This window comes from Marinobacter gudaonensis, assembly GCF_900115175.1.
Lineage (GTDB): Bacteria > Pseudomonadota > Gammaproteobacteria > Pseudomonadales > Oleiphilaceae > Marinobacter > Marinobacter gudaonensis.
The window spans coordinates 168,537-361,443 of record NZ_FOYV01000002.1 but is presented as its reverse complement, the minus strand read 5'-3'; the positions used below and the strand labels follow the sequence as shown (position 1 = coordinate 361,443).

180 protein-coding genes, 3 tRNA genes, 1 rRNA gene, 1 other RNA gene and 1 pseudogene (1 of these 186 running past the window's edge) are annotated in these 192,907 nt (G+C 60.3%); 122 read left to right on the top strand and 64 right to left on the bottom strand.

From position 1 onward, the window contains the following. Window positions 1-159: 159 nt before the first annotated feature. From rrf to BM344_RS14745, 13 genes are all read left to right on the top strand, one after another. Window positions 160-274 (top strand): 5S ribosomal RNA (gene rrf / locus BM344_RS14805). Between the two features lie 312 nt (window positions 275-586). Next, window positions 587-2,137 carry a 2-isopropylmalate synthase gene (locus BM344_RS14800; protein WP_091991868.1) on the top strand — a complete coding sequence of 517 codons (1,551 nt, stop codon included), beginning with the start codon at window positions 587-589 and terminating at the stop codon, window positions 2,135-2,137. A gap of 31 nt (window positions 2,138-2,168) precedes the next feature. Further along, window positions 2,169-2,960, top strand: a complete 792-nt coding sequence (locus BM344_RS14795; RefSeq protein WP_091991865.1) for a hypothetical protein — start codon at window positions 2,169-2,171, stop codon at window positions 2,958-2,960. Beyond that, complete coding sequence (gene rimI, locus BM344_RS14790; protein ID WP_091991863.1) at window positions 2,960-3,445, top strand: ribosomal protein S18-alanine N-acetyltransferase; 486 nt, start codon at window positions 2,960-2,962, stop codon at window positions 3,443-3,445. The genes BM344_RS14795 and rimI overlap by 1 nt, the downstream gene beginning before the upstream one ends. Window positions 3,446-3,539: 94 nt before the next feature. Beyond that, the gene (gene prfC, locus BM344_RS14785; protein ID WP_091991861.1) at window positions 3,540-5,120 is read left to right on the top strand and encodes a peptide chain release factor 3; all 1,581 of its coding nucleotides are present in this window, start codon (window positions 3,540-3,542) and stop codon (window positions 5,118-5,120) included. A gap of 25 nt (window positions 5,121-5,145) precedes the next feature. After that, on the top strand, window positions 5,146-5,931 hold the full coding sequence (locus BM344_RS14780; RefSeq protein WP_091991859.1) for a TatD family hydrolase: 786 nt from the start codon (window positions 5,146-5,148) through the stop codon (window positions 5,929-5,931). A gap of 194 nt (window positions 5,932-6,125) precedes the next feature. Beyond that, window positions 6,126-6,554: a 50S ribosomal protein L13 gene (gene rplM, locus BM344_RS14775; RefSeq protein ID WP_008176556.1), complete on the top strand. Its 429-nt coding sequence runs from the start codon at window positions 6,126-6,128 to the stop codon at window positions 6,552-6,554. Window positions 6,555-6,566: 12 nt separating this feature from the next. Beyond that, window positions 6,567-6,959, top strand: a complete 393-nt coding sequence (gene rpsI, locus BM344_RS14770; RefSeq protein WP_064226992.1) for a 30S ribosomal protein S9 — start codon at window positions 6,567-6,569, stop codon at window positions 6,957-6,959. 241 nt (window positions 6,960-7,200) lie between these two features. Continuing rightward, window positions 7,201-7,794, top strand: coding sequence for a ubiquinol-cytochrome c reductase iron-sulfur subunit (gene petA / locus BM344_RS14765; protein ID WP_091991857.1), 594 nt, complete (start codon window positions 7,201-7,203; stop codon window positions 7,792-7,794). Then, the gene (locus BM344_RS14760; protein ID WP_091991855.1) at window positions 7,794-9,026 is read left to right on the top strand and encodes a cytochrome b; all 1,233 of its coding nucleotides are present in this window, start codon (window positions 7,794-7,796) and stop codon (window positions 9,024-9,026) included. Before petA ends, BM344_RS14760 begins: the two co-directional genes overlap by 1 nt. Then, window positions 9,026-9,781, top strand: coding sequence for a cytochrome c1 (locus BM344_RS14755; protein WP_091991853.1), 756 nt, complete (start codon window positions 9,026-9,028; stop codon window positions 9,779-9,781). Before BM344_RS14760 ends, BM344_RS14755 begins: the two co-directional genes overlap by 1 nt. Before the next feature lie 108 nt (window positions 9,782-9,889). Continuing rightward, a complete protein-coding gene (locus BM344_RS14750) occupies window positions 9,890-10,519 on the top strand; it encodes a glutathione S-transferase N-terminal domain-containing protein (protein WP_091991851.1) in 630 nt (209 codons plus the stop codon). A 59-nt stretch (window positions 10,520-10,578) separates the two neighbouring features. Then, window positions 10,579-10,992, top strand: coding sequence for a ClpXP protease specificity-enhancing factor (locus BM344_RS14745; protein WP_208603447.1), 414 nt, complete (start codon window positions 10,579-10,581; stop codon window positions 10,990-10,992). A 45-nt stretch (window positions 10,993-11,037) separates the two neighbouring features. On the opposite strand, the gene BM344_RS14740 is transcribed toward BM344_RS14745, so the two are convergent. From BM344_RS14740 to BM344_RS14730, 3 genes are read right to left on the bottom strand one after another with little or no spacing between them, the layout of a single operon-like run. Further along, window positions 11,038-11,628, bottom strand: a complete 591-nt coding sequence (locus BM344_RS14740) for an SIS domain-containing protein (protein WP_091991847.1) — start codon at window positions 11,626-11,628, stop codon at window positions 11,038-11,040. Between the two features lie 10 nt (window positions 11,629-11,638). After that, window positions 11,639-12,004 carry a YraN family protein gene (locus BM344_RS14735; protein WP_091991845.1) on the bottom strand — a complete coding sequence of 122 codons (366 nt, stop codon included), beginning with the start codon at window positions 12,002-12,004 and terminating at the stop codon, window positions 11,639-11,641. Window positions 12,005-12,030: 26 nt separating this feature from the next. Further along, window positions 12,031-13,824 carry a penicillin-binding protein activator gene (locus tag BM344_RS14730; protein ID WP_228143653.1) on the bottom strand — a complete coding sequence of 598 codons (1,794 nt, stop codon included), beginning with the start codon at window positions 13,822-13,824 and terminating at the stop codon, window positions 12,031-12,033. A 252-nt stretch (window positions 13,825-14,076) separates the two neighbouring features. Between BM344_RS14730 and rsmI the strand changes: the two genes are divergently transcribed. The 18 genes from rsmI (at window position 14,077) to lpxC (ending at window position 33,747) form a co-directional block, all read left to right on the top strand. Next, window positions 14,077-14,952 (top strand): 16S rRNA (cytidine(1402)-2'-O)-methyltransferase, encoded by an 876-nt coding sequence (gene rsmI / locus BM344_RS14725; RefSeq protein WP_167363251.1) that lies wholly within the window; start codon window positions 14,077-14,079, stop codon window positions 14,950-14,952. Window positions 14,953-15,009: 57 nt separating this feature from the next. Then, window positions 15,010-15,360, top strand: an RNA gene (gene rnpB / locus BM344_RS14720) — RNase P RNA component class A. 301 nt (window positions 15,361-15,661) lie between these two features. After that, window positions 15,662-16,114, top strand: a complete 453-nt coding sequence (mraZ, locus tag BM344_RS14715; RefSeq protein ID WP_091991839.1) for a division/cell wall cluster transcriptional repressor MraZ — start codon at window positions 15,662-15,664, stop codon at window positions 16,112-16,114. Further along, the gene (rsmH, locus tag BM344_RS14710) at window positions 16,111-17,094 is read left to right on the top strand and encodes a 16S rRNA (cytosine(1402)-N(4))-methyltransferase RsmH (RefSeq protein ID WP_091991837.1); all 984 of its coding nucleotides are present in this window, start codon (window positions 16,111-16,113) and stop codon (window positions 17,092-17,094) included. Before mraZ ends, rsmH begins: the two co-directional genes overlap by 4 nt. Before the next feature lie 2 nt (window positions 17,095-17,096). Continuing rightward, a complete protein-coding gene (ftsL, locus tag BM344_RS14705; protein ID WP_091991835.1) occupies window positions 17,097-17,501 on the top strand; it encodes a cell division protein FtsL in 405 nt (134 codons plus the stop codon). Between the two features lie 34 nt (window positions 17,502-17,535). Further along, entirely contained in the window at window positions 17,536-19,275 is a 1,740-nt protein-coding gene (locus BM344_RS14700; RefSeq protein WP_091991833.1) for a peptidoglycan D,D-transpeptidase FtsI family protein, read from the top strand. 4 nt (window positions 19,276-19,279) lie between these two features. Continuing rightward, the gene (locus BM344_RS14695) at window positions 19,280-20,764 is read left to right on the top strand and encodes a UDP-N-acetylmuramoyl-L-alanyl-D-glutamate--2,6-diaminopimelate ligase (RefSeq protein WP_091991831.1); all 1,485 of its coding nucleotides are present in this window, start codon (window positions 19,280-19,282) and stop codon (window positions 20,762-20,764) included. Then, window positions 20,761-22,149 carry a UDP-N-acetylmuramoyl-tripeptide--D-alanyl-D-alanine ligase gene (locus BM344_RS14690; RefSeq protein ID WP_091991829.1) on the top strand — a complete coding sequence of 463 codons (1,389 nt, stop codon included), beginning with the start codon at window positions 20,761-20,763 and terminating at the stop codon, window positions 22,147-22,149. The genes BM344_RS14695 and BM344_RS14690 overlap by 4 nt, the downstream gene beginning before the upstream one ends. Then, on the top strand, window positions 22,134-23,219 hold the full coding sequence (mraY, locus tag BM344_RS14685; RefSeq protein ID WP_091991827.1) for a phospho-N-acetylmuramoyl-pentapeptide-transferase: 1,086 nt from the start codon (window positions 22,134-22,136) through the stop codon (window positions 23,217-23,219). Before BM344_RS14690 ends, mraY begins: the two co-directional genes overlap by 16 nt. A 15-nt stretch (window positions 23,220-23,234) precedes the next feature. Further along, window positions 23,235-24,575, top strand: coding sequence for a UDP-N-acetylmuramoyl-L-alanine--D-glutamate ligase (murD, locus tag BM344_RS14680; protein ID WP_091991825.1), 1,341 nt, complete (start codon window positions 23,235-23,237; stop codon window positions 24,573-24,575). Then, window positions 24,575-25,774, top strand: a complete 1,200-nt coding sequence (ftsW, locus tag BM344_RS14675; RefSeq protein ID WP_091991823.1) for a putative lipid II flippase FtsW — start codon at window positions 24,575-24,577, stop codon at window positions 25,772-25,774. The genes murD and ftsW overlap by 1 nt, the downstream gene beginning before the upstream one ends. Next, on the top strand, window positions 25,767-26,852 hold the full coding sequence (gene murG / locus BM344_RS14670) for an undecaprenyldiphospho-muramoylpentapeptide beta-N-acetylglucosaminyltransferase (protein WP_091991821.1): 1,086 nt from the start codon (window positions 25,767-25,769) through the stop codon (window positions 26,850-26,852). Before ftsW ends, murG begins: the two co-directional genes overlap by 8 nt. Continuing rightward, window positions 26,845-28,290 (top strand): UDP-N-acetylmuramate--L-alanine ligase, encoded by a 1,446-nt coding sequence (gene murC / locus BM344_RS14665; RefSeq protein ID WP_091991819.1) that lies wholly within the window; start codon window positions 26,845-26,847, stop codon window positions 28,288-28,290. Before murG ends, murC begins: the two co-directional genes overlap by 8 nt. A 1-nt stretch (window position 28,291) precedes the next feature. Next, a complete protein-coding gene (locus tag BM344_RS14660) occupies window positions 28,292-29,263 on the top strand; it encodes a D-alanine--D-alanine ligase (RefSeq protein WP_091991817.1) in 972 nt (323 codons plus the stop codon). Next, the gene (locus tag BM344_RS14655) at window positions 29,256-30,095 is read left to right on the top strand and encodes a cell division protein FtsQ/DivIB (RefSeq protein WP_091991815.1); all 840 of its coding nucleotides are present in this window, start codon (window positions 29,256-29,258) and stop codon (window positions 30,093-30,095) included. The genes BM344_RS14660 and BM344_RS14655 overlap by 8 nt, the downstream gene beginning before the upstream one ends. Window positions 30,096-30,131: 36 nt before the next feature. Next, window positions 30,132-31,367 (top strand): cell division protein FtsA, encoded by a 1,236-nt coding sequence (gene ftsA, locus BM344_RS14650; RefSeq protein WP_008176504.1) that lies wholly within the window; start codon window positions 30,132-30,134, stop codon window positions 31,365-31,367. 97 nt (window positions 31,368-31,464) lie between these two features. After that, window positions 31,465-32,622 carry a cell division protein FtsZ gene (gene ftsZ / locus BM344_RS14645; RefSeq protein WP_091991813.1) on the top strand — a complete coding sequence of 386 codons (1,158 nt, stop codon included), beginning with the start codon at window positions 31,465-31,467 and terminating at the stop codon, window positions 32,620-32,622. Between the two features lie 210 nt (window positions 32,623-32,832). Next, window positions 32,833-33,747, top strand: coding sequence for a UDP-3-O-acyl-N-acetylglucosamine deacetylase (lpxC, locus tag BM344_RS14640; protein WP_091991811.1), 915 nt, complete (start codon window positions 32,833-32,835; stop codon window positions 33,745-33,747). Window positions 33,748-33,758: 11 nt separating this feature from the next. Here the strand turns inward: lpxC and BM344_RS14635 are convergent, their stop codons facing one another. Beyond that, on the bottom strand, window positions 33,759-34,205 hold the full coding sequence (locus BM344_RS14635) for a DciA family protein (protein ID WP_091991809.1): 447 nt from the start codon (window positions 34,203-34,205) through the stop codon (window positions 33,759-33,761). Window positions 34,206-34,418: 213 nt separating this feature from the next. On the opposite strand from BM344_RS14635, the gene BM344_RS14630 reads away from it, so the two are divergent. The 6 genes from BM344_RS14630 to ribA all read left to right on the top strand — a co-directional run bounded on the left by BM344_RS14630 (window position 34,419) and on the right by ribA (window position 41,856). Then, complete coding sequence (locus BM344_RS14630; RefSeq protein ID WP_091991807.1) at window positions 34,419-35,372, top strand: M23 family metallopeptidase; 954 nt, start codon at window positions 34,419-34,421, stop codon at window positions 35,370-35,372. Between the two features lie 178 nt (window positions 35,373-35,550). Beyond that, on the top strand, window positions 35,551-38,289 hold the full coding sequence (gene secA, locus BM344_RS14625; protein WP_091991805.1) for a preprotein translocase subunit SecA: 2,739 nt from the start codon (window positions 35,551-35,553) through the stop codon (window positions 38,287-38,289). A gap of 115 nt (window positions 38,290-38,404) precedes the next feature. Then, window positions 38,405-39,622, top strand: a complete 1,218-nt coding sequence (argJ, locus tag BM344_RS14620; RefSeq protein WP_091991803.1) for a bifunctional glutamate N-acetyltransferase/amino-acid acetyltransferase ArgJ — start codon at window positions 38,405-38,407, stop codon at window positions 39,620-39,622. Between the two features lie 13 nt (window positions 39,623-39,635). Further along, window positions 39,636-40,637, top strand: a complete 1,002-nt coding sequence (locus tag BM344_RS14615) for a Nudix family hydrolase (RefSeq protein ID WP_091991801.1) — start codon at window positions 39,636-39,638, stop codon at window positions 40,635-40,637. Next, window positions 40,625-41,107, top strand: coding sequence for a cyclic pyranopterin monophosphate synthase MoaC (gene moaC, locus BM344_RS14610; protein WP_091991799.1), 483 nt, complete (start codon window positions 40,625-40,627; stop codon window positions 41,105-41,107). Before BM344_RS14615 ends, moaC begins: the two co-directional genes overlap by 13 nt. A gap of 134 nt (window positions 41,108-41,241) precedes the next feature. After that, window positions 41,242-41,856, top strand: a complete 615-nt coding sequence (ribA, locus tag BM344_RS14605; protein WP_091991797.1) for a GTP cyclohydrolase II — start codon at window positions 41,242-41,244, stop codon at window positions 41,854-41,856. A gap of 77 nt (window positions 41,857-41,933) precedes the next feature. Here the strand turns inward: ribA and dxs are convergent, their stop codons facing one another. From dxs to BM344_RS14585, 4 genes are all read right to left on the bottom strand, one after another. After that, on the bottom strand, window positions 41,934-43,865 hold the full coding sequence (gene dxs / locus BM344_RS14600; protein ID WP_091991795.1) for a 1-deoxy-D-xylulose-5-phosphate synthase: 1,932 nt from the start codon (window positions 43,863-43,865) through the stop codon (window positions 41,934-41,936). Window positions 43,866-44,039: 174 nt separating this feature from the next. After that, the gene (gene ispA / locus BM344_RS14595) at window positions 44,040-44,936 is read right to left on the bottom strand and encodes a (2E,6E)-farnesyl diphosphate synthase (RefSeq protein WP_091991793.1); all 897 of its coding nucleotides are present in this window, start codon (window positions 44,934-44,936) and stop codon (window positions 44,040-44,042) included. After that, window positions 44,936-45,190 carry an exodeoxyribonuclease VII small subunit gene (locus BM344_RS14590; protein ID WP_091991791.1) on the bottom strand — a complete coding sequence of 85 codons (255 nt, stop codon included), beginning with the start codon at window positions 45,188-45,190 and terminating at the stop codon, window positions 44,936-44,938. Before BM344_RS14590 ends, ispA begins: the two co-directional genes overlap by 1 nt. Before the next feature lie 55 nt (window positions 45,191-45,245). After that, on the bottom strand, window positions 45,246-46,019 hold the full coding sequence (locus BM344_RS14585) for an NRDE family protein (RefSeq protein WP_091991789.1): 774 nt from the start codon (window positions 46,017-46,019) through the stop codon (window positions 45,246-45,248). 94 nt (window positions 46,020-46,113) lie between these two features. Here BM344_RS14585 and BM344_RS14580 point away from each other — a divergent pair, with 94 nt between their 5' ends. Genes BM344_RS14580 through BM344_RS14565 form a run of 4 tightly spaced genes read left to right on the top strand, consistent with a single transcriptional unit; the run spans window position 46,114 to window position 49,083 of the window. Beyond that, window positions 46,114-46,911 carry a sulfite exporter TauE/SafE family protein gene (locus BM344_RS14580; RefSeq protein WP_091991787.1) on the top strand — a complete coding sequence of 266 codons (798 nt, stop codon included), beginning with the start codon at window positions 46,114-46,116 and terminating at the stop codon, window positions 46,909-46,911. Window positions 46,912-46,921: 10 nt separating this feature from the next. Beyond that, window positions 46,922-47,707, top strand: coding sequence for a prolipoprotein diacylglyceryl transferase (gene lgt / locus BM344_RS14575; RefSeq protein WP_091991785.1), 786 nt, complete (start codon window positions 46,922-46,924; stop codon window positions 47,705-47,707). After that, on the top strand, window positions 47,707-48,546 hold the full coding sequence (locus BM344_RS14570; protein ID WP_091991783.1) for a thymidylate synthase: 840 nt from the start codon (window positions 47,707-47,709) through the stop codon (window positions 48,544-48,546). The genes lgt and BM344_RS14570 overlap by 1 nt, the downstream gene beginning before the upstream one ends. A 21-nt stretch (window positions 48,547-48,567) precedes the next feature. Continuing rightward, window positions 48,568-49,083: a dihydrofolate reductase gene (locus BM344_RS14565; protein ID WP_091991781.1), complete on the top strand. Its 516-nt coding sequence runs from the start codon at window positions 48,568-48,570 to the stop codon at window positions 49,081-49,083. Here the strand turns inward: BM344_RS14565 and BM344_RS14560 are convergent. Next, window positions 49,062-50,579, bottom strand: a complete 1,518-nt coding sequence (locus tag BM344_RS14560) for a DEAD/DEAH box helicase (protein ID WP_091991779.1) — start codon at window positions 50,577-50,579, stop codon at window positions 49,062-49,064. The genes BM344_RS14565 and BM344_RS14560 overlap by 22 nt on opposite strands. Before the next feature lie 205 nt (window positions 50,580-50,784). On the opposite strand from BM344_RS14560, the gene BM344_RS14555 reads away from it, so the two are divergent. After that, the gene (locus BM344_RS14555; RefSeq protein ID WP_091991777.1) at window positions 50,785-51,573 is read left to right on the top strand and encodes an acyl-CoA thioesterase; all 789 of its coding nucleotides are present in this window, start codon (window positions 50,785-50,787) and stop codon (window positions 51,571-51,573) included. 22 nt (window positions 51,574-51,595) lie between these two features. Here the strand turns inward: BM344_RS14555 and BM344_RS14550 are convergent, their stop codons facing one another. The 3 genes from BM344_RS14550 to BM344_RS14540 form a co-directional block, all read right to left on the bottom strand. Next, window positions 51,596-52,495, bottom strand: coding sequence for a haloalkane dehalogenase (locus tag BM344_RS14550; protein ID WP_091991775.1), 900 nt, complete (start codon window positions 52,493-52,495; stop codon window positions 51,596-51,598). 144 nt (window positions 52,496-52,639) lie between these two features. Next, on the bottom strand, window positions 52,640-52,888 hold the full coding sequence (locus tag BM344_RS14545; protein ID WP_091991773.1) for a hypothetical protein: 249 nt from the start codon (window positions 52,886-52,888) through the stop codon (window positions 52,640-52,642). 75 nt (window positions 52,889-52,963) lie between these two features. Continuing rightward, window positions 52,964-53,314 (bottom strand): hypothetical protein, encoded by a 351-nt coding sequence (locus tag BM344_RS14540; RefSeq protein WP_091991771.1) that lies wholly within the window; start codon window positions 53,312-53,314, stop codon window positions 52,964-52,966. 153 nt (window positions 53,315-53,467) lie between these two features. Between BM344_RS14540 and BM344_RS14535 the strand changes: the two genes are divergently transcribed. Together BM344_RS14535 and BM344_RS14530 are read left to right on the top strand one after the other, a co-directional pair. Then, entirely contained in the window at window positions 53,468-54,562 is a 1,095-nt protein-coding gene (locus BM344_RS14535) for an AI-2E family transporter (protein WP_091991768.1), read from the top strand. A gap of 154 nt (window positions 54,563-54,716) precedes the next feature. Next, window positions 54,717-55,136 (top strand): peptidoglycan-binding domain-containing protein, encoded by a 420-nt coding sequence (locus BM344_RS14530; protein WP_091991767.1) that lies wholly within the window; start codon window positions 54,717-54,719, stop codon window positions 55,134-55,136. Window positions 55,137-55,209: 73 nt separating this feature from the next. Here the strand turns inward: BM344_RS14530 and ilvD are convergent, their stop codons facing one another. Next, window positions 55,210-57,045: a dihydroxy-acid dehydratase gene (gene ilvD, locus BM344_RS14525; protein WP_091991912.1), complete on the bottom strand. Its 1,836-nt coding sequence runs from the start codon at window positions 57,043-57,045 to the stop codon at window positions 55,210-55,212. A 160-nt stretch (window positions 57,046-57,205) separates the two neighbouring features. On the opposite strand from ilvD, the gene BM344_RS14520 reads away from it, so the two are divergent. Both BM344_RS14520 and BM344_RS14515 read left to right on the top strand, forming a co-directional pair. Continuing rightward, a complete protein-coding gene (locus tag BM344_RS14520) occupies window positions 57,206-58,462 on the top strand; it encodes an HDOD domain-containing protein (protein ID WP_091991765.1) in 1,257 nt (418 codons plus the stop codon). A 52-nt stretch (window positions 58,463-58,514) separates the two neighbouring features. Continuing rightward, entirely contained in the window at window positions 58,515-59,093 is a 579-nt protein-coding gene (locus tag BM344_RS14515) for an LON peptidase substrate-binding domain-containing protein (RefSeq protein WP_091991763.1), read from the top strand. A gap of 15 nt (window positions 59,094-59,108) precedes the next feature. Here BM344_RS14515 and BM344_RS14510 read toward each other — a convergent pair whose 3' ends face one another. From BM344_RS14510 to BM344_RS14500, 3 genes are read right to left on the bottom strand one after another with little or no spacing between them, the layout of a single operon-like run. Next, window positions 59,109-60,572 (bottom strand): bifunctional DedA family/phosphatase PAP2 family protein, encoded by a 1,464-nt coding sequence (locus BM344_RS14510; protein ID WP_091991761.1) that lies wholly within the window; start codon window positions 60,570-60,572, stop codon window positions 59,109-59,111. Further along, on the bottom strand, window positions 60,569-61,567 hold the full coding sequence (locus BM344_RS14505) for a GGDEF domain-containing protein (protein ID WP_091991759.1): 999 nt from the start codon (window positions 61,565-61,567) through the stop codon (window positions 60,569-60,571). Before BM344_RS14505 ends, BM344_RS14510 begins: the two co-directional genes overlap by 4 nt. Beyond that, a complete protein-coding gene (locus BM344_RS14500; protein WP_091991757.1) occupies window positions 61,564-62,568 on the bottom strand; it encodes a GGDEF domain-containing protein in 1,005 nt (334 codons plus the stop codon). Before BM344_RS14500 ends, BM344_RS14505 begins: the two co-directional genes overlap by 4 nt. Window positions 62,569-62,729: 161 nt before the next feature. On the opposite strand from BM344_RS14500, the gene BM344_RS14495 reads away from it, so the two are divergent. The 10 genes from BM344_RS14495 (at window position 62,730) to lipB (ending at window position 71,813) form a co-directional block, all read left to right on the top strand. Then, window positions 62,730-63,986 carry a glutamate-5-semialdehyde dehydrogenase gene (locus tag BM344_RS14495; RefSeq protein ID WP_091991755.1) on the top strand — a complete coding sequence of 419 codons (1,257 nt, stop codon included), beginning with the start codon at window positions 62,730-62,732 and terminating at the stop codon, window positions 63,984-63,986. A 5-nt stretch (window positions 63,987-63,991) separates the two neighbouring features. After that, window positions 63,992-64,642 (top strand): nicotinate-nucleotide adenylyltransferase, encoded by a 651-nt coding sequence (nadD, locus tag BM344_RS14490; RefSeq protein WP_091991753.1) that lies wholly within the window; start codon window positions 63,992-63,994, stop codon window positions 64,640-64,642. Window positions 64,643-64,712: 70 nt separating this feature from the next. Continuing rightward, the gene (gene rsfS / locus BM344_RS14485) at window positions 64,713-65,063 is read left to right on the top strand and encodes a ribosome silencing factor (protein WP_091991751.1); all 351 of its coding nucleotides are present in this window, start codon (window positions 64,713-64,715) and stop codon (window positions 65,061-65,063) included. 2 nt (window positions 65,064-65,065) lie between these two features. Next, complete coding sequence (gene rlmH / locus BM344_RS14480) at window positions 65,066-65,536, top strand: 23S rRNA (pseudouridine(1915)-N(3))-methyltransferase RlmH (protein ID WP_091991749.1); 471 nt, start codon at window positions 65,066-65,068, stop codon at window positions 65,534-65,536. A 9-nt stretch (window positions 65,537-65,545) separates the two neighbouring features. Continuing rightward, window positions 65,546-67,441, top strand: coding sequence for a penicillin-binding protein 2 (mrdA, locus tag BM344_RS14475; RefSeq protein WP_091991747.1), 1,896 nt, complete (start codon window positions 65,546-65,548; stop codon window positions 67,439-67,441). Beyond that, window positions 67,441-68,583 carry a rod shape-determining protein RodA gene (gene rodA, locus BM344_RS14470; protein WP_091991745.1) on the top strand — a complete coding sequence of 381 codons (1,143 nt, stop codon included), beginning with the start codon at window positions 67,441-67,443 and terminating at the stop codon, window positions 68,581-68,583. Before mrdA ends, rodA begins: the two co-directional genes overlap by 1 nt. Before the next feature lie 159 nt (window positions 68,584-68,742). Next, on the top strand, window positions 68,743-69,636 hold the full coding sequence (locus tag BM344_RS14465; RefSeq protein WP_091991743.1) for a septal ring lytic transglycosylase RlpA family protein: 894 nt from the start codon (window positions 68,743-68,745) through the stop codon (window positions 69,634-69,636). Window positions 69,637-69,702: 66 nt separating this feature from the next. Beyond that, window positions 69,703-70,869: a D-alanyl-D-alanine carboxypeptidase family protein gene (locus tag BM344_RS14460; RefSeq protein ID WP_091991740.1), complete on the top strand. Its 1,167-nt coding sequence runs from the start codon at window positions 69,703-69,705 to the stop codon at window positions 70,867-70,869. A gap of 30 nt (window positions 70,870-70,899) precedes the next feature. Continuing rightward, window positions 70,900-71,169, top strand: a complete 270-nt coding sequence (locus BM344_RS14455) for an HP0495 family protein (protein WP_091991738.1) — start codon at window positions 70,900-70,902, stop codon at window positions 71,167-71,169. Window positions 71,170-71,174: 5 nt separating this feature from the next. Then, on the top strand, window positions 71,175-71,813 hold the full coding sequence (gene lipB, locus BM344_RS14450; RefSeq protein WP_091991736.1) for a lipoyl(octanoyl) transferase LipB: 639 nt from the start codon (window positions 71,175-71,177) through the stop codon (window positions 71,811-71,813). Window position 71,814: 1 nt separating this feature from the next. On the opposite strand, the gene BM344_RS14445 is transcribed toward lipB, so the two are convergent. Then, entirely contained in the window at window positions 71,815-72,906 is a 1,092-nt protein-coding gene (locus BM344_RS14445; protein WP_091991734.1) for a GGDEF domain-containing protein, read from the bottom strand. Between the two features lie 239 nt (window positions 72,907-73,145). On the opposite strand from BM344_RS14445, the gene BM344_RS14440 reads away from it, so the two are divergent. Then, on the top strand, window positions 73,146-74,591 hold the full coding sequence (locus BM344_RS14440) for an ABC1 kinase family protein (protein ID WP_091991732.1): 1,446 nt from the start codon (window positions 73,146-73,148) through the stop codon (window positions 74,589-74,591). On the opposite strand, the gene BM344_RS14435 is transcribed toward BM344_RS14440, so the two are convergent. Next, complete coding sequence (locus tag BM344_RS14435; protein WP_091991730.1) at window positions 74,531-74,974, bottom strand: YqaA family protein; 444 nt, start codon at window positions 74,972-74,974, stop codon at window positions 74,531-74,533. The two genes, BM344_RS14440 and BM344_RS14435, sit on opposite strands and share 61 nt — an antisense overlap. 154 nt (window positions 74,975-75,128) lie before the next feature. On the opposite strand from BM344_RS14435, the gene BM344_RS14430 reads away from it, so the two are divergent. Then, the gene (locus tag BM344_RS14430; protein ID WP_091991728.1) at window positions 75,129-75,383 is read left to right on the top strand and encodes a GrxA family glutaredoxin; all 255 of its coding nucleotides are present in this window, start codon (window positions 75,129-75,131) and stop codon (window positions 75,381-75,383) included. 111 nt (window positions 75,384-75,494) lie between these two features. Here BM344_RS14430 and BM344_RS14425 read toward each other — a convergent pair whose 3' ends face one another. Beyond that, window positions 75,495-76,757, bottom strand: coding sequence for a 6-phosphofructokinase (locus BM344_RS14425; RefSeq protein WP_091991726.1), 1,263 nt, complete (start codon window positions 76,755-76,757; stop codon window positions 75,495-75,497). Window positions 76,758-76,912: 155 nt separating this feature from the next. Here BM344_RS14425 and mpl point away from each other — a divergent pair, with 155 nt between their 5' ends. The 4 genes from mpl to BM344_RS14405 all read left to right on the top strand — a co-directional run bounded on the left by mpl (window position 76,913) and on the right by BM344_RS14405 (window position 82,287). Beyond that, window positions 76,913-78,307: a UDP-N-acetylmuramate:L-alanyl-gamma-D-glutamyl-meso-diaminopimelate ligase gene (gene mpl / locus BM344_RS14420; RefSeq protein WP_091991724.1), complete on the top strand. Its 1,395-nt coding sequence runs from the start codon at window positions 76,913-76,915 to the stop codon at window positions 78,305-78,307. Window positions 78,308-78,354: 47 nt separating this feature from the next. After that, window positions 78,355-79,002 carry a flavin prenyltransferase UbiX gene (locus BM344_RS14415; RefSeq protein ID WP_091991722.1) on the top strand — a complete coding sequence of 216 codons (648 nt, stop codon included), beginning with the start codon at window positions 78,355-78,357 and terminating at the stop codon, window positions 79,000-79,002. 127 nt (window positions 79,003-79,129) lie between these two features. Next, window positions 79,130-80,269, top strand: coding sequence for an acyl-CoA dehydrogenase family protein (locus BM344_RS14410; protein ID WP_091991720.1), 1,140 nt, complete (start codon window positions 79,130-79,132; stop codon window positions 80,267-80,269). 137 nt (window positions 80,270-80,406) lie between these two features. After that, a complete protein-coding gene (locus BM344_RS14405; protein WP_091991718.1) occupies window positions 80,407-82,287 on the top strand; it encodes a hypothetical protein in 1,881 nt (626 codons plus the stop codon). A gap of 141 nt (window positions 82,288-82,428) precedes the next feature. On the opposite strand, the gene BM344_RS14400 is transcribed toward BM344_RS14405, so the two are convergent. Next, a tRNA-Leu gene (locus tag BM344_RS14400) sits at window positions 82,429-82,515 on the bottom strand. A 255-nt stretch (window positions 82,516-82,770) separates the two neighbouring features. On the opposite strand from BM344_RS14400, the gene rnr reads away from it, so the two are divergent. From rnr to alr, 8 genes are all read left to right on the top strand, one after another. Then, a complete protein-coding gene (gene rnr / locus BM344_RS14395) occupies window positions 82,771-85,308 on the top strand; it encodes a ribonuclease R (protein ID WP_091991716.1) in 2,538 nt (845 codons plus the stop codon). Window positions 85,309-85,323: 15 nt separating this feature from the next. Further along, window positions 85,324-86,061 carry a 23S rRNA (guanosine(2251)-2'-O)-methyltransferase RlmB gene (gene rlmB / locus BM344_RS14390; RefSeq protein ID WP_091991714.1) on the top strand — a complete coding sequence of 246 codons (738 nt, stop codon included), beginning with the start codon at window positions 85,324-85,326 and terminating at the stop codon, window positions 86,059-86,061. A gap of 244 nt (window positions 86,062-86,305) precedes the next feature. Continuing rightward, complete coding sequence (gene rpsF / locus BM344_RS14385) at window positions 86,306-86,722, top strand: 30S ribosomal protein S6 (protein ID WP_091991712.1); 417 nt, start codon at window positions 86,306-86,308, stop codon at window positions 86,720-86,722. A 25-nt stretch (window positions 86,723-86,747) separates the two neighbouring features. Continuing rightward, window positions 86,748-86,978, top strand: a complete 231-nt coding sequence (gene rpsR, locus BM344_RS14380; RefSeq protein ID WP_007154918.1) for a 30S ribosomal protein S18 — start codon at window positions 86,748-86,750, stop codon at window positions 86,976-86,978. A 26-nt stretch (window positions 86,979-87,004) separates the two neighbouring features. Then, entirely contained in the window at window positions 87,005-87,871 is an 867-nt protein-coding gene (locus BM344_RS14375) for a hypothetical protein (protein ID WP_091991710.1), read from the top strand. A 20-nt stretch (window positions 87,872-87,891) separates the two neighbouring features. Further along, the gene (rplI, locus tag BM344_RS14370; protein WP_091991708.1) at window positions 87,892-88,338 is read left to right on the top strand and encodes a 50S ribosomal protein L9; all 447 of its coding nucleotides are present in this window, start codon (window positions 87,892-87,894) and stop codon (window positions 88,336-88,338) included. Window positions 88,339-88,571: 233 nt separating this feature from the next. Then, a complete protein-coding gene (gene dnaB, locus BM344_RS14365) occupies window positions 88,572-89,978 on the top strand; it encodes a replicative DNA helicase (protein ID WP_091991706.1) in 1,407 nt (468 codons plus the stop codon). After that, window positions 89,978-91,054 (top strand): alanine racemase, encoded by a 1,077-nt coding sequence (gene alr / locus BM344_RS14360; protein WP_091991704.1) that lies wholly within the window; start codon window positions 89,978-89,980, stop codon window positions 91,052-91,054. Before dnaB ends, alr begins: the two co-directional genes overlap by 1 nt. Window positions 91,055-91,087: 33 nt before the next feature. On the opposite strand, the gene BM344_RS14355 is transcribed toward alr, so the two are convergent. Beyond that, a complete protein-coding gene (locus BM344_RS14355; RefSeq protein ID WP_091991702.1) occupies window positions 91,088-91,444 on the bottom strand; it encodes a hypothetical protein in 357 nt (118 codons plus the stop codon). Between the two features lie 166 nt (window positions 91,445-91,610). On the opposite strand from BM344_RS14355, the gene BM344_RS14350 reads away from it, so the two are divergent. After that, window positions 91,611-92,489: a sugar nucleotide-binding protein gene (locus tag BM344_RS14350; RefSeq protein ID WP_091991700.1), complete on the top strand. Its 879-nt coding sequence runs from the start codon at window positions 91,611-91,613 to the stop codon at window positions 92,487-92,489. Window positions 92,490-92,521: 32 nt separating this feature from the next. Here BM344_RS14350 and fnr read toward each other — a convergent pair whose 3' ends face one another. The 3 genes from fnr to ylqF form a co-directional block, all read right to left on the bottom strand. Next, the gene (gene fnr, locus BM344_RS14345; protein WP_091991698.1) at window positions 92,522-93,271 is read right to left on the bottom strand and encodes a fumarate/nitrate reduction transcriptional regulator Fnr; all 750 of its coding nucleotides are present in this window, start codon (window positions 93,269-93,271) and stop codon (window positions 92,522-92,524) included. A 147-nt stretch (window positions 93,272-93,418) separates the two neighbouring features. Continuing rightward, complete coding sequence (fabB, locus tag BM344_RS14340) at window positions 93,419-94,633, bottom strand: beta-ketoacyl-ACP synthase I (protein ID WP_091991696.1); 1,215 nt, start codon at window positions 94,631-94,633, stop codon at window positions 93,419-93,421. Window positions 94,634-94,743: 110 nt separating this feature from the next. Continuing rightward, on the bottom strand, window positions 94,744-95,613 hold the full coding sequence (gene ylqF / locus BM344_RS14335) for a ribosome biogenesis GTPase YlqF (protein ID WP_091991694.1): 870 nt from the start codon (window positions 95,611-95,613) through the stop codon (window positions 94,744-94,746). A gap of 242 nt (window positions 95,614-95,855) precedes the next feature. On the opposite strand from ylqF, the gene BM344_RS14330 reads away from it, so the two are divergent. After that, window positions 95,856-96,323, top strand: a complete 468-nt coding sequence (locus BM344_RS14330; RefSeq protein WP_091991692.1) for a Spy/CpxP family protein refolding chaperone — start codon at window positions 95,856-95,858, stop codon at window positions 96,321-96,323. Window positions 96,324-96,739: 416 nt separating this feature from the next. Here BM344_RS14330 and BM344_RS14325 read toward each other — a convergent pair whose 3' ends face one another. From BM344_RS14325 to BM344_RS14260, 15 genes and pseudogenes are all read right to left on the bottom strand, one after another. Beyond that, window positions 96,740-99,241 (bottom strand): efflux RND transporter permease subunit, encoded by a 2,502-nt coding sequence (locus BM344_RS14325; protein WP_091991690.1) that lies wholly within the window; start codon window positions 99,239-99,241, stop codon window positions 96,740-96,742. A gap of 48 nt (window positions 99,242-99,289) precedes the next feature. Next, window positions 99,290-99,997, bottom strand: coding sequence for a methyl-accepting chemotaxis protein (locus BM344_RS17795; protein ID WP_456152284.1), 708 nt, complete (start codon window positions 99,995-99,997; stop codon window positions 99,290-99,292). 159 nt (window positions 99,998-100,156) lie between these two features. Further along, window positions 100,157-100,312, bottom strand: a pseudogene (locus BM344_RS17790) (HAMP domain-containing protein); the annotation flags it as partial. A gap of 206 nt (window positions 100,313-100,518) precedes the next feature. Continuing rightward, entirely contained in the window at window positions 100,519-101,574 is a 1,056-nt protein-coding gene (gene lipA / locus BM344_RS14315; protein ID WP_091991685.1) for a lipoyl synthase, read from the bottom strand. Between the two features lie 174 nt (window positions 101,575-101,748). Next, complete coding sequence (locus BM344_RS14310; RefSeq protein WP_091991683.1) at window positions 101,749-103,026, bottom strand: O-acetylhomoserine aminocarboxypropyltransferase/cysteine synthase family protein; 1,278 nt, start codon at window positions 103,024-103,026, stop codon at window positions 101,749-101,751. A 94-nt stretch (window positions 103,027-103,120) separates the two neighbouring features. Continuing rightward, on the bottom strand, window positions 103,121-103,303 hold the full coding sequence (locus BM344_RS14305) for a hypothetical protein (protein ID WP_228143651.1): 183 nt from the start codon (window positions 103,301-103,303) through the stop codon (window positions 103,121-103,123). Window positions 103,304-103,484: 181 nt separating this feature from the next. Beyond that, a tRNA-Met gene (locus BM344_RS14300) sits at window positions 103,485-103,561 on the bottom strand. A 91-nt stretch (window positions 103,562-103,652) separates the two neighbouring features. Next, complete coding sequence (gene ychF, locus BM344_RS14295) at window positions 103,653-104,744, bottom strand: redox-regulated ATPase YchF (RefSeq protein ID WP_091991681.1); 1,092 nt, start codon at window positions 104,742-104,744, stop codon at window positions 103,653-103,655. Window positions 104,745-104,819: 75 nt separating this feature from the next. Beyond that, on the bottom strand, window positions 104,820-105,410 hold the full coding sequence (pth, locus tag BM344_RS14290) for an aminoacyl-tRNA hydrolase (protein ID WP_091991679.1): 591 nt from the start codon (window positions 105,408-105,410) through the stop codon (window positions 104,820-104,822). Between the two features lie 30 nt (window positions 105,411-105,440). After that, the gene (locus tag BM344_RS14285; protein ID WP_091991910.1) at window positions 105,441-106,085 is read right to left on the bottom strand and encodes a 50S ribosomal protein L25/general stress protein Ctc; all 645 of its coding nucleotides are present in this window, start codon (window positions 106,083-106,085) and stop codon (window positions 105,441-105,443) included. A 165-nt stretch (window positions 106,086-106,250) separates the two neighbouring features. Further along, on the bottom strand, window positions 106,251-107,201 hold the full coding sequence (locus BM344_RS14280) for a ribose-phosphate diphosphokinase (RefSeq protein WP_091991677.1): 951 nt from the start codon (window positions 107,199-107,201) through the stop codon (window positions 106,251-106,253). 52 nt (window positions 107,202-107,253) lie between these two features. Next, window positions 107,254-107,328 (bottom strand) — tRNA-Gln (locus BM344_RS14275). Between the two features lie 19 nt (window positions 107,329-107,347). After that, window positions 107,348-108,211 (bottom strand): 4-(cytidine 5'-diphospho)-2-C-methyl-D-erythritol kinase, encoded by an 864-nt coding sequence (gene ispE / locus BM344_RS14270; RefSeq protein ID WP_091991675.1) that lies wholly within the window; start codon window positions 108,209-108,211, stop codon window positions 107,348-107,350. Then, complete coding sequence (gene lolB / locus BM344_RS14265; protein ID WP_091991673.1) at window positions 108,208-108,840, bottom strand: lipoprotein insertase outer membrane protein LolB; 633 nt, start codon at window positions 108,838-108,840, stop codon at window positions 108,208-108,210. Before lolB ends, ispE begins: the two co-directional genes overlap by 4 nt. Then, a complete protein-coding gene (locus BM344_RS14260) occupies window positions 108,837-110,585 on the bottom strand; it encodes a tetratricopeptide repeat protein (protein ID WP_091991671.1) in 1,749 nt (582 codons plus the stop codon). The genes lolB and BM344_RS14260 overlap by 4 nt, the downstream gene beginning before the upstream one ends. A gap of 245 nt (window positions 110,586-110,830) precedes the next feature. Here BM344_RS14260 and hemA point away from each other — a divergent pair, with 245 nt between their 5' ends. From hemA to BM344_RS14240, 4 genes are read left to right on the top strand one after another with little or no spacing between them, the layout of a single operon-like run. After that, window positions 110,831-112,120, top strand: a complete 1,290-nt coding sequence (gene hemA, locus BM344_RS14255; RefSeq protein ID WP_091991669.1) for a glutamyl-tRNA reductase — start codon at window positions 110,831-110,833, stop codon at window positions 112,118-112,120. Further along, window positions 112,117-113,205, top strand: a complete 1,089-nt coding sequence (gene prfA, locus BM344_RS14250; protein ID WP_091991668.1) for a peptide chain release factor 1 — start codon at window positions 112,117-112,119, stop codon at window positions 113,203-113,205. The genes hemA and prfA overlap by 4 nt, the downstream gene beginning before the upstream one ends. Further along, a complete protein-coding gene (gene prmC / locus BM344_RS14245) occupies window positions 113,195-114,049 on the top strand; it encodes a peptide chain release factor N(5)-glutamine methyltransferase (RefSeq protein ID WP_091991666.1) in 855 nt (284 codons plus the stop codon). Before prfA ends, prmC begins: the two co-directional genes overlap by 11 nt. Window positions 114,050-114,078: 29 nt before the next feature. Beyond that, window positions 114,079-114,825: a molybdopterin-synthase adenylyltransferase MoeB gene (locus tag BM344_RS14240; protein WP_091991664.1), complete on the top strand. Its 747-nt coding sequence runs from the start codon at window positions 114,079-114,081 to the stop codon at window positions 114,823-114,825. Between the two features lie 248 nt (window positions 114,826-115,073). Here BM344_RS14240 and phrB read toward each other — a convergent pair whose 3' ends face one another. Next, window positions 115,074-116,477, bottom strand: a complete 1,404-nt coding sequence (gene phrB / locus BM344_RS14235) for a deoxyribodipyrimidine photo-lyase (RefSeq protein WP_091991662.1) — start codon at window positions 116,475-116,477, stop codon at window positions 115,074-115,076. A 190-nt stretch (window positions 116,478-116,667) separates the two neighbouring features. On the opposite strand from phrB, the gene BM344_RS14230 reads away from it, so the two are divergent. The 18 genes from BM344_RS14230 to BM344_RS14145 all read left to right on the top strand — a co-directional run bounded on the left by BM344_RS14230 (window position 116,668) and on the right by BM344_RS14145 (window position 140,311). Next, window positions 116,668-117,477 (top strand): hypothetical protein, encoded by an 810-nt coding sequence (locus BM344_RS14230; protein ID WP_091991660.1) that lies wholly within the window; start codon window positions 116,668-116,670, stop codon window positions 117,475-117,477. A gap of 52 nt (window positions 117,478-117,529) precedes the next feature. Next, complete coding sequence (locus tag BM344_RS14225; RefSeq protein ID WP_091991908.1) at window positions 117,530-118,414, top strand: mechanosensitive ion channel family protein; 885 nt, start codon at window positions 117,530-117,532, stop codon at window positions 118,412-118,414. Beyond that, window positions 118,395-118,904 carry an ATP-dependent zinc protease family protein gene (locus BM344_RS14220; RefSeq protein WP_091991658.1) on the top strand — a complete coding sequence of 170 codons (510 nt, stop codon included), beginning with the start codon at window positions 118,395-118,397 and terminating at the stop codon, window positions 118,902-118,904. The genes BM344_RS14225 and BM344_RS14220 overlap by 20 nt, the downstream gene beginning before the upstream one ends. Then, window positions 118,901-119,809 carry a 30S ribosomal protein S6--L-glutamate ligase gene (gene rimK / locus BM344_RS14215; protein ID WP_091991656.1) on the top strand — a complete coding sequence of 303 codons (909 nt, stop codon included), beginning with the start codon at window positions 118,901-118,903 and terminating at the stop codon, window positions 119,807-119,809. Before BM344_RS14220 ends, rimK begins: the two co-directional genes overlap by 4 nt. Before the next feature lie 3 nt (window positions 119,810-119,812). After that, window positions 119,813-120,877, top strand: a complete 1,065-nt coding sequence (locus BM344_RS14210) for a succinylglutamate desuccinylase/aspartoacylase family protein (protein WP_091991654.1) — start codon at window positions 119,813-119,815, stop codon at window positions 120,875-120,877. Window positions 120,878-120,918: 41 nt separating this feature from the next. Beyond that, window positions 120,919-121,344 (top strand): secondary thiamine-phosphate synthase enzyme YjbQ, encoded by a 426-nt coding sequence (locus BM344_RS14205; protein WP_091991652.1) that lies wholly within the window; start codon window positions 120,919-120,921, stop codon window positions 121,342-121,344. A 183-nt stretch (window positions 121,345-121,527) separates the two neighbouring features. Further along, window positions 121,528-122,487, top strand: a complete 960-nt coding sequence (locus BM344_RS14200; protein WP_091991650.1) for a TAXI family TRAP transporter solute-binding subunit — start codon at window positions 121,528-121,530, stop codon at window positions 122,485-122,487. Between the two features lie 15 nt (window positions 122,488-122,502). Beyond that, entirely contained in the window at window positions 122,503-123,018 is a 516-nt protein-coding gene (locus tag BM344_RS14195; protein WP_091991647.1) for a DUF1850 domain-containing protein, read from the top strand. Then, a complete protein-coding gene (locus tag BM344_RS14190) occupies window positions 123,015-125,054 on the top strand; it encodes a TRAP transporter permease (protein ID WP_091991645.1) in 2,040 nt (679 codons plus the stop codon). Before BM344_RS14195 ends, BM344_RS14190 begins: the two co-directional genes overlap by 4 nt. Window positions 125,055-125,078: 24 nt before the next feature. Next, a complete protein-coding gene (locus tag BM344_RS14185) occupies window positions 125,079-126,302 on the top strand; it encodes a porin (RefSeq protein WP_139229646.1) in 1,224 nt (407 codons plus the stop codon). 82 nt (window positions 126,303-126,384) lie between these two features. After that, window positions 126,385-128,349 (top strand): methyl-accepting chemotaxis protein, encoded by a 1,965-nt coding sequence (locus BM344_RS14180; protein ID WP_091991641.1) that lies wholly within the window; start codon window positions 126,385-126,387, stop codon window positions 128,347-128,349. A 53-nt stretch (window positions 128,350-128,402) separates the two neighbouring features. Further along, entirely contained in the window at window positions 128,403-130,559 is a 2,157-nt protein-coding gene (locus tag BM344_RS14175; RefSeq protein WP_091991639.1) for a sensor histidine kinase, read from the top strand. After that, entirely contained in the window at window positions 130,556-131,944 is a 1,389-nt protein-coding gene (locus BM344_RS14170; protein ID WP_091991637.1) for a sigma-54-dependent transcriptional regulator, read from the top strand. Before BM344_RS14175 ends, BM344_RS14170 begins: the two co-directional genes overlap by 4 nt. A gap of 506 nt (window positions 131,945-132,450) precedes the next feature. Further along, window positions 132,451-133,437 (top strand): DctP family TRAP transporter solute-binding subunit, encoded by a 987-nt coding sequence (locus tag BM344_RS14165; RefSeq protein WP_091991635.1) that lies wholly within the window; start codon window positions 132,451-132,453, stop codon window positions 133,435-133,437. A 347-nt stretch (window positions 133,438-133,784) separates the two neighbouring features. Next, the gene (locus BM344_RS14160; protein ID WP_091991633.1) at window positions 133,785-134,759 is read left to right on the top strand and encodes a TAXI family TRAP transporter solute-binding subunit; all 975 of its coding nucleotides are present in this window, start codon (window positions 133,785-133,787) and stop codon (window positions 134,757-134,759) included. A gap of 89 nt (window positions 134,760-134,848) precedes the next feature. After that, on the top strand, window positions 134,849-137,038 hold the full coding sequence (locus BM344_RS14155) for a TRAP transporter permease (RefSeq protein WP_091991631.1): 2,190 nt from the start codon (window positions 134,849-134,851) through the stop codon (window positions 137,036-137,038). 109 nt (window positions 137,039-137,147) lie between these two features. Beyond that, window positions 137,148-138,962 (top strand): sensor histidine kinase, encoded by a 1,815-nt coding sequence (locus BM344_RS14150; protein ID WP_091991629.1) that lies wholly within the window; start codon window positions 137,148-137,150, stop codon window positions 138,960-138,962. Further along, complete coding sequence (locus BM344_RS14145) at window positions 138,959-140,311, top strand: sigma-54-dependent transcriptional regulator (protein WP_091991627.1); 1,353 nt, start codon at window positions 138,959-138,961, stop codon at window positions 140,309-140,311. The genes BM344_RS14150 and BM344_RS14145 overlap by 4 nt, the downstream gene beginning before the upstream one ends. Before the next feature lie 53 nt (window positions 140,312-140,364). Here BM344_RS14145 and BM344_RS14140 read toward each other — a convergent pair whose 3' ends face one another. The 9 genes from BM344_RS14140 to BM344_RS14100 form a co-directional block, all read right to left on the bottom strand. After that, window positions 140,365-142,314 (bottom strand): alpha/beta hydrolase family protein, encoded by a 1,950-nt coding sequence (locus BM344_RS14140; protein WP_091991625.1) that lies wholly within the window; start codon window positions 142,312-142,314, stop codon window positions 140,365-140,367. Window positions 142,315-142,472: 158 nt separating this feature from the next. After that, window positions 142,473-143,858 (bottom strand): PhoH family protein, encoded by a 1,386-nt coding sequence (locus tag BM344_RS14135; protein WP_208603440.1) that lies wholly within the window; start codon window positions 143,856-143,858, stop codon window positions 142,473-142,475. Window positions 143,859-143,882: 24 nt separating this feature from the next. Continuing rightward, window positions 143,883-144,374 (bottom strand): CBS domain-containing protein, encoded by a 492-nt coding sequence (locus tag BM344_RS14130; protein WP_091991621.1) that lies wholly within the window; start codon window positions 144,372-144,374, stop codon window positions 143,883-143,885. Window positions 144,375-144,411: 37 nt separating this feature from the next. Then, window positions 144,412-145,176, bottom strand: coding sequence for an START domain-containing protein (locus BM344_RS14125; RefSeq protein ID WP_091991619.1), 765 nt, complete (start codon window positions 145,174-145,176; stop codon window positions 144,412-144,414). A 169-nt stretch (window positions 145,177-145,345) separates the two neighbouring features. Next, window positions 145,346-145,597 (bottom strand): cell division topological specificity factor MinE, encoded by a 252-nt coding sequence (gene minE, locus BM344_RS14120; RefSeq protein WP_091991617.1) that lies wholly within the window; start codon window positions 145,595-145,597, stop codon window positions 145,346-145,348. Window positions 145,598-145,600: 3 nt separating this feature from the next. Continuing rightward, window positions 145,601-146,413, bottom strand: a complete 813-nt coding sequence (gene minD / locus BM344_RS14115) for a septum site-determining protein MinD (protein WP_091991615.1) — start codon at window positions 146,411-146,413, stop codon at window positions 145,601-145,603. Between the two features lie 77 nt (window positions 146,414-146,490). Then, a complete protein-coding gene (gene minC / locus BM344_RS14110; RefSeq protein WP_091991613.1) occupies window positions 146,491-147,252 on the bottom strand; it encodes a septum site-determining protein MinC in 762 nt (253 codons plus the stop codon). Next, the gene (locus BM344_RS14105) at window positions 147,249-147,638 is read right to left on the bottom strand and encodes a HopJ type III effector protein (RefSeq protein ID WP_091991611.1); all 390 of its coding nucleotides are present in this window, start codon (window positions 147,636-147,638) and stop codon (window positions 147,249-147,251) included. The genes minC and BM344_RS14105 overlap by 4 nt, the downstream gene beginning before the upstream one ends. Beyond that, window positions 147,638-147,916, bottom strand: coding sequence for a DUF1244 domain-containing protein (locus BM344_RS14100; RefSeq protein WP_091991609.1), 279 nt, complete (start codon window positions 147,914-147,916; stop codon window positions 147,638-147,640). Before BM344_RS14100 ends, BM344_RS14105 begins: the two co-directional genes overlap by 1 nt. 115 nt (window positions 147,917-148,031) lie before the next feature. Here BM344_RS14100 and dinB point away from each other — a divergent pair, with 115 nt between their 5' ends. After that, window positions 148,032-149,096, top strand: a complete 1,065-nt coding sequence (gene dinB, locus BM344_RS14095) for a DNA polymerase IV (protein WP_091991607.1) — start codon at window positions 148,032-148,034, stop codon at window positions 149,094-149,096. Between the two features lie 18 nt (window positions 149,097-149,114). On the opposite strand, the gene BM344_RS14090 is transcribed toward dinB, so the two are convergent. Continuing rightward, window positions 149,115-149,693, bottom strand: coding sequence for a phosphatase PAP2 family protein (locus tag BM344_RS14090; RefSeq protein WP_091991605.1), 579 nt, complete (start codon window positions 149,691-149,693; stop codon window positions 149,115-149,117). Further along, on the bottom strand, window positions 149,659-150,879 hold the full coding sequence (locus BM344_RS14085; protein WP_091991603.1) for a glycosyltransferase family 4 protein: 1,221 nt from the start codon (window positions 150,877-150,879) through the stop codon (window positions 149,659-149,661). The genes BM344_RS14090 and BM344_RS14085 overlap by 35 nt, the downstream gene beginning before the upstream one ends. A gap of 114 nt (window positions 150,880-150,993) precedes the next feature. Between BM344_RS14085 and BM344_RS14080 the strand changes: the two genes are divergently transcribed. The 4 genes from BM344_RS14080 (at window position 150,994) to BM344_RS14065 (ending at window position 155,370) form a co-directional block, all read left to right on the top strand. Continuing rightward, window positions 150,994-152,031 (top strand): NADP(H)-dependent aldo-keto reductase, encoded by a 1,038-nt coding sequence (locus BM344_RS14080; protein WP_091991600.1) that lies wholly within the window; start codon window positions 150,994-150,996, stop codon window positions 152,029-152,031. A gap of 211 nt (window positions 152,032-152,242) precedes the next feature. Then, entirely contained in the window at window positions 152,243-152,566 is a 324-nt protein-coding gene (locus tag BM344_RS14075; RefSeq protein ID WP_091991598.1) for a hypothetical protein, read from the top strand. Window positions 152,567-152,692: 126 nt separating this feature from the next. After that, window positions 152,693-154,900: an acetyl-CoA hydrolase/transferase C-terminal domain-containing protein gene (locus tag BM344_RS14070; protein WP_091991597.1), complete on the top strand. Its 2,208-nt coding sequence runs from the start codon at window positions 152,693-152,695 to the stop codon at window positions 154,898-154,900. Further along, window positions 154,900-155,370, top strand: a complete 471-nt coding sequence (locus BM344_RS14065; protein WP_091991595.1) for an FKBP-type peptidyl-prolyl cis-trans isomerase — start codon at window positions 154,900-154,902, stop codon at window positions 155,368-155,370. The genes BM344_RS14070 and BM344_RS14065 overlap by 1 nt, the downstream gene beginning before the upstream one ends. On the opposite strand, the gene BM344_RS14060 is transcribed toward BM344_RS14065, so the two are convergent. Both BM344_RS14060 and BM344_RS14055 read right to left on the bottom strand, forming a co-directional pair. Then, window positions 155,288-156,160: a lysophospholipid acyltransferase family protein gene (locus tag BM344_RS14060; RefSeq protein WP_091991593.1), complete on the bottom strand. Its 873-nt coding sequence runs from the start codon at window positions 156,158-156,160 to the stop codon at window positions 155,288-155,290. The genes BM344_RS14065 and BM344_RS14060 overlap by 83 nt on opposite strands. 26 nt (window positions 156,161-156,186) lie before the next feature. Next, window positions 156,187-156,948: a GNAT family N-acetyltransferase gene (locus BM344_RS14055; RefSeq protein WP_091991591.1), complete on the bottom strand. Its 762-nt coding sequence runs from the start codon at window positions 156,946-156,948 to the stop codon at window positions 156,187-156,189. Between the two features lie 245 nt (window positions 156,949-157,193). On the opposite strand from BM344_RS14055, the gene BM344_RS14050 reads away from it, so the two are divergent. From BM344_RS14050 to glpK, 3 genes are all read left to right on the top strand, one after another. Then, window positions 157,194-157,931, top strand: coding sequence for a response regulator (locus BM344_RS14050; RefSeq protein ID WP_091991589.1), 738 nt, complete (start codon window positions 157,194-157,196; stop codon window positions 157,929-157,931). 22 nt (window positions 157,932-157,953) lie between these two features. Next, window positions 157,954-159,573: an ATP-binding protein gene (locus tag BM344_RS14045; protein WP_322853418.1), complete on the top strand. Its 1,620-nt coding sequence runs from the start codon at window positions 157,954-157,956 to the stop codon at window positions 159,571-159,573. A gap of 269 nt (window positions 159,574-159,842) precedes the next feature. Then, window positions 159,843-161,324, top strand: a complete 1,482-nt coding sequence (gene glpK, locus BM344_RS14040; protein ID WP_091991587.1) for a glycerol kinase GlpK — start codon at window positions 159,843-159,845, stop codon at window positions 161,322-161,324. Window positions 161,325-161,337: 13 nt separating this feature from the next. Here the strand turns inward: glpK and BM344_RS14035 are convergent, their stop codons facing one another. Beyond that, window positions 161,338-162,411: an ABC transporter ATP-binding protein gene (locus tag BM344_RS14035; protein WP_091991585.1), complete on the bottom strand. Its 1,074-nt coding sequence runs from the start codon at window positions 162,409-162,411 to the stop codon at window positions 161,338-161,340. Between the two features lie 4 nt (window positions 162,412-162,415). Further along, on the bottom strand, window positions 162,416-163,330 hold the full coding sequence (argF, locus tag BM344_RS14030; RefSeq protein ID WP_091991583.1) for an ornithine carbamoyltransferase: 915 nt from the start codon (window positions 163,328-163,330) through the stop codon (window positions 162,416-162,418). Between the two features lie 238 nt (window positions 163,331-163,568). On the opposite strand from argF, the gene grxD reads away from it, so the two are divergent. Continuing rightward, on the top strand, window positions 163,569-163,895 hold the full coding sequence (gene grxD, locus BM344_RS14025) for a Grx4 family monothiol glutaredoxin (RefSeq protein ID WP_091991581.1): 327 nt from the start codon (window positions 163,569-163,571) through the stop codon (window positions 163,893-163,895). A gap of 24 nt (window positions 163,896-163,919) precedes the next feature. Here grxD and BM344_RS14020 read toward each other — a convergent pair whose 3' ends face one another. From BM344_RS14020 to BM344_RS14005, 4 genes are all read right to left on the bottom strand, one after another. Beyond that, window positions 163,920-164,711: a TonB family protein gene (locus BM344_RS14020; protein ID WP_091991579.1), complete on the bottom strand. Its 792-nt coding sequence runs from the start codon at window positions 164,709-164,711 to the stop codon at window positions 163,920-163,922. 3 nt (window positions 164,712-164,714) lie between these two features. After that, the gene (locus tag BM344_RS14015; RefSeq protein ID WP_091991577.1) at window positions 164,715-166,922 is read right to left on the bottom strand and encodes a DUF1631 domain-containing protein; all 2,208 of its coding nucleotides are present in this window, start codon (window positions 166,920-166,922) and stop codon (window positions 164,715-164,717) included. Window positions 166,923-167,201: 279 nt separating this feature from the next. Beyond that, complete coding sequence (locus BM344_RS14010; RefSeq protein WP_091991575.1) at window positions 167,202-168,485, bottom strand: HlyC/CorC family transporter; 1,284 nt, start codon at window positions 168,483-168,485, stop codon at window positions 167,202-167,204. Window positions 168,486-168,571: 86 nt separating this feature from the next. Further along, window positions 168,572-169,378, bottom strand: coding sequence for a cytochrome C assembly family protein (locus BM344_RS14005; protein ID WP_091991573.1), 807 nt, complete (start codon window positions 169,376-169,378; stop codon window positions 168,572-168,574). Between the two features lie 181 nt (window positions 169,379-169,559). Here BM344_RS14005 and ffh point away from each other — a divergent pair, with 181 nt between their 5' ends. From ffh to ung, 13 genes are all read left to right on the top strand, one after another. Beyond that, the gene (ffh, locus tag BM344_RS14000; RefSeq protein WP_091991571.1) at window positions 169,560-170,945 is read left to right on the top strand and encodes a signal recognition particle protein; all 1,386 of its coding nucleotides are present in this window, start codon (window positions 169,560-169,562) and stop codon (window positions 170,943-170,945) included. Window positions 170,946-171,108: 163 nt separating this feature from the next. Continuing rightward, the gene (gene rpsP, locus BM344_RS13995) at window positions 171,109-171,348 is read left to right on the top strand and encodes a 30S ribosomal protein S16 (RefSeq protein ID WP_091991569.1); all 240 of its coding nucleotides are present in this window, start codon (window positions 171,109-171,111) and stop codon (window positions 171,346-171,348) included. Between the two features lie 28 nt (window positions 171,349-171,376). Beyond that, window positions 171,377-171,904, top strand: coding sequence for a ribosome maturation factor RimM (gene rimM, locus BM344_RS13990; RefSeq protein WP_091991567.1), 528 nt, complete (start codon window positions 171,377-171,379; stop codon window positions 171,902-171,904). A 3-nt stretch (window positions 171,905-171,907) separates the two neighbouring features. Further along, window positions 171,908-172,666 carry a tRNA (guanosine(37)-N1)-methyltransferase TrmD gene (gene trmD / locus BM344_RS13985; protein ID WP_091991565.1) on the top strand — a complete coding sequence of 253 codons (759 nt, stop codon included), beginning with the start codon at window positions 171,908-171,910 and terminating at the stop codon, window positions 172,664-172,666. Between the two features lie 25 nt (window positions 172,667-172,691). Further along, a complete protein-coding gene (rplS, locus tag BM344_RS13980; protein WP_091991563.1) occupies window positions 172,692-173,048 on the top strand; it encodes a 50S ribosomal protein L19 in 357 nt (118 codons plus the stop codon). Between the two features lie 108 nt (window positions 173,049-173,156). After that, window positions 173,157-174,059, top strand: coding sequence for a site-specific tyrosine recombinase XerD (gene xerD / locus BM344_RS13975; RefSeq protein WP_091991561.1), 903 nt, complete (start codon window positions 173,157-173,159; stop codon window positions 174,057-174,059). 102 nt (window positions 174,060-174,161) lie between these two features. Then, the gene (locus BM344_RS13970; RefSeq protein ID WP_091991559.1) at window positions 174,162-174,893 is read left to right on the top strand and encodes a DsbC family protein; all 732 of its coding nucleotides are present in this window, start codon (window positions 174,162-174,164) and stop codon (window positions 174,891-174,893) included. Window positions 174,894-175,024: 131 nt separating this feature from the next. Next, on the top strand, window positions 175,025-176,326 hold the full coding sequence (locus BM344_RS13965; RefSeq protein WP_091991557.1) for a homoserine dehydrogenase: 1,302 nt from the start codon (window positions 175,025-175,027) through the stop codon (window positions 176,324-176,326). An 11-nt stretch (window positions 176,327-176,337) separates the two neighbouring features. After that, complete coding sequence (thrC, locus tag BM344_RS13960; RefSeq protein ID WP_091991555.1) at window positions 176,338-177,738, top strand: threonine synthase; 1,401 nt, start codon at window positions 176,338-176,340, stop codon at window positions 177,736-177,738. A 6-nt stretch (window positions 177,739-177,744) separates the two neighbouring features. Continuing rightward, window positions 177,745-179,478 carry a single-stranded-DNA-specific exonuclease RecJ gene (gene recJ / locus BM344_RS13955; RefSeq protein ID WP_091991553.1) on the top strand — a complete coding sequence of 578 codons (1,734 nt, stop codon included), beginning with the start codon at window positions 177,745-177,747 and terminating at the stop codon, window positions 179,476-179,478. Between the two features lie 267 nt (window positions 179,479-179,745). Beyond that, window positions 179,746-180,841, top strand: a protein-coding gene (prfB, locus tag BM344_RS13950) for a peptide chain release factor 2 (RefSeq protein WP_139229645.1) whose coding sequence is annotated in 2 segments (ribosomal slippage) — window positions 179,746-179,817 and window positions 179,819-180,841 — 1,095 coding nt in all. Because the reading frame shifts where the segments join, the coding sequence is not laid out codon by codon here. Between the two features lie 51 nt (window positions 180,842-180,892). After that, entirely contained in the window at window positions 180,893-182,428 is a 1,536-nt protein-coding gene (lysS, locus tag BM344_RS13945; RefSeq protein WP_091991549.1) for a lysine--tRNA ligase, read from the top strand. A gap of 3 nt (window positions 182,429-182,431) precedes the next feature. Beyond that, complete coding sequence (ung, locus tag BM344_RS13940) at window positions 182,432-183,166, top strand: uracil-DNA glycosylase (RefSeq protein WP_091991547.1); 735 nt, start codon at window positions 182,432-182,434, stop codon at window positions 183,164-183,166. 164 nt (window positions 183,167-183,330) lie between these two features. Here ung and BM344_RS13935 read toward each other — a convergent pair whose 3' ends face one another. From BM344_RS13935 to nadB, 5 genes are all read right to left on the bottom strand, one after another. Further along, window positions 183,331-184,164, bottom strand: coding sequence for an HDOD domain-containing protein (locus BM344_RS13935; protein ID WP_091991545.1), 834 nt, complete (start codon window positions 184,162-184,164; stop codon window positions 183,331-183,333). A 125-nt stretch (window positions 184,165-184,289) separates the two neighbouring features. Then, window positions 184,290-185,282, bottom strand: coding sequence for a CAF17-like 4Fe-4S cluster assembly/insertion protein YgfZ (gene ygfZ / locus BM344_RS13930; protein WP_091991544.1), 993 nt, complete (start codon window positions 185,280-185,282; stop codon window positions 184,290-184,292). A 21-nt stretch (window positions 185,283-185,303) separates the two neighbouring features. After that, window positions 185,304-185,768, bottom strand: a complete 465-nt coding sequence (locus tag BM344_RS13925) for a hypothetical protein (protein ID WP_091991541.1) — start codon at window positions 185,766-185,768, stop codon at window positions 185,304-185,306. After that, window positions 185,752-186,024, bottom strand: coding sequence for an FAD assembly factor SdhE (locus BM344_RS13920; protein ID WP_091991539.1), 273 nt, complete (start codon window positions 186,022-186,024; stop codon window positions 185,752-185,754). Before BM344_RS13920 ends, BM344_RS13925 begins: the two co-directional genes overlap by 17 nt. Window positions 186,025-186,064: 40 nt before the next feature. Next, the gene (gene nadB, locus BM344_RS13915) at window positions 186,065-187,669 is read right to left on the bottom strand and encodes an L-aspartate oxidase (protein WP_208603439.1); all 1,605 of its coding nucleotides are present in this window, start codon (window positions 187,667-187,669) and stop codon (window positions 186,065-186,067) included. A gap of 135 nt (window positions 187,670-187,804) precedes the next feature. Between nadB and rpoE the strand changes: the two genes are divergently transcribed. The 6 genes from rpoE to BM344_RS13885 form a co-directional block, all read left to right on the top strand. Further along, window positions 187,805-188,491: an RNA polymerase sigma factor RpoE gene (gene rpoE, locus BM344_RS13910; protein ID WP_091991535.1), complete on the top strand. Its 687-nt coding sequence runs from the start codon at window positions 187,805-187,807 to the stop codon at window positions 188,489-188,491. Between the two features lie 15 nt (window positions 188,492-188,506). Beyond that, the gene (locus tag BM344_RS13905; protein ID WP_091991533.1) at window positions 188,507-189,067 is read left to right on the top strand and encodes a sigma-E factor negative regulatory protein; all 561 of its coding nucleotides are present in this window, start codon (window positions 188,507-188,509) and stop codon (window positions 189,065-189,067) included. A 24-nt stretch (window positions 189,068-189,091) separates the two neighbouring features. Then, the gene (locus BM344_RS13900; protein WP_407656862.1) at window positions 189,092-190,099 is read left to right on the top strand and encodes a MucB/RseB C-terminal domain-containing protein; all 1,008 of its coding nucleotides are present in this window, start codon (window positions 189,092-189,094) and stop codon (window positions 190,097-190,099) included. Continuing rightward, window positions 190,096-190,545, top strand: a complete 450-nt coding sequence (locus tag BM344_RS13895; protein WP_091991531.1) for a SoxR reducing system RseC family protein — start codon at window positions 190,096-190,098, stop codon at window positions 190,543-190,545. The genes BM344_RS13900 and BM344_RS13895 overlap by 4 nt, the downstream gene beginning before the upstream one ends. Before the next feature lie 141 nt (window positions 190,546-190,686). After that, window positions 190,687-192,105: a DegQ family serine endoprotease gene (locus tag BM344_RS13890; protein WP_091991902.1), complete on the top strand. Its 1,419-nt coding sequence runs from the start codon at window positions 190,687-190,689 to the stop codon at window positions 192,103-192,105. 149 nt (window positions 192,106-192,254) lie between these two features. Then, window positions 192,255-192,907 carry the beginning of a bifunctional diguanylate cyclase/phosphodiesterase gene (locus BM344_RS13885; protein ID WP_091991900.1) on the top strand. It continues 2,074 nt past the right edge of the window, so 653 of the gene's 2,727 nt are visible here — the first part of the coding sequence; the start codon lies at window positions 192,255-192,257; its stop codon lies off the right edge, out of view.

The following is a 192,907-nucleotide window of genomic DNA, read 5'->3' as shown; positions in this document are numbered from 1 at the left end:
CGCTGCGAGGCGTTGAGCTAACCGGTACTAATTGCTCGTGCGGCTTGACTATATAACACCCAAGACAATTGCGGATAACGCAAGAGCTAGCGAAAGCCACGCTCTAACGAAATCAACATCACTTAACTCTATCCCGTCCCCCAGTGATCAACCGTTTTGCCTGACGACCATAGCGGTCTGGAACCACCTGATCCCATCCCGAACTCAGAAGTGAAACAGACCAGCGCCGATGGTAGTGTGGCGTTGCCCATGTGAGAGTAGGTCATCGTCAGGCTCCTAAATAAAACAGCCCCGACAGCATCAGCTGCCGGGGCTTTTTTATTTTGGATCGAGGCCCTGCTGTGCACTACAAAGGCCCCCATGTGACCAGCTTGCCAACGGCAAGCGCAGGACGCGGGAGCGCAGCGACGGCGGGCCCGAAGGGCCGAGCGCGACAGCGCGAGCAATGTAGGTCATCGTCAGGCTCCTAATACCCAAAACCCCAGCATCCTTGATGCTGGGGTTTTTTATTGGCCGGATAAAAGTTCCCGTGCCTACGGTGATATACTCTTGCCATTACAAATCCAATCCCCCATGGAGCCTCACAATGCCTGAGACTGATCATCTGGTAATTTTCGATACAACGCTCCGTGATGGCGAGCAGAGCCCCGGGGCGACCATGAACAAGGCAGAGAAACTTCGCATCGCCAAGGCCCTTGAGAAGCTCCGGGTGGATGTGATCGAGGCGGGATTCGCGATTGCCAGTCAGGGCGACTTTGAGGCAGTAAAAGCCATCGCCGAGTCGATCAAGGAATCTACAGTCTGCAGCCTTGCCCGGGCGCTGGATAATGACATTGACCGCGCAGCGGAGGCTATTCGTCCAGCGGCGCAAGGGCGTATTCATACGTTTATTGCAACTTCTCCAATCCACATGAAGCACAAGCTGCAAATGCAGCCGGATGAAGTGGTTGAGCAGGCAGTTCGGGCCGTGAAGCGTGCTCGCAGCCATGTGGACGATGTGGAGTTCTCCTGTGAGGACGCCGGTCGCTCCGAGCTGGATTTTCTCTGCCGGATCATTGAGGCTGCCATCGATGCGGGTGCCCGTACCATTAACATTCCCGACACCGTGGGTTATGCCATTCCCGAGCAGTTTGGCGAGACCATCCATCAGTTGCTCAACCGGATTCCAAATGCCGACAAGGCTATCTTCTCGGTGCATTGCCATAACGACCTGGGGCTTGCCGTGGCCAACTCTCTGGCTGCGGTGTCCCGCGGTGCCCGTCAGGTAGAGTGCACCATTAATGGTCTGGGCGAGCGCGCCGGCAACGCCGCACTGGAAGAGATCGTGATGGCAGTCCGCACGCGCCAGGATTTGTTCCAGATCGACACCCGTATAGATACCCAGCATATCGTGCCTGCCTCCCGCCTGGTCTCTACTATTACCGGTTTCCCGGTTCAGCCCAACAAGGCCATCGTTGGCGCGAACGCCTTTGCCCACGAGTCGGGTATTCATCAGGACGGTGTGCTCAAGCATCGGGAAACCTACGAGATCATGCGGGCGCAGGACGTGGGCTGGCACACCAATAGTCTGGTGCTGGGCAAGCATTCCGGCCGCAACGCGTTCCGGACTCGTCTGATGGAGCTGGGCATTCAGTTTGAAACCGAAACTGAGCTGAACGAAGCGTTTACCCGATTCAAAGCACTGGCCGATCTCAAGCATGAGATTTTCGATGAGGATCTCCAGGCCATTGCCAGTGATACCCGGCAAAAAGAGGAAGAAGGCCGGTACGGACTGGTCTGCATGCAGGTCTGCTCGGAAACCGGCGTGGTCCCCAAGGCCAACTTGACCCTCACGGTGGATGGCAAGGAGCACAAGGTGGAAGCAGAGGGAAGTGGTCCGGTCGATGCAACCTTCAAGGCCATAGAGTCCCTGGTGGATTCTGGCTGTAATCTGCAGCTTTATTCGGTCAACAACATCACCAGTGGTACCGACGCCCAGGGTGAGGTCACGGTGAGACTGGAGCGTGGCGGCAGGATAGTGAACGGTGTGGGTGCCGACACGGACATTATTATCGCTTCCGCCAAGGCCTACATTGAGGCGCTCAATCTGATCAGCCGGGGTGGCATTCGGCAGCACCCGCAGGTGGCGGATGTTTAAAACGGCGATTCCAGAGATGCAGGCAGCCTGAATGATTCGAACTGAAACCGAACGGCAGTTCTATCTTGCCACCGCGGGCATCCGCCTGTGGTATGCCCGCAAACCGTTACCCGGTGCAGCCCCGAGTCCTGATTTCGAGTTCCTCCCGGAGCCGCCCCGTGCCGAGCGGGTGGCGCCGGAACCGGTGGCATCCCCAGGCATGAGACCCCTACCGGCCAGGAAATCGTCTCAGAGACAGACGAGTGCGAAAGACGGCGGCGCCCGTATTGCCGACCTTCAGGCTCTTATGGAAGAGCAGCCCGTCGCCGGTAAAGCGCCGTTGCCGGAGCCGTTGGCTACCACATCCGGATCGGAGCCTGCGAAGGAGTCGGAAAGTCGAATCGCCGATCAGCCGGTCTCAGGGTCTGCCCAGGCCCTCGACATCAGGATCTGGGCTGGCGACCGGGTGGCGTTGATCGCTGACTTTTCTTCAGACGCGAGTCAGCGGCTCCAGGAAGTCCTGGCCGCCAACATTCTGGCCAGCGTCGGAGAACGTCAGGCCCGTGACCTGGGCCGGATCGGCTGGCCGATCTTCAACAATTTGCGGGTTCTGGCCAAGAATGGCAGTAACGTGCAGGAGGTTCTTCGCAGTGTGGTGGCTGGAATCAATGGGCATGAGATTATAGTGCTCAGGAGTGCGTCAAAGGGCAGTAACGACTGGATTGCAGAAGCCCTGGAGCGTTCACCGGCGGTAAGCTTTCCGCATTCGCTGGCAGAGCTTGCGGGCGACTCAGGCCTCAAGCGGAGACTCTGGCAGTTGATCAAGCCGCTGGGCGCCCGTTGATGGCCCGTCCTGGTGTCTATCAACAGGTCCTGCTGTCCGATTTGCAACTGAGGCCTCTGGCAGAGGAAGACCTGCCTTCGGTTCTGGATATTGAGCGTCAGGGCTATTCCCACCCATGGAGCGAGGCCGTTTTCCTGGATTGTTTCAAGGACAGTTACCGCCTCTGGGCTGCCAGCCATGGTGATCGTCTTGCGGGCTATGCCGTGGTTGCCTACATGGCCGGAGAGGCACACCTGCTCAATCTCTGTGTCCACCCGCTGGCCCGGGGGCAGGGCGTCGGGCGGTACCTCCTCAAACATCTGCTTGCCACCGCGGCCCACGAGGGCATGTCGCAGTTGCTGCTGGAAGTCCGGATAAGCAACAGGCCCGCCATTGATCTGTATCGTCGGGAGGGCTTTCACGAGATCGGGCAGCGCCCCGGATATTATCCGGCACCCGACGGCCGCGAGGATGCCCTGGTGATGGTTCGTACGCTGTCGCGCTAGCGTGCAGTCAGTACGCCGGTGTTCGCGAATTCAACCCATAGGCTCTATAATGGCCGCCTTTTTCCGAGCTTCAGATTCAGGTTCCGTTTCGATTATGTCTACCCTTTCCAAGGAAGTGGCCAAGCGCCGTACCTTCGCCATCATATCGCACCCGGACGCCGGTAAAACCACCATCACGGAGAAGGTCCTTCTGTTCGGGCAGGCTATCCAGAAGGCGGGCACCGTCAAGGGCAAGAAATCGGGCCAGCATGCCAAGTCCGACTGGATGGAGATGGAAAAAGAGCGGGGCATTTCTGTCACCACCTCGGTGATGCAGTTTCCCTACGGTGGGCGGCTGGTGAACTTGCTGGATACGCCGGGCCACGAGGATTTCTCGGAAGACACCTACCGGACGCTGACCGCCGTGGACTCCTGCCTCATGGTTATCGATAGCGCCAAGGGCGTTGAGGAACGAACCATCAAGCTGATGGAGGTCACGCGACTGCGGGATACTCCTATCCTGACGTTCATGAACAAACTCGACCGTGACACGCGAGACCCCGTGGAACTCATGGACGAAGTTGAGGACGTGCTCAAGATTGCCTGTGCGCCGATCACCTGGCCCATCGGCATGGGTAAGAGTTTCAAGGGCGTATACCACCTGTTGCGGGACGAAGTGATTCTGTACCAGTCGGGCCAGGGGCACACCATTCAGGAGAAGCGGGTGATTCCCGGGCTTGATAATCCCGAGTTGGATCAGGCCATTGGTGCCTACGCCACAGACCTGAGAGACGAGATCGAACTGGTCAAGGGAGCATCCCACGAATTCGACCAGCAGGCTTTTCTTGCCGGCGAACTGACCCCGGTATTCTTCGGTACCGCCCTGGGTAACTTTGGTGTGGATCACATGCTGGATGGTCTTGTGGATTGGGCGCCGGCGCCGCAGCCCAGGGAGACCGACCAGAGACTGGTGGAGCCAGCGGAAGACGGCTTCTCGGGCTTTGTCTTCAAAATACAGGCCAATATGGATCCTCAGCACCGGGATCGGGTGGCCTTCCTGCGGATTGTGTCCGGCAAATACAGCCAGGGCATGAAGGCCCGCCATGTGCGCATCGGCAAGGAGGTTCGGTTCTCCGATGCCCTGACCTTTATGGCCGGGGACCGTGAGCATGCAGACGAAGCCTTCGCTGGCGATATCATCGGTCTGCACAATCACGGCACCATCCAGCTGGGCGACACCTTCACTGCGGGCGAGGACATGAAGTTCACGGGTATACCGAACTTCGCTCCGGAACTGTTCCGCCGGATTCGCCTGAAGGATCCGCTCAAGGCCAAGCAGTTGCAAAAGGGGTTGATCCAGCTGTCCGAGGAAGGGGCCGTGCAGGTGTTCCGGCCGCTTCGCAACAATGACCTGATTGTAGGTGCCGTCGGGGTGCTGCAGTTTGATGTTGTGGTCAGTCGCCTGAAAAGCGAGTACAAGGTGGAAGCCATCTACGAGCCGATCAACGTGGCGACGGCGCGCTGGGTGACCTGCAAGGACGAGCGCAAGCTCGACGAATTCCAGCGCAAGAACAACGACAACCTGGCGCTGGATGGCAGCGACAGGCTCGCCTACATTGCGCCAACCATGGTAAACCTGAACCTGGCCCAGGAGCGTTACCCGGACATTCAGTTCCACAAAACCCGGGAACATTGAGAGCACCGGGGGCAGGGAGGTGACCATGGAGTTGATCGACGCCCATTGCCATTTCGACTTTCCCCGCTTCGACGACTGCCGCGCTGCGGAACTGGATGCCGCTCGCGCCCAGGGTATGAGCCGCCTGGTCATACCCGGTGTTCGGCGGCCGGACTGGGGGCGGGTGCGGGATACTGCAAAAGGCTATGACGGTCTTTACTACTGCCTGGGCATTCATCCCTGGTTCGTTGCTGAACACGGTGACGACGACCTCGCCGAGCTACGCCGACAGCTGATAGCGCGGCCTGAGGAGTGCGTGGCCGTGGGTGAGTGTGGTCTGGACCGTTTACATGGCAATCTTGACGAGCAGTGGCCCTGGTTTGAGGCGCAGATCGAACTGGCCTCGGAACTTGCGCTGCCACTGGTGGTGCATTCGGTCAAAACCCATGACGAAATTCACGGTTGTCTAAGGCAGCGTCATTGGTCCGGTCGTGCGTTGATCCACGGATTTTCGGGCAGCAAGGAACAGGCCGGCAAGCTGGCCGATCTGGGGTGCTTTATCGGCATTGGAGGCGTGATTACCCATTCACGGGCCCGTAAGACCCGGGAGACGGTTGCCGGGCTACCTCTGGACTGCCTGGTGCTTGAAACCGACGCCCCCGATATGGCGCCGGAGGGAGTGAAAAAGGGGCGCAATTCCCCTGTGTATCTGACGCAAATTTTCCGGGCGCTCGCGGACCTCCGGCCAGAGCCCGAGGACGTCCTGGCCCGGGCTCTGATCGACAACGCGTGCCGCCTGTATGGTTGGCCCGGCGTGTGGATAAGTGAATAACGAAACAGTGTGGCGCGGGGTTGGTTTTCCCGGGTGGTTCGAGTATACTTCGCGCCCTGGCTTTTCAAGGCGATGTCATTATCTCAGCCCCGAATGATGGCAGCGCAACATACAGGTATGGAACCTCCTCCGGATGCCTTGCATTTACCGGTGGCGGTTTTTAACGTTTCTTATATAGCGTTCAAGGCGGAATCATGAAGACTCTGAGTGCGAAACCAGAAACAGTAAAACGTGACTGGTACGTTGTAGACGCAGCCGGCAAGACGCTGGGTCGTCTGTCAACCGAAATCGCCCTTCGTCTGCGGGGCAAGCATAAGCCTGAGTACACCCCTCACGTAGACACCGGCGATTACATTGTTGTGATCAATGCGAGCCAGGTGCGGGTTACCGGCAAAAAAGCATCTGACAAGATGTATTACAGCCATACCGGCTTTCCCGGTGGAATCAAATCCATCAACTTCGAGAAGCTGGTCGACAAGGCACCCGAGCAAATCATCCAGAAGTCTGTGAAAGGCATGCTTCCGAAGGGCCCGCTCGGCCGCGCCATGTTCAAGAAGCTGAAAATCTATGCCGGCGCTGAGCATCCTCACGCAGCCCAGCAGCCCAAAGAACTCGACATTTAACGGAAGGCGGATATGTCTGTAGCACAAAATTACGGTACTGGTCGCCGCAAGACATCCACGGCTCGGGTTTTCATCAAGCCGGGAAGCGGTAACATCTCTATCAATGGTCGCTCCATCGAAGACTTTTTCGGTCGTGAGACCCTGCGCATGATCGTTCGTCAACCGCTCGTGGTTGCCGAGTCCACCGATCGTTTCGATATCAACATCACTGTGAAGGGTGGTGGTATCAGTGGCCAGGCCGGCGCTATTCGCCACGGTCTGACCCGCGCTCTGATGGACTACGACGAAACCCTGCGTCCGGCTCTGCGCAAAGCGGGTTACGTTACCCGTGACGCCCGTGAAGTCGAGCGTAAGAAAGTGGGTCTGCGCAAGGCGCGTAAGCGTCCTCAGTACTCCAAGCGTTAATCACGCTGGTGCAGAACCGAAAAACCCGACCCCTCCGGTCGGGTTTTTTTATGCCTTGCCGGTTGGTTCCCGAATTGACATGGCGCAGGGAGTGGGCGTCTTGCCGGGGCTTTCCGACTTGTAAGCCCCTGGTAATTTCATTACCATTTGGGCGCTTATATTTTTGGGTTGTGAAGTCCTTTAAGATGCACGTGCCGGCGGTTCTGCGGGCTGTAGCATCGCCTGATGGGAGAAAACCATAATGAGTAATGGCGACGTTAGCCAGGGCCGGCGCCGGTTTTTGATCGGTGCTACGTCTGTGGTAGGTGGAGCGGGCGTCGTCGGTGCGGCGGTTCCGTTTCTGGGGTCCTGGAACCCCAGCGCAAAAGCGGAAGCAGCCGGTGCACCGGTAACCGTCAATGTCAGCAAGATTGAGCCCGGTCAGCAGATTACGGTCGAGTGGCGCGGTAAGCCGGTCTGGATCATCCGCCGAACCGATACCATGCTTGAGAACATCGAGAAGCTGAATGAGGAAGTCAAAGACCCTCAGTCGGAAGCGCCTCAGCAGCCGCCATACATTGACGGAATCTACCGAGCGCTCAAGCCGGAAATCGCAGTGCTCGTCGGGCTCTGTACTCACCTCGGTTGCGTGCCCAGCTACCGTCCGGAAGTGTCACCTGAAGACCTGGGCGAAGACTGGCTGGGCGGTCTGTTCTGTCCCTGCCACGGTTCCAAGTACGATCTGGCTGGCCGGGTCTATGAAGCGCAGCCTGCGCCGTTGAACCTCGAAGTGCCGCCATACCGTTACGACGATGACGACACCCTGACCATTGGTCTTGATCCGGAGGCTGCGTAATGAACAAGTTCATTAACTGGGTGGATGAACGTCTGCCGGTCGTTGACGCCTGGAACAAGCACGTCGGCAAGTATTACGCGCCGAAGAACTTCAACATGTGGTACTTCTTTGGCTCTCTGGCCATGCTGGTACTGGTTAACCAGCTGGTTACCGGCATCTGGCTGACCATGAGCTACAACCCGACTGCGGAAGGCGCCTTCGCCTCCGTGGAGTACATCATGCGTGACGTTCAGTGGGGTTGGTTGCTCCGTTATCTGCACTCCACGGGCGCATCTGCTTTCTTCATCGTGGTCTATCTCCACATGTTCCGCGGCCTGATGTACGGCTCCTATCAGAAGCCCCGTGAGCTGATCTGGATCTTCGGCATGTTGATTTACCTGATCCTCATGGCTGAGGCCTTCATGGGTTACCTGCTGCCCTGGGGCCAGATGTCCTACTGGGGTGCCCAGGTTATCGTTAACCTGTTCGGTGCCATTCCGGTTATCGGGGAAGATCTGTCGCTCTGGATTCGTGGTGACTATCTGATCTCGGGTATTACGCTGAACCGCTTCTTCGCCCTGCACGTGGTGGCCCTGCCCATCGTTCTGCTTGGTCTGGTGGTTCTGCATATCCTGGCTCTGCACGAAGTGGGTTCGAACAACCCTGACGGTATCGATATCAAGAAGAACAAGGACGAGAATGGCATACCCAAAGACGGTATCCCGTTTCATCCGTACTACACGGTTCACGACCTGCTGGGTGTGGGCGTGTTCTTCTTCATCTTCTTTATCGTAGTGTTCTTCTTCCCGGAAGGTGGCGGGCTGTTCATCGAGAAGCCCAACTTTGAGCCTGCGAACCCTCTGAAGACGCCTGAGCACATTGCCCCGGTCTGGTATTTCACGCCGTTCTACGCGATGCTTCGTGCGGTTACTGTCGATCTGTTCGGCCTCCCTGCCAAATTCTGGGGTGTCGTGGTCATGGGCGGCGCGATTGCAATCCTGTTTGTTCTGCCCTGGCTGGACAAGAGCCCGGTACGCTCCATGCGCTACAAGGGCTGGATGAGTCGTATTGCGCTGGCGATCTTTGTAGTGAGCTTCGTGGTGCTCGGCTACCTGGGGCTGGTACCTGCTACCGCCGGTCGTACCGCGGTCGCCCAGATCCTGACCGTGCTTTACTTCCTCTACTTTATTCTCATGCCGTTCTACACGCGCATGGAGAAAACCAAGCCAGTTCCAGAGAGGGTGACAGGGTAATGAGAAAGCTGATATTTGGTCTTTTCATCGCAATCCTGCCGGCTCTCTCGCTGGCAGCAGGGTCGTCGGTTCCGCTGGATAAATTCGAGGCGGATCATTCAGACGACGCCTCTCTCCAGAGGGGCGCGGCCCTGTTCACCAACTACTGCATGGGATGCCATTCCATGGAGTTCGCCCGCTACAAGCGTGTGGCCGAAGATCTGGATATCCCGGACGAGCTGTACGAGGAAAACCTGATCTTCACCGGCGCCAAGATCGGCGAGTTGATGAAGAACTCCATGAAGAAAGAAATGGCGGCCGACTGGTTTGGTGCGCCGCCACCTGATCTGACGCTTGAGACCCGCCTGCGCGGTGAAGCCTGGGTGTACTCGTATCTGCGTGGTTTCTACAAGGACGAAAGCCGTCCCCTGGGTGTCAACAACGTGGTGTTCCCGAATGTCGGTATGCCCCATGTGATGGTCAGCATGCAGGGTCTGTGTGCGGTGAAACCGAACATTGGCGTTGAGGCCTCCGTGGAGCCGCTCAGTGGCAACATCAACAACGCCGACGTGTGTCCGGAGTATGCCATCGAAGGCACCATGTCTGGCGCGGAGTTTGACCAGGCCATGTACGACCTGACCAACTTCATGTCCTACATGGGCGACCCGGTCAAGCTGGAGCGCGAGCGCCTGGGGATTTTTGTTCTCATTTTCGTCGCTATTTTCTTCGTCTTCGCCTACCTGCTCAATCGTGAGTACTGGAAGGACGTACACTGAGAAATAGGGTATAATCCCCGTCCCTGAGTTCCAGCGGGCAATAACCGGCCCGCTGGATTTTTGCGTTTTTCAGGATCATTTCGGTTTGTTTACTCGTGAGGTAGTTCTATGGGCGTTGTGACCAAGCGGTCATCAATGACGTTTTTCTCGGATCCTGCCAGCCATTACAGCCACAGGGTGCGTATCGTGCTGGCCGAGAAGGGTGTTACTGTCGATATCGTGGACGTGGATCCTGACAACCCGCCGGGCGAGCTGGCCGATCTGAATCCGTACAATGCCCTTCCGACCCTGGTGGACCGTGATCTGGTGCTCTACGAGCCCAACATCATGATGGAATACCTCGACGAGCGATTTCCCCACCCCCCGCTTCTTCCGGTTTACCCGGTGGCGCGCGCGAACAGTCGTCTGATGATTCATCGGATCCAGAAAGACTGGTGTGGCCTGGTTGATCAGATTCTGGCGCAACCGACGGCCAAGGCTTCGGAGGCGGCCCGCAAGGAATTGAAGGAAAGCCTCCTGGCGACGGCTCCCCTGTTTGGTGAGATGCCGTTTTTCCTGTCTGAGGAATTCACCATCGTCGATTGCTGCATTGCTCCGATTCTGTGGCGCTTGCCGGCACTGGGTATCGAGTTGACCGAGAAGCAGGCGAAGCCGGTGCAGAAATATATGGACAGTATCTTTGGCCGAGAGGGCTTCAAGGCAAGCCTGTCTGATCTGGAAGAAGACATTCGCAGCTGATTGATCGAGGCATCGCCAGCCGGAGCAGGAGAGTGGCAGTGGTAGAGAGCAAGCACACCATGACGTCCAGTCGTCCGTACCTGGTGCGGGCCTTCAATGAATGGATTCTCGATAACGACTGCACTCCCTATATCGTTGTCGACGCCGGTGTACAGGGTGTACAGGTCCCGACGGAGCATGTGGCGAACGGGCAGATAGTCCTGAATATCAGCCCGGGTGCGGTCCGTGGACTGGTGATTGGCAACGGCGCCCTGGAATTCAGCGCTCGTTTCGGCGGCGTTCCCATGCAGGTGTTCATTCCGTTGCAGGCTGTCATGGCAATCTACGCCAAGGAAAATGGCGAAGGTATGGTGTTTGGCAGTGAGCCGGGCTCCCCTGACCCAGATGGAACCGGGCGTGAACGTGAATCGGATACGCCGAATGGTGGTGAGGAGCGTCCTTCCGGAAGGCCGACCCTGAAAGTGGTCAAGTAGATCCAGAAAGAGCCCGAAAAAAGCCAGCACACGCTGGCTTTTTTGTTAGCCCCCGAAAAGTTTGCTGTCGATAAGTCCGCACAGTGCGTTGATAATGAGCAACAGAAGCGGGGAGGCCTCTGACGGGCTCAGGTTATTGAGTGCGATCTCGTGATCCTCCGGATGCAGGAGTGAGGTAATGTCGGACTTTTCCCGGGCACTCAGTACGACCACGTTCATTTCCCGGTCGTGGGCTGCCTGGATGGCCTGAATCAGGTTGGCCTTGTGGCCATCGTCGACGATCACGAAGAGCAGGTCGCCGGGTTTGCCGATGGCACGAACCTGGCGTGAGAAAGTGTCATTGAAGCGGTTGTCGCGACAGATCGCGGAGTAGGTTGTGGCGTCTGCTCCGAGGTTCAGGGCAGGCAGTGCCGGGCGGTCCTGGTCAAACCGATTGAGCAGCGCTGTGCAGAAATATTGGGCCAGGATATTGGCATTGCCGTTGGCACAGGTGATGATCTTGCCATCCTGAAGCAAAGTGGCCACAAACGCGTTGGCAACCCCCTCAATAGCTGGAGCGGTGCTGCTGGCTGCCTGTGCGGTGTGCTCCATATGGCTGGCGAACCATTGATTGATCTGATGTTCGGTGTCGGTCATGGTACTTACTTCATGCTGCCAGGATTGCGTTCCGGATCCATTGTACCCGGTATTTGCTGACGGTTCCGGGGGTTATCGCAATGACGTCGATTCGTGCTACCCGGTCCCAGAGTCCGTGCCTGTGGAGGTAAAACGAGGCGGCCCGAACCAGTCGTTGTTGCTTGGCGTGGTTGATGGAGCTTGCCGGGTCCACAAGGTGTCCCTGGCCGCGGTACCGGACCTCAAAGAAAACCAGCGTATCGCCATCCTGTCCAATCAGGTCGATCTCGCCCCCGCGGTTATACACGTTGCGCTCAAGCAGTTTAACGCCCTTGCGTTCCAGGTAGCGCGCCGCCACTCCCTCGAAATGGTTGCCCAGGGTTCTGTTGCCATCCATGGCCTTTGATCCTCTCTTGCTGAACGTCAGTTTGGCAGGGGCAAGCTTGCCTCAGGATTTTCGCTGGTGTCCGGCTCTTCGGTGACGGGATCCGGAAGCCGTACCGGAACGCCGTCCTGGAACTGCGCCCAGAGTTGTTCCCGGTGAATGCTGCCTTCGCGGGTCATGGTAAGGATGCCTGTATGCCCGGCAATGGACGCGCTTTCAACCTGCCTCAGTAGCGGCAGCCGTTTGCTTAGTTGCCAGGCATCGGCGCCCATGGCGAACAGCCGGCCCGGTTGCCCGCGGGTTGACGACAGCAGATCGGTGGCCCGTTTACGAAGTTCGTTCTCAGGGCCAAGGACCCAGGGAATGTCCGTGAAGACTACGCCATTGAGGTCTCTGTCCCGGCCCGGCGCCGGAGAGCCTTCATACACGATGGATGGGGAATAGACCGGCAGATCGCCGCCAAAGTAAAAGGCAAAAAGCGGTTTGAACTGGCGGGCAATGGTAGGCTCCGCCACCATCACGATGGCGTCGGCATCCTGCCGGCGGCGCGGTTCGAACTCCACGTCCATGCCGATGGTTCGTTCCACCTGAATGGCCCTGTCCCGGGACACGGTAATGCCCAGCAGGTCCGCGGTTACGGCGCGAAGGTTGTCCTCCCGGAAAAAGCGCTCAATGTCCAGGGCTGTGCCGCCATGAGCGCTCATCCGCTCAAGCAGTGCGGCCTCCACCCGGTCACCCCACTCGCCTTGGGGAATGAGAACCAATACCTGCTGCAGATCTTTGGCAGCCAAACGATCGGCGATCTGGCGGGCTTCATCTTCTGCTGAAAGGCCGAACTGGTACAGACCCTCCGGTGGCTGAATGTTGGCGGGCAGGTAGTTGAGGCCGAGGGCGGGCACCGGCAATGTGTTCATGTTGCCAAGTTGCGCCAGGGCATCCTTTTCCAGGGGGCCAACAATCAGGTCAATGTTCTGCCGGGACAGCTGCTGGTACAGATCAGCGAAGGAGGTCTCAGACGTATCGAAAATCCGGATGTCGGTCTCCCCCAGATCTGCCGATTGGTCCAGGTAGTAGGCCGCCAGGAACCCATCCCGTATAGCCTTGCCCGCAGTTGCCAGCGGGCCCTGCATGGGCAGGGCCAGTGCAATTCTCTCGGGCCTGCTTGCGGCAAGACTTGCAATCAAACGAAGTTCGGAGGGCAGCACCTGGGCTGCCGGGTGCCCCGGCCAGTTATTCTGCCAGTTCCTGATGATGCGGCCCTGCTCGTCGATGCTCACGTCGGGAGCCCGGACCAGGCTGGCCAGTTCGAGCCATCCCTGGACTTCATAGCCCAGTGCTTCGGCCGAAGAAGACGCCAGTCCCTCATCGGGTACCTTCTTCAGGAGCGACCAGATCCGGTTGTGAATCTTCTGGGCATCAGCGGAAGTGTCGGTCTGGGCCAGAACCATCAGGGTGTTGGCTGCAGGCAGGGGTTTGTCTGCGAGCAGGTAGGTATCAGCCTGAAGATTGGCGGCCCTGGCGATCAGGTTGGCGGGATAATCAACAAAATCGGCAGGCGACAGGTTTGTGGTGAGCTGTTTCGCCCACGCCCTGTCTTCCAGCGCGACGGCGCTTGCCATGGCGAGCAGTTGCTTCTGGCCGGCAAGGGCCGGTGCTGGTTGCGCCAGTTGATCGCTCTGCAGTAGTGTTCGTGCGGCCGCGTGATTGCCCTGATCCTGGAATCGGCTGGCAATCCGGAGCAGGTAAGCCTGGGCGGTTTCCAAGTTGTCTTCGTTACCGGCCAGCTGAAGGGCCTCGTTTGCGGTCTGGGCGATGTGTGAGTCAAGGTTCACGCTGGCACAACCGGCGGATAGAAGGACCGCGGTTAAAAGGCTGGTCAGGGCTCGATGATGAACGCGGATCTTTATCATGGCAGGCTCGACATACTCCGGATGATTGGGCTTGTAGCGCCAGTTTAACGGTGGCAAGTTTAACAGCTCCGGGTTCAATTCACATGACGTAACTGTCACGGAGCGCGTGTTCCTGAACAGGAGTACGCGTCCAAGGCCAAAGAGGCAGGCAACTTGAAAATCGAGGGTGGTGAACTGGGTAACGACGGCGGTCGAAAAGATGGCGCCGGAGGCACGCTATACGTGGTGGCAACACCCATCGGGAATCTGGACGACCTGTCTCCACGGGCGACCCGAACTCTGGCGCGCGTGGACGTGGTAGCGGCCGAGGACACCCGGCACAGCGGGCGGCTGCTGAGTCATCTCGGCTTGCACAAACGATTGATTGCCCTGCACGACCACAACGAGAAAGACCGGGCGTCAGCGCTGATTGCCGAGTTGGCGGCTGGGCGCGATGTTGCGCTGATCTCGGACGCCGGCACGCCGCTGATTTCCGACCCCGGGTACGTAGTGGTTCGCGAAGCTCGCTCGGCTGGCTATCCGGTAAGCCCCATCCCCGGCCCATGCGCGCTGGTGGCCGCCCTGAGCGCGGCGGGCCTGCCTACCGACCGGTTTCTGTTCGCTGGGTTCCTGCCCGCCAAGCGAGCTGCTCGCCGATCGGCCCTCGAGTCCCTGGGGTCGGAAACAGCGACGCTGGTTTTCTACGAATCGCCGCACCGGGTGCTGGACTGTGTGCAGGATGTGGCTGACATTCTGGGGCCGGACCGGGAAATCGTCCTCGGTCGGGAAATCACCAAGACGTTCGAGACCTTTTATTCCGGCACCGTGTCGGTGGTGCAGGAGGCGATGGAGACTGACCCTCATGGTAGCCGTGGGGAGTTTGTCTTGATGATTCGCGGCGCGCAGGCGGAGACCGGCAAGGAAAGTGCCGGTGAACTGGACGCTGACAGGCTCATCCGGGCACTGTTGCCGGAGTTGCCGGTAAAGAAGGTGGCGAGGATTGCTTCCGAGCTCACCGGGTTGTCGAAGAACGAACTCTATAAGCGCGCGCTCGCACTGAAGGAAGGGTGAGTGGGCCGCGATCCGGTTTTTCTTGCATGGTGAGAAGGGCTCGAGTATGGTCAGCGCCGAGCTCGCCAGACAGTCGCCGCCGGTGTATCCGGGGGAGGAAAGTCCGGGCTCCACAGGGCAAGGTGCCAGGTAACGCCTGGGCGGCGCGAGCCGACGGAAAGTGCAACAGAAAGTATACCGCCTAAGCGCCTTCGGGCGCCGGTAAGGGTGAAATGGTGCGGTAAGAGCGCACCGCGTGGCTGGCAACAGTCCACGGCGATGGTAAACCCCACCTGGAGCAAGACCAAATAGGAATCCAATGGCGTGGCCCGCGCTGGATTCGGGTAGGTTGCTTGAGGCCTGTGGTGACGCAGGCCCTAGATGAATGACTGTCCACGACAGAACCCGGCTTATCGGCGAGCTCGCCTTTTTCCTTTCTGTGACGCCCATCATTCTCAGCAGGCGTTCTTTATAGCCAAAAAATCTTACACCTCACTTGCCTTCTTCAGACTTTTTTGCAGGTGTTTGATTTTATGCCCTTTCTTTTCCGTAATCTCAGCATCTCATCGAATCCGCATCCGTAACCCCCTGTCATTAAAGAAACTTTCCCGAGAGTGGCGCTGTTTGCGGCGCTTGCATTGTGTATTGCGTGTTTCTATAGTGTGCAGAAGTGGGAAAAAGTGGTTTCTAGTGGTTTTTTGTGGATATCCAGTACTCAGAGACGGTGTAAATGAGCAATTTTCTCGGCAGTCATGCCATCAACATGGATGCGAAGGGTCGCCTGGCGATCCCCGCCAAGGTGCGCGAAGAGCTCGCGCAGGCCTGCGGCGGGCGCATTGTGTTGACGGCAAACGCCGACGAGGAACGCTGTCTTCTGGTGTACCCCGAACCTGAATGGGAGGTTCTGCGTCCCAAGATCGAAGCACTGCCCAACATGAACAAGGCCGCCCGGCGCCTGCAAAGGCTGATTCTGGGTAACGCCGCGCCCATGGAGCTGGATTCCGCGGGCCGCATCCTGATCCCGCCTACGCTCCGAAGCTATGCCCATCTTGAGAAGAAGCTGATGTTGATCGGGCAGGGCAAGAAGCTTGAGTTATGGAGCGAGGAGCGCTGGTTCGCCTGGCTGGACGAGTCTTCCGATGACGACGATATGCCGCCGGAAATGGAGGCGCTGTCCTTATGACCTCCGATCGCAGCCAGGAGGCCGGAGCGGCATATGCGCATCGCTCGGTGCTTCTGGACTCGGCGGTCGACTATCTGGTCAACGACCCCGATGGACACTATGTGGACGGCACCTTCGGTCGGGGTGGCCACAGCCGCCTCATTCTTGGTCGGCTTGGCCAGGCCGGTGGATTGCTGGGCATCGACAAGGATCCCGAAGCAATCACGGTGGCGAAAAACCTGGAAACCGAGGACGCCCGGTTCCATTGCTTTCATGGGTCGTTTGCGGAGCTGGAGCGCGCGCTGGAGAGCCGGAGCTGGCCCCTGGTCAACGGTGTCCTGCTGGATCTTGGCGTGTCGTCGCCCCAGCTGGATGATGCCTCCCGCGGGTTCAGCTTTATGCGCGACGGGCCGCTGGACATGCGGATGAATACAGAGCAGTCGCCCAGTGCCGCCGAGTGGTTGGCCACGGCGGAAGAAGCCGACATCGCCAACGTTATTTTCCGATACGGGGAGGAGCGTTTCTCTCGCCGTATCGCCCGTTTGATCGTCGAGCGTCGCCAGGAAGCGCCGGTGGAAACCACGCGGCAACTGGCCGAGCTGGTCAGTGAAGCAGTGCCCAAAAAGGAAAAGCACAAACATCCGGCCACTCGAACGTTCCAGGCCATCCGGATTTTTATCAACCGGGAGCTGGAAGATCTCGAGGTGGGCCTCAGGGCAGCGGTGGATCATCTGGCACCGGGAGGTCGCCTTGTGGTTATCAGCTTCCATTCGCTGGAGGACCGTTTGGTCAAGCGCTTCATGAGGGATCTGGCTCGAGGGCCTCAATTGCCCAAGGGCGTTCCGGTGACAGCCGAGCAGGATGCCTCGGATTTTCGCCTCGTGGGCAAGGCCAGCAAGGCCGCCGCCGAGGAAGTGAGCGATAACGTACGCGCCCGCAGCGCAGTGATGCGGGTGCTCGAACGCACTGATATCAGGAAAAACTCGCAGGGGAGCGCGTAATCATGGGCGCGGTAGCTATAGAAGAGCCGGTCAGATCGGCAAAGCTTAACAAGCAGAGAGTCAGGGAGGGCGTGGCAACCGCCGTCCGGATTTCTCGCCGGGTGTTCGATGCCACGCGTCAGGGTCGGATGCTGGTTACGTTGGCTCTGGTGGGAGTCCTGCTGGCGTCATCCATTGGCGTAGTGGTCAGCGCTCACGATAACCGGGAGTTATTCAACACCCTGTCGCAGCTTCAGGCGGAGCGCGACCGATACCAGAGCGAGTGGAGTCAGCTTTTGCTCGAACAGAGCGCGTTAAGCGCACATGGACGGGTTGAAAAGCTGGCGGCCGAGCGTTTCAGCATGGTGGTGCCCGAGCGCCAGGATATTGTGCTGGTGCCTTTGATGTCTCCGGTAGCGAGCCGGTAATTCACGATAACAACAAACCTTCAGGGTAATCGACGTGTCCGATCAGGGAAAGAAGACAACATGGGGGAAGCGTTTGGCGTCCGGGCTGGCGGCCTGGCGCTTTGGTTCCGTCGTGGGCGTCTTTTTACTGGTTGTGGGCGCTCTGGGCTGGCGCCTGGTTGATCTGCACGTCGTTGATAACGAGTTCCTCAGGAAACAGGGGGACGTGCGCACCATTCGCGTGGAGAGCATCGACGCGCACCGGGGCATGATCACCGATCGTTACGATGAGCCGTTGGCTGTCAGCACGCCGGTGCAAACCATCTGGGCCAACCCCTCGGAAGCCGACCCCACGGAACCTCGTCTGACCAACCTGGCCAGGTTGCTGGATATCAGTGAGGCATCACTGCGGAAGCGGATTCAGGACTATGCCGGGCGCGAATTCATCTACCTGCGTCGCAAAGTCCAGCCTGACCTTGCCCGCGAGGTGATGGCCCTGGACATTAATGGCGTCTACACGCGCCAGGAGTACCGGCGCTACTATCCGGCTGGCGAGGTCACCGCTCACGTGGTTGGCTTCACAGACATTGATGAGCGCGGCCAGGAAGGTCTTGAGCTCGCGTACAACCCCTGGTTATCCGGTGAGACCGGCCTGAAACGCGTGCTCAAGGACAACCGGGGTCGCGTCATCAAGGATCTTACCCTCATCCGTGATGCCAGTCCCGGTCGCAACCTTGCTCTCAGTATTGATCTGCGGCTGCAGTACCTGGCCTACCGGGAGCTGAAGGCCGTCGTCGCCGCCCATAACGCCCGGGGCGGAACCCTGGTGATGCTGGATGTGGATACCGGCGAAGTGTTGGCCATGGTCAATCAGGGCTCCTACAACCCGAACGATCGCAGTCAGCTGGCGGCCGAGAACCTGCGGAACAAGGCCATCACAGACCTGTTTGAGCCCGGGTCGACCATGAAGCCAATCACCATGGCCGCCGCGCTCGAGTCTGGTCGCTATACGGTGGACAGTACCATAGATACCAACCCGGGCTTCCGGCGTTTCGGTCGTTTTACCATCCGTGATCATCGCAATTATGGCGTGATGGATATGACTGAGATCATTGTCAAATCCAGCAACGTCGGCATCAGCAGGATTGCGACTGACCTGGGCGGAGACGTGATCCGGGATCTTTACGCTCGTCTGGGCCTGGGGCAGCCGACCGGTATCGGCTTTCCCGGGGAGGCGGTCGGCGTTCTGCCAGCACCACCAAAGTGGCGGCCAGTTGAGGAAGCCACGTTGTCCTACGGTTATGGCATGAGCGTGAACGCCCTGCAACTGGCTCAGGCCTACATGGTGATTGCCAACGGCGGCGTACGCTATCCGTTGAGCCTCATGCGTCGGGATGAAAAGCCGACCGGTGAGCGGGTGTTGTCAGAGCAGGTCACTTTCCAGGTGCGCAACATGCTCCGCGAGGCGGTGGCCCGAGGCACCGGCAAGCGTGCCCAGCCCGGTTTCTATTCTGCCGGCGGCAAGACCGGCACGGTGCATCTGGTGGGTGCGCAGGGTTACGAAGATAGCCAGTACAAGGCCATTTTTGCCGGTATGGCGCCTATTGATAACCCCAGACTGGTTACGGTTGTGGCCGTTGATGCGCCGCAGTCCGGAGAATATTACGGCGGCGAAGTGGCGGCGCCTGTATTCTCGCGGGTGATGAGTGACGCACTGCGACTGTTGAACGTGAAGCCTGAGCTGGAAGTGGGAAAAATGAAACACGGTGCTCCCGCTGCCGGAGAACGAGGGTAGGCCTATGTGCATCACATCACTCAGCACTCTGTTGCAAGGCATGGTCGCGGTTCCGTCAGTTTTTGATGTGACCATCCACGGTCTGAAGACCGACAGCCGTGACGTGACGACCGGCGATGCCTTTATTGCCCTGCCCGGAGCTCGAACGCCGTCGGACTTTTACGTCGACAGCGCCATCGAGGCGGGCGCCACCGTCATTCTTCTGCAGACGGAACAGGACGGCCCGTGTCAGGAGCGCCGTGGCGCCCTGGTGGTGCCGATTGTCGGCTTGCGAAAGCTGGTGGGGAAGCTAGCCGACCGGTTTTTCGAACACCCGTCCCAGCGTCTGCGCCTGCTCGGGGTGACTGGTACCAATGGAAAGACCTCGGTTTGCCAGTTCGTGGCTCAGTTGCTCAAGGAAACCGGAACGCCATGCGGAACCCTTGGCACGCTCGGTTACGGCATGCCGGGTGCTTTGCAACCTGCCAGCCACACCACACCCGACGTGGTACAGGTCAATAGAGTGCTGGCTCGGATCCTGAAGCAGGATGCTCGGGCAGCGGTGATGGAAGTGTCCTCCCACGCCCTTGACCAGGGCCGGGTGGATAACCTGACCATGACCGGTGCCGTGTTTACCAATCTGACCCGCGACCATCTGGATTACCACGGTTCCATGGAAGCCTATGGCGCTGCCAAGGCTCGTCTTTTCGAACGGGAAGAGTTGCATTTTTCCGTGATCAATTTTGACGATCCTTTCGGTCGGCAGCTGTTTGGTCAACTGGAAGGCAAATGTGATCGGGTTCGGTATAGCCTCCATGAGGCCCAGACCGAACTCTGGATGCGGGAGTTCCGGCCCACCGATCATGGTTTCGAGGCCGAGCTGGACGGTGAATGGGGTCGGTTTGACATCTCGGTGCCCCTGATGGGCAGCTTCAACGCCAGCAACGTGCTGGCCTCCATGGCCACAGTGCTGACCCTGGGAGTTCCGGTAGAACGTGTTCAGACGGCGGCGAGTCGCCTGACACCGCCCCCTGGTCGACTGGAACGTTTTGCCAGTGCCCAGGGTACGCGGGTTGTGGTGGATTACGCCCATACTCCCGATGCCCTGGCCAACGCGCTGTCGGCATTACGGCCTCATGTGGCCGGCAAGCTGATCTGCGTGTTTGGTTGTGGCGGCGATCGGGATCCGGGCAAGCGTCCGGAAATGGCCCGTGAGGCCGAGGCTCTGGCCGACCTGGTAATGGTGACCGATGACAACCCTCGCAACGAGGATCCCGCGGCCATTGTCCAGGATATCCTGGTCGGCTTCGAAGATCCGAAAACGGTCCGGGTGATTCACGATCGGGCCCGTGCCATTCAGGCCGCCATCGAATCAGCCGGCCCGGAGGACCTGGTTCTGGTGGCTGGCAAGGGGCACGAGGCCTATCAGGAAATCTCAGGGCAGAAGTATCCGTTCAGTGATGCCGAACAGGTTCGCCACATGCTTAACCTGAACGGAGGTGTGGCATGATGCGCGCCTTTTCCCTGGCGGAAGCCAGGCAATGGCTCGGTGCAGGATGCGCGACCGATGCCCTCGATGCGCTGGTGTTCGAAGGCGTTTCAACCGACACCCGCAGCCTCAAGCCGGGCCAGCTGTTCGTTGCACTTCGGGGCGATAATTTTGACGGCCATCGTTTCCTGTCACAGGCGGCGGCAGCCGGCGCCGTGGCTGCGGTGGTGGACACGCCGGTTGCCGACATAACCATGCCCCAACTGGTGGTTACGGACACCATTGAGGCGCTGGCGCAACTGGCAATGGCGAATCGTCTCGAAAGCGGTGCCGGTATTGTGGCCATCACCGGCAGCAGCGGCAAAACCACGGTCAAGGAGATGTGTGCCGCGATCCTGCGCCAGGTGGGCAACACCCTGTTTACCGAGGGTAACCTGAACAACCACATCGGTGTGCCCCTGACTTTGTTCAGGCTGTCCCCGGAGCACCGCTTTGGTGTTATCGAACTGGGTGCCAGCGGCGTGGGCGAAATTGCCCACACCGTCGCCATGGCCAAGCCCCGGGTGGGCATTCTGACCAACGCGGGCCAGGCTCACCTCGAAGGGTTCGGTAGCTATGAAAACATCGTGCTCACCAAGGGCGAGATTATTGATGGTGTAACCGCCGATGGCCTGGTGGTCCTGAACCAGGACGATCCGGCGTTCGAGCAATGGCGGCGCCGCGCCGGATCCCGCCGGTGTGTCGGTGTCAGTCGGCTTGGTGCCAATGCCGATTATCAGGTGGTGGTTGAGCGTGAGGACGCAGGCGTTCGGGAGTTGATGGTGACTGGCCCTGGCCAGTGGCGGCTCCGGGTTCGGCTAAGCCTGGCAGGCGACCATAACCTGACCAACATGCTGCTGGCGGTCGCGGCAACCCGGGAACTGGGTGCCGGCGATCAGGCCATTGTCGCCGGGCTGGAGAGTGTTGCCCCGGCGAAGGGGCGGCTGCAGATCCTGCCACTCACGCCCGAGCTGACCGTCATTGACGACAGCTACAACGCCAACCCGGCCTCCATGAAAGCCGCGCTGGATGTGCTGGCAGGCCGGGCAGGGCAGAAGATCGCGGTGTTCGGTGCTATGGCCGAGCTGGGCCCAGACGCCAGAAGGATGCATCAAGAAGTGGGTGAGCACGCCCGGAATCTTGGGATTGACCGGTTGATAGCTGTCGGCCCCGGCTGCGAAGGCTACGGCGACGGGTTTGGCGAAGCCGCCGAACTGGGGCTGAGCCACGAGCAGGCCGTTGAATCAGCACTCAATGCAGGACACACACCCTTGAACGTGCTGGTCAAGGGTTCTCGCAGTTCCGCCATGGATCGAGTGGTGGAGGGAATAAAAGAAAAGGTGAACGATTCATGCTGCTCTGGCTGACAGAGGTCCTATCACAGTATTTCTCCGCCCTGACGGTGTTTCAGTACCTGACTCTGCGCGGGATCCTGGGAACACTCACGGCGCTGCTGATCTCGCTGATCATCGGGCCGGTGATGATTCGCAAACTCAGTCAGTACCAGATTGGCCAGGCGGTGAGGGACGATGGCCCCCAGACTCATCTCAGCAAGGCAGGCACGCCGACCATGGGCGGCGCACTCATCCTGGTGGCCATCGGCATCAGTACGCTGCTGTGGGCGGATCTCAGCAACCGCTATGTCTGGGTGACCTTGCTGGTGACGCTGCTGTTCGGCGCTATTGGCTGGGTGGACGACTACCGCAAGGTGGTGGAGCGCAATCCAAGAGGCCTGCCCGCGCGCTGGAAATACTTCTGGCAATCGGTGATCGGGGCCACGGCCGCTGTGGTGCTGTTCTTCAGCTCCTCGCTGCCCCAGGAAACCTCGCTCTACGTGCCGTTTGTCAAGCAGGTCTCGCTGACGCTTGGGCCGGTGCTGTTCATCCTGCTGACCTATTTCGTGATTGTGGGCAGCAGCAACGCGGTCAATCTCACCGACGGTCTGGATGGCCTGGCGATCATGCCAACGGTCATGGTGGCGGCGGCCCTGGGTATCTTCGCCTACGTGTCCGGCCATGCCCAGTTCGCAAACTATCTGCTGATTCCGCATTTGCCCGGCACCGGTGAGCTGATTGTGTTCTGCGGTGCCTTGGTCGGCGCCGGCCTCGGGTTTCTGTGGTTCAACACCTACCCCGCACAGGTGTTCATGGGCGATGTCGGTGCACTGGCCCTGGGCGCGGCCCTGGGTGTGGTCGCGGTGATCGTGCGCCAGGAAATCGTGCTGTTCATCATGGGCGGTGTGTTTGTGATGGAAACCGTGTCGGTGATCCTGCAGGTGGCCTCGTTCCGCCTGACCGGACGCCGGATTTTCCGGATGGCGCCGCTGCACCACCATTTTGAGCTCAAGGGCTGGCCCGAGCCTCGAGTGATCGTCCGGTTCTGGGTCATTACCGTGGTTCTTGTACTGATTGGCATTGCCAGTCTGAAACTGAGATAGGACAACGCTGCAACTATGAGTGTCATTGTTTCGGATCGTCGCACACTGATCGTAGGGCTCGGTAAAACCGGGCTCTCGTGCGTGCGCTATCTGTCCGGGCAAGGCCGGGAAATCGCCGTGGCTGATAATCGTGAGCAGCCGCCAGGGCTGTCAGAACTGAAGGCCGAGTGGCCGGACGTGCCAGTCTACCTTGGCCGCTTTGATGCGGAGTTGTTCTGCGGTTTCAACGAACTGGTGGTCAGCCCGGGCATCAGTGTGGCCGAGCCGGCCGTCGCTGCGGCGGCCAGCCAGGGTGCCCGGATTCGCGGCGATATCGATCTGTTCGCCGAGGCGGCGGACGCCCCCATCGTTGCCATCACCGGCTCCAACGGTAAAACCACCGTCACCACCCTGGTGGGTGAGATGGCCAAAGCGGCCGGTCGCCGCGTGGCGGTTGGCGGCAATATCGGCACTCCGGCACTGGACCTGCTGGGGCACGGGGCAGAGCTGTATGTTCTGGAGCTGTCCAGCTTTCAGCTTGAAACCACCGAAGAACTCAACGCACTGGCCGCCACCGTGCTGAACGTCAGTGACGATCACATGGATCGCTACCCGAACAAGATGGCCTACTTTCAGGCCAAACAGCGGATCTTCCGTGGATGCCAGAATGCCATTGTCAATCTGGACGACGCACTCAGCACCCCCATGGCAAGGGATAACCTGCGCTTCCTGTGCTTCGGGTTCCACCGGGTCAATCCCGAGACCTTCAGTACCCGTGACGACGACCAGGGTACCTGGATTACCTTCGGTTTCGACAACCTGTTGCTGGCCAGCGAACTGAAGCTCATGGGGAGCCACAACATCAGTAACGTTATGGCGGCCCTTGCCCTGGGTCATGCCGCCGGGCTGCCGATGGACATCATGCTGTCGGTGGCCCGGGAGTTTCCGGGCCTGCCGCACCGGTGCGAGTTTATTCGAAGGCTCAACGGTGTTGATTTCATCAACGATTCCAAGGGCACCAATGTGGGGGCGACGGTGGCGGCGATCGAGAGTCTCGCGCCCCGCGATGGCAAAGTCGTGCTGATTGCCGGCGGAGACGGCAAGGGCGCCGATTTCACCGCTCTGGAGGCGCCGGTAGCCTTGCATTGCCGCGCGGTCGTGCTGATCGGCCGGGATGCACGCGCCATCGCGGAGGTGTTCGGCAGTGGTATCGAGGTTCATTACGCCGACGATCTGGCCGAAGCTGTCGCACTGTCGGCCGACATTGCCCAGTCGGGTGACCGGGTGTTGCTGTCCCCGGCCTGCGCAAGTTTCGACATGTTCCGGGATTACCTGGATCGTGGTGATCAGTTCCGTTCGCTGGTGGAGGGCCTGTGATGCACGCAGATCTTTCACTGCAACGTCGCAACGCCTGGCTGGGAGAAATCCAGCCATTGCCTATGTTGGTGGTCAGCGCCGCTGCGCTGCTGGTGCTGGGTGTGATCATGATCTCCTCGGCGTCCATGGACATGGCCGCCGAAACTGTGGGTAACAGTTACTACTATGTGGTTCGTCAGCTCATTTTCGCCGCCCTCGGGTGCCTGCTGGCGCTGGTTGCGGTCAATGTGCCTGTTGCCTGGTGGGAGCGCAGCGGATGGTTGCTTCTGGGTATCGGATTGCTGTCTCTGTTTCTGGTGCTCACGCCCCTGGGGCGCACGGTCAACGGGTCCACTCGCTGGATTCCTTTTGGCCTGTTCAATGTCCAGGTGTCGGAAGTTGCCAAGCTCTGTCTGATTGCCTATCTGGCCGGCTACGTGGTCCGCCGCCGAGAGGAGCTGCTCAACACCTGGCCAGGTTTCCTCAAGCCACTGGTCGTGCTGGGACTTGCATCGGTCCTGCTGGTGATCCAGCCGGACTTCGGGGCCACGGTGGTGCTGGTAACGGCGGCAGCGGGCATGATCTTCCTGAGCGGTGTGCGGCTCAGCCGGTTCATGCCACTGATCGGTACGCTGGTGGTACTCGGTGCCATTCTCATCGTGACCCAGCCTTACCGTCTGAAGCGGGTGGTCAGCTATCTCGATCCCTGGAAGGACCAGTTCGACAGTGGCTACCAACTGACTCAATCACTGATTGCCTTTGGTCGTGGTGAGTGGGCCGGCGTTGGTCTCGGCAACTCGATCCAGAAGCTGTTCTACCTGCCAGAGGCCCACACGGACTTCATCTTCGCCATCATTGCCGAGGAGTTCGGCCTGCTGGGGTCATTGTTGGTACTGGGACTGTTCGCACTGCTGGTGGTCAGTGGATTCGTGATCGCGCGGCGGGCGGAGAAAGCGGACATGCCTTTTGGCGCCTGCTTTGGCTACGGGCTGACACTGCTGATCGGCCTGCAGGCCGGCATCAACATGGCGGTGAGCACTGGGCTGCTGCCCACCAAGGGACTGACCCTGCCACTGGTCAGTTATGGCGGTTCGAGCCTGATGATCACCTGCGTCTGTATCGGGGTTCTGGCCCGCATCGAGATGGAACGCCTGGACCAGGAAAAGCTGGCACGGGAGAAGACCGGCCCCAGGAGCCGGGGAGGTGCGGTCTATGACTGATCAGCGCCGCTTCCTGATGATGGCTGGTGGTACCGGCGGCCATGTTTTTCCTGCTCTGGCGACTGCCCGCGCGCTTGAGGCCCGTGGTCACCAGGTGTACTGGCTGGGCGCCAGCGGAGGCATGGAGCAGCGATTGATATCCGACACCGACATTCCGCTGTCGCTGATCCATATTTCCGGCCTCCGGGGCAAGGGCAGGTTGGCCTTGCTGGCCGCGCCTTTCCGCCTTATGCGCGCGCTTGGCGAGGCCTATACCGTATTGCGGCGCATCCGGCCCCACTGTGTGGTGGGCATGGGTGGTTTCGTGACTGGCCCCGGCGGCGTTGCTGCCTGGCTCACTCGTACGCCACTGGTGATTCATGAGCAGAACGCCATTGCCGGTCTGACCAACCGATTGCTGGTTCGATTCGCCCATACCGTACTGGAAGCGTTTCCGGGTAGTTTTGGCGCCAAGGTAGTCACCCGCTGTACCGGTAATCCGGTGCGTGAGGATCTGGCCGCGCTGCCAGGGCCGGGAGAACGCCTTGCCGGGCGTTCCGGCCCCCTGAAATTGCTGGTGATTGGCGGCAGCCTGGGGGCGCAGGCGTTCAATGAACAGTTGCCGGAGGCGCTTGCTCTGCTGCCGGAACAGGAACGCCCGCTGGTTCGTCACCAGTGTGGTGAGCGTCATGCCGATGCGGCAAGGGCCGCCTACGAACGCCATGGCGTCGAGGCCAGTGTAGAGCCGTTTATCAAGGACATGGCCGAAGCCTATCAATGGGCCGATCTGGTGCTGTGCAGATCTGGCGCGCTGACCGTGTCAGAGCTCTGTGCGGTGGGTATCGGTGCGGTTCTGGTGCCCTTTCCCCATGCGGTGGACGATCACCAGACCCGCAATGGCGAACACATGGTGGCGGCGAAGGCGGCCATCCTGATTCCTCAATCCAAAATGACTCCGGCGGTGCTGGCGGAAACCCTGGGCGACCTGGCCCGGGACCGTAACCGGGTGGTGGATATGGCAAAGGCAGCTCGTGCCCTGGCGCGCCCGGACGCCACGGAGAGAGTCGTAAATTATTGTCTGGAGGCCGCTCATGGCTGATGTAACCAATCCGCCCCTGGTCTACCAGGTGCCCGAAATGCGCCGGATCCGCCACATTCACTTTGTTGGCATTGGCGGTGCGGGCATGAGTGGTATTGCCGAGGTCCTTAAGAACCAGGGCTACGACGTATCGGGCTCGGACCTGAAGGAAGGCGCGGTCACCGACCGCCTCAAGGCCATGGGCGTGGACGTCCAGATCGGCCATCGGGAAGAGAACAGTGCCAGTGCCGATGTGGTGGTAGTGTCCTCCGCCGTCGGCGCCGACAATCCTGAGGTGGCTTCGGCCCGGAGCCGTCGCGTGCCCATCGTGCCGAGGGCCGAGATGCTGGCGGAGATCATGCGTTATCGGCACGGCATTGCCGTGGCCGGCACGCACGGCAAAACCACCACCACCAGCCTGATCGCCTCTATCCTCGGCGAAGCAGGCCTGGATCCGACGTTCGTGATCGGCGGCAAGCTCAACAGTGCCGGTACCAATGCCCAACTGGGCGGTTCCCGCTATCTGGTGGCCGAGGCCGATGAGAGTGACGCCTCGTTCCTGCACCTGACGCCGGTGATCTCGGTGGTTACCAACATCGAAGCGGACCACATGGACACCTACGGCGGTGATGTGGAGAAGCTCAAGCAGACCTTCGTGGATTTTCTGCACAATCTGCCGTTCTACGGCGTTGCGGTGATGTGCGTGGATGACGGCTATGTACAGGAGATCATCCCCAGGATCTCCAGGGCCATCATCACCTATGGCATCGACAATCCCGACGCCGACTACCGGGCGGAGAACATTTCTTCCGACGGCCTGCGGACGCATTTTGTTGTCAAGCGCCCGGGTGGCCGCAGTGATCTGGCTGTCGAGCTCAAGATGCCGGGCCGACACAACGTCCTCAATGCCCTTGCGGCCATTGCCGTCGCTACCGATGAAGGCGTGGAAGACGACGCCATCTGTCGGGGCCTCGCCGGGTTTGCCGGTGTCGGCCGCCGATTCCAGGTCTACGGCGATTACAAGACGCCGCGGGGGACGGTCACCCTGGTGGACGACTACGGGCACCATCCCACAGAGGTTGAGGCTGTCATTCGTGCGGCTCATGACGCCTGGCCGGATCGGCGTCTGGTGATGCTGTATCAGCCCCATCGTTACACCCGAACCCGTGACCTGTATGAGGATTTTGTCCGGGTGCTGTCGGAAGTGGACGGTCTGTTGCTTATGGATGTCTATTCCGCCGGCGAGCCAGTCATCCCGGGCGCCGACGGTCGGGCCCTGTGTCGCAGTATTCGCCAGCGGGGTCAGGTGGAACCGGTATTTGTCGAGGACAACCGTGAAATTGAATCCCTGCTGGCCAACGTGCTGCAGGATGGCGACCTGCTGATTACCCAGGGCGCCGGTGACATTGGTGGCGTAGCGGCCCGTCTGGCGGCCGCAGGAGTGATGGCCAGTGAGTGATATGCATCATCCCGAACCCCAGGCCTATCAGGCCGATCCCGAGCTGGTCCGTGCCTTCGGTCGCGTGGCTGTGTTCATGGGCGGAGATTCGGCAGAGCGGGAAGTTTCCCTGAAAAGTGGCAAGGCGGTACTGGCGGCTCTGGTGTCCGCAGGAGTTGACGCCTTTGCCGTTGACGTTCAGGGGTGTCTGCTGCGAACCGTCGACAACCCCGAGTTTGACCGGGTCTTTATCGCCCTTCACGGGCGCGGAGGGGAAGACGGTACGCTGCAGGCGATCCTGTCTCAGGCGGGGATTCCCTACACCGGAAGTGAAATGATGGCCTCCGCTCTGGCCATGGACAAGCTCAGAACCAAATACGTGTTCGAGGGTTGCGGCTTGCCGACGCCGAAATTCCGGACCATGTCCGGTGTCGGGCAGGCTGAACAGATCCTGAAGGAGTTGAAGGCACCGCTCAGTGTGAAGCCGTCCCGGGAGGGATCCAGCATCGGAATCCGCAAGGTGCACACCGCAGCGGAGCTGGTCGATGCCTACGAGGCGGCGGCTGCCCTGGACAGCATGGTGCTGGTAGAGGAATGGGTTGAAGGGCCAGAGTTTACCGTCAGCCTGCTGCAGGATCAGGCCCTGCCGGCCATCGGGCTGAGTGCCAGCACCGAGCACGTGTTCTATGACTACGAGGCCAAGTACCTGGCCGACGACACCCGGTACCGCATTCCCTGTGGCCTGGCGCCGGAGGACGAAGTCCGCCTCCAGCACCTGGCGCTGGAAGCGTTTCGGGTGGTGGGCTGTCGCACCTGGGGTCGTGTTGATGTTATGCAGGACGGCGACGGACAGTTCTGGTTGCTGGAGGTGAATACGGTACCGGGTATGACCGATCACAGCCTGGTGCCCATGGCGGCCAGGGCCGCCGGCATCTCTTTCGAGGAGCTGGTGGTGCGGATACTCAAGGACACGCTGGAGGGCAGCGATGTTTGAAACAGTGCTGATCCGGAGCCGGGCGACCCCGCCCGAGCCGCCCCGGCGTCGGGGAGCCACCTCCCTGGAGCCTGAGCGGGACCGGTTTGGCCTGTTGCGAGGCGTACTGGCCGCGGTGCCCTGGCTCCAGGTGGGGCTGGGCGCGGTGATTGTTCTGCTGGCCGGACTGGTGCCCTGGGGGACCGGCAAGGTTCTCACCGCCATGGACCAGCAGATCCTTGCGGTGGATGTGAAAGGGGACTTCGTGGGCGACAGCCGGGTGGCGATCGAAAGAGCGGCCGGTAACTGGATCGGCAAGAGCTACTTCGCCACCGATCTGTCCGAGATCAAGGCCAGCCTTGAGCGCCGGCCCTGGGTAGAATCCGCAGCGGTTCGCCGGGTGTGGCCGGATCGGCTGGTGATCGACATCCGGGAGAAAAAACCGCTGGCCTACTGGACCGACGGTCGCCTGGTCAGCCGTACCGGACAGCTGTTTGCACCTCCCAACCCGGAGGTGGCCGGACCGCTGCCGCGACTGGCCGGGCCGGACGAGAGGGTGCGCGATGTGATCGCCATGGCACGAACCATGAGCGATCGACTGGTGGCCCGCGGGCTTGGTTTCTCCGGCCTGGCGCTGGAGCACCGGGGCGCCTGGACGCTGCAGCTGGCCAATGGCATTGAGGTGGTTCTTGGCCGTGATCAGGTAGAGCAGCGCTTTGAACGGTTCATGACGGTTTATGAAAACCGGCTGGCGGCACGATCCAATGAAGTCAGTCGGGTGGATGCCCGCTACACCAACGGGGTAGCGGTCCAGTGGAAGGCCGAAGCGGAAGCTTCCGGCCCGAAATCCTAGCAACGGTTTGTTCAGACCTACGGTTTGGTGAAACACATGTCATCGGTTGAAACGGAAAACATGATTGTCGGCCTCGATATCGGAACCTCGAAGGTGGTCGCGATCGTCGGTAAGCGCAAGATGGACGGCACCATCGAGGTGGTGGGTATCGGTTCCCACCCGTCCCGGGGCCTGAAGCGTGGGGTGGTGGTCAATATCGAAACCACGGTCCAGGCGATCCAGCGTGCCGTGGAAGAGGCGGAGTTGATGGCAGGGTGTCGCATTCACTCGGTATACGCGGGGATTGCGGGAAGCCACATCAAGAGCCTTAACTCCCACGGGATCGTCGCTATCCGCGACCGGGAAGTGACCCAGGCGGATATCGACCGGGTGATCGACGCTGCCCAGGCGGTAGCCATTCCGGCCGACCAGAAGATCCTGCACATCCTGCCCCAGGAGTTCGTGATCGACAGCCAGGAGGGCATCAAGGAACCCATGGGCATGTCCGGCGTCCGTCTGGAGGCGAAAGTGCATCTGGTGACCTGCGCGGTGAACGCCGCCCAGAACATCGAGAAGTGCGTGAAACGGTGCGGCCTTGAGGTAGACGACATCATCCTTGAGCAGCTGGCCTCCAGCCACGCCATCCTGACAGAAGATGAGAAGGAGCTGGGGGTTTGCGTGGTGGACATTGGTGGCGGTACCACCGACATCGCGGTGTTTACCGGTGGCGCTATCCGTCACACCGCCGTGATCCCGATTGCTGGCGACCAGGTCACCAATGACATAGCTATGGCCCTGCGCACGCCCACGCAGAATGCCGAAGAAATCAAGATCAAGTATGCCTGCGCGCTCACCCAGCTGGCCGGCGCCGACGAGACCATCAAGGTGCCGAGCGTAGGCGATCGTGCCCCCAGGGATCTGTCGCGGCAGGCTCTGGCCGAGGTGGTGGAGCCCCGATATGAGGAGCTGTTCACCCTCGTTCAGTCCGAACTGCGCCGCTCCGGGTTTGAAGACCTGATCCCGGCAGGCATCGTGATTACCGGCGGTTCCTCCACCATGGAAGGGGTGGTTGAACTGGCCGAGGAGATCTTCCACATGCCGGTACGGCTGGCCTGTCCGCAGGCGGTTTCCGGGATGACGGAAGTGGTCAACAACCCCATCTACGCCACCGGCGTCGGGCTGTTGATTCATGGTTTCCGCCAGATGGATCTTGGGCGGGCACCTGTGCTCAAGGGTGAAGATGCACCCTCGCTGTTTGAGCGCATGAAAGCCTGGTTTACCGGTCATTTCTGACGGTAACCCGGGAGGCAGTACACGAAGGTATCTCGAAAACACTATCTCGAACAAACAGTCTGGAAAAGGCTGAAAACAGCACGAAGGAGTAGGGGAAATGTTTGAACTCGTCGATAATGTCCAGCAAAACGCTGTCATTAAAGTCGTCGGTGTTGGCGGAGGCGGCGGCAACGCCGTGCGTCATATGCTCAACAGCGACATCGAAGGTGTTGAATTCATCTGCGCCAATACTGATGCCCAGGCCCTGACCGACCTGGACGCCCGCCAGATCATCCAGCTTGGTGGCAACATCACCAAGGGGCTGGGTGCTGGTGCCAACCCGGAGGTGGGGCGCCAGTCCGCGCTCGAAGACCGTGATCGCATTGCCGAGGCGCTCAAAGGCGCCGATATGGTGTTTATCACCGCCGGCATGGGTGGTGGCACCGGCACAGGCGCGGCACCGATCGTGGCGGAAGTGGCCCGTGAACTGGGTATCCTCACGGTGGCCGTGGTCACCAAGCCATTCATGTTCGAGGGTGGCAAGCGCATGAGTGTCGCCGAATCCGGCCTCAAGGAGCTGGAGGAAAGCGTCGACTCCCTGATCACCATCCCCAACGAAAAACTGCTGGCGGTCATGGGCAAGAAAACCAGCCTGCTGGATGCCTTTGCCGCCGCCAACGACGTGCTGCTGGGCGCGGTGCAGGGTATTGCCGATCTGATTACCCGCAACGGCATGATCAACGTCGACTTCGCCGACGTGAAGACGGTGATGTCCGAGATGGGCATGGCGATGATGGGTACCGCTCGTGCCACTGGCGAAAACCGTGCCCGGGAAGCGGCCGAAGCTGCGGTTCGCAGTCCGCTGCTGGAAGACATCAACCTGCAGGGCGCGAAAGGCATCCTGGTCAACATCACCGCCGGTATGGACCTCAACCTGGGCGAATTCTCCGAGGTTGGCGATATTGTGCGCGAATTTGCCTCTGACTCCGCCACCGTCGTGGTCGGTACCGTGATCGATCCGGAGATGACCGACGAACTGAAGGTGACCGTTGTGGCAACCGGCCTGGGTGGTGATCGCGAGAAGCCGACCAAGGTGGTGGATAACACTCGTACCCTGGATGGCAAGACCGATTACAACCAGTTGGATCGTCCGGCGGTTCTGCGTCGCCGCGCGGTGTCTCACGGCAACGTCGCGATCGACCAGAGCAAGGACAGCGAGGAGCAGGGTGTCGATTATCTCGATATTCCCGCATTCCTCCGTCGTCAGGCTGACTGATACCCTGACTCACTTGTGATCCGGTTACGCATCGGGTTCGAACAACGGACCCTGTAGGCCGGCCAGTGTGAGTATTGACTGCCCGATATCGTTGTGGATGAACAAATGGCAACGATAGGTTGGTTAAATGGTATTCAGTCTTGCTTTCTGGTATCCTCCGGGCAGATTTTTGCCCAGAATATCGCCATTTTGTGACGGAATTATGTACCGATGATCAGACAACGGACCCTCAAGAACACCATCCGTGCCACCGGAGTTGGTTTGCACTCAGGTGAAAAGGTGTACCTGACACTCAAGCCGGCCCCGGTGGACTCGGGAATTGTTTTCCGCCGCACCGATCTGGACCCCGTGGTTGAGATTCGTGCCTGTGCGGAGAATGTGGGTGAGACCATGCTCTCCACGACGCTGGTAAAACACGGTGTCCGTGTGGCGACGGTAGAGCACCTGCTGTCTGCCATGGCTGGTCTCGGCATTGATAACTGCTTCGTCGAACTGAGCGCGGCGGAAGTACCGATCATGGACGGCTCTGCCGGTCCGTTCGTGTTTCTTCTGCAGTCTGCCGGCATTGCCGAGCAGGACGCGGCCAAGCGCTTCATTCGCATCAAGCGTGAGGTAACGGTTGAAGAGGGCGACAAGAAAGCGACCCTGCTGCCTTTCGAAGGCTTCAAGGTGAGTTTCGGTATCGACTTTGATCACCCGGTGTTCAAAGGGCGCGCCCAGACCGCGACTGTGGATTTCTCGAGCACCTCCTTTGTAAAGGAAGTGAGCCGTGCGCGGACCTTCGGGTTCATGCGGGATATCGAGAAGCTGCGGGCCATGAACCTTGCGCTTGGCGGTAGCGTTGATAACGCCATCGTTGTGGATGACTACAAAATCCTCAACGAGGACGGCCTGCGCTATGACGACGAATTTGTGAAGCACAAGCTGCTTGATGCCATCGGAGATCTTTACCAGCTGGGCAACAGCCTGATTGGTGAGTTCCGTGGTATCAAATCCGGCCACGACCTGAACAACAAGTTGCTGCGCAAGCTCCGGGCAGAAGAGGATGCGTGGGAAGTGGTGACCTTTGACGACGAGGCCACTGCCCCGATTTCCTACATGAAACCCGTGCTGGCGGCGGGCTGAAGCAGGAAGCTTCAGTCCCGGACGTGGCTCGCGAGTTTTTCGAGAACCTCGCGTAACGCTTTATCCTTCGTGTGCCCGGCTTCCTCCTTGAGGAGCCGGGCATTTTCTTTACTCAGGGGCTCTTTTTTACGAACGGGTTTCTCCCGGAACCTGGGTGGGGCAACCTTGACCTTCAGCTTCCAGGTAAACCGGAACAGCTCAATCTCACGCACGGCTTCGAGAATCTCGTGCTGGCGGAAGCGAATCTGACTGGCCTTTCCCGCGGTTTCTGCTGTCAGCACCAACTCGCCATCCGTGCAACTGACAAAGCGCACACCGCCGGCGAGCTCAGCGGGTATGGCGGCCAGAACCTGTTGCTCCGCCTGGCGGTGAAGCTCCGCCCGGGCCACCAGATCCCTGAGTACCGGGGTTCTGCCGAGCTTGTCGAAGGTCATTTTCTGATCGCTTTTTCGTTTCATGGTGCTTTTTTGCTCGACGGCTCCGATTACGATTGGTTACACTTCGGCACGGTTTGTGCGTAGTGCCTGCCCTGGACTCGTTTTACATTGTGCTAAATGAGTATGTCTACCGGGCGCTGCAATTTTTTCAGTATGTAGCTGTTGCCAAAGGATGGCAGACCCACTCGGAATATTCCGGGGCGCAACGCTACAGGAGGTGGTTGCGGCTCAACGATGAAATCAGATGATGATATGAACATTATTCTCGTTGGCAAAAACCACGGAAAGTCTCGTGTTTTGTCGATTAATGGAGCCCGCGCTGGTGCTCTTGTTGCCCTGGTGATTTCTCTGCTGATCGGTGCCGGCTGGGCCGGATATCAGGTTGCGGTCCAGCAGGCCACTGCCGAACAGCCCAGTGAGTCCGAATTGGTGGCCGACTGGCAGTTGCGCCTGTCTGAGCAGAAAGCCGACCTTGCGCGTCTCCGGGAAAACGTCCAGCAGCAAGTGGACGCTTTGACCCTGAGGCTGGGTGAAATCCAGGGTCGTCTGTTGCGGCTAGATGCCCTCGGTCAGCGGTTCGTCGAGTCCGGCCTGGTGGCCAGTGACGAATTCGATTTTGATCAGCCGGCGGCCGTTGGTGGCCCCGAGGACACACTGTCGGGTGAATCCTATTCCGCTCCACAGCTGACCCGCATGATCGAGGAAATGGAACAGCGGATCGAGGACCGGGAGCAGCAGCTCCGGTTGCTTGATCAACTGGCCTCGACCCAGCGTCTGGAGGACGAGCTGTACGTTGAGGGGCGTCCGATCACCTGGGGCTGGCTGTCTTCGAAATACGGCTACCGTTCCGATCCCTTCACCGGCAAGCGCACCTGGCATGCCGGAGTGGATCTGGCTGGAAAAGAAGGTAGCGACATTATTTCGGTTGCTGGTGGTGTGGTGACCTACGCCGGTGAGCGATACGGCTATGGCAACCTGGTTGAAATAGACCACGGCGACGGCCTCATTACCCGATATGCCCACTGCAAGACCGTCAAGGTCGCCGTTGGCGATGTGGTTCAAAAAGGGCAGGTGGTTGCCCTGATGGGAAGCACCGGTCGCTCCACCGGCCCCCACGTTCATTTCGAGGTCATCCGGAACGGCAAATCCGAGAACCCGGAAACCTACATCAAGCGCGCCAGCCGCTGATCCGATTCCCTCTGGAATCGGTTTTCTGCCGCAACCAGTGACCCGACGCCGGTTTTCCTGTCAGGAAACCGGCTGGTTTCGTGGCACAAACTCCCTCGTGTGCGGCCTGCCTTTTGTCCTGTTACAAAATAAGGTTAGAATGCCGGCTTCCTCCGTTTAATCAAAGAAGCAGTGGTCTATGTTCACAAAGCTTGCAACCAAGATGTTCGGCAGTAAAAACGCCCGTGAAATCAAGAGAATGCGCAAAGTTGTCTCGCGCGTTAATGAGCTTGAGGAACAGTACGGCAATCTGTCCGACTCCGAGTTGCAAGGCAAGACCGCGGAATTCCGTCGCCGCATCGATGAAGGCGAAACGCTGGACGCGCTCCTGCCAGAGGCCTTTGCAACAGTGCGAGAGGCCGGTCGCCGGGTCATGGGTATGCGGCATTACGATGTTCAGCTGATCGGTGGTATTACACTGCACGAAGGCCGCATAGCCGAAATGAAAACCGGTGAGGGCAAGACCCTGGTGGCCACGGCTGCCGTTTACCTCAACGCCTTGCCGGGCAAGGGTGTGCACGTGGTTACCGTGAACGACTACCTGGCCCGCCGGGACGCCGAGTGGATGGGCAAGCTGTACCGGTTCCTGGGTATGCAGGTGGGTGTTGTTGCGTCGGGGCAGCCTGCCGAAGAAAAGCGCGCCGCTTATCAGGCAGACATCACCTACGGCACCAACAACGAGTTCGGCTTTGATTACCTGCGCGACAACATGGCGTTCAGCACCGAAGACAAGGTTCAGCGTGGCCTGAACTACGCCATCGTCGACGAGGTTGATTCGATTCTGATTGACGAGGCTCGCACGCCACTGATTATCTCGGGTGCCGCGGAAGACAGCTCCAAACTCTATCAGGCGATTAACGAACTGATTCCCAAACTGGAAAAGGGGGAAGTTCCGGAAGAGGGTGAGCCCACCGGCGACTTTACCCTCGACGAGAAATCCCGGCAGGTCGAACTGACCGAAGGCGGCCATGAAAAGGTAGAGCAACTGCTGCTGGACAAGGGCCTGCTGGACGAAGGGGAAAGCCTGTATTCGGCGGCCAACCTGAGCCTGCTGCATCACGTACACTCGGCGTTGCGGGCGCACCACCTGTTCCAGAAAGACGTTGATTACATTGTCCAGGGCGGGCAGGTGGTGATCGTTGACGAGCACACCGGCCGCACCATGCCGGGGCGTCGCTGGAGTGAAGGGCTGCATCAGGCCATCGAGGCAAAGGAGGGTGTCAGGATCCAGGCGGAAAGCCAGACTCTCGCCTCCACCACCTTCCAGAACTACTTCCGTCTGTACGAAAAATTGGCTGGCATGACCGGCACCGCCGATACCGAAGCGTTCGAGTTCCGTCAGATCTACGGTCTGGATGTGGTGGTAATCCCGCCGAACAAGCCCATCCAGCGTATCGATTATAACGATCTGGTGTATCTCACCCAGGAAGAGAAATTCCACGCCATTATCGATGAGATCAAGGACGTAACTGCCGAGGGGCGGCCTATCCTTGTGGGCACCGCGTCCATTGAGGCTTCCGAGCTGCTGTCCATGCTGCTCAAGAAGGCCCGTATCGAACACAAGATCCTGAACGCCAAACAGCACGAGTCCGAGGCCCACATCATCGCCCAGGCTGGACGGCCGGGCGCCGTGACCATCGCCACCAACATGGCGGGTCGGGGCACGGACATCGTGCTTGGCGGTAACTGGGAACACGAAGTGGCCGCCATGGACAATCCGACCGAGGAAGAGGTTGCCCGGGTGAAGGCGGCGTGGACCGAGCGTCACAACCAGGTGCTTGAGGCCGGTGGTCTGCACATTATCGGGACCGAACGTCATGAGTCCCGCCGGATTGATAACCAGCTTCGCGGCCGGGCAGGCCGCCAGGGCGACCCTGGCTCCTCCCGTTTCTTCCTGTCCCTGGAAGACAACCTCATGCGCATCTTCGCCCCTGATCGGGTCAAGAGCCTTATGCAGGCCATGGGTATGAAGAAAGGCGAGGCCATTGAGCACCGCATGGTGACCAACGCCATCGAGAAGTCCCAGCGCAAGGTGGAAGGCCGCAACTTCGATATGCGGAAAACCCTGCTGGAATACGACGACGTGGCCAACGACCAGCGGACCGTGATCTACGACCAGCGCAACGAGGTGATGTCCTCGGATGACATTTCCGAGATGGTCAAAACCATCCGGGAGGATGTGGTAGACGCACTGATCAGCGAGTATATCCCGCCCCAGAGCATGCCGGAGCAATGGGACGTTGCCGGTCTGGAATCCCAGCTGCAGTCGGAGATGGCGATCGATCTGCCGATCCAGAAGTGGCTGGAGGAAGACAGCAAGCTGTACGAGGAAAACTTGCGTCAGAAGATCCTCGACGAGATCGTCGCTGCCTACGAGGCCAAGGAAGCCATTGCCGGTTCCGAGGCCATGCGCAAGTTCGAGAAGCAGGTGTTCCTGCAGGTGCTGGATACGCTCTGGAAAGAGCACCTGTCCAACATGGACCATCTGCGTCGCGGTATCCATCTGCGTGGCTATGCCCAGAAGAACCCGAAGCAGGAATACAAGCGCGAAGCCTTCAACCTGTTCGAGGACATGCTTGAGACCATGAAGCGCGACGTCACCCGCGTTCTCTGTCATGTCCGTGTCCAGAGCCGCGAAGAAATGGAAGAAGTGGAGCGCCGGCGCAAGCAGGAGCTTGAGCAGGAGCTTGCCCGTGCCCGTCTGCGTCACGATGAAACCAGCGCCGCGGCCCAGAGCCAGGGTGAGGGTGAGGCCGAAGGCGGGCGTCAGTCGACGCCGGAAACCTTTGTGCGTCAGGAGCGCAAGGTGGGGCGCAACGAGCCCTGTCCCTGCGGGTCCGGGAAAAAGTACAAGCAGTGCTGTGGCAAGGTCAGCTGATACACAACACTGAGCCAGAATCCGGAACCCGCACTCTGCCGACGAACGTTGGTGGGCTGCGGGTTTTTCCGTTCTGGCTTGGTGGATTCCGTTTTTGCAAAAGAGGAGTGGCACAATGGCGGTAGGTCCGGAAACCTTACCCGAGTTTCATCCGGTGGCCGGTCTCCGGCTTGGTATAGCCAGCGCCGGGATCAAGAGGCCTGGGCGCAAGGATGTGGTGGTATTCGAGCTTGCGCCGAGCAGCCGGGTGGCCGGTATCTTCACGAAGAATCAGTTCTGCGCGGCGCCGGTTACGCTCAGTCGCCGGCACCTGGCAGAAGCCGCGCCCAGATACCTGTTGATCAATACCGGTAACGCCAACGCCGGAACCGGCGCCCGTGGCCTGCGTGACGCCGAGGCCTGTTGCCAGGCGCTGGCAAATTCTGCGGGCGTGCGGGACGTGGAGATCCTGCCGTTTTCCACCGGCGTGATTGGCGAGCCGCTGCCGGTACAGAAGATTGTCTCGGCCCTGCCCGAGGCTCTGGCCGATCCCCGGGAAGACCGCTGGGCAGAGGCGGCGCGGGGAATCATGACCACCGATACCCGCCCCAAGGGTGCTACTCGCAAGGTGGCCCTGGGAGATCACACGGTTACCATTTCCGGGATCAGCAAGGGTGCCGGGATGATACGCCCGAACATGGCAACCATGCTGGGCTTTATTGCCACCGACGCGCGCATTGCCCCCGAGCTGCTCCAGACCCTGGCCTCGGAGCTGGGCGAAAAGTCGTTCAATCGCATTACCATTGATGGCGACACCTCCACCAATGACGCCTGTATGCTGGTGGCAACCGGCCAGTACAGCGGCCCGGAAATCACGCCAGACAGCCCCCAGTTGCCAAAGCTGCGGGAGGCGCTCGAGTCCGTCTACCTGGAGTTGGCCCATGCCATAGTCCGCGACGGAGAAGGGGCTACCAAGTTTGTCACCATCGACGTGACCGGCGCAGCGTCTCAGCAGGAGGCACTCGATGTGGCTTACACGGTCGCCCACTCACCACTGGTCAAGACCGCGCTCTTTGCTTCGGATCCGAACTGGGGGCGCATTCTGGCGGCCGTGGGGCGGGCCGGCGTCGAGAACCTCGATCTGGAAGCCCTGGAAATTTACCTCGGCGATGTCTGCCTCGTGCGCAACGGCGGGCGGGCAGAGGATTATTCGGAAGCCCGGGGCCAGGCCGTCATGAACGGGGAGGAGATTACCATCGCGATTGACCTCAAACGCGGTAATGTTCGCGAAACCGTGTGGACCTGTGATTTTTCCCACGACTACGTGACCATCAACGCCGAATATCGCACCTGAGTGGCCTCGAAGCATGACCAGTAAGGTTGTTCATGTTGCCGTCGGGGTGATCGAACGATCCGGCCGCGTGCTGATTGCCCGTCGGCCGGATCATGCCCATCAGGGTGGTCTGCTGGAGTTTCCCGGGGGCAAGGTGGAGCCGGGCGAGACGGTGCAGCAGGCGCTGGTGAGAGAGATTCACGAGGAAACCGGTCTGACGCTGTCGGAGTCCGGGCTGGCGCCGGTGATCACCATCCGCCATGACTACGGCGACAAATGCGTGTTGCTGGACGTCTGGCGCACCACAGACGCCGAGGGCGAACCAGTAGGGCGGGAAGGTCAGCCGGTGGAATGGCGTTGTCCGGAAAGCCTGCGTGACGGGGAGTTTCCGGCAGCCAATCGACCGATCATTCGCGCCCTGCGTCTACCTGCGGCGCTGGCGTTGACCGGCACTATCGACTCAGCGGGTCAGGGCGTGTCTTGCCTGGAGCAATCCCTGAGAGGACAGCGGCCGGCTCTGGTGGTGCTGAGGGCGCCGTCGCTGGAGGAGGCTGACTATCGCCAGTACGCCCGCGAAGCGGTGTCGTTGGCGCAGGCGCACCGGGTCGATATGCTCGTGCATGGTTCGCCGGAGCGCTTTGGGCAGACACCAGGCGTCGCCGGTTTGCACCTGCCGTGGCGGGAGGCGGAGAAGTTGTCGGAGCGGCCGGTTCCGGCGAGCAGCTGGCTCGGGGTTTCCTGCCACTCGGCCGAGCAGCTCGCCCACGCCGAATCCCTGGGCGCAGACTACGCAGTACTGGGGGCCGTGTTGCCGACCCCCAGCCATCCGGGCGAATCCGGTATGGGCTGGTCGCGGTTCGCCGATCTGGTGGCAGCGGCGAGGCTTCCGGTCTACGCGCTCGGAGGAATGAGCATGGGCCATCTTGAGATCGCCCGACGCCACGGGGCCCAGGGCATCGCGGGCATTGGATTCTGGTGGCAGGATGACTGCCAAAACCAGCTAGCATCAAACGGGAGACAGCAGTGGCAAAATTGACGCATCTGGATGAGAAGGGCGAAGCCCGGATGGTAGACGTGACCGACAAGGCGGTCACGGAACGGGAAGCCAGGGCCGAGGCGACCATCCGAATGGCGCCCGCCACCCTGAAAATGATCATCGATGGCGAACACCCCAAGGGCGACGTGCTCGCGACGGCGCGCATTGCTGGCATTATGGCGGCCAAGAAAACCCACGACCTGATTCCCCTCTGCCACGCGCTCAACCTGACGTCGGTAAAGGTCGAGCTGACGCCCGGAGAAGACGGTGCCTCGGTTTACATCCTCACCCGCTGCAAGCTGTCTGGCCAGACCGGCGTCGAGATGGAAGCGCTGACTGCGGCCAGCGTTGCCGCGCTGACCCTGTACGACATGTGCAAGGCCGTGGACCGTGGCATGGAGATCGATGCTGTCCGACTGCTTGAGAAAAAAGGCGGTCGCAGCGGGCACTGGGTGGCCGGTCATTCCTGATCTGGCGTGATGCTGCGCTCGTAAGTGTTGGGTAATGAAACCACGCCGGAGGAGCGACAGTGGAGAGACTACGCCAAGCGGGCGGGCCCGTGATAGAATGCGCGGCCCGATTGACTGAACCACGAGGAAGCACTGTGGCTGTTCGTTACATCCAGACCTGTCGGCTGCCGACCCCGTTCGGGGTGTTCGACATGCACGGCTTTGAGGAGCCGGATACCGGAAAGGAGCACGTCGCCCTGACGCTGGGTGATCTGGACAGTGACGAACCGATGCTCGCCCGTACCCACTCCGAGTGTCTCACCGGTGACGCCCTGTACAGCATGCGTTGTGACTGCGGCTATCAGCTGGAAGAAGCGCTGCGCAGTATTGCCCGCGAAGGCCGTGGCATTCTCATGTACCTGCGCCAGGAAGGCCGTGGCATTGGTCTGCTCAACAAGATCCGCGCCTATCACCTGCAGGACCAGGGCGCCGACACGGTTGAAGCCAACGAACGCCTGGGGTTTGCCGCGGACCTGCGGGATTACAGTATGTGCAAGGACATGCTGGAGCATCTGGGTATCAAGAGCTTGCGGCTGATGACGAACAATCCGCGGAAAGTCAAAGCGCTGTCGTCCTACGGTATTGATATTGCCGAGCGGGTGCCCCTGCATGTGGGCCGTAATCCGCACAACGAGCACTATCTCGACACCAAGCAGTCCAAGCTGGGCCACTGGCTGGAGACCCATCAGGACGATGATCCCGACGTCTAGCCGCTGAGGCCATGATGTAAAAAAGCCCGCTCAACATGCGGGCTTTTTTGTGGCTGCTGGCTTCCCTTGGGACGCCGCTATTTGACCACTTTCAGGTTCTGGTGACTGAGTTGCTCCAGCCGGTCGCGGATGGCGGCTTCAATGCCCCCCGCATCCAGACCGCACTCTGTCAGCAACTCGCCGTGCTTGCCGTGGTCCATGAACGTGTCCGGCAGTCCCAGTTGCAGTACCGGCATGGACACCAGGCGGCTGTTCAGAAACTCGGTGACAGCACTGCCAGCGCCGCCGGCAACGGCGTTCTCTTCCAGGGTCACGAGAACATCGTGCTGCTCGGCCAGCTCCAGCACCAACTCCTCGTCCAGGGGCTTGACGAAGCGCATGTCGGCCACCGTGGCACCGAGCGCTTCCGCAGCTTCCAGGGCCGGCGCCAGCAGCGTGCCAAAGTTCAGTATGGCGACGCCTTTGCCATCCCGGATACGGCGCCCCTTGCCGATTTCAAGCGGTGTCAGTGCCTGTTCGATGGTCGCGCCGGGCCCGGTTCCCCGGGGGTAGCGGACCGAGGCGGGCCCTTCGTACAACATGCCGGTCTGCAGGAGCTGTCGGGTTTCGTTTTCGTCCGAGGGCGTCATCACCACCATGTTGGGGATGCAGCGCAGGTAGCTGATGTCGAACGCCCCAGCGTGCGTGGGGCCGTCTTCGCCCACCAGGCCGGCGCGGTCGATGGCAAACAGCACGTCGAGATTCTGGATGGCCACGTCGTGTATCAGCTGGTCGTAGGCCCGTTGCAGGAAAGTAGAGTAGATGGCCACCACCGGCTTGGCGCCATCGCAGGCCAGGCCGGCCGCCAGTGTGACGGCGTGCTGCTCGGCGATGGCGACATCGAAATAGCGATCCGGAAACCGTTGCGAAAAGGCCAGCAGATCCGAGCCTTCACACATGGCCGGCGTGATGCCCACCACGCGCTCGTCCTGTTCCGCGGCATCGCATAGCCACTGGCCGAAGACATTGGCGTATTTGGGTTTGGCGGCCTTGGGTTTGACCGGCTCGGGCTTGCTTGGCGGCACCGGTTCGATCTTGTTGATGGCGTGATAGCCGATCGGATCTGCTTCGGCAGGCGCAAACCCCTTGCCTTTGGTAGTCACCACATGGAGGAATTGCGGGCCCTCCAGCTCGCGAATGTTTTCGAGGGTTTCCACCAGCAGGGGCAGATCGTGACCATCTATAGGGCCGATGTAGTTGAAGCCCAATTCTTCAAACAGGGTGCCCGGGGCGATCATGCCCTTGAAGTGCTCCTCGGTTTTCTTGGCCAGGGCCATCAGGTGGGGTGCGCCCTGCAGTACCTTCTTGCTGCTGTCGCGAACCTGATTGTAGGTGCGGCTCGAGAGCAGCTTGGCAAAGTAGTTCGACAGCCCGCCCACGTTCCGGGAAATCGACATGTCGTTGTCGTTGAGAATCACCAGCATGTCGGCATGCAGGTGGCCGGCGTGGTTCAGGGCCTCGAAGGCCATGCCGGCGGTCATGGCACCATCGCCGATAACGGCAATGCTCTTGCGGCCGGTCTTGTGCAGCCGGGCCGCGATGGCCATACCCAAGGCCGCGCTGATAGAAGTGCTGGAATGACCCACACCGAAAGTGTCGTACTCGCTTTCGGCGCGTTTGGGGAAGCCCGCCAGGCCACCTTTGCGACGGATGCTGCCCATGGCCTCGCGCCGGCCGGTCAGGATCTTGTGCGGATAGGCCTGGTGGCCGACGTCCCACACCAGGCGGTCGCTCGGGGTTTCGAAGACATAGTGCAGGGCAACGGTCAGCTCGAGCACGCCAAGGCCGGCGCCGAAGTGGCCACCGGTCTGGCCCACTGACCACAGCAGAAACGCCCGAAGCTCCCGGGCCAGCTGGGTCAGCTGCTCCGGCGCAAGTTCTCGTAGCTGGGCGGGTTCATCAATCCGGTCCAGCAACGGTGTGTTGGGCCGTTGTGACGGGATTTCCTTGAAAGTGTATGTGTCCTGCATCTGCTCGGGTCTTCCCGGTACGTTCGGTAACTGACTGGCATTATAAGGGAACAGGCGAGGCTGTTTCACACAAACAGGGCCAGTTGTTACGAAAATGTTGATGTCCAGTGTGCGCCTTTCCGGCGCCAGCATTCAATGGTGCGAGCTCAATGCAGAGAACTCGGTCGAGAGAACTCAGTGATTCCGTGCCACCACGTAATCGGCCATGGCACGGAGCGGGTCGGCTTCAGGGCCGAACACGGCCAGGCTTTGCTGGGCGTTGTCAAGCAGTTCGACCAGGCGAGCCCGGGCGCCGTCGACGCCAAGCAGGGCAGGGTAGGTGGGCTTGGCCCTCGCGGCGTCAGAGCCCTGTCGCTTGCCAATCACCCGGGTGTCTCCCTCGATGTCCAGCAGGTCGTCCTGCACCTGAAACGCCAGGCCCAGGGCTCTGGCGTATCCGGCCAGCGCTTCGAGGTCCCGTTCCTGCGTCCGGGGGCTCGAGAGGGCGCCAATAAGGACACTGGCCTCAATCAGGGCGCCGGTCTTGTGCCGGTGCATCACTTCCAGCTGCGCCAGGGTCAGGGTCTTGCCCACGGCCTCCAGGTCGATGGCCTGGCCGCCCACCATGCCACCGTGGCCACTGGCCCGGGCAAGCTCCCGAACCATGCTAAGCCGGGCGGATTCCGACGGCCCTGCGGCATCGGCAAGCAGGCCAAAGGCAAGGGCCTGCAGCGCGTCCCCGGCCAGAATGGCAGTGGCTTCATCAAAGGCGATGTGGGTCGTGGGCCGGCCTCGGCGAAGGTCATCGTCGTCCATGGCTGGCAGGTCGTCGTGTATCAATGAGTAGGCGTGGATGAGTTCCACCGCGCAGGCAGGGGCGAGAGCGTTGTCTCCGGTGTCGCCGACTGCCCGGGCTGCCGCGAGGCACAGGGCGGGTCGAATCCTTTTGCCACCGCCAAGCACGCTGTAACGCATGGCGGCCTGCAAGCGATCAGAGGACGATTCCCGGCTGATGCAACGGTCGAGCTCCGCGTCTACCCTCGCCCTGCAGGTCTCCAGAAAGTCTATCGCAAACGAGTTCTGTGCTGACATCACTCGGCATCATCCGGAGAGAACGGACGCGTCTCAAGGCTGCCATCGCTGTTCTGCATCAACTGTTCCACGCGTTGCTCCGCGCTTTTCAGTGCCTGCTGACATTCCCTGGTCAGTTTCACCCCTCGCTCGAAGGCGGTCAGAGACTGCTCCAGGGATAGCTCGCCCTGTTCCAGATCGCGAACCAGTTTCTCCAGCTCATCAAGGGATTTCTCAAAGTCGGCTATGGACGTGGTGCCTTTTTCACCGGCCATCGGGGACCCTCCGATCGGGTAACAGAATTTGGCGGATTATATCAGAGCCTGATCGCTATCGCTGCCAGTGGAAGCGACGCCGTTCGCCGGCTTCGGCATCCGGACCCCACGATTGCTCGGTTACCTGGATGTCGCCTCCGGCAGAGACAGTGACGATGGTGGTGGCTCGGGTGCCGTACTCGGTGCCGGCGATAAACGGAGAAGACAGGAAGCGTTCGGTGTCCAGGCCCACGCCGGTGTCTGGCAAGAGGCGGTCTGGTGCGGGGGTTGTGTCCTGGAGTAATGGTATCAGGCGTCGATGCAGGCCCTCTGCATCTTCGCCTGCCGCCATGACAGTCTCGCCAACCGCTTCTCGAAGGCGAAGCAGCTTGGGCCAGGGCGTCTGGAGCAGGTGGTTGCTGAGACCGTAGACGCCGCGGTGAATATGACGTCCGGGATGGGCATCCCGGTTACTGAAATACCATCCGCTTCGGGGCGTCAGATGGACCAGATTGAAGCCGGAATACCGGTCACCCTCGTCGTGAAGGTGGTCGGCAAGCTGTTCCCGGGAGCTCTCCAGGGCCCGAAGCGGCAACTCTCCGCGGCTGATGCGGCCGGTTTCCACAGTGCCTTCGCGCACGTTGGTAACCGCGCCCACCTCCCCAGCAGGGGTCACGGCCAGCCAGGTTCCGCCGGACTGTAAATCGCGGCCCGCAAGGACCCGGGTGCCGTTATTGGTAGTCCACCAGTCCATAGCGGCAGTGGGCCGCCGAAAAAATTCGTCCCGGTTGGCGGCAACCACCAGAGGGAAGTGACGATTCTGGCCGAGGGCGAAGGCGATCAGGCACATGGTGGCGGATGTCGCTCCCACAGTTAATGGTAATGAAGTTGACCCTTGCGCTGTGTATCATACCAGCCTTGGTTTTTCCGGGTGCCCCCTGTCCATGACTGTTTTGTTCGTTCTTGCATCGTACCTCGCCCTCGGCGCCTTCGCGGGCACTCTGGCCGGCCTGTTCGGCATTGGCGGCGGTCTGATCATTGTGCCGGTTTTGATCTTCAGTTTTGACTTGCAGGGCATGGATCCGGATATCACGCCCCATCTTGCCGTTGGTACCTCCCTGGCAACCATTATGTTCACGTCGGTCAGCTCCATCCGGTCTCATCATATCCATGGAGCCGTTCGGTGGGAGCTGTTCCGGCCCATGGTGATTGGCATCGTGGTGGGTGCGCTGGTCGGGGCATGGACTGCGTCGCTGCTGAGTGGCCGCGCTCTTGAGCTCACCATCGGTGTTTTCGTGATTGTCATGAGTCTCAAGATGTTTTTTCAGGTGGACCCGAAGTCGGATCGAGGTTTGCCGGGTTCGCGAGGGCTGACCGTAGCCGGCGGGGGTATTGGCTGGGCCTCCGCAATCTTTGGCGTTGGTGGCGGTACGCTGACTGTGCCCTATCTCGTGTGGCGGAATGTGACGATGCAGCAGGCGGTTGGCACCTCTGCGGCTTGCGGCTTGCCCATCGCCATTGCGGGTACACTCGGAAACGTCTGGACCGGTTGGCAGAATCCGGCATTGCCGGGATTTAGCGTCGGTTTCATCTATTTGCCCGCCCTGGTTGGCGTGATTCTCACCAGCGTATTCTTCGCCCGTGTTGGCGCCAACCTGGCGCACCGATTGAACGCCAATCGCCTGAAGCGAATTTTCTCCATCATGCTTCTGCTGGTGGGACTCCGTTTTCTTTTGAGCTGAGAGGTAGTTGATGCTGCAGCACCCCCAGATAGATCCGGTGGCCATCGCCATCGGCCCACTGAAAATACACTGGTACGGTTTGACGTACCTGGTCGGGTTTGTCGCAGGCTGGTGGTTGGGACGCCTGCGCACCCGCAAGCCCTGGTCTCCGATCAACGAGGAACAGATGGGCGATCTGCTGTTCTATCTGGCCCTTGGCGTTATCCTTGGGGGGCGTTTCGGTTACGTGCTGTTCTACAACTTTGACGCCTTCCTGGCCGATCCGCTCTGGCTGTTCCGGGTGTGGGAGGGCGGTATGTCCTTCCACGGCGGGCTGCTGGGCGTCATGTTTGCCATGTGGTGGTACGGTCGCAAGGTGGGCTGTGGTTTCTGGCGTCTCGCCGACTTTGTCGCTCCCCTGGTCCCTGTGGGCCTCGGCGCGGGGCGTATTGGCAACTTTATCAATGGTGAGTTGTGGGGCAAACCCACGGATGTGGCCTGGGGGATGGTGTTTCGAACGGCGCCGGATTCCCTGGCACGTCATCCTTCCCAGCTCTACCAGTTTGCGCTTGAAGGCGTGGCTCTGTTCCTGATTCTGTGGTGGTTCTCGTCCCGTCAACGCCCGACAATGGCAGTCTCGGGGCTGTTCCTGATCTGTTATGGGGTGTTCCGGTTCCTGGTGGAGTTCGTGCGCCAGCCAGATCCGCAACTGGGCTACCTCGCCTTTGACTGGCTGACCATGGGGCAGGTGTTGTCCGCGCCCATGATTATCGCTGGCGCCGCCCTGATGTTCATTGCTTACCGGAGACAAGCCTGATGAAAGCCTACCTCGACCTGATGCGGGACGTTGTTGACAACGGGTTTGACAAGGGGGATCGCACCGGTGTCGGAACCCGATCTGTGTTCGGCCGCCAGATCCGCTTCAACCTGCAGGACGGTTTCCCCCTGGTGACCACCAAGAAGGTCCATCTGCGCAGCATCATCTACGAACTGCTGTGGTTCCTCCGTGGGTCCACTGACAATACCTGGCTGCAGGAACGCAAAGTGTCCATCTGGAACGAATGGGCGCTGGAGAATGGCGACCTCGGCCCCATCTACGGCAAGCAGTGGCGCAGCTGGCAGTGCCCGAACGGCGAGGTGGTGGATCAGATCAGCGAGGTGATCGAGCAGATTCGCACCAAGCCCAATTCGCGGCGTCTGATTGTCTCGGCCTGGAATCCGGCGGAGCTGCCGGACGAATCCATCGGCCCCCAGGATAATGTCCGCCAGGGCCGGATGGCGCTGGCCCCCTGCCATTGCCTGTTCCAGTTCTACGTGGCTGATGGCAAGCTGTCCTGTCAGTTGTATCAGCGCAGTGCGGATCTCTTCCTGGGGGTGCCCTTCAACATCGCTTCCTATGCGCTGCTTACCCACATGATTGCCCAGCAGTGCGACCTGGACGTGGGCGAGTTTGTCCACACCTTTGGTGACTGCCATCTTTACCAGAACCACCTGACCGAGGACATCGTCTTCGAGCAACTGAAGCGCGAGCCCCGACCTCTGCCGACGCTGGTGATCAAGCGCCGGCCGGCAAGCATCTTCGAGTACGAGCTGGAGGACTTCGAGTTCGAGGGCTACGACCCGTATCCGGGCATCAAGGCGCCCATTGCCATCTGACCGATCGAGACAGGCGAGCACATGAGAAAGGCATTGATCGTTGCCATGTCCCGCAACCGGGTCATCGGCCGCAATAACAAACTGCCCTGGTACCTGCCGGGCGACCTCCGCTACTTCAAGCAGGCCACCATGGGCAAACCCATCATCATGGGCCGGAAAACCTGGGATTCCATCGGTCGGCCGCTGCCGGGCAGGATGAACGTGGTGATTTCGAGAAACGAAGCCTGGGTTGCGCCAACGGGCACGGTGGCTGCCACGTCGTTACCCGAAGCGCTGGTGAAGGCTGAGGCCCAGGCCGAGCTTGAAGGTGGTGACGAGGTGATGATCATCGGCGGCGGACAGATATACGCCGAGGCACTGCCGATGGTGGACCGCATGTACATCACCCAGGTGCACGCCGAGGTGGATGGGGATGCGTTCTTTCCGGAGGTGAACTGGGATGAGTGGGAAGAAATCGGACGGGAGGATTTCTCCGCGTCCGACAACAATCCTTACGACTACAGTTTCGTGGTCTATCAGCGCTTGGCGTCGGCGTGACGCGGCGGGCGCGCCCCCGAGGGCTTACCGCCCTTGCCGGGCGCTTTACCCTTGGCTCCGGGGCCGCCGCGACCTTTCTTGAAGCCACCCTTGGGCCCCTTGCGATGCTCGCCTGGGCGACCACCCTTGCGATCGCGACGGGGCGGCGGAGTGGCGGAGACCACCGGCAGTGCATCTGGCTGCTCCAATGGCAGTGAGCCGGGCTGGGCGGCTTCCATCCAGCAGGCGAGGGCGCCGGCCACCATGGCCATATCCATTTCATTGCGCTCAGCAATTTCGTCAAGCAGGGCCATGGTTTTGGCCAGCTTCTTGTCCTCAGCGAACGCCAGCAGCTGGGTTTCAAACTGCTGCTCGCGCATTTTCTTCAGTTCCACCGGCGAGGGCAACTGATATGCCTGCATCGGCGAGTTAGTGGCGCGCTCAAGGGTGCGCAGCCAGCTCCGCTCCCTGGGCGTAACCAGCAGAATGGCCTTGCCGTCGCGACCGGCGCGGCCGGTGCGGCCAACCCGGTGGATGTAGGCTTCGGTGTCGTAAGGCACATCGTAGTTGATCACGTGGGTAATGCGCGGCACGTCCAGGCCGCGGGCCGCCACGTCGGTTGCCACGATAATGTCTTTCTTGCTGCGCTTGAGGTCCTCCACCGTCTGTTCCCGCTGGCGCTGGTTCAGGTCGCCATTCAGGGGAGCCACAGCATGGCCGCGAGCGGAAAGCTTCTCGGCCAGCAGGGTGGTTTCCGCTTTAGTACGCACGAAGATGATCGAGGCGTCGAACGGCTCCACTTCCAGGATGCGGGTCAGGGCGTCGAGCTTGCGCTCGGCGTAGACCGGCAGCACGAACTGGGCAATACGCTCGACCGTGCGGGTTTCGCTCTCGATCCGCACTTCGGTGGCGTTCTTCAGGTAAGTCTGGGCCACCTTCTTGATTTGCGGCGGCATGGTCGCTGAGAACAGAGCGCGCTGGCAGTTCTCCGGCGTCTTGGCAAGAATTGCTTCGACGTCGTCAATAAAGCCCATTCGCAGCATTTCATCTGCTTCGTCCAGGACCAGTGCTTTCAGGTTGTCCAGCTTCAACGTGCCTTTGCGCAGATGATCCAGCATCCGGCCAGGTGTGCCCACAATCACCTGGGCACCGCGGCGCAGCCCCTTGATCTGGGGATAAAAGTCCTGGCCACCGTAGATAGGCAGTACGTGGAAATTGCGGAACCGGCTGGCGTAGGTGGTGAAGGCTTCGGCCACCTGGATGGCCAGTTCCCGGGTCGGTGCCAGCACCAGAATCTGGGGTTCGGCGATGGAGGCGTCGATCCGGCTGAGCAGGGGCAGGGCGAACGCGGCAGTTTTGCCGGTGCCGGTCTGGGCAACGCCCAGCAGATGATTGCCCGCCAGCAGTGCAGGGATGGACTGCGCCTGGATCGGAGACGGGGTTTCATAGCCAACGGCGGAGACGGCATCAAGTACGGCCGGATCAAGCCCCAGTTCGGCAAAGGTCAATTCAGACATGGATTTACTCGGAATTCGGGAGGTAGAGCATGGCCGTGCAATGGCCATGCATGATGTGGGCGAAGTATAGCGGTTTTGTCCAGCTTTTTGTATGAAAAACCCATACCGCTGCGTAGGTAGTTGCCGGGGATGCGCCATTGCGTTGTCACCGGATATTGGGCAATCTTGGCCCTTGTCCCGATAGGTTGCTAACAGGAAACCCGCGATGACCTTTGATGAGTTGTTACAGGCTGCCGACAGCGGCCAGCCACTGGCCATACCCAAAAGCTGGTCCCAGGGGCGAGCGACGTTTGGTGGTCTTACGGCGGCGCTGGTGTTTGAGCGTATGGCGCACAGGGTACCGAAGGATCGTGCCATGCGATCCATGCAGGTTTCCTTCGTTGGGCCGGTGGAGCCCGGGGTGCCTGCGAGCCTCGAAACAGACATTTTGCGTGAGGGGCGGGCGGTCAGCCAGGTGCAGGGACAGATCATTCAGAACGGCGAGCCGCGGCTGGTTTGCCTGGCAAGCTTTGGTGGTGACCGGGAATCAAAGGTGCAGCTGGAGCCACTTCCCGCGCCGGATGCCTCCCCGGTAGACCGGTGCCCGAGCCTTGATCATATCCCGGGTGTCACGCCCGATTTTGTTCAGCACATCGAGATGCGCTGGGCGTTTGGTCACTTTCCCTTCAGTGGCAAAGGCGGTCGGGAGATGGGCGGCTGGATGCAGTTCCGGACGCCTCCCCGGACATTTACCGATGCTCACATCGTTGCGCTTGTCGATGCCTGGCCGCCAGCGCTGTTACCGCACTTTGGTACACCGGTCAGCGCCAGCTCGTTGAGCTGGGCGCTGGACATCCTGCACCCTCGGCCTGTCATCGAACCGGGCGACTGGCTGCTGTATAAAGCGTCGATTGACCAGGCCGGGGCGGGCTATGGACATACCCAGGCCGGTATCTGGACGGCACGTGGCGAGCTGGTCGCGCTCAGTCGCCAGACGGTGACGGTGTTCGGGTAAGGTGTTCGGATAAGGCCCTGCCTCAGGCGGCCAGTTCCGACCTCAGAGCATCGATGACGATCCGGGCGAAGTCCTCCGGAGAATCCTCCTGAAGGAAATGGCCGCCGCGGAGGGTAATGTGGGGCTGGCCATGGGCGCCGGGAATGCGGCGTTGCATGGTTCTCTCGCCACCCCGGGTGATCGGGTCGCCGTTGCTGAAACAGGTTATGAAGGGCTTTTTCCACTTCTCGAGTACCCGCCAGGCCGCCTGATTGGCCAGGCTGTCTGGTGAGCCAGGTTCGGTCGGCACCAGTGTCGGGAACGCCCGGGCGCCGGCCTTGAATTCCGACGACGGGAATGGCGCCTCGTAGGCGGCGAGTTCGGCCTTGCTCAGGGTTCGGTCAGTGCCTAACTGGACAATGCGACCAACCGGGAACCAGGGGCTATGGCTGGCAAACGCCTTCCATACGGAAAACACGGTCGGCACCGGCGTATCGCCGGTGGGCAGCATGCCGTTGCCCACGATGATACGGCTGAAGCGCTGAGGGTGCTCGGCGGCGAGTCGCAGGCCCAGGAGCGAGCCCCAGTTCTGGCAGACCAGTGTGATGTTGCTCAGGTCAAGCCGTTCCACCCAGCTCGCCAGCCAGGCCAGGTGTCGACTGTAACTGTAGTCTTCCACCGAGGCGGGTTTGTCGGACTTGCCGAAGCCGATCAGGTCGGGTGCCAACACCCGGTGTCCGGCACTGGCAACGGGTGGAATCATGTATCGGTACAGGTACGACCAGGAGGGCTCTCCGTGAAGCATGACCACCGGTGAGCCGTCGCGTGGCCCCTCGTCAACATAGTGCATCCGGAGGCCGGGCGCTACGTTGAGGTGGTGAGGAGCGAAAGGGTAATCCGGAAGGTCGGCGAAGCGGGCTTCATCGGTTCTCAGAATACGCATGCCATCGACTGTCCTGACTGATTGAATGCGTGATTGTCGGGCTTCCCGGCTGGTGTTTTGGCCCTACTACAATCGTCGAATATCAGGATAAATCAGATGGAACGTTACTGTGTTTGAGTTGCGTAACAGAGCGTTGTCTGTGTGTCAGGATGCGATGCCGAACAGACGCTCGGGGTTGTCGACGCGAGCCAGAGCCTGATCGCAGCAATTCACCGCGCCACAATCGTCGGCCGAGCACAGGCCGATGGTCCGGCACTTGATGTCCTGGTGCTGGTTGCCCTCGTTCCGGAAAATACGGGCCCGGGAGAGAATAGAGTGGCAATGGCCGCAGAGCAAAGTGGGAACGGCGCTACCTTCAGCCAGAAGTGCTGTGTAGTGTTGATGTTGAGTCATAGATAACCTCCTGCTTAATGCCAACATATGGGTCAAGTATGACATTTCAAAGTCGGAACGACGGTTAAATACGGTTCACCTGTCCGGATCGACCACCGGTCGCCGGTTCGAACGCTTGTCGTCCCAGTCCAGTTCCTTCGGATCGTACCAGCCGATGGCCGTCAGTACCCGCTCCCGGGTCTGGGGTGACAGCGTTGGCCACAGGTCCTGGAAATCTTCCAGACCGGCTTCCCTTTGGCGCTGCTGCTTGCTCTGCAAGCGGTTGATAATCCGCGGCAGTTGCAAGGCCTCGCCCAGCTGTCCGGGCACGATCACCTCCTGCCCGAGGACTTTGCGCCGATGGGTTCTGGCCGCGAGCACCCGGCGCAGTTCTGTGGCAGCCTCAAGTGCCGATTCAACGGTGAAGGTTTCCAAATCCAATAACATGACCTGTCAGTTGGCTGATCAATAACCGACCACTATAACCCGAAGAGGGCTACAGTGGCCATGGCAGCGTGGTAGGCTAGCTAGCCAGACAGCCCGGTCTGAACCGCGTCGGGCGCCAAATCCAGGATTCATTTTCGGGGAACAACCTGATCTATGTACGCAAAACTTGAAACACGGACTTTTCTGGCCCTGCTGGTGGGGGTTTCCCTGGCGTTTGTCTTCCTGATGAAGCCGTTTTTCGGGCCCATCTTCTGGGCGGTCGCCATTGCCCTGATTTTCCATCCGGTGCAGCAGCTACTGGTGCGAAAGCTCGGCGAACGCCCCAATCTGAATGCTTTGATTACCCTGTTTATCTGCTTGGTGATCGTAGTTATTCCGGTGCTGGTGCTGATTACCTCCCTGGTGGCGGAGGGCGTTGCGCTTTACCAGCAGATCCAGAGCGGCGAGATTCGCCCGGGCGAGTACATTGACCGGGTCAACCAGTCGTTTCCTGCCATCCAGGCATTTCTGGCCCAGTTCGATATCAGTTTCGCGGAGCTTCGGGATCGCGCGGTCAATCTGTTTGTCGGTGGCAGTCAGTTCCTGGCCAGGCAGGCGCTGGGCCTTGGCCAGAACACCTTCCAGTTCTTCCTGGGACTGGCGCTGATGGTCTACCTGGCGTTCTTTCTGCTGCGGGACGGCAGTGCCCTGGTGGAGTTGATCATCCGGGCGCTGCCCCTGGGCGACGAGCGAGAGAGGCTGCTGTTCGCCAAGTTTGCAGAGGTCACCCGGGCAACCGTGAAGGGCAACCTGCTGATCGCCATCATCCAGGGCGCCCTTGGCGGGTTGATCTTCTGGATACTGGGTATCAGCGGCGCCCTGCTCTGGGGCGTTGTCATGGCGATTGTGTCCCTGTTACCGGCCGTGGGCGCTGCCCTGGTGTGGGTGCCGGCTGCCATCTATCTGGCGGCGATTGGCGATATTTTCGAGGCGGCCATCCTCACCACGTTTGGCGTAGTGGTTATAGGGCTGGCGGACAACCTTTTGCGCCCGGTTCTGGTGGGCCGAGACACCAAGCTGCCTGATTACATCGTGTTGCTGTCAACGCTCGGCGGTATTGTCATGTTCGGCGTAAACGGCTTCGTGATGGGCCCGTTGGTGGCAGCCCTGTTCATGGCGTTCTGGGGCATTTTTATCCGTGAGTTTAGCGAAGGGGCCCAGAGCCACAATGCGGAACGGGATTCTCAGGGACCGAGAAACCCCGACTAGCGAGAGCTAGAGGCAAGGTGATGTCGGTCAAGGCGACATGAGACAAAAGTATGGTAGTCTTTGAGGTGTTTGCCCCAGCCTGTGGAGATAGGCACCACATAACAAGAAAGAAACCGATATCGGTGGGATATCAGGAGTTGAGCAGGTGAGTACCATGAGAAAAGCAACCACCCGACTGGGACGACTGGCCGCCGCAGCCGGCCTGGCCGTTACCCTGGGCTTTGCCCCCGCGGCATTTGCAGACGAGATTGTTGCACTCAAAAATGCACTTTACGGCGCAGGGTACGAAGTAACCAATGTCAGCCCGCAGATGGACGACAGCACCCGGGCCGCACTGACGAAGTTCCAGAAAGATCAGGGACTTCAGGCCACTGGCATTCTCGATGAGCCAACCAAGAAGGCTCTCGGCATGATCGAAGTGCAAGTGGCAGCCGCCAAGCCCGCACAGACGGCCGCGAATTCCGGTTCGCAAGCGCAGGCGTCGGACAGCGCGGCAGCCTCTGGCGAGAAGCCGGAGCAGTCCGAGGACGGCGCCATTGAGGAAGAGGAGGACGGCGGCTGGTCCCTCTGGTAAGTCCCGGCCAGCCAAATAAAAACCGCCGACGTGCTGCCGGCGGTTTTTTTATGTCTGAAACCCGCTCTGCGGCTCAGTCGAGCTTGGAGAGATCCCGAACGGCGCCCTTATCCGCACTGGTGGCCAGAAGCGCATAGGCCTTGAGTGCGGCAGACACTTTGCGATCCCTGGGCAGCTCCGGTTTCCAGCCTTTGGCATCGCGGGCCTCACGGCGACGGTCCAGCTCATGCTGGTCGAGCTCGACGTTAATGGTCCGGTTGGGGATGTCGATCCGGATAAGATCGCCATTTTCGATCAGGCCGATGGCGCCGCCGGCCGCAGCCTCCGGTGAGGCGTGCCCGATCGACAGGCCGGAGGTCCCTCCCGAGAATCGGCCATCGGTCAGCAGCGCACATTCCTTGCCCAGCCCCTTGGATTTCAGGTAGCTGGTGGGGTAGAGCATCTCCTGCATGCCGGGCCCGCCACGGGGGCCTTCGTAGCGGATGATGACAACCTCTCCGGGTTTCACCTCGTCGGCGAGAATCCCGGCCACGGCGGAATCCTGGCTTTCAAACACCCGGGCACGGCCTTCGAACACGTAGATGCTCTCGTCTACGCCGGCGGTTTTCACCACGCAGCCGTCCAGGGCAATGTTGCCGTAAAGCACGGCGAGGCCACCCTCCGAGCTGTACGCGTGCTCGACCGAGCGGATGCAGCCGGTTTCCCGGTCGCCATCTAGGCTTGGCCAGCGGGTGCTCTGGGAAAACGCGGTCTGGGTGGGAATGCCGGCGGGACCGGCCTTGTAGAACTCCACCACCTCGGGGGTTGGCGAGCGCATGATGTCCCAGGTTTCCAGGGCCTCGCGCATGGTCTTGCTGTGGACCGTGGGCAGGTCGGTGTTGATCAGGCCGCCACGCTCCAGTTCACCCAGGATGCCCATGATGCCACCGGCCCGGTGCACGTCTTCCATATGGTATTTCGGGGAATTGGGGGCGACCTTGCACAGCTGCGGCACCCGGCGGGAGAGCTGATCAATCTCGTTCAGGGTAAAGGGCACGCCACCTTCCTGGGCGGCGGCCAGCAGATGCAGAATGGTGTTGGTGGAGCCGCCCATGGCGATGTCCATAACCATGGCGTTCTCGAAGGCGGCCATAGAGGCGATGCTCAGGGGCAGTACGCTGGCATCGTCCTGCTCGTAAAAGCGCCGCGTATTCTCCACAATCTGCCTGCCGGCTTTCAGGAACAGCTGTTCCCGGTCGGCGTGCGTGGCCAGCAGTGAGCCGTTGCCGGGCAGTGCCAGGCCGATGGCCTCGGTCAGGCAGTTCATGGAGTTGGCGGTGAACATGCCCGAGCAGGAGCCGCAGGTGGGACAGGCGCTGCGCTCATATTCCTCGACCATTTCATCGCTGGCGCTGGGGTCCGCCGCAATCACCATGGCATCCACCAGGTCGAGCTTGTGTTCTGACAGCTTGGTTTTTCCGGCCTCCATGGGGCCGCCGGAGACAAAAATGGTCGGTATGTTCAGGCGCATGGCGGCCATCAGCATGCCCGGAGTGATCTTGTCGCAGTTGGAAATGCACACCAGTGCATCGGCACAGTGGGCATTGACCATGTATTCGACCGAATCGGCGATAACTTCCCTTGAAGGCAGGGAATACAGCATGCCGTCGTGGCCCATGGCGATACCGTCGTCCACCGCAATGGTGTTGAATTCCTTGGCGACGCCGCCGGCCGCCTCGATTTCGCGGCACACCAGTTGGCCCAGGTCTTTTAGGTGCACGTGGCCCGGCACAAACTGGGTGAAGGAGTTGGCAACCGCAATAATCGGTTTGCCGAAGTCCTCGTTTTTCATACCGGTGGCGCGCCAGAGGGCGCGGGCGCCGGCCATGTTGCGACCGGCAGTGGATGTCCGCGAACGATACTGAGGCATGGTGGTCTGATCTCTCTGTTGGGGCCTTATGACGTCGATCAAAAAAGCAGAGGATACCAGATTAGACTCCAGGCGCATGGTTGTTTTCAGGGGTGCTGTTTACAATAGTTAACACAGTTGTTCATTTTTGTTCCGGTCTGAACCGGCAAGGAGTATGCCTATGGCTGGCCAGGAAAGCCTGCCGCTTCGTCGTCTGAGAGAGTTCCAGCCCCTGAACCGGCTGACCGATGATCAGTTGGTGCTACTGGCCAGCCGGGCCGAACGTCGGACCCACGGGCCCGGGCAGCGAGTCCTGGAGCGGGGTGTACGCGACGGCCTGGATTTCTTCCTGATTGCCGGCAAGATCGAGCTGGAATCCCAGGACGGCCGGAAATCGGTTATCGAGGCAGAGACCGAAAAGGCCCTGAACCCCATCGCGCGCCTGCAGCCACGCATGTATCACGTTACCGCCGTCAAGCCCTGCGAGTTCCTGGTTGTGGAACAGGAGATCCTTAATCAACTGCTCAGGGCCGCACCGGTGGCACAGGTTGAGATGGATTCCGGCGAGGGCCTGGCCGGTGGCGAAAGTGAGGAGCACCACCTGCTGATGGAGTTCTACTCGGAGCTGAGGTCGAATCAGATCAAGTTGCCAAGTGTTCCGGATGTTGCCTGGAAAGTACGGCGCCTTGTGGACCGTGAAGACTCCACCGCGGATCAGGTGGCTTTGGCGGTATCCGCCGACCCGGCCATGGCGGCGAAACTGGTGCGCGCCTGTAACAGCCCCCTGTACCGGGGCTTCAGCGATGTGCGCAACGTCCGTGAGGCCGTGGTCCGGTTGGGCATGCGTACCACCCGGCAGCTGGTAACCGTGTTTTCCATGCGCGAGGTGTTCAAGACCCGGCAGCCGGCGCTTCAAAAGGAAATGGAGAAGCTCTGGCGTCATTCCCGGGAGGTGGCTGCACTGAGCTGGGTACTGGCGGATCACGCCACCCGTCTGGACCCGGAGGAAGCGCTGCTGGCGGGACTTCTTCACGATATCGGGGTGGTGCCCATCCTGGTGCAGGCCGAACATCACGTGAATCTGTTTGCCGATGAGGCCAACCTGAGCCACGCCATCGGCGAACTGAGGGCCGATGTGGGTACCGCGGTCCTGGAGAACTGGTCGTTCCCGCCGGCGTTTGTCGAGGCGGTTCGCCATGCCGAGGACTGGGACTACGAGTGCCGGGAGAGCAATCCCCAGCTGGTGGACGTGGTGATCGTGGCGCAATTGCATTCGATGATCGGTTCCAGCCAGAATGCAGACCTCCCCCCGTTCGACCGCGTGCCTGCCTACCGGCGTCTGGGAGAACTTGAATTGAACGCCTCGCGCAGTTTGCAGCTTCTGACCGAGGCCAGGGCCCGGGTCGACGAAGTGCAGCAACTGCTGTCCATTCGATAGCGTAATGGACAGCGCGGACTGTGGAGCCTGATTTCCGGTGACTGTTGAACTTATGAATGTACCCCTGTTCCCCCTGAATTCCATTGTCCTGCCCAGGGGGCGGATTCCCCTTCAGCTGTTCGAGCCACGGTACATCGACATGTTGACCCGCTGTCTCAAGGAAGATCGTGGGTTTGTTGTTGTACTGCTGCGCGAGGGGGGCGAGACCGGGCCGGTGGCGGCCTTCTACGACATCGGCACCTACGTGCGCATCATCGATTTTCAGCAGCTGGAGAACGGGTTGCTTGGAATCACGGTGGAAGGCGAATCCAAGGTGTCCGTCGTGCGAAGCTGGCAACAGGAGGATGGCCTCAATGTCGGGGATGTCGAGTGTCTGGTGGAAGAGGCCGGCAGCGAGGTGCCGGAACGATACAGCGAATTGCCGTCGGTGTTGCGGGCGCTGTTTCGGCACCCGGTGATTCGTGATCTCAACATGGACATCGACTACGACGATGCCCGCGACGTTGGCTGGCGGCTGACCGAGCTGTTGCCGCTGGACAAGCAGGAAAAGCAAAAGCTGGTTGAGCTGCAGGATCCGCTGGAACGCCTGGACCGGCTCCAGGGATTGCTGGAAGCCCTGGAAGAAGGCTAGCAGAGCCGGAGTCGTTTACCGGGGCAGGGTGGTGGCGGGCTGGAAACCGATCACCGCTTCTTCCCAGGAATGCGCCACGTAAGCGCCGGCGAACAGAAACCACAGGACGATGGCCACCGCAAGGGTGATATCCGGTGCCAGTGGCACTCTGTCGTAGCGGCTGTAACTCGCCCTCACCGCGCCGGTCACCGCGAGCCCGAGCAACAGGCCGCCGACCACATCGGTAAACCAGTGAACCCCCAGGTAAAGTCGACTCAGAGCCACCGGGATCAGGGGCAGGGACAGCAGTACGTAAGGCTGCCAGCGTTTGCGGTGTCTGCTTTCGCCCGCAACAAAACTCGCAACCAGTGTCACCAACAAGGTAATGCCGGCGGCGTGGCCACTTGGAAACGCGCCGGACGACGGCGGCAGCAGGACTTCATGGGGTCTGGGCACTGCGAGCAGTGATTTCAGCCCCCACACCAGCAGTATGGTCACTGCCGCGGCCAGTGCGATGTGCAATGCCGCCGCGTAGTAACCCCTGAACGCCAGGGCGGTGCATGCGAGTACCCCGGCGGCAATCAGCACCGGCGGATCGCCCAGCAGGGTCAGCGTAATAAAGGGGGCGTCCAGCAGGGGTTGGCGCAGCTGTTCGAACCATTGAAGCGTGGCCTGGTTGAAGCCGTCCAGCAAGTGCGTTGAGGTGGCGAGCTGGCCCCAGAGAAGGCAGAGCGCCGAGGCGCCCAGGGCAAGAAGCAAGGAGGCGAGGGGGAACTCGCCCTCCCTCGCGGGGCGGTGATTGGTATAGAGCCGCCAGAACCGGTGGGTTGCTTCGTACTGTGCCATCCACTTTTTCAGCCACTGATACAGCCGGCTGTCCTCGCCCAATCCCATCTGGAACCTGAGCACCAGGAAATAGACCAGCACCAGCACCACGATGCTGACGCCTGTCACTGCGTAGAAGTGAGCCGGCGGCCGGATGTCACTGGCCAGAGCGCTGCCGACGACAAAGCCGGGAACAATGTAGACCGGTGCCCACGCCAGCGCGGAGCCGACATTGAATGCCAGAAAGCGGCGCCAGGACATCATCAGTGCGCCGGCTATCAGAGGAATGACCGGTCTCAGGGGGCCGACGAAGCGGCCGATAATGACGCTTTTGCCGCCATGTCGGTGGAAAAACCGCTCACCCTTGCCAATCAGCACGGGGTAGCGGCTGAGCGGCCAGAGATCGGTCAGTCGGCCCTGAAGCAGGCGGCCGAGAGCGAAGCTTGCGGTATCCCCGGCAATGGCGCCAAGACCCGCCCAGACCAACGCCGCGGGCAGGGGCATGCCGGTTTCGCCCGCCATAACAGCCACGGCGAACAGGATGGCGACTCCGGGAACCACAATCCCCGCGAGGGCCAGGGACTCAATGAACGCGGTAACAAACAGCGCCAGGGCCAGCCAGCCGGGGTTGGCGCCGAGCCAGGCCGAGAGCTCGTTCAGCCAGCCACTGCTCATGTCGTGATGGTTTCTCCCGGGCTGAACCAGACCGAATTCGCGCCACGTCTGCTGGCTTCCTCCATGGCCTGGTGCGCCCGCTTGCGGAGCGTGTCGGTGCGGGTGTCGCCGCTGCCGCGAGTCGTGCAGCCAAGGCTGACGGTAACACGGCCCACCACCGGCCACTGGTGTTCGGCAATGGTTCGGCGAATCCGCTCAGCGATCACCCGCACGCCCTCTTCGGGCGTGAAGGGCAGAATCAGGAAAAACTCGGCATCCTTGAGCGTGTAGAGGGTATCGCCGGCGCGAATAACGCCGAACAGGTGCTCGGTCATGTTGCGCAGCAGCACCTGGGCCTGGTCCCGGCCATGCAGGTCGCTGATGTCGTCCGCGTAGTCAATGCGCAGGTTGATCACCGACAGGCAATGGCCAGTGGCGATGGCACGGCTGATTTCTTTCTGCAGTGTCTCGTCAAGGAACCGGGCGTTATGGGCGCCGGTAACCGGATCCGTGATGGCGAGGTCTTCAGCAGACTGGGCCATGTGGTCGTAGTGCCAGATGTAAAGCGAGGCCACAGCCATCAACAGGAACAGCCCGCTGATTATTGTGAGGGCCTCGGCTGAGGCCCGACCGAGCAGCAGTACCACTGACATAGGTACCAGCAGCAGAAGTGACAGCGCCAGCCCCTGACGCAGGGGCAGAATCAGCAGGTTGAGTACCACCAGGGGCATGGCCCAGTGGCTGATGCCAGGGGCGTCCATGCTGAGCAGGGCCGCCAGAAGGCCGCTGTTCAGGCCGGCCAGGATGATCAGATGGCCCGGCGCCGAAAGCTGGTGGCGCCGGCAGATTACGGTGTAGACAGCGCCGGCAAACGTCAGCACGGCCATGCCGGCGGCCAGATAGAAGAGTTCATAAAAGCCGTAGCGCAGGTTCTGCATAGCCAGCATGAAGATAAACACGCAGGCGAGGCCGTAGCCAAAGGCATGGGTCCAGGTGCGCAGGCGGGTTTCGGTCATGATGCCTGTCCCCGGGTTGGTGATGCGGGCTTCGACCAGGCGCTGTAGGCCTGGCTGCGGTTGCCCCCCTGTTGTTGTGCCCGGCGCAGGGCGTTGGCGGCACTCTGTTGCAGAGTGTTGGCGTCATCGCCGATATTCAGTCCGGCAATCCCGGTGCTGACCGTCAGATTCATGCCGTGCGACTCCAACAGGGTGGCCAGACCCTTGCGGATAATCTCCGCTCTGGTGAGGGCTTCGCCCGTGGAAATGCCCGGCAGTATCACCAGAAACTGAAGGTCGGCCACCCGGTAGTAGGTATCGAAATCCCGGATCTGGGAGTGCAGATATCGACCGATCCGGGGAAGGATGGAGCGGATATCTTCGTCAGGTTCACTTTCGCTCAGATGTGCGTCCAGCCCGATCATCAGAATCGACATGTCGGTGCCTTCACGCTCGCTGCGTTGGATTTCCTTGTGAAGGTCGGCAGACAGGTACTCGCGGCTGGCAGCCTGGGTAAGTTCATCGGTTCGGCGAAGCGGCGCCAGCTGTCGGGCTTTATACTCGCGCAGGAAGATCAGGAGTGCGGACAGAAGCACGGTGAGCAAAAAGGCACTGATCATCTGGTGCCGGTCTGCAAGCCCCACGGCCCACTGGCTTGCACTGACGGCCAGGCCAATCACGATCAGAGTCACCGCAGCCGCAACGGACGGCGGAACCAGGGCAAAGGCAACCAATGGCAGAGCGTAGAGCCAGTGGCTGAGTACCCAGGGGCCCGTCCAGAAACTGACCAGCAGAATCGACAGAAGAACCACGAAAAAACCCTGCTGTACCCTCGGCCAGGGCTGCCTGGCACGGCCCGGGTGAAAGGTCCTTCCGGAAATGACCATCCCTGCTGCAGCTGCCGCTGCGGCAGAAACCAGCGGCTCACCGAGCAGTGCGCAGGCGGCTGCGACGGCAACCAGTGCCACAAACCCTGTCCTGGACAGCTTGCTCAACAGGAATTTTTCGGCCATCTGGGCCATGGTGTCCTTCCTTTTCTAACTCCCTGAAAAAAACGTCAGGTAATGCCCGAGTATGGCATACCGCAGCGGTATAATATCTGTTTGGGATGCGTACTTGAAACGGGAAAGGTAAAGTTAGGCCCTTATTCCCGATTCCGCTTTGAAACAGAAAAGGTAACAGAATGGATATTGCAGCTTACATGGCCGAGGTGGGGCAACAGGCGCGTGCTGCGGCCACCCGGGTCGCCCGCTCGACCACTGCCGTGCGCAACCTGGCCCTGCTGGCCACCGCGGAGGCCCTTGATTCGGCCCGGGAGGAGTTGGCCATCGCGAATGCCAAGGATCTGCAGCGCGGCCGGGAAAACGGTCTGGATGCGGCCATGCTTGACCGGCTGGAACTGACGGCTCAGCGCATTGACGCGATGATCGAGGGCTTGCGCCAGGTGGCTTCGCTGCCCGACCCGATCGGCGCCATCACCGATATGACCTATCGGCCTTCCGGCATCCAGGTGGGCAAAATGCGGGTTCCGCTCGGGGTTATCGGCATCATCTACGAGTCCCGGCCGAATGTGACGGTGGAAGCTGCCAGCCTGTGCCTGAAATCAGGCAATGCAACCATTCTGCGCGGCGGTTCCGAAGCCATCCATTCCAACCAGGCCATCGCCCGTTGCCTGGGGGAGGGGCTGGTCAGCGCCGGCCTGCCGGAGTCGGCGGTGCAGGTCATCAAGACCACCGACCGGGCGGCGGTGGGCGAATTGATCGCCATGCCGACCTACGTCGATGTGATCGTGCCCCGGGGCGGCAAGGGCCTGATCGAGCGAATCAGTCGCGACGCCCGGGTACCGGTGATCAAGCACCTCGATGGCGTCTGCCATGTTTACATCGACAGCCACGCCGATCCGGAAAAGGCGCTGAAGGTTGCGGTTAACGCCAAGACCCAGCGCTATGGCACCTGCAATACGATGGAAACGCTGCTGGTCGATCAGGAAATTGCCGGGGACATTCTGCCATTGCTGGCCGCGGCCTTCGTGGAGAAAGGAGTAGAACTCCGCGGTTGCGAGCAGACCCGCGCCCTGGTTGACGGCGTGGTGGCTGCCACCGAAGCCGATTGGGAAGAGGAATACCTGGCGCCGATTCTTGCCATCCGTGTGGTGGATGGCCTCGACGGTGCCATCGAACACATCAACCGGTACAGTTCGCAGCACACCGACAGCATCATCACCGAGAACTACACCCGGGCCCGCCGGTTTCTGACCGAGGTGGACTCAAGTTCGGTGATGGTCAATGCCTCCACCCGGTTTGCTGATGGCTTCGAGTACGGATTGGGGGCGGAGATCGGTATTTCCACCGACAAGATCCACGCGCGGGGGCCGGTTGGACTCGAAGGTTTGACGTCCCAGAAATACGTAGTATTCGGCGACGGCCACATCCGGACCTGATCGTCATGCATGTGATCTATGGCGGCACATTTGACCCGGTACATCACGGCCACCTGAGGCTGGCCATTGAGGTACGGGATCGCCTCGGGGTAGACACTATCAGCCTGGTGCCCTGCCATATTCCGCCACACCGGGACGAAACCGGAGCAACCCCGGACCAGCGGCTCGAGCTGCTCAGACTGGCCGTTGCCGGGGAGCCCGGGCTGCAAGTCGACGATCGGGAGCTCAGGCGCCAGGGCGCATCGTTTACGGCGGACACCCTGCGCCAGTTGCGCGATGAGCTTGGCCCCGACGAGCCGTTGGCCATGGTGGTTGGCACCGATTCCTTCGCCGGCTTCGATCGCTGGCGGGACTGGCAGCGGATTCCGGAGTTGGCGCATGTGGTTGTGGTGCGTCGCCCGGGTGCGCCGGTGTCCGCTTCCGGCGTGCCCGGCAAGCTGCTGGCCGAGCGGCGCGCGAGCGAGCCCGATCGCCTGCATTCCCGGCCTGCCGGTTGCCTCCTTGAACTAGAACCGCCGCTGCTGGATATCTCGGCCACGGCCATCCGCGAGCGCATCGCCGATGGTCGTTCGCCACGCTACCTCCTACCGGATTCGGTATGGGCGGAAATTCGACGCCAGAGGCTGTATGGCGCCTGCCCTGACGGGAACTTTTAGTGCTACAATCGCGTCTGAACAGCAGACATCGGGCGGCCATACCGGCAAACGCCCGATCAACAGGGTGATTATGCAGGCAGAGCAACTGAAAGAACTGGTCATCAACGCGCTAGAAGATGTGAAAGCACAGGACATCAGCGTCATCGATGTCCGCGACCGTACCAGCGTGACCGACTTTATGGTCCTGGCATCCGGAACCTCCAATCGACACGTCAAATCCCTTGCTGATTCCGTGGTTGGCGAAGCCAAGGACAAGGGCGTGCGTGCCAGCAATGTGGAGGGCGCCGCTGCAAGTGACTGGATTCTGGTGGATCTGGGCGATGTGGTGGTCCACGTCATGATGCCAGCCACGCGGGAATTCTACGATCTGGAGCGGTTCTGGCGCGATGCTCCTGATCTTGGTGTTGCAGGCAGCGAATAATCATGCGTTTACGCCTGATCTGCGTGGGGCAGAAAATGCCCGACTGGGTCAGTACCGGGTTTGCAGAATACGCCCGTCGAATGCCACCGGAATTGCCCCTGGACCTGGTTGAGATCCCCGTGGCTCACAGGGGCAAGAATCCTGACATACCCAGGCTGATGCAGCGAGAAAGCGATGCCATCCTGGCTGCCGCCGGTCCCCGCGATCGGGTGGTGGCCCTGGAAGTGGCCGGCCGGCCGTGGTCCACGCAAAAACTGGCCAGCCAGCTCGAGAATTGGCAGCAGGACGGCCGGGATGTCAGTTTCCTGGTGGGTGGCCCTGATGGCCTTGCGGAAGACTGCCGGAAACGGGCCGACCTGCAGTGGTCGCTGTCACCGCTTACGCTGCCCCACCCACTGGTACGCATTGTGCTCGCCGAGCAGTTGTACCGGGCCTGGTCAATCACTCGCAACCACCCGTACCACCGGGCTTAGGGGGCTGTCATGGTGTGGGGCGAATTCAAGGATACCGCGGCAGAACGCCGGCTATTCCAGCGCCGGACGGTGGTCATGCTGGTGTGTGTCATCCTGGCGGTGGGGTTGTTGCTGACCCGCATGTATCAGCTCCAGGTTGTCGAGCACGAAGTGTACACCACCCTCTCGGACAAGAACCGGGTGCAGGTGCAGTCGGTGCCTCCGCCCCGTGGCCTGGTGTACGACCGAAACGGGGCGCTGCTTGCTGAAAACCGACCGGTGTTCAGTGTCACTCTCGTACCTGAACGGGTGCGAGGCATGGACGAAACCCTGGCCAGACTGGGCGAAATTCTGGCCATTTCTCCCGAGGATCTGGAACGTTTTCACCGGCGCCTGGAAGAGCCGCGCCGGCCCTTTCAGGAAATCCCGCTGCGTTACGACCTGAACGAGCAGGAAATGGCGCGGCTGGCCGTACATCGGCATGAGCTCCCGGGCGTGGAAGTGGAAGCGGAACTGGTGCGTTACTATCCGCACAGTGAGCTCACGGCCCATGCTCTGGGCTTCGTTGGTCGCATAAACCGCGAGGAATTACAGCGGATCGATCCGGTCAACTATGCCGGCACCAACTACATTGGCAAGTCCGGCATTGAGCGCTTCTACGAGGAAATCCTGCACGGCAAGGTCGGCTATCAGCATGTGGAAACCAACGCCCGCGGTCGAACACTGCGGGTGCTGGAGCGGGAAAATCCGGTGCCCGGTGAGGATCTCCAGCTACACCTGGACCTGCGCCTCCAGCAGCGTGCTCACGAACTGCTGGATGGGCGTCGCGGAGCCATTATCGCCATCCAGCCTGACACCGGCGGGATCCTGGCCCTTGCCAGTGTGCCAGGCTTTGATGCCAACAAGTTTGTCACCGGTATCAGCGTGGACGATTACCGGGAGTTGAGCGACAGCAAGGATAAACCCCTGTTCAACCGGGCTCTGAGAGGACAATACCCGCCCGGCTCCACGCTCAAGCCCATGCTTGCCGTCGCCGCCCTCGACAGCGGTGCCACCACCCGCGATTACACCATCTGGGATCCGGGCCATTTCCGCCTGAATGAAGGTGGCCGACTCTGGCGAGACTGGAAGCGGACCGGCCATGGCTGGGTGGATCTCAAGGATGCCGTTGCCGAATCCTGTGACGTTTACTTCTATGAGGTTGCCACCGAGATGGGGGTGGACACCATGTACAGCTATCTGTCCCGGTTTGGTTTCGGAGAAGACGCGGCGCTGGATGTGTCTGGTGCCCTGAGTGGTCTTCTGCCGTCGAAGGAGTGGAAACGCGCGGTGCGCAACGAACCCTGGTATCCGGGTGATTCGGTCAACCTGGGTATTGGCCAGGGTTTCATGCTGGCGACGCCGCTTCAACTGGCAACCGCGACTGCGTTGATCGCCAATCGTGGCGAGTGGGTGGAGCCGCGATTGTTGAAGGATATCAGGGGCGATCATCCAGTCGATGAGTTCCTGCCTGAGGAAACCCACCAACCGCTGACCCTGAAGAATCCTGACGACTGGGAATACGTGGTCGAATCCATGGTGGAAGTTATGCATGGCCGTAAGGGCACAGCCCGCGGCGCGGCTGCTGGAGCCTCCTACCGGATGGCCGGCAAAACCGGTACGGCCCAGGTGTTCAGTCTTGCCGAGGACGAAGAGTATGACGCCGAGGAAGTCAGGGAGCGGCTGCGGGATCACGCCCTGTTTGTCGGTTTCGCCCCGGTGGATGACCCACAGATTGCTGTTGCCGTGATTGTCGAGAATGGCGGCAGCGGCAGTGGTACCGCAGCGCCGGTGGCCAGGGCCATGTTCGATTCCTGGCTGCTGGAATTCGGTAAAGAGGCGGATGCAACACTGGTCAGTGACGTCCGGGCACGGGGAAGCGACTGATGGCGTTCAAGGCAATACTGGATCCAACGGCCACGAACCCTCTGGGCAGGCAGCGAAGTCTGTGGTCGGCACTGCACATTGATCCCATTCTGCTGGGGCTTCTGATTCTGCTGGTATCCGGTGGTCTTTTCGTGCTTTACAGCGGTGCCGATCGAAACCTGGAGGTGGTCAAGGCGCAGGGTATCCGTCTTGCGGTCGCGTTTGTGGTCATGTTGGTGTTTGCCCAGCTTGACCCCTCGGTATTCCGCCGCTGGGCTCCCTGGCTCTATGGTGTTGGCCTGTTGGCGTTGGTCGCGGTGCTGTTGGTGGGTGTTGGTGCCAAGGGGGCCCAGCGCTGGCTGGCCATTCCGGGCCTGCCCAGGTTCCAGCCATCGGAACTGATGAAGCTGGTGGTGCCGATGATGGCCGCCTGGTATCTGTCCCGGCACTTCCTGCCACCAAGACTCCGGCAGGTGGCCATCGGGCTCGCCATTGTCCTGGTGCCTATGGTGATGATCATCCAGCAGCCGGACCTTGGCACCTCGTTGCTGGTGGGTATGGCCGGCCTGTTTGTCGTGTTCTTCGCCGGCATCAGCTGGAAGCTGATTGCAGCGTTCGTTGCCATGGTGTCGGTGTCGGCGCCACTGATGTGGTTCTTCGTCATGCGCGACTACCAGAAACAGCGGGTATTGACGTTGCTCGACCCCCAGAGCGACCCGCTGGGGGCCGGCTGGAATATTATCCAGTCCAAGACAGCCATTGGTTCCGGCGGTATTGACGGCAAGGGCTGGCTGCAGGGCACTCAGTCCCACCTGGAGTTCCTGCCCGAGAGCCACACCGATTTCATTGTGGCGGTGCTGGCCGAGGAGTTCGGCTTCATCGGTATGCTGGTGCTGATGTCTGTGTATTTCCTGATCATCCTCCGTTGCCTGTACATTGCCTCAACCGCGCAGGATTCGTTCAGTCGCCTGCTGGCCGGCGCCCTGACCATGACCTTCTTTATCTACATTTTTGTGAACGTGGGCATGGTGAGCGGCCTGCTCCCGGTGGTCGGTGTGCCCTTGCCGTTGATCAGTTACGGGGGCACCTCTAGCGTCACCTTGATGGCGGCGTTCGGGGTTCTCATGTCGATCCACACCCACCGAAGAATGATCAGTGCGTAACGAGTCGGAGTAGCCCCATGCCCTCGGGCGAGCGTAGCCCATGGAAGTATGGAGGCCGGGTAATGGAGATTCGCCGAAGGAACCCGTTACAATGAGGAAGGCAAGACCCACAAATGAAAACGATGGTCGATATCGCGTGTGTATGAGGATCTCCGGACTGTGAACAGCCTGTCTTTCCCGAACGTCCTGCTGGCGCTGCTCGCGGCCATTCTGCTTGTCGGTTGCGCTTCCGCGCCGCAAACGGACCATTCCTCCCGATACACCATTGCGCAGGACCGGGCACCGTCCGGCAGCTTTGATGTCTCGGGGCTGGACGACGCTGTGCCGAAGTACGAGGCCCCCCGCCGGGCCGGAAACAAGTCGCCTTACACGGTCTGGGGCAAGGAATACCGGGTGCTTGCCAGCAACGATGGCTACGTGGCGCGGGGCACTGCGAGCTGGTACGGCGAGAAGTTCCACGGCCACAAGACATCCAATGGCGAAACCTTCGATATGTACGCCATGACTGCGGCCCATAAATCCCTGCGCATCCCCGGATATGCCCGGGTAACCAATCTCGACAACGGACGGTCGGTGATCGTGCGGGTGAATGACCGGGGGCCGTTCCACAGCGATCGGATCATTGATCTTTCCTACGCGGCGGCCAAGAAACTCGGGTATCAGGCACGCGGCACGGCTAGGGTGGAAGTGGCGGCCATTACCGTCAAGTCGGACGGTTCGATGTTTCTGGCCGGCAAGCCCTTTGTCCCCGGAGATACCGCGATGTATGCGGAGAATCCGGTGCGAGCCAGCGGCGACATCGCCATGGGAAACCGGGCTCTGTTTGTCCAGCTGGGTTCTTTCAGCAGCCGCGATCCGGCAGAGAAACTTCTCAGCCAGGTTCGCTCGGTACTGGAGAATCCTATGCGGGTGCGTGCCGTGGATACGGCCGAGGGCCGGTTCCACCGCGTGCAGGTGGGGCCGTTCAGCGACGAGCACAGCGCGCGGCAAACACAGAGCGTGCTGGAAGCCCGAGGGTTCGACAGGTCAATCCTGCTGACCGATACCCATTAAAAACGTGTCGGGCGGAGAACCCGGCCACAAACCAGAAAATACACCTAACGACGAATGAATGGACCCATGGCTTTGAATCCTGTTTTCAGAAACCTGACTCTCGTGTTTGCGCTCATGCTCACCCTGGTGGGAAAGGCAGTGGCCCAGTCGGTGCTGATCCCGTCACCACCCCAGATTGCCGGCAGTTCCTACGTGCTGATGGATCCCAAGAGCGGGCGCATCATCATGGAGGAGAACAGCCATGAGCGGCTGCCGCCGGCCAGTTTGACCAAGATGATGACCGCCTACATTGTCGAGCGCGAGCTCGATGAAGGCCGTATCTCCATGAGTGATATGGTGCCCATCAGCGTCAACGCATGGAAAACGGAAGGGTCGCGGACATTCGTGCGGGAAGGCACCGAGGTATCCGTGGAAGACCTGCTGCGAGGCGTGATCATCCAGTCCGGTAATGACGCCTCGGTGGCGCTGGCCGAGTTTGTGGCCGGCAGTGAAGGTGCGTTCGTGGATATCATGAATCAGCAGGCGCAGATTCTTGGCATGAAGGATACCCACTTCGAGAACGCTACGGGGCTGCCGTCACCGGATCATTTCTCGACCGCCTACGATCTTGCCCTGCTGGCCCGGGCGATCATCAATGATTATCCGGAGAATTACTCGCTGTACGCCGAGAAACATTTCACCTACAACAACATTCGCCAGCCCAACCGCAACAGCCTGCTGTGGCGGGACGACAGTGTGGATGGCCTGAAAACCGGCCACACCGAAGAGGCGGGCTATTGCCTGGTGGCCTCGGCCAAGCGTCAGGACACCCGGTTTATCGCCGTGGTGATGGGCACCAGCAGTCCCGAGGCACGGTCCCAGGAAGTACAGAAAATGCTCAACTACGGTTTCCGTTACTACGAGAGCGAGCATCTTTTCCGGGCGGGGCAGGAACTGATGACCGCCCGGGTCTGGGGTGGCCAGTCAGAGCAGATCTCCGTGGGCATGACGGACGACGTGTTCGTCACTATTCCCCGGGGCTCCAGAAACAGCCTCGAATCCACCGTTGAGCTTGATTCCGTGATCAAGGCACCCATTAAGGTGGGAGACGAGCTTGGGCAGGTGAAAGTATCGTATAACGGCGAAGTGCTGGTTGATCAGCCGGTGCTGGCCCTGACCGACGTGCCCGAGGGCGGGTTCTTCAAGCGCCTGTGGGACGCCATCAAGCTCTTTTTCGTTCAGTTGTTTCAATAGGGTGACGCGAATCCCCGGGAGTCCTGCGGCATGAGCCAGCCGAAAGCGCCAAAAATCGAATTTCCCTGTGACTACATGATCAAGGTGATCGGCAATGCCGCGCCCGACTTCACCGAGTTCGTCGTGGAAGTCGTGGAGCAGCACGCACCCGGCATCAGCGAAACCGACATCACGGTAAACCAGAGCAGTAAAGGGCGCTTCTCCTCGGTCCAGCTAAGGATTGTTGCTACCGGCGAAGACCAGTTGAGAGCGCTGTTTGAAGACCTCAAGGCCAGTGGCCGGGTCCACATGGTGCTCTGATCGCCATGGCAAAACTGATTGTCCGGTCACTCGGCGAGCAGCCCTATCAGGAAACCTGGGAGGCCATGAGTTCGTTCACGGCAGAGCGGGATGATTCGGTCGCCGACGAGCTCTGGTGCCTGCAGCACCCGAGGGTCTACACCCAGGGCCAGGCCGGCAAGGCCGAGCACATTCTGGCGCCGGGCGATATCCCCGTTATCCAGGTGGATCGTGGTGGGCAGGTGACCTATCACGGCCCCGGACAGCTCGTGGTATACCTGATGATCAACCTGCCACGGCGCAAGATGGGCGTGCGTACCCTGGTGGACCAGATCGAGCAGGGCATTGTTCGCACCCTGGCAGGCCTCGGAGTCGAGGCAGCGCCACGGCCGGATGCTCCGGGCGTGTACGTGGACGGCTCCAAGATCGCCTCCCTGGGGTTGCGGGTTCGTCGCGGCTGTTCGTTCCATGGCCTGGCTCTGAACGTAGACATGGACATGGAGCCGTTCCAGCGCATCAACCCCTGCGGCTATGCCGGAATGGCCATGTGCCAGGTGCGGGATTTTGTGCCCGGTACGACCGTCGCGGACGTTCAGGAGAGATTGGCGGCCGAGCTGGTGGCGGGTCTTGGCGAGTCTGACGTCGAATTCCGGAACGGCTGGTAAATCAGGCGGCGACAGTCTCCTCGTCGCCGCAGGCCCGGTTGCGGCCCCGGGATTTCGCCCGATAGAGAGCCTCATCACAACGCTGTAACAGGCGGTCGATGGATTCGGCGCGCCTGATTGAGGCGACGCCCACGCTCAGGGTGGCCTGAATCGGGCCCTGCTCAGTGGCCACGGTCTTGCGGGCAAAGGCCTCCCGGATGCGATTGGCAGAGTTCAGCGCATCCGCCGGGCCAGTCTCGGGCAGCACCACCAGATATTCCTCACCGCCCCAGCGAGCCACGGTATCCACTCGACGGCACTCCTCCCGCAGAGTGTTCGCCACCTGCACAATCAGCTCATCGCCAATGTGGTGGCCATGGTTGTCGTTGACACTCTTGAACAGATCAATGTCCAGCAGCAGCACCGAAAACGTCCGGTCATGGCGGAGGTAGCGCTGGTACTCGGCCTCGAGCTGCTCGAGGGCTTCCCTGCGGTTGGCCAGCCCGGTAAGCGCGTCATGCTTGGCGGCGTACTCGAACTCCGCCGCCAGTTTCAGTAGCCCCAGTTTGCTTCGCCGGCGGCTTTGATCAAGTATGTAACAGGTCACCATCTCGAAACCCAGCACGGCGATCATGGTCAGGCGGAAGCTGGTGCTGTAGGGCGGCGAGAACAGCAGGTCACCCAGGGGGCTGAACAGCAGAATAACGGCGGCAAAGCCCCCACCGCAGGCGATCACGCCAATTCGCGATTCGCTGATGTAGAAAATGATCGGAGGGTAGGCAAACAGCCAGATGATGGCTGAACCGTCTTCCACGGCATGCACCGCCAGGTAGGTAAACAGGACGGTGATAATGGTAATGAATCCCCGTCGCTGCAGGGTGCGATGCCCCGACACCCAGTACACGATGGAGTTGACGGCCAGCAGCACCGCGAAGCCCACCAGTAATGGAGGCACCACGGGATCCTCTCGAAAACTCGAGCGCCAGGCGAAGAAGCACAGAAGAGGTACGGCGACCATGGTCAGCCAGTTGATCAGGACCGGTACCGGGATTTCGCCTTTGACCCGGAACTGGGACAGTTCCGTGTCTGGCGTTTTGCGCGCAGCAGTCGACATGTTCAGATCTTATTCTTGTGATAGGCGCTTTTTGACCTTACGTATTCAGGAATACTAGACCGGAACGGGGGGCAAGACTGTATCAAATCGTAAACGGCAGTGAGATGGCCCAAATTGGCCGAACATTGGCCCCCGGGCCGGTTGGGGGCTGTCTGCCGGGTTAGGTCAGCCTCCTGTAACATCCGTATAATGGGGTAGGCGCCAGAGCTGGTGAAATTCTCCGATCCAAACAGGTCACTATGTCATCCAGACGTTCAGGAAAATCGGTAGCCCGTATCAAGACAGGCAGTTTCGAACGCCGTCTGAGCCTCACCCGCGCAGGCCTGTTCGCCGGCACCCGCATGGCTTCCCACATGGCCACGAACTGGTTCAGCAGTCGCGAAAACCGCGAGAAACGCCATCGTGCCATGCTCTCGAGCCAGGCCCGTTTCCTGGTGGATGAGCTCGGACAACTCAAGGGCAGCGTGGTCAAGATCGGTCAGGTCATGGCCTTGTACGGCGAGCATTTCCTGCCTGAGGAAGTCACTGAGGCTCTTCACACACTGGAAGATCAGACCACCTCCCTTGAGTGGCCGGCCATCGAGCGGGTACTGAAAAGCGAGCTGGGTGCGGACCGTCTGGCCCAGTTGGAGGTGGAGCCGGAGCCCATTGGGGCGGCATCCCTGGGGCAGGTGCACCGAGCCTGGCGACGAAGCGACGGTCTTGAGTTGGTGCTCAAGGTTCAGTATCCCGGCGTGGCCGACGCGGTAGACAGCGACCTGAACGCCGTGGCGCAGCTCTTGCGGGTGGCGAGGCTGGTCAGTTTCGGCCCCGAGTTCAACGACTGGCTCGAAGAAGTCCGCGAAATGATGCACCGGGAGGTGGATTACCGGCTGGAGGCCCAAACCACCGAGAAGTTCCGGCAGATGCTGGCTTCGGATCCCCGGTTTATCGTACCCCGGGTGCTCCCCGAGTATTCGACGTCTCATGTCATCGCCTCAACCTACGAACATGGTCACTCTGTCAGTTCTCAAGCAGTGAAGGAGCTGCCTCTGGCGCGCCGCAGTGCCCTCGGTGAGGCGGCTCTTGAACTGTTCTTCCGGGAGCTGTTTGTGTGGGGCGAGATCCAGACCGATCCCAACTTCGGTAATTACCGCATCCGGATAGCCGGCGAAGAAGGTGAAGACCCGGGTTATGATCGCATCGTGCTGCTCGATTTCGGGGCGGTGCAGTCTTACTCTGACCAGTTCCTGCAGCCGGTGATACAGATGATCCGGGCCTCCTACGAGCAGGACCTGCAGGGCGTGATCGATGGCGGCGTAAAACTGCGCTTCATGAGCCGCGACTGGCCTGATGATGTCCTGGAGAAGTTCGGGGCGGTGTGCATGTCGGTACTCGAACCGCTGTCGTCGGACCGGTCCTCGTGGCCGGATTACGCGGTGAACAGTCTCGGTGAGTATCGCTGGAAGCAGAGCGATCTGCCGTCCAGGGTGGCGCGCCATGCCGCTCGCTCCGCGATCAGCCGCTATTTCCGGGTGCCGCCGAAGGAATTCGTGTTCCTGAATCGGAAACTGATCGGCGTCTACACGTTCGTGGCGGTATTGCATTCCGAGTTCAATGGCGAGCCGCTGCTGCGCAAATACCTCTACGGTGAGGGCGACGATGCGCCGGACGCCTCGGCAACCAGCCAGAGCACGAAGGCGTAGCGAGCCCCCTTGCCAATACCCACCAGAATGACAAAGTTCAGCCAGGGCACGCGCATGATCCCGCCCACCAGGGTCAGCGCGTCGCCGCCCAGGGGCAGCCAACCCATGAGCAGTGACCACTGGCCGTAGCGGTTAAACCGGTTCCGCGCTTTGTGCAGTTGCAGTTCGCTGATCGGAAACCAGCGTTTGTGTTTGAAGCGATCTACCTGTCTGCCGATAATTCCGTTGACGACAGAGCCCAGTGTGTTGCCGAGAGTTGCCCAGAACCAGAGCCACCACCAGGAAAAACCCTGGGTAACCAGGGTGCCAAGCAGGACTTCTGAATAGGCAGGCAGCAGCGTGGCGGCAGCAAACGCGGTCAGAAATAACGTCAGGTACGCCACCGCTTCCTCCGTTCAAGCAATGAATGGCGCCAATGCCTCATGGCTGGCCGCTATGGTGTCGATTCAAAGCCTTAATTTTCAAATCACCGGCTCCGTGTCATCATTCCAACAGATTTACGCGTTACATTCACCGCCAATTCTTGCGGAGGGCTTTATGGAGCAGGTGACCATCTACGGCCGTTCGAGTTGTGGCTTCTGTGTGCGGGCGAAGCACCTGTGTGAGGCCAGGAACATTCCCTATGTCTGGATTGATATGGTTGAGCGGGGGATGAGCAAGCAGGACATCGCGAACGAGATTGGCCGGCCGGTCCACACCGTGCCACAGATTCTGGTGGGCCGGGAGTACGTTGGCGGTTTTGATCAGTTCTATGCCTGGGTTCGCGACCACGAGACAGAACTGACGCGTTAGCGGCTTTACCGTTCGGAAGCCAGGCAGGAAACGGGCCTGGCGGCACCTCCGCCAGGCCCTGATCGACTCCTCTGTCTGTGACTGCGGCCCCCCGGGCTGGGGATTATTGCCTCAGAGCTGGAACTCGGTTTTCAGTTTCCTTTCCACCAGCTGGTTCTGCAGCCTGGCAACACGGGGCAGGCCATCGTCGAATGGAGGGAAGCTCTCGCCGGCAATCAGCGGTGCCAGATAGTCCCGGCAGTCCTGGGTGATGCCGAAGCCATCATCAGTGATGTAATGGATCGGCATTTTCTTTTCCTGGTTCGCGACTTCGCTGAGCGGCGCCTCCCCGATCTTCCAGCGGTAGGGTTTGGCCTGCTCACGCACGATGGTGGGCATGAGCGCCTGCTTGCCGGCCAGCGCCATCTCCACGGCTGCCTTGCCTACGGCATAAGCCTGCTCGACGTCAGTGGCGGAGGCAATGTGCCGAGCGCTGCGCTGCAGATAATCCGCCACAGCCCAGTGATACTTGTGTCCCAGCGCCTGCTTGACCATATTGGCCAGGGCCGGTGCCACGCCACCAAGCTGGGTGTGCCCGAAGGCATCCTTGGCGCCGGCGTCGGCCAGGAAGCGGCCATCCTCGTACTGGGCACCTTCTGATGCGACCACCACACAGTAACCGTATTCCTTCACACAATGATCCACTCGGGCCAGGAAGGTCTCCCTGTCGAACGGAATCTCCGGGAACAGGATGATGTGGGGCGGTTCGCCCTCACCCTGTCCGGCGAGGCCACCGGCGGCGGCAATCCAGCCGGCATGACGTCCCATCACCTCCAGAATGAACACCTTGGTGGAGGTCTCGCACATGGATTTGATGTCGAGGCTGGCCTCCAGGGTGGAGGTGGCAATGTACTTGGCAACGGAGCCAAAACCCGGGCAGCAGTCGGTGAACGGAAGGTCGTTATCGACGGTCTTGGGAACACCGATGCAGGTGATCGGGTAGCCCATCTTGTCAGCAATCTGGGACACTTTGTAGGCGGTGTCCTGGGAGTCGCCACCGCCGTTGTAGAAGAAATAGCCGATGTCGTGGGCCCGGAACACCTCAATCAGTCGTTCATATTCGCGACGGTTCTCCGAAAGGTTCTTGAGCTTGTGCCGGCAGGAGCCGAAGGCGCCGCCTGGCGTATGAATGAGGGCCTGAATGGCGTCGTCGCTCTCAAGGCTGGTGTCGATCAACTCTTCCTTGAGTGCCCCGATGATGCCGTTGCGCCCGGCATACACCTTGCCGATCTTGTCCGGATGCTTGCGGGCGGTCTGGATAACGCCACAGGCGCTGGCATTGATGACGGCGGTGACACCGCCGGACTGAGCGTAGAATGCATTCTTGATAGCCATCTCGGGCTGGGGCCTCCTGCTGGTTCGACAATGGCGCTGATGATACGCCAAACAACGTGATTTTTCATGGGCAGGATTGCGTATGGCGTGGCTCTTGACGGGGTGGGGCGGATACGGGAGGCTTGTCGGGTTTCAACACGCGGAGCAGTTGCCGAATGCACATTCACATCCTTGGAATCTGTGGCACCTTTATGGGCAGTCTGGCCGTGCTGGCCCGCGAGCTGGGCCACACCGTAACCGGCTCCGATCATGGCGTCTACCCGCCTATGAGCACTCAGCTGGAGGCCCAGGGGATCAGCCTGATGGAAGGGTATGCCCCGGACAACCTTGAACCCCGGCCAGACCTCGTGCTGATTGGCAATGCCCTGTCCCGGGGCAATCCGGAAGTGGAAGCGGTGCTCAACCGGAACATCGACTATATGTCCGGGCCGGAGTGGTTGGCCCGGGAAGTGTTGAGGCACCGCTGGGTGCTGGCCGTAGCCGGAACCCACGGCAAGACCACGACCACAGCCATGTTGTTATGGATCCTGGAGCAGGCCGGCTTCGATCCCGGTTACCTGGTGGGTGGGGTGCCCCGGGATTTCGCCGTCTCGGCCCGGCTTGGAAGCAGCGATTTCTTCGTGATCGAGGCGGACGAGTACGACAGTGCGTTCTTCGACAAACGCTCGAAGTTTGTGCACTACCGGCCCCACACTCTGATCCTGAACAACCTCGAATTCGACCACGCCGACATTTTCGAGAATGTCGAAGCGATCGAGCGTCAGTTCCATCATCTGGTCCGGACCGTGCCTTCTCAGGGCTTGATTATCCGTCCCGCCGTTGACACGCATCTGGATAACGCCCTGGCACTCGGTTGCTGGAGTCCGGTGCAGGACACCGCCATCGGCAGCGAAACCCCGCGCACCACTGACTGGCGGGCCGAATTGCTGTCCGAGGATGGTAGCCGGTTCATGGTGATCCACCACGAACAGCCGGTGGCAACCCTGAGCTGGGAGCACACCGGCCTGCATAATGTCCGCAACGCACTGTCGGCGATCGCTGCGGCTCGCCACATCGGTATCACGCCCGACCATGCGGTGGCGGCCCTGTGCCGGTTTTCCGGGGTGAAGCGCAGGATGGAGCTGCTGGCGGACATTGACGGAGTGAGGGTGTACGATGATTTCGCCCACCATCCCACCGCTATCGCCACCACGCTTGAGGGTCTTCGTAATCGGGTCGGGGACGAGCCAATTCTGGCTTTGATCGAGCCTCGTTCGAACACTATGAAGCAAGGTGTTCACCAGCAGGCGCTGCTGCCCAGCGCCGGTGCCGCCGACCGGGTGCTCTGGGCCAACCTGAACGGCATGGATTGGCTGCCGACTCTGGTCAGTAACTGGCAAGACCAGAACGAAGGCTCGCACCGGCACCAGGTTGAGGCGACGGTGGAGGCACTCATCGCCACCACCCTGGCGGATCTGCCCCGGCCCTGCCACATTGTTATCATGAGCAACGGCGGTTTTGGTGGCATTCACGGTAAACTGGTGGCCGAGCTCGAGCGTATCGGAAGCTGATTCGGCCCTGCCGGGTACCACCTGAGAGTTGCACGGATATACAGGTCATGACAGACAAGCAGTCACAGGCGAAAACCATTAATCTGGCCTTTACTGGCGCTTCGGGCGCTCAGTACGGGCTACGCCTGCTGCAATGCCTGGTGGCGGTGGGCTGCCGCGTAAATGTAATGGTCAGCCGGGCAGCCCAGGTGGTGATCGCCACGGAAACCGAACTTAAATTGCCGGGTACTCCCCCGGCCATGCAAGAGACGCTCTCCGCCTATGCCAACGCTGAACCCGGCCAGGTACTGGTGTTTGGTCGTGAAGACTGGTTCGCGCCGCCGGCTTCCGGCTCCGGGGAGAAAGCTCCGTTAGTGGTCTGTCCTTGCAGTACCGGGACCCTGTCGGCGCTGGCCACTGGCGCCAGCAACAACCTGATCGAGCGGGCCGGCGACGTTGCCCTGAAAGAGCGCCGAACCCTCATCCTGGTGCCTCGGGAGGCTCCGTTCTCGGAAGTGCACCTGGAAAACATGCTAAAGCTGACCCGCATGGGGGCCGTTATCATGCCCGCCAGTCCCGGCTTCTACCACAAGCCGGCGTCCGTGGATGACCTCGTGGATTTCATCGTCGCCCGCATCCTGGACCATCTGGGCCTGCCCCAGGACCTGATGCCCCGCTGGGGTGAGGCCCGTGCCGAAGCCCGCCGCGACGGCTGATTCCTGCAACGCCTCGACGATGGTTTTGGTCAGCCCGATTGATGCTTTTCATCATTGAGCGAACAGGCCTCTGGGTCGAGACTTGGTGAACGACAATCACAACACCCGTTATTCACCGAGGTTCACCATGATTCCACGTACTCTCTTTGATGCTGACCTGGAAGGTTTCCGCGATTCCGTTCGCAAGTTCCTGGAACAGGAAGCCGTGCCCTACCACGACCAGTGGGAGAAAGACGGCCAGGTCAGCCGGGAGCTTTGGCAGAAGGCCGGCGAACTCGGGTTTCTGTGTCCAACCATTCCCGAGGAGTACGGTGGCGTGGGCGCCGACTTCCGCTACAGTGCGGTGGTGATGGAGGAGGTATCCCGACTGGGGCTGTCCGGCATCGGCTGGGGCCTGCATTCGGACATCGTTGCTCCCTATATCCTCAATTACGGCTCCGAGGAGCAGAAGCAGCACTACCTGCCCAAGCTGGTGTCCGGTGAAATGATCACCGCCATCGCCATGACCGAGCCTGGTGCCGGTTCCGACCTGCAGGGCGTCAAGACCACGGCCGTCAAGGACGGCGACCACTACGTTCTCAACGGCTCGAAAACCTTCATCACCAATGGCCAGATGGCCGATCTGGTAATCGTGGTGGCCAAGACCGATCCCAAGGAAGGCGCCAAGGGCACCAGCCTGTTGCTGGTGGAGACCGCCTGGGAGGGCTTCCAGAAAGGCCAGAACCTCAACAAGGTGGGCATGAAAGCCCAGGATACTTCGGAGCTGTTCTTCCAGGATGTGAAAGTGCCGACGACGCACCTGCTGGGCAGCATGGAAGGGCAGGGTTTTTTCCAGCTCATGCAGGAACTGCCCGCCGAGCGGCTACAGGTAGCGCTGGCTGCGGTCGCGGCGGCGGAAGCCGCCTGGCAGTGGACTCTGGATTATGTGAAGGAGCGCAAAGCCTTCGGTAAACCGGTCATCGCCTTCCAGAATACGCGCTTCAAGATGGCGGAAATGAAAGCGGAGATAACCGCCGCTCGCGTGTTCACCGACCGCTGCCTGGAACTGCACCTGGAGAAAAAGCTCGATATCCCGACCGCGGCCATGCTCAAGCAGCTCACCACCGATCTGCAGTGCAAGGTCATGGACGAGTGCGTGCAACTACACGGTGGCTACGGCTACATGTGGGAGTATCCGATTGCCCGGGCCTGGGCGGATTCGCGGGTGCAGCGCATCTATGCCGGTACCAACGAGATCATGAAGGAAATCGTGGCCCGCTCCTTCTGAGCCTCAGGGCATCCCGGCGCTCTGGCGGCTCCGGGATGCCCGGTTACTTAACTTTACAAATTGCCAAACCTATCAAGGTCTCCAGCCAAGACATCCCCTAAAGTAGCGGCATCGAACAAGGATAAACGGTTGCCGCGATGAAACGCCTGATCTGCCTGTCTGTTATTGCTGTCTCTCTCACGTTTGCCGGTTGCGGCAAGGAATCCGACGAGCTGCCCGTGGACGGTCGTGAGTTCGACGGCGTTGAATACAGCCAGCCTGCGCCCTATACCGGCAAGGTCATCGACGGTTACCTCAACAAGGCGCGGGTGTGGCTGGATATGGACGGCGACAGCCAGTACACGCCGGGGCCCTTGGTCATCGAACTCGACAACGGCCGGGAGGTGACACTGACCGCCGGTGAACCCACGGCCATGAGCGGCCCCGGCGGTGTATTTTCGCTGGATATTTCCGGGCTGGTGCTTCCGCCCGGGGTAGGGCCGGATCTTGATCCGCGGGACTACCCGTTGTTTGCCTTGGCCATACCTGGCACCACCCTGGAAGAAACCCGCAACGGAGATGTTCCGGTTGCCCGGGCCTATCTGATGTCGGCAGCACCCGGTAATCGTAACCTTACCCCCCTGACCACGCTCGACCGGTACCGTCAGATGGTTGGCCTGGCCTCGTTATCAGACCTACCTTCCCTGGAAGGCCTGGCGGGCCTGAATCTGGTACGTGACTATATTCTTGCGGGGGATGAGCGCGCCCACGCCTATGCGCGGGCCCTGGCCCGGTTCATGGCCAGCCAGCTTCCCGACGAGTACAACACGCTGTTGGCGCAGCCCGGCAGCGCTGGTACCGAGCGCTTCCTGAGCAAGGAGGCTGCCTTCCTTCTGGGTGTGTCGCTGGTGCAGAACGCAGGCCGTGTGGCTGACGTGGTGGATGCCGCCGCTGGCGGCGGCAATTATGCCAACGTGGATGCGGATGCCCTTGCACTTCCGGAGGTGACGCTGGAACTGACGGATCCGGTGCTGCTGACCCGGCAGCTGGTGTATGCCGAGCCGGCTTCCGGGGGCACGCTCCCGGCGAGCACCTCGGGGCTCGAGATTTCCGCAGAACTGGCATTCGATTACACCGAGGATGGCCGAATCCGCTCAGTCTCGGCCCAGGGGTGTATGGCACCCACGCTCCGTGAACTTGCCCGGGTGATCCGGGTGAATGGCCGCATGGGAGTCCTTGAAACCCAGTGGCTGCCATCGGCCTCGCTTTCCGCCCAGAGCCGGGTCAGCTATGAGGCAGCTGGCACTGATGAGCGCCTGGTGTTCGATTGGGACGCGCAGACCATCACCTTTGATACCGTCACCTCTTGCCATCTCGCGCAGGGTGCAGAGCCTGAGTCCAGCGAACTGGGAGGCACTCCGGAGATTGTCTACAGCTGGACCCGGGAAAGCGGTGAGCTGGCGTCAGTCACGGCCCGATACGCCAACGGAACCGAACGCACCCTGACGCCGCGACTTTCCAATGCTACCGAGGTTTTCCCGGGGTATCGTATTGAGCAGGGCGGTGCGGAGCAGGAGTCTGTCAGTCTTCTCTCTGACGTTGTCAGCTGTGTGGTGGATGAACAGGCAGTTGGCGCGGATCAGGTGGTGACCGGTGTTCAGAGCTATGGCTTCGCAGGCTATGAGCCCCAGCCGTCGGGCTTTACCAATCTTGGGATGCAGTTCGATACCCGAACCTTTGGATCGGGCGAGCATCAGGATCTTCGCCTGCTCAGTTTCGGGTTTCTGGATCCCGTGAAACTGGCCGAAGGACGGGTAACCGGAAATGGCAGCTTCAAGTGGGCCATGCGTTACCCGGTGAGCGGTGCAAGCGGGTTCGTGACCAGTCAACCGAATCTGATTCAGGAAGCCTTTCTCAGAGCCTACACCCTGCCCGGCGATTGTGGTCGTGAGTTCGAGGCTGAAGCGAGCAGTGCCTACGCGCGGGTTGTCTACAGCTATGAGACATTGTCGGACTATCTGGTAGGGCTGCTTCAATAGCCAGCAGACACGACAAAATAACCTGCGCGACCGTCTGGGTCAGAGCATTCGGGTGGTGAACAGATTTGGAGATTGATTGCAGCAGAATGTGCGTCTTTAGCCGGGTTGCTGCATTCTTTTCCCACTTCCTGAGGGAGGAAGTGGTGCCGAGGAGAGGACTTGAACCTCCACGGGGTTGCCCCCACTAGCACCTGAAGCTAGCGTGTCTACCAATTTCACCACCTCGGCAGGTGATTCACGAAATTGTCGTTAGTCTGTTGAAAACTCGACGTTTCCGCGACCGTTGAGTTTTGCCCCTCAACCGATGGCGCGTACTTTAATAATTCCGATCAGGGCTGTCAAACATTTTTTCGCAAAAACCCGGGCAGGTATTTGTGCCTATTCTGTCGGGGTTGATAGGCAGGAACTCCGTACCGACGTTATACTCCGTGCAAATGAATGTAAGTCGCGCCACTGTGGCGCGGAATCAAAACAAGGATCCGAATGGTTTCCAGGAAGAAAAATGACAGGGATCCTCACGCCAGCCGTGAGGCCCAGAAGTACGAAAATCCAATCCAGAGCCGTGAGTTCATTCTCGGGCATCTGAAAGAACGCGGGGCCCCCGCGACCCACGAAACCCTGTGCCAGGAACTGGGCCAGACCTCGGAAGAGGGCATTGAGGCCCTGCGCCGGCGGCTGATTGCCATGTGTCGCGATGGCCAACTGATCTGCAACCGCCGTGGCGCCTATCTGCCTATAGAGGAAGCCGACTTGGTGACTGGTCGGGTGATTGGTCACAAGGACGGCTTTGGTTTTCTGGTGCCTGACGACGGTGGTTCCGATCTGTTTCTGACCGCTCGCCAGATGCGCCAGGTGTTCCACGGTGACCGGGTGGCCGCGCGGGTAGATCGTGTCGATGATCGGGGCCGCCGTGAAGGCGTGATAGTGGAAGTCCTCGAGCATCGAACCACCCAGACTGTCGGGCGCCTGTTCAAGGAAAGCGGTATCGCCTTCGTGGTGCCGGAAAACGCCCGCATAAACCACGAGGTGCTGGTGCCCGAGGAGCACATTGGCGAGGCCTACCACGGCCAGTATGTGGTGGTGGAGATCCTGCGTCAGCCCACTATCCGCACCCAGCCGACCGGCAAGGTCATCGAGATCCTGGGCGAACATATGGCCCCGGGGATGGAGATCGACGTTGCCATCCGGTCCTACGACATTCCCCACAGTTGGCCGCCGGCGGTGGGAGAGCAGGCGGCGTCCATTCCTGCCGAGGTTGCCGAGAAGGACAAGGCCAATCGCGTGGATATCCGCAACATGCGTCTGGTGACTATCGATGATGAGAGCGCCCGTGACTTTGACGACGCGATCTATTGTGAGCCACGGCCGCGGGGCGGCTATCGGCTGGTCGTTGCCATTGCCGACGTCTCGCACTATGTGCGGCCGGGGTCACCGCTGGATGAGGAAGCCATTCGCCGGGGTAATTCAGTGTACTTCCCGGATCACGTGGTGCCGATGCTGCCGGAGAAGCTGTCCAATGGCCTTTGCTCCCTGAACCCGGACGTAGACCGACTGTGCATGGTGGCCGACATGACCATCAGCGCCGCTGGCAACATCAGTGGTTACACCTTCTACCAGGCGGTGATGCGCAGCCATGCCCGACTGACCTACAACAAGGTCAGCGCCATGCTTGAGCATCCGGACAGCGAGCAGGGCTACCGGCTGTCGGCCCAGTACGCCGACCTGTTGCCGCACCTGCACAACCTTTATGATCTGTACAAGCTGCTGCGTCAGGCGCGTACCGAGCGTGGCGCGATTGATTTTGAGACCACCGAAACCAAAATCGTGTTCGACGCCGAGCGCAAGATTGAGGAAATCGTGCCGGTGCACCGTAACGACGCCCACAAGATCGTCGAAGAGTGCATGCTCTGCGCGAACGTGGCCACGGCCCGTTTCCTGAAGAAGCATCAGGTGCCCGCGCTTTACCGCGTTCACGAAGGGCCGTCCGAGGAGCGCCTCAATGCAGTGCGCCTGTTCCTCGGTGAGCTTGGTCTTCAGTTGGGAGGCGGTGACAAGCCGACGTCGGCCGATTACCAGGCCCTTCTGAACGAAGTGGCCGACCGGCCCGATGCCAACGTGATCCAGATGGTGATGCTCAGATCCCTGAGTCAGGCCGTCTACAGTCCTGAGGAAAGCGGCCACTTCGGACTGGGCTTTGCGAGCTACACCCACTTTACCTCGCCCATCCGTCGCTACCCGGACCTGATTGTGCATCGGGCCATCAAGTCCCGTATCCACAAACCGGAAGTCACCAAGGACGTGGTCACGCCGAAGGTTACCGATCCTGAGCTGGCCGTATACCCCTACGACTACGCGCAGATGGAGCAGCTCGGTGAACACGCTTCCATGACCGAGCGCCGGGCGGACGATGCGACCCGGGACGTGATGGCATGGCTCAAGTGCGAGTTCCTGAGGGATCACGTGGGTGAGGAGTTCAACGGAATCATTGCCTCGGTGGTGCCGTTCGGCTTTTTCGTCCAGCTGTCAGATATCTATATAGAAGGGCTGGTGCATGTGTCGACGCTCAGCGGCGATTACTTCCACCACGATGCCGCCAAGCACCGTCTGATTGGTGAACGTACGGCGGTCAGCTTCCGCCTTGGCGACGAGGTGAGGGTGCGCGTGGTGCGTGTGGACCTCGAAGACCGCAAGATCGACCTGGAGCTGATCAGCACGCCCAAGCGTCGTAAAGCCGATCGAGACGCTCTGGACGTGTCCAAACGCGAGCGTCGCGGCAAAGGCGGACAGCGCGGTGATCGCGGTGCCCCTGAAAAAAGCGGGCGCAAGAAAAGTCGCGGCGCCTCCGCGGGACAGGGTAGCGCGAAGGCTGGCCAGTCAGGTAAGCAAACAGGCTCTGGCAGTGCCAAAGACAGGCTGGTTGCAGAAGCGGCGCGGGAGGCTTCCCGGAAGTCTTCTGGCAAGGGCGGCGGAAAAGGGCCGGTTGGCGGAAAGCCGCGGAAACCCCGCAAGTCAGCCAAATAAAAGGAAGCGGCAGCAGTGTCCGAAGAGTTTGTATTTGGTTGGCATGCGGTTGAGGCAGTACTCAAGCGCGAGCCTGAGCGGTTGCAACAGGTCTGGATCCAGACTGGTCGGCAGGACAAACGGGTCAAGAGTATTACCGACGCCCTCGATGCGCTGGGTGTGCGCTGGCAGGTAGTGCATCGTCGCGAGCTTGACGAGCGGGTGTCCGGCGTCCATCAGGGCATCGTTGCGGCGGTCAGTGAGAGCCGGGAGTGGACTGAAGACGATCTCCTTGCCCAGCTAGCCGCCAGTGATGAGCCGCCGTTCCTGCTGGTGCTCGACGGCGTGACCGATCCGCATAACCTGGGTGCCTGCATGCGTACTGCCGATGCCGCAGGCGTTCAGGCGGTGATCGTTCCCAAGGACAAGTCGGCGTCGCTCACGCCGGTGGCCCGCAAGGTGGCGTGTGGGGCGGCTGAAACTGTGCCCTTCGTGCGGGTAACCAACCTTGCGCGCTTCCTGCGCAGTCTGCAGGATCAGGGCATCTGGCTGATCGGCACCGCCGGGGAAGCCCAGGCGACGCTGTATCAGGCGGACTTCAAAGGTCCTGTGGCTCTGGTGATGGGCGCCGAGGGCAAAGGCATGCGCCGGCTCACCCGCGAACACTGTGATCAGCTGATCAAAATCCCGATGCTAGGCCACGTGGACAGTCTCAACGTTTCGGTCGCCACCGGCGTGTGTCTGTACGAAGCCCTGCGCCAGAGGCTGGGTTAACCCTTGCACACTGGCCGTTACCCGCCTAGAATACGTGACCCCTTTTTCAAGGGGCGGTTTTGTATTGCCTGAACGCGGGCGGTGCGGAACCGAGCTTTTGATCAAGCCTTTCTTGTAAAGCCTTATTGATAAAGCAAAAAGAAACCGGCAGCCGATGCTGTCAACTCCTTGCTTTCATGTTCGCCGGGCGCAGAGATCCGCGCCGCAGGTGAAAAGAAAGCTGTTTAAACCGTAGGGAGAACTCATGCGTCACTACGAAATCGTATTTATGGTACATCCGGATCAGAGCGAGCAGGTGCCCGCGATGATCGAGCGTTATACCAGCGTCATCACCGAAGATGGCGGCAAGGTACATCGCCTGGAAGATTGGGGCCGTCGCCACCTGGCTTACCCGATCAACAAGATTCACAAGGCTCACTACGTGCTGATGAACATCGAGTGTTCACAGGCTGCGATGGACGAGCTGACTCACAACTTCCGGTTCAACGACGCCATCATCCGTGACCTGATCCTGCGTCGCGATGAAGCCGTTACCGATCTGTCTCCGATGAAAGCCGCCGAGTCCCGCGAGGACCGTCGTTCCGGCGGAGACGACCGTCCGCGCCGTTCAGCCGAATCTGACGACCGTCGGCAGGCTGAGACCCAGGACGAAGAAGAGTAATCAACCGGAGTTGAGGAGTTAAGATATGGCTCGTTTTTTCAGACGTCGTAAGTTCTGCCGGTTCACGGCAGAGGGTGTCAAGGAGATCGATTACAAGGATCTGGACACCCTGAAAGGCTACATCACTGAAACCGGCAAAATCGTGCCCAGCCGCATCACCGGCACCAAAGCACGTTATCAGCGTCAGCTGGCCACCGCTATCAAGCGCGCCCGCTACCTGGCTCTGCTGCCGTACTCGGACAGCCACGATAACTAAGTAACAGAAACACAGGACCCGGGACCATGCGTGCACTGGCACAGTATGTAATGCGCGGTCCCCTGCAGGCCGGCGGGGTAGCAGCAGTCACAACTGCGGTACCTTTGCTGTTCTGGATTGGCGCAGCGGTTGTCGGCCTGGTAATTCTCAGGCTTGGCATCAGTCAGGGGCTCAAGATCGGCCTCTGGGCCATACTACCGGCCCTGGGCTGGAGCATTTTCGGGCAGGACCCGACCGCCCTGGCGGTATTGCTTCAGGTCATGCTGATGGCAGCGCTGTTGCGAACCACACTGTCCTGGGAAAAGGCCCTTCTTGGAGGGAGTTTTCTTGGAATCGTCACAGGCCTTATGTTGCCTGTGATCTACCCGGGTTTGCTGGACGATCTGGTCCAGGCCGGGGTGAGCTTTTACCAGCAATACAACGCCGAAATAGCGAAGAGTCTCGGAGATGAGCTTGAAAAAGTGATTCGGGACACGATGAACGCGAGCATGGCTGGCACCTACCTGGCGACAGGTGTGGGCATGACCATGCTGGCGCGGGCGTGGCAGGCGGGGCTTTACAACCCTGGCGGATTCCGTAAGGAATTCCACGGTCTGCGTCTGTCGCCGCCGATTGCGGTGTTGTGCGCGGTGACCATGGTGGTTGGCCCGGTACTCGGGCTCAACTCCATGCTGCTGGCCTGGGCTGCGGGAACTCCGCTGTTCCTGGCCAGTCTGGCACTGATTCACGGCGTGGTTGGTATCAAGAAGCTGAGCGGACAGTGGCTGGCGCTGTTTTATGTGGCACTGGTTCTGCTGGGCCCGACCCTGATGATTCTGTTAGTAGTTCTGGCTTTTGTGGATAGCTGGCTGGATATCCGGAGGCGTATACAACCCGCCGGGCCGGCTGAATAAAGCACGAAGAGGTTAACGAGATGGAAGTTATTCTGCTCGAGAAAGTAGCAAACCTTGGCGCCCTGGGTGACAAGGTCAAGGTCAAGGCCGGTTACGGTCGTAATTTCCTGCTTCCCTATGGCAAGGCTGTACCTGCCACCGAAGCAAACCTGAAGGCGTTCGAAGAGCGTCGCGCCGAGCTTGAGAAGGCCGCAGCCGAGAAGCTGGCCGCAGCCCAGGCCCGTGCCGAAGCCCTGGAAGGCGCGTCCTTCACCATCACTTCCAAGGCTGGTGAGGAAGGCAAGCTGTTCGGTTCCATTGGTGTCCGTGACATCGCTGACGCCGTTACTGCCGGTGGCACTGAAATCGAGAAGAGCGAAGTTCGTCTGCCTGAAGGCCCCATCCGGGTCACTGGTGAGTACGACATCGAGCTTCAGCTGCACTCCGATGTGGAAGTGACCATCAAGCTGGCGGTTGTTGCCGAGTAATCCGCTTTCCCCGGAGGGCGGATCGGGAATCTCTCCCGACCCGGTAGATTGCTGGCGGCCCGAGCCGCCTCCAAGGAGGCGGTAGCAGGCCGGTCCGACAGGCCCGATCCGCCTCTGGCGGCTTTCGGGCCTGTTGCTATCTGTTATCCTGTTACCTTGCTGTAACCCTCTCCCATTGTCGCCACAGGTCGCTTACACTGTTGTGGTTCCGACGTCCAACTGAAGAAGTGTGCATGGCCAAGCCCAATCTGAAGCCCACGAGTACCGATCTCGAAACCAGTCGTATCAAGGTTCCGCCGCATTCCGTGGAAGCCGAGCAGGCGGTCCTGGGTGGCCTGATGCTCGATAACCGGCGCTTCGACGAAATCTCCGAAGTTATCTCGGCCGCCGACTTCTATCGCCAGGACCATCGGCTGATCTTTGGCGCAGTGGAGCGTCTGGCCAGCGAAAATGAACCCCTGGATGTGGTGACCCTGGCGGAATTTCTGGAGCGGGCGGGCGACATTGAGGATGCCGGTGGGCTTGCCTATCTGGCTGAGCTCGCGGAAAAAACCCCGGGTGCGGCCAACATCCGCGCCTACGCTGATATCGTCCGTGAGCGGTCCATCCTGCGTCAGCTGGTGGAGGTGTCCGGCAAGATCTCCGATTCTGCGTTCAACCCCCAGGGCCGCAACAGCAACGAGATTCTGGACGAGGCCGAACGCAGCGTTTTCCAGATTGCCGAAGCCAGGGTCAAGGAGGGCTCCGGGCCACAGGCGATCAATCCGATCCTGGCCAAAACCCTGAGCCGAATTGAAGAGCTGTTCGAATCCGGAGAGCAGACCACGGGTCTCACCACCGGCTTCAAAGATCTGGATGAACAGACCTCGGGCATGCAGCCTTCGGACCTGATCATCGTGGCGGGCCGGCCTTCGATGGGTAAGACCACCTTCGCCATGAATATTGTTGAGAATGCGCTGATCAGCACCGGCACGCCGGTCCTGGTGTTCAGTATGGAAATGCCGGCGGATGCACTGGCCATGCGTATGCTCTCGTCACTGGGGCGAATCGATCAGACCAAGGTGCGCGGCGGCAAGCTGGAGGAGGACGACTGGCCCCGGCTGACCTCGGCGGTCAGCCTGCTCAAGGACAAACCGCTGTACATAGATGATACGCCCGGCCTGAGCCCCACGGAGATGCGCTCCCGCGCGCGCCGAATCGCCCGTGAGAACGACGGCAAGATTGGCCTGATCATGGTCGACTACCTGCAGTTGATGCGGGTGCCGGGAAACACCGAGGGCCGGACCGCGGAGATTTCGGAAATCTCCCGGTCACTCAAGGGTATTGCCAAGGAACTGAGCTGTCCGGTGGTGGCCCTGTCGCAGCTGAACCGAAGCCTGGAGCAGCGACCCAACAAGCGCCCGGTCAACTCGGACCTGCGGGAGTCTGGTGCTATCGAGCAGGACGCTGACGTAATCATGTTTGTGTACCGGGATGAGGTTTATAACGAAGACACGCCCGACAAAGGCATTGCCGAGATCATCATTGGCAAGCAGCGGAACGGTCCGATTGGCACCATCCGTCTGGCGTTCATTGGCAAATACACCAAGTTCGAGGACCTGGCCCACGGCGATTACAGCGATTACGGCGGGGAGTATTGATGCCCCGACCCACCGTCGCGCGGATTGATCTGGAGGCCCTGCGCCGAAACTACAGGACTGCCTGCCAACGGGCCGGTAGCGCCCGGGTGATGGCGGTGGTCAAGGCCGACGGGTATGGTCATGGCATCTCGCGGGTGGCTTCGGCGCTGGCAGATCTGGCACCGAAGTACGCGGTAGCCTGCGTTGAGGAGGCTTTGGCTATTCGGGAGGCGGGGCTGGCACAGCCGGTAGTCTTGCTGCAGGGTGTGCACGCCGAAACGGACCTTACCAACTGTGCGGAGCGGGGCTTCGAGCCGGTGCTGCACAGTGAGCAGCAACTGACCTGGCTGTCCGGCTCCCGGAACCGGCCCAGACTGTGGTTGAAGGTCAACTCGGGCATGAACCGGTTGGGTTTCCATCCCGGAGAGTTAGCCAGTGTCATGCAAAGGCTTGACCGAGCCGGGGCACTGGCAACGCTTGAGGGGTTTGTGACTCACTTTGCCTGCGCCGATGACGTTGACAGCCCAATGACCGCAAGGCAGACCGAGGTGTTCGAGCAGGCCACGGCGGCGTGGCCGGAACGGATGCGCAGCGTTGGCAACTCGGCAGCGCATTTCCATCCGGGGCAACCACTGTATGACTGGAGTCGGCCTGGCATCATGTTGTACGGCGGCTCCCCGATGATCGGCAAAACCGGCCCGGAGCTGGGCCTCGAGCCGGTGATGTCGTTGGAAGCACCACTGATCAGTACCCGAATGGTACCCGCTGGCGAGTCGGTGGGCTATGGCGCCAGTTGGGTGGCCGACCGGGACACCCGGATGGGCATGGTAGCGATTGGCTATGGCGATGGCTACCCGCGGCATGCCGGCACCAACACGCCGGCGGCGATCAACGGCCAGCGCATCCGGCTGATCGGCCGGGTGTCGATGGATATGCTGGCGGTGGATCTGACCGGCGCACCGGACGCGAGGGAGGGCGACAGCGTCGAGCTCTGGGGCAGGACGGTGGGCGTTGATGAAGTGGCCACCTGTGCTGGCACCATTTCCTACGAACTGCTGACCGGTATTACCGCCCGGGTGGGGCGGCATTATCTGTAAGACTTCGCGCGGTCATTGCTCGCGGTCTGGCGATCAGGCGGGTTCCGGCTCGTGAATGATGTCCTCGATAAAGTCGAGTATGGCCGCCAGGCTCCGGTCGTCCAGCTTTTTCAGCACCTTGTGGACGACCATCTTGCTGCCCTTGAGCATGCTGCCGATGCCCATCTTCGCCATGCCCATCATCATGTTGCTGGCGTGCAGCCGGCGTAGTGGCTCAAGGAAGAAGAAATCCAGACCTTGTTCGGTCATGTCCACGATGAGGTTGAACAGTTTGTCGATGGCTTCCTTGTCGGCCTTGCCTCGTTCTCGCAGCTCATTCACGGTATACAGGGCGCGGGTGCGCAGATCATCGGGAATCGGAGCGACAATGTGGCTTTGTTGTTTCAGCATGACGGTTCCTGTTGTTGTATGCTCTTGAAAGCGATAGCAAAGCGCCTATCACAGACACGAAAATTTCAGACCGGGCACCAGTTTAGAGACCGGACGGCGGAAGCCATTGGCCAGACCGGTTCCGGACAACCGTCAGATCAGTGATATCCGGAGGCATTGACTCCTCGTGCATGTACTTGTAGTTCACGATTACGGCCCCTTGGGGAAGGTTTTGCTGGAACGCCTGCGGGAAACGCACCTGCAGGTCAGCCCGCTGCTGGTCAGCGATCCTTCCAACGCCGATCTCAAGGCCCTGGAAAACTGGATACCGGAAGACACCGACCTGATTGTGAATGCCCTCTGGATGGCCGATCCCGAGGTGGCAGAGAGCGATCCAGAGAGCGCCCACCTGGCAGCGTTCTCGTTGCCGGTGGCGATGGCCGAATTTGCCCGGGATCGTGGTATGGCACTGATCCAGCTGTCGTCCTGCTACGTGTTTGATGGCCGCAAGCAGAGCGGTTACATCACGTCTAACCCCGGTCAGCCGGTGAACGAGCTGGGCAATTGGCAGTGGGAGTGTGAGCAGGCGCTTCGAACACTGTTGCCCAGGCACATCATCCTGCGCACGGGATGGAGCCTGGCGCGGTTCATCCGCAAGGTACAGGCCAGTACCGGCGCCGGTGTCACCCTGTCATTGCCGGGGCGTTGTCGGGGTCAGCCGGTGGCGGTACGGGATCTGGCGAGGGTGATTGCGGCAATGGTGTTGCAGATTGACTGCGGCGCCGAGGTATGGGGTACCTATCAATATGCCGGGGCGGAGGAAATCAACCTGTACGAGCTGGGGCTGGCTATTGCCGGATTGCCGGGAATTCCGGAAGGTATCCGTGTGGTGGACGCGGTGCCGGATTGGGGGAATCTGGAGCCTCTGAACACAACCCTGGTGTGTACCAAGATCCGCAACACCTTCGGAATCAAACAGTTTCCCTGGCGATCGGGGCTGGTGGACGAGCTGGCAACGCTCAGGCAGACCAACGGCCGGGAAATGGAGGGAGAAGCCACCAGCTAAGAAGTTGGTGGCAAGGGCCCGTTAGCTGGTTCTCAGGTGTTGCACTGCCTGGAGAACTCACGAGTCACCATCTGCAGTGCCTCGACATCCAGCAGTTCGACTTCACGTCCCCGAGCCTTGATGATTCCCTGGTTCTGAAACCGGGTAAAGACCCGGCTGACCGTTTCGACGGCCAATCCCAGGAAGTTGGCAATGTCGTTTCTGGCCATCGGCAGGCTGAAGTTGGTGGGCGACATGCGCCGACGCCGGAACCGGCTGGACAGGGACAGCAGCAATGCCGCAATGCGCTCTTCCGCCGTGTTCTTGCTCAACAGCATGGCCAGCTGGTGACTGTTCTGGATCTCCTGGCTCATCAGGTGGTACATGTGGTGCTGCAGTTCCGGCAGCTTGACGGTCAGGTCTTCCAGTTTGTCCACCGGAAATTCGCACACGCTGGTTCGCTCCAGCGCCTTTGCGGTGCAGGCGTAGTGACTGCCGCCAATGCTGTCCAGGCCAATCAGCTCCCCTGGCATGAAGAACCCGGTCACCTGCTCTTCACCACCCTCGGTGATGATGGAAGTCTTGACCGAGCCGCTCTTGACCGCAAAGCAGGAGCGGAAGGGCGTACTCTGATCAAAAATGTGTTCACCCCGGTTAAAGATGCGCCCCTGCTGGACAATGTCCTCCAGCCTGTCGAGGTCGTTCTCCTCGATCGCCAGCGGCAGGCAGAGGTTACTCAGGCTGCACTGGTGGCAGGATGCTTTCAGGGGAGACGCTTGACGAAAGGGGATAGTCTGGGCCATGGGGAGAGCAGTGTCCGAATTGATCCTTATCAAGCTCTCACCTTAATACGGATCGCTGTACTTGCCAATGATCGAGACGAACGATCTTAGATTATAATTTTATAACATAAGGGCCCGAAGGCCCTTATCAAAGCGCTCGCGCCCGGCTCAGTCCTGGAGTCTCTCGAAAACCAGCGACGCGTTGGTGCCGCCAAAGCCGAAACTGTTCGACATCACGGTATTCAGGGTTGCTTCCTTGCTCTCGGGCCCGACAATCGGCAGGTCGCCGATTTTCTCGTCCGGCGTCGCCAGGTTTTTGGTGCCAGCGATAAAGCCGTGCTCCAGCATCAGCAGAGAATAAATGGCCTCCTGAACACCTGCGGCGCCAAGAGAGTGGCCCGAAAGGGACTTGGTGGAAGAAATGGCCGGAATGCCGGTGCCGAAGGTCTTGCGCACCGCACCCATCTCGGCAACGTCGCCCACCGGCGTGCTGGTGCCGTGAGCATTGATGTAATCGATCTTGCTGCGGATGGTGGCCATGGCCTGCTGCATGCAGCGCTGGGCCCCCTCACCGGAGGGAGCTACCATGTCGTAGCCGTCGGAGGTCGCGCCGTAGCCGGTCAACTCGGCAATAATGTTGGCGCCCCGTTTTCTGGCGTGCTCCAGCTCCTCAAGCACCACCATGCCTCCGCCACCGGCAATGACGAAGCCGTCGCGACCGGTGTCGAAAGGTCGTGAGGCGGTCTCCGGAGCGTCATTGTATTTGGTGGAGAGCGCGCCCATGGCGTCGAACATCATGGTCAGGCTCCAGTCCTCTTCTTCACCGCCGCCGGCGAATACGATGTCCTGCTTGCCGGCCTGGATCTGCTCCATGGCGTGGCCGATGCAGTGGGCGCTGGTGGCGCAGGCTGACGACATGGAATAGTTTACGCCGCGGATCTTGAAGGCGGTGGCGAGGCACGCGGAGACGGTGCTGGTCATGATGCGGGGCACCATGTACGGGCCAATGCGTTTCACGCCCTTTTCACGCATGATATCGGTGGCTTCTACCTGGCTGGAACAGGAGGCACCTCCGGAACCGGCGATCAGGCCGGTGCGGTCGTTCGAAATCAGGTCCTCGGTCAGGCCTGCCTGGGCAATGGCCTGTTCCATGGACAGGAAACTGTACATGGCCGAGGGGCCCATGAAACGGCGGATCTTGCGGTCGATGACGGAGGTATCGACATCCACGGAGCCGGCAATCTGGCTGCGAAAGCCCATCTCCTTATAGGTTTCATTGAAGCGGATGCCGGATTTTCCCTGCTTCAGGCTCTGAGTTACCTCCTCCAGCGAGTTGCCGAGGCAAGACACAATGCCCATGCCGGTGACGACGACGCGTCTCATACATTCCTCCTTACCGGTCGGCCCGAATGGCCAACCCTGTGATCATTTACCCTACCCGACAGTCTAGGCCGTTTGCGCCGGATACGATATTTGACCTTGGTAAGGGGCGGTTAACCGGAGGCTTCCTCGGCTTCGCGTTGCTCCCGCTCCACCATCGCGGGCGTTTCCAGGGAAATTCGCCCCAGTGTGCCGGCCCGGAATTCGTTCAACAGCACCTCGGACACCTTGTGCAGGTCCGGCACGCCTCCACGACTGAAAAACCGGCGCTTGGTCGCAATGCCGTCCATCAGGGCCAGCCCATCCCGGGGCAGTTCCTCAAACCCATAGCGGGCTTTGACCAGCTCCGGATAGGCAGCCAGCAGAAAGTCGGCCTCGAAGAGGGCAACATCCTCGAAATCCAGCACCGCGCTCCGGATGGCACCGGTGATCGCCAACCGGTAGCCGCAGGCTTCCGGCGACAGCTTGGGCCAGAGGAAACCGGGCGTGTCGTAGAGCAGGATGTTGTGGGGCAGCTTGATCGCCTGTTGGGCCCGGGTCACCGCCGGTTCGTTGCCGGTCTTGGCGGCAGGGCGGCCGGCCAGGGTATTGATCAGTGTGGATTTGCCCACGTTGGGAATACCCAGGATCATCACCCTCAGCGCGCTCTTCTGCCGATCGTGGTGCGGTGTCATGTCCTCGGCCAGCTTCAGGATGTCCATGGCTTCGTTGCGCTGGTTGTGGGTGAGGGTAACCGCCCGCACCCCGCGCTCCTTCTCCAGCCAGGTCTGCCACTGCCCGGTCACTTCCGGATCGGCCAGGTCACGCTTGTTCAGCACCTTGATCAGCGGGGTATCACCGCGCAGGGCTGGCACCAGCGGATTCTCGCTGCTGAACGGAATGCGCGCGTCCAGGACCTCGATGATGAGATCCATCTGCGGCATGACTTTCTTGATCTCCTTGCGGGCCTTGTGCATGTGCCCTGGAAACCAGTTGATGGCCATTGTGCTGCTCCGGGAATGAATAAACGGCGCCATTATGAAGCGGAATGACCAAACTTTCACATTTGTTTGAACCCCCGTGTGTGGCGGGATCTGGCCCGGGTTTCTGCGAAGTATGTACAAAAAGAGGGCTGATCGGGGTGAAAACCGGTAGGCGTATGCTTTAGGGTGTAGGTCCTGAACGCTGAAACCAACGCACCGAGGTGGTCCCAAGGCAGTGACCACCAACAGTAACGGAGACATTTATGAAACTTGGAAAACTGTTTGGTACCGCACTGGTTGCCCTGAGCCTGTCCGTTCCGGCCATGGCCCAGCAGGCCTCTGGCGGGCAACCGGACCAGGTTGACCAGTTGGCCCAGATGGTGGGGCTGACCGAAGACCAGCAAAAGGAAATTCGCTCGATCATCGACGAGATGCAGGGTGAGATCGGTGAACTGCGCCAGGAAGCCCGCGCGCTCCAGCAGCAAATGCAGAGCGAGATCAAGTCGGACTTTGATGAAGGAGCGATCCGTGAGAAAGCGGAGAAGCTGGGCGACCTGACCGGTGAAATTGCGGCTCTGTCCACGCTGATGCAGGCAAAGGTCGATAATGTGTTCACCCAGGAGCAGCGTGACGAGCTGGACAAGCGTATGCAGCAGATGCAGCAGCAAATGCAGCAGCGTCGTCAGATGCAACAGCAGATGCAGCAGGGCCAAGGTCAGGGCATGCAGTAAGCCTGACTTTCAGTTAGACCTGTTGTTGGAGAAGGGCCGCATCCTTGGGTGTGGCCCTTTTTTGTGTCCCTAGCCTGCAAGTTCTGGTGGGGCTTTGGCGGGTGAGGGCCTTTGCCAGAACCGCTACGAGCACGTCCATGTGCGCTTGACGTCGGCCATCCTTGGCCGCCGACATTCTGGCAAAGGCCCTCACCCGCCAAGCTTCAGCAATCGGAGTTATAGGAAGCCAGCCGCGGCTCAAGTCTCAGAATGCCTTCTGACTGTCTGGCATTGCTGAAGGTTTCGAAGAACAGGGGTGTTACCCCCTCCCAAAAATGTCTGTGGCCAGGGATGGCCACAGCCAAGCGCACATGGATGTGCTCGTAGCGTTTTTTGGGAGGGGGTAACACCCCTGTTCCTCCACCGAAACTAGCAGGCTAGGAGCCCAAGCCAGAAGCCCCTTCTGAGCCAAAGGGTTTAACCAGAACAATGAGCCGAGGCAGCAGGGTAAGCGCCCCCACCAGGGCCATGAACATGGCAAACCCGGTAAACAACCCGAAGTAAATGGTCGGGATGAAGTTCGACAGCACCAGAATCGAGAACCCGGAGATGATCGTCAGCGAGGTGAAGAACATCGCCTGGCCGATGCTTCGGTGGCAGCGGTGCATGGTGGCAATGTAGTCGCCGTCTTTACGGAACTCGGTTTTGAATCGGTGGATATAGTGGATGGTGTCGTCCACGGCGATGCCAACCGTGATGGCGGCAACCGTGATGGTCATCATGTCCAGGGGGATGTCCAGCCAGCCCATCAGGCCCAGCACCGAGCCGGCGGCGATGAGATTGGGGGCGATGCCGATCAGAGCCAGTTTCAGGGAGCGGAAGAGGATCAGGAACATCAGCATGATGGCCACAAACACCACGCCGATGGTCTTGATCTGGGAATCAAACAGGCTCTGCAGCATGTTGTTGTACATCACCGTCATGCCAGCCAGCATGATCTGATCCTGGTCGTAGCCCAATTCCGTGGTCAGGTGGTTGCGGATCCGGTCCAGGAGCGCATCCCTCTTCAGATCCGGCATGGTTTCCAGAATGCGGACACTGAACCTTGCCTGATCGTGCTCCTCAGAGATGTATGGCGTCAGCAGAACATCCTGAAGGTCGTCTGGCACAGCGGCCGGCACGAAAGCCAGCTCGAGGGCGTTCAGGGGCTCGCCTTCGTTGATCTTGGCCAAAAGCTTCAGGGTGGTGTTGATGGACAGTACCTTGCCGGTTTCCGGCAGGCCGTCCAGATATTTGTGTACGGCTTCCAGTTCCTGCATTTTCTGATAGGTGTACCAGGTATCCCGATATTCCTCGCCTGTGCCACAGTCCTGCACGAAGGGGTCGCAGTCGCTGGCAAACGGATCGCCGCCTGCGCCCTCGGGGGGCGGGTCGTCGGTGATCACCACATCCAGGGGCGTGGTGCCGCCCAGACGGTTGTCGATGGTAATCATGCCCTGGTGAATTTCGGTGGAGGGTTTGAAGTAGTCGATGAAGCTGTTCTCAACCGACAGCCGGGTCAGGCCTACCACGCATAACGCTGCAATCACCGCAGATCCGACCAGCACCGTATTGCCGAAGCGTTCGGTGAAGCGGGCAAAGGCGTCGGTAAAGGGCACGCGGTTGGCGCTGACATGGCTGTCGAGAGGCGGTGGCAGCAGAGTCAGCAGCGCCGGGAATATGAGGAAGGTGATCAGGAACGCCACGGTCAGCCCCAGGGTCATCATCCAGCCAAAATCAATCACCGGGCGAATACCGCTGAAGGTCAGGGAGCCAAAGGCGACGATGGTGGTGATCGCCATATAGAAGCAGGGCTTGATCATCGCCATCACCGTGTTGCGCAGAGTCTCCCGGGGGCTGGCCTGGGGCTCGTCGTGCTGGAATTCCCGGTAACGCACGATCAGGTGGATGGTGAGCGAGAGGGTCATGATCAGCAATAGGGAAACGAAGTTCGATGAGATGACCGTCACCGGCCATTGGGTCCAGCCCAGGAAGCCGATCATCAACCATACCGTGAAACCGCAGCACAGCATGGGCACCAGCACCCAGCGCCACTGACGGAAGATGATGGCCAGTGTCAGCAGCAGGAAGGCCAGCACGCCCAGGCCAAAGGTGGACAGGTCGTTCTCGATGAAGCGGATCATGTCGGCGACGATCATTGGCACGCCGCCCAGGTGAATCTCGGCGTGATTGCGGTATTTGTCCAGGATGTCCCGCACAGTCCGGATGGTGGCGTCCCGTTCCACGCCCAGGGTTTCGGTATAGTCGATGAACGCCTGCTGGACCCGCTCCAGCTCGGCCAGTTCGGCCTCAGAGGCGTTACCGGCACTGGCCTTGTCCCGCAGGTCGTTGCGTGCTCTGAGCAGCTCGAAGTAGCGATCCGGTGTCGGCAGGTTGACCTGAATGGCGGTGGTGCGGCCATCTTCACTGATCAGCAGGTTGGGGTAGAGCGGGTTGTTCAGCAACGCCTGCCTGGCCGTGTCTGGTGGCACATCGTGCTGGTCCAGGGTCTTGATCTCGCTGTCGACGGTGTCGAGGGTGAGGTCCGGGCTGTGCAGCAGGGGCACGCTGAGGATGCTGTTGGTGGAGCCCACGGCATCCAGCGCCTGCAGTTCATCACGCAGGCTGGCCAGCCGCGCAAGTCCGTCCTCGGAGAACAGTTCGCCCCCGGGCGTGTAGGTCACCACCAGAAAGTCGTCGGAGGTGGTGAAGCGGCGGTTGATCTGGCGGTACTGTTCCAGTGACCGGTCGTTTTCGAGTACCAGGGATTCGGCGGAGGCGTCCAGACGGAATTCGTGGAACCTTAACGCCGCGAGGGCGAGCAACACCCCGAAAACGGCCAGCACAAGCAATGGGTGTGGAAAGATCAGGCGATCATACAGGGCGCGAAGACGATTCATGAACAACTACTCTGCCGGTGAAAACGAGTGCAGAGTGTGCCACAAACCTTAGTGAACCGTGACCTTTGAACCCGCTTCTTCGAGAGAATCGATCAGTCGCTTCAGCCGTAGGCTCATATCGGCGCTCTCGGCAAGCTGGGTGACCATGTTCTGGGTGGTCTCGCGAATACCCTGGACGTTGGCCAGCACGTCGTCGGTACCGGCGGTCTGGTGGGCTGAGACGTTGGCGATTTCCTGGTTGGTCTGGTCGATGCGGCCCACCACTTCGTTGATGGCTTCCAGGGCGCGGCGTCCCTGTTCGGATTCCTCAACGCAGCGGGTGGCGTCCTCGGAACTGCCGGTCATCTGCTGGACGGCGGTGTCCATGGCTGCCAGCAGGCGGTCGATGGTGCCCTGGATCTGGTCGGTGGAATCCTGAACCCGCTGGGCCAGCTTGCGAACTTCATCGGCCACCACCGCGAATCCCCGGCCCTGCTCACCGGCCCGGGCTGCCTCAATGGCGGCGTTCAGGGCCAGCAGGTTGGTCTGCTCGGCGATACCGCGAATTTCGGTAATGGCATGACTGATCTCGTGGCTGTTTTCGGCGAGGGCCTCGACACTGCTGGCGGAGCTGCGCACCACGTCGGCCAGCCGGCGAATACTGTCGGCACTCTGGCCCACCCGCTGGCTTCCGTCCCGTGCGGTATCCCGGGCTTCGTGGGACAGTGTCTTGGCAATGCCGGCCTGCTCGGCAATGCCGGTAAAACTCTGCAGCATGGTCTCGATGACTTCCGCGGAGCGGTCTGCACCGGCCTGCTGCCGGCTCAGGTCGTCCCGTCGGGCCTCGGCTGCGGTGGTGAGTTCCTGCACTTCGTGATGCAGACGATCAATGGCCTCCTTCATGCTTCGAACCACCGTGCCCGTGCGGTCCTGCATGGCGTTGAAGGCACTGGCCATCTGGCCGATCTCGTCGGTGGAGTCCACGTGGGCCCGCTCGCTGAGATTGCCCGAGCCCTGGACAGAAACCATGGTGTCTTTCAGGCGGTTGACATGCCGCTCGATAAAGGAGATCAACAGCTGCGAGCCGGCCATCTCCAGAACCATCAGCACCGCGACCACGAGGGCAAACCCCGGCGCGGTATCGCCGAAGACATCGGCAAAAGGCCGACCGGTTTGCCCGGCCATGGTATGCATGGCGTAGAGCACCAGAAGGCAGAGAACTGCAAAAACGACAATGTTCAGCAACCAGAACTTGTACTTCAGCCGGGCATTTCGCAGCAATGTGAGCATGGAGGGCCTCAGTCGATGGCCTTCACCGGTATCTGCATGGCGTTGGAGGTCTGGGGGACCTCGGGCACAGCGAGACCGAGATTGTTTTTGTCGAATACTTTGTCGGCCCGGTAACTTGAGCGAACCATGGGGCCGGAGGGCACTTCCATGAAGCCTTTCTCAAGGCCGATTTCCCGATAGCGGTTGAACTCTTCCGGGGTCACGTAGCGTTCCACCGGCAGGTGGTTCGGGGTAGGGCGCAGATACTGGCCCAGAGTCAGGATGTCCACGCCGATGGCACGCAGATCGTCCATGGTTTCGAGGATCTCCTCCTCGGTTTCACCCAGGCCCAGCATCAGGCTGGTTTTGGTGAGCACGTCCGGGCGATGCTTCTTGGCGTGTTCCAGCACCCGCAGAGTTTTCTCATAGCCGGCGCGGGGGTCACGCACGCGGCGGGTCAGGCGCTTGACCGTTTCCACGTTCTGGGCAAACACGTCCAGGCCGGAATCCACCACTTTTTCGACGTCGGACATGACGGCATCGAAGTCCGGTGTCAGGGCTTCCACCGCCACTTCCGGCGTGCGCCGCTTGATTGCCGACACGCAGGCCGCATAGTGGGCGGCGCCGCCGTCGTCCAGATCGTCCCGGTCAACCGAGGTGAGCACGATGTAGCGCAGGCCCATCAGCTCCACCGACTTGGCCGTATTCTCTGGCTCTTCCGGGTCCAGCCAGCCTTTGGGGTTGCCGGTGTCCACCGCACAGAACTTGCACGCCCGGGTGCACACCGAGCCCATCACCATGATGGTGGCGGTGCCGGCGGTCCAGCATTCACCAATGTTGGGGCAGTGGCTTTCCTGGCACACGGTGCTCAGGCGATGTTCGCTGACGTTCTTGCGCACCGCCTCGTAGCGTTCGCCACCGGGCATGCGTGCCCGCAACCATTTGGGCTTGCGCTGTGGCTTTTGCTCCGCCTCTTCGGCCTCCGGTCTGGAGGAGCGCTTGACACCGTCCTTGATGGCGGAAAAGCCGTGCTCGCTGCGGAATTTGGAACCACTGGTAACGCGGGGCTTGGCGCTGTCGCTCATTACAACCGGACTCTCAATAAAAACGTGGGGATCGTTAAGAGTAATGGGCTGCCAGATCAGATACAAGGCGGGTAGTGGCAATCACGGGGGTGCAGGGCACGACTTTCGTCGAAGCCCTTGACCCTTGTCAAATACGCCCCGTTTCCAGGGCGGTTGTACGGCAGCGGGCGTCCGTCAGGCCTGGGCTTTGTCCAGGGCCTGGCTGATATCGGCAATCAGGTCGTCCACGTGTTCAATGCCGATGGACAAGCGCACCAGGTCTTCACTCACCCCAGCGCTTTTCAGCTCGTCCGGATTCAACTGGCGATGGGTGGTGGTGGCCGGGTGGCAGGCCAGGGACTTTGCGTCGCCAATGTTCACCAGTCGCAGAATCAGTTCCAGGGCGTCGATAAATTTTGCGCCGGCTTCCCGGCCGCCCTTGATACCAAAGCTCAGGATCCCTGATGCCTTGCCGCCGCAAATCTTGTCGCAGGTTGCCTTGTAGGGGCTGTTGGCCAGTGTGGCGTAGTTGACCCACTCCACCGCCGGGTGTTCCTGCAGGTAATTGGCCACTTTCTCGGCATTCTGGCAGTGGCGCTCCATACGCAGTGCCAGGGTTTCCAGTCCCTGCATGATCAGGAAGGCGTTGAACGGCGCCAGGGCAGCCCCGGTGTTGCGCAGGGGGACCACGCGGCAGCGTCCGATAAAGGCGGCCGGGCCCAGGGCGTCGGTGTAGACCACGCCGTGGTACGAAGGGTCCGGCTCATTGAGCATCGGGAACTTGTCGGCGCTGGCCTTCCAGTCGAACTTGCCGGAATCCACAATCACCCCGGCCACGGTGGTGCCATGCCCGCCAATGTACTTGGTGAGCGAATGAATCACGATGTCGGCCCCGTGATCAAAGGGGCGGCATAGGAAAGGTGTGGCCACGGTGTTATCCACCATCAGTGGAATACCGTGCTTGTGGGCAATCTCCGCCCAACGCTGGATATCCACCACGTTGCCTGCCGGATTGCCGATGGATTCGCAGAACAGGGCGCGGGTGTTTCCGTCGATGGCTTTTTCCACGGCGTCAAAATCGTCGTGGCTAACCATCTTGCACTCAATGCCCTGGTTCGGCAGCGAGTGGGCGAACAGGTTGTAGGTGCCGCCATACAGCTGGCTGGTGCTGACGATGTTGTTGCCCACCTTGCAGATGGTCTGCAGGGCGTAGGTGATGGCCGCCATGCCCGAGGCAACCGCCAATGCGCCCACGCCGCCTTCGAGCTCGGTCATCCGCTCTTCAAGTACGGCGTTGGTGGGGTTCATGATGCGGGTATAGATGTTGCCCTGAACCTTCAGGTCGAACAGGTCGGCCCCGTGCTGGGTGTCGTCGAAAGTGTAGGACGTGGTCTGGTAAATCGGCGTCGTGGCGGCCCGGGTAGTGGGGTCGCTCTTGAAGCCTGCGTGCAGGGCGAGAGTTTCCGGTTTCATGTCAACGATCCTTGCTGGTGGTTTGTTGTTCTGGCGTTCAGGACCGAGAGTATGACACAGACTTTACCGGCTAAGCATCGTGGGGGCATCAGCGTCAGCGGTGACGATTCCGGGCTCGCACGTAGTCGGCTATGGTGGGGTAGAAGAAGATGCCCAGGCAGGCCCAGAACACGCCGATGGACAGCAGGGCGGCCTTGACGCTCGCGCCGGAGAACCCGAGAGCAACGGGCACCAGAATGACGGCCAGAAAAACCGTGAGAGCGTGGCGGGATTTCATAATGTGCACTGCCTTTCATCGCACCGGAGAAAGACTTAATGCTATCCGAATACGGGGCGGGACATTGTCAAAGTTTGTTTAAGTGACGTTGGATTTTTTCAAGGGATTGTCATGAAAGGCGGTGCAGGTTTCCCCGGGCACAAAAAAGCCCGGCGCTTTCGCGACGGGCTTTTCAGAATACTGGTAGCAAGGGGCGGAGTCGAACCGCCGACCCCAGCATTATGAGTGCTGTGCTCTAACCAACTGAGCTACCTTGCCATTTCGTCTCGGGCAACGCCCCAAACGAGGCGCGTATTTTCAGTATTTGGGCCCAGTCTGTCAAGACTTGGGCCTGGTTTTTCCTGAAAAATTACACGTTGAAGCGGAAGTGAATAACGTCGCCGTCCTGGACGATGTAGTCCTTGCCTTCCAGGCGCCACTTGCCGGCGTCCTTGGCGCCGGCTTCGCCATTGAACTGCACGAAATCGTCGTAGCTGACCACTTCGGCACGGATGAAGCCGCGCTCGAAGTCGGTGTGGATGACGCCGGCGGCCTGGGGTGCAGTGGCGCCAATCTTCACGGTCCAGGCGCGCACTTCTTTTACGCCGGCGGTGAAGTAGGTCTGCAGGCCCAGCAGGCTGTAGCCGGCGCGGATCACCCGATCCAGGCCTGGCTCTTCCATACCCATTTCGTCCAGGAACATGGCTTTCTCGTCGTCTTCCAGTTCCGAGATCTCGGCTTCCAGTTTGTTGCAGATGGGCACCACCACGGCGTTTTCGGATTCGGCAATCTTGCGCACGGTGTCCAGGTGCGGGTTGTTCTCGAAGCCGTCTTCGTTGACGTTGGCAATGTACATGGTGGGCTTGACGGTGAGCAGGCACAGCTCCCGGATCAGGGCCATCTGGTCCTTGTCGAGGTTCATGCTACGCACCGGCTTGCCTTCGTTAAGAACCGGCAGCAGCTTCTCGAACATCTCGAGCTGGGCCTTGGCTTCCTTGTCGCCGCTCTTGGCTACGCGCTGCACCCGCTTGATGGCCTTCTCCACGGTTTCCAGGTCGGCCAGGGCCAGCTCGGTGTTGATCACGTCGATGTCCGAGGCCGGATCCACCTTGTTGGCCACGTGGATCACGTTGCCGTCCTCGAAGCAGCGCACCACGTGGGCAATGGCGTCGGTCTGGCGAATATTGGCCAGGAACTGGTTACCCAGGCCTTCACCTTTGGAGGCGCCGGCCACCAGGCCCGCGATGTCCACGAATTCCATGGTGGTAGGCACCACGCGCTGAGGTTTGACGATCTCAGCCAGCTTGTTCAGTCGTGGGTCGGGCATGGCCACCACCCCGGCGTTGGGTTCGATGGTGCAGAAGGGGAAGTTTTCCGCGCCGATGCCGGATTTGGTCAATGCGTTGAACAGGGTGGATTTGCCGACGTTGGGGAGGCCGACGATGCCGCAGTTAAATCCCATGGAATGCCTCTGCTGGTGCTGAAAATTTGCGCGGATTATACCGGTGTGGGGGTGCGTAAGCGAGTAAGGGGAATGTCAGACCCCGGGTTTGAAACTGTGCAGGCGGTTCATGGCAGCCGGGAGTTTGCCATTGGCGGCATCCGGCAGTATGCGCAGGACTTCGTCGATCACGGCGTTGAGTTCTTCAGTTTCCTGTTTGCCCAGGCGGCCAAGCACAAAACCGGTGACTTTCCGGCTATCGCCGGGGTGGCCAATGCCAATGCGCAGCCTCTGGAACTCGTTGGTGCCTAGGTGGGAGATGGCATCGCGCAGGCCGTTGTGTCCGCCGTGGCCGCCGCCTTTCTTGAGCTTGGCGGTACCCGGGGGCAGATCGAGTTCGTCGTGGGCAACCAGAATCTGTTGGGGCTGAATCTTGAAGAAGTCTGCCAGGGCCTTGATGGCCAGGCCGCTGCGATTCATAAAGGTGGTGGGGTTGAGTAGATGCAGGTCCAGGCCCTGCCACTGGATGCGGGCATACAGCCCGTGATACTTCTTTTCCGGACGAAGCGTCTGGCCCGCAGCGCGGGCCAGAGCATCGACGAACAGGGCGCCGGCGTTATGGCGGGTATTCTCGTAGTCAGCTCCGGGGTTTCCCAGGCCCACCACCATGAGGATATCCTGTGCCATCTTCCGCCGCTCCCGTTCGTCCAGGAGTGATTACTCCTTGTCTTCGCCTTCCTCGCCCTCGTCGCCTTCTTCGGCGTCGTCAGCCTTGGCGCCGCGCGGCTTGTGGATGGCCACAACCGGGAGGTCGTGATCCTCACCCTGCAGCAGGGCTGCAACGCGAACACCTTTCGGCAGTTTGAGATCGCTCAGGTGAACTACCTGGTCCATCTCAACGGTGGTCATGTCCACTTCGATGAACTCCGGCAGGTTTTGCGGCAGACAGATCACTTCCACTTCGTTGATCTGGTGGTTCGCAACACCGCCGTGCAGCTTGATGGCCGGCGCACTGTCTTCGTTGATGAAGTGCAGCGGTACATTGACGTGGATCTCGTGGTCCTTGTCAACGCGCAGGAAGTCGGCGTGGGTCAGGATCGGCTTGTACGGGTGACGCTGCAGATCCTTCAGGATCACGCTTTCTTTCTTGCCACCGAGTTCGATGGTCAGAATGTGCGAGAAGAAGGCTTCGTTTTCCAGGGCCTTTTTAAGTTCGTTGTGCCAGATGGCAACCGGTGTTGCGTCTTTTCCGCCACCATAGATGATGGCCGGAATCTTACGCTCCTCACGACGCAGGCGGCGGCTCGCACCTCTCCCCTGATCGTCACGAGGAAATGCTTCAATTACAAAATCCTGAGACATGCTATGTACCTCAATCGGCATCTGGAGGGCCCGCGACCAGGCTGGCTCCGGATGCTGTTCTCGAAAAGCCGGATTTTTCCGGCTGACTAAAAGAGTCGGGAGCCTGTTGAGGCTCCCGACCCGGTAACTGCTTGTTATGCCGAAGTATTAAGGCCGATGGGCCACTCAGGCATTCTCGAACATGGCGCTGATGGACTCTTCATTACTGACGCGGCGAATGGACTCCGCCAGCAGTCCGGCCATTCCGAGGACGCGGATTCTATCACAATTCTTCGCTTTGTCACCCAGTGGAATGGTGTCGCACACCACGAGTTCGTCCAATTGGGAGGCATTGATGTTATCAATGGCCGGGCCGGAGAGGACCGGGTGGGTAATATAGGCAACCACCCGGGCGGCGCCGTGCTCTTTCAGGGCGTTGGCGGCCTTGCACAGAGTGCCGGCGGTATCGATGATGTCATCCACCAGGATACAGGTCTTGTCTTTCACATCGCCGATGATGTGCATGACCTGGGAGACGTTGGCCTTCGGGCGACGCTTGTCGATGATGGCGAGATCGGCGTCGTCGAGGCGTTTGGCCACGGCCCGGGCGCGAACCACGCCGCCCACGTCGGGGGAGACCACCACAAAATTTTCGAAACGCTGCTTGAAGATGTCTTCAAGCATCACCGGCGTGGCGTAGATGTTGTCCACCGGAATGTCGAAGAAACCCTGGATCTGGTCGGCGTGCAGATCAACGGTCAGAACCCGGTCAACGCCGATGCTGGAAATCATGTCTGCGACCACCTTGGCGCTGATGGCAACGCGGGTGGAACGTACCCGGCGGTCCTGGCGGGCATACCCGTAGTAAGGGATAACCGCGGTGACCCGTGTGGCGGAGGCGCGACGAAGCGCGTCGGCCATCACGATCAGTTCCATCAGGTTGTCGTTGGTGGGGTAGCAGGTCGGCTGGATGATGAAGACATCATGGCCGCGGACATTCTCATTGATCTCGACGGTGGTTTCTCCGTCGCTGAAACGGCCTACAGTGGCCTGACCCATGGGAATGTGGAGTTTGCGGGCAATGGCCTGGGCGAGCTCAGGATTAGCGTTGCCTGCGAAGATCATCAGTTTGGACACGACGGCATCCTTCTCAGTATCGGCGTTTGATTCAGAAGAAGCGGGAGAAAGGTGGCTGGGGTGGCAGGATTCGAACCTGCGCATGACGGGATCAAAACCCGTTGCCTTACCACTTGGCGACACCCCAGTATCGTGCTTTTTTGGCATCATTCCAGCTCTGTTAGCTTTTTGTGCAGAGGTGAAATGTTCACCCCTTTAGCTACGAACCCCGTGACGCCGGAGGGTTTGCTTTCCCAGATGATCCGGGCTGCGGATTCTGTCGGGAAACGTCCAAAGATGCAAGCCCCGGTTCCGGTTAATCTTGCAGGTCCGAATTGTGAAAGCCAGTCCAGGCTCTGGTTAACCTCAGGATACAGTTTGCGAACTACATCCTCACAGTCGTTTCGGTACCTCGAGGCGTCTCCCTCAAAAGCGGGCGCTATTTTGATTCTAGGGGTGTTCCTTGTCAACCCTTGCTCGGAAAAAATCTTGCCAGTGTTGATGTTGCACGCGGGCTTGAGAATTACGAACCAGTCCTCCGGTGGATGGGCCTCCGTGAGCTTTTCGCCCACACCCTCTCCGAAGGCGGCATGGCCGCGCACGAACACCGGTACGTCCGCACCCAGGCTAAGGCCGAGGTCGGCCAGCTCGTCCAGATTGAGGCCCAGCTGCCACAGATGATTGAGGCCGAGGAGGGTGGTGGCCGCATTGGAGCTGCCACCGCCCAGGCCGCCGCCCATGGGCAGGCGCTTGCGTACATGGATAGTGACTCCGGTCAGGGGGGCAGAGACTTGCCCCATCAGGGCATGTGCGGCGCGGATAACGAGATTGTCGGTGTCGGGAACGCCGGCAAGGGGTTCCGCCAGCCGCACCCCGGGGCGTTCTGGCGTCAGCGTAAAGCCAAGCTCGTCACCGTAGTCGAGGAACTGGAACAGCGTCTGGAGTTCGTGATAGCCGTCCGGTCGGCGCCCAACAATGTGCAGGAACAGGTTAAGCTTGGCCGGCGAGGGCAGGATCAGATCCGGCATCATGGCGCCTGCTTCTGCCAGTCGCTGATCACCACCCGGACTCTTTTGTCTTCCTTGAGCGCGGTAATCCGGGCCGGCAGCTCTGGATAGTCTGCCAGGAAGGGCTGCCAGCGGTCGTAACGGATCTCCCAGCCGGCCTGGCGGATCATCGCCAGTCGGCCCTGTTCCTCGAACAGGAGCCGGTAGTCGCTGGCCGGGGAGGGCAGGCCGCGAATCCACCAGACGAGGTCGTCCAGGGGCAACTGCCAGCCGGTGGCGGCGGCTACCAGCGCTTCGGGTTCGGACGAGCGGTAGGTTTCGCCATTGGCAAGGGTAAGTTCAATGAATCCGGGCACGCCTCTGAGAGTGGTGCTGCCCATGCCCAGGAAGGAGGAGGACAGGGCCAGGTCGTAGGCCTCGCCGTTCTGGATCCAGTGGTTGATAATCGCCGTGCCGCTGTCCGATGGCTGGCGCACCGCCAGTTTGCCGCTCAGTTCCCAGTGGTCCAGTTGCGCCAGGCGGGCAGACCGGGCCGCCCACTCTGCCGGTGGCTGGTCGGTCATGCCTTCAGGCAGAGGTTCAACCGGGATGCTGGTGCAGGCGCCGAGAATGACGGCCAGCGCCGCGGCCGCCAGTAAGCGGATCAGACTCATTGCAGCTCGCTACCGTTGGTCAGGCGGTCAATGGTCTCCCGCAGGACCTCGTGGCTGCTGTCCTGTTCCAGACCTTCCTGCCAGATTATCCGGGCCTGGTCTTCGGCGCCGCTCATCCAGAGGGCCTCCCCGTAATGGGCCGCCACTTCCGGATCCGGGTAGGCGTCCCAGGCCCGGGCCAGGTAGTCCAGAGCGGCATCCAGTCGACCTTCCAGGAACAGGACCCAGCCCATGCTGTCCAGAATGGCCGGGTTGTCCGGATCCAGTTTGAGGGCCTGTTCGATATACCCCCGGGCTTCCCGGAGCCGGTCAGTGCGCGTGGTCAGGATGTAGCCGAGGGCGTTCAGGGCCACGGCGTTCTGCGGTTCCTGCTCAATGATGCGGCGCAGATCCGCTTCCGCTTCGGCGGTCTGGCCCAGTGTGTCGTAGAGCATGGCGCGGGCGTAACGGATCTCGATGTTGTCCGGGTACTGCTCAAGGGCTTCGGTTGCGGTGGTCAGAGCTTCCTGCTGCTGTTTCTCATCCAACAGCAGGTTCACTTCCAGCAGCCAGAAGTTCTCGGCCTGCCGCGGATTGGCCTCACGCAGTCGGTGAATGCGGTCGATGGCCTGCTCAAGCTGGCCGTTTTCGGCCAGCAAGGCGCTTGCCCGGGCCAGCGCGGGGAAATAGTAGTTGCCTTCCTCCACACTCTGATAATACCCGATAGCCTGTTCGGCATTGCCTGCCTGATCCTCAATGCGCCCCAGGTAATAGTTGGCCTCACTCACGTGATGGCCTTGTTCCAGCAGGCGGGTCAGTTCCTCTCGGGCCAGTTGGGTTTGCCCGTTTTCCAGGGCCACCAGGGCGTGAGAGAGGCGCAGGCCCGGGATATCCGGGTAGCGTGTTACCAGTCGGGCGAACTCGTCCTGTGCCGCCTGCAACTCGCCCTCGTTGATCAACATGCGGCCATACAGAGTGCCCATCTGCCGGTTGGCAGGAAACCGCCGGGTATTGGTGAGCAGGTAATCGAGGGCTTCATCCTCGCGTCCGGTTTGATAAAGCAGATCCCCCTTGAGGATGATGCCGGGCTGGAAATTGCGGTTCTCCTCAAGCAGGGGGGTCAGTTGCTCAAGGGCCTTCTGGGGCTGGCCGGTTACTTTCAGCAGAAGGGCGATGCTGTATTCGAGTTCCGGCGTATCGGGGTGCCGGCCCGCCATCTCTTTATAGAGCGACAGCAGTTCCCGCTGGTTTTCCTCGGGCAGGTTGCTGGCCATGGCGGCGAGGCTGTCGAAATCCGCATCACCGCCCTGGTTCATGATCTGTTCCATGTGGTGCATGGCAGTCTGGAGGTCACTGCCCTTGACGGCCTGGATGGCGGAAATGCGGTGGGCCTGCAGGTTGTCCGGATCCACCTCAAGCCAAAGTTCCGCCAGTTGCTTCTGGGCGTTGTCCCCGTTGAGTGATTGGGCAATGCGCATTGCCCGTTCAATAACGCCCAGGTCCCGGGACTGCTTGGCGGCATTGAGATAGTTCACCAGGGTAATGTCGAAGCGGCCCCGCTGTGCCGCAATTTCGGCCGAGAGCAACAGGTAGAGGGTTTCCGGCTCGAAGTCGGCGTATTCAATGGGCGCCGTCGGCTTGCTCTGCGTGGCCTGGGCGCTCGTCGGTTCCGGGGTGGGCGGCTCATCGGTGCCGTTCAGGCTTGCACATCCCGCCAGGGTCAGGCCAAAAAGGGAGGTGAGGAACAAGGGTACGGATTTATGCATGCAACTTCCCATGATCTGTCGAAAAAACGCGTCAGAATAGCCGCCCCACCTGTGGAACCGGGATAGATAAGGTTCGGGCTCAGGCCGAGCCCCTATAATGGCATAAGCGTTTGATCTTGCCCAACCTGTCCGCACTTGCCGAAGCGTCCGTGCTTTCAGGTGGCAGCAAGGCCTTCTGATCGTTAAAATGTCAGGCATTGTGAAGGTTCTGACATCTTTCCGGTAAAAGGTCGTACATCCCGCCCATGGCACTTCTAACGCTTGGCATCAATCATCGCACCGCCCCCGTTGAGCTTCGGGAGCGGGTGGCGTTTACGCCCGAGCGCATGGCCGAGGCGTTTGCCGAGCTGCGCGCTACCTCCGGTGCCAGCGAGGCGGCCATTCTGTCCACCTGCAACCGGACCGAACTTTACCTGGCGGGCGATGATGACTGCGCGCCAATGGTGCTGCGGTGGCTGGCGGGCTTCCATGGTCTTGAAGCGGCCGAGCTTGAGGAAGCTCTCTACATGCACCGGGATGGCGATGCCGTGAGGCACATGATGCGGGTGGCAGCTGGGCTGGATTCCATGGTGCTGGGCGAGCCCCAGATCCTGGGGCAACTGAAAGATGCCTATGCCCTGGCGCGCGAGCACGGGGCCAGTGGCTCCTTCCTGTCACGTCTGTTTGAACATACCTTTTCGGTAGCCAAGCGGGTGCGGACCCAGACGGCCATCGGCGAAAATCCGGTGTCGGTTGCCTACGCCGCGGTGAGTATGGCGCACCACATTTTTGCCGACATGTCCCGCAACAAGGCCCTGCTCATTGGTGCCGGTAAAACCATCGAGTTGGTGGCTCGCCATCTGGCCGATGCCGGCGTCCGAGATTTCCTGGTGGCCAACCGTACCCTTGAGCGTGCTCAGGCACTGGCGGAGTCACGCGGCGGCAAAGGCATCGTGCTGTCCGAAATCCCGGAGCACCTGCCAGATGTGGATATCATCATCTCCTCCACCGCCAGCCCTCTGCCAATCCTGGGCAAGGGCGCCGTCGAGCGTGCCTTGAAGCGACGCAAGCACCGGCCCTATTTCATGGTGGACATTGCAGTACCCCGGGATATCGAGCCCGAAGTGGGCTCCCTGGCCGATGTTTACCTGTACACCGTGGACGACCTGCGCCAGGTGATTGAAGAGAACATCCGTTCCCGTGAGGGTGCGGCCCGGGAAGCCGAAAACCTGGTTGCTGCAGGGGTTCAGGATTTCCTTAACCAGCTCCGGGCCCTGGACGCCGTTTCCACTCTCAAGCAGTTCCGGCAGCGTGCAGAACTGCTGCGCGATAACGAAACCGACAAAGCCCTTCGCGCTCTGCGTAATGGCGGTGACCCAGAAACCGTGCTACGCAGTCTGGCGCGGGGCCTGACCAACAAGCTTCTGCATGAACCCTCGGTTCAGGTTCGCAAGGCCACAACCGAAGGTCGAACCGAGGTGACAGAGTGGCTGCGTGAATTGCACCAGCTGGATGCACTGGACGCGGACGCGACGACCACTCCGGAAAAACTATGAAGCCATCGATCCAATCCCGCCTCGAGCAACTGACAGACCGCTTCGAGGAAGTCAGCGCTTTGCTCAGCGATTCTTCCATTATTGCCCAGCAGGACAAGTTCCGGGAGCTTTCCCGGGAATTTGCCGAGATCGAGCCCATCGTGCAGTGTTTCGAGGCCTGGCGCAGCTCGCTAAGCGACATTGAGGCGGCACGGGAGCTGGCTAAAGATGGCGACGCCGAGATGCGCGAGATGGCCGAGGAGGAGTTGGCCCTGTCCCGGCAGAAGAGCGAGGAGCTGGATGAGGAACTCCAGCGCCTGATGCTGCCGAAGGACCCGAACGACAGCAAGAACGTGTTTCTGGAGATCCGCGCGGGAACGGGGGGCGATGAGGCCGCAATTTTCGCGGGGGACCTGTTTCGCATGTACTGTCGTTATGCCGAGCGCCGACGCTGGCAGGTGGAAGTGCTGAGCGAAAGTGAAGGCGAGCACGGTGGCTATAAGGAACTCATCGCCCGGGTGGCCGGCGACGGCGTGTATGGCACTCTCAAGTTCGAGTCTGGCGCCCACCGCGTGCAGCGAGTGCCTGAAACCGAATCCCAGGGCCGGATTCATACCTCCGCCTGCACGGTGGCGGTGATGCCGGAAGCGGACGAGGCCGAGGCCATCGAGATCAACAAAGCCGACCTGCGAGTGGACACGTTCCGGGCCTCCGGGGCCGGCGGTCAGCACGTTAACAAGACCGATTCCGCCATTCGTATCACCCACCTGCCCACGGGCCTTGTGGTGGAGTGCCAGGAAGAACGCTCCCAGCACAAGAACCGGGCCAAGGCCATGAGCCTCCTGGCGTCCCGGCTGCAGAACGCCGAGACCGAGCGCCAGCAGAAATCCATGGCTGAGACCCGTAAGAGTCTGGTCGGCAGTGGCGACCGTTCCGAGCGGATCCGCACCTACAATTTCCCGCAGGGCCGGGTGACCGATCACCGCATCAATCTCACGCTCTACAAGCTGGATGAGGTGATCGCTGGCGATCTGGATGCGGTGGTGGTGCCTCTGCAGCAGGAGCACCAGGCCGAGTTGCTGGCCTCGCTTGCCGATGGCCAGTGAATCCTCACTGACCTGCGAAGCCCTCCTGCACGCCGCCTCTGTAAAGATTGGTGGGGAATCGCCGAGGCTGGATGCCGAGCTTCTGCTCAGTCATGTCACCGGCTTGAGCCGGACGCGCTTCCGGGCCTGGCCGGAGCAGTCAATTCCGGCTGATCAGGCGGAGGCGTTCGAGGCTCTGGTTCGGGAGCGGCAGTCTGGCCGCCCGGTCGCACACCTGCTGGGGCACCAGGAATTCTGGTCGCTGCCCCTGAAAGTCTCGGCCTCGACGCTGATTCCCCGACCCGACACGGAATGCCTGGTGGAAGCCGCCCTCGCACTGCCGTTGCCCGAGGATGCCCGGGTTGTGGATCTGGGCACCGGCACCGGTGCCATTGCCCTGGCCCTGGCCAGTGAGCGCCCGGGTTGGCAGATTACCGCCAGCGATGCGGTCGCCGCGGCGGTGGACCTGGCCCGGGAGAATGCTCGGGATTTGGAGTTGTCTGTCACCGTGGTTGAAAGTACCTGGTTTTCCGGGCTGCAACCGCAGCGATTTGATCTGATTGTCTCCAATCCCCCCTATATACCGGAGCAGGATGAACATCTGGCCCTCGGCGATGTGCGCTACGAGCCTGCCTCTGCCCTGGTCTCGGGCCCCGATGGCCTGGATGACCTGAAAATGATCGTGGAGCAGGCGCCGGACTGGCTGGTTGAAGGCGGCTGGCTGTTGGTGGAGCATGGTTATGATCAGGCAGAATCCGTGGCGGCCCTGTTTCGGGAACGAGGCTTTTCCAGTATCCGTGGAATGCAGGATTATGGTGGTCGGGACCGGCTGACCCTCGGCCAGTGGTTGGCGTCAGCGGATTGAAACGGCCCAGGCCGGGTAGGGAGATGTGAATGCTTAGTGACGAAGAATTATTGCGCTACAGTCGGCAGATCCTGATGCCCAGGTTCGACATTGCCGGCCAGGAAACCCTGAAGTCTGCCCGGGTGCTGGTGCTTGGTGCCGGCGGCCTGGGTTGCCCAGTGGCGCTCTACCTGGGTGCCGCCGGCGTGGGTAACCTCACGCTGGTGGACGACGACACGGTGGAGCTGGCCAACCTGCAGCGTCAGATCGGTTTTGACCAGGGCCACTTGGGCGAATCCAAGGCGCAAAGCCTGGCCGAGCGGGTGCTCCGGATCAATCCGCTGGTGTCGGTGACCGCCGTGAATGAGCGCCTGGAGGGCGACGCCCTGGCCCGTCGGGTGGAGGAGGCGAGTCTGGTGGTGGATTGCACCGATAACTTCAACACCCGGTTTGCCCTGAATCGCGCCTGCGTGGCGGCAAAGGTGCCGCTGGTGTCCGGCGCCGCCATTCGCGGGGAAGGCCAGCTCTCGGTTTACGACAGCCGGCGCGAGGACAGCCCCTGCTACCACTGTCTGTACCCGGAGCAGGGTAATGAGGATCTGACCTGTTCCGAGGCCGGGGTGATTGCGCCCCTGGTGGGGATGATCGGCGCGGCCCAGGCGATGGAGGCCATCAAGGTGATTTCCGGGGTGGGCGAGCCATTGATCGGGCGGTTGCTGATTCTGGATGCCTGGCAGATGCAGTGGCGGGAGATGAAGCTGGCTCGGGATCCTTCTTGTCCGGTTTGTTCTGGTTGAACTCGGTGCAGCCGGATTTGGAGTAGGGCGGTCTTGGCGGAGAGCTTGCCAAAACACGCCGTGAATACATCCCTGTAGGCTCCGCTCCGCCCTCTGTCGCTAATGCTCCTGCGTCGCGCCAGAGGTCCTGGGCAAGCCGTCCCTGGCTTGCCCGTGAAGTGCTGCGCACTCCACCCATGGCTCCGCAGGGTTTTGGCAAGCTCTCCGCAAGCTTATGAGTCAGCTGTTTTCGCCGGCTCCAATTTGTTTCAGTTTTTCAGCTCCTGAAACCTCGCGATGGCCTCTTTCCTCGTCTCTTTGAGATCCACGACCTGCCTTGGATACCCCTTCGGAATCACACCGCCTTTCGCTCCGGGATCATGAATCCGTTTACTGTCCAGCTTGGCCAGTTCCGGAACCCATTCCCGGATAAAGTCGCCGTTCGGGTCAAAACGCTGGCTCTGGGTGACCGGGTTGAACACCCGGAAGTAGGGTGCGGCGTCGGTGCCAGTGGAGGCGCTCCATTGCCAGCCGCCGTTGTTGGAGGCCAGGAAGCCGTCAATCAGGTTGGACATGAACCAGGCCTCGCCCAGGCGCCAGTCGATGAACAGGTTCTTGGTCAGGTACATGGCGGTGATCATGCGCAGGCGGTTGTGCATCCAGCCGGTTTCCCGGAGCTGGCGCATGGCGGCGTCGACGATGGGTACGCCGGTGTTACCGGTTTTCCAGGCTTCGAAGTGCTCGCTGGGGGTGTTCCAGCGCAGGTCTTCGGTTTCGGGTTTGAAGGCGCGGTGCATACTCACCCGCGGGTAGTGGTAAAGAATGTGCACGTAGAAGTCGCGCCAGGCGATTTCGTTGATCCAGGTGCTCAGGCCCTGCTGGTTGCCGCCCGCACCCTGCGCCTGTCTGGCGGCGATCAGGCACTGGCGCCCGGAAAGCACGCCGTTGGCCAGGTAAGGGGAGAGCTGGCTGGTGCCATCAACAGCCGGAAAGTCGCGCTGATCCTTGTAGGCGCCGGCCCGGTGTTCGAGGAATTGTTCCAGCTGGTTGTGGGCGGCGTCTTCACCGGTGGCTACCAGAGGCTTCGGGGCATCGCGGAAGGCCTCGGGTATGGCATCGATGCGCTCCGGTTTCAGGCGGTCGCCCCGGGAGGTCGGGGCTGGAAACAGGCCTGGCTGGGTCTCGTCTATCCAGCTGCGCCAGCGTCTCGAGAAGGGTGTGAATACGGAATAGGGCTCGTTCTGCTGGGTGAGGATCTCGCCCACGGGGGCCACGGTCTGGTCCCGGTATTTGCGCACGGCGATGCCAAGGTCGTCGAGCCGGGCTTTGATGGTTTTGTCCCGTTTCCGCTCGTTAACGCCGTATTCCTCGTTGAAGTGCAGGGTACGGATGCCCTCTTTCGCGCAGTGGTCTGCCAGGGCATTGATGCTGTCGCTGAAACGCCGGGCGTGGATAAAGGAGAGAGGGATGCCCAGTTCCGCCAGCCGTTCGGCCAGGGCGTTGGCGTGCGCGATCACGAACTGCACCCGGGCCGGCGACCAGTCGTGTTCCTGCCACTGCTCCGGGGTGAGGATAAAGCAGGCCGCCACCCTGTCGTCACTCTCACAGGCGGCCGTGAGTGCCGGGTTGTCGGCAAGGCGCAGATCGTTTCGGAACCAGACCAGTTGTGTCATCCGTTGTCCATTCCCGTCAAAGTGGTCGTTGTAGGGGTAAATACAGCCCGGTGCTTCAATAAAATCACTGACTTGGATATTCGCCCGGGGTAGAGGATTGGATTATAGTGAAGGCACTTTCCAGTCAAGAATACGCGAGTGAAGAACCCCATCAGTCAGCCGGTCAAATTCTAGGAGTCTGGTTCGGAACATGGAGAACACTACCGAGGGCCGTCGAGACGGCGTGTGGGCCCAGCCGTATTCCCTGGCTTCCGGGCAGACCCAGTACCACCAGTTGGGTCATATCCGGCTGTGGGTCACGATGCTGGATCTCGAGTGGCAGATAAGGTCTGAGACTCTCGAACTCGACACCGATCCGGTGGGTTGGACAGAAACCATTGGCCATACCCTGCCGTCGGCATCGGTTCCGCTACAGCGATTCATCCGGCAAAACCCGTCGTCGACGGTCACCTTCGTACCCGCTCTGGCCAAGCTGCCCACGGTTATCCGGCCGTTTCAGCCGCTCACCATTCCGGCCGGCGGTCGCTGCACCATTTATGTAGGCACGCTGGTCTGGATGAAAGTCTGTGTCGGTGAGCGACAAACGGTACTGACGGAAATCCCACTGGCAACGCCGTCACTCACCTGGGTGGGGCGCAACACCATGGAGGGCGAGCTGTGTTACGCGTCGGCCAGCGTTGCCCGATTGGTGCTGGAGGCCGTGCCCAAACGCCCATGGCGGGCCGTGACACCGGTGACCCTGATCAACAGTCGGGACGAGCCGCTGCTGCTGGAGCGGTTCAGTCTGCCCACGCCGTTGCTGTCACTGCACCTCAATGAGCGGGGCCAGCTGTGGACGCCGGGTGTGACGGTAGAGGTGGAAACGGAGCTGAATTCCGCCAGTCTGCATGTGGAACAGAGCCTGCTCGCGGCTGCAGGCCCCTGCCGGCACGTGGCGGATGCCCGTGAAAAAGTAGCCCGGGGCCGTCTGGTTCGGGCGTTCGACCGAATGTTTGGCTGAACTGGATTTTGATGGAGTTGTTACCGTGTTAGAGACAATCGAGGCCGGCGTGATGAGGGTGTTTACCGATATCGCCTGGGGCCAGTGGATCAGTTCGGCATTTCTGCTGGTGCTCGGTATTTTCCTGGCGACCCTGGCCGCCCGCAGTGTCACCCGGTTCATGGCAGAGCGCTCCACCCGCCACCATACGGTGATGGTTCGGCGGTTCGTGTTCTATCTCATCATCATCCTGTTTTTCGTTGCGGCATTGCGCGAGGCCGGTTTCTCCCTGGATGTGGTACTGGGCGCTGCCGGTATTCTCACCGTGGCCATTGGTTTTGCCTCCCAGACCTCGGCCTCGAACATGATCAGTGGCCTGTTCCTGCTGGTGGAAAAACCCTTCGAGATCGGTGACTTCATTGAAGTGGAAGCCACCATGGGTGAGGTGGTGGGCATCGACATGCTCAGTGTGAAACTGCGAACCTCCGATAACCTCTACGTGCGCATTCCCAACGAGACGCTGATCAAGACCCGTGTGGTGAACCGGTCCCGGTTTCCCATCCGCCGGCTCGACCTGACCGTGGGAATTGCCTACGCTGAAGATGTGGAACGAGTTGAGGCGCTGCTGCTGGAGCTGGCGGAAAAGGACCCCAACTGCCTGGAGGAGCCCAAGCCTTTTACCCTGGTGACCGCCTTCGGGCCTTCGTCCGTGGATCTCCAGTTTTCCTTCTGGGTGCCCAAAGACCGGGTTCTTGAGGGGCGCAGCGGGATGATGGTCGCCATCAAGAAAACCCTGGACCAGGAGGGCATCGAGATTCCGTTCCCCCACACCAGCGTTTATGCCGGCAGTCATTCGGAGCCCTTCCGCATTCAGTTGATGGGCGCGGACGGGGCGCCGGCAACAGTGCCTGAAACAGGAAATGATAAGGATCGCCCGGATGTCGACAAAAACCACTGAAACAGCCACGCCGCCGTTGAAGACGATCAGGCCAAAGCCTGCCGAGAACAAGGTTGACCTGGGGTGGCGTGAGTGGGTGGCTTTGCCGGATCTGGACATCGGCCGGATCAAGGCCAAGATTGACACCGGGGCACGCACCTCGTGTCTGCATACCTTTCGGGTGGAACCCTACACGGAAAAAGGCGAACGCCGCGTCCGATTCTGGGTGCATCCGGTCCAGAACGACCTGCATCAGGTGGTGGAATGCGACGCCCGGGTCCTGGACGAACGTAACGTTTCCGATTCCGGTGGGCACAAGGAAATGCGCGTGGTGATTGAAACCACGCTGGTGATCGCTGGCCAGAGCTGGCCCATCGAAATGACATTGACCAACCGCGATTCCATGCGGTTCCGGATGCTGCTCGGTCGAACCGCCATGGCGGGACGTGCGGTGGTCTATCCTGAAGCTTCCTATCTTGCCGGTGAACCGGCCCTAAGGACTGATAAATGAAAATTGCGGTACTGTCGCGAAACCGCCATCTCTACTCCACCCGTCGTCTGGTGGAAGAAGGCATCAATCGTGGCCATGAGGTGAAGGTAATCGACTGCCTTCACTGCTCTATGAACATCACCTCTGCCAACCCCCAGATCCACTATCACGAGGAGGTTCTGGAGGACTTTGACGTGGTGATCCCCCGGATCGGCGCTTCGGTCACCTTCTACGGTACCGCCGTATTGCGCCAGTTCGAGATGATGGGGGTGTTTCCAGTGAACGAATCGGTTGCCATCAGCCGCTCCCGGGACAAGCTGCGCTCGCTTCAGCTGCTGGCGCGTAAGGGCGTCGGCATGCCGATTACCGGATTTGCCAACAAGCCGGACAACGTACCCGAGCTGCTGAAGATGGTCGGCGGTGCGCCGGTGGTGATCAAGCTGCTTCAGGGCACCCAGGGTATCGGTGTGGTGCTGGCGGAAACCCGCAAGGCTGCCGAGAGTGTGATTGAAGCGTTCATGGGCCTGAAGGCCGACATTCTGGTGCAGGAGTTCATCAAGGAAGCCGGCGGCGCCGATATCCGCTGCTTCGTGATTGGCGACAAGGTGATTGCCGCCATGAAGCGCCAGGGCGCCGAAGGCGAATTCCGCTCCAATTTGCACCGGGGCGGCACCGCCTCGCTGGTTCGCATTACGCCGGAGGAGCGCCGTACTGCCATCAAGGCTGCCAAGGCCATGGGCCTTAATGTGGCCGGCGTTGACCTGCTGCGTTCGAGCCGTGGACCGCTGGTGATGGAGGTGAATTCCTCGCCGGGCCTGGAAGGCATCGAGAACGCCACTGGCAAGAACGTCGCTGGCATGATCATCAACTGGACCGAGAAAAACCAGAAACCCTGGAAAACCGGTACCAAGGGCGGGAGAGGCTGAGCCATGGCCCGAGCGCCCTTCGAGATTGCCGGCAGCCAGATCAAGGCGGGCACTCGCCAGACCGTGGAAGTGCCGGTGGCCAAACTCTACACCCACACCCCCCTGCACATTCCGGTGGAAGTGGTCCACGGCCGCCGGGACGGGCCGGTGCTGATGGTGTGCGGCGCCATCCACGGCGACGAGATCAACGGCGTGGAGATTGTGCGCCGGGTGTTGACCAATTCTGCCCTGAGGCACCTGCGCGGCACCCTGGTGGCGGTGCCCATCGTCAATATTTTCGGCTTTGTACAGCGTACGCGGTACCTGCCCGACCGGCGCGACCTGAACCGCTGTTTCCCGGGCAGTGAAACCGGCTCCCTGGGTGGGCGAATTGCCTACCTGCTGAGAAGCCAGATCATGGAGAAGGTCACCCACATCATCGACCTGCACACCGGCGCGGTGCATCGGTTCAACCTGCCGCAAATCCGGGCCGAGCTCAAGAATCCGGAAACCGTGCGTATGGCCGAGGCCTTCGGGGCGCCCATCATCATCAACTCGGGTCTGCGTGAAGGCAGTTTGCGGGCCTACGCCGACTCCCAGGACATACCGGTAATCACTTTCGAGGGCGGCGAGGCGCTGCGGTTCGACGACGTAGTGATCAGCAGCGGCGTGAAAGGCGTTATCCGTGTGATGCGGGAACTGGCCATGGTGCCCCCGAAAAAGGGGCCCAAGGCCCCGAGAAAGCGCTCGGAAACCGCCGCCAACTCCCTGTGGGCGAGGGCGGATATCGACGGCATCATGCGTCCGGTGGCCCGCCTGGGCCAGAAGGTGCGCAAGGGCCAGCGCCTGGCCATGGTGGCCGACCCGTTTGGTGAGTCGGAGATTGCCGTGGTGTCGCCCTGCTCGGGCATTGTGATCTGCGTGAACAATCTCCCGCTGGTGAACGAGGGGGAGGCCATTTACCACGTGGCCCGCTTTGACGAGCTCAGCGAGGCCGAGAAGGCCATGGAGTATTTCCGCAGCAGTTACGAGGGCGATATGGGCGATGCGGTGGTGCCCGTTCACCCCTGGGACGACAGGCAGAAATAGCCGGCATGGGCGCCTGATACGGACAGCGGAGGAGGGTTACCATGATCTGGGATCAGACATTCATCGAACTGGCACCACTGCCCCGGGGCTTCCACCTGGTAACCAATGAGGTTGTTGCCCAGGCGCCGGATCTGACCAACTGCGAGGTGGGCCTGCTGCACCTGTTCATCCAGCACACTTCCGCCTCCCTGGCGGTAAACGAGAACGCCGATCCGGACGTCCGCGGCGACCTGGAGCGCCACTTCAATGTGATGGTGCCCGAGAATGCCCCGCACTACGAGCATGTGGCCGAAGGCCCGGACGACATGCCGGCCCACATCAAGAGCATCCTGATCGGACCGTCCCTGACCCTCCCGGTGCATCATGGCCGCCTGGCTCTGGGCACCTGGCAGGGCATCTATCTGTGTGAGCACCGGGACCGGGCTGGCAGCCGACGGATTGTGGCGACGCTGCAGGGGCGTTGGTAAGCCATAATCCGCTCATCGAAAATTTACCGATCGGCGAAAATCTGCGCAGACCGTAATTCCTTGCCCTGTCCAGCCCTTGTGTCGCAAGGGGTTTGGCCTTGGCACAGTAGCTGCAATCACCTTGTTGCGTAATCGACGTCCAGAGGACATCGATACCAATCCAACAAAAACGAGGTGATTAACATGCGAAAGTTGCTCTTGGCAGCCAGCGCTACTTTTTTGATGGGCGTGGGAGTTACCCAGGCTGAAACCAATCTCTCCATTGCCACGGGTGGAACCGGCGGCACCTATTATCCCCTGGGAGGCGGGCTTGCTGAGCTGATCAGCAGCCACATTGGAGGCTACAGCGCTGTGGCGGAAGTTACTGGTGCTTCTGTCGAAAACATGGGATTGATTCATCGGCAGGATTCGGATCTGGCCATTGCGCTTGCCGACACGGTTCATCAGGCCTACCACGGTGGAGAGCGGTTCAACGGCAATAAGCTGGATGTTCTTGCTCTCGGCTCGCTTTACCCCAACGCTGTCCAGATTGTGACGCTTGCAGACTCCGGTATCACCTCTTTGTCTGACCTTGCGGGTAAGCGCGTGTCGGTCGGGGCCCCCGGAAGTGGCACGGAGGTCAATGCCAAGGCGCTTCTCGAGTCCAATGGAATCAGCTTCGAGGACTTCGATGTTCGGGGTCTCAATTTCAATGAATCTGCAGATGCTCTTCGGGACGGCGATATTGACGCGGGTTTCTGGAGCGTTGGCCCACCCACCAGCTCTATTGTAAGCCTGGCCACGACTAGGGACGTTGCCCTGGTTTCCCTCTCAAAGGAAGAAGTTGCCAACGCGCGGGATGCTGTTGCGGTATTCGCGCCATACAAGCTGCGAGCGGGAGTGTACGAAGGTGTAGAAGAGCCGGTATCAACGATTGGTATTCCGAACGTACTGACGGTGAACTCAGGAATGGAAGAGGATCTCGCCTACCAGATCACCAAGCTGCTTTTCGAAAAGGTGGAAGAACTCCGGGCCATTCATCCTGCTGCCTATGACACAACGGTTGAGTTCAGTCTCGAGTCTACTCCGATTCCCCTGCATCCCGGTGCTATTCGCTATTACGAGGAAATTGGACAGTCCATTCCGGACAAACTGCGTCCGTAGCCGGTACTGAGCCCCATGATCTCCCGTTCGTGTTACCGACGTGCAGTCGCAGCCTTTGTCTGGTTCGCATCGACAGTGGTGCTCACCGCTGAGGCTGAGGAGGGTCGAGCGCAGCGCCTTGTCATTTCCGACGCCCAGAGCACACCGATTGCCGAGATTGCATTACCTCCGTCCGGTCGTTGGTGCCTCATCTGGAATCACTCGGTACAGGGGTTTCCCGTAACCGACTGTTTTCGGACCGAGGAGAACCGATTGATTCTGGACAGCAGCCAGACACCGGATTTTGCAGCAGGTTTGGGTTACCTGGCGGGACGGGGGATCCTGGAAACAAACCAAAAGCACGGATATCGGATTGTTGATATGAACGTGCCCATCTCAAGCAATGTCCTCCGGTTGCGGGTCGGTTCCAGCACCGTTAATCACCGTATCCGCGTCGACTCGCGGTACGTGAATCTCAGTCAGCTGGCCGAAAATCAGCGGGTCGAGATTCGACTCGATCTCGTCGGAGACAAAGGAAGCAAGACCCAATGACTCAGCAAACAGCGATTCCATTCAACATCAAGACATCGAGCGACTGGCAGCCCGAGGCTCTGAGCGGGCCGCGTCCGCTACTGTGGCTTATTGCCTTGGTGGGCATCGGCTTGTCTCTGTTCCAGTTGTACAGCGCTGGAATCCAGCCTCTCGGGTTGTTCTACCAGCGGGGCATTCACCTCGCGCTAGTGATGATGTTGTGTTTTCTTCTATTCGGTCCAAAGCCAGGTCAGCCCAGAGGAACATGGGCAGCGATCATAGATACTGGCTTATTCCTCGCGTCCGCCGCTTCGGGTTTCTATCTGGTGTGGTTTCTTGACGACATCATGGCGCGAGCTGGCTTCTGGAACCAGACCGACATTGTCATGGCATGGGTTTGTACCCTCACTCTGCTTGAGGCCAGTCGACGTGCCGTCGGCACGGGGCTGACCGTTATTGGCGTGGTTGCAATCCTGTATGCGGTGGCCGGCTCGCGCGGTCCGCTTGCCGAGTTCGGCCAATGGTTACCGGGAATTCTGGATCACCGCGGGTACTCGTTTGATCGTGTAGGTGCTCAGCTGTTTCTCGGGCAGGAGGGGATTTTTGGTTTGCCCCTTGGCGTCGCAGCGACATTTGTCTTCATCTTTGTCCTCTTCGGCGCAATGCTGGAAGTCACAGGAGCCGGGCGATTCTTTATCGACCTGGCCTTTGCGGCCACCGGTCGACAACGAGGAGGGCCGGCGAAGGCGGCAGTACTGGCCTCAGCCAGCATGGGGTCAATCTCAGGCAGCTCAATCGCAAACGTGGTTACCACGGGCGCCTTTACCATTCCGCTGATGAAAAAGCTCGGTTACCGGCCGGCGCAGGCCGGTGGTATTGAAGCCGCAGCGAGTACCGGTGGGCAGATTATGCCTCCACTAATGGGTGCTGGCGCGTTTCTGATCGCTGAATATACCCGGGTTCCCTACCTCGAGATTGTCAAGGTCAGCGTATTTCCCGCACTGCTGTACTTCGCAACGGTATACCTGCTAGTGCACATCATCGCGATCAAGCAGGGTATGAAAGGTCTGCCTTCGGACGAACTGCCCAAAGTGAAAGATGTCATGGCAACGGGGTGGTACTTCCTCCTGCCGATCATTCTGCTGGTCTATCTGCTTGTTATAGGAGTCTCGCCGATGCGAGTCGGCTTTTACGCCGTTGTAGGCATCATCGCGATTGCCGGAATCAACGGCCTATGGCAGGCGGTAAAGCGGGGTAAGGCCCAGGACAGTTTGGTAACCGAGGTCAAACTGGCCTTCAAGGTGGGCGCGGTCAAGCTGCTGCAGGGCTTGGAGCTTGGAGCACGAAATGCAGTGGCTGTTAGCATCGCCTGTGCAATTGCGGGGATCGTAGTCGCGGTTGTTGGCCTTACGGGCCTTGGACTCAAGTTTTCCTCAATGATGATTGCCTTCGCCGACGGCAATATCCTGATGGCGCTACTCCTCGTCGTCATCGCCAGTCTCATTCTCGGACTTGGTCTGCCGGTGACGGCCAGTTACATCGTCCTGATTGTTCTGGTCGGGCCTGCATTGACCAATGAATTCGGCATACCGTTACTGGTCGCACACCTTCTGGTGTTCTGGTATTCCCAGGACTCTAATGTCACGCCTCCTGTTGCGCTTGCCGCCTATGCTGCCGCCGCCATAGCTGGCAGCAAGACCATGGAAACCAGCGTGCAGGCCTGGAAGTTTGCCAAGGGTCTGTATCTGGTGCCGCTGTTCATGGTTTTTAACCCCGTGATTATCGAGGGTGGGCCCCTACCCATCGTTCTCTGGAATGGCTTCATTGCAATTATTGCGCTCTTGGCCTTTGCGGCTGCACTTGAAGGCTTCCTGTTCACCTACATCAGGGCGTGGGCGCGGATTCTACTCAGTGGCGCTGTCATCGCGATCTTCTATCCGAACGTGTCTGTAGAGATCGCAGGCGTTCTAACCATTGCAGCACTGCTTGGGCTGAATTTCGCAAGCTACCGGCGGCAACAGGGCGGCTCTGCGGTACTCGCAGAGGTCTCGAGGTAACGCTCCGCCCTGGTGGAAAGACTTTTGAGCAAACAGAAAAAGGGGGTGCGACAAAACCAACGATTCAGAGATGAAGCAAAAAACCGTTGTGAAATTAAAACCAAAACGAGAGTGAGAACTATGAAAAAACAAGAAACTGTTCATTCCAATGTCAGCTGCGGAACTGTCAGTGCGAGACGTTCACTGGCATCTTGCTTGGTGTTCGCTGCCGCCAGTGTCGCCGCCTCGGGTGCACTCGCCCAGGCCAAGGTTTCCAATGTCTCTGTGAATCCATATGGCCAGCTGAACTACGGGCTTCTGTTTGGCGACACAGGGGACGGCAGTGAGCACTTCATCGTTGATAACGACAACAGTGCCAGTCGCGTGGGCGCCCGGTTGAGCGGCGATCTCAATGACACAGGGCTCACAATCGGAGCCCATCTTGAGCTGGAGTATCAGCAGAATCCGTCGAATGCTGTCAGTCTCAACGAGCGTTCAATAAGCGGTGAGTTTAATGAACGCCATCTCAACGTCTTTGTGTCTGGTGGCTTTGGCAAGCTGTCGCTGGGCCAGGGCGATGGCGCCGCGAATGGCAACATTGAACGAGACCTTTCCGGAACGCTGCTCGTTTCCTGGACCAACCCCGCCCTGGTTGGCGGCGGCCTTGAGTTTTTGGAAGAATCTTCTGCCACTCGTGTTCGCCTGATTTCGGCCATGAGCGATCAGGATTTTGAAAGCAGATACAGCCGTCTTCGCTACGACCTTCCATCAATTGGCGGCATTCAACCCGCAGTCAGCCAGGGTATCAAAGGCGAGGATGATGTGACGGAAGTGGGCGCCAGATTTTCTGGTGAGCTGGGTGGCAAGATCATCGGTGCCGTTGGTTTCTCGACCCGAGACGTTGGGGGGCAGGCTGACCGTTTTCAGACGTTGGGCGGTTCCGTTTCCTGGTTGCATGACAGTGGGATCAATCTGACGGGTGCCTACTCCACGACCAGCGATGATAATCCTGCTAACCCGGATGCAGATTTCTATCTCGGCAAGCTCGGTTACAAGTCTGGCCAACACGCATTCGATGTTCACTACGCCGTAACCGAAGACCGGCTTCAGCAGGGCGATTCAGCCGAAACCATCGGGGTTGGCTACGTGTTTCAGCCAATCAAGTGGTTTGATACCTATGCCGGGGTGAACCGCCACTCCCTCGACCGCCCGGGAGCCGATTTTGAAGACATCACAACTGTACTCGTCGGTGGTCGTCTGAAGTTCTGAGGCCCATGCCTTGCCGGAGCCTTAGCAGTCCCGGCAAGGCATCGTCGTTCTGACGTATCTCCGGGACAAATTGGGAGTGGTTATGGCTCATGTAACCCAGTGGTTCCTTGATCTCTCCGTGAGAATGAAACTCATGGCCGGTTTCGGCCTCGTTCTCCTGCTTACCTGCGGTGTCGCAGGTGCCGGGCTACTGGCGATTGACGGAATAATGGATCGAGCCAACCTCGTAAAGCAGGTAGCTCGAATACACGCGTCGCTGGGTCTTGTCCGGGAACGGGAAAAAACGTTCGCGTTAACGGCGAATAACAACCTCAAAGAGGAGGTAGAGAAGGAGATTGGGCGAATTGTCACGTTGGCCGGCGACGCTGCGGCGCGATCCAACAGCCAGGAATACAGAAGTCAGTTCGATGCTATTGCCCGCCAGAGCGCGCAGTACCTGAACGCGTTCAACCATTACGCGGAGGCAAAAAGGCTGGCCTCGGATTCGCAAGTGGTGATGGGGGAGAAGTCCCGTGAGACCCTCACAGCCTTTGCATCGCTTGAGGAAAAGTTCTTTGAAAGAACGCGAGCCATCCTGAAATTACCCCGAATGCCTGCCGGCGACCCGGTAGACCTCGCTGAGACAGCGGTGAATTTTTCGCGGAACCTGAACCGTTTACGTGAGCTTGAACACCAGTTCCTGAGCACCGCTTCGCCCTCTGTGTACCAGCAGTGGCAAGACACGTTTCTGGCGCTCCGTCAGGACGTTGCTAACTTTGCAGCGGAGCGTAGTGGTTCCGAGCGGGCTGTTCTGGATGCCGCGGGTGAAGCACTCGAAACCTACCGTGTTGCTTTCGAGCGATACCGTCGATCAATGGCAGCCATCGCCGGAGCCGAGACTCGAATGCAGCGAACAGCTGCAGACGTTCTTCGGCGGGCCGAGGAGGTATCGGTCAGTCAGCGATCAGCGATGGAATCGGTGGGGCAGAGTTCAATACTCGGTGTAAGCCTGATGAGTGCGCTGGCTGTCCTATTGGGAATCGGTGCGGCTCTGGTAATTACGCGGCTGATTCTTGTCCCACTGCGTAAGACCGTGGAAGCGGCGCAGAGGATCTCGGGAGGGGACCTTACGGTTTCGGTGTCCGTGCAGCGAAGTGATGAGCTGGGTTTACTGGCAGGGTCCATGTGTCACATGACACAACGTCTGCGGGAACTGATCGGACAGATCAGCGCCAGCACGGGAACGGTTACCACCGAGTCGAAACGCTTGTCCGAGACCGCCGAGGCAACTCGACTCGGTGTTGAGCACCAGCAGTCTGAAACCGCGCAGACAGCGGCTGCCATTGAGCAGATGGCAAACTCCATCCGGGAAGTGGCGACCAGTGCGGGTGATGCGTCCTCCCATACGAGCGCCGCGAATCAGGGCATGCATGTGGGGAGACATCTGCTCGAATCCGTACAGGAGCAGATGCGACACCTCGGAGGTAGACTGGCTCAGTCGGCAGACTCGGTACTGAAACTGGAAACGGAAACCCATGCCATCGGCACGGTCCTTGATGTGATCAAATCCGTTTCCGAGCAGACCAATTTGCTGGCTTTGAATGCGGCCATTGAGGCCGCGAGGGCGGGAGAGCAAGGGCGCGGATTTGCGGTGGTTTCGGACGAGGTGCGGGGGTTGGCGGAGCGGACACGACACTCCGCTGCTGAAATCGAGGTGCTGGTGGTCAACCTCCAGGCGGTCGCCACCGAGGCAGCCCGGGAAATGCAGACCAGCCTTGCCATCAGCCAACAGGTGGAGAGTGCCGCAACGGAGGCCTGTGAGAGCCTGTCCGACGTTGCCTCGCGGTTCAGCGCCATCGAACGGATGAACCAGTCGATTGCACGGGCGGCTGAACAGCAACAGTTGGTGGGCAGCAGCATCAGCGACAGCGTGTCGCAGATCAGCCAGGTTGGTGAGCAAAGCGCAGAGCGCGCCGACCGTACTGCCATTGCCAGTGCCGATCTGGCCAGACTGGCGGCGGAACTGCAAACCGCAGTGAGTCGTTTTCGCGTGGGTGATCTATCTTAAAAGCTGGGCGGCGGATATCGGTGCGCACATCATAATGACAAGAAGAACGACCTATGTATTTCAGACGTTTATCCCTGCGCCGGAGTAAAGCGGCACTCAATCGGCTGCCATTCTGGCTGCTGCTGGGTCTGCTTGCAGTCTGCCTGGCACTGGTGGTTACCCAGCCGGCCCTGATGCGACACGAGCTGCAACAGGCACGGACCGATTCGGTGCAACGCCTGGGTGCCTATAAAACTTCCCTTCTTGCCACCATTGACCGGCATCTTTATTTACCCGGCGTGCTTGCCTCCGACCCCCGAATCGTCGAAGCCCTCGATGGCCTGCAACGACCTCCCCAGGGCGGCCGCAGTGCCGGCTCGGATCTGTTGCAGGATTTGAACCAGAAGGCCGAGTCAGACGAGATTTTCCTGATGGATGCCAGAGGTGTGACTCATTTCTCCAGCAACTACGACTCCCAGACAAGTTTTGTCGGAAAAAACTACGGCTTCCGACCCTATTTTCGGGACGCAATGGCCGGCAAGCCCGGTTTCTATTTTGCGGTCGGTGCCACGTCCGGGGTGCCAGGGCTCTTTCTTTCTGCGCCCGTCCAATCAGAGGCCGGTGCGACCCTCGGAGTCATCGTGATCAAGATCGATCTGGGCAAGCTGGAGCAAAGCTGGGCGGCCTCGGGGGATTCCGTTTGGGTGACCGATGAAAACGGCATCGTGTTTCTGGCTTCGGATTCCCGTTGGCATTACTTTTCGTTGCGCCCGATCTCGGAAGCCTTGAGATCCGAGCTGAGTGATACCCGCCAGTACGGGCAGGATCCGGTCACGCTCCTCACGCGTGTTTCGCAGTGGCAATCCGATGGCTGGTCGACCTTTGAGCTGGACGAAATGGGGCCTCAGGTGGTTTTTGGATCGGCGATCGCCAGCTACCCCTGGACGATGCATCTGAGAGTTCCCCTCAAAGAAATCAGGACAAAGGCCGGCGTCAAGCAGGCCATGGTGGTGTTGCTATACGCCGCGTTTGCCGCAGCCAGCCTGTTTTATCGAGAGCGGCGCCGCAGGACCCAGGCTCAGGATGCCCTGGCTCTTCTCACTGCAGAGCGGGAGTCACATCAGCGGGCGATTATCCAGAATACCGATGTGGGCCTGATTAACCTGGATGAAAGCTTCCGGCCGATATTCCTTAACGAACAGGCTCGCTCACTGTTCAAGCTCGATGTCTCAGACGCCGACTGTGATCCGGCAGATCTGATTGAGCCCTGGAATCACTCGGCCATAGGTGTGGGCCCATGCAAGGCTGAGGGCATCCGTTTGGACGGTACCCGATTCCCGGTGATCTACACGCTCAACCCCATTCGGGTTGGCAAAACCGACGAGTACATTCTCACGGTGCAGGACGTGACCGAGCTGACCGCTGCGCAGGAGGCGCTGGAGAAGATCAACCGGGCTCTGGAGCATCGGGTAAGGGAGCGGACCCGTGATCTTGAGGAGGCCCAGGCTGCACTTGCACAGAACCAGAAGCTGGCGGCATTGGGAAGGATGTCGGCCGCTATCGCCCATGAAATAAATCAGCCCATCACGGCGTTGTCCAATTTCGTCGCCAGCAGCCAGGTGCTCATCGAACGGGACAAGCCTGAACTTGTGTCTGCCAATCTGATCAAGATTGAATCGTTGGTCCAGCGCCTTTCCAAGCTGTCCCGCCAGCTTCGGATCTTTTCGGGCAAACGCAATTCCGGCAGCAGTTTTGTGTTGTTGAAAGCGCCCATCGAGTACGCCCTGGAGTTGTTGGCGCCGAGGTTGGAGAAGGAATCGGTGGTTTGCGATCTGAACATCTCGGGAAACTACGAAGTTCGCGCCAATGCCATGGTGCTTGAGCAGATCGTCGTGAACTTGCTGTCGAATGCCATTGATGCGGTGGCCGGTGGGCCTGACGCCCGAATAACCGTGCAGGTCCGACGTTGCGTCGAGAATCCTGATCGTGTGGTCATGACGATTGAGGACAATGGCCACGGCATGACCGACGATCAACTGGGCCAGATTTTTGAACCGTTTTTCACCACAAAGCCCATGGGCGAGGGGCTGGGGCTGGGGCTGGCCATCAGCTACAGTCTCGCCTGCGATATTGGTGCTGAATTGACTGCCAGCAGCCAGACGGGCGAAGGCACCTGCTTTACGCTGAATCTGCCGATGGCCAACACAATCACAACAGAGGCCGGGTTATGAATGACGTCATGCATGCGGTTGTTATCGATGATGAACCGACGGTACTGGAATCTCTTGAGCAGTGGCTGATGCTCGCTGGTATTGAAGTCGCAACGTTCAGCAATGCTCGCGATGCGTTGCCTTTGTTGGATCTGAACTTTCCCGGAGTGGTCGTCAGCGATATTAAAATGCCTGGAATGGATGGAATGAGCCTATTGCAGGCTGTCGATCCAGGGATACCCGTGATTCTGATCACCGGCCACGGTGGCATTGCCCAGGCCGTCGAAGCCATGAAACTGGGCGCCTACGATTTCATTGAGAAGCCCTACAAACAGGAACGGCTGATTGATGTGATCAAGCGAGCCTGTCAGCAACGTCGGGTAACGCTTGCCACTCAGCCAAGCCACTCATCGTCGGAAGAGTGTGACTGGCTGGCGTCAGTGATTATTGGTGAATCCCAGCCGACGCGAACACTCAGACAGCATGTTCAGGCGCTCGCCCGCGTGAATGCCGATGTCGTCATAGCGGGGGAGACAGGTACGGGAAAGGAACTGGTTGCCCGGAGTCTTCATGCCCTTAGCATCCGGCGGGAGCAGCCGTTCGTGCCCATCAATGTCGGCGCCATACCAGAGAGCCTCCTCGAAAGTGAATTGTTCGGCCACGAGGCCGGCGCCTTTACGGGGGCGCAGAAGCGTCGGATCGGTCTTTTCGAGGCTGCCCATCAGGGAACGCTCTTTCTCGATGAGATTGAAAGCATGCCGATGTCCTTCCAGATCAAACTTTTGCGGGTATTGCAGGAGCGGGAAGTGGTGCGAGTCGGGTCAAATACGCCGGTTTCAATCAACGTGCGAATTATTTCCGCGACCAAGGAAGATCTGCGTGAAGCGGCCAATCAGGGCCGATTCCGGGAGGACCTCTATTACCGGCTTATGGTAGCTGACATTCATCTTCCCCCATTAAGAGAACGGATTGACGATGTGCCGGTGCTGTTCAGTCATTTTTTGCGCGAGGCCGGGAAAAGCAATGGCCTGGACGTTCCGCAACTGAGTTACGAAGACCTCCTGGCGCTGGAACTGCACGATTGGCCGGGCAATGTTCGAGAGCTCAAGCACACTGCAGAGCGTTATCTGCTTTCGAGAAGCATCAGCGGCATCTCGGTTGCCGATCTGATGCAGCTTGGCCTTGGCAATCAGTCGTCCATGCTGTCTGGGGAGCGATCTCTGAGTGAACGCCTCGACCAGGTGGAGAAGGCGTTGATTACCGCGGAGCTGAGCCACCACAAAGGCAACATCAAAGAGGTTATGAGGGTGCTTGGGTTACCCCGTAGAACACTGAACGAGAAGATGCAGAAGCACGGTCTCAAGCGAGAGGCGTTTGTGGGATTCGATGGAGGCGGAGAAGCCTGATAGATCGGATCAGCGAGGTACCGCTGACCAAACGGTTAAAAGCTGGCGGAATTCTGCCCAACTGTTCTCTGAAGTACCGGAAAACAAGAAGTTGTGCGCATTCGAGGTTGGCACGACTCCTGCTCTTAGAAGTCTGGCGAACCCGTTGAGTGAGGCTACCTCTCGCGGGTTGGCCTCAGGCTTTCCTGTCCAAGTCTGAAGTCGTTGTTGTGTTGGGTGTTCTTTTCAGGGCGCCCGGTGGACCCTTTGGCCGGCGATGTTTCGTCGGCCTTTTTTTGTCTGAGGATTGGTGGTGACTTGTTACATCGCCATTGATCGCGACGCGCTGAATATCGCTCATCGGTAGCCCGCATTGCCGGCAGATTCCCGCTTAATAAATCAGTTTTCTTCTAAAAAGTTTCGTTTTTTCAATGGCATAAATATTGGCATGTAATGTGATAAGGAGCTGGTGTTGGCTCTGAGCATGACAAAGAAACCACAAAAAGCACTAAGCCAGGAGTGATGAAATGAAAATTATAAGGGCACTGACACTTGGCTTGCTGGCGGGATTTGCGAGCAATTCAACTTTCGCCGAACCCACGAAATTGATCTTTTCTCATGTTGTCGGTCCCAATACGCCCAAGGGCAAAATGGCAGTCATGTTCAAGGATATAGTGGAAGAAAAACTTCCCGGCCGGTTCGAGGTGGTTATTTATGAGAAGGCCAGCCTCATGTCGGACGTTGAGGCTGTCGATGCCATTGCGGAGGGACGAATTCACTTCGCCGCACCGGCGCTGTCCAAATTCACCAACTACACGTCGAAACTCAAGGTTTTTGATCTGCCCTTCATGTTCCCCGATATGGAGTCTGTTACCAGCTTCCAGGAAGGATTCATGGGCAGACTGCTTCTTACCAGCATGAGTGATGACAACATTCTGGGCCTGGGATACCTGCAGAATGGACTGAAGCAACTGACAGCGACCACTCATTTCTCGGAGCCCGGAGATTTGCAGGGGCGGCGTTTCCGGATAATTGATACCGATGTACTTAAAGACCAGTTTCTGGCGCTGGGGGCGGAACCTGTTCCTATTCCCTGGCCGCAGACGTTCGATGCAATCAGGGCGGGCCAGGTGGATGGCCAAGAGAATACCTGGTCAAACATCTATTCAAGTGAATTCTATCGCTATCAGCCTCACATGATGGCCTCGAACCACGGTGTACTCGGTTACATGTTGATCACCAGTCAGTCCTTCTGGACTGGGTTGAAACAGGAGGAAAGGCGTCTTTTGTCCTATGCACTTGATGTGGCTCTTCAATACGGCAATGCCGTGGCAACTGCCAAAAGCATCAATGACAAGGAAGAACTCAGAACAATGCGTGGAATTGAACTGCTGGAGCCCACCAAAGAGCAACTTGCGACCTGGCGCCAGGTAATGGTGCCCATCTGGCAGAAGTACGAGTCTGCCATCGGTAAATCAATTGTTGATGCCGCCCGCAAACATTCGGGTGGCTAGCGATCCAATCCCTGCGTTGCGTCGGGATTTCTCCAGGCCTGCAAAGGGCCCTTCTGCCGGCAGTTTTTCTGCCGGTCTTTTTATTTGACGGGGTATGGAAACGGGCCCTATGTTTTATTGGCGCCTCCGTGATTACACAAAGTGTGTTTCGCTTCCCACCCATTGGTGCCCAGTGATGGGTGGGATCCTACCCATCGTAGACATGTGCCGACGGTCTCTCGTATCGTAGGTGCCTGTTTTATAAGAATTTTCGGGATTTGGTCTGGTCCTTGCTGTACCCGGAGAATCGAAGCCTTTTCGCTTCGTTGAGCACCCAACTAACAAAACGATATCAGGGAGCATCCTCTATGAAGATCAAAGCCGTTCTGGCAGCCGCCGTTGCCACTACCATCATCGCCGGCCCCGTAGCCGCCCAGGACAAGTCCGACTGGCCCCAGAGCTTCACCATCGGCACCGCCAGTCAGGGCGGAACCTACTTTGCCTACGGTTCTGGCTGGGCCAACTACATGGCCGAGACTCTGGGTATTTCCGGTGGCGCCGAGATCACTGGCGGCCCGATGCAGAACATGGCGCTGGTGCACACCGGTGACCTCAACTTTGGCCTGACCACCATGGGCCCGGCCCGGGAATCACTGGAAGGCAACAGCCCGCTGGCTCCGGGCATGGCCATGGACAACGTCTGTGCCATGTTCCCCATGTACCAGACTCCGTTCTCGGTAACCACCCTGTCCAGCTCCGGCATCACGTCCATCGCCGACATTCCCGATGGTGCCAAGATTGGTTTCGGCCCGGCCGGTTCCACCTCTGACACCTATTTCCCGAAGATGATGGAAACCCTGGGTGTGAACTTCGAGCGTCGTAATGGCAGTTGGGCCGACCTGGGTACCCAGCTTCAGGATGGCCTGATTGACGTGGTGGCCTTTGCCGCCGGTATTCCCATCCCTGCCGTAAGCCAGCTGGAAGTTCAGACCGACGTGAACATCATCGGCATGACCGAGGAAGAGCTGAAGAAGATCACCGAGGCCTTCCCGGTGGCCGAATTCACTATCCCGGCCAGCACTTATCAGTCACTGGATGAGCCCTCCACCGTGGTGTCCATGTGGAACTTCGCGATCGCCAACTGCGACGTCTCTGAAAGCCTGGTCTATGAGATGGTGAAGACCACCATGGAAAACAACGACAAGATGGTGTCTATCCACAAGGCGGCGCGTACCAGCGTTCCTGAGAACTACACCAAGAACAATGTTCTGCCCTGGCACCCGGGCGCAGCGCGTTGGTTCAATGAAAACGGCTACGAGATTCCGGCAGACCGGATCAAGTAACACCCGTAGCTTCTGAGGGGGCTGCTTCGGCAGCCTCCTGATTTTCTAGCCCAGATTCCATTTCGTTGCCCCGCTAGCAGGCTTGAACCATGTCCACTGAACGCGAACTCCAACATTCGCCCCGGGTAACCGAGGACGAAGACCACATTCTGGCCCACAACGTCGATGAGGAGCCGGTCGAGGCCAATCGACGGTTGTTCGATGGCTGGCTACTGAAACTGGTGACAGTTCTGACGATCGCCTACTCGTCGTTCCATCTGTACACCCTGAACATCACCCCGCTGGAAACCTGGTCGTTCCGGATTGTTCACGTGGCTGGCGCACTGCTGCTCGGCTTCATGCTGTACGCGGGCACGCGGTTTGCCACCGCCGAAGAGGGCGGTGCCCGCCACCGCTGGACCACCTGGATGGCGGCCGTGGCGCTGTTGCCTGCGTTCTATTCCCTGTACCAGGCGTTCGCTTTCTACCAGACCCTTAACAACGGGGCCATGCGCATTGCGCCGGAGCTTGAGACCTGGCACTACGGCTGGCCGCTGCTTGCCGCCACCTCCCTCGGCATCATTCTGAGCTGGTTCCACCAGCGGGAACGTTCACGTTTCAGTGTGCCGGACCTGGTGCTGATGGTCTGCTCCCTGTCTGTCGCCGCTTATCTGCTGGTGGTTTACAACACCAACATCCGCATGTCGACGGGCACCCCGTTCTCTCCAGTGGGGATCTCCTTTGCCGCGGTCGCCGGCAGCGCCCTGATACTGGAAATGACCCGCCGCGTGGCTGGCATGGCGCTCGTGATCATAGGCCTGGTGTTCGTGGCCTACGTGTTTGTCGGGCCTTACCTGCCAGGTTTCCTCGGCTACCCGGGCCTGTCGGTCAAACGTTTCTTCAGTCAGGTATACACCGACGCCGGTATCCTGGGACCCACCACGGCGGTGTCGTCCACCTACATCATCCTGTTCATCATCTTTGCCGCCTTCCTGCAGGCGTCCAAGGTGGGTGACTACTTCGTGAACTTTGCCTTCGCGGCCGCCGGCCGGTCCCGTGGTGGTCCCGCCAAGGTGGCCATCTTTGCCTCCGGTCTTATGGGCATGATCAACGGCACCAGTGCCGGCAACGTGGTATCCACCGGCTCGCTGACTATCCCGCTGATGAAGAAAGTGGGTTACAAGAAGACCTCCGCCGGCGCCGTGGAAGCCGCCGCGTCAACGGGCGGTCAGATCATGCCCCCGATCATGGGTGCCGGTGCCTTCATCATGGCCGAGATTACCGGCATCCCCTACACCGAAATCGCCATCGCGGCGGTGATTCCGGCGATCCTGTATTTCGCGTCGGTTTACTTCATGGTGGATTTCGAAGCCGCCAAGACTGGCATGCGAGGCATGCGTGAGGACGAACTGCCCAAGCTGCGGCGTCTGATCAAGCAGATCTATCTGTTCATCCCGATCATTATCCTGATTGTGGCGTTGTTCCAGGGTTACTCCGTGATTCGGGCCGGCACCCTGGCTACCGTATCAGCCGCCGTTGTGAGCTGGCTGTCGCCCAACAAGATGGGCATTCGCGCCATCCTCAGGGCTCTGGACCTGGCGTCGGTCATGTCCATCCAGATCATCGTGGTGTGTGCCGCCGCCGGTATCATCGTCGGTGTCATCTCGCTGACCGGTGTTGGCGCGCGGTTTTCGGTACTGCTGCTGGATGTTGCGGAAGCCAGTCAGTTGCTGGCGCTTATTTTCGCGATGTTCATTTCCATCCTGCTGGGCATGGGCATGCCCACCACGGCTGCCTATGCGGTGGCCGCGTCAGTGGTTGCGCCCGGTCTCGTGCAGTTGGGGATTGAGCCGCTGACAGCGCACTTCTTTGTGTTCTACTTTGCTGTCGTGTCTGCCATCACGCCGCCGGTTGCCCTTGCCTCCTACGCTGCGGCGGGAATTTCCGGAGCCAACGCCATGGCTACCTCGGTGGCCTCGTTCCGGATCGGCATTGCCGCGTTCATCGTACCGTTCATGTTCTTCTATAACAGCGCGCTGTTGATGGACGCAGGCTGGTTCGAGATTGCACGGGCGCTGGTGACCGCCACCTTCGGTGTGTACCTGTTGTCGGGCGGCGTACTGGGCTGGTTCGGGCAGGTATCTGCCTCCTGGGCGAGCCGAATTATGCTCATCGCCGCAGCCCTGTTGATGATCGAAGGCGGTCTTTGGACCGACCTCACCGGCGTTGGCCTGGCACTGGTGGTGTTTATTATCCAGAAGCAACGCAGGGCCCGTCTGGCGACTGCTAACCCGGCGTGACCGGGAGCGGTCTCCGATGAACAGAGCAGCCGGGCGTTGGCCCGGTTGTTCTGTGGTCCGGCCGGCTATACTCTAGCGGCTTTCAAGAGTCATGTAGGAACCGGCTTTTATGGCCTACCGGATCGGCGTTTTCCTCCTCTTTTTGGTGACCCTCGTGGGCAGCTGGGTGCTCGGTGGCTGGGTCGGTTACCGGCAGGTCGAGCAGGAGAGCCTTGAGGAATCCTTCCGCTACCGACAGCTGGTGGCCAATGAGCTCAACCGGTATCTGCCTGTGCCCGAACTGATGGCCGAGCATCCGGTACTCGCCCGGGCGCTGGAGGCTCCGGACAGCCCGGCTGCCATACTGGCTGCCAACGAGCAGATGCAGCGCATGGCGACCATTGTTGGCAGTTCCGATGTCTACCTGATGGACACAGATGGCCTGACCATCGCCGCCAACAACTACCTCCAGCCCGACAGCTTTGTCGGCCGCAACTTCGGTTTTCGCCCCTATTTCTTCGAGGCCCTGGAATCTGGCGATTCCGCGATCTATTTTGCGCTTGGTCTGATGTCGGGGGTTCGGGGGCTGTATTTCTCGCACCCGGTTCGGGACGAGGACGGCCGTATGCTTGGTGTGGTTGCGGTGAAGGTGCTGGTCCACGAGCTGGAATCCCAGTGGGACCGCCCTGCGGGCCTGCGTGAGGCTGAAATGGTCGTTCTGGACCAGAACGGCATCAGTTTCCTTGCCAGCAAACCCAACTGGCTTTACCGGAACTTCTCCGGGCTGGACAGTGGGGTACCGGATGAGTACTCGCGCCAGCGCTACCCCGACCGCGACCTGGCGCCCATGGCCCTGGAAACCCTGGGCAAGCCCGCCGGGTTGTCCGACCAGTCGGCCACCATCCGGATCCGGGAAAACGGCAAGCCTCGGGAGTACCTGAGTGTACGCACGCCGCTGCCACGCATGGACTGGACGCTTCAGGTCATGGTCAGCACCCATTCGGTGGTCTGGACCCGGCTCGGGTTTGCCATCGGTGGCGCCGCGCTGTTTTTCGGTGGGCTGCTGACCTGGCTCTACCTGCGGGAGCGTTATCGACGCGAAGCCGAGCTGGCCTTGCGGGGTGAGCAACTGGAGCGCAGTGTGGCCGAGCGCACCGCAGATCTGGAAAACTCCAACCGCAAGCTGGTGGAGGAAATCCGCGAGCGGGAACGCACCCAGAACGAATTGCGGGAAACCCAGCAGGAGCTGATCCAGGCAGCCAAACTGGCGGTCCTGGGCCAGATGTCGGCGGGCCTCAACCACGAAATGAACCAGCCATTGACGGCCATCCAGACCTACGCCAGAAACAGCCGGCGATTCCTCGAAAAAGGCGCCAGCGAGATGGTGGATGCTAACCTGACAGAAATTATCTCGCTGTGCGACAAGATGGCGGAGCTGACGCGGCAGTTCAAGGTGTTCGCGCGCAAGTCCGAGGGACCGCCGGCAGTGGTGGATCTGCGTCAGTCGATTGATGCCTCGCTGAAGATTATTGTTGCCCAGAAATCCAGCTCGGAGATTGCCATACGCTGGAACCGGCCGGACAAACCGGTGATGTGCCATGGCGATCTTATCCGCATCGAGCAGGTGATGGTGAACCTGATGGCCAACGCCGTTCAGGCCGTGGAAAGCGGCGAACGCCCCGAAGTGCGGATTGATATTGAAGAAACCGACGATTTCTGGCGGTGCCTGGTGCGGGACAACGGCCCCGGTTTGCAGGGCGATACCGAACAGATTTTCGAGCCGTTCTTCACCACCAAGTCGGTGAAGCAGGGCCTCGGTCTTGGGCTTTCTATCTCGCGCCAGATTGTGGACGCGTTGGGCGGCAGCCTCACCGGGCGGAATCGACGCGACGGCCCGGGCGCGGAATTTGTACTAACCCTCAGGAAACGGGAGGCCACGGAATGAAAGAGCCCTTGGTAATCTTCGTGGACGATGACCCGCACATTCGCCAGGCTATCGCCCAGACCCTGACGCTGGAAGAGCTGCCGGTTGGCTGTTTTGGTGATGCGCCGACGGCGCTGGGTCACATCACTGCCGACTACGATGGTGTGGTTCTGTGTGACTACAACATGCCGGAGATGAACGGCCTGGAGATGCTCGAGCGTATTCGCCGCATGGACGAAGCCATACCAGTGATCATCCTCACTGGCCAGGGCGACATCAGCACGGCGGTGACCGCCATGCAACAGGGCGCCTACGATTTCATCGAGAAGCCCTTCGATCACGATGAGCTCATAGAGCTGTTGCGGCATGCCCTCGAGAAACGCCATCTGGCCCTGGAGAACCGTCGCCTCAAGGCCCAGTTGCGGCATTTGGCGCGGCCCGGCCCGCGGATTCTGGGGGATTCCCCCACCATGCAGAAAGTCATGGCCACCATCGATCCGATCCTGGATATCTCCGCCAACATTCTTCTGCACGGCGAAACCGGCTCGGGCAAGGACGCCCTGGCCCGGTATATCCACGAGAACAGCGCCCGCAGTGCCCATAACTTCGTTGCCATCAACTGCGGCGCTGTGCCGGAAAACCTGATCGAAAGCGAGCTTTTTGGCCACGAGGCAGGCGCCTTCACCGGTGCCGACAAACGCCGGATTGGCAAGATTGAACACGCCCACAAAGGCACGCTGTTCCTCGATGAAGTGGAGAGCATGCCGATGCCCCTGCAGGTGAAGCTGCTGAGGGTGCTGGAGGAGCAGAAGGTTGAGCGCCTGGGGAGCAATGTGGTTCAGGATGTGGATGTGCGCATTATTGCCGCCACCAAGGCAGACCTGAAAAAACTCAGCGACGACGGCGAATTCCGCTCCGACCTCTACTACCGGCTGAACGTGGTCAAGGTGGACATTCCGCCGCTCCGCGAACGCAAGGAGGACATCCCCCTCCTGTTTCACCATTTCGTGCTGATTGCGGCAGCCCGGTACGATCGGGAAAGCGTTCCGCTGGACGCGGGCCAGGCCGCCCGCCTTATGCAGCATTCCTGGCCCGGCAACGTGCGGGAACTGCGGAACCTGGCGGAACGCTACGTGTTGCTCGGGCCGGCCGCCCTCGACGAGAACGATCCGTCCGGTACTGCCAATGTGGCCGGTCGCCAGACGCTCTCCGAGATGATGGATGGCTTTGAGCGCTCGGCCATTATCAGTGCCCTGAATGCCTGCCATGGCAGCATCAAAGACACCATGGTGCAACTGGGCATTGCTCGTAAAACGCTCTACGACAAGATGCGCAAACACGGCCTGGACAAGGCCCAGTTCAAGGACTGACGGTGCGGGCCCGGTCACCCGGCTCAGGTGAGCCCGGGTGACCGTGGGTCGGGTCAGTCTGCAAGCAACTCCGGGGCCAGAGCCTGCTGCCCGTCTGGCGTCAGGATCGGAAGCGCCACCTCACCACTGACCTGAACCGACGCTGTCACGATGTCCCGCGAGAAGGCGCCTGCGAAGGTCGGGTGCTGGCCGTAGATCATCAGTACCAGACGGTCGCCCGCCTGCAGACGCTCGGCAATGCCGGTCAGCTCCACCGAGTGGCGTCCAAGCCCTCGCAGAGGCTGTACCTGCTCGTCGATAAGCTCGGGAACAGACAGACCACTTCTGATCACCCCAACCCCCACAAACAGGATGGCATCGCAGGTGCCTGTCGCGGTAACCGGATCTGACTCGTCCAGGCACAGGGCGTCCAGTTCCGGAACACCAAAACCCACCGTTACATCCAGTGTCGGAATGCCCGCAATCACGGCTTCTTCCGGCAGTGTGGTCAGCGGCACGATCGCCGGTAACAGGGCACCTGCCCCGGTGGTTGCGGTGACCGGCAGTTCGGCTCCGAGGACATTGTTGGCTACCGCGAAACGGGCACCCCCGACCGTCACCTCTGGCGCGGCTACCGCATCGCCGGGGGTCAGGGTATAGCAGATCTGATCACCGGTGGTGATGACGTTATCCACGTCTCCCTTGCCAAGCAGCTTCTCGTTGAACCAGGCCACCGTGGCCCGTGTAACTTCGATATCACCGCAGTTGCCAAGGCTGTTCAGATCACCGGTCGCCAGGGTGGGCAGTTCACCCGCGTAGAAGGTGAGATTGGCCAAGGTTTCCTGGATCAGGCCGGCATTGGGCGCCAGGTAGTGGTGGCCAAAGGGGTAGGTGAGCAAGCGCACGTCGCCGCCGCCCCGCTTCATGATCCGGTAGTTTTCATAGGCGTCGTTGAACGGGAACAGGCTGTCCCGCATGCCCTGGAACATCAGCACATCCACCGGATAAGGCTCGCGCTGGGGTGTCTTGAGGATGTACCGACCGTCACCGGTGATAGGAATCTGGCCGGTGATCGGGTCCAGCAGGTATTCCTGGGTGTTGCCGCTGTCGAACAGTTCCAGCTGGCGTTCGTTGTCCGCGAAGTAGCTGGGGCTGTGGTAGTGGAAAAAGTCGAGGGCCGGCTCCGCCACACGGTTATTCACGATGCCGTCAATCAGCGTGCTGCGCAGGTAGGGATCCATTGAGCCGCCGGAGCCGGCATCGCCGGCCAGCGAGAGGAAGGCCAGCCAGTAGTTCTTGGTGACATCGCCCGGGTTGAGACTGTAGGTGAGATCGTGCCAGGTGATCTGGGGCACCATCGCGTCCATCCGACGATCCGGGTCCACGTTGTACAGAAGGTACTGGAACCCACCGCCATAGCTGCCGCCCACGGCGCCAAGCAGAAGGTTGTCGTCCTCGTATTTCAAGTAGTCGAGGCGGGTTTCGGCCCAGTCAAGGATCTGAACGAGGTCCTCACCTTCAAAATCGGGGTCCATCACGCGAATGGTGCCGCCGCTTTCCCCGTGCCCTCGCTGATCGATGCTGATCACCGTGTAGCCGGCCTCGACCAACGGCCGGATGGGAGAAAGCAGATCGTCGCCCGCTTCTGTGGTGCGGGATCCGCTGAAGCCGTGGCCCTGGAGAATCAGAGGGTGTCGGGTGTCGCAATCGAACAGGGCGGGCTCGAACACCTGAAACACGATGGCGGCGCCATCCACCCGGGAGGGCATCTGGACCCGGTAGCTTCGCCCGCCGCTCAGGTTCTCGCCGCTGTTACAGGAGGCATGTGCCATTTCGCTGCTGTTTTCGGGTACCGGCCGGCTGATGGTGCGGGCGGGTTGCCGGGAAGAGGAGTGGGGAGCCCGTGAGGCATCGGCCCGAACGGTGTCTTGGGTCGCCGGAGCCGTCTCGTCACCACCGCCGCCACAGGCGGACAACAGGGTAAAGCCAGCGCACACCAGCGCCAATCGGGTCACATACTTCATTGTGTTTGCCTTATTGTTTGTCGGTTTTTGTTAAGACACGTTGAGTTTTGTTACGTGCGTCACAATAAGGCGAGGCTGCAAGCAGGGCGATGGCCCGGTTGCCGGCTGCAGATGGCGGAAAAGCCAAGGTGCGGCTCCGCCACCCCGCCGGTGAAGGATCAGAGATTGGCTTCGGCGAATTCCGCCAGCGCCGAGCGGGGAACCCCCTGCAGGTGGATGTGACCGCCGTGGCGGAAGCTCTTGAAGCGTTCGGTCATGTAGGTGAGCCCCGAACTCAGGGCGCTCAGATACGGGGTATCGATCTGCGCCAGGTTGCCCAGGCAGATGACCTTGGAGCCGTTGCCGGCGCGGGTGATGATGGTCTTGATCTGGTGCGGTGTCAGGTTCTGGGATTCGTCGATGATGATCAGGCTGTGCTGGAAGCTGCGGCCGCGAATGTAGTTCATGGACTTGAAGTGCAGCGGTACCTTGCTGAGGATGTAGTCGACGCTGGCGGTCATGTTCTCGTCGTCCTCGTGGAGGGCTTCCAGGTTGTCGACGATGGCGCCCAGCCAGGGCTCCATCTTCTCGGCCTCGGTGCCCGGCAGAAAGCCGATGTCCTCATCCAGTCCCTGGGTAGAGCGGGTGGCGATGATGCGTTTGTAGAGCTTGCTGGCAACGGTCATTTCAATGCATGCGGCCAACGCCAGGATGGTCTTGCCGGAGCCCGCCGAGCCGGTCAGGTTGACCAGGTGAATGTCCGGATCCAGCAGCAGGTTGAGCGCCATGGCCTGGTAGATGTCCCTGGGCACCAATCCCCAGACTTCTTCGTTCATCAGGTCGTGCTGGTGCAGGTCCTTGATCACCAGCTGGGTGTCGCTCAGATCGACCACCTTGCCGACAAAGCCCATCTCGTCCACGACAAACTCGTTGATGTTCAGTCGGGCAAGATCGCCCTCCCGCTTCAGGATATGCTCTGTTGAGCCTTCGCGCTGAACAGTTTCGACTTTCTCGATAGTGTCCCAGAACGAGTTGGGGAACTCGCGATAGCCCTTGGGCAGAAGGTCAATGTCGTCTAGCAATTGGTCGTTATGGTAGTCCTGGGCTTCCACTCCAAAGCCGCGCGCCTTGAGGCGCATGTTGATGTCCTTGGACACCAGGATGATGTCCCGGGATTTGTGGCGGTTCTGCAACGCGGCCAGCGTGTTGATGATCTTGTTGTCGTTCAGGTGCTCGGGCAGGGAGTGGTTGCCGCTGTCACCGGTGCTCATCAGGATCGACAGGGTGCCCAGCGGTTCCGCTTTCTGGCCCCGCACGATGGGAACGCCTTTCTCGATCACTTTGGGGCTGGCATCGCCCAGCAGCTTGTCAATGTTGCGGATGGCCTGGCGACAGTCGGCGGCCACGGCCTGCTTACCGGATTTGAGACTGTCGAGTTCTTCGAGGACCGTCATCGGGATGATGACATCGTGTTCTTCAAAGTTGAGGAGGGCGTTCGGGTCGTGGATCAGGACATTGGTGTCGAGGACGTACATCTTTCGGCGAGCTTGCGATGCTCTGGGCATAGGGTGCGCTACCTCTCTGGTGGCTCAGTCGTTATCGGCACAGCGTTGCGTGAGCTTCTCATCCGAGATCACTTTCAGCATGTCGTAAGTCGTTATGATACCGGTAATTTTCGAGTCGCTTGTCACAAAGATCCGGTGCAGGTGCTCGCGCATCATGATATTGGCAATGTCGCGCACCGGGGTCTTCTCGTCAACAGATAAAACGATTGGAGTCATGATGTCGCGCACTTCCACCGGTACCTTGCCCATCTCTTCGAAGATCACCATGCGAAGTCGCCTTGCTTCCTGGCGTTCCTCTGGCGTCAGATGGCGTTCGGCGCCGGACTGGGCGGCGTTCCAGCGAAATTCGGTGATGTCCTTGAGGGTTGCAATGCCGACAATCTCGCCTTCGTCATCGGTGACCGGGCTACCGGTGATTTCGTTGTCGGTCAGGAAGCGGGCCAGCCGGTCCATGGTCCAGGATTGAGGTACGGCTTTGATGCTGGGGGTCATGATCTCGTAAGCGAGAACAGTCATTGAACGGGGCCTGCCTTATGAAGTCCTTTGCCAAAGCTTAGCGTGTGTTTTCGGTTGCGTCATCCCTTCCGGGCGCATTGCGGACGACGCCAATCAGCGCACCCGAGTCGTCAAACTCAAGCCGGAAGCCGCGGTATTTCTCCAGGTTGGCCACCCGCTCCAGGGCCTCCATGGAGCGCACCGGGATGTCCACCAGGAGCGAGTTCACCAGCCAGCCGGGCAGGGCGCCGTTGGGGTCGGTATGCTGGACCCAGACCATGCGAGTCTGCTCGCCCTGGGGCGTAAAACGGTAAAATGTGTCGGAGCGATCCACTCGAACGCGGCTCGCGCTTTCTGCGCGTTGGTCCGGCATGGCATTCAGGTCCATGATCACCTCGCCGGAAGCCTTGTTGCCCCGGGTCTGGATACGCAGCACGTAATCGCGATCGGTCACTGGCCAGGGCATGTCATTGACTGAATAGGCAAAGCGGTCATGGAAGTCGCCAGCGCCGAAGGCGTAGGATTCGGTGCAGTTGTGCACCCATTCCACGCAGGAGCCCGGGTTGATCATGACGGCCATCAGATTCTCGATCGGAGCATCGAGAACGCCAATGGCCTTGAACGCCTTGAAGCTGGAATCTGGCTGGTCGATGGTATACACCCGGATGTCACCGGCTTCCTTTCGAAGGGTCCAGTTCTCGTTGTCTTCGGTTGGTAACTCGGCGCGGGCCTGGGTGGTCGGTAATGCAACCACCAGAGCGCAGGCGAGCGCACGCCCGATGGCCAACCAGTCCCTGGTGCTCCCGCCACAGTGCTTGCTCATGAATGACTCTTCCCTGGAAATGGAGGCCCGAGTCTAGCATGAGCCTCGCGCCGATTCGGTGGTGGATGCGAGGGATTGTGAACCAGGTAGCGGCCTGTGCGCCGGGTGAGGAGATTTGGCCTGATCTGCCGGGCGGGCCTGCCCCGAATGGGGCAGGCGGCGTGTGCTGTTACCGTTCCGGGAGGGTGACGTTCAGTTCCAGAACCGAGCAGCTCTCGTTCCGGTCCACTTCCACCTGCACCATGTCGTCGCTGATCTGCACGTACTTGCGAATAACCTGCAGCAGTTCCTGCTGAAGCTGGGGCAGGTAGTCCGGTTGCTCACGCTGGCCACGCTCGTGGGCAACAATGATCTGCAGACGTTCCTTGGCGACGCTGGCGGTGTTCTTCTTTTTGCCCTTGAAGTAATCGAGGAAACTCATCCCTTAGCCCCCCTTGAACATCCGTGAGAAGAAACCTTTCTTCTGAGCCGTCATGAAGCGGTGTTCGCGCTCCTCTCCCAGAAGCCGTGCGACCGCGTCGTCGTAGGCCTGACCGGCATCGCTGTCTTCTTCGAGGATGACGGGCAGGCCCTGGTTGGACGCGTTCAGAACAATCTGGCTTTCCGGAATCACGCCCAGTAGGGGGATGGCCAGAATTTCCTCGACGTCGGCCACGGAGAGCATCTCGCCCTTCTCAACCCGGGCCGGGTTGTATCGGGTCAGCAGCAGGTGCTCCTTCACCGGGTCCTGACCCATTTCGGCACGGCGCGACTTGCTCTGCAGAATGCCCAGAATCCGGTCGGAATCCCGGACCGAAGACACCTCGGGGTTGGTGACCACGATGGCTTCGTCGGCGTAGTAGAGCGCCATCAGGGCGCCGTGTTCGATGCCTGCCGGTGAGTCACAGACGATGTAATCGAAGCTCTCGGACAGTTCGTTGATGACCTTCTCCACCCCGTCTTTGGTGAGCGCCTCTTTTTCACGGGTCTGGGAGGCCGGAAGGATGTAAAGGGTGTCCACGCGCTTGTCGCGGATCAGGGCCTGGTTCAGGGAGGCCTCGCCCTGGATCACGTTGACAAAATCGTAAACCACGCGGCGCTCGCAGTTCATGATCAGGTCGAGGTTGCGCAGGCCCACGTCGAAATCGATCACGACGGTTTTGTGGCCCCGCTTGGCAAGGCCGGTACTGATTGAGGCGCTGGTGGTGGTCTTGCCAACGCCGCCCTTTCCTGAGGTAACGACAATGATTCTAGCCAAGGTTCTGTTCCTGTTTCTCGGTGGTTTCGTCGTGTTTGCCGAATTGTCCGGTCAAATTATTGTGTTGCGTTCCAACATCAGGCCTTGTCCAGTGGCGTTACCACCAGCAGGTCGTCCCTGAGCTGGATATGCACAGCGCTTTTCCAGCCATTGTCCTGAAGATCCTCGGAGATTTTATAGTGTCCCGCAATGGACACAAGCTCTGCCTCGAGAGACTGGCAGAAAATTCGCGCCGACTCGGCGCCGTGGATGCCCGCCAGTGCCCGGCCTCGTAGTGGCCCGTAGACGTGGATGTTGCCGGCGGCCAGCACTTCCGCCCCGGCCTGAACCGGGGCCAGGATCACCAGGTCACCTTCCGGAGCGTGCACCTGCTGGCCGGACCGCACTGGTTGCGTCACGATGCGCGCCGGCGGTGGATCGCCTGCGCCGGCTTGGGCGGCACGCGTCTCGACCGGCTCCGATGACGGTTCGGCGCTTTGGTCAGTCTCGTGGGCCCGGTCGCGCTGCCCGCTGCCCGGCAGCAGGGCGAGGGCGGCACCGCGGGCCAGGCGCCGCTGATCGTCGGTGCCGCCGCGAACGCCAATCACGTGGATGTGGTTGCGCCGGCAGGTGCCGATGATCTTGAAGAAATCCAGTTCACTGTCCAGGCCCTCGTATTTCTCGAGACTGATGATCAGGGGAATGTCCTTGAAGAACCCGGGCGCCTGGCTGATCTTGTCCCGCAGGGCACCCTCGAATTCGGCGTCGTCGAAATAGTAAAGCTCCAGTGCGGTCATCGAGACGCTGGCGCTTTTCAGTTGAAAGCCCTGTTTTACCCCGGACGTGGCGGCATCGCTCATGAAGGAGTCTCTTCCCTGGTCATGTTGTCGGTTGGGTTCGGGCGTGGCCGCAGGGGCATCCCGTCAAATCGGATGCCGGACCAGCCGGTGCTGATGAATTGCCGGATGTTGCCATGGCTGTCGCCCACCGGGTCGTCCAGAACCTGCTGATAATGTTCGGCAAACAGCTTGAGGGTATCCACTTCGGACAGGTTGCAGTACTGGCCCAGGCCAAAGATGCGGCAGGAGCCGGCGTTCTCGCCTTCGGCATTGACCAGGGGGCCGTTATGAAAGCGGCATGGCTGGTACTCGAAGTGCTGCTCGATCAGGGCCAGGGAGTCGGCGAAATTGGCGTGGCCGGCGTCCAGAGATGCCAGGTGTATTCTCACGGCATCCTTGATGCTCATTATTTATGGTCCTGCTTGGGGCCGGTCTGGTACTTGGCCTTCCACTCGTCGTAGGGCATTCCGTAGATTTCTTCCCGGGCCTGCGGATCGGAAATCTCGAAGCCGCGCTCGTCGGCTTCGGCCCGATACCATTTGGACAGGCAGTTGCGGCAGAACCCGGCCAGGTTCATCAGGTCGATGTTCTGGACCTCGGTGTTGTCTCTCAGGTGCTTGACCAGCCGACGGAAGGCGGCAGCTTCGATTTCTGTGCGTTCGGATTCGGGAATCGGGTTACTCATGGGGCTCTCACTCATTCATGAACTGCTGGATGAAGGTTCCTGACATTCTCTGCATGTTAGCCTAAGATACAAGGCTGTATAAATGTACAGAAATTCGACGCGAGTCCCGCTGATTATGCCACAACGCAAGATCATCCACGTGGATTGTGACTGCTTCTACGCGGCGGTGGAAATGCGGGACGATCCCAGCCTTCGGGAGGTGCCGCTGGCAGTAGGCGGCGAGGGCGGGCGCGGTGTGGTCACTACCTGTAACTACCGGGCCCGGGCCTTCGGGGTGCGTTCAGCCATGCCCGGCAGCGAGGCCCGGCGCCTGTGTCCCGGGCTGGTGACGGTGCCGCCGGACATGGCCCGCTACCGCGCGGTGTCCCGGCAGGTAATGGCCATTCTGCGGGAACTCACCGACCTGGTGGAGCCCCTGTCTCTCGACGAAGCCTTCCTGGATGTCTCCGACGTGGCAGACCACAAAGGCAGCGCCACCCTGATGGCCCGGCATCTGCGGGAGCGGGTGCGCCAGGAAGTGGGCATTACCATTTCCGCAGGCGTGGCGCCGAACAAGTTCCTGGCCAAGATTGCCAGCGACTGGCAGAAGCCCGATGGCCTGTTCGTGATTCGCCCGGAGGACGTTGACGATTTTGTGCAACAGTTGCCGGTGGAGAAGCTGTTCGGGGTGGGGCAGGTGACTGCCGGTAAGTTGCATGATCTGGGTGTTCACACCTGCGGCGACATGCAGGCGCTCGGCGCCGACCGGCTGATCGAGCGCTTCGGCAAGCAGGGGTATCGTCTTCACGAGATGGCCCATGGGCGAGATGAGCGGCCGGTGGTGGTCTCGCGCATTGCCAAGTCGGTCAGTGTGGAGCGGACGTTCTCCCAGGACCTGCCCGACATGGACGCCTGCGTCACCGTCATGGCTTCACTGGTGGCCGACCTTAACCTGCGGCTGTCGCGTAAGGCGCAACGCAAGCCCATTCACAAGCTGTTCATCAAGATCCGCTACAGCGACTTTTCCACTCACACTCTGGAGCGGGTTCGTGAGCAGGTTACCGAGCCCGAGCTGGAGGACTACCTGCCGCTGCTTTCCGAGCTGGTCACCAACCGGGAGCGACCGGTACGTTTGCTGGGGCTCGGCGTGCGCTTCCGCAATGATGAAGCACCGGTGACCCAGCTCCGGCTGTTCGACTAACCGGGGTACCGTGGCGCATCAGAGCGCACTGGCGAACTTCAGGGCCCAGTCGGCGTAAAGAATCTGCATGGCCGCGTAACCCATCAGGCCGCCAATCAATGCGCCGGCCGCCACATCGCTGGGGTAGTGCAGGCCCAGTATCACTCTGGAGGCGGCAACGCTGAGCGTGAAAGGCAGCACCATCAGTGCCAGCCCCGGCAGGGCCAGGGTCAGCATCACCTGGAAACAGACGGCGTGCAGGGTGTGGCCGGAGGGAAAACTGTAACGATCCAGGGGTGGTGTGGCGCAATTGATGGCGGGAAACGAGATGAACGGCCGCTCACGGATCAGCCAGCGTTTGAGTAACTTGTAGGTCAGGGTGCAGGTGAGCCCCGTCAGTGCCATCAACAGGGCCAGCCCCGGGCCTTTCATCGGGTGCAGGAAGGGCACCAGCAGGATCAGCGCGTACCAGAACCAGCCGTCGCCCAGTCGGCTGACCAGCCTGAAATAGCCCCGGGCCGGGCGGAATTGCACGGCCCGATTGATGGCCTGGCAGAGGGCAACTTCCCGCTGGTCTGCCTGTTCAAAGAAGCGAGACGCTTTGCTTGCTGGAGGCATGATATCCGGCCTTTGTCGTTTGGTTGAAAACCAGTTGCTCGAACTGTTCGATTTGCGCAGCCCAGCTTTGTTCCAGGGCGTCCAGTCGGGCCTGGGCGCGAACCCGGTTCAGCAGGGTGGGCTGGTCGGCAAGGCGCAACGCGCTGTCGACGAACGCTTCGTCCTGGTCCAGCGGAACCTTCATGCCGTTCTCTTCATGACGGATATGCTCGGCTGCAGCAGCATCGTCAAAGGCGACCACGGCAAGCCCGCTGGCCATGGCCTCCAATACCACGTTACCGAAGGTGTCGGTTTTGCTGGGAAACAGGAACAGGTCCCCCGAGGCAAAATGCCGGGCAAGGTCGTCGCCCCGGCGGGTGCCGGCGAAAATGTAATCCGGGTGTCGTTGGGCGAGCTGGCGCCGCAGCGGCCCGTCTCCAACCAACACGAACCTGGCTTGCGGATGTAGTCCCCGGATTCTCTCGAAACAGGCGACGGCCATGCGCAGATTCTTCTCTGGCGCCAGCCTGCCAACATAAAGAACGGCCCGGTCGTTGGCGGCCAGCCCCCAGGATTCACGTAGCGCGGCGTCACGGTTGTGCGGGGTAAAGCGTCGGCAATCCACGCCGCGACTCCATATGCCGGTAGCCGTAATGCCCATGGCCCGGGTGGCCTGTTGCATTTTCCGGGTTGGCACCAGCGTAATGGCGGTGCGATTGTGGAACCATCGACCATAAAGACAAAGCAACCGTTCGAGCGCGCCCACACCGTAATAGCGGCTGTAGCTGTGGAAATTGGTGTGAAATCCGGAGCTTACCGGAATGCCGAGCTGGCGGGCGGCTGATGTCGCCGAGACCCCCAGGGGGCCCTGGGTGGCGATATAGACGGCGTCGGGGCGATCGGTCACCCACAGCCTTCTCAGTCGCCCCGGTGTTGCCACACCGAAGCGCAGGTCGGCATAGCCGGGCAGAGGGCATCCGGATACTACATGCTCGTGGGTGAACAGCGCTTCGCCGGCGCTTTTGAAATGCCCCTTGCTCTCATGTTGCTGCCTCGGCCGTATAACGGTCACGCGGTGCCCACGCTGCATCAGTCCCTGGCACAAATGTCTGAGCGTATTGGCCACGCCATTGATTTCCGGCGGAAAAGTCTCGGAAACAATGGTAACGTGTTGCGGGTGCCGGTTGGCCTTCAGGGTCTCGGTCACGGTGTTTCCTGTGCGTCCTTTGACATGCCCCTACTATGGAAACGCGGCATGACAGCCATGCGACAATCCCGTGACATTCCGTTTACTTATTAACCGAACCGCTTCGGAGACGTTATGCAGACACGAAAGCTTGGCAAGACGGACATCGACGTGAGCCTCATCTGCCTGGGCACCATGACCTGGGGCGAACAGAACACCGAGCAGGAAGCCTTCGAGCAGCTCGATTACGCAACGGCCGAAGGCATCAACTTCATCGATGCCGCAGAGATGTACCCGGTGCCTCCCAGGGCCGAGACCCAGGGACTGACCGAAACCTACCTGGGCAACTGGCTGGCCCGCCGGGGCCGTCGTGACGATCTGGTTATCGCCTCCAAGGTGGCCGGGCCGGGCAACGGGCTCAAGTACCTGCGTAACGGCCCGCGGCTGACCCGCGATCACATCCATCAGGCGTGCGACGCCAGCCTCAAGCGTCTGCAGACTGACTACATCGATCTCTACCAGGTGCACTGGCCGGATCGCAGCACCAATTTCTTTGGCAAACTGGGGTATGAGCATAATCCTGACGAAACCTTCACTCCTATTGAGGAAACGCTGGAAGCGCTCGATGAACTGGTGCGTGCGGGCAAGGTCAGGCATATCGGGTTGTCCAATGAAACGCCCTGGGGAACCATGGAATACTTGCGCCTCGCCCGTGAGAAGGGGTGGCCGCGGGTGGCCAGCATCCAGAATCCATACAATCTTCTGAACAGGGCCTTTGAGGTGGGTATGGCCGAAATCGCCCATCGCGAGCAGGCGGGCCTGCTGGCCTATTCGCCCCTGGCGTTTGGCATGCTCTCTGGCAAGTATCTGGGCGGCAAGTGGCCGGAGAAGGCCCGAATGACCCTGTACGAGCGGTTCAGCCGTTATACGAGCAGTCGCGGCATGGACGCGACCCGGGCCTATGTCGACCTCGCGCATCAGCACGGTCTTTCCCCGGTGCAGCTGTCACTGGCGTACGTCAACAGCCGCAGTTTCCTGACCGCCAATATCATTGGCGCCACCACCATGGAGCAGTTGAAGGAGAACGTTGGCTCGGCGAAGGTCACATTGAGCCCGGCGGTGCTGGAAGCCATCGAAGCTATCCACCAGGAGTTCACCTACCCCTGTCCCTGATACCTCACGTTCAGCCCCGATATCCGCCGGTTATCGGGGCTGGTTACAATCAGCAATATTGGGGATCATAAATTGACAAAAAAAGCCCGATTTGCTGACAAAAAATCGACGTCTTTGTGTGCAGATTCACATCTTTCGGGTCGGTAATCATTAGACTAAAGCCTTAGGTTTCCGTAGACTTCCGTCTCGCTAAAAGGTCTCAGGCAGTGTCATGATTATTCGTATCTTCGTCGCATTACTCGCTCTCAATCTCGTGGCTTTCGTCGTTCGCGCCGAAGCGTCTGAGCGCGTGTTCGAAGAAGCGGAAATGACAACGGCCAGCGAAGAGATCTTTGCGATTCAGGAGCGGGTTTCCGGCGATATTGATGAAGACAGCTCCGATGCCTTCGCCGAAATCGGGTCCCGCCTGCTGAGCCTGACTCTGTCCCGCTCCCGCCAGTCCGGCAAGCACTATGCCTCCGACCCGGCCCAGGCCGACCACGGCATTGCGTTGCTCCCTGAAGGCGCCTGCCTTAATCTCAAGTGGAATTTCTGAGCCAGGCCATCCCCTCATCTGCCTCTGCCATGACCTGACGCATTGTTTGCGCGGGATGCTCGTGTGATCATCCGGTGTGAACTGCGGATCCCCCGAACGGATCGTTTGAATAAAGGGAGCTAGGTAATGTCAGGTGACAGAGGGCAGGTATCGAACGACGTAAACGCCTGCGTGGATGAAGTGATCCGCCGGGTTGGCAAGAACATTACGCTCGGCCTTCCGCTGGGGCTGGGCAAACCGGTCCGGTTTGTTAATGCGCTGTACCAGAGAGCCAAAGACGATCCGGGCATTCAACTGCACATCGTCACCGCACTGTCTCTGCTGGCGCCGAGAGGCAACTCGTCACTGGAGCGGCGATTCATGGGGCCCTTCGCCGAACGATTGTATGGCCCGATTCCGGAGCTCGCCTACGCACGGGACGTGTCGGAAGGGCGGTTGCCCGGGAACATTCGGGTCTCGGAATTCTTTTTCAAGGCCGGCAGCTTTCTGAACAATCGGGCCCAGCAACGCCACTATGTGTGCACCAACTACACCCATGCCGTGCGCGATCTGATGGCTCAGGGGGTGAACGTGGTCGCCCAGATGGTGGCGCCTGGCACCGCTCACGGCCAACCGGGGCTCGTTAGCCTGAGCTGTAATCCCGACCTCACACTCGATCTCATTCCGCGCCTGCGAGAGCGGGAGGCTAACGGTACCCCCGTCGCTCTGGTCGCCGAGCTCAATGAGAGTCTCCCCTGGTTCGGGAATCATGCTGCGGTCGATGCGGACCGCTTCGATATTGTTTTTGAACAGCCGTCATCGGACTACCCTCTTTTCTCCGCCCCTGAAATGGCGGTGAGCCCGGAGGATCACCTGATCGGGTTCTACGCCAGTGCGCTGTTGAAGGACGGCGGCACGCTCCAGGTCGGTATCGGATCGCTCGGCGCCGCGCTGGTGCATAGTGCCATCATGCGTCACAAGCATAACGACACCTGGCGAAAGGTGTTCGATCATCTTCGGGTCGACGAGCAGTTTCCGGTAGTCGCTGAAGACGGCGGTACCGAGCCGTTTGAGAAAGGCTTGTACGGCTGCAGCGAGATGATGGTTGATGGCTTTCTGTACCTGATGCAGGAAGGCATCCTTACCCGGGAGGTGTTCGAGCATGCCGGGCTTCAGTCGTTGATGAACCGCGGTGAACTGACGTCGAAGGTGTCCCTGGAAACCCTGGATACCCTGCGGCAGGAAAAGTTGATTGACAATCCGCTCAGGGCCCGGGACGTTCGCTGGCTGGTCCGGCACGGCATTCTCGGGGACGAGGTAGAATTCAAGGGTGGCCGGCTATGTCTAAGAAGTCACTCGGTGGAGGGTGACCTGGACGACGCCGAGGCCCGGGAAATCATCGAGGCCCTGATGCTCGGAGAGCGCCTGACCGGCGGCATTGTCCTGCATGGCGGGTTTTACGTGGGGCCGGAGCGTTTTTACCAGTACCTCAGGGAGCTCAGCGAACACCAGCGCGCCCGCATCTGCATGACCAGCGTCAATTTCATCAATCAGCTCTACGATCACCCGTTCGGTGACCAGAAACTCAAGGCAGCGCAGCGGGTGTCTGCCCGTTTTATCAACTCGGCCATGATGTACACCCTCAACGGCGCCGGAGTATCCGACGGCCTGGATGACGGAAGGGTTGTCAGTGGCGTGGGGGGGCAGTACAACTTCGTGGCCATGGCTCACGAGCTGCCGGGAGCCCGCTCCATCCTGACCCTGCGCAGTACCCGGAATGCGCACGGCAAAGTGCTGTCCAATATCGTGTTCAATTACGGCCATTGCACGATACCCCGGCATTTGCGGGACATCGTGGTGACCGAATATGGTGTTGCGGATCTCCGGGGGCAGTGCGATGAGCAGGTCTACCTGCGACTGATCCGCATTGCGGACTCCCGCTTCCAGCCGGAATTACTGGCCCGGGCGCAGAAGGCGGGCAAGGTGGATCCGGCGTTCCGGCTACCCTCGCACTGGTGCAACAACACGCCCGCTGCGGTGCGTCGTGCCATCGCCGAGGCTGGTGAGGGCAGCTTCCCGGCCTTTCCGTTCGGCTGCGATTTCACCGAAGAGGAACTCCGGTTAGGGAAAGCCCTTAAGGCCTTGAAGGCCGCAACCGCCACCCGTCGTGGTAAACTGTCCACTCTTTGGCAGGCCCTGCGGGCAAGGGATGAGGACAACCGATACCGATCCCTGCTTGAGCGCATGGGATTGCTGAATCCCGCGAGTCTGCGAGACCGGCTCGATCAGCGACTGGTCATACATGGCCTTCAGCAACTCGATACATCTTCGGATACAGGAAACTCGACAACCTGATGACTGCTTCAGACACAAGACCCGACGTTTTTACCGTCCATTACGTCCTTAAAAATCGGATCGGCGAGCTGGTGGATACCTCGGAGGGCAGCGAGCCGCTGCACTTCCTCTATGGCACTCCCGAGATCATCGAGGGCATCCAGAAGGCCGTGAAAGACCGCAACGTCGGCGACTGTCTGGAAGTAACCGTGCCGCCAGAGATGGCCTACGGCGAGCACCGGGAGGATCTGGTGCGAAAAGTTCCGCGCTCGCTCTTCGAGGGAGTCGAGAATCTCCAGGTCGGCATGAAATTCCAGACCAATACCGGCGATGACGCCCAGGTGGTGCAGGTGGTGGGCATTGACGGCAACCTGGTGAAGGTGGACGCCAACCACCCGCTGGCGGGCTTTACCCTGTACTTTGATCTGGAGATTGTTGGCCGGCGGGAAGCGACCGACGACGAGATTGCCCAGGGTCGGCCTCTGTTCTGAATGTATCGGTGTTCTCCTGGTCAAGCTTGCCCTCATGGATTCTGGCCAGGCCCTCGCTGACGGTTTCCCTGACATGTTCCGCCAACGCGCCGGTGTTCGGGCCGACCGGCGATGGCCCGTGAAAACTGATAGGTGGATGGAAGATAACGTCGACGCGTGCCGCGGGTTGGCGTAACAGGCGCAGCAGGTGACGGTGGAACTCGTCCTGGCCGATGAAGGGGGCCAGGTGGTCGGGTCTCCCCGCCCTGCGGTAGGCGATGGTGACCGGCTGCACCGGCGTATCACTTTCCGGCGCGGCCGCCAGCAAAAGTCCATGGAACGGCAGTACCGCCAGACCCTCACTGGTGGTGCCCTCGGGAAAAACCAGCACGCTCTCGCCGGTTCGCAGATTGTCCGCAATGCGCTCCCGTACCTTTCTCGCCTGGCCGCCGCCACGTTTGATGAACAGTGTGCCCGCCTGTCGTGCCAGCCAGCCAATCAGTGGCCACCGGCCCACCTCGGCCTTGGACAGAAAGCGGATGGGGGCAAGGCTCCCGAGAACCGGAATATCTGACCAGCTGATGTGATTGCTGACAAACAGAACCGTGGTATCGCTCGGAGTACCATGCTGATGGATCTCCAGCCCCAGACAGCGACAGGCCCAGCGAAAACAGCTGTTAGCCCAGGGTGTCCGGTTGATGGGTGTGGTGCGTACCAGATCGATAATCCACAGTGCGATAGCCAGCCCGGAGGTCGCCGCGAGGAACAGCACGAACGCAGTCAGTCGGAACACCAGTCGCAGCCAGCTCATGGGGCAGGTCCTCTCCCGGATTTGGCTCAGGAAGCCGTTCGCATGAAGTGCCGGCTGTACCGGCCGGCCAGCTTGCTGACTTCCAGCAGCACCAGCAGATCGGCACAGCGAAACTCCGGATCCCAGCACGGTTCGCCGCAAACCCTGGCGCCCAGGCGCATGTAGGCCCGGATCAGGGCCGGAACCTCCACCGGACGGTCGGTATCACGGGCATGGGTCAGGTGGGGCAGCGCCCGCAAGGGGGCCACCAGGTGAGCGGGATCGGCCAGGTACTGATTCTGCAGGTGCCGGGCAATGCGCCAGGCTTTCAGGCCGCCGTCGGACATGCTGATGCTGGCGCAGCCAATCATGTAATCGACGTCGCGTTCCATCAGGTAAGCTGCCACCGCGGACCACAAAAGGCTGATGGTGGCGCCGTTGCGGTAATCCGTATGCACGCAGGTGCGTCCGAGTTCGGCGATGGTGCCGGGCAGGTTCTGCAGGGGGGTGAGATCGAACTCGCTGGCCGAATAGAAGCGGTTGACGGCACCAATATCCGCCTGGTGCAGGATGCGGGTGGTGGCGACCAATTGTCCGGAATCGAGATCAGTGACGATCAGGTGGTCGCAGACGTTGTCGAACTCATCGGCGTCGAGGCCGGGCGTCCGGGCTCCGAGGTCGCTGCCGTACTCCTCGGAGAACACCTGATAGCGCAGGCGCTGGGCGGCTTCAACCTGCTGCGGGCACCGGGTCAGGTCGGTTTTGAGGCGACGGGCACTGCGGCGGGCGTTTGCGGCGGGTGTGGTCATGGCTCGGTCTCTTTTGTTTCCATTTGCCGACAAGCCTATGAAGCCGGTATGACAGGCCGGTGACCGGGGAATGACGTCTGTATGACATGGAGGTCGGAGTGAGCCGGGTGGCGCTGTGTCACAGGGTGTAACCAAGCAGCGGTTCCATGTATATTTCTGAATAGCATGTATAATTGCTGTTACAGCAGGTTGCCTGTATGGTCGGAAACACAGAATGACCTGAAACCGGAATAACAAAATCAGAGATGGACGGCGTGGAACAAACGAACGAAAGTTGGCGAATTCTGATTGTCGAAGACGATGAGCGGTTGGCTGAGTTGACCCGAGAGTACCTCGAAAGCAACGGGTTGACGGTTTCCCTCGAAACCCACGGTGGTCCCGCTGTCGAGCGGATCCGCAACGAGCAGCCGGATCTGGTGGTGCTTGATCTGATGCTGCCCGGCGAGGATGGTCTTTCCATCTGCAGGAGGGTCCGGCCCTTCTATTCCGGCCCCATTATCATGCTGACCGCGCGCACTGATGACCTGGACCAGGTGCTCGGCCTTGAAATGGGTGCCGATGATTACATCGGTAAACCGGTCAAGCCGCGTGTGCTGTTGGCCCGCATCCGCGCCATGCTCCGCCGGGTCACTGAGGGCAGCCAGGGTGCCGGCGATGAAGGCAGCGGTGAAGAGCCCGTGCGTCTGCAGTTCAATGACCTGGTGGTTGATCGCTCCATGCGAGAGGCCTGGCTGAACGACGAGAGTATCGATTTGACCAGCGCTGAATTCGATTTGCTCTGGTTGCTGGCGAGCAACGCCGGTCGGGTGCTCAGTCGGGAGGAGATTTTCACTGCCCTGCGCGGAATCGAGTATGACGGCCAGGATCGCTCCATCGACGTCAGGGTGTCCCGGATCCGGCCCAAGATCGGTGACGACCCGATCCATCCACGGCGCATCAAGACCGTTCGCAGTAAGGGCTACCTGTTTGTGAAGGAAGCCTGACGATTCTGTCTCCGGAGCCGGTGTGTGGCCTGAGCGCACACCGGTGGTCTCCGCCAGGGTTGGTGCCATGCCCCTGAAGTTCTTCCTCAAGCTCTATGCCCGTCTCGCAGGCGTTACCGCGCTGGTGGTACTGCTGTGCGTTGCCCTGTTTGCCGGTATCAATTCTGTTCGCCTGCAGTACTGGCAGGAACGGTTTCCCGAGCCGCTTATGCGCTGGTTGGCGGCAGCTCCGGCACCGGCGGAGCAGTATCACTGGCTCGGAGCGGTGTTGGAGCTTCGAGAGGGCAGTGCCGCTCAGTTCGACCTGTCCCCGGTGGTCGCCGAGCGCCTCGGGTACGGGCAGGTGGTAAGCCTCGAGAGCAACGTTGGCCTGCGTTTGCTGGTGGCCGGCGTTTCCGGCGACATTCTTGAGTTGCGCCTTGCCGACCCCTATCGCGATATTGCCAGAGCCACGGGGCTCATCTTGCGTTGGCATCTTGATTCGGTGCCACCGCCCGGTCGGGTGGAGGTGGCCGGCCAGATGGCAGAGGCCCTGAACGTGGACATTCAGTCGGTGGGTGATGACCGCCTGCTGCCGGATTCCGAGGTGCTCGCACAGGTCGCTGAGCGGGGCCTGGCGTTCTATCGGGAAGGGCAGAGCGGACGCGGCCGGGTGATGATCCAGCTTGCTGACGGCGAACTGTTCCGGATTGACATGCCCGCTCCCTTTAACCCCTGGGCCTGGCCTCTGCTGTTGTTGGTGGCCCTGGTACTGGGCGGCGTGCTGGCCATCGCGCTGTTTCTGGCGCTGCGGGAAGTGGACAGCAATCTCCGGGCGGTGGAGTCGGTGGCGGTTAGGATTGCCCGTGGGGAAATGGGTGCCCGTGTTGAAGCCGGGGAAAGTCGGCTGGTGACCCGGCTGGCGGTATCGTTCAATGGCATGGCTGAGCACATCCAGCGCCTGGTACAGGTGCAGCGGGAAATGATCCATGCGGTCTCCCACGAGCTGCGCACGCCGGTGGCAAGGATCCGTTTTGGTGTGCAGATGATTGAGGATTGTCAGGACCAGGAGGCTCTTCAGAAACAGCTGGATGGAATCGACGGAGACATCCAGGAGCTGGACGAGCTGATTGATGAAATTCTCACCTATGCCCGGCTGGAGCAGGGTGGTCCCGTGTTCTCTCTGCAGGAAACATCGGTCACCGACATCGTCCGCCAGGTGGTGTCGGAGCAGCAACTGGTGCGTCCGGAGCTGACCATCGAAGGCCTGGTGGACCCTGAGTCGGAGCGCTGGTCGATGTCCGATATTGAGCCGCGCTACATTCACCGGGCAATCCAGAATCTGGTCGGTAATGCCGGGCGTTATGCCGCCGGTAAAGTGCGCGTGACCTGTCATTGCGATGAGGACAACTGCCGAATCGATGTAGAGGACGACGGCCCCGGTATACCCGAGGCAGACTGGGAGAAGGTGTTTACCGCCTTTGCCCGTCTGGACGACAGTCGCACCCGAACTTCCGGCGGCTACGGGCTGGGCCTGTCCATTGTCCGGCGCATCCTGTACTGGCACGGCGGCCACGCCTTTGTTGGCCGAAGCGACACCTTGGGCGGCGCCCGGTTCAGTCTGGTATGGCCCCGCAAAAAACCGCTCGAAGCCGTTCTGTGACCCAGTGCTCACAGCCTCACCTGATGTAACAATCGAACTACACAAGCACTACTGAATGGCAGGCAATGCCCCAGCATAATGGGAAGGGTAAGGGATGACTTTTGAGGTTGTAGTTCTTACGAACTTTCCTTGTTTCATTCGTCATTTGAAGGCCGGTTTTCCGGCCTTTTTTTATGTCTCCGTTTTAAGTCTCCGGTGAAATTCCCGGTTCGTCACTCTTTACGGCCCCCACTGCTGCTAGAATCGCAGGAAACAACAGGAGGCCGTTCATGACCCGCTATCTGCTTGCCATTGACCAGGGCACAACCAGTTCTCGCGCCATTGTTTTTGACCAGTCCGGCAACAGCATTGCCACCGACCAGCAGGAGTTTCACCAGTATTTTCCGAAGGACGGATGGGTGGAGCACGATGCCCTGGAAATCTGGGAAAGCACCCTCTCGGTGTGCCGCGGTGCGTTGAAGCAGGCGGGTATAGAGGCTGGAGCGCTGGCCGGCATCGGCATTACCAATCAGAGGGAAACCACGGTGGTCTGGGAGCGGGACAGTGGCCGGCCTATCCATCACGCTATCGTCTGGCAGGATCGCAGAACCGCATCCCTCTGCGCCAAGCTGAAGGCGGACGGCCACGAAGATACCGTCGTGGACAGAACCGGCCTGCTTATTGATCCGTACTTTTCGGCCACCAAGATTGCCTGGATCCTTGACCATGTGGATGGCGCCCGAGCCCGGGCTGAGGCCGGCGAGCTGGCGTTCGGCACCGTCGACAGCTGGCTGCTTTGGAATCTGACCGGAGGCCGTTCCCACAGGACCGATGCCACCAATGCTTCCCGCACGGCACTGTTCAACATTCACGATCAGGACTGGGACCCGACCCTGCTGGATCTCTTCCGCATTCCCAAGGCTTTGCTGCCCGAGGTGCTCGACAGCGCCGCCGACTATGGCACAGCGCAGCCCGAGTGGCTCGGGGCGCCGGTCAGCATTGCCGGTATTGCCGGGGACCAGCACGCCGCCCTCATCGGCCAGGCCTGTTTCAGCCCGGGCATGGCCAAAAGCACTTACGGTACCGGCTGTTTTCTCATGCTCAATACCGGGGATCGGGCCGTCCGGTCCGAAAATCGGCTCCTAACGACCATGGCCTATCGGTTGAACGGCAAACCCTGCTATGCAGTGGAGGGCAGCATTTTCGTGGCGGGAGCGGCCATGCAGTGGCTGCGGGACGGGCTCAAGCTGATCCGTCACGCCAGCGAGTCCTCGGCCCATGCCGAGGCGGTGGGCGTGGACAACCCGGTGTATCTGGTGCCGGCGTTCACCGGACTGGGCGCTCCCCACTGGGATCCCCATGCCCGGGGTGCCATCATGGGCCTCACCCGGGATACCGGAATTGGCGAGATCGTGACCGCCGGGCTGCAATCGGTCTGTTATCAGACCAAGGATCTGGTGCGGGCAATCCAGAACGACGGCGCCAGCCTGGCATCACTTCGGGTTGACGGGGGTATGGCGGTCAACGACTGGGTCATGCAGTTCCTGGCCGACATTCTCAATGTCACCGTCGACCGGCCCCGGGTCACTGAAACCACCGCGCTCGGTGCGGCCTATCTGGCTGGCCTTCAGACCGGTCTGTTCGAGAGTCTTGAACAGATTTCAGAACTCTGGGAGTGCGAGCGTCAATTTCACCCGACCATGCGCCCGGCTCTGAGGGAGTCACTTTACGCAGGCTGGCTGGACGCGGTCGAGCGGGTGTGCAACAACTGATAGGTTACGGTGGTCACGCGGTCCGTTCGAAGGCAATCAGGTGATCCGCCTCGACCCGAACAGGTACGTGTTCGCCGAGGTGAAAATCCAGGTGACTCCGGAACAGTGCCTCAAACTCGGTGTCTTCGGAGCAACGGAAGCGGTACAGGGTTGAGGTGCCGGCAAAGGTTTTTTCAATGACCTTGGGGCGCAGATCCGACTCCGGGTCGTGCACGATGTCATCTGGCCGTATCAGCACATCCACCAGAGTGCCCGGGGACCATTTATAGGCCCGGTTGCCGTGGATCACGCCCAGCTCTGATTCAATGGCGTCTGGTCCAAGGGCCGTCCCGGGAATGAAACCACCCTGGCCGACGAAACTGGCGACAAAGCGGTTTGCCGGTTCGTGGTACAGGTTGTAGGGCACATCCCACTGCTGGATTCGACCGTCCCGCAACACCGCTACCTGATCGCACATGGCGAAGGCCTCCTGCTGGTCGTGGGTGACCAGGATGGCGCTGATGCCGAGGGTCTTCAGTATTTCCCGGACATCCAGGCTCAGTCTTCGGCGCAGGTCAGCGTCGAGGTTGGAGAAGGGCTCGTCCAGCAGGATCAGTGTAGGCTCGGGAGCCAGTGCGCGGGCCAGGGCGACACGCTGTTGCTGGCCGCCGGACAGTTCGTGGGGATAGTTATCAGCCAGGTCCTGCAGATGCACCACGTTGAGCAGTTCCATGACTTTCTGGCGTTTTTCGGCTTTGCCCAGATTGCGCAGACCGAAGCCCACGTTGTCAGCAATGGTCAGGTGCGGGAACAGGGCGTAGTCCTGAAAGACCATGCCGATCCTGCGCTTCTCTGGCTGCAATGTTCGGCCGGGCAGGCTTATGGCCTGGGATTGCAAGCTGATTTCTCCACCGTTCAACGGCAGAAATCCGGCCAGTGCACGTAATATCGTGCTTTTACCGCAGCCGCTGGGTCCCAGCAGGCAGCCAATGTCGCCGTGGCTCAGTGCGAAACTGACGTCCTTGACCACCGAATCACCGCCATAACCGCACGACAGGTTGGTAACCTCAAGCAGCCAGTCGGCCGGGGAGTGAGCAGAGGTATCCATCGCGTCAGCCCAGACGGTTCAGAATCAGAAATTCAAGCAGTGCCTTCTGGGCATGAAGGCGGTTCTCTGCCTCGTGCCAGACCACCGACGCAGGGTGGTCCATCATGTCTCCGGAAATTTCCTCGCCCCGATGCGCAGGCAGGCAATGCATGAACAGGGCGCTCTTGTCAGCCACCGCCAACAGGTCCGGATTGATCTGGTAGCCACGAAATGCCTTCTCGCGGGCTTTCTGTTCGTCCTCCTGGCCCATGGAGGCCCAGACGTCGGTCACCAGCAATTGGGCCTGACGGGCCGCTTCGTGAGGATCCCGGAACAGGGTGACCCGGTCGCTGTGGGCTTCCAGTAACTCCTTTGCAGGTTCATAGCCTTCCGGACAGGCAACGTTCAGGTGAAAATCGAACTGTGCGGCCGCGTTGATGTAGGAGTGGCACATATTGTTACCGTCGCCGATCCAGGCCACGGTCGCTCCGCGGATGCTGCCCCGATGTTCGCGGTAGGTCTGCATGTCGGCCAGCAACTGGCAGGGATGGAACTCGTCGGTGAGGGCATTGATGACCGGAACCCGCGAGGCGGCGGCAAAGCGCTCGACCGTTTCATGGGCGAAGGTGCGGATCATCACCGCATCCACCATGCTGGAAATCACAATGGCGGAGTCTTCAATGGGCTCGCCCCGGCCAAGCTGGGTGTCCCTGGGTGACAGGAACATGGCGGAGCCGCCCAGCTGGGCCATGCCGGCCTCGAAGGACACGCGCGTCCGGGTGGACGACTTTTCGAAGATCATCGCCAGGACCCGGTTTTTCAGGGAGTCCCGCACCTTGCCCTGACGCCATTCGTTGCGCAGGTGCGTGGCATGATCAACCAGATCTTCCAGTTCACTGGTTGTCATGTCGTTCAATGTCAGAAAATGTCTTGCCGCCATGGACTGGCCCTTATCTCCACGAATCCCGCCGCTGGCGGGTTGCCGGACTGCTGGCTTAAAAAATGGGGGATCAAGTCTAGCCCGTCGGGCCCGGTATGACAACGCCGTTACCGGGGTGGAACCAGCGCACTTGTCCGGGGTCAAATCACGGTATTTGGTGAGGTGTTCGGCAGCCGTGTACAATGAGTGCCAAGTCAATTGCCGTGTGGCAAGAGTGTTCCAACAGAGGTAGACGTTCATGGACATCAATGAAACCATCAAAAGCCAGCTCGACGAGAACCCGATCATTCTGTATATGAAGGGCAGCCCCCAGGCGCCTCAGTGCGGTTTCTCGGCCAAGACCGTACAGGCCCTGATGGCTTGCGGCGAGCGGTTTGCGTTTGTCAACATCCTGGACAACCAGGAACTCCGCGAGGCCCTGAAGGTTTATTCCAGCTGGCCAACCTATCCGCAGCTCTACATCAACGGTGAGCTGGTGGGTGGTTGCGATATCGTGTTGGAAATGTCTGAGAGTGGTGAACTGGCCAAGATGGTCAAGGCCGCTGCAAAGCAGGCAGAAGCCTGATCCCCGCTCTCAATCGGATGTTGGTCAAAGCCGCTTCGGGGTAAACAGCAGTTCTACTTCGAAGCGGTTTTCTCCGGGGCTTGCCCCCGGAGGTTCCGGATAGGGGCTGGCAGCTAGAGCCGCCCGATAGGCGGCCCTGTCTATGTTCGCCACCCCGGTTGATTTCACCACCCTGGCACGGGTCAGTGCTCCATTTCCCAGCAGCTGAAGTTCCACTTCCATAGCCACCGGCCCTGGCAACTGGCTGATGGCCGGTACCCGCATGTTTTCAAGCTCTCTGGCCAAATGCGTGGCGAGTTTAACCAGGTAGGGGTCGGCCTCCGCCGGTGAGCGTGTTATCCGGGTCATTGGCTCAGGTTCTTGTGCGCTGTCGGCTGGGGCCTGACTTCCGGCCCGGCTGGGGCTCGCGGATTGTGAGCTGGTCGCAGGTGAAGGGGGTGTGTTGGTGTCCGGTTGCTGGACAGTCTCGGCCGGTGCGGGCGCTGGTTGCTCGGCGGGAGAGGGTGATCGCCGGGTATCGTTGGTGGTCAACACTTCGGGGCTCGGGACTGTTGTAATCTCCGGCTGCAGCTCGAACGGGGGAATTGGCGTGGCTTTTCGGTCGGTCGAGGACTGACCACTGGCCTGCGGGCGAGACGGGCTTGAGCCCGGGGTGACCAGCTCGACACTCAGACTTTCCCTGTGTCGATCCTGCTGGCTGACAAATGGCGTGGGCAGTCCCGAGAGAAGCAGGGTATGGGCCAGAAGCGCAAGCGACACGGCCAGGCCCAGCCGATAGGCGGCTGGTAGGGCGCTTGTACTGCTCTGGTCAGGCATGTGTCAGGCTGTCTTGCTCCGCAGGCTGCCAACCACCGCATCCAGTGCCCGGTCAATCAGTGCGCCCTGCTCCAGCAGGGTAAGCCTGCCGCGGCGCATTTCATGGGCCAGCTCGATGCGGGTCTTCTCGATGACCTTGAGGCCCATCCGGTTAACGAACACAAAGCAGTCGGCCTCCTCAATGATCGCCGACAGTTTGCAGCGGAAGCTGGCGCCGTTGACCAGGCGGAATTCCACCCAGTTGCCTATTTCGATACTCTCGATCTGAGCGACGTACTCCGACACCGCCGCGTCCTCGAGTTCCTGTTGCCTCTCGACGGCGGTCTGGTGCACTGCTGCCGTTTCCTCCGCTTCCGGATCCTCCGGAGAATCCTGACGGGCTTCGATGGCGGCGTTGGTACGGAAGGCTTCGGCCAGTTCGTGCTTGAGCTGACCCATCATTTCGTCGAGGCGCGAGGAATTGTAGGAGACTTCTTCCAGGCCCGCACGTAGCGCCTTCAGCAGACCGGGAACCACGCGTACCCATTGGTCCCTTTCCTCATCCTCCTGATGCGGATGCAGGCACCAGATCAGGTCATCGACCACCTTGATCGTGGCGTTCCAGCGATGCTCAACGTCGTCCCTAAGGTAGGCCAGGAACATAACGCGGCTCCAGCCATTCATGAGAATGTCGTGGATGGGCTGTGGCAGCTTGTAGCGTGACACCTTTTGCCTGAGCAGGTTATCGACGGTCTGCTGGGCAGCCTGGGATTTGATGCGCCCCCGTTCGGATTCCCGGGTTCGCTGTTCCACGAGAGACGCTTTGCGATTCTCCCGTTCAAGAAAGCGTTCGAATTCCTGGTTCAGGGTTTCAAACAGTTCAATGTCCCCGTCGAATTCGTTGAGGATCCGCTGGACAATGTTGTGTATCTGGCCGTAAAGCTTGTCCTTGGCCTTCTCGTCGCTGGTGCTCCAGCCAATACCGGCCCTGGCGAGCGAGTTGAGCAGCCGGCGGGCCGGGTGCGTCGCCTGGCTGAAGAAGCTCTTGTCGCGGATGACCACCTTGAGAATGGGGATCTGCAACCGACTGATCAGCACCTGCACCGGTGCCGACAGGTTATAGTCGTCCAGGATGAACTCGAACAGCATGGAGACCAGGTTGATCAGGTCTTCATCCACCTCGTTCAGTTCCGGTTTCCGGCCGTCACCACGGTCTGCCTGCTGGGCAATCAGTTGCCTGACTAGCTGCCGCAGGTCTACGGTCACCGGCTCCCCGTCACTGAGGTTCTGCTGGTCCTGCCGTGTCACCGACAATGGCAGAGAGTTCAGCAAACTGGCCAGTTCCGAATCACCCACCACGCGCACGTTGGGGTTGGTGGAACGCGGCGGTATGCCGGCATTGGCGCGCTGAAGGGCAAGCATCTGGCGAATCTGTTCGAACACGGCGCCACTTTGGCCCGATGTGCCTGACGTTACAGAGGATTGCCGGTTTTCGGTTTCCTGGTGGGCGTCCTGACTGCTTTGCTGTTGTCCGGTCTTGCCATGATACCGGAAGTTCGGAATGACGCCGGCCTGGATCAGAATGCGGTTGGCTTCGTCCAGAAGCATGCCGAGATTTGAGACCACGTAGCGATCAAACTGCTTGAGGAGGATAAGGCGCTCTCGAATCTGAATTTCCAGGGCCTGTATTGCTTCGGTGAACGCACTGCAAAGGTGCTCTGGCGCCATCGGGTTGACCGGTGACTCCTCGGTGGCCCCGGGGTAGACCTGGCTGAAGCGGGTCTGAAGCTGCAGCAACGGTCCCTGGAAATGCGCCTTTGCCTTGGTGATCATGGCATTCAGGGCCACCTGTTCTTCCAGGTCATCATTGCCAACGAGGGAGAGGGTGTCAGCGCTGGCCTGTCGGCTGGCTGTTTCTTCCTGGAGTGGACCGGTGTGTGGCGGATTGGCGAAATACTGCGCCACGGTATTCTGAAAATGCCGCTCCACGCCCTTGCGCTTGATGCGAATTTCGCGCATGGCCTCGAAGTAGCGGTTCTGTTCGTTGTTGCTTCGGGCGTTGTTGGCCAGTTCAAACAGCGAGTCGTCCACGGCGTCAAAGGCGCCCTGAAGCAAATCACCAAGTCCGGCGACAACCGTGTCCCGGATACGGGTAACCTCCGCAGGGACCGGTTTGTTGCTTCCCGCTTCCCTGTGTTCGCGGAGGTAATGTATGCCGGACTGCTTGTTCATGGCAGACTCCTGTTTACGCCTCAACCGGATACATGACCGAGCTCGTGATCCCTGTCTTTTCGTTATTGATTAAATTTACCGCATTTTCTGAAAAGTTAACATGACCAAACGCTAACCTGAGAGCAAATTCAAAAAGGGCGGATGGTAGCGATGTGCGGACTGTAGCCGGAATATCTCAGTGTTGTCCGGGTGGTGGTGCCGGTCAAGCGGATGGTTAAATTTTGATCTTTCAACGGTGGGGCCCACTATAACGGCAAGATATATGGCGGGCGCGGGGCGTCAGCCCAGTGACAGCGCCCGCTTCTTGCGTTTTTTGGGATGCACAATAGCTGCCTTGACCACGTTGTCCTTGATCTGGAGTACCTCCACCCGGTGCCCGTGCACTTTCAGGCAGACGTTGGTATCCGGAATGTTTTCCAGAGTCTCGGTGATCAGTCCGTTGAGGGTTTTTGGGCCATCGGTAGGCAGCTTCCATCCGAGCGTTTTGTTAATGGCCCGGACCGCGGCTGTGCCGTCGATGATGAAGGTGCCATCGTCCTGGGGAATGATGTCCGGGCTGGTGGCCGCGTAATCGGTGGTGAAATCGCCTACGATTTCCTCAAGGATATCTTCCAGGGTGGCGAGCCCGAGCACATCGCCATACTCGTCGACCACAATGCCGAAGCGGCGCCGACCTTTCTGGAAGTTGATCAGCTGGGTGTTGAGTGGAGTGCTTTCGGGTATGAAGTAGGGCTCCTGGCAGAGCTGCATGATCATCGCCTTGTTGATCTCTTCCTGCTGCAGCAGTTTGGAGGCGCTGCGCAGGTGCAGAATGCCCTGGATGTTGTTGATGTCGCCTTTGTACACGGGGAGCCGGGTGTGTTGACTGCTGCGTAACTGGCGCAGGATGGTGTCAGTGTCGTCTTCCAGATCAATGCCGACCACCTCGTTGCGGGGCACCATGATGTCATTCACCGTGACCTTTTCCAGATCCAGGATGCTGACCAGCATGTCCTTGTGTTTCGCTGGAATCAGTGCGCCGGCCTCGTTCACCAGGGTTCGCAGTTCTTCCCGGCTCAGGTGGTCGTTGGCGGCGTCCGTGGCTGAAACGCCCAGCACTTTCAGGATGCCCCCGGTGAACAGGTTGACCGCCCAGACAATCGGATACAGGATCTTGAGCAATGGTCCGAGCACGTGGCTCGCGGGGAAGGCAATTTTTTCCGGGAACAGGGCGGCCAGGGTCTTCGGTGTTACTTCCGCGAAGATCAGGATGACAATCGTCAGCAGGACGGTTGCGATGGCAATACCCGCATCGCCCCAGACCCGAATGGCGATTACCGTGGCGATGGACGACGCCAGAATATTAACGAAATTGTTGCCAATCAGAATAACGCCGATCAGTTGATCGGTCCGTTGCAGCAACCTCTGGGCCCGCTTGGCGCCTTTGTGGCCGGTTTTGGCCATGTGTTTCAGGCGGTACCGGTTCAGCGACATCATGCCGGTTTCGGAGCTGGAGAAGAACGCGGAGAAAAGAATCAGCCCGACGAGCAGAATAAACAGCGCGGTCAGCGATGTTTCGTTCAAAAGAGGTGTCCTTATATGACTGACAAGTTGCGAAAATAGGTGTTAGCGAAGCCCCGTGTCAAGCGGCTTGCCACGGATGTGGTGTTTTAGCCGCCGCGATGGAAGACCAGTTCGAGAACAAACTTGCTGCCATAAAAGGCGAGCATCAGCAGCAGGCAGCCGGCCAGGGTCCAGCGGCTGGCGGTAATGCCCCGCCAACCCCGGGTGTACCGGCCAATCAGCAGGGCGATGAAGACCATGAGCGAGAGGATCGAGAACACCGTCTTGTGAGCAAGATCCTGGGCAAACAGGTCCTCGATGAAGAGCGCGCCGGTGACAATGGCGAGAATCAGCAGCACGACGCCGGCCCAGACCATTTCGAACAGTAGGGATTCCATGGTCTGTAGTGGCGGCAGATTGCGCACCAGCAGGCTGTTGTAATTGTGCTTCAGTTGCCGGTTCTGGACGTAGAGCAGTACCGCCTGGATGGCGGCCAGGGAGAACAGGCTGTACGCGGTTACGGAAAGTGCAACGTGTGACAGCATGCCATAGCTCTGGTCAGACACCAGCCGGGAAGGGCCGTGAGCAACCAGTGCCAGAATAATGGTCAGGATGGCCAGGGGGTAAACGCCCAGGAAAAGACTCTGAACCGGCTTCTTGAGGTTCAGGCCGAGCAGCAGAAGGACAATCAGCCAGGAGATGAGCATGGAGCTCTTGAAGAAGCTTAAGTCAAAGCCGCCTGACTGGTGCAGTGTCTGGCCGATCAGAAGGCCATGGCTGGTCAGCGCCAGCACTCCGATCAGGGTGGTAATTGCAAGATTGCTCTGGACCCGGCCCCGGAAATGGAGGGCTTGCAGCGCAGTACCCACGCTGTACAGAAAAAGAGAGGTGACCGCGAGAATCAGCGTTCCCATGACGTCCTTATTAACCACTGTTCTGACTGGGGATCGGCGCCGGTTTGAGCCGATGTGACCGGGCTGGTCGTTTCAGGGCGATAGTCTGGTTATAATGTCGCGATTATGCAACTGGAATCAAGGAGCCGGGCAGGCTCTGACGATCCGGGCACTCAATTTATCCGGGGTACGGAAGAGCAACATGTTTGAGAACCTCCAAGACCGACTTTCGGGCAGCCTGCGCAAGATTTCCGGCCAGGCCCGTCTTACCGATGACAACATCAAGGATACTCTGCGGGAGGTGCGCAAGGCGCTGCTTGAGGCGGATGTCGCGCTGCCGGTGGTGAAGGACTTCGTTGAGGGTGTCCGCACTCGAGCCATTGGTCAGGAAGTCCAGCGAAGCCTGACCCCGGGCCAGGTCTTTGTGAAAGTGGTCCAGCAGGAGCTGGAGCGGGTCATGGGTGAGCGCAATGAGTCCCTGGCCCTGAATGTGCAGCCCCCCGCTGTGATCATGATGGCCGGTCTACAGGGTGCCGGTAAGACCACCACGGTGGCCAAGCTGTCACGCTTCCTGAAGGAGCGCCAGAAGAAATCGGTGCTGGTGGTCAGTGCCGACGTTTACCGTCCCGCGGCGATTCGGCAGCTGGAAACGCTGGCTGGTGAAGTTGGGGTCGAATTTTTCCCGAGCACGACCGAACAGGATCCGGTGGATATTGCCGAGGGCGCCATCGCGGCCGCCCGCAAGAAGCATATTGATGTGGTGATTCTGGACACCGCCGGTCGTCTGCACGTGGATGAGCAGATGATGGGTGAAATTGGCCGGCTGCACAAAGCGGTCAAGCCGGTCGAGACCCTGTTCGTTGTGGACGCCATGACCGGCCAGGACGCAGCCAACACCGCCAAGGCATTCAACGACGCGTTGCCCCTGACCGGTGTGGTGCTCACCAAGACCGACGGCGACGCCCGTGGTGGTGCGGCATTGTCTGTTCGGCATATCACCGGCAAGCCCATCAAGTTTCTGGGCGTTGGCGAGAAGTCCGATGCGCTGGAGCCGTTCCATCCCGACCGGGTGGCCTCCAGGATTCTCGGTATGGGGGATGTGCTCTCCCTTATAGAGGAAGCCGAGCGCAAACTGGACCAGAAGAAAGCGCAGAAGCTCACCAAGAAGATCAAAAAAGGCAAGGGTTTTGACCTGGAAGACTTCCGGGACCAGCTGCAGCAGATGAAAAACATGGGTGGCATCGGCGGCCTGCTGGACAAGCTGCCGGGTATGGGGCAGATGGCACAGATGGCCCAGCAGCAGGTCAACGACAAGTCCATGGGTCAGATGGAGGCCATCATCTGCTCCATGACACCGAAAGAGCGCCGCTACCCCGATGTGATCAACAATTCACGCAAACGGCGCATTGCGGCCGGCTCGGGCACCCAGATCCAGGATGTGAACCGTCTTCTCAAGCAGCATAAGCAGATGCAGAAGATGATGAAAAAGTTTGGCAAGAAGGGTGGAATGGCGAATATGATGCGCGGCATGGGAGGCATGATGCCCCCGGGTGGCGGCGGTGGAATGCCGCCCTTCGGTCGTATGTAAAAAGCCTTACGCAGAAAACGCGCAATCCACCGGTTTTGCTGTTTTCTTTGGCGTTTTTTTAGCATAGAATAGCGCCCCTTTCGAGTATGGGTCTTCACGCCGGCCGCAAGTCCGCTGGCGTGAATCGTACAAAGTTCGTACAACAGAACAGGATATTGGTTAAATGGTAACAATCCGTTTGGCTCGTGGCGGTTCCAAGAAGCGCCCGTTCTACCATCTGACAGTCACTGACAGCCGCAAATCACGCGACGGTCGTTTCATCGAGCGCGTTGGTTTCTTCAACCCGGTCGCCCGTGGTCAGGAAGAGCGTCTGCGTGTGGATCGTGAGCGCGTTGATTTCTGGTTGGGCCAGGGTGCACAGACCAGCGAGCGCGTTGCTCAGCTGCTGAAGGCGGCCCAGTAAGTTCAGCTGTAGCGCCGGGGTTAGTGGCATGACACAGACTTCGCAGGAAACTGTGATCGGCCGGATAACCTCGGTGTTTGGGGTCAAGGGGTGGCTCAAGGTCTACTCCTATACCGACCCCAAGGAAGGAATACTCGAGTATCCGCACTGGATCCTGGATCTGGACGGAAAGCGTATTCCGGCCAAGCTTGAGGAAGGTCGCCGCCAGGGGCAGGGGATCGTTGTCAGGCTGAAAGGTATTGATGATCGGGACCTTGCGCGCACTTACTGTGGCGCGGAAGTCCGGGTCTCGACCGCTGAGCTGCCGGAACTCCCGGAGGGGGAGTACTACTGGTTTCAGCTTGAGGGCCTGGAAGTGGTCACGGTCGACGGTGAGTGCCTTGGCAAAGTGCACCACCTGATGGAGACCGGATCCAACGATGTTCTGGTGGTACAGGCAACGGCCGGTTCCATTGACCAGCGTGAACGCCTGATTCCCTATCTCCCGGACCGGGTGGTCCAGGGTGTGGACCTGGCGACGAAGCGCATGGTCGTGGACTGGGATCCGGAGTTCTGACGGGTGTGGATTGGCGCGGTCAGTCTGTTCCCGGATATGTTCAGTGCGGTAACGGATTTCGGTATTACCGGTAGGGCCGTTCGGGACGGTCTCCTGGATTTCCAGTGCTGGAATCCCAGGGACTTCACTCACGACCGGCATCGGACCGTGGACGACAGGCCCTATGGTGGTGGGCCGGGGATGCTGATGAAAATTCAGCCCCTGCGAGACGCCATCCATGCGGCCAGAAAGGCGGCGCCGGCGAAACCCTGCGTGGTTTACCTGTCACCGCAGGGTGAAACCCTGAATCAGGCGCTGGTCGAGTCTTTGGCGGCCGAGCGGCAGCTGATTCTGGTGGCAGGTCGGTATGAAGGCGTTGATGAGCGCCTGATCACCGCGGAAGTCGACCGGGAAGTGTCGCTGGGAGATTTTGTGCTTTCCGGTGGCGAACTGGCGGCCATGGCTGTCATCGACGCGGTAACACGCCTCATCCCCGGAGCGCTGGGTCATGCGCAGTCGGCAGAGCAGGATTCGTTCGCCGACGGTTTGCTGGATTGTCCGCACTACACCCGGCCCGAGGTTTATGAAGGTCAGGCGGTGCCGGATGTTTTATTGGGCGGTCACCATGATCAGATCCGGCGTTGGCGACTGAAGCAGTCGCTGAGGCGAACCCGGGAGCGACGCCCCGACCTGCTGGAAAAGCGGGTGTTTACGGACGAAGAGCGTGCGCTGCTGGATGAGATTTTGAACGAACCGGGTGCCTCTGAATGGTCAGGGCATTAACAGATTGGGTATCAGGAGCATTACGATGAGCGGCAAGAACAACATCATCAGTCAACTTGAAGCAGAACAGATGACCAAGGAAATCCCTGCCTTTGCGCCGGGTGACACCGTGGTCGTTCAGGTTCGCGTCACCGAAGGTAACCGTGAGCGTCTGCAGGCGTTCGAAGGTGTGGTCATCGGCAAGCGTAACCGTGGCATGAACTCTTCTTTCACCGTGCGCAAGATTTCCTACGGTGTTGGCGTTGAGCGTACTTTCCAGACCTACTCCAAGCTGATCGACAGCGTCAGCGTGAAGCGTCGTGGTGATGTGCGTCAGGCCAAGCTTTACTACCTGCGTGACCTGTCTGGTAAGGCAGCTCGCATCAAGGAAAAGCTGGGCTGATCAGCCACTCGCTGAACAGTACGAAGAAAAAGGCAGCCCAGGGCTGCCTTTTTTGTGTTCAGGCCTCTGGTAATCTGTCCCGACTGTCGAAAAAAGGACGAACGCAGCGTGCCTCTGGACGATGAATCCCTGATCAGTCAGTTTGTTGATGCCCTCTGGCTTGAAGATGGCCTGGGTGAGAAGACCCGTCAGGCCTACGCCAGTGACCTGCGCCGGTTGGCTCAGTGGCTGGCAGATCAGCCTGGAAGTTCGGGGCTGGTGGATGTCCGGAGGGTCGATCTGCTGGCCTGGATGTCCAGTGGCCTTGCCGAGGGTGTCAAGACGTCAACGGCGGCCCGGCGGCTCTCCGGTCTTCGCCGGTTTTACCGCTACCTGCTGCGCGAAAGAATCGTTGCCGAAGATCCCACGCTGCAGATCGACAGTCCCAGGTTGCCCCGGCGCCTGCCGGATTCCCTGACCGAGGAAGAAGTGGATTCGCTACTGGCCGAACCCGACCCCGAGCTTCCGATCGAACTCAGGGACAAGGCCATGCTGGAAATCCTCTACGGGTGTGGTCTGCGTGTCTCGGAGCTCACCGGTCTGAGGGTTGATCAGGTTAACCTGCGCCAGGGCGTGGTCCGGATCACCGGGAAGGGCGGTAAGGAGCGGCTGGTACCGCTGGGAGAAGAGGCGGTGGACTGGCTGGTTCGCTATATGAAAGAGGCGCGCCCCGAGTTGCTGAAAGGCCAGCCCTGTGATGCGCTCTTCCCGGGCAATCGGGCCGCCGCAATGACGCGCCAGACTTTCTGGTATCGCATCCGGCATTACGCGATGCGGGTGGGGATTCGCAAACATTTGTCGCCACACACGCTCAGGCATGCCTTCGCCACGCACCTGCTGAACCACGGCGCGGATCTCCGGGTCGTGCAGATGCTGTTGGGACACTCGGATCTGTCAACCACGCAGATATACACCCACGTGGCGCGCCAGCGATTGCAGTCGCTGCACCAGGCCCATCATCCCCGCGGCTGAGTGAACTTTGGCAAGCTCTGCGTGTCGCATTGATTTGGTCCCCGGCCTGTGTCATTACTGCCGGGTTTGAAGAGCTCTCTGAAAAAAGGTACGTCTGCCAACATGAATATCAAACCCTTTGTTGTCGTGCTCGGTCTGGTTGCCGGACTGTTCTCCTCCGCCGCCGTCAGTGCCGGTGAAATTGAGGACAGGATTGCCGAGCGGTTGAGTAAAGCGGTGCCGGGCCTTCAGGTAACCTCGGTTCGCGAATCGCAAGCCAAGGGCCTCTACGAGGTGCAGAGCAATAACGGTGAAACCATCTATACCACCGCTGATGGTCAGTACCTGATGACCGGCGATCTCCTGAAAGTTACCGACCAGGGCATCGCCAACGTGACCGAGGCCGGCCGTGCCGAAGCCCGTCGCGCCACCATGGCCGAGTTTGGTGACGAGGGTGCCATTACCTTTGCGGCCGAGAACGAAAAGGCCGTTGTGGATGTGTTCACCGACATTGATTGTCCTTACTGCAGAAAACTGCACGACGAGGTGGCGCAGTTGAACGAGTATGGCATCACCGTGAATTACTACGCATTCCCCCGTTCAGGACCTGGTACTCCGTCGTTCACCAAGTATGTGTCCGTGTGGTGTGCCGATGACCAGCAGGCCGCCATGAATGCCGCGAAGGCCGGCCGGACGGTGGAGCAGGCGAGCTGCGAAAACCCGGTGGAGGCCCAGTATCGCCTCGGTGGGAAGGTCGGTGTAACAGGCACGCCGGCGATTGTTCTCGAGGACGGCACCATGGTTCGGGGCTATGTTCCGGCAGCACGTCTGGCCGAGGGTCTCGGACTGCTCTAGGGTGTGTGCCGGGGGAGATGGCTGCGGTCTTGGGCAGACCGTGATTCAGGGCTTATTCACCGCCGCCTGAATCGGTATACTAGCCCCTCATTATCATTCATCAGCACCCCTTCGGGATCAGAGGTGAGAGTTTGAAAGACGTCAGTGTCGGAATCTGCGGACTGGGAACCGTCGGCGGCGGTACCTTCAATGTCTTGACCCGCAACGCCAGGCTTATTGCCGGTCGGGCAGGCTGCAACATCCGGATTACCCGGATTGCCAGTCGCCGGGCGCGTGAGGACATGGACCTTGGGGACGTGCCCTTCAGTACCGACATCTATGACGTGGTCAACGACCCCGGGGTGGATATCGTTGTTGAGCTCATCGGTGGCTACGATGCCGCCCGGGAACTGGTGCTTGCCGCCATCCGCAATGGCAAGCACGTGGTCACGGCCAACAAGGCACTGATCGCCGTGCACGGTAACGAGATTTTTGAAGCGGCGCAGAAAGCCGGCGTCGTGGTGGCCTACGAGGCCGGCGTTGCCGGTGGTATCCCGGTGATCAAGGCGGTGCGCGAAGGCATGGCCGCCAACCGAATTGACTGGATCGCCGGCATCATCAACGGCACCGGCAACTACATTCTCACCGAAATGCGCGCCGGCCGCGAGTTCGCCGAAGTGCTCAAGGAAGCCCAGGATCTGGGCTACGCCGAGGCCGACCCGACCTTTGACGTAGAAGGTATCGACGCCGCCCACAAGCTCACCATCCTGGCCTCGGCCGGCTTTGGTGTGCCGCTGCAGTTCGAGAAGGGCTTTACCGAAGGCATCTCCAAGATCACCCCCTACGATATTTCCCACGCTGAGCTGCTGGGTTATCGCATCAAGCACCTGGGGATTGCCCGCCGCCGGGACGACGGCATCGAGCTGCGGGTACACCCGACCCTGGTGCCCCAGAGCCACCTGATTGCCCAGGTAGATGGAGTGCTTAACGCGGTGCTCGTGGACGGTGACGCGGTTGGCCAGACCATGTACTACGGTCCGGGTGCCGGGGATGAAGCCACTGCCTCAGCGGTCATTGCCGACATCGTGGACGTGGCCCGTGCCGTGGCCACAGAAAGCAGCCAGCGCGTGCCCTACCTGGGGTTCGCGCCCGACGCCATTGAGAATCTGGATGTCCTGTCCATGGAGGATATCCAGTCGGCCTACTATCTGCGCATCACCGCGCTGGATCGCCCGGGCGTGCTGGCCAAAATTGCTTCCATCCTGAGCGAGCACGGCATCAACATCGAGTCGATCATGCAGAAAGAGTCCGAGGTGAAGGACGGGCGCATTCCGGTGATTATCCTGACCCATACGGTTCAGGAGCGGCAGATCAACCGGGCGATCGAGGAGCTCGAGGCCCTGTCTGACACCGACGGCCACGTTGTCCGCATCCGCGCTGAAAACTTTAACTGACAGGTAAGCACGTGAGATACATCAGTACGCGGGGCGAAGCCCCCGCCCTGGGCTTTGAAGACGTATTGCTGACCGGCCTTGCCACCGATGGCGGCCTATACGTTCCTGAGTCCCTCCCGCATTTCAGCCTGGAGGAGATTCGCAGCTGGCGCGGGCTGTCCTACAGCGAGCTGGCCTTCAACGTCATGCATCCGTTTGTGGACGACGCCATCCCTGCAGACGATTTCCGCAAGATGTTGGACGAGACCTACGCGGTGTTCGCCCACAAGGCGGTCGCTCCGCTGGTGCAACTGGACACCAACGAGTGGGTGATGGAGCTGTTCCGGGGCCCGACCCTGGCGTTCAAGGACTTCGCGCTGCAACTGCTGGGTCGTCTGCTTGATTACGTGCTGGAGAAGCGCAAGCAGCACGTGGTGATCATGGGCGCCACCTCCGGCGACACCGGTTCCGCCGCCATTGAAGGCTGTCGCCGCTGCGAGCACGTGGACATCTTCATCCTGCACCCGTACCAGCGGGTCTCCGAGGTGCAGCGCCGGCAGATGACCACGGTGCAGGGTGACAACATCCACAATATCGCTGTGCGGGGCAATTTCGATGACTGCCAGCGCATGGTGAAGGAGAGCTTCGGCAACCAGTCGTTCCTGGGCGGGAAGACCCAGCTGGCCGCGGTGAACTCCATCAACTGGGCCCGCATCATGGCCCAGATCGTGTACTACTTCCACGCGTCCCTGGCTCTTGGTGGTCCGGATCGCAGCATGGCGTTCTCGGTGCCCACCGGTAACTTCGGAGACATTTTCGCCGGCTACCTGGCCAAGAAGATGGGCCTGCCGATCTCCCAGCTGGTGATCGCCACCAACCGCAACGATATCCTGCACCGGTTCATGAGCGGCAACAAATACGAGCAGCATCAGCTTGAGCACACGCTGTCGCCAAGCATGGACATCATGGTGTCCAGCAACTTCGAGCGCCTGCTGTTCGATCTGCACGGTCGTGATGGCCTGGCGGTGAAGACGCTGCTGGAGAATGCGGCCAAGGGCCCGGTCAGCATCGAGGACTACCGCTGGAAGCACGCCCGTAAGCTGTTCGACAGTGACGCGGTGGACGACAAGACCACCTGTGACACCATTCGCGAGGTCTACGAGCAGAACGAATACCTGCTGGATCCGCACACCGCCATTGGTGTCCGGGCCGCCAGGACCTGTCGCCGCGATCCGGCAGTGCCGATGATCACCCTGGGTACTGCCCACCCGGCCAAATTCCCGGATGCCGTAGCGGAGTCCGGCGTTAGCGTCGAGCCGCCGCTGCCGGCCCATATGGCCGACCTGTTCGAGCGTGAAGAACGCTATACGGTTCTGGACAACAACATCGCCGGTGTTCAGGAGTTCATTGCCAAGCACTGGAAAAACGCCTGATCGGGTATGACACCAAAAAAGATCCTGCGTCGCTCCCAGCCCGACACCCATGCGGGCTGGGGGCAAAACCTGCCTCCTTTGCTGCGCCGTCTCTACGCCGCCCGCGGCGTCACCTCCGATGAACAGCTGAGTTATACCCTCAAGCACCTGGCCTCGCCCATGTCGCTTCGCGGCATCGACCGAGCCGTGGAGCTCCTGGCAGAGGCCATCGAACAACAGCAGCGCGTCCTGGTGCTGGGGGATTTCGACGCCGACGGCGCCACCAGCACCGCCGTGGCGATGCTCGGCCTCTCTATGCTGGGCCTGCAGAGTATCGATTTCCGGGTGCCCAGTCGGTTTGCCGATGGCTACGGGCTCACGCCCGGGATCATCGAACGCCTGCGCGACGAGGGTCAGCTTCCCGATCTGATGGTTACTGTGGATAACGGCATATCCGCCGTGGAGGGCGTCCGGGCAGCCAAGGAGCTGGGCGTAAACGTTGTGGTGACCGATCATCACCTGGCTGGCGACGAATTACCCGCCGCCGACGCCATCGTCAATCCCAATCAGCCTGGCTGCCCGTTCCTGAGCAAGAACGCCGCCGGCGTTGGCGTGATGTTTTACGTGCTCACCGCCTTGCGCAAACACCTTCGGGAAACCGGTCGGTTGCCTGACCCCGAGCCGAATCTGGGTAGCCTGCTGGACCTGGTGGCACTGGGGACGGTGGCCGATGTGGTGCCCCTGGACCACAACAACCGGATTTTCGTGGAGCAGGGCCTGCGCCGGATCCGACAGGGCGAAGCCCGCCCCGGTATCCTGGCCTTGCTGGAAGTGGCCGGTCGGGATCACACCGCGATCAGTTCCACGGATCTCGGTTTTGTGGTCGGGCCCCGTTTGAACGCCGCCGGACGGCTGGACGACATGAGCATCGGCATTGCCTGCCTGCTGGCCGACAGCCCGGATGAAGCCCGCCGGCTGGCGCGGGAGCTGGACACCTTCAACCGCGAACGCCGAACCATCGAGAAGGACATGAAAGCCCAGGCCCAGGACCTGCTGGCGTCCATGTCCCTGGATCTTGAGGGCCTGCCCTGGGGTCTGGCGCTGTTCGATCCCGACTGGCATCAGGGGGTGATCGGCATTCTCGCAGCCCGCATTCGCGAGCAGACCCATCGGCCCACCATCGCCTTCGCCCCGGACGACAACGGAGAGGACATCAAGGGTTCCGCCCGATCCATCCCGGGGCTGCATATTCGCGACGTGTTGGCCGTCGTCGATGCCCGCCACCCCGGCATGCTGAAGAAATTCGGCGGCCACGCCATGGCCGCCGGCATGACCCTGGCCAAATCCGATCTGGACGCCTTCTCCAAAGCCTTCGACCGGGCCGTGCGCGACAGTGCCCGTGCCGAAGACCTGGAAGCGGCCATCACCACCGACGGCCCCCTGGCCCTGGACGAGTTGTGCCTCGACACCGCCGCACTGCTCAAGCGCGCCGGCCCCTGGGGTCAGCATTTCCCGGAACCGCTGTTCGACGGCGAGTTCCGGGTGGTAAGTCAGCGGATTGTCGGCGAGAACCACCTGAAACTGGTGCTGCAACCGGTGGAAGGCGGCGGCATCGTCGATGGCATCGCCTTCAACACCGGCCCGGAAGTGCCGGACTACACCCGCACCGGGGCCCGGGTAGTGTACAAGCCGGACGCCAATACCTTCCGGGGGCGGACCAACTTGCAGTTGCTGGTGGATTACCTGGAACCGCTCTCCTGATTCCTGGGACGCGGGCCCCCGGCCGATCAGACTCTGGCGCAAACTCAAATGCTTGGGCGGGAGGCAGGCAGGGCTTTCCGGGAGTGTCGAAAACAGGGATGTTTTCGTCAAGCGTACATGGACGTATTTACAGCATCTCCCGGAAAGCCCTGCCTGCCTCCCGCTTACTCTGAAGTAGCGGTCAACCACGGCTGATTTACAAACCAATTTCGGGTAGAATCCGGCCTCTGTTTTTACTCTCCATTTTCAAGAGCGAGTAAGGGTTTCATGGAAATTAATCCCATTGTGACGAAGATTAAAGAGCTTCGTGAGCGCACTGAAGCGCTCAGGGGGTATCTTTGACTACGATCAGCGTAGTGAACGACTGACCGAAGTTGAGCGAGAGCTGGAACAACCCAGCGTCTGGGACGACCCGGAGCGGGCGCAGGCGCTCGGCAAAGAGCGCGCCGATCTTGAGCTGATCGTCAAAACCATCGACACCCTCACCTCCGGCCTGGAAGACGCCGAAGGCCTGCTGGACATCGCCGCCGAGGAAGAGGACGAGGGCACCGTCGCCGAGATCGAGGCCGACCTTGAGGGTCTGGATCAGCAACTGGAGAAGCTCGAATTCCGCCGAATGTTCTCCGGTGAGATGGACGCCAACAACGCTTACCTGGACATCCAGGCCGGCTCCGGCGGTACCGAGGCCCAGGACTGGGCCAACATGCTGCTGCGCATGTACCTGCGCTGGGCCGAGCGCCGGGGTTTCAAGGCCGAGATCGTTGAACTGATGGAAGGCGAGGTGGCCGGTATCAAGAGTGCCACTATTCATGTGCAGGGCGACTACGCCTACGGCTGGCTGCGTACCGAAACCGGCGTGCACCGGCTGGTGCGCAAGTCGCCGTTCGATTCCGGCAACCGTCGCCACACCTCCTTTTCGTCGGTGTTTGTATCGCCGGAGGTGGACGACAGCTTCGAGATCGAGATCAACCCAGCGGATCTTCGGGTGGACGTTTACCGCGCCTCTGGCGCCGGTGGTCAGCACGTTAACCGGACCGAATCAGCGGTGCGTCTGACCCACAACCCCACCGGCATTGTGGTGGCCTGTCAGGCTGGCCGAAGCCAGCACCAGAACAAGGATCAGGCCATGAAACAGCTCAAGGCCAAACTGTTCGAGCGCGAGATGCAGGAGCGCAACGCCGAGAAGCAGAAGGCCGAGGACGCCAAGGCCGACATCGGCTGGGGCAGCCAGATCCGCTCCTACGTTCTGGATGACAGTCGTATCAAGGACCTGCGCACCAAGGTCGAAACCAGCAACACCCAGTCGGTGCTGGACGGTGATATCGACAAATTCATCGAAGCCAGCCTTAAGATGGCGCTCTAACCAGCGCCTTTGCACGCTAACCCGGACAACCCCGATTCCTAGTGAGCCAACATGACCGAACAAACTCAGAATGCCGCACAGCATGAGGACAACAAGCTGATTGCCGAGCGCCGCGCCAAACTGTCGGAGATGCGCGAGCAAGGCAACGCCTTCCCCAACGACTTCCGTCGTGATGCCACCGCCGCCGAACTGCAGGCGAAATACGGTGACAAAACCAAGGAAGAGTTGGAGTCCCTGGGCATCAAGGTAGCCATCGCCGGCCGCATGATGCTCGACCGCAAGGCGTTCAAGGTGGTTCAGGACATGACCGGCCGCATCCAGATCTACGCGTCCAAGGATGTCCAGAAAGACACCAAGCACTGGGACCTGGGTGACATCATCGGCGTGCGCGGTACCCTGTCCAAGTCTGGCAAGGGCGACCTGTACGTAACCATGGACGAGTACGTGCTGCTCACCAAGTCCCTCCGGCCCCTGCCGGAGAAGCACAAAGGCCTGACCGATACCGAAGCGCGCTACCGGCACCGTTACGTGGACCTGATGGTCAATGAGGACAGCCGCCGGGTGTTCTACGCCCGCTCCAAGATCATCAACACCATGCGCCAGTATTTCACCGAGCGTGACTTCATGGAGGTCGAGACCCCCATGCTCCAGGTGATCCCCGGTGGCGCCACCGCCCGGCCGTTCGTGACCCACCACAACGCCTTGGGCATCGACATGTACCTGCGCATTGCGCCGGAACTGTTCCTCAAGCGCCTGGTGGTGGGCGGCTTCGAGCGAGTGTTCGAGATTAACCGCAACTTCCGCAACGAAGGCCTGTCCACCCGGCACAACCCCGAGTTCACCATGGTCGAGTTCTACCAGGCCTACGCCGATTACAACGACTTGATGGATCTCACCGAGGACATGCTGCGCACCATTACCCAGAAGGTGCTGGGCACCACCACCGTGGTGAACACCCGCACCCTGGCTGACGGCACGGAGGAGACCGTCGAGTACGATTTCGGCAAGCCCTTCGAGCGGCTGACCGTGGTCGATGCCATCCTGCGCTACAACCCGGACATCAAGGCCGAACAGCTGGCCGACGACGCCAGCGCCCGCCAGGTGGCCAGGAACCTGGGCATCCACCTGAAAGAGGGCTGGGGCCTGGGCAAGGTCCAGATCGAGATCTTCGAGGCGACCGCCGAGCACCGCCTGATGCAACCGACGTTCATCACCGAGTACCCGAAAGAAGTCTCGCCCCTGGCGCGATGCAAGGACAGCAACCCCTTCGTGACGGAACGCTTCGAGTTCTTCGTCGGCGGCCGTGAGATCGCCAACGGCTTCTCCGAGCTCAACGACGCCGAAGACCAGGCCGAGCGCTTCCAGGCCCAGGTGGCCGAGAAAGACGCGGGCGACGACGAGGCCATGTTCTACGACGAAGATTACGTGATGGCCCTGGAATACGGCCTGCCACCCACCGCTGGCGAAGGTATCGGTATCGACCGCCTGGCCATGCTGCTGACCGACTCCCCGTCCATCCGCGACGTCATCCTGTTCCCGGCGATGCGCCCCGAGCACAAAGCCGAGCCGCGCAAAGACGAGGAATAAGCCATGAGCCCGGTTGAGGTACTGGCCAGCCAGCTCAGGCCCGACCGGGGCTGGAAAGAACACCTCGAAGACGAGTTCCGCCAGCCCTACATGCAGGGCCTGGCGGATTTCCTGGCCGCCGAGGAACAGGCCGGCAAGGTCCTGTTTCCCGCCAGCCAGCACTGCTTCAACGCCCTCAACAGCACCCCGCTCGACAAAGTACGAGTGGTCATACTCGGCCAGGACCCCTACCACGGCCCAGGCCAGGCCCACGGTCTGTGCTTCTCCGTGCGCCCGAACGTGGCCGTTCCTCCCTCGCTGGTGAACATCTTCAAGGAAATCCAGGACGACCTGGGTATAGCGCCCCCCGACCACGGCTGCCTGCAACCCTGGGCCGAGCAGGGCGTGCTCCTCCTTAACAGCGTTCTTACTGTCGTCCAGGGTCAGGCCGGCGCCCATCAGGGCAAGGGCTGGGAAACGTTCACCGACAAAGTCATCGAAACCGTCAACCGGGAGCGCGAGGGGGTTGTCTTCCTGCTCTGGGGCAGCTACGCCAAAAAGAAAGGCCAGCACATCGACCGCCGCAAACACCTGGTGCTCGACGGCCCACACCCGTCACCCCTGAGCGCCTACCGGGGCTTCTTTGGTTGCCGGCACTTCTCAAAAGCAAACGACTGGTTGCAACAGCAGGGTAGGCCCACTGTTAACTGGGCGTTGCCAAGCAAAGCTGAGCTGATCGAAAGATACAAGAAGAGTTGAAAGGGTGGGGAAGAAGTGCCCTTCCGAGGTTTGATCGGTGTGGGGGCGGTGAGTCTTTCCCGACAGGAAAAGGTGTCTGAGCGCAGCGAGTTCTTTTCCCGAGGGAAAGACTCACCGCCCCCGCGCCAGCCGCCGAAAAGCGAGGGGGCAAGAAGTACTGGGGATTACTGAAGCAGCGCCATAGCCGCTTCCATCTGGGCGTTCAGATCTTCTTCCTCGCTCATGTCGATATTCGGATCCAACCCAAGACGATCAAACGCCGAGATCTTCGTCCAGTCCATCTCTGTCCACGGATGCTCCGAGCCTGCCACCAGTTGCAGATTGGCCACCATGACCAGATCCGCGTAATCGGCCGCTGGCACCTGCCGCTGGAGGTTGGCGTACTCCAGAGGCACGTTCTGAAGCTCCTTCGGGAAATCCCATTTCTTGAGAATGGTCGCGCCAATCTTCGGATGCAGCTCATCCACCACGTTATCCAGCATGATGCTGCTGATCTGGATGTCCTGGTCTTCCACATAGCGCAGAATCGGCAGCACCCCGATCAGGTGCACCAGCCCCGCCAGTGTCGCCTGGTCCGGCTTCAGCTTGGTGTAATGCTGGGCAAGCACGTGGCACACGCCGGCCACTTCGGTGCTGGTCTGCCAGGTGGCGCGCATGCGCTTGTCGATCATGTCCGAAGTGGCCTGAAACATCTGTTCCATCGCCAGGCCCATGGCCAGGTTGCTGGTGTAGGCCATACCCAGACGGCTTACCGCCATGTTCAGGTTCTCGATGGCCCGGCTGCCGCGAAAAAGGGGGCTGTTGGTCACCCGGATGATGCGCGCTGACAGCGCGGTATCGTTACTGATCACCTTCACCAGATCGGCAATCGATGAGTCGTCCGACTGGGCAATGTCCCTTACCTGTAGGGCCACTTCCGGAAGGGTGGGCAGCACCAGCTTGTCGGCTTCGATGGCGGCGGTGAGATCGGCTTTGATGGTTTCGACAATATTCGACATGGTCACTTGAGGTCCGCGTTTGGGTTCCGTGCAATGGCCGGACTGCGGCGGCCATTCGCCCGATAATCAAATATGTGAGCTACTTTATAGCAAAATAGCAAATTCTGGGCTCTTTGCCTGTCAACTTATGTATCTGATTGTGCGCTTTTTTCCCTTTCCGGCACCGGGTAGGGCAGCGGCATGGGGCGCAGGGTAATCTCCGGCTGTGCCTCCGGGTGCAGAGATTCCTCCGCCGAGTCATGCCGGACAACGGCCAGAAGCTCGCAACTGCCATCAGTATAGACAATTGACGTAACCACCTCGCCCACGGCCCGTTCGGCGGTTCTGAGCGCGCTTCCCGGTTCGGGAGCGGAGGTGCCCTCCATCCGGAAGCGGAAGAGACTCTTTTTGAGCTGACCGAGAAAATGCATGCGGGCGATCACCTCCTGCCCGGTGTAGCAGCCTTTCTTGAAGTGGACACCGCCGACATGCTGCCAGTTGAGCATCTGGGGCACGAAGGATTCCCGGGTTGCGGGCGTAAGCCTGGCCACCCCGGCGGCAATCTCCGAAGCCTGCCAGTCGGCGGCAGGTATGCGCAGCTCCGGCGTCAGGGCGGGCGCATCAGCACCGGTTTGCCAGAACTCGAAACGGGGACAGCCTTCGGCGGTCGGCTCAGACCGGATCAGGATGCCATTGTCCAGGGTGACGGAGTCACCGGGCTTGACCAGTTGGTCGAACTGATCGCCGGCGAGCGACTGAGGCAACGGGTTGCCGAGTATGCCGACAATGCGAATGTCGGCGGCTGCCTCCATACTGGTGCCTCGGAACAGCATCAGGTATTTGCGCAGATGCACGATATCGTCGTCTGCCAGATCGGCCGGAAAATCCATCAACACATCGGCGTCGGTTCGCACCATGCGGGTCAGGCAGTAGGCGCGACCCTTGGGGGTTGCGGCAGCGGCCCGTGGCGATCGACCTTCAACCACTTCGTTCAGGCTCTGGCTGAACTGCCCTTGCAGGAACTTGTCAGTGCCGGGTCCGCTGACCCGCACCACAACCCGGTCCTCGAGGAATGTCCAGCCGTGATCGGGCAGGGGAGAGTCGGCAACAGTGGGTGCCAGTGGGTCTGTGTCGGACATGGCGTGCTCCAGATTATGAAATCAGTTCGATGCTGGTCCCTGCGTACCCAGCCTCAGCCACATCCTGAGGCGACGGAAATCCGCTTCCGGGGCGTTGCCCGGGCAGCCCGGGCCGGAGGAAACAATAACGGCACTGTACGCTTGGAATCTGGTGCCGACCGGCCGGAGTTTCAAGAGTGCCAGGCGCGACCACAGGCGACTGGATGGCGCCGGGCGCACCGGTATCCGCCGGTGGTCACCGGTAACCACGTACAGTTGGCCCTGATCGACCAGCAATCCGGTCACTGATCGTTTCGTCAGCAAGGCGCCGCTGCACCGATATTGCAACACGGCACCGGCAAGGACGATAGGGACGGCGGTCAGAAGCCAGGGCTTGCCCTTCAGGGAGCCAATCAACAGGAAAACCAGCAGCACCAGCCAGGGAAGGCCTGCAATGACTCCTGCCAGCCGGGAGGGGGAAAGGCTCAGTTCAATCCGGCTGGACACGGCTGAGAATCAGATCAACCATACGTTGCAGGTCCGGGTCCTCGGGCCGACTTCGCTGCATGAACCACTCGAACATGTCGGTGTCCTCGCAGCTAAGCAGCTTCCGGTAGCGGGCCTGGTCTTCCGGGGCCAGTTCACGGTAGGCCTGCTCCACAAAGGGAATCAGCAGGACGTCCAGCTCCAGCATGCCGCGACGACTGTGCCACCACAGGCGGTTGAACTCGGAGTTGTCGGAAGGTGCAGTGGTTTCTGACATAGTCTTTACCATCGGATGGAATAAGTGGATCGGCACCGGTTCACGGTGAGAGAGTACGGTAGGTTGTCGGTACCAGTACGGTATCCCGCGCCTCATTTAGCAGTCCGGGATAGTCCAGCGTGTAGTGAAGACCCCGGCTCTCTCGCCGTTGCAGCGCTGAACAGATGATCAGGTCCGAGACCGTGACCAGGTTGCGAAGTTCCAGCAGGTCGTTGGTGACCCGGTAATTACTGTAGAACTCGCCGATTTCGGCCGACAGCAGATCGACCCGGTGCTTGGCCCGCTGCAGGCGCTTGGTGGTTCGCACAATGCCAACATAATCCCACATGAAGTGGCGCAGCTCGTCCCAGTTGTGGGAAATGACCACGTCTTCATCAGAGTCCCGGACCTGGCTTTCGTCCCAGTCCGGCGCCTGCGGGGGCGATGGAATGTCCGCCTCCCGGCGCGCAATGTCGGCGGCGGCAGCACGACCGTACACCAGGCATTCCAGCAGCGAGTTGCTGGCCATGCGGTTGGCGCCGTGCAGCCCGGTAAACGCTGCTTCGCCCACCACGTACAACTGGTTGATGTCGGTGCGGGCGCGCTCGTCACTCATGATGCCCCCGCAGGTATAGTGGGCCGCGGGAACCACGGGAATCGGCTCCCGGGTGATGTCGATGCCGAACCCTAGGCACTTCTCGTAGATGGTCGGGAAGTGGTGCTTGATGAAGTCCGCCGGCTTGTGGCTGATATCCAGCAGCAGGTGATCGGCACCCAGGCGTTTCATTTCATGGTCAATGGCCCGGGCCACGATGTCACGGGGCGCCAGTTCACCCCGCTCGTCAAACCGATCCATGAAGCGGGAACCATCCGGAAGTTTCAACAGGCCACCCTCGCCCCTCACTGCCTCGGTGATCAGGAATGATTTGGCGTGCGGGTGATACAGGCAGGTGGGGTGGAACTGGTTAAACTCCATATTGGCAACCCGGCAGCCAGCTCGCCATGCCATGGCAATGCCGTCGCCGGAAGCGCCGTCCGGATTGGTGGTGTAGCGATAGGCTTTGGAAGCACCGCCGGTGGCGATCACCGTAAACCTGGCGCGGAACAGCTCTACATGATTGTCTTTCAGATTAAGGATGTAGGCGCCCACACAGCGATTCCCGGGTAGCGCCAGCTTTCGGTTGGTGATCAGGTCTACGGCAACGCGCCCGGACATCAGTTCAATGTTGGGCCTGGCCTGGGCCTGGCTGGTCAGTGTGGTGGACACTGCGTGTCCGGTGGCGTCGGCGGCGTGGATAATGCGTCGATGGCTGTGGCCGCCTTCCCGGGTAAGGTGGTACTGGGCATCGTCGTCGCGGGTGAAATCCACGCCCGAATCGATCAGCCAGTCAATGCTTTCCCGACCGTGTTCCACGGTAAAACGCACAGCATCCTCGTGACACAGGCCGGCGCCGGCGTTCAGGGTGTCGGTAATGTGGTTTTCGGTGGAGTCCTGGTCGTCCAGTACCGCCGCAATGCCGCCCTGGGCCCACAGGGTGGCGCCACTGCTGATATCGGCCTTGCTCACTACGCAAACGCGCAGATGCTCCGGCAGATTCAGCGCGACGGTCAGGCCGGCAGCTCCGCTGCCGATAATGAGAACATCGTATTCGAAGGACTGTGGCATCGGGTCGTTATCGCGGGCCATAATGTGGACGTGTATTGAACTAAACTTTACGCGTGCTGTCTATTTGGCCTGACGGGGCAGGCCGCCGGAAAAGGTGGTTGACCCCACTCAATGAACGGAGGCCGGACAGCCGCAATGATCGAGAAACACCTGGTACAGGCCGGACAGTTGGCCATCAAATCCGAACTTCCCGGCAACCGGTCCATGACTGCTGATACAGATAAGGTACAAGGCGAACATCCCGAGAGCCAGACGGACCTGCAACTGGTTCGCAAGGTACGCAATGGCGATCGCGCTGCGTTCGACCTGCTGGTGGTCAAGTACCAGTCGCGGGTTGCTTCCATCATCAGCCGCTACGTTTACGATAGCCAGGAAGTCATGGATCTGACCCAGGAAACCTTCGTCAAGGCGTACCGCGCCATTGATCGTTTTCGGGGCGACAGCGCCTTCTATACCTGGCTGTATCGCATTGCCGTAAACACCGCCAAGAACTTCCTCGAGGCGCGCGGGCGGCGACCGCAGGGAAGCGCGGACTCGTCGGAGGCGGAAAACTTTGATGAGGGTTCCCGGTTGCGGGATACCGCCTCGCCCGAACGCCTGCTTCAGAGGGAGCAGCTCCAGAAGGAACTGAACAGGGCTATTGCGCAGTTGCCGGAAGAACTCCGGTCGGCGTTCCTGCTCAGGGAATACGATGGTCTCAGCTATGAGGACATCGCCGGCATACTCGAGTGTCCGATAGGAACCGTTCGCTCTCGAATTTTCAGGGCCCGGGACGCGGTAGACCGCCACCTTGGCCCCTTGCTTAATCATTCGGTGACGTAATTGAGGTTGCATCCCATGGATGATCGTCTCAGAGAAACACTGTCTGCCATGATGGACGACGAGGCTGATGAACTGTCAGTTCGCCGCTTGTTGTCCCATGACCGCCAGGACGAGGTGCGTACGCAGTGGCAACGCTGGCAGGATGTGCGCGATCTCATGCACGATACGCAGGTGCCTGTCGATCGCCTTGACATCAGCAAAGGGGTTCGGGAGGTTCTGGGAGGTCGCCAGTCGGACCTGGATCGCTCCGGGGCGGCTGCTGTTAATGCATCGACAAGACGCTGGCACTGGCCTGCCGTTGCCATGGTAGCCATGGCCCTGCTTGTGGGGTTTGGTGCCGGGGCCGGCTGGGATTCCTCCGCGACCGGATCGGTTCAGCCGGTGACTGCGGCCACTACCGACGCTGCCGCGCCAGAAGCGCCGGTTCCGGAAATCGCCCTGCAGGGTCTGGACGAGGAACAGTGGCAACAGATGAGCCGGTACCTGCTGGAACACGCGCAACACAACAGCGTCGGGGCTGGTCGCGGGGCGGTTGGCTATGCCCGACTGGTCAGTGCCAACGGCGGCGGATACTGAGTTCCCGGAGCGACAGAGAGTCCTATGTACACACCAACCGCCCATCGAAATTTCTGGTCAATGGCACTGCTCATTGTGTTGACGACCGTCGCTGTGCCGGTTTTCTCCGATGAACAGGAGGCCTCTGACTGGCTGAAGCGGCTGGGTCCGGCACTGAACATGACCTCCTATCAGGGCGTATTCGTCTACGCCCGCGGAGACAGTGTTCACTCCATGCAGATTGCCCACCGCTACCACAATGGTGTGGTGGAAGAACGGCTCGTGCTCCAGGATGGCGGTAACGGTGAGATTGTCCGCAAGGGCATGAACGTGGTGTGTGTACTTCCGGAGCGCGGTCGCGTGAAGCTCGACCAGGTGATTCCGTCAGGGCCCTTCGCAGAGGCGTTTACCAGCCAACTGGTTCCGGTCAGTCGCTGGTATCGGGCAGAGATGAAGGGAGAGGACCGGGTCGCTGGCTATGACGTGGTTTCGGTGGCCCTGAGTGCCCGGGATGCGTACCGCTACAGCCACCGTCTTTGGCTGGAGAAAACCACCGGTCTGCTGGTCAAGAGCCAGGTTCGTAACGCCGATGGCGAGGTTCTGGAGCACTTTCAGTTCACTAGCCTGAGAATCGGGAATGACATTCCGGACAGTGAGTTCGAGATTCGTACCGAGGGTCGCGAAATAGCGACCACCCTGGACGCCGGGAAGCCCGAGGTCTCCCAGGTCGGCCAGATGGACGGCTGGCACCTCGGTTGGCGACCGGACGGTTTCATGCCCGCAGCTGCACCTCGCTCGGGTAAGGGGCAAGCCGTGGCCTTTTCCGACGGGCTGGCCGCCTTCTCGGTGTTTGTCGAACCGGCGGGTCAGGTGGACATGCCTACTGGTGCCTCATTGATCGGAGCAACGACGGTATACATGCACCAGGTGAATAAAAGTGGCAGTGCGTTCCTGGTGACTGTGGTCGGTGAATTGCCGCCTCACACCGCGCGGCAGGTGGCCGAATCGGTTCGCATCGAGAACGCCGTCGCTGCCCGATCGGAGAGCCCATGATCACGGAAACCGGAAAGGTCATTGCCGAGAAAGGGGAGTGTGTCTGGGTTCAGACCATCCGTGCCAGTGCCTGCCAGAGCTGTGCCGCCCGCAGCGGCTGCGGGCAGCGCGTGCTCGCCTCGGCTACCGGTGGGCGGGCAAACCAGATTCTCGTGCCCAACTCGATCAATGCCCGGGTTGGCGATGAAGTAACCATCGGTATCGATGAGCGTGCCCTTCTGGGCGCCTCTCTGCTGGTCTACGCACTGCCACTCCTGTTGATGGTGGTGGCCAGTGTTCTGGGTCACCGCCTCAGCGGTGGCCAGGATGTACCGGCGATGATGGCCGCGGTCGTGGGCCTCGCCGCCGGCTTCTGGGGAGGACGTAAACTGCAAAGTCGGGTCGGCAGTCACTACGAGCCCCGTCTGGTTCGTGTGAACCGTATTACCTCCGCGAACTGTCCCTGAACCCTACGGTTTTTTAAGTTGAAAATTCCCTGGGTGATCCCAAAAACTACCGTCAGCGATGACAAAGAACTGGAGTTTATGATGTCAAGCAGAGCACACGTTGTTGAGCTGCCCTGGAATGCCCAGCCGCAGACCAGGACCATGGCTATGATGCTGGTTCTGAGCTTCCTGTTGCTGGTGGCCTGGAGTCAGCCGGGCTCCGCGAGAAGCCTTCCCGACTTTACCGAGCTGGTGGAGGAAAATGCCGGCGCGGTCGTGAATATCAGTACGACGACCGCCCCGAGAGCCAACACCTCGGGTAACCGGGGCATGCCTTTTGATGAGCGTCAGCTGGAGCAGCTCCCTGAGTTTTTCCAGGATTTCTTCCGCGGGCCCCAGTCGCCCTTTGGGGGCGGCCCCGGTCAGTCGCAGCCGCGCCGCTCCATGGGCTCCGGGTTCATTGTGTCCTCGGACGGCTACGTGCTGACCAACAATCACGTTGTGGAAGGTGCTGACGAGATCATCGTGCGCCTTAACGATCGTAGGGAGCTTCCCGCCACGCTGGTTGGTACTGACCCGCGCTCCGACATGGCCGTCCTGAAGATCGAGAACGGGGAAGACCTTCCGGTAGTCCAGATCGGGAAGTCTGAAGACCTGAAAGTTGGCGAATGGGTGTTTGCCATTGGGTCACCGTTCGGATTCGACTACACGGTAACGGCCGGTATCGTCAGCGCCCTCGGTCGGTCCCTGCCGTCTGAGAACTACGTTCCGTTCATCCAGACCGATGTTGCAATCAATCCGGGCAACTCGGGCGGGCCGCTGTTCAACCTGGACGGCGAGGTGGTTGGCATCAACTCCCAGATCTACACCCGCTCTGGCGGCTTCATGGGCGTGTCTTTCGCCATTCCTATCGACGACGCCATGAACGTGTTCCGCCAGATCCGGGACAAGGGCTCCGTTTCCCGGGGCTGGTTGGGTGTACTGATCCAGGAAGTCAATCGCGACCTGGCGGAATCCTTTGGCCTCAGCCGGCCGCGGGGTGCTCTGATTGCCGAGGTGATGGCGGATTCCCCGGCCCAGGCGGCTGGTTTGCAGGCCGGTGACATTGTTCTCAGCTACGACGGAGAGGAAGTCGAGCTGTCCTCCGATCTGCCGCCCATGGTGGGCCGGACGCCGGTCGGCGAGACAGCCAACCTGACGGTGCTGCGTGGTGGCAAGGAAATGGAGCTGCAGGTCGAGATCGGCCGTTTGCCGGAACAGGGCAGCCAACAGGCGTCTGCGCCCGCCGGTGACAGCAGCGGTCCCGCCTCTGCACCTCTGGGTATGACGGTAGAGCCGCTGCCTTCCAAGCTGGCCGAATCCCTCGGGGTTGAAAGCGGGGTGCTGGTCAATAATGTGGCCCGCGGCCCGGCCGCCGAGGCAGGCATTCGTCCGCGCGATGTAATCACCGAGATCAACCGCCAGAACGTGTCCTCGGTTGATGAGTTCCGGGAGGTGGTTCGCGGGTTGCCCGAGGGCAAGGCGGTGTCGGTCCGGATTGTCCGGGAGGGCCGTGCTCTGTATCTGGTGATGAAACCCTGACTGGCTGATCCCGAAGGAACCTGATTAGCAGCCCGTTTAACCAACGGGTGTTCGAGCCCCCGGGGGTGTCCGCGAGGACATCCCCGGGGGCTTTTGTTATACTCAGCCGGTTAAAAGAAGAATGAATGGCCAGGGAACGGACCAGAACCATGATGAACCGACAGGAAATTTCCCTCCGAAAACTTCTGGAATTCCGTCACGCCTGGGTGGCCTGGCTCGTTTTCCTGGTGTCCATCGGGGTGACCGTGCTGCTCTGGCAGGTGTCGATACGCCTGGTGGAGGATCGCACCGAAGCCCGGTTTCGCACCCAGTCCCTGCAGCTGAAATCCGCCATCGAGGAGCGTCTGCTGAACTATGAGCAGGTGCTGGCGGGTAGTGCCGGCCTGTTTGCGGTCGCCGGCGAGGTTTCCCGGGATCAGTGGCGAGAGTACGTCGACAAGGTCGATATCAACCGTTATTACCCCGGCATTCAGGGTATCGGTTATGTCCGTCGGATTGGTGTCCGACAGATGGCAGATCACATTTCATCGGTCCGGATGGAGGGTGTACACAATTACCTGGTGAATCCGCTCGGCTCCGGTCCTTACTACTACCCGATGGTCTACCTTGAGCCGGGCACCGAACGGAATCGACGTGCGCTCGGCTACAATGCCTTCAGCGATCCCATCCATCGTCGCGCCATGGAGCGGGCCCGGGATGAAGCAGTGCCCACAGTAACGGCAAAGGTGGTCCTGGTGCAGGAGGAGCTTGCCGAGGATCAGGCCAGCTTCCTGATGTACTACCCGGTGTTCCAGGGGGGCGA

Excerpts from the sequence above, each read along its gene's own strand:
- BM344_RS14800 (WP_091991868.1), top strand. The coding sequence starts at position 587 with ATGCCTGAGACTGATCATCTGGTAATTTTCGATACAACGCTCCGTGAT.
- BM344_RS14795 (WP_091991865.1), top strand. The coding sequence starts at position 2,169 with ATGATTCGAACTGAAACCGAACGGCAGTTCTATCTTGCCACCGCGGGC.
- rimI (WP_091991863.1), top strand. The coding sequence starts at position 2,960 with ATGGCCCGTCCTGGTGTCTATCAACAGGTCCTGCTGTCCGATTTGCAA.
- prfC (WP_091991861.1), top strand. The coding sequence starts at position 3,540 with ATGTCTACCCTTTCCAAGGAAGTGGCCAAGCGCCGTACCTTCGCCATC.
- BM344_RS14780 (WP_091991859.1), top strand. The coding sequence starts at position 5,146 with ATGGAGTTGATCGACGCCCATTGCCATTTCGACTTTCCCCGCTTCGAC.
- rplM (WP_008176556.1), top strand. The coding sequence starts at position 6,126 with ATGAAGACTCTGAGTGCGAAACCAGAAACAGTAAAACGTGACTGGTAC.
- rpsI (WP_064226992.1), top strand. The coding sequence starts at position 6,567 with ATGTCTGTAGCACAAAATTACGGTACTGGTCGCCGCAAGACATCCACG.
- petA (WP_091991857.1), top strand. The coding sequence starts at position 7,201 with ATGAGTAATGGCGACGTTAGCCAGGGCCGGCGCCGGTTTTTGATCGGT.
- BM344_RS14760 (WP_091991855.1), top strand. The coding sequence starts at position 7,794 with ATGAACAAGTTCATTAACTGGGTGGATGAACGTCTGCCGGTCGTTGAC.
- BM344_RS14755 (WP_091991853.1), top strand. The coding sequence starts at position 9,026 with ATGAGAAAGCTGATATTTGGTCTTTTCATCGCAATCCTGCCGGCTCTC.
- BM344_RS14750 (WP_091991851.1), top strand. The coding sequence starts at position 9,890 with ATGGGCGTTGTGACCAAGCGGTCATCAATGACGTTTTTCTCGGATCCT.
- BM344_RS14745 (WP_208603447.1), top strand. The coding sequence starts at position 10,579 with ATGACGTCCAGTCGTCCGTACCTGGTGCGGGCCTTCAATGAATGGATT.
- BM344_RS14740 (WP_091991847.1), bottom strand. The coding sequence starts at position 11,628 with ATGACCGACACCGAACATCAGATCAATCAATGGTTCGCCAGCCATATG.
- BM344_RS14735 (WP_091991845.1), bottom strand. The coding sequence starts at position 12,004 with ATGGATGGCAACAGAACCCTGGGCAACCATTTCGAGGGAGTGGCGGCG.
- mraZ (WP_091991839.1), top strand. The coding sequence starts at position 15,662 with ATGAGCAATTTTCTCGGCAGTCATGCCATCAACATGGATGCGAAGGGT.
- rsmH (WP_091991837.1), top strand. The coding sequence starts at position 16,111 with ATGACCTCCGATCGCAGCCAGGAGGCCGGAGCGGCATATGCGCATCGC.
- ftsL (WP_091991835.1), top strand. The coding sequence starts at position 17,097 with ATGGGCGCGGTAGCTATAGAAGAGCCGGTCAGATCGGCAAAGCTTAAC.
- BM344_RS14695 (WP_091991831.1), top strand. The coding sequence starts at position 19,280 with ATGTGCATCACATCACTCAGCACTCTGTTGCAAGGCATGGTCGCGGTT.
- BM344_RS14690 (WP_091991829.1), top strand. The coding sequence starts at position 20,761 with ATGATGCGCGCCTTTTCCCTGGCGGAAGCCAGGCAATGGCTCGGTGCA.
- mraY (WP_091991827.1), top strand. The coding sequence starts at position 22,134 with ATGCTGCTCTGGCTGACAGAGGTCCTATCACAGTATTTCTCCGCCCTG.
- murD (WP_091991825.1), top strand. The coding sequence starts at position 23,235 with ATGAGTGTCATTGTTTCGGATCGTCGCACACTGATCGTAGGGCTCGGT.
- ftsW (WP_091991823.1), top strand. The coding sequence starts at position 24,575 with ATGCACGCAGATCTTTCACTGCAACGTCGCAACGCCTGGCTGGGAGAA.
- murG (WP_091991821.1), top strand. The coding sequence starts at position 25,767 with ATGACTGATCAGCGCCGCTTCCTGATGATGGCTGGTGGTACCGGCGGC.
- murC (WP_091991819.1), top strand. The coding sequence starts at position 26,845 with ATGGCTGATGTAACCAATCCGCCCCTGGTCTACCAGGTGCCCGAAATG.
- BM344_RS14660 (WP_091991817.1), top strand. The coding sequence starts at position 28,292 with ATGCATCATCCCGAACCCCAGGCCTATCAGGCCGATCCCGAGCTGGTC.
- BM344_RS14655 (WP_091991815.1), top strand. The coding sequence starts at position 29,256 with ATGTTTGAAACAGTGCTGATCCGGAGCCGGGCGACCCCGCCCGAGCCG.
- ftsA (WP_008176504.1), top strand. The coding sequence starts at position 30,132 with ATGTCATCGGTTGAAACGGAAAACATGATTGTCGGCCTCGATATCGGA.
- ftsZ (WP_091991813.1), top strand. The coding sequence starts at position 31,465 with ATGTTTGAACTCGTCGATAATGTCCAGCAAAACGCTGTCATTAAAGTC.
- lpxC (WP_091991811.1), top strand. The coding sequence starts at position 32,833 with ATGATCAGACAACGGACCCTCAAGAACACCATCCGTGCCACCGGAGTT.
- BM344_RS14635 (WP_091991809.1), bottom strand. The coding sequence starts at position 34,205 with ATGAAACGAAAAAGCGATCAGAAAATGACCTTCGACAAGCTCGGCAGA.
- BM344_RS14630 (WP_091991807.1), top strand. The coding sequence starts at position 34,419 with ATGAAATCAGATGATGATATGAACATTATTCTCGTTGGCAAAAACCAC.
- secA (WP_091991805.1), top strand. The coding sequence starts at position 35,551 with ATGTTCACAAAGCTTGCAACCAAGATGTTCGGCAGTAAAAACGCCCGT.
- argJ (WP_091991803.1), top strand. The coding sequence starts at position 38,405 with ATGGCGGTAGGTCCGGAAACCTTACCCGAGTTTCATCCGGTGGCCGGT.
- BM344_RS14615 (WP_091991801.1), top strand. The coding sequence starts at position 39,636 with ATGACCAGTAAGGTTGTTCATGTTGCCGTCGGGGTGATCGAACGATCC.
- dxs (WP_091991795.1), bottom strand. The coding sequence starts at position 43,865 with ATGCAGGACACATACACTTTCAAGGAAATCCCGTCACAACGGCCCAAC.
- ispA (WP_091991793.1), bottom strand. The coding sequence starts at position 44,936 with ATGTCAGCACAGAACTCGTTTGCGATAGACTTTCTGGAGACCTGCAGG.
- BM344_RS14590 (WP_091991791.1), bottom strand. The coding sequence starts at position 45,190 with ATGGCCGGTGAAAAAGGCACCACGTCCATAGCCGACTTTGAGAAATCC.
- BM344_RS14585 (WP_091991789.1), bottom strand. The coding sequence starts at position 46,019 with ATGTGCCTGATCGCCTTCGCCCTCGGCCAGAATCGTCACTTCCCTCTG.
- BM344_RS14580 (WP_091991787.1), top strand. The coding sequence starts at position 46,114 with ATGACTGTTTTGTTCGTTCTTGCATCGTACCTCGCCCTCGGCGCCTTC.
- lgt (WP_091991785.1), top strand. The coding sequence starts at position 46,922 with ATGCTGCAGCACCCCCAGATAGATCCGGTGGCCATCGCCATCGGCCCA.
- BM344_RS14570 (WP_091991783.1), top strand. The coding sequence starts at position 47,707 with ATGAAAGCCTACCTCGACCTGATGCGGGACGTTGTTGACAACGGGTTT.
- BM344_RS14565 (WP_091991781.1), top strand. The coding sequence starts at position 48,568 with ATGAGAAAGGCATTGATCGTTGCCATGTCCCGCAACCGGGTCATCGGC.
- BM344_RS14560 (WP_091991779.1), bottom strand. The coding sequence starts at position 50,579 with ATGTCTGAATTGACCTTTGCCGAACTGGGGCTTGATCCGGCCGTACTT.
- BM344_RS14555 (WP_091991777.1), top strand. The coding sequence starts at position 50,785 with ATGACCTTTGATGAGTTGTTACAGGCTGCCGACAGCGGCCAGCCACTG.
- BM344_RS14550 (WP_091991775.1), bottom strand. The coding sequence starts at position 52,495 with ATGCGTATTCTGAGAACCGATGAAGCCCGCTTCGCCGACCTTCCGGAT.
- BM344_RS14545 (WP_091991773.1), bottom strand. The coding sequence starts at position 52,888 with ATGACTCAACATCAACACTACACAGCACTTCTGGCTGAAGGTAGCGCC.
- BM344_RS14540 (WP_091991771.1), bottom strand. The coding sequence starts at position 53,314 with ATGTTATTGGATTTGGAAACCTTCACCGTTGAATCGGCACTTGAGGCT.
- BM344_RS14535 (WP_091991768.1), top strand. The coding sequence starts at position 53,468 with ATGTACGCAAAACTTGAAACACGGACTTTTCTGGCCCTGCTGGTGGGG.
- BM344_RS14530 (WP_091991767.1), top strand. The coding sequence starts at position 54,717 with ATGAGAAAAGCAACCACCCGACTGGGACGACTGGCCGCCGCAGCCGGC.
- ilvD (WP_091991912.1), bottom strand. The coding sequence starts at position 57,045 with ATGCCTCAGTATCGTTCGCGGACATCCACTGCCGGTCGCAACATGGCC.
- BM344_RS14520 (WP_091991765.1), top strand. The coding sequence starts at position 57,206 with ATGGCTGGCCAGGAAAGCCTGCCGCTTCGTCGTCTGAGAGAGTTCCAG.
- BM344_RS14515 (WP_091991763.1), top strand. The coding sequence starts at position 58,515 with ATGAATGTACCCCTGTTCCCCCTGAATTCCATTGTCCTGCCCAGGGGG.
- BM344_RS14510 (WP_091991761.1), bottom strand. The coding sequence starts at position 60,572 with ATGAGCAGTGGCTGGCTGAACGAGCTCTCGGCCTGGCTCGGCGCCAAC.
- BM344_RS14505 (WP_091991759.1), bottom strand. The coding sequence starts at position 61,567 with ATGACCGAAACCCGCCTGCGCACCTGGACCCATGCCTTTGGCTACGGC.
- BM344_RS14500 (WP_091991757.1), bottom strand. The coding sequence starts at position 62,568 with ATGGCCCAGATGGCCGAAAAATTCCTGTTGAGCAAGCTGTCCAGGACA.
- BM344_RS14495 (WP_091991755.1), top strand. The coding sequence starts at position 62,730 with ATGGATATTGCAGCTTACATGGCCGAGGTGGGGCAACAGGCGCGTGCT.
- nadD (WP_091991753.1), top strand. The coding sequence starts at position 63,992 with ATGCATGTGATCTATGGCGGCACATTTGACCCGGTACATCACGGCCAC.
- rsfS (WP_091991751.1), top strand. The coding sequence starts at position 64,713 with ATGCAGGCAGAGCAACTGAAAGAACTGGTCATCAACGCGCTAGAAGAT.
- rlmH (WP_091991749.1), top strand. The coding sequence starts at position 65,066 with ATGCGTTTACGCCTGATCTGCGTGGGGCAGAAAATGCCCGACTGGGTC.
- mrdA (WP_091991747.1), top strand. The coding sequence starts at position 65,546 with ATGGTGTGGGGCGAATTCAAGGATACCGCGGCAGAACGCCGGCTATTC.
- rodA (WP_091991745.1), top strand. The coding sequence starts at position 67,441 with ATGGCGTTCAAGGCAATACTGGATCCAACGGCCACGAACCCTCTGGGC.
- BM344_RS14460 (WP_091991740.1), top strand. The coding sequence starts at position 69,703 with ATGGCTTTGAATCCTGTTTTCAGAAACCTGACTCTCGTGTTTGCGCTC.
- BM344_RS14455 (WP_091991738.1), top strand. The coding sequence starts at position 70,900 with ATGAGCCAGCCGAAAGCGCCAAAAATCGAATTTCCCTGTGACTACATG.
- lipB (WP_091991736.1), top strand. The coding sequence starts at position 71,175 with ATGGCAAAACTGATTGTCCGGTCACTCGGCGAGCAGCCCTATCAGGAA.
- BM344_RS14445 (WP_091991734.1), bottom strand. The coding sequence starts at position 72,906 with ATGTCGACTGCTGCGCGCAAAACGCCAGACACGGAACTGTCCCAGTTC.
- BM344_RS14440 (WP_091991732.1), top strand. The coding sequence starts at position 73,146 with ATGTCATCCAGACGTTCAGGAAAATCGGTAGCCCGTATCAAGACAGGC.
- BM344_RS14430 (WP_091991728.1), top strand. The coding sequence starts at position 75,129 with ATGGAGCAGGTGACCATCTACGGCCGTTCGAGTTGTGGCTTCTGTGTG.
- BM344_RS14425 (WP_091991726.1), bottom strand. The coding sequence starts at position 76,757 with ATGGCTATCAAGAATGCATTCTACGCTCAGTCCGGCGGTGTCACCGCC.
- mpl (WP_091991724.1), top strand. The coding sequence starts at position 76,913 with ATGCACATTCACATCCTTGGAATCTGTGGCACCTTTATGGGCAGTCTG.
- BM344_RS14415 (WP_091991722.1), top strand. The coding sequence starts at position 78,355 with ATGACAGACAAGCAGTCACAGGCGAAAACCATTAATCTGGCCTTTACT.
- BM344_RS14410 (WP_091991720.1), top strand. The coding sequence starts at position 79,130 with ATGATTCCACGTACTCTCTTTGATGCTGACCTGGAAGGTTTCCGCGAT.
- BM344_RS14405 (WP_091991718.1), top strand. The coding sequence starts at position 80,407 with ATGAAACGCCTGATCTGCCTGTCTGTTATTGCTGTCTCTCTCACGTTT.
- rnr (WP_091991716.1), top strand. The coding sequence starts at position 82,771 with ATGGTTTCCAGGAAGAAAAATGACAGGGATCCTCACGCCAGCCGTGAG.
- rpsF (WP_091991712.1), top strand. The coding sequence starts at position 86,306 with ATGCGTCACTACGAAATCGTATTTATGGTACATCCGGATCAGAGCGAG.
- rpsR (WP_007154918.1), top strand. The coding sequence starts at position 86,748 with ATGGCTCGTTTTTTCAGACGTCGTAAGTTCTGCCGGTTCACGGCAGAG.
- BM344_RS14375 (WP_091991710.1), top strand. The coding sequence starts at position 87,005 with ATGCGTGCACTGGCACAGTATGTAATGCGCGGTCCCCTGCAGGCCGGC.
- rplI (WP_091991708.1), top strand. The coding sequence starts at position 87,892 with ATGGAAGTTATTCTGCTCGAGAAAGTAGCAAACCTTGGCGCCCTGGGT.
- dnaB (WP_091991706.1), top strand. The coding sequence starts at position 88,572 with ATGGCCAAGCCCAATCTGAAGCCCACGAGTACCGATCTCGAAACCAGT.
- alr (WP_091991704.1), top strand. The coding sequence starts at position 89,978 with ATGCCCCGACCCACCGTCGCGCGGATTGATCTGGAGGCCCTGCGCCGA.
- BM344_RS14355 (WP_091991702.1), bottom strand. The coding sequence starts at position 91,444 with ATGCTGAAACAACAAAGCCACATTGTCGCTCCGATTCCCGATGATCTG.
- fnr (WP_091991698.1), bottom strand. The coding sequence starts at position 93,271 with ATGGCCCAGACTATCCCCTTTCGTCAAGCGTCTCCCCTGAAAGCATCC.
- fabB (WP_091991696.1), bottom strand. The coding sequence starts at position 94,633 with ATGAGACGCGTCGTCGTCACCGGCATGGGCATTGTGTCTTGCCTCGGC.
- ylqF (WP_091991694.1), bottom strand. The coding sequence starts at position 95,613 with ATGGCCATCAACTGGTTTCCAGGGCACATGCACAAGGCCCGCAAGGAG.
- BM344_RS14330 (WP_091991692.1), top strand. The coding sequence starts at position 95,856 with ATGAAACTTGGAAAACTGTTTGGTACCGCACTGGTTGCCCTGAGCCTG.
- BM344_RS14325 (WP_091991690.1), bottom strand. The coding sequence starts at position 99,241 with ATGAATCGTCTTCGCGCCCTGTATGATCGCCTGATCTTTCCACACCCA.
- BM344_RS17795 (WP_456152284.1), bottom strand. The coding sequence starts at position 99,997 with ATGCTGCAGAGTTTTACCGGCATTGCCGAGCAGGCCGGCATTGCCAAG.
- lipA (WP_091991685.1), bottom strand. The coding sequence starts at position 101,574 with ATGAGCGACAGCGCCAAGCCCCGCGTTACCAGTGGTTCCAAATTCCGC.
- BM344_RS14310 (WP_091991683.1), bottom strand. The coding sequence starts at position 103,026 with ATGAAACCGGAAACTCTCGCCCTGCACGCAGGCTTCAAGAGCGACCCC.
- BM344_RS14305 (WP_228143651.1), bottom strand. The coding sequence starts at position 103,303 with ATGAAATCCCGCCACGCTCTCACGGTTTTTCTGGCCGTCATTCTGGTG.
- ychF (WP_091991681.1), bottom strand. The coding sequence starts at position 104,744 with ATGGGATTTAACTGCGGCATCGTCGGCCTCCCCAACGTCGGCAAATCC.
- pth (WP_091991679.1), bottom strand. The coding sequence starts at position 105,410 with ATGGCACAGGATATCCTCATGGTGGTGGGCCTGGGAAACCCCGGAGCT.
- BM344_RS14285 (WP_091991910.1), bottom strand. The coding sequence starts at position 106,085 with ATGTCTCAGGATTTTGTAATTGAAGCATTTCCTCGTGACGATCAGGGG.
- ispE (WP_091991675.1), bottom strand. The coding sequence starts at position 108,211 with ATGATGCCGGATCTGATCCTGCCCTCGCCGGCCAAGCTTAACCTGTTC.
- lolB (WP_091991673.1), bottom strand. The coding sequence starts at position 108,840 with ATGAGTCTGATCCGCTTACTGGCGGCCGCGGCGCTGGCCGTCATTCTC.
- BM344_RS14260 (WP_091991671.1), bottom strand. The coding sequence starts at position 110,585 with ATGCATAAATCCGTACCCTTGTTCCTCACCTCCCTTTTTGGCCTGACC.
- hemA (WP_091991669.1), top strand. The coding sequence starts at position 110,831 with ATGGCACTTCTAACGCTTGGCATCAATCATCGCACCGCCCCCGTTGAG.
- prfA (WP_091991668.1), top strand. The coding sequence starts at position 112,117 with ATGAAGCCATCGATCCAATCCCGCCTCGAGCAACTGACAGACCGCTTC.
- prmC (WP_091991666.1), top strand. The coding sequence starts at position 113,195 with ATGGCCAGTGAATCCTCACTGACCTGCGAAGCCCTCCTGCACGCCGCC.
- BM344_RS14240 (WP_091991664.1), top strand. The coding sequence starts at position 114,079 with ATGCTTAGTGACGAAGAATTATTGCGCTACAGTCGGCAGATCCTGATG.
- phrB (WP_091991662.1), bottom strand. The coding sequence starts at position 116,477 with ATGACACAACTGGTCTGGTTCCGAAACGATCTGCGCCTTGCCGACAAC.
- BM344_RS14230 (WP_091991660.1), top strand. The coding sequence starts at position 116,668 with ATGGAGAACACTACCGAGGGCCGTCGAGACGGCGTGTGGGCCCAGCCG.
- BM344_RS14225 (WP_091991908.1), top strand. The coding sequence starts at position 117,530 with ATGAGGGTGTTTACCGATATCGCCTGGGGCCAGTGGATCAGTTCGGCA.
- BM344_RS14220 (WP_091991658.1), top strand. The coding sequence starts at position 118,395 with ATGTCGACAAAAACCACTGAAACAGCCACGCCGCCGTTGAAGACGATC.
- rimK (WP_091991656.1), top strand. The coding sequence starts at position 118,901 with ATGAAAATTGCGGTACTGTCGCGAAACCGCCATCTCTACTCCACCCGT.
- BM344_RS14210 (WP_091991654.1), top strand. The coding sequence starts at position 119,813 with ATGGCCCGAGCGCCCTTCGAGATTGCCGGCAGCCAGATCAAGGCGGGC.
- BM344_RS14205 (WP_091991652.1), top strand. The coding sequence starts at position 120,919 with ATGATCTGGGATCAGACATTCATCGAACTGGCACCACTGCCCCGGGGC.
- BM344_RS14200 (WP_091991650.1), top strand. The coding sequence starts at position 121,528 with ATGCGAAAGTTGCTCTTGGCAGCCAGCGCTACTTTTTTGATGGGCGTG.
- BM344_RS14195 (WP_091991647.1), top strand. The coding sequence starts at position 122,503 with ATGATCTCCCGTTCGTGTTACCGACGTGCAGTCGCAGCCTTTGTCTGG.
- BM344_RS14190 (WP_091991645.1), top strand. The coding sequence starts at position 123,015 with ATGACTCAGCAAACAGCGATTCCATTCAACATCAAGACATCGAGCGAC.
- BM344_RS14180 (WP_091991641.1), top strand. The coding sequence starts at position 126,385 with ATGGCTCATGTAACCCAGTGGTTCCTTGATCTCTCCGTGAGAATGAAA.
- BM344_RS14175 (WP_091991639.1), top strand. The coding sequence starts at position 128,403 with ATGTATTTCAGACGTTTATCCCTGCGCCGGAGTAAAGCGGCACTCAAT.
- BM344_RS14170 (WP_091991637.1), top strand. The coding sequence starts at position 130,556 with ATGAATGACGTCATGCATGCGGTTGTTATCGATGATGAACCGACGGTA.
- BM344_RS14165 (WP_091991635.1), top strand. The coding sequence starts at position 132,451 with ATGAAAATTATAAGGGCACTGACACTTGGCTTGCTGGCGGGATTTGCG.
- BM344_RS14160 (WP_091991633.1), top strand. The coding sequence starts at position 133,785 with ATGAAGATCAAAGCCGTTCTGGCAGCCGCCGTTGCCACTACCATCATC.
- BM344_RS14155 (WP_091991631.1), top strand. The coding sequence starts at position 134,849 with ATGTCCACTGAACGCGAACTCCAACATTCGCCCCGGGTAACCGAGGAC.
- BM344_RS14150 (WP_091991629.1), top strand. The coding sequence starts at position 137,148 with ATGGCCTACCGGATCGGCGTTTTCCTCCTCTTTTTGGTGACCCTCGTG.
- BM344_RS14145 (WP_091991627.1), top strand. The coding sequence starts at position 138,959 with ATGAAAGAGCCCTTGGTAATCTTCGTGGACGATGACCCGCACATTCGC.
- BM344_RS14140 (WP_091991625.1), bottom strand. The coding sequence starts at position 142,314 with ATGAAGTATGTGACCCGATTGGCGCTGGTGTGCGCTGGCTTTACCCTG.
- BM344_RS14135 (WP_208603440.1), bottom strand. The coding sequence starts at position 143,858 with ATGCCCAGAGCATCGCAAGCTCGCCGAAAGATGTACGTCCTCGACACC.
- BM344_RS14130 (WP_091991621.1), bottom strand. The coding sequence starts at position 144,374 with ATGACTGTTCTCGCTTACGAGATCATGACCCCCAGCATCAAAGCCGTA.
- BM344_RS14125 (WP_091991619.1), bottom strand. The coding sequence starts at position 145,176 with ATGAGCAAGCACTGTGGCGGGAGCACCAGGGACTGGTTGGCCATCGGG.
- minE (WP_091991617.1), bottom strand. The coding sequence starts at position 145,597 with ATGAGTTTCCTCGATTACTTCAAGGGCAAAAAGAAGAACACCGCCAGC.
- minC (WP_091991613.1), bottom strand. The coding sequence starts at position 147,252 with ATGAGCGATGCCGCCACGTCCGGGGTAAAACAGGGCTTTCAACTGAAA.
- BM344_RS14105 (WP_091991611.1), bottom strand. The coding sequence starts at position 147,638 with ATGAGCATCAAGGATGCCGTGAGAATACACCTGGCATCTCTGGACGCC.
- BM344_RS14100 (WP_091991609.1), bottom strand. The coding sequence starts at position 147,916 with ATGAGTAACCCGATTCCCGAATCCGAACGCACAGAAATCGAAGCTGCC.
- dinB (WP_091991607.1), top strand. The coding sequence starts at position 148,032 with ATGCCACAACGCAAGATCATCCACGTGGATTGTGACTGCTTCTACGCG.
- BM344_RS14090 (WP_091991605.1), bottom strand. The coding sequence starts at position 149,693 with ATGCCTCCAGCAAGCAAAGCGTCTCGCTTCTTTGAACAGGCAGACCAG.
- BM344_RS14080 (WP_091991600.1), top strand. The coding sequence starts at position 150,994 with ATGCAGACACGAAAGCTTGGCAAGACGGACATCGACGTGAGCCTCATC.
- BM344_RS14075 (WP_091991598.1), top strand. The coding sequence starts at position 152,243 with ATGATTATTCGTATCTTCGTCGCATTACTCGCTCTCAATCTCGTGGCT.
- BM344_RS14070 (WP_091991597.1), top strand. The coding sequence starts at position 152,693 with ATGTCAGGTGACAGAGGGCAGGTATCGAACGACGTAAACGCCTGCGTG.
- BM344_RS14065 (WP_091991595.1), top strand. The coding sequence starts at position 154,900 with ATGACTGCTTCAGACACAAGACCCGACGTTTTTACCGTCCATTACGTC.
- BM344_RS14060 (WP_091991593.1), bottom strand. The coding sequence starts at position 156,160 with ATGAGCTGGCTGCGACTGGTGTTCCGACTGACTGCGTTCGTGCTGTTC.
- BM344_RS14055 (WP_091991591.1), bottom strand. The coding sequence starts at position 156,948 with ATGACCACACCCGCCGCAAACGCCCGCCGCAGTGCCCGTCGCCTCAAA.
- BM344_RS14050 (WP_091991589.1), top strand. The coding sequence starts at position 157,194 with ATGGACGGCGTGGAACAAACGAACGAAAGTTGGCGAATTCTGATTGTC.
- glpK (WP_091991587.1), top strand. The coding sequence starts at position 159,843 with ATGACCCGCTATCTGCTTGCCATTGACCAGGGCACAACCAGTTCTCGC.
- BM344_RS14035 (WP_091991585.1), bottom strand. The coding sequence starts at position 162,411 with ATGGATACCTCTGCTCACTCCCCGGCCGACTGGCTGCTTGAGGTTACC.
- argF (WP_091991583.1), bottom strand. The coding sequence starts at position 163,330 with ATGGCGGCAAGACATTTTCTGACATTGAACGACATGACAACCAGTGAA.
- grxD (WP_091991581.1), top strand. The coding sequence starts at position 163,569 with ATGGACATCAATGAAACCATCAAAAGCCAGCTCGACGAGAACCCGATC.
- BM344_RS14020 (WP_091991579.1), bottom strand. The coding sequence starts at position 164,711 with ATGCCTGACCAGAGCAGTACAAGCGCCCTACCAGCCGCCTATCGGCTG.
- BM344_RS14015 (WP_091991577.1), bottom strand. The coding sequence starts at position 166,922 with ATGAACAAGCAGTCCGGCATACATTACCTCCGCGAACACAGGGAAGCG.
- BM344_RS14005 (WP_091991573.1), bottom strand. The coding sequence starts at position 169,378 with ATGGGAACGCTGATTCTCGCGGTCACCTCTCTTTTTCTGTACAGCGTG.
- ffh (WP_091991571.1), top strand. The coding sequence starts at position 169,560 with ATGTTTGAGAACCTCCAAGACCGACTTTCGGGCAGCCTGCGCAAGATT.
- rpsP (WP_091991569.1), top strand. The coding sequence starts at position 171,109 with ATGGTAACAATCCGTTTGGCTCGTGGCGGTTCCAAGAAGCGCCCGTTC.
- rimM (WP_091991567.1), top strand. The coding sequence starts at position 171,377 with ATGACACAGACTTCGCAGGAAACTGTGATCGGCCGGATAACCTCGGTG.
- rplS (WP_091991563.1), top strand. The coding sequence starts at position 172,692 with ATGAGCGGCAAGAACAACATCATCAGTCAACTTGAAGCAGAACAGATG.
- BM344_RS13970 (WP_091991559.1), top strand. The coding sequence starts at position 174,162 with ATGAATATCAAACCCTTTGTTGTCGTGCTCGGTCTGGTTGCCGGACTG.
- recJ (WP_091991553.1), top strand. The coding sequence starts at position 177,745 with ATGACACCAAAAAAGATCCTGCGTCGCTCCCAGCCCGACACCCATGCG.
- lysS (WP_091991549.1), top strand. The coding sequence starts at position 180,893 with ATGACCGAACAAACTCAGAATGCCGCACAGCATGAGGACAACAAGCTG.
- ung (WP_091991547.1), top strand. The coding sequence starts at position 182,432 with ATGAGCCCGGTTGAGGTACTGGCCAGCCAGCTCAGGCCCGACCGGGGC.
- BM344_RS13935 (WP_091991545.1), bottom strand. The coding sequence starts at position 184,164 with ATGTCGAATATTGTCGAAACCATCAAAGCCGATCTCACCGCCGCCATC.
- ygfZ (WP_091991544.1), bottom strand. The coding sequence starts at position 185,282 with ATGTCCGACACAGACCCACTGGCACCCACTGTTGCCGACTCTCCCCTG.
- BM344_RS13920 (WP_091991539.1), bottom strand. The coding sequence starts at position 186,024 with ATGTCAGAAACCACTGCACCTTCCGACAACTCCGAGTTCAACCGCCTG.
- nadB (WP_208603439.1), bottom strand. The coding sequence starts at position 187,669 with ATGCCACAGTCCTTCGAATACGATGTTCTCATTATCGGCAGCGGAGCT.
- rpoE (WP_091991535.1), top strand. The coding sequence starts at position 187,805 with ATGATCGAGAAACACCTGGTACAGGCCGGACAGTTGGCCATCAAATCC.
- BM344_RS13905 (WP_091991533.1), top strand. The coding sequence starts at position 188,507 with ATGGATGATCGTCTCAGAGAAACACTGTCTGCCATGATGGACGACGAG.
- BM344_RS13900 (WP_407656862.1), top strand. The coding sequence starts at position 189,092 with ATGTACACACCAACCGCCCATCGAAATTTCTGGTCAATGGCACTGCTC.
- BM344_RS13895 (WP_091991531.1), top strand. The coding sequence starts at position 190,096 with ATGATCACGGAAACCGGAAAGGTCATTGCCGAGAAAGGGGAGTGTGTC.
- BM344_RS13890 (WP_091991902.1), top strand. The coding sequence starts at position 190,687 with ATGGCTATGATGCTGGTTCTGAGCTTCCTGTTGCTGGTGGCCTGGAGT.